The organism is Brachybacterium squillarum M-6-3 (assembly GCF_000225825.1).
Classification (GTDB): domain Bacteria; phylum Actinomycetota; class Actinomycetes; order Actinomycetales; family Dermabacteraceae; genus Brachybacterium; species Brachybacterium squillarum.
This window is the reverse complement of sequence record NZ_AGBX01000007.1, coordinates 226,943-450,576: the sequence shown is the minus strand read 5'-3', so window position 1 is coordinate 450,576 and position 223,634 is coordinate 226,943. Positions and strand designations below refer to the sequence as shown.

Genomic DNA, 223,634 nt, shown 5'->3' with positions numbered 1-223,634 from the left:
ACCCGGCCACCGTGATGGTGGCGCCGAACTCGCCGAGCGCCCGGGCGAAGCTCAGCACCACTCCTGCCAGCAGGCTCGGCGCCACCAGCGGCAGCGTCACCCCCAGCAGCACCCGGGTGGGGCCGGCCCCGAGGGTCGCGGCGGCCTGCTCGTAGCCGGTGTCGGCCGCCCGCAGCGCGCCCTCCAGGCTGAGCACCAGGAAGGGCAGCGCCACGAAGGTCTGGGCCAGCACCACGGCAGCGGTGGTGAAGGCGATCCGCACCCCCAGCACCTCCAGCCCGGCCCCCAGCAGACCCTGCCGGCCGACGACGGAGAGCAGGGCGAGGCCGCTCACCACCGGCGGCAGCACCAGCGGGATCAGCACGAGTCCCCGCAGCAGCCCCGTGCCGCGGCGCGGCGAGCGGGCCAGCACCGCCGCCATCGGCACCCCCAGCAGCACGCACAGCACGGTGGAGGCGGCGGCGGTGCGCAAGCTCAGCGCGAGCGCGGCGCGGGAGGCCTCGCTGCCGATCAGGGCGGGGAAGCGGGCCCAGTCCACCTGCAGGGTCATCGCCAGCAGCGGCAGCAGCACCAGGGCGATGCCGGCGGCGGCGGGCACACGCACCCACAGCGGCAGGGGCGGGGAGAGCGAGGCAGCGGGCATCGTTCAGGGCGCCCCGAAGCCCTGGGCGGCAAGGATCTCCTGCCCCTCGGGGGAGGTCACCAGCTCCAGGAAGGCGGCAGCATCGTCGGGCTCGGCGGCGTCGGCGACCGGGGCGATCGGGTACTCGTTGACGACGGCCCCGGTGGCCGGGTCCTCGACCTCCTCGACGGCGCCGTCGGCGCGGATCACGTCGGTCTCGTACACCAGGCCCGCCTCGGCCTCCCCGGATTCGACCTTGCCGAGGACGTCGGTGACGCTCTGCTCCTCGCTGACGGGGCTCAGGTCCAGGGCCTCGGCGGTCGCGAGGTCCGCGGCGGCGCGGCCGCAGGGCACCTGCGGGGCGCACAGCACCAGGTCCAGGGCAGGCTCGGTGAGGTCGGCGAGGGAGGCGACGCGGGCGGGGTTGCCGGGTGGCACGGCGATGGTGAGGGTGTTGGTGGCGAAGATCGTCGGCTCGGCGGCGGTGTCGCCGGCCTCGACCACGCGGTCCATGGTGACGGTGTCGGCGGTGGCCAGCACGTCCGCGGGGGCGCCCTGGGCGATCTGGGTGGCGAGGTCCGAGGAGCCGGCGAAGCTCAGCCGCACGGTGGTGCCGGGGTGCTCGTCCTCGTAGCGCTCGGCGAGCTCGGTGAAGGGCTCCTGCAGGGAGGCGGCGGCGAACACGGTCAGCGTGGTCTCCTCCTCGCCGGTGCCTGCGTCGGAGCCCCCGCCGGTGGCGGAGCCCGCCGTGCAGCCGCTTCCCAGCAGCACGAGGGGCAGGGTCAGCAGGACGCCCAGGTGTCGCAGGCGGCGCGGGCGGCGGGGAGCGGTGCTCACGCGGTCCCCGAGGCGGCCTCGACGACCACGGTGGTGGCCTTGACGACGGCGGTGGCGACGCTGCCGGGTTCGAGGCCCAGCTCGTCGACGGCCTCGCTGCTCATCAGGGAGACCACGCGGAATGGTCCGCACTGCAGCTCGACCTGCGCCATCACGGTGTCGCGGGTGACCGCGGTGACCAGGCCCGTGAAGCGGTTGCGGGCGGAGCTGCGGGATCCCTGCTCGGCCTCGGGGACCTGGGCCTGCTCGCGGGCCAGACGCGCCACCTCGGCGCCGGGCAGCACCGTCCGGCCGGCGCCGTCGGTGGTGGCGGTCAGGCGTCCCCGGGCGATCCAGCGACGGACGGTGTCCTCGCTGACCCCGAGCAGGGTCGCCGCCTCACGGACTCGCAGTTGCGTCATGGAACCCAGTCTAGGGCCGCAGATTCGGCTCCCTGGCCTCATCCGTCACGCTCGGTCAGACGGCCAGCAGGATCCCGCCCAGCGCGAGTGCGGAGACCAACAGTGTGGCGAGCACGGCGAGGACCAGGGGGCGCCAGCCGAGCCGGCGCAGCGCCCGCCACCGCACCCCGCAGCCCAGGGCGAACATCGCCGCACCCAGCAGGGTGGTCCGCAGAAGGCCCGCCGCCTCCAGCACGGTCCCGGGCAGCGGCAGCAGCGAGGCCAGCAGCATCATCGTCAGGAATCCGAGGACGAAGCCCGGCACCAGCGGCGGCAGGGAGCCCGCGGAGCCCTGCTCACCGCGGGCCCGCAGCTCGCGCCGCCGCTGCCAGGACAGCCCCGCCATCACCGGGGCCAGCATCAGCACCCGCGCCAGCTTCACCACCACCGCGAGCGCCAGGGCACCGCCGCCGATCAGGCCCCCGGCGGCCACCACCTGGGCGACCTCGTGGATCGCGCCGCCGGCCCACATCCCCGCCACCTCGGTGCCCAGGCCGAGGCCGCGGGCGGCCAAGGGGAGCAGCAGCATGGTCGCGCTGCCGCACAGCACCACCAGCGCGAGCGCGGTGACGGTCGCGTCCTCGTGCTCGTCCTCCGGATCGGTGACCCCGGCGGCGGCCGCCACCGCGGCGGCCCCGCAGATGGAGAAGCCGCAGGAGATCAGCAGCCGCAGCTGCCGCGGCACCCGCAGCCACCGGCCCAGCACCAGGGTCCCGGCGATGCCGCCCCCGACGACGACCACCACCGCGGCGAGCACTCCGGGACCGAGGGCCAGCACGTCGCCCAGCACCAGGGAGAGACCGAGCAGCACGATCCCCGCCCGCAGCAGCTGCTTGGAGGCGACGCCGAGCCCCGGTTCCCAGCTGACAGGTACCCCGCGGGTGTTCGCCCCCAGCATCCCGGCGAGGATCGCCAGCAGCAACGGGCTCACCGTCGGCAGGGGAGCGGTCAGCAGCTGCGCCAGGACCGCGGCGCCCAGAGCCGCCAACAGCCCCGGGGTGAGCCGCCGCGCCGTTCCACGGACGCCGCGCGGTGACCGGGCCTGCGCGGGACCCGTCGGGGCAGCGGCAGTCGAGGCGGGGGCACCGGTCGGGGCGGAGAGGGACATGCCATCAGCCTCCCGGGCGAGGATCGATGCCGGTAGACGGCGATCCCGCATCCGGGATATATCCTTCTGATATGCCTCCGGAGCTGCCGCACCTGCCCACCCTCGAGCTGTTCCTGGCCGTGGTGGACGAGGGCGGCCTGGCCGCCGGGGCCCGCCGGCTCGGCGTCCATCAGCCCAACGCCAGCCGGATGATCGCCCGCCTGGAACGGGAGGCCGGCACCCCGCTGTTGGAACGCCACCCCCGCGGATCCCGCCCCACCTCGGCCGGTCTGCTGCTGGCGGCGCATGCCCGGGAGGTGGTCGAGGCCGCCGAGGGCTTCGCCACCTGGCTCGCCCACGAACGACAGGACGCCGCGCGGGAGCTGGCCCTCGGGGCGAGCATGACCATCGCCGAGCACCTGCTGCCGGCCTGGCTCGCCGAGCTGCGCCGTCTCGACCCGGACCTGCGCGTCACCCCGACGGTCGCGAACTCCACCCAGGTGCTCGCGGCGCTGCGCGAGGGCGCCGTGTCGCTCGGCTTCATCGAGGGGCCGCAGGTGCCGGGCTGGGCGCACGCGATGACGATCGCCGAGGACGAGCTGGTGCTGGTCGTCGCCCCCTCCCATCCCTGGGCGGCGCGCACGGAGATCCCCGCCGCGGAGCTCGCCGCAACCGCGCTGGTGGTGCGGGAGGGCGGCTCCGGCACCCGGGAGGCGCTGGAGCAGGTGATGCCGGGCGCCGCCGCGACCGCGCCCGTGCAGGAGCTGGCCAGCAACGCCGCCGTGCGGGTGGCGGTCGCCGCGGGCGCCGGGCCGGCGGTGCTCAGCCGTCTCGCCGTGCAGGGCCCCCTCGCCACCGGGGAGCTGGTCGCCGTGCCGGTGGCCGGGGCGTCCCTGCGTCGCCGCTTCAGCGTGGTGTGGACCGGTCCCCGGCGACTGGGCGGACCGGCCGCCGCGCTGCTGGACATCGCCCGCGGCGTGGGCCGCTGAGCTCAGCCGAAGAGATCGTCCAGGCCGAAGCCGGAGACCTGATCGCCGAAACCGGAGATCTGGTCCCCGAGATCCCCGAGACCTCCGCCGATCGAGTCCCCGAAGCCCTCGCCCAGGCCGCTCAGCCCGTCGAGCCCCTCGACCCCGCCGAGGTCCCCGACGTCCAGGTTCCCGGCCAGCGCGTCCACGTCGACCCCGTCGCCGATCGCGGACTGCAGCAGGGAGCCGCCCACCGCGGTGACGACGGCGCCGCCCGCGACCGCGGCCAGCAGGCCTCCGCCCACCGCGAGGGCGCCCATCCCGGCACGGCGCGCCCCGGAGCCGCCGAGCAGGCCCTCCAGACGGCGCGGGTCCATCGCGCCGAGGCGGGTGGCGGAGCGGGCGAGGTCATCGGGCGAGTCGGAGCGGGGCCGCTCGGAGGCGGGCAGCTCCTGATCCATGCGGGCCTGCACCTCGGCGCGCTGCTGCGGGGTGAGCCTCGCGAAGGCCTCGCGGTGCACCTGCTCGAGCTGCTCGGGATCGGCGGTGCGCACCAGGTAGTCGTAGCGGGAGATGGCCCGCTTGTCCTCCGCGGTGAGGTCGGCGCTGTGCTCGGTGAAGCTGCGCTGGAAGTCCCCGTCCCGCGGGGACGCGGCGGCGCCCTCGGCGCTCTGCCGGTCCCAGGAGGTGCCGCGATCCCGCGAGCCGCTGCCGTCCCAGGTGTCGATGCGGCCCGTGGAGGTGGTGCGGGTGGAGGTGCGGCCGGTGGCCGAGTCCTCGCCGGTGATCGCGTCGGCGGCCTGGCGCACCATCGAGCGCCAGTCGCTGCCGGACGAGGAGCTGCCGGAGCCGGAGGAGGAGTTCAGGGCCTGCTTGGCCATACGGGCGAGGCGGTTCAGGGAGCTCATGACGGTCCTTCCGATCGTCGTGCGCCCTCGGGGGCGCGGGAGTACCTCGAGATCATCGCCGCGAAAGCTCCGAGCGAGGTGGGAGCGGGCTGGACGCGCTCAGCGTCGACGGGCGCCATGGCCGCGTCCCGCACCGTGGTGGCGACCCGGTACAGACTGATGCTGGCCGTGATGTACAGGGTGCGGCCCGGCCCCGGCCGCTCCAGGTCCGCGGGCGCGAGCGAGGTGTCCGCGACATACCGCAGGGACTCGTCGGGGGAGAAGGCCAGCCCGTTGGGGGCCTCCACGTCGAACGCCGCCGGGACCACCGCGCCGGTCACCGGGTCCCGCCGGGACACGTGGCGGTCGCCGTACTCCTCGACGCCGGGGTGGCCCTCGGGGGGACGCTTGATGCCGTAGGCGGAGTCGGTGAACTGGATCGCGCAGGATCGCGCGGCGGCCGTGGGAGCACTCGATGACCGGGCCCTCCGCCCAGGTTGCGCCGCTCGCCACCCGCTCCAGGGCGGCGCCAGGGGCGAGCAGCGGCGAGGTGGGCAGGGACGCTTCGGACGTAGCAGACGACATTCGGGCTCCTGGTACTGCGCGCGGGGTGGCGTGAGTCCATGGCGTTGGCATCTGGATACGCTGGGAACGTCCGACGAGCCGACGACGCCCCCGGAGGAGACCCCCATGACCCAGCCCCTGCGGATCGCGGTGCTCAGCGCCTGGCACGTGCACGCTGAGGAGTATGGCCAGGCCGTGATCGACCACCCCGAGGCCGAGCTGGTGGCGCTCTGGGACGACGACCGTGCTCGGGGCGAGGCCCTCGCCGATCGTCTGCGGGTGGAGTTCTTCGCCGACCTCGACGCGCTGCTGGCCCGCGAAGACCTCGACGGCGTCACCGTCACCACGGCGACCGCCGACCACGACGAGATCATCGGCCGCGCCCTGGCCGCCGGGAAGCACGTCTTCACCGAGAAGCTGCTCTCGCCGACCGTGGCCGGCTGCGACGCCCTGACCGCGCAGGCCCGCGAGGCCGGGCTGATCCTCACGGTCTCCCTGCCGCGCCTGGCCCACGGCTACACCCTCGCCCTGCGCGAGGTGCTCGACAGCGGGGCGCTCGGCCAGCTCACCTACTCCCGGGTGCGCCTGGCCCACGACGGCTCCACCGCCGACTGGCTGCCCGCGCGGTTCTACGACCCCGTCGCGGCCCTCGGCGGCGCGTTCTCCGACCTGGCCGCGCACCCCGTCTACCTCACCCAGCTCATCCTCGGCACCGAGCTGTCCGCCCCGCGCGCCACCTACACCGACCTCACCGGCCGCGGCGTCGAGGACAACGCCGCGGTCGCCGTCTCCACCCCCGACGGTGCCATCGGCGTCATCGAGACCGGCTTCGTCAGCCCCGCCAGCCCCTTCTCCATCGAGGTGCACGGCACCGCCGGGTCCCTCGTGCACGGCATCGGCGGGGAGGGCATGCGGATCGACACCGGGGAGGGCTGGCGCGAGCTGCCGATCCCCGCGGACGCCCCCGCGCCCGTCGCCCAGTGGATCGAGGCGATCCGCAGCGGCCGCCCCACCACCGAGAACCTGGAGCGGGCCCGGGCGCTGACCGCGCTGGTCGTCGCCGCCAACGAGGACGCCCGCCCCGCCTGACCCGGCCCCCGCGCGGGCCGCCCCGCCCGCGGCCCGCCCCCTCAGCAGTCCGTCGAAGGAGACGCCCCATGAGCCCCACCCTCCAGACCCCCGTCCGCATCGGCCTGATCGGCGGGGGCGGCATCGCGACCGCCCACCTCACCGGCTACGCCGCCATCCCCGAGCGGGCCCGGATCACCGCCGTCGCCGACGCCCACGAGGAGACTCTCGCCGCCCGCGTCGCCGAGACCGGGGCCACCGGCTACACGGACTTCACCGAGCTGGTGCGGGACCCCGAGGTCGACGCGGTCGACATCTGCCTGCCCCACCACCTGCACGCCCGAGCCATCGTGGCTGCCGCCGAGGCCGGCAAGCACATCCTCTGCGAGAAGCCGCTGTGCCTGACAGCCGAGGAGTCCGAGACCGTCCGCGAGGTGGTCGAGCGCACCGGGGTCACCCTGATGTGCGCCCACAACCAGCTGTTCATGCCAGCGGTGGCGACAGCGAAGGAGGTCATCGAGGCCGGGCAGCTCGGCGACGTCTACGAGGTGCGCACCACCGACTCATTCTTCAACGACTTCGACCCCGAGTCGATGGGCTGGCGCGCCCACGCCGCCACCAGCGGCGGCGGTGAGTACATCGACACCGGCTACCACCCCACCTACCTGCTGATGCACTTCGCGGGGGCAATGCCCACCGAGGTCTTCGCGATGATGTCCACCCATCGCCTCACCTTCATGGAGGGGGAGGACTCCGCGCAGGTGCTGGTGCGCTTCGACAACGGCAGCGTCGGCCAGCTCGTCACCTCCTGGGCCTACGAGGCCGCCCCCGGCACCGACCGCTTCTCCGTGGTCGGCTCGGCGGGCTCGCTGAGCTCGGACGGCTCCACCCTGCGGGTGAAGCGCCGCGGCGAGGAGGAGCAGGTGTTCGCGGCCGAGCCGATCGACACCTTCGCCGCCGAGATCGCCGACTTCATCACCTGCCTGGAGACCGGCCGCCGCCCCCTGAACACCGAGGAGGAGGGCATCGCGGTGCTCGGCATCATCCTCGCCGCCTACGAGAGCGCCCGCAGCGGCGCCGCCGCCCCGGTGCTGCGCGCCTGAGCTTTCCGATGCGCCGGGTCGGCGGGTCGACCTCCCGGTCCGGCGTCCCGGGTTCGCGACGGGGAATCCCCGGGCGTACCTGGCATCCTCGCCGCGGTGGGATGAGCGGGGTCTCGAGGTCCCTTGCCGAGGTGGTCCCTCCTGAGTACCGTCAAGGGCGATCGACCGTCCGACCCGAGGAGGAGACATCCCCATGAACGAGACCGTCACCGTGCCCCAGCCCGCCGGCGCCGCCCGCACCCGCCCCGAGAACGCCGAGGGCGGCTTCCTCGCCGGCGACGCCCTGGCCAAGAACCTGCAGAGCGTGCTGGTCGACCTCACCGCGCTGAGCCTGGTGGGCAAGCAGGCCCACTGGAACATCGTCGGCCCGAACTTCCGCGATCTGCACCTGAACCTCGACGAGGTCGTGGATATCGCCCGGGAGAGCTCCGACGACGTCGCCGAGCGGATGCGCGCCCTGCACGCCACGCCCGATGGTCGCCCCGCCGTGGTCGCCGAGCAGTCCTCCCTGCCCGCGTTCCCGGCCGGAGAGGTGCTCACCACCGACGCCATCGACCTGATGACCCGCGCCGTCGAGGCCACCGTCGCCACCATGCGCGAGGTGCACGACGAGGTGGACGAGGCCGATCCGACCTCGGCCGACATCCTCCACGGGGTGATCGAGAAGCTCGAGCAGCAGGCCTGGTTCCTGAGCGCTGAGAACCGTCGCCCCGCCTGATCCCCGGCGGAGCGATCGACGGCCCGGTCCCCGCTGCGGGGGCAGGGCCGTTGTCGTCTCCGAGGCCAGGCGGGGTCAGGCGGCGGGGGAAGGCCGGCGCCACCGCAGCAGCGCCCGCACCAGCAGACCCGCCAGAAGTGCCCAGAAGGCGGCGCTGATCCCCGCCACCGCCAGCCCCGAGGCGGCGGTGACCAGGGTGATCGCGGCGGGCAGCTGATCGGCCGGATCCGCCAGGGCGCCCCGCAGGGAGGCGGCGAAAGTGCCCATCAGCGCCAGGCCCGCGACTGCCGCCACCACCCCGTCCGGCGCCAGGGCGACCAGCTGGGTGACGGCTGCCGCGCCGATGCCGAACAGCACCATGACGATGCCCGAGGTGAGCGAGGCGATCCAGCGCCGGGAGCGGTCCTCCCCGGCCTCGGGCCCCGCCGCGAGGGCCGCGCTGATGGCGGCCAGGTTGATGCCGTGACCGCCCGCGGGGGCGGCCAGCAGCGAGCCGGCCCCGGTGACCAGCATCGTGGGCCGCCACGGCACCTCGTAGCCGAGGCCGCGCATCACGGCCACGCCCGGCACGTTCTGCGAGGCCATCGTCACCAGGTACAGCGGCAGCGCGATGCCGACCACCGCCCCCACGCTGAGGCTCGGGGCGGTCAGCTCCAGCCTGGGCAGCAGCGCCGCCGCGGGCAGGCTCGCCCCCGTGCGCAGCAGGTGCACGGCGATCACCACCACGGCCGCGGCGAAGGCCAGCGGGGCCGACCAGCGGGGCGCCCAGCGCAGCGCCACCAGCCACACCAGCACCACCGAGGCCACCGCCCACGGGTCCTGCGCCAGTCCCGTCACCGGGGCCAGGCACAGCTGCAGCAGCACCCCGGCGAGCATCGCCTGCGCGATCGAGGTGGGGATCCGCGCCATCAGCGAGCCCAGCGGCGGCAGCAGGCCGGTGAGCATGATCAGCACGGCCACCACGGCGAAGGCGCCCACCGTCGCGCTCCAGCCGCCGTCGACCACCCCGGTGGTCGCCAGCAGCGCCGGCCCCGGGGTGGACCAGGCCACCGTGATCGGCAGCCGGGTGCGCAGGGACAGCACGATCGAGGCCAGCCCCATCGTGATCGAGACGGCCAGCAGGCCGCTGCCGGCCTGGGCGGCGTCGGCGCCGACGGCGGTCAACCCGGTTAGCACCACCACGAAGGAGCTGGTGAAGGCCACCAGGGCCGAGACCACCCCGGCGGAGATCGGCCGGATCATCGGGGGCACGGGAGCAAGCGCAGGAGGGAGCATGCCTCCGCGAAGGCGGTCGCGGAGGGGTGATCGTGCAGGTCAGGCATGGCCCCACCGTAGTGGTGGGGAAGCCCTGGGCGGGGAGACGTCCCCATCGACGGACACCGCCTCCCGCTGCAAGCTCGGGAGCACCGGGGCCCCGCCCGGCGTCGCCCCAGCGGCGACCTCCCCGAGCACCAGGAGTGATCACGATGCCCCGGACGACCACCGCGCCGCTGCCCACGCAGACCACCCGCGTCACCGACCTCCCCAAGGCGCTGAGCGGCGCCGTCGTGGTGGGGCTGCTGGGCTTCCTGTTCTCGTTCCACGAGTACACCGTCTCCACCCTGAGCGGCGTCTACACCTGCTTCTACCTCGACATCGGCGCCCTTGGTGTGGCCGCCCTGGTGGCGATCCTGACCGTGGTAGGCCTGATCCGTCGGGCCTCGGACCCCTGGACGAACCGTGCGCGCTGGTGGCTTGTGTGGGCCGTCGCCGGGCTGAACGCGGTGCTGGTCGTCATCCACGTGCTGCGGGGCGTCGGCGTCATCGGCGGGCTCTGCTGAGCCCGTTCGGCAAGGCCCGGGATCAGCCGCCCTCGCCGCTGCGCTCGTAGGCGTCCAGGGCCTCGCGACGAGAGGCGGACAGGTCCACGATCGGGCGCAGGCCCTCGTCCAGCTCCGGCACCCAGCGGCGCACATAGGCGTCCTCGGGGTCGAAGCGCTCCCGCTGCCGCTCCGGGTTGAAGATCCGGAAGAACGGGGCCGCGTCGTCACCGCTGCCGGCGACCCACTGCCAGTTGAAGGGGTTGGAGGCCTCGTCGGCGTCGACCAGGGTGTCCCAGAACCATTCCTCGCCGTGGCGCCAGTGCAGGCGCAGGTTCTTGGTGAGGAAGCTGCCGACCACCATCCGCACCCGGTTGTGCATCGAGCCGGTCTCCCACAGCTCCCGCATCCCCGCATCCACCATCGCCACGCCGGTCAGGCCGCGCTGCCAGGCCGCGAGGTCCTCGGCGTCCTCCCGCCAGGCGAAGCGGTCGAAGCGGGGCTTGATGTTCTCGGTGGCCAAGGTCGGCAGGTGGTACAGGCGGTGCCAGGCGAAGTCCCGCCACAGCAGCTGGGAGCGGAAGGTCTCCGGGCCCTTTCCCCGGCCCGCGGCGAGGCTGCGATGCCACACCTCGGCGACGGAGACCTCCCCGAAGCGCAGCGGCGCCGCCAGCCGCGAGGTGCCAGGCCGGTCGGGGCGGTCCTGCAGCTCGTCGTAGTCGGCGAGCACCTCCTCCAGCTCGTCCAGCCGCTCCCGGGCGCCACGCTCCCCGGGCGTCCACGCCTCCCGCAGACCCCCGGCCCAGTCGGGACGGCGCGGCTCCCACCCGCGCCGGTCCAGCTCGCGGTCCAGGTCCTCGGCGCGCAGCCAGGTGCCCACCTCGTGCCCGCCCGCGCGCACCCCGGCGGGCGGCCCGGTCAGATCCTCCGGGACACCCTGCGGGGCGGCGGGCTGACCGGCCTCGCGGCAGGCCCGCGCGAAGGGGGTGTACACCCGGTAGGGGTTCCCGTCGCCGGTGGCGATCGTCCACGGCTCGTGCAGCAGGTGCCCGGCGAAGCTCTCCGCCTCGATGCCGCGCTCGCGCAGGTCCGCCTTGATCGCGGCATCGATCTCGCGGCGCGGCGCGTGGTACCGGCGCATCCAGCTGACCGAGCCGGCGCCGGTCTCCTCGACCAGGGCGGGCAGCACCTCGCGGGGGTCGCCGTCGGCCAGCACCAGGGGGACGTCGTGCTCCCGCAGCTGCGCGGCGAGGTCCCGCAGGGAGTGGTGCAGCCACCAGCGGCTCGCCCCGCCCAGCGGCCGCACCCCGTCGATGTCCTCGTCCACGTGCACGGCGATCACCTCACCGGCCGCGGCGGCGGCTGCCAGTGCCGGGTTGTCCGCGAGACGCAGATCGTCCCGTACCCACCAGATGCTCCGCATGTCCGGTCCTCCTGCAGGTCAGCGCCCGAGCGGCGCGGTCTGTGCGCCACCATCCTCGCGCATCGTCGGGCGCGGCGCTTGTGCCCCGGGCCCATGCTTCGTAGCGTCGGGGCACCGACGACAAGGAGCAGCCATGCCCGAGATCACCACCACCGACGGAATCCGCCTGCACGTCGAGGACAGCGGAGGGAGCGGGAGCCCCGTCGTCCTGATCCACGGCTGGCCGCTGTCCGGCGAGTCCTGGGAGCTGCAGGTCCCGGCGCTCACCGAGGCCGGCCACCGGGTGATCACCTACGACCGTCGCGGCTTCGGACGCTCCGACAAGCCCGATGCCGGCTACGACTACGACACCCTCGCCGCGGACCTCGCCGCCGTGATCGAGGGCCTGGACCTGCGCGGCGCCACCCTGGTGGGCTTCTCCATGGGCGGCGGCGAGGTGGTGCGCTACCTCAGCGCCCACGGCAGCGACCGCGTCGACAGTGCGGTGCTGGTCTCCGCCGTCCCGCCGTACCTGATGCAGGGCGAGGACAACCCCGACGGCCCGCTCCCGCCCGCCATGTTCACCGAGATGCGCGGCAACCTGGAGGCGGACCGCGAGGCCTTCTTCCCCGGCTTCATCGAGGGGTTCTTCTCCGCCGGCGACACCGTGAAGGTGGGGCAGGACGACCTCGACGAGGCGCTGCGCCTGGCCCTGCAGTCACGGCCCGAGGCGGCGCTGGCGACCATGGACGCCTGGGCCACCACCGACTTCCGCCCCGACCTGGCTGCGATCGACGTGCCGCTGCTGATCCTGCACGGCGACAGCGACGCCACCGTGCCGGTGGAGGGCTCCGGGGCTCGCGTCCACGACGCCCTGCCGGACAGCCGCCTGGAGATCATCGCCGACGGCCCCCACGGCATCCTGGTCAGCCATTCCGACCAGGTCAGCCGCGCCCTGCTGGACTTCCTCGGCGACTGACCGGCAGAGGTGAGGACCCCGGGGCGTGCCCTGCGCCCCGGGGTCCTCGTCCGTCCGGGCGTCAGCGGCCGGCGAAGACCACCTGCTGGACGGCGACCGTCTCCGCCTCGGTGTCGATGTCGGTGGTGCGCCGGGCCGTCCAGGTGCCGCCCTGCTCGAAGGTGTCGGACGGGGCATCGCTGGAGACCAGCGTGGAGCCGTCCTCGCAGCGGAAGGAGGCCTGGAGGTTCAGGTCGTGCTCGGGCAGGCGGAGCATGGTGTCGCACTGCACCCCGTCCTCGAGGGTGACCAGCATCGGGACCGGATCATCGAGGAGGGAGCGCGGGGTGACCTCCGCGGGCAGAGGGTCCGTCCCCGCGGCGAGCTCGGACTCGAAGCGGATCGCCGTCCGCTGCCGGGCGTCGGTGAGGCACACGACCTCGATGCCGTCCTCGACGGCGCAGGCCAAGGCGTCCTCCTGGCGCTGGGCGCACAGGAACACGTCCTCCTGGGTGGAGTGCGGGGAGACCATGAGCCCGCCGCCGGCCTCGCAGAGGTCCGTGTCCTGCTCCGTGACGGTCCAGCTCTCGTCCACCCAGACCGTCATGACCTCGGTGGCGCTCGTCGATCCTCCCGCCTCGCCGCTCTCCTCCGCGGCCGTGGACGCCGGGGCCGAGGTGCTCGGCTGCTCCTCGGGCTCCTGATCCGCCCCGGTGCCGCAGCCGGCCAGCAGCAGTGCCGCGCCGATCAGCATCGCCCGTCCCCTGAACGTCCTGCGCATCGCCATCCCCGCCCCCGTACCGCGTCCGCCCCGCGTGCACCGTCGCCCGTGGGGACTGCCTGGTCGCATCATGGCGGAGCCCGCTGCGCCGAGGGAACCGCCGAGGCCATCCCGAGACCATGTCGAGACGCGAGGGCCGCTCCCGCGGTTCCGGAGCGCGGGGCGCGGCCCGTGGACGTCGTGCCCGCGGACTCAGCGCCCGGCGAAGGTCACCGCCGACAGCGGGGTCCCCACGTACTCCTCCTGGTCGGGGAAGGAGCGCTGCACGGTCCAGGTCTCGCCGCGGGTGAAGGTGTTCTCGATGTCCGTGTCGGTCGCGAGCTCCGAGCCGTCCTCGCAGCGGTACCAGCTGGTCGTCGGGTTCATCCGGTGGTCGGCCTCGTCCATCAAGGTGTCGCAGCGGACCCCGTCCTCGAGAGTCACCACCACCGGCACCGCATCCTCCGTGAGCGCACCCCACGTCGACTCCGCCGCGGTGGGGGAGTCGAAGCGGATCGCCCGCTTCCCGAAGGCATCGACGATGCAGACGACCTCGGTGCCTTCCTCGATCGCGCAGGCCTGGGAGGCAGCGATGGTCGGACCGCAGATGAACATGTCCTCCTGCGGGGAGTAGGGGGTGGGGTGCGGGCCGCCCTCGGCGCAGAGGTCCTCGGCCAGGTCCTCGATCGTCCAGGAGTCATCGACCCAGAGCGTCTCGATCGCGGTGGCGGTCGCGGTGCTCGAGCTCTGCGATTCCTCCGCCGTGGAGCTCGGGTCCTCCGTGGCCCCGCCGCCGCAGGCGGTCAGCAGCAAAGTCGAGCTCGCCAGCACCGTGAGCTGAGCGATGAGCGTGCGCATATGGTTCCCCGTCCCCTGTGCGCCGAGGGAGCTGTCCGCCCGATCCATGGACGGTCGCCGTGGCGTCCTGCCAGCAGGATGCCAGGACCCGTGCGGTGGCGGGCAGAAAAGTCACGGATGCCGTCCGCCAGGTCCGGCGGCTCCGCCGGTGCACGGCGACGCCGCGCCGGTCCGGGGTGCGTGACCGATCCGTGACAGCGCGCCGCGGCGCCGCACGGTGCCGGGAGGTGCACAGTGGAGCCTGTCCGGCGCTCGCCTCCTCGATTCGCCCTGATCGCCGGGCCCCGTGCGGCCCACGCCACGAGAGCTTACTTGTGACTGCTTGGTACGGGTTATGATCAGAAATGAGCACCGACCCCGGTGTCCCTGACCCCCGAGAGGTAACGATGAAGTTCTTCCAGCGCTTGGGCAGATCCCTGATGCTGCCGGTCGCCGTCCTCCCTGTCGCCGCGATCCTCAATGGCATCGGCTACTGGATCGCCAGTGCCACCGGCGACGAGAACAACCTTGCCGCCGTCTTCCTGCAGGCCGCCGGTGGCGCCCTGCTCAGCAATCTCGCCCTGCTGTTCGCGATCGGCATCGCGATCGGCATGGCCAGCAAGTCCGACGGCACGTCCGCCCTGGCAGGCCTGGTGTCGTGGCTGACGGTCACGACCCTGCTGGATCCCGAGACGGTCGCCGACCTGACCGGCGCCGTGGTCGATGACGTGAACCCGGCCTTCTCCCAGGTGGAGAACGTCTTCGTCGGCATCATCTGCGGCCTCATCGGTGCCTGGTCCTACGACCACTTCAAGGACACCAAGCTGCCCGATGCGCTGTCCTTCTTCTCCGGGAGGCGCTCGGTCGCGATCGTGACGGCCGGCATCTCGCTGGTCACCTCGATCGTCCTGTTCTTCATCTGGCCCTTCGTCTACACCGGCCTGGTGATGTTCGGCGAGTTCATCCTCGGGCTCGGTCCCGTCGGCGTCGGCCTCTACGGCTTCTTCAACCGCCTGCTCATCCCGCTGGGCCTGCACCACGCCCTGAACTCCGTGTTCTGGTTCGACGTGGCCGGCATCAACGACCTGAACAACTTCCTCGAGGCCACCGGCACCTACGGCGAGACCGGGCAGTACATGGCCGGTTTCTTCCCGATCATGATGTTCGGCCTGCCCGGGGCGGCTCTGGCGATGTACGTGACCGCGAAGACCGCCCGGCGCAAGATCGCGGGCGGCCTGCTGTTCTCCGCCGCCGTCTCGTCCTTCTTCGTCGGCGTCACCGAGCCCCTCGAGTTCGCCTTCATGTTCCTCGCCCCGGGCCTGTACGTGGTGCACGCCTTCTTCACCGGCATCTCGATGGCGATCACCGCGCTGCTGCCGGTGCGCATGGGCTTCGGCTTCTCCGCCGGGTTCATCGACCTGGTGCTGGGATGGGCGAACCCGATGGCGCAGAACCCCTGGGCGCTGCTGCTGATGGGCATCTTCTGGTTCGCGGTCTACTTCGTGGTGTTCCGTTTCCTGATCCTCCGCTTCGACCTCAAGACCCCCGGCCGTGAGGACGAAGACGCCGAGGGCGAGGTCGGCAGCGCCGCCCAGGGCGAGGAGAAGTACCTGGCCACCGCCACCGCCTTCCTCGGCGCCCTCGGCGGCAGGGACAACATCCTGGACCTGGAGAACTGCGCCACCCGCCTGCGGATGCAGGTGGCCGACACCTCGGTGATCGACGAGAAGGCGCTCAAGCGCGCCGGCGCCGCGGGCACCATGAAGCCCGGCGGCGGCTCCGTGCAGGTGATCTACGGCCTGAACGTGCAGTTCGTGAAGGACGCGATGGACCAGCTGATGTCCGGCGCCGTCCAGCCCGTCACCTCCGAGCCGGTCGCCGCGCCCGACCGCGCCGGGGAGGGCGGCACCGCGACCGCCACCCGCACCTCCCACCTGGTGCGGCTGCGCCAGCCCGTCGCGGGCGAGGTGCTGCCGCTGTCGGAGGTGCCGGATGCGACCTTCGCCGAGCAGATCATGGGCCCGGGCCTCGCGATCGAGCCGAGCGACGGCCTGGTGCTCGCCCCGGCCGCGGGCACGGTGGCGCACATCTTCGAGACCGGCCACGCGGTGGCCCTCACCCTCGACGACGGCACCGAGGTGCTGATCCACATCGGGCTGGACACCGTGTCCATGCAGGGCCGCGGGTTCGAGCGCCTGGTCGACACCGGCGCCCGCGTCACCGCCGGGGACCCGCTGCTGCAGGTGGACCTCGACGCGATCCGCGCCGCCGGCCACCCGACCATCACCCCGGTGATCATCCTCAACGACACCGCGGCGAGCCTCGAGCTGGTCTGAGACACACCGAACCGCCACAGACGACGGCCCGGGAGGAGCGCGATCCGCGCCTCCCGGGCCGTCGCCCGTCGTGGGATCAGTGGTCGGTGCCGAGCACCTCCAGCACGGCCTCGCCGTACTCCGCGAGCTTCTTCGCGCCGACGCCGCTGACCAGGCCGAGCTGATCGACGCTGGTCGGCCGCTGTTCGATGATGCCGACCAGCGTGGCGTCGGAGAACACCATGTACGGCGCGATCTGCTTCTCCTTCGCGACGCCGCTGCGCCAGGAGCGCAGCGCGTCGAAGACCTCCTGCTGGGCCGGTTCGAGGGAGGCAGCGGCGCGGGAGGGCCCGCCGCCGCTGCGGCGCTGCCGGGGCGCCTTGGTGGGGGAGCGGTCCACGGCCAGCTCCACGGTGACCTCGCCGCGCAGCACCGGTCCGGCCTGCGGACCGGGGACCAGCACCCCGAAGTCGCCGACGGCCTCGACGATGCCGCGGGCCAGGAGCTGGCGCAGGGCGGTGCGCCACTCCTTCTCGCTGAGCTCGGTGCCGATGCCCCAGACGCTCAGCTGCTCGTGGCGGGACTGGCGGGAGCGCTCGCTCTCCCTGCCCAGCAGCACGTCGATCACGTGGCCGGCGCCGAAGGTCTGCCCGCGCTCACGGTCCAGCCGGATCAGGGCGGAGAGCAGCTTCTGGGCGGGCACCGTCGCGTCCCAGGTGGTGGGCGGGTTCAGGCAGATGTCGCAGTTGCCGCAGGGGGTGGAGTCCTGACCGAAGTAGCGCAGCAGCTGCACCCGCCTGCAGGTGACCGTCTCGCACAGGGCGAGCATGGCGTCCAGGTGGGAGCGGGCGTTGCGCTTGAACTGCTCGGAGCCCTCGCCGCCGTCGATGAAACGACGCTGGGAGACCACGTCACCCAGACCGTAGGCCATCCAGGCGGTCGACGGCTGCCCGTCGCGGCCCGCGCGCCCGGTCTCCTGGTAGTAGCCCTCGATGGACTTGGGCAGGTCCAGGTGGGCCACGAAGCGCACGTCGGGCTTGTCGATGCCCATGCCGAAGGCGATGGTCGCGACGATCACCAGGCCGTCCTCGCGCAGGAAGCGCTCCTGATGCTCCTGACGCACCCGGGCGTCGAGCCCCGCGTGGTACGGCAGGGCGGCGACGCCCTGTCCCTCCAGCCAGGCGGCGGTCTGCTCCACGGACTTGCGGGAGAGGCAGTAGACGATGCCGGCCTCCCCGGGGTGCTCGCTGCGGATCAGCCGCAGCAGCTGGTCGCGGGCGCGGTCCTTGGGGTCGATGCGGTACTGGATGTTGGGCCGGTCGAAGCTGGCCACGAAGTGCTCGGCCGCGGGCATCCGCAGCCGCTCGGTGATCTCCCGATGGGTGGCCTCGGTGGCGGTGGCGGTCAGCGCGATCCGTGGGGTGCCGGGGAAGGCCTCGGCGAGCACGGACAGCCCCAGGTAGTCGGGCCGGAAGTCGTGGCCCCACTGGGAGACGCAGTGCGCCTCGTCGATGGCCACCAGGGACAGCCGCGCCCGGCTGAGCAGATCGAGGGTGCGGGGGAGGACCAGCCGCTCCGGCGCCATGTACAGCAGGTCGAGGTCCCCGGCCAGGAGCTGCTGCTCGACGGCCTGCGCCTCATAGGGCTCGAGCGTCGAGTTCAGGTAGGCGGCGCGGATGCCGACCGCGTCGAGCGCCGCCACCTGGTCGGACATCAGGGCGATCAGCGGGGAGATGACGATGCCGGTGCCCTCCCGCAGCAGCGCGGGGATCTGGTAGCACAGCGACTTGCCGCCGCCGGTGGGCATCAGCACGATCGCGTCCCCGCCACCGGCGACCTGCTCGATGATCGCCTGCTGGTCACCCCGGAAGGACTCGTAGCCGAAGACCGTGGAGAGGATGCCGAGGGCGGTCGGGTCGGCGGTGTCGGCCGGGGCGGAGTGCATGGGATCCAGGGTAGGGGCGGGCACGGCCTGGCGTCGTCCGCGGGGCGCCCCTGGGGACGCGCGACACCTCCCGCCTCGACTCGACGGTCAGGACACGCCGGAGCGCAGCATCCCGTGGTCGTCGACCTCCCAGGTCTCGCCGAGCGAGTCGGTGAAGCGCATCGCTGTGACCCGGTAGTGCGGCGACTGCATCAGGGGGCGCAGGGGCTGGTCGCCCAGCTCTTCGAGGCTCCGGGCCCAGCCCCAGCCGGTGGAGCCGTCGGCCTGCCGCCCGTACTCCACGGCGTAGTCCCCCGGCGGGAGCTTGTGCAGATGCAGATCCTCGGCAGCCGAGGAGCCGCGATGGACGATCGCCGAGATGCGCACGTCGAAGAACATCGAGCCGGACTGGTTGGAGATCACCAGCACGTACTGCTTGCGGCCCTCCCCGTGGGCGCCGTCGCGCGGGTTGGTGGCCATCCAGGCGGTGAGGCGGCGGGTCAGGTCCTCCTGCTCGCGGCGCTCCTCCCGCTTCTTCAGGTCGAGTTCGTCGCGACGACGGTCACGGTCGGTGCGGTACTGGACGAAGGCGAAGACCACGGCGATCGCCGTGATCCAGGTGGGAAGATCGCCGAGGAATTCCATGGCATTGGTCTCCGGTGGTGCGGGGGGAGGGGTTCCATCGTGGAGTCTGTCGCGCCGATTCGTCCAGGTTCCGCTGCGCCCGTCCCCCGACGCCGGGCGGCTCAGCGTGTCCCGACGCCGACGCCGACGCTCGTGGCGAGGCGGGAGATCTGCTCCGGACCGACGCGGCAGCAGCCGCCCAGCAGCCGCACCCCGGCACCGAGCAGGCCCGGGGCGGAGGCGACGAGGTCCTGCTCGGCGCTGCCCTCGCGCCAGGCGCGGGCCTCGTGATCCCAGCTCTCGCCGCTGTTGGGGTAGGCCATCAGCGGCAGGTCGGAGTGCTCGCGGAGGATCGCGTGGGCGGTGAGCGCGTCGGGCACGGTGCAGCAGTTCACGCCGACGGCCACCAGCGAGCTGCCCGCGAGGATCCGCGCGGCCTCACTGACCGGGGTGCCGTCGCCGAGCACGGTGCCCCGCACGGTGAGGCTGAGCGCCGCGGGGGTGCGGCGTCCGTCCAGCTCGTCCACCAGCGCCTCGACCTCGCGGATGCTCGGCACCGTCTCGGCCAGCAGCAGGTCCGCCCCGGTGTCGTCGAGGACGGCAATGCGGTCCCGGTGCCAGGCGCGCAGCTCCGCGACCGTCAAGCCGTAGTCCCCGTCGTACTCGGTGCCCCGGCCCGGTCCCGCGCCGTAGGGGCCGATCGAGGCGACCACCCAGCGCGGACCCTCCACCTCGTCGGCGGTCTCTCGGGCCAGGCGGACGCTGGTGCGCAGCAGGTCCTCCGCCTCGGTGGGGTCGGCGCCCACCGCGGCGAGCCCGTCGGCGCTGACCTGGTACGAGCAGGTGGTGAGCACCTGCGCGCCGGCGTCGAGGAAGTCGCGGTGGGCGGCCCGCACCTCCTCCGGCCGGGAGCGCAGTACCTCGGCGGACCACAGCGCCCCGGTCACGTCCAGGCCACAGTCGGCCAGGTGCGTGCCGAGGCCGCCGTCGAGGACCACCGGCGAGCCGTGGCCGCGCAGGGCGCCGAGCAGGGAGGCGTCGTCGTTCATCGGGCGAGGCTACGACCGGACTCGGCCCGCAGGCCAGGGCGGTGTGTCGCCATGTGACGCGGAGGCGACGGGGGAGCGCGGCCTCGCTACGCTCGCCGGCGACGCACCCGGACACACCGGACAGGACCCCGCATGACCGCCACCCCCACCCCGCAGGCCCCCGACGCCGCCACCGATCCGACCGATCAGGCACCCGAGGGGTCGCAGCTGCGGCGCACCATGGAGTCCCGTCACCTGGTGATGATCGCCCTCGGCGGGGTGATCGGCTCCGGCCTGTTCGTCTCCTCCGGATACACCGTCTCGCAGGCCGGGCCGCTCGGCGCGATCCTCGCCTACGGCATCGGCGCCGTCGTCGCCTACATGGTGATGAGCTGCCTCGGCGAGCTGTCCGTGCGTCACCCCGTCTCTGCCGGCTTCCACGTGCACGCCACCCGGTACCTCGGCCCCGCCTGGGGCTTCGCCACCGCCGCCCTGTACTGGCTGTGCTGGGCGGTGGCGCTGGGCAGCGAATTCACCGCCTCCGGCATCCTTATGCAGCGCTGGTTCCCGGGCGTGCCGGTGTGGGTGTGGTGCCTGGTGTTCGCCACGTTGCTGTTCACGATGAACGCGATCTCCGCCCGCGTGTTCGCCGAGACCGAGTTCTGGTTCGCCCTCATCAAGGTGATCGCCGTCCTGGCGATGATCGTCGTCGGCGCTGCCGCCCTCATCGGCATCGTGCCCGTGACCACCGGGGCCGACATCGGCCTGGACAACCTGATGACCGACAACGGCCTGTTCCCGACGGGCCTGACCGGGGTGCTGGTCACCGTGCTGGCCGTGTTCTACGCCTTCAGCGGCACCGAGCTGATCGGCGTCGCCGCCGGGGAGGCCAAGGACCCCGAGAAGACCATCCCGCGCGCAATTCGCACCGCTGTGCTGCGGCTGACCGTGTTCTTCGTCGGCGCGATCATCGTAATCGCCCTGATCGTGCCCTACGAGACCGCCGGCACCGACGAGAGCCCCTTCGTCACCGTGTTCGACACCGTCGGCCTGCCCTTCGGCGCCGACGTCATGAACTTCGTGATCATCACCGCGCTGCTCTCGGCCGGGAACTCGGGCCTGTACTCCTGTGCGCGGATGCTGCACTCCCTCGGCGCCGAGGGGCAGGCGCCGCGCGTCCTGTCCCGCACCACCCAGCACGGCGTGCCGCTGCTGGCGCTGTCCCTGTCGATGCTCGGCGGCCTCGCCTCGCTGCTGTCCAGCGTCATCGCCCCCGGCACCCTGTTCCTCGCCCTGGTGTCCGTGGCCGGGTACGCGACGGTCGCCGTGTGGATCGCGATCGTCGCCTCCCAACTCTCCTTCCGCCGCTCCTACCTGCGCGCCGGGGGACAGGTGGGCGATCTCGTCTACCACTCGCCCTTCTTCCCCTGGCTGCCGCTGGTGTCGCTGCTGGCCCTGGTCGCCTCCCTGATCGGCGTGGCCCTGGACCCCGCCCAGAGCGCCGCCATCTGGTTCGGCATCCCCTTCACCCTGCTGTGCCTGGCCTGGTACCGCTGGCGGCACGGTGCCGGGGTGTTCACCCCGCAGCGCTGAACCCACCGGCGAGCTGTCCGGACATAGGATCGATGGGTGCTCGACCTCCTGCCGCAGATGCCCACCAGCGCCTGGCTGCTGGTGATCGCCGGAGCCCTCGTGGTCGGCTTCTCCAAGTCTGCCCTGCCCGGCGCCGGCACCATCGCCGTCGGTCTGTTCGCCCTCGCCCTGCCGGCCAAGGAATCCACCGCGGCACTGCTGCTCCTGCTGATCCTCGGCGACGTGACCGCCTTGTGGATGTACCGTCGCGAGCCCGACTGGCGGACCCTGGTGCGACTGATCCCCAGCGTGCTGGTGGGGCTCGTGCTCGGCGCCGTGTTCCTCGCCCTGGCCGACGCCTCCGCCGTGCGCGGCGGCATCGGCGTGATCCTCCTGCTGCTGGTCGCGATCACCCTCTGGCGACGCCGCGCCGCCACCCGCCGCGCCCAGGCGCAGGGGGAGCACGCCGAGAAGCCTGCTGTGGGACGTCTGGCCCGCATCGGCTACGGCTCCCTCGGCGGCTTCACCACGATGGTCGCCAACGCCGGCGGCCCACCCATGTCGATGTACTTCTACGCCATGCGGATGCCGGTGCTGACGTTCCTGGGCACCTCCGCCTGGTTCTTCGCCATCGTCAACATCCTCAAGCTCCCCTTCTCGGCGAGCCTCGGTCTGTTCACCGTCGAGTACGCGGTGATGGACCTGCTGCTGGCCCCGCTGGTCATCGGCGGCGCACTGGTGGGCCGCCGCATCGCCCAACGGGTGCCGCAGCAGGTGTTCGAGAAGGCCATCCTCGTGCTGACGGTGCTCTCGGCGATCGGGCTCATCATCGGGGCGTGACCCGCCGCCAGCGCGACGAGGGGGAGCGCGGGCTCAGGACTCAGCCGAACCAGTTCCGCACGGACTCGGGAACGTGCTTCCGAGAGACCAGGAAGAACCCCAGGACCGTCCCGTCGTCGCCGGCCGCGCGGCGGGCCAGCACGGCCCGGCCCCGGTGCGCCCACACCAGCCCTCCGACGACCCCCAGCGCCGCGGGCACGACGCCCCAGGCGCCGAACATCTCCCACAATCGCAGCGGTGCCCCGGCTAGGAACAGGCCGTGGACGATGTAGCCGAGCCAGGAAGCCGCTCAGATGTCCCGGAACGTCTCGATGCGGGCGCCGAGGGCGTTCAGGCGCTGGGCCAGGTCCTCGTAGCCGCGGTTGATGACGTAGACGTTGCGCAGCACCGAGGTGCCCTTGGAGGAGAGCATCGCGAGCAGCACCACGACGGCCGGGCGGAGCGCCGGCGGGCAGACGATCTCGGTGCCGGACCAGCGGGTGGGGCCCTCGATGAGCACCCGGTGCGGATCCATGAGCTGCACCTTCGCGCCGAGCTTGGTGAGCTCGGTGAGGTAGATGGCGCGGTTCTCGTACACCCAGTCGTGCAGCATCGTCTGGCCCTCGGCGGTCGCCGCGATGATCGCGAAGAACGGCAGGTTGTCGATGTTCAGCCCCGGGAAGGGCATCGGGTGGATCTTGTCGGCCGCGGCGCGCAGCTCGGAGGGGTAGGTGGTGATGTCGACCAGGCGGGTGTGGCCGTTGGCGGCCAGGTACTCCTCGGTGCGGTCGTAGCGGAAGCCCATCTCCTCGAGGATCGCCAGCTCGATCTCCAGGAACTCGATCGGCACCCGGCGCACGGTGATCTCGGAGGAGGTGACGATCGCGGCGGTGATCAGGCTCATCGCCTCGATCGGGTCCTCGCTGGGGGCGTAATCCACGTCGGTGCGGATCTCGGCCGTGCCGCGCACGCGCAGGGTGGTGGTGCCGATGCCCTCGATCTGCACGCCGAGCTTCACCAGGAAGAAGCACAGGTCCTGGACCATGTAGTTCGGGCTGGCGTTGCGGATGATCGTCTCGCCCTCGTAGCGGGCGGCGGCCAGCAGGGCGTTCTCGGTGACGGTGTCGCCGCGCTCGGTGAGCACGATCGGACGGGTGGGGCCGACGCCCGCGGCGGCGGTGGCCTGGTAGTGGCCCTCGGAGGCGACGACCTCCAGGCCGAAGGGTCGCAGCGCCGTCATGTGCGGCTCGACGGTGCGGGTGCCCAGGTCGCAGCCCCCGGCGTAGGGGAGCTGGAAGTCGGCCTGGCGGTGCATCAGCGGACCCATGAACATGATGATCGAGCGGGTGCGGCGCGCGGCGGCGGCATCCATCGCCTCCAGGTCCAGCTGCTCGGGCACGACGATCTCCAGGTCGCCGTCCTCGCCGATCCAACGGGTGCGCACGCCGATGGAGGTCAGCACCTCCAGCAGACGGTTGACCTCCTCGATGCGGGCCACGCGGCGCAGGATCGTGGTGCCGGTGTTCAGCAGGGAGGCGCACAGCAGGGCCACGCCCGCGTTCTTCGAGGTCTTCACGTCGATGGCGCCGGAGAGGGTGGTGGCGCCGTGCACGCGCAGGTGACTGGGCCCGGAGGTGCCGAGGTCCACCAGCGAGGAGTCCAGCGCGGTGCCCAGGCGGGAGAGGGTGTCCAGGGTGAAGTTCTGCTGGCCCTGCTCCATCCGGTTCACGGCGCTCTGGCTGGTGCCGAGCTTGTCGGCGAGCTGCGCCTGGGTGAAGCCGGCGTCCTGGCGGGCGTCGCGGATGATCTCGCCGATGCGGGTGCGGTAGCTGGTCTCGGTGGCCGTCATGCCGCGACCGTATCTCGCAGATGAGATAAAGCCGCGGAGGTGGGGTCCATGTCTCATCGGGGGTGGGGTCCGCCTGGCGGTCAGTCCGTCGTCGACGTATGTTAGGACAAACATGCTCGCGCAGTGGGGGCATGACGGGAGGGCGAGGACGCCGCGCCCCACGACGACAGGAGAGACGATGCGCCTGGGACTGGTCGGCTACGGCGTGGGAGGACAGTTCTTCCACGCCCCCTTCATCGAGGCCGCAGGCGGCCTCGAGATCGCCGGGGTGGTGGCCCGCGCGGAGACCACCCGCGCCCGCGTCGCCGCGGAACTTCCCGGCGTTCCCGTCTATCCGGACCTCGCCGCGATGCTGGAGGCCGGGGTGGACGCCGTCACCATCACGACCCCGCCCGCCACCCGCCGCGAGCTGGTGATGCAGGCGATCGCCGCCGGGGTGCACGTGGTGGCTGACAAGCCCTTCGCCCCCTCGGCGGCCGTCGCCCGGGAGATGACCGACGCCGCCGCGGAGGCGGGCGTGGTGCTCTCCGTGTTCCACAACCGGCTGTTCGACGCCGACCTGGTCACCCTGCAGGGCGTGCTGGGCTCCGGGGCGCTCGGCCCGCTGTTTCGGGTCCATTCCCGCTTCGACCTCGACGAGCCCGAAGGGCTGGAGGCGGGCCCCGAGGGCGGCTTGCTGCGGGACATCGGCACCCACCTCGTCTATCAGCTGATGGGCCTGCTGGGGCCGGTGACGGGCGTGCACGCCCGCCTGGACATGATCGAGCGGCCCGAGGGCCCGACCGACGCCGCCTTCCTGCTCACGCTGCAGCATGCCTCCGGCGTCACCTCCACTGCGGAGTCCACCAAGACGGTGCACCTGGCCCACCGCTCGCTGCGCGCCTACGGCGAGGACGGCGCCTACGAGGTGGACAGCGCCGACGTGCAGGCCCAGGCGGTCTTCGCCGGGCAGCGGCCCGCCGAGGACCTCGACGGCTGGGGCTTTGACGCCGAGGAGAACTGGGGCACCCTGCACACCGCCGCCGGGCACGAGACGGTGCCTTCCGCGCAGGGCGCCTACCACCGCTTCTACGAGCGGTTCGCCGCCGCCTGCGCCGGGGAGGGCGCCCCGCCCTCGCCCGGCGAGGAGGGTGTGGCCGTGCTCGCGGTGCTCGACGCCGCCTGCCGCAGCGCCGCCAGCGGGCAGGTCGAGGCGGTCGAGCCCGCCTGAGACCAGATGCGGGTCAACGACCGGGCGCGGGTCAACGGGCCGGGCGGACGGGTGAGCCCCGCCTGCCCGGCCCGGACGCTCAGCGCCGCCCGGCCGCTCTTCTCAGTGCCGCAGCCAGGCCGTGGAGGATCCCGGCAGCTCGGTGACCGGTGCGGCCGGGTCCAGGCCCGGGGTGCTCACCAGCAGCACCTCCCCGGCGGGCATCGCGACCGGCTGCTCGCCGCAGTTGGTCACGCACAGCCAGCCGCCGGGGCGCTCGAAGGCCAGCACGTCGCCGCCGCTGAGCTCCTCGTCCCAGGTCAGCTCCTCCGGTCCCTCCAGCTCGCGGCGCAGCCGCAGCGCCCGGCGATACATCGACAGCGTCGAGGAGGGGTCCTCCTCCTGCGCCTCGACGGAGACGTCGGCGAACCACTCCGGCTGCGGCAGGTGCGCCGGGCCCTCGCCGAAGCCGTAGGAGGAGCCCTCCCGCGTCCAGGGCAGCGGCACCCGGGTGCCGTCCCGTCCCAGCCCGTCGAAGCCGCGGTCCTCGGGGGTGGTGCGCCAGAACGCCGGGTCCTGCCGCTCGGCGTCGGGGATCTCGGCCACCTCGTGCAGCCCCAGCTCCTCGCCCTGGTAGAGGTAGGCGCTGCCGGGCAGGGCCAGCTCCAGCAGACTCGCCGCGCGGGCGCGGCGCAGGCCCAGCTCCCGGTCGATGCCCTCCTCGGGGCCGCCCGCCACGAGCCAGCTCGCGCCCTGCTTCTCCCGGCGGCCGGCCAGCGGCGGCAGGCCGTAGCGGGTGGCGTGGCGGACGACGTCGTGGTTGGAGAGCACCCAGGTGCTGGAGGAGCCGGTGCGGGCCGACTGCGCCAGGTTGTCGGTGATGATGCGGCGGAAGTCGGCGGCGTCGAAGTCCGCCTCCAGCAGGTCGAAGTTGAACGCCTGGCCGAGGCCCGCGGGGCTCGCGTAGCGGGCGCGCCGCTCCGGGGAGGCCACCCAGGCCTCGGCGACCGCGGTGCGCGGCGGCGTGTACTCCTCGAACACGGAGCGCCAGCCGGCGTAGACCTCGTGCACCTCATCGCGGTCCCACAGCGGGTGGGTGCCGTCCTGCGGCATCGCAGCCAGCTCGGCGGCGCTCGGCAGCGGCTCGGACAGGTCCTTGACCAGTGAATGGGCGACGTCCACGCGGAACCCGTCCACGCCGCGGTCGGCCCAGAAGCGCAGGGTCCGGTGGTAGTCCTCGCGCACCTCCGGGTGATCCCAGTTCAGGTCCGGCTGCTCGGTGGCGAAGGTGTGCAGGTACCACTGGCCGTCCTCGACGCGCTCCCACGCGGGGCCGCCGAACACGCTCTCCCAGTCCGAGGGCGGCAGCTCGCCGTGCTCCCCGCGTCCCTCGCGCAAGATGTACCGCTCCCGCGCCGCGGAGCCGCGCCCGGCCGCGAGGGCCTCGCGGAACCAGACGTGCCGGTCCGAGGAGTGGTTGGGCACGATGTCGACGATCAGCCGGATCCCGGCCTCGTGCAGCCGGGCGGAGAGCTCGTCGAACTCGGCCAGGGTGCCGATGCGGGGATCGACGTCGCGGGGGTCGTCCACGTCGTAGCCGCCGTCGGCGAGGGCCGAGGGGTAGAAGGGGCTCAGCCATACCGCGTCGATGCCGAGCTCGGCGAGGTAGGGGACGCGGGAGATGATGCCGCGCAGGTCGCCGATGCCGTCGCCGTTCGCGTCGGCGAAGGAGCGCGGGTAGATCTGGTAGACGGTCGCCTCGCGCCACCAGTCGGCGTCGGGAACGAGAGCGGGGGAGTCGGCGCGGTGGGTCGGGGTGCTCATGGGGCTCCTAGCAGGGGTCGATGGTGGGGTGAGGGCCGGCGGGCGACGCGGTCGGGACGCCGTATCGGCCCTGTCCGGGGGACATGCCGGACATGCGGCGGCGGCCGTCCCCGGGCAGGGACGGCCGCCGCGGGGAGGGTCACTTCACGGCGCCCTGGGTGAGTCCGGAGACCACGAAGCGCTGGGTGAACAGGAAGACCACGATCGCCGGGGTCATCGCCATCAGGTAGCTGGCGAAGGCCACGTTGTAGTTGTTCGAGAACTGGGTCTGGAACATGTTCTGCAGCACCGGGATGGTCTGCAGCTCCGGGTTGGAGATGATCAGGCTCGGCATCATGAAGTCGTTCCAGGACAGCAGGAACGCGAAGATGCCGACGGTGGCCGCCATCGGCCGCAGCAGCGGGAAGATCAGCCGCCAGAACACCATCCAGGTGGTGGCGCCGTCCACGCGCATCGACTCCTCCAGCTCCAGCGGGATGGAGCGCATGAACGCGGTGAACAGCATCGTGTTGAAGGCCAGCGCGAACACGATGTGCAGGATCGCCACGCCGAGCGGGTTGTCCAGCCCCACCAGGCCCGTCAGCCGCACCTGCGGCAGCGCGACCACGGGGAAGGGGATGAACATCGCCGCCAGCAGGTAGAAGAAGGACCAGCGGAACAGGCGACGGTCCCAGTTGCGCACGATCGCGTAGGCCGCCATCGCGGAGATGACGATCTCGCCGGTCACGGCCAGGATCGTCACGAAGGCGGAGACCGCGAAGCCGCGCGGGAAGTTCGTCAGCTCCCAGGCGTCCGCGAAGGACTGGAAGCTGACCGGGTCGGGCAGGGAGAAGGCATTGCCGTCCACGGCCTGCGAGCCCGTCTTCAAGGCCATGTTGACGGTCACCAGGAGCGGGATCAGCACGCTGAGGGTGCAGACCAGCAGCACGATGGTGGCCGGCCAGTTGGTGGCCCCGGCGATGCCGGTGCCGCGCCGCTTCGTCCGCGGCGCCGGGGCGCCGGTCCCGCTCGGTCCGGTGGGGGTGGTGGGCTGGGTGGGAGTCGTGGTGGTCATGATCAGAACGCCGCCCTTCCGCGGGTGATGCGCAGCTGCACCACGGCGATGATGATGCTGATGACGAAGAAGACGAAGGCGTTGGCCATCTGGAAGCCGTAGTCCCCGTACTCGAAGCCGTCGATGATCGCCATCGCGACGCTGCGGGTGGCCGTACCGGGCCCGCCGTCGGTCAGGCCGACGATGATGTCGTAGGCGTTGAGGTAGTTCTTGAAGCCCAGGATCGTGTTGATGACGATGTAGCCCGAGACCAGCGGCAGGGTGATCCGCCACAGCTGCTGCACGCCGGTGGCGCCGTCGATGGCGCCCGCCTCGTAGACCTCCGCGGGGATGGTCACCAGGCCCGCGATGTAGATCAGCATCGTGGTGGGGATGGTGTTCCAGGCGGTCACGAAGACGATGGCGAGCCAGGCGAGGTCCTCGTTGACCAGGATGCTCGAGGAGAGCGCGTCGATCCCGAGGGCCTGGCCGATGCCCGGCAGGGTGTTGTTGAACAGGAACTGGAAGACGAAGGCGATGATGATGCCGGAGATGACCATCGGCATCACGAACACCGCGCGCAGCGCCGTCTGGAAGCGGATCCGGGAGGTCAGGCCCAGGGCCAGCAGGAAGGCCACCGCGTTGACCACGATCACCGTGGTCAGCGCGAACAGCAGGGTGAAGCTGTAGGCGGAGACGGTGCCGGGGTCCTGGAACAGCGCGATGAAGTTGCGCAGGCCCACGAACTCCCAGTCGCCGAAGCCGATGGAGTTGGTGAAGCTGTAGAAGAAGCCCAGCACCGCCGGCAGGGACACCGCGAGGGTGAACAGCACGACCGCCGGGAACAGGAACAGGTAGTAGAGGGGCTCGACCTTGGGCTTGGTCGAGGTGGGGACGGGCCGGGAGCGGGTGCCGCGGCCCTGCGGGGATGAGGTCGTCGTCGACATCAGAGGTCTCCTTCGCGGGTCTCGGGGGTCACTGCCGGTAGGCCAGACGGGCCCAGTCGTCGTCCATGCGCGCCAGGATCGTCTCCGGGTCCGCGCCGTAGGCGATCGACTGCAGGTAGTTCTCGTAGGTGATCGTGCGGGGGATGAACTGCGAGGGGCCCATGTAGAAGGCGCCCTCGTCGTAGTACGGCTGCATCGAGGCGATCCGCGGGTCCTCGACCGGTGGGGCGTCGTTGGTGGTGCCGAAGGCGAGGAAGGCCTCGTTGTACTCGTTCTGCAGTTCCGGCGTCATGAAGTACGTCAGCAGGTCCCGGGCGCCCTCGGGCTCGGCGGCCGTCTCCGGGATCCACAGGGAGAGGTCGATGTTCACGCGGATGCGCAGGTCGGCCGGGTCGTCCGTCATCGGCAGCGGGAAGGTCGCCAGCTCCACGTCGGTCTCGGCGCGGTCGATCTCCGCGATCGCCCACGGTCCCTGGAGGTACATCGCGGCCTCGCCGCGGGCCATCGCCGTGTTGCCGTCGCCGTAGCCGCGGCTGGCGGCGTCCTCGTTGTGGAAGGGCAGGAGCTCCACCACGCGGGTGAGGGGCTCGAGGAAGGTGCGCTGGAAGGACACCTCCGAGTCGGGGCCGACGTCGGTGCCGATCTCGTGCATGGCGTCGTAGAAGCCGCGCACGTCGACCATCCCGCCGACGGAGTAGTCGAACAGGCCCTGGGTGATGGTCCAGGCGTCGGCGAAGGTGCCGTAGATCGGGGTGACGCCGGCGTCCTGCAGGGTCCGGCAGACCTCGAGCAACTGCTCCCAGGTGGTGGGGACCTCGAGGTCGTGCTCGGCGAAGATCTGCTGGTTGTAGATCACCGAGGCGGCGGTGACCGAGTAGGGGATCACGCTGGTGCGGCCCTCGTAGCCGGGATACCAGTCCACCAGGTCCAGCACGTCGGGACGGATGGTGTCGGCCGAGGGCATGTCCGCGAGGTCGGAGAGGGCGCCGCGCTCCATGAAGCGCGCCATCTCCAGATTGTAGTTCTGACAGGCGATGTCCGGGGGGCTGGCCCGCACGAAGCTCGCGGAGAGGTTGGTGGCGATGTCGTGCACGTAGCGGTAGCCGGACTGTTCGCCGTTGAAGTCGGCCACCAGCTGGCGGAAGTGGGGGATCGCCTCGGGCTTGGACTGGTACAGCGTCACGGAGGGCCGGTCGCCACCGCAGGCGCTCAGTCCGGTGCCCGCCGCGGCGGCGAGGCCGGCGGCCCCGAGCAGGCGGCGCCGGCTCAGCGGCGTGCGGGACGGGGGAGGGGGAAAGGGGGTGCGAGGTGCCACCGTCGTCTCCTTCGATCACGGTGCCCGGAAGGTCCGGGTGCTTGCATCGTCAACCATTTGATTCAGAGCCTAGATTTAGGCCCTGCAGCAATCATGCGGCCTGTCTCCGGTACGGTCAAGGACATGACCGAGAGCGGCGCGCGATCGCCCCGACTGCTGCGTCGCCTCAACGCGCAGACGCTGCTCCGCCACGCCCTGACCACCGGTGACTTCGCCGCCGCCGAGGCCATGCGCGCCAGCGGCCTCTCCCGCGCCACGGTGCTCGGCGTCTGCGACGAGCTGGTCGCGGCCGGCTGGCTCGAGGAGATCGCCGACAGCCGCCTCGGCGGCCAGTACCAGCGCGGACGGCCCGCCCGCCGCTACCGCCTGCGCGAGGACGCCGGCGTCCTGGTCGGCGTCGACGCCGGGGAGAGCCGCTTCGACGTGGCCGTCGCCGACCTGCGCGGCACGGTCCTGGCCCAGCGCCACCGCGAGGCCGACCCCGGCGAGGTCGACCTCGACGGACGCCGCGACCTGGTGCGCTCCCTGGTCGAGGAGGCGCTCGCCGATCCCGCCGTGCAGGGCGTGCCGCCCCTGGTCACGGTGATCGGCGTGCCCGCCCCCGTGGACGCCGACGGCGCCTCGCCCGAGGACAACTCCGCTTTCTGGAGCCTGATGAACCCCGGCGTCGACCCGGGGATCCCCGGCCTCGTGCTGCGCGAGAACGACGCGAACCTGGCGGCGCTCGCCGAGCACGCTCGGCGTCCGGAGCAGCACGTCGCCACCCTGCTCACCGGGGAGCGCTTCGGCGCCGGACTGGTGGTCGACGGGCGGCTGCTGCACGGGCGCCGCGGTGGCGCCGGGGAGATGCGCTTCCTGGACCTGCTCGCCGCCGACGACCCCGACGCCGGACCCTCCGACGGCCTCGGCGCCCTCGCCCGGCGCTGGGCCCGCGGGGAGCTGGAGCGCTCCGCGGAGCCCTCCGTGCTGCGCGACCTCGACCCCGGACGCCTCGACGCCCCCGAGGTGTTCGCCGCGGCCGCCGCCGGCGACGCCCTGGCCGAGCGGATCCAGCGGCGGCTGGGGGAGCGGCTGGCCCACGTCGCCGTGGTGCTGGCCAGCGTCCTGGACGTCGAGCGCATCGTCGTCGCCGGAGGCATCGCCGAGGCCATCGGCCCGGTCCTCGCCCACGCCCGCACCGTGCTGGAGGCCGACTTCTACCCGCCCCACCCCGAGCTGGTCGCCAGCACCCTGGGGCGCGACGTGATCGTGCAGGGCGCCCTGGAGATGGGGCTGCGCCGGATCCGGGAGGACCCGCTGGCGCTGGACCCGGGCGGACAGTCCGTCGAGGTGACCCCGAGCGAGTGAGGGCTCAGGCCCCGATGACGAGCGTGGCCGCGACGAGCACCATCGTCACCGCGACCAGGGAGTCCAGGATCCGCCAGGCCCGCGGGGTGGAGAGCACCCGGCCCAGCGCCCGAGCGCCGAGCCCGAGGGCGGTGAACCAGACGGCGCTGCCGGCGATCGCTCCCGCCGCGAACACCCAGCGCTGATCGCCCTGGTTGGCCGCGATCGAGCCCAGCAGCAGCACCGTGTCGAGGTACACGTGGGGGTTCAGCCAGGTCAGCGCCAGGGTGGTGCCGAGCACAGCGAGCAGGCCCGAGCCGCTGCACGGGGCCTCGCCCGTCCCCAATCCCTGGCCGGCCGGGCGCAGGGCGCGGCGCGCGGCGAGGGCGGCATAGGCCAGCAGGAAGGCCGCCCCGCCCCAGCGGGCCGCCGTCACCACCCCGGGGTGCGCCGAGACCAGGGCGCCGAGGCCCGCGGTCCCGGCCGCGATCAGCACCATGTCCGAGAGGGCGCAGGCCAGGACCACGGCCACCGCGTGCTCCCGGCGCACCCCCTGGCGCAGCACGAACACGTTCTGCGAGCCGATGGCGACGATGAGGGAGAGGCCGGTGACGAAGCCGAGGAGCGCGGGGGCGAGAGCGGTCATGGCCCCGACGCTACGAGCGCACATTATGAAGCACCAGCGATGATTTCTGATGCAGCATTAGCATGGCTTCATGTCGATCGATCCGACGCTCGCCCGCACCCTCGAGGCCGTCGCCGAGGAGGGCACGCTCGACCGGGGCGCCGCCCGGCTCGGCCGCACCCCCTCCGCGGTCAGCCAGCGACTCGCCGCCCTCGAACGGGGCCTCGGCCAGCGGGCGCTGGTCCGCACCACCCCGGTCGCCCTCACCGAGGCCGGCCGGGTGGTGGTCGACTTCGCCCGCCGGGTCGACCTCAGCGAACTGGAGGCCTCCGCCGCCCTGGGCCTGAGCTCGGAGTCGTCCCCGCGGATCGCCGTGGCCGTACCCTCGGACGCCCTGGCCGTCTGGTTCCTGGAGGCCCTCGCCCTGCTCACCTCCCGCCACGCCGTGCAGGTCGAGATCCTCCGCCAGGACCAGGACGCCACCGCCGAGCTGTTGGCGAGCGGCCGGGTGATGGCCGCGATCAGCTCCCGGGAGCGGCCGCTGCCGGGCACCGCCGTCACCCCGCTCGGCAGCCAGGTCTACGAGGCCGTCGCCGCCCCCTCCTGGTGGCGGCGGTGGATCGGCGACCCGGGTGAGGCCGATCCCTCGCAGGTCACGGCCGCGGTGGTGGCCCGTGCCCCGCGCATCGACTTCGACGGGGACGACGAGCTGCAGGCCATCTGGCTGCGCGCTCTCGGGGTGGACCCCGCCCGCGCGCCCCGCCATCTGATCCCCTCCACCCATGAGCTGGCCGAGGCCGTCGCGATGGGCATCGGCTGGGGGATGCTGCTGCCGCGGCAGGTCGCCGAGCTGCGCGCAGACGGGGCCGTGCTCCCGCTCGGCGGCGAGGTCGTGACCACCCCGCTGTTCTGGCACGTCGCCCGCACCCCCTCCGTGGTGCTGGACGAGCTCACCGCGGCCATCCGCGCCGCGGCCGCCGATGCCCTCCAGCCGCCGGATCGGACAGACTGACGCCCTGACCGTCGACCTCGCTCCCGGCTACCTGCTGACCACGGACACGGACCGCCTCGACCCCGCCCACCGCGGCAGGGGCCTCGCCCGCGCGCTCCTCGAGGGCGTGCTGGAGGACCTCGCGCCGCTCCGGCTGAAGCGGGTGCTGCTGAAGGCCTCCGCCCGAGGCCGCGGCATCGATGAGCAGGCCTGCTGGGCGCCCCTCGGCGAGCAGGAGACATGGATGGAGCGCCGCACCGCCCCGGCGTGACCCGAGGGGTGCGACGCTCCGTCGCCGACCGGAAGGGTCGCTCAGTCGTCCTCGGTGACCGTGGCCAGGTGGCGCTTCTTCGCCTCCACGGCCAGCTCCGCCTCCGAGACCACACGCTCCGGATCGGCCCCGCCCGCGGCGGCGACCGTCGCCCCGACCAGGCCCTCCACCAGCGGCGCCCAGGTCAGGTGCACCCGCTCGGCCAGGTCCGGGTCCAGGAACTCCAGCGCCGTCTCCGTGGACATGAGGGCGCTGCCCAGGTCCATGAACACCACGACGCCCTGCTCGTCGGTCGCTCGCTCCAAGGCCTCCGAGATCGCGGCGGCGTCGGTGCCGAGCTCCGTCTCCGAGAGCCCGGCGGCCACCTCGATCACGGGGCCGCCGTCGCCGACCATCTGCGTCGCCAGGCCCACCGCGGCCTCGGCGAGGGCGCGGGAGTGGGAGACCACCACGATGCCGGTCATGCCGCACCTCCCAGGGTCTCGTCGGCCGCCTGCCAGATCAGGGCGGTCGAGGCGGAGCCCGGGTCGATGTGCCCCACAGAGCGTTCCCCCAGGTAGGAGGCACGGCCCTTGGTGGCGGTCATCGGCTCGGTGGCGTCCCGGCCCTCCGCGGCAGCCTCCGCCGCCGCATGCACACCGGCGGCCAGGCCGTCCGCGGCCTGCAGTGCCTCCAGCGCCGGGTACCAGGCGTCCAGCATCGTCTTCTCGCCGCGCTCGGACTTGCCGCGCTGGGCGATGCCGCCGATCCCCGCCTCCACCGCCGCGGCCAGCGCCGTCGCATCGAGCTCGGTGGCGCCGGGCTGGGAGGTGCCGAAGCGCAGGAAGAAGGTGCCGTACAGCGGTCCGGAGGCGCCGCCCACCTTGGAGACCATGGTCATGCCGACCTTCTTCATCAGCGCGTCCACGGTGTCGAAGGACTCGGCGTCGAGGGCCTCGGTGACGGCCGTGAAACCGCGGGACATGTTCGCCCCGTGGTCGGCGTCGCCGATCGCGGCGTCCAGCTCGGTGAGGTGGGAGGCCTCCTGCTGCAGCAGCTCGGCGCTGCGGCGCAGCCAGCCCACCAGGTCGTCGATGCTCGCGGTGCTCTCTGCCATGTCAGATGCCCTTTCGCAGTCCGGGGGTGTTCACGGGGGCGTCCCAGAACCGGGTGAGGTCCTCGTCCAGCCGCAGCAGCGTCAGCGAGCAGCCGGCCATGTCGAGGCTGGTGATGTAGTCGCCCACCAGGGAGCGGGCGACCTTCACGCCCGCCTGGTCCAGCAGCTTCGCCACCTCGTCGTACATGATGTAGAGCTCCAGCAGCGGCGAGCCGCCCATGCCGTTGAGGAAGGCCAGCACCTCGCCGTCGCCCGGCAGCTCCTCGAGCACGGGCTCGACCAGGCGCTTCGCGATCTCGGAGGCGGGGGCGAGGGCTTCGCGGTGCCGGCCCGGCTCGCCGTGGATGCCGATGCCGATCTCCATCTCCTGCGCGCCGAGCTCGAAGGAGGGCTTGCCGTTGGCGGGGACGGTCCCGGAGGTCAGGGCCATGCCCATCGAGCGGCCCTGGGCGTTGACGCGGGTGGCGATCTCGGCGACCTCCGCGAGCGGCAGGCCCTCCTCGGCGGCGGCGCCGGCGATCTTCTCCAGCAGCACGGTCACGCCCACGCCGCGACGCCCGGCGGTGAAGGAGGAGTCCTCCACCGCGACGTCGTCGTTGGTGACCACGCTGGCCACCTCGATGCCGGACTCTGCGTTGGCGAGCTCCGCGGCCATCTCGAAGTTCATCACGTCGCCGGTGTAGTTCTTGACCACGTGCAGCACGCCGGCGCCGCGGTCGGCCGCGGTGGTGGCGGCCATGATCTGGTCGGGCACGGGGGAGGTGAAGACCTCGCCGGCGCAGGCCGCGTCCAGCATGCCCAGGCCCACGAAGCCGCCGTGCAGGGGCTCGTGGCCGGAGCCGCCGCCGGAGACCAGGGCGACCTTGCCCTGCTCCTTCGGGGTGCCGCGGTAGACGATGCGCTGGTCCAGGTCCACGCTGAGTTCGGAGGGGTGGGCGGCCACCATGCCCCGCAGGGCATCCACGACCACGGTGTCGGGGGAGTTGATCAGCTTCTTCATGCTCCGAGCCTACGCCGGGGGTGTGACCTGGGTCGCGGGACCGTCGGTCCTGCCCGGAAGGTCCGGCTCGGGGTGCGCGGGAGGTGCCCGAGCGGGTCAGCGGACGCCGCGCATGGCCTTCCCGACCGGGTTCGAGATGGCCAGCATGATCAGGCCGATCGCGATGGTCACCGCCCCGAGGCCGCCGAAGTAGGCCACCTCGTTCTCCGCCGAGTAGAAACGGGCGAGCGCCCCGGACATTGCCGTGCCCAGCGCGATGGACAGGTTGAACAGCGCCATCATCATCACCGGGTAGGCGCGCGGGGCCAGTTTCGTGGCCAGCGACAGCCCCACCGGGGACAGCGAGAGCTCACCGAGGGTGGCCACCAGCAGGATCAGCGCGATCCACAGCACCGGCACCGAGGCCACCGAGGCCATCGGCAGGAACAGCAGGAACGCCGAGCCCATCAGCAGGATGCCCAGGGCGAACTTCACCGGGGTGCCGGGCTGGCGCGGGCCGAGCTTGGTCCACAGGGCCGCGAACACGGGGGCCAGCACGATGATGAAGAAGGGGTTGAAGGACTGCACCCACGGGATCGGCATGGTCCAGTCGCCCAGGAACGGCAGGCTCAGCTCGCGGTCCAGCCGGGAGTCCGAGTAAAGGGTGACCACCGTGAACTGCTGCTGGAACAGGGCGAAGAACGCCGCGGTGCCGATGAACAGCGGTATGAAGGCGACGACGCGGGACCGCTCGTCGGTGTCGACCTTGGAGGACGTCAGCAGCAGGGCGAAGATGACGATCGCGCCGATCAGCGCGAGGCCCACCATGATCGAGGCGAGGTTGCCGGGGTGCACCACGCCGGTCGCGACCAGGACGATCACCAGCACGATGACGGCCAGGGCGATGCCGCCCCAGACGGGGTACAGGCGCCGCGGCAGCGGATCGGGCACGCGGTGCACCGCGGCGGGCAGACCGGAGCGGGTCAGCGCGTACTGCACCAGGCCGATCGCCATACCCAGCGCCGCCAGGCCGAAGCCCAGGTGGAAGCCCCAGAGCTGCTGGAACAGGCCGGTCAGCAGCGGGCCGAGCAGGCCACCGATGTTCACGCCCATGTAGTAGATCGAGAAGCCCGCGTCGCGCTTGGGGTCGTTGACCTCGTACAGCGAGCCGACCAGCGTGGCGGCCGTGGACTTCAGGCCGCCGGAGCCGATGCCGACCAGCAGCAGGCCCACCACCAGGCCCGGCACCCCGGGCAGCACGGCCAGGGCGATGTGGCCGGCCATGATCATGCTGGCCGAGCCGAACAGGGTCTTCTCGGGGCCCAGCAGGCGGTCCGAGACCAGCGCGCCGAGGATGGAGAAGATGTAGACGGAGCCGCCGTAGGCGCCGACGATGCCGGCGGCGACCGTCTCGTCGATGCCGAGTCCGCCCTGCGTGGCGGAGAAGTACATGTAGATGGCGAGGATGCCCTGCATGCCGTAGAAGCTGAAGCGCTCCCACATCTCCACGCTGAACAGATTGGCCAGGGGCCGCGGGTGGCCGAAGAAGGTCTTGCCGCTGGGGTTGTGGTCGACGGGCGCGTCGGCGAGGGCGGCTCCGCCCGGCCCGCCGGTGGACTCGGAGGAGGGGGTCTCGGGATCGTGCGGGGTGTTCACCCCGGCATCGTCCGCCCATCGGCCCTCGTGATCAATCCGTGACCACCGGGTGTGACATGTGCGGAGAAAATCCCCCGGTTGCGGCGGGGCGGAACGGAGTGAACGGCCCGGGGTCGGCTCAGGGCGACAGGGCTCAGGGCGCCAGGGACGGCGGGGCGTCGATGCCGAACTCGCGGGACAGCACCCGCTGGGCCGCGAACCAGCCGCTCATGCCGTGCACGCCCGGGCCAGGCGGCGTTGCGCCCGAGCAGAGATAGGCGCCGGCGCCGAGGTGCCAGGGGTCCAGCCGGGCGGTGGGCCGGGCGATCATCCGCCACATCGAGATCCGTCCCATCGCGATGTCCCCGCCGGTCAGCGAGGGGTTGTGGTGGCTCATCCGCGAGGCCGGGATGCCGCGGGAGGCGACCACCAGGTCCCGCACCCCGGGGGCGAAGCGCTCGAGCTGACCCAGCACCAGCTCCGTGGGGTCCTCCGGGCAGTCGGCCGGGACGTGGGCGTAGGCCCAGACGGGTCGAAGGCCGTCGTGGATCCGGTCGGGGTCGACCACGGCGGGATCGCTGACCAGGGTGACGGGGCGCTCGGGGAGGCGCCCTGCGGCGACCTCCGCCTCGGCCGCGGCCATCTGGTCGCGGGTGCCGCCGAGGTGCTGGGTGCCGGCACGTCCCACCTCGGCATCGCGCCAGGGGATCGGACCCGAGAGCACCAGGTCCACCTTGGCGGCGCCGTCGCCGTGGGGGAAGCGGCGCAGGGCCCGCAGCATCTCGGAGCGGATCCGGCCGGTGAGCAGGCGCTCGGCCTGCGCGGCGGTGGTGTCCAGCAGCACGGCCCGGGCGCGGGGCATCCCGGCGGGACCGTCGACGCGATGGCCGGTGATCACCCGCCCGCCGTGGGTCTCCAGGTCGGCGACCAGGGCGTCGGTGATCGCCTGGGAGCCGCCGCGGGGGATGGGCCAGCCGCCCGCGTGGGCCAGGGAGGCCAGCAGGCCCGCGGTGGCGGCCGGGGCCAGGTGGGGAAGAGCACCGATGCCGTGGGAGGCGACGCCGGTCAGCAGCGCCCGGGCCCGCTCGGTGGTGAAGGGGCGGTCCCACAACGGGGTGCCCTGGGCGGCCAGCAGGGCGCCGAAGCCGAGCCCGGCCCGCACCCCACGGGGGGAGAGGAGCTCGCGGGGGACGGAGCGCTTGTCGGAGAGGCCCAGCAGCGTCACCAGGTCCGCCTCGCGGGAGAGGCCCCCGATCCAGCGGCGCCAGGCCGGCCCGTCGAGGCCGAGGTCCGCGGCGGTGCGCTCCAGGTCGTGCCAGGCGATCGCGGCCGGCTCGGCGTCCAGCGGCTGCGCGTAGGAGGCCTCCGGCGTCAGCAGCTCCACCCCGCGGGCGGCGAGGTCGAAGGCGCGGAAGAAAGGACTCGCGAGCGCCATCGGGTGCACGGCGGAGCAGAGGTCGTGGCGGATGCCCGGGGCGAGGCCGAGGTCGAGGGTGCGGGCGCCCCCACCAATGGTCTCCTCGGCCTCCAGCACCGTCACGGCGAGGCCCGCCCGGGCCAGGGTGACGGCGGCCGCGAGCCCGTTGGGTCCGCTGCCGACGACGACCACGTCGCCGGCGGGGACCTCGGCGGCGGAGGACATGGCCATGGCAGGAAGCGTATCCGGTCCCCTCAGCCCGGTTTTCGTAAGGCTCGGATGACGTAATGTGGAGGGCATGACGGACGCCCCCTTGCACCAGACCCCAACCCCCACCGCCCCCGCCGGACCGCCGAAGGGGAAGCGGGTGCAGGCCGTGCTGCAGGTGGAGAGCACCACCCGGATCAGCCCGCGGATGCTGCGGGTGCGGCTGTCCGGCCCCGGCTTCGCCGAGCTGAACCGCAATCGGCACACCGACGCCTATGTGAAGCTCCTCATCGCCGACCCCGCCACCGGGCTGGAGCCGCCCTACGACCTCGAGGCCCTCCGCGAGGAGCGCCCCGCGGACCTGCCCGTGCGCCGCACCTACACCGTGCGCCGCTGGGACGACGCGCAGCAGGCCCTCGAGCTGGACTTCGTGCTCCACGCCGAGGGCGGCGACGCCGGGATCGCCGCCGCCTGGGCCGCCCAGGCGGAGCCCGGCGACCGCATCGCGATGGCCGGCGCCGGCGGCGGCTACACCCCGGCCGCGGAGAGCACCCGGCACCTGCTGATCGGCGACCACGCCGCGCTGCCCGCGATCGCCGCCGCCCTGGAGTCGATGCCCGCCGACGCCGAGGGCCTGGCCCTGATCCACCTCGACCACGAGGAGGACCGCCAGGAGCTCGCCCGCCCCGCCGCGGTCGAGCTGCGCTATGTGATCGGCGACCGCGAGGAGCTGCTGGAGGCCGTCACCGCGCTGGAGGGCTGGGAGCCGGAGGACCTGCAGGTGTTCTGCCACGCCGAGCGGGGCCTGACCAAGCAGCTCCGTCGCCACCTGGTGCGCGAGCGCGGCATCGCCAAGGAGCTGATCTCCGTCTCCGCCTACTGGGCGCTGGGCCGCATCGAGGACCAGTTCCAGGCGGAGAAGCGCGAGGCCATCGGCCAGATCGAGGACTGAGCCCGCTCCCGGCGGCCTGCCCGGTGCCTGATTCGTCGGGGCCGCACGCGATGATGTCCCCATGAATGCGACGAGCACCGCCGCCGAGGCCTCGGGGGAGAACCCGGACCTGGTCATCGGCGAGGACGGCCTGGGGCGCCCCGGCTGGGCCTCCCACCATGACGACCTGCGCCACTACTACGACACCGAGTGGGGCGTCCCGATCCGTGACGAGCGCGGCGTCTTCGAGCGCCTCGCCCTGGAGGGCTTCCAGTCCGGCCTGTCCTGGGCGACGATCCTGCGTCGTCGTGAGGGCTTCCGCGCCGCCTTCGCGGGCTTCGTGCCCGAGGAGGTGGCCGCCTTCACCGAGGACGACGTCGCGCGGCTGCTCGGGGACACCGGCATCATCCGCCACCGCGGAAAGATCGAGGCCACCATCTCCAACGCCCGCGCCGTGATCGCGCTGCGCGAGACGGAGGGCATCGGCGCCCGCGGCGACCTCGGCCCCGGGGCGGACCTCGCCGCGCTGATCTGGTCCTACCAGCCAGAGCGCACCTATCTGCCCGCCCGGCAGGCCGAGGTGCCCACCACCTCGGAGCAGTCAGTGGCCCTGGCCACGGAGCTGCGCCGGCGCGGCTTCCGCTTCGTCGGCCCCACCACCATGTTCGCCCTGATGGAGGCGATCGGCGTGGTGGACACCCACCTGCTCGGCGCCCACCGCCGCGGCGTCTCCGGGCTCTGGGAGGCCGACGGCACCCGGCGCTGAGCCCTGCGGTGCGGGCGCCTCCCGGCCGTCCCCGTCGTCGCACGCCGCTGCCCCGCCCGCGACCGTGTCGGCCCGTGCGTTCGCGCCACACTGCGTCACAGTCCTCCCGCGGCGACGGGACCCTCCTCGATGCTGGCCGGAGTCCAGTTCGAGGAGGGACGCAGCATGAGCACGCAGGCCATCCACGCCGGGTGGGACGCCGCCGACGGCGACCACGGGGCCGTCGCCCCGCCGATCTTCGCCACCAGCGCCTACGCCCACCCCGAGCACGCCTCGCTGAAGAACCTGTTCGCGCGCAAGTGCGAGGGCTTCGCCTACTCCCGCTCCGGCAACCCCACCACCGCGATCCTGGAGGACCGCATCACCGCACTGGAGGGCGGCATCGGCGCGATCGCCGTGGCCAGCGGCCAGGCCGCCGTGACCATCGCCCTGTGCGCGCTGCTGGAGCCCGGCACCCACCTGGTCGCCTCGAACCGGCTCTACGGCGGCACCACGGAGTTCCTCGACGACACCCTGCAGGACCTCGGTGTCCGCTCCACCACCGTGGACCCTTGGGACCTGGGAGCCTGGGAGCAGGCCATCACCGAGGACACCCGTGTGGTGCTGCTGGAGTCGATCGCCAACCCCGGCGCGGAGCTGGTGGACCTCGACGCGGTCGCCGCCATCGCCCACGCCCGCGACGTGGTGGTCGTCGTCGACTCCACTCTCGCCAGCCCCGCCCTGTACCGCCCCGGGGAGCACGGCGCCGACGTGGTCGTCCACTCCGCGACCAAGTACCTCGCCGGGCACGGCACCACCCTGGCCGGACTGATCGTGGACACCGGCTCCTTCGACCCGCGCCGATGTCCCGAGCGCTGGCGACGCCTGACCACCCGCAACCGCCGCTTCGGCGTCACCTTCGCCGACGAGCACGACAGCGACCGCTCCGGCCTGCTCGCCTACGCCCGCGCGAAGTACGTCACCGACTTCGGGGCGACCCTGCCCGCCGCCAGCGCCCAGCAGGTGCTGATCGGCATCGAAACCCTCGACCTACGCATGCCCGCCATCAGCCAGCGCTGCGAGGCCCTCGCCCAGCGCCTCGACGGGCAGGCCGGGATCGCCCGGGTCGACCACCCCTCGCTGGCCCATCGCCGTGACCAGGAGATCGCCCGGCGCGACTTCCCTCGCGGCACCGCCGGCGTGTTCTCCGTGCAGCTCGACGGGGGAGAAGAGGCCGCCGCGGCCTTCTGCGACGCGCTGGAGCTGTTCACCATCGCCGTGAACGTCGGCGATGTGCGCTCCCTGGTCTGCCACCCCGGCAGCACCACCCACTCCCACCTCAGCGACACCCAGCGCGAGGCGTGCGGGGTCACCCCCGGCACCGTGCGCCTCAGCATCGGCCTGGAGGATCTCGAGGACCTGTGGGCCGACCTGCAGCGCGGCCTCGCCGCCGTGCAGGCGCTGCCCACCCCCGCCGACGCGGAGCCCGCCCCGGCCCTCGCCTGAGCCGGCAGCCCTGGTCGCGCCGCGGGCCGACGGCCGATGTGTCGTGTCCGCGGGGGCCTCACAGCACCGCGCCTTCCGGTCCTAGCCTGGTCCCACCCCGCCACGCGGCGGGATCGACGAGACCGGAGGACGCCACCATGACCGAGACCCCTGCCGCCACCCCCACCGGCGGTGCCGCCGTCCTGCCGCCGCTGCCCCTGGACGGAGTCGAGCGGGTGCTGTGCGTCGTCGCCCATCCCGACGACATGGAGTACGGCGCCTCCGCCGCCGTCGCCGCCTGGGGCGAGGCCGGCATCGAGGTGTCCTACCTGCTGCTCACCCACGGCGAGGCCGGCATGGCCGAGGACCCCGCCGTGATCGGCCCGCTGCGAGCCTCCGAGCAGCGCGCCGCCTGCGACCGGGTCGGCGTCGAGCGCCTGACCATGCTCGACCACCCCGACGGGATGCTCGTCGCCGACCTCGCCCTGCGCCGCGACGTCGCCCGCGAGATCCGCCGGGTGCGGCCGCAGCTCGTGGTGACCGCCGCCTTCGGCGTCGAGGAGTACGGCGCGCTGAACCAGGCCGACCACCGCGCCGCCGGGATCACCACCGCGGACGCCTGCCGTGACGCCGCCAACCCCTGGGTGTTCCGCGAGCTGGTCACGGAGGAGCACCTGGAGTCCTGGGAGCCGCTCGCGCTGCTCGTCGCCGGGGACCAACGACCCACCCACGCCAGCACCGTGCAGGAGCAGCACGTCCGCGCGGCCGTCGACTCGCTGCGCGCCCACGCCGCCTACCTCGAGCACGTCACCGGTCACCCGGCTCCCGAGGACTTCATCCCCGGGATCCTGCGCGAGGGCGGGGCCGCCGCCGGCACCGGGCACGCCGTCACCTGGCGGGTCCACCAGCTCGGCGGCATCGCCGCGGGCGACGACTGACCTGCCCCGTCGAGTCCGGTCGGCACCCACACTTCTGTGCGCTGTGCTTCCGCCAGTGGAAGCACAGCGCACAAGAGTCTGAGGGTCGGGAAGGGTCGAGCCGGGTCAGCGCGCGGTGGAGGCCCCGCGGTCCCGGCGCTTGCGGCCCAGCTCCAGGGAGTCCATGTCCTCCAGCTCGCGGCCCTTCGTCTCGGGCACCTGCGTGAACACGAAGATGAAGCTGATCAGTGCGAACGCGGCGTACAGCCCGTAGGCGAAGCTCAGGCCGATCGCGGAGAGGGAGGGGAAGGACACCGAGATGGTGAAGTTCGCCATCCACTGCGCGGCCGCGGCGACGGCCAGGGCGGAAGCACGGATCCTGTTCGGGAAGATCTCGCCCAGCAGCACCCACACCAGCGGGCCCCAGGTGACGCCGAAGAACATCACGAAGGCGTTGGCGAAGACCAGGGCGATGCCCGACCAGGGCTGCGAGAGGCTGACGGAGTCGCCGACACCCTCCGCGAAGGAGAACGCCAGCGCCATCATCCCGAGCGAGACGAACATGCCTGCGGAGCCGACCAGCAGCATGATGCGGCGGCCCACACGGTCCACCAGCAGGATCGCGATGATCGTGGCGACGATGTTGGTGACCGAACCGATGGTGCTGGTCAGCAGGGCCTGCGACTCGTCGAAGCCGACGGACTGCCACAGGGTCGTGGAGTAGTAGAAGATGACGTTGATGCCGACCAGCTGCTGGAACAGCGAGAGCAGGATGCCGATCCAGACGATCGGCTTGAGGCCGAAGCGATCGCCCAGCAGATCCCGCATCGACTCCTTGCGCTCCCGCTCCAGGGAGGTCTGGATCTGCTGGATCTTGAGGTTCACGTCCAGCTCGCCGGTGAAGTCGTACAGCACCCGGGAGGCCTTGTCGAGCTCGCCCTTGCCGATCAGGTAGCGCGGGGACTCGGGCAGGCGCAGCGCCATCAGGCCGTAGATCAGGGCGGGGATCGCCTCGATCATGAACATCCAGCGCCAGGCGGCGATGCCGAGCCAGAGGGTCTCCGCGGAGCTCCCGGCCACCCCGGCCAGCAGCGCATTGGAGAGCAGGGCGGCGAAGATGCCCAGCACGATCGCCATCTGCTGCAGGGAGCCGAGCCGACCGCGGTACTTCGCGGGGGCGACCTCGGCGATGTAGGCGGGAGCGATGACGCTCGCGGCGCCGACGCCGAGCCCGCCGATCACGCGCCAGACGATGAGGTCGGCGACTCCGACGGCGAGGCCGGAGCCGATCGCGGAGATGAAGAACAAGGCGGCCGCGAGCACCATCACCGGCACCCGGCCGAGGCGGTTGGCCAGGCCGCCGGCGAACCAGGCACCGACCGCGCAGCCCAGCAGCGCCGAGGAGACCGAGAAGCCCTTGAGGAAGACTCCGAGTTCGAAGGCATCGGACATCGCGCCGACCGCGCCGTTGATCACCGAGGTGTCGAAGCCGAACAGGAAGCCGCCCACGGCGGCGGCCACGCTGATCCCGATGACCTTGCGGTTCAGGCCGGGCGCGGGGGCTTCCGCCTGCCCGGGGCCGGAGTGGGGAGAGGACATGTCTACCTCCGTCGCGTCGTTGCAGCTGCGGTCACCGTATACCCGCATCGGGGAGATCGGTCCGTCCGACCGGCGCGGACGACCGCTCGGCCCGTCCCCGAGGTCCCACGGCGGCACGGAGGCTGTGTCCGGGGTCATGGGATATCCGGTGGCGGGGGAGGGGGAGGCGGGGAATACGCTGGGTCGTTGCAGCGTTGTGGAACGCGGTCGCCCTGCGGCCGCCGCAGGTCCGCACGCCCGCACGACCCTCCTTTCCCCGGCCCCCATCGCCGTGGGCCCATCCGTCCCGAACCTCCCGCCGCGCGCGGGCCCGGTTCCCCTCGTCCAGGAGCCCCATGACCTCCCCCCAGTCCACGGCGCCCCCGGCCCCCCACGAGATCGCCCCGCAGGGCATGCGCGTCATCTGGCTGCTGCTGGTCGCCGCCTTCGTGGCGATCCTCAACGAGACCACGATGGGCATCGCCATCCCGCACCTGAACGCGGACCTCGGCCTGCCCCCGGAGCTCGGGCAGTGGCTCACCAGCGCCTTCATGCTGACGATGGCAGTGGTCATCCCGACCACCGGCTTCATCCTGCAGCGCTTCACCACCCGGCAGGTGTTCCTGGCGGCGATCACCACCTTCAGCATCGGCACCCTGGTGTGCATGCTCGCCACCGGCTTCCCGATGCTGGTGGCGGGCCGCGTGATCCAGGCCGGCGGCACCGGCATCATGATGCCGCTGCTGATGACCACGATCATGAACGTGGTTCCCGCCCACTCCCGCGGCCGCATGATGGGCCGCGTCGGCATGGTCATCTCCCTGGCCCCCGCGCTCGGCCCGACCCTCTCCGGCCTGGTGCTGGACTCCCTCGGCTGGCGCTGGCTGTTCGGCATCGTGCTGCCCATCGCCCTGATCGCCCTCGCCCTCGGCGCCCGCTGGATGACCAACCTCGGCGAGACCATCAAGGCCCCCCTCGACGTGCTCTCCGTGGTGCTCTCCGCCCTGGCCTTCGGCAGCATCGTCTATGGGCTCAGCCTGCTGGGCTCGGCCCACGACACCGGCGGCTCCTCCGCCGTCATCCCCGGCACCTCCGGCCAGACCTCCGCGATCATCCTGGTGGTGTTCGGCCTGGTGGTCCTCGCCGTCTTCGCCCTGCGCCAGATCAGCCTGGCCCGACGCGACCGGGCCCTGCTGGACCTGCGGGTGTTCCGCTCCCGCAACTTCACCCTCGCCGTCGTGATCATGGCGGTGGTGGCGATGGCCATGTTCGGCACCCTCACCCTGCTGCCGCAGTACCTGCAGAACGTGGCGGGCCTGGACGGCCTGCAGTCCGGCCTGATCCTCATGCCCGGATCGATCCTGATGGGTCTGCTGGGCCCGGTGATGGGCCGCATCTACGACGCCCGCGGGCCGCGCACCCTGCTGATCCCGGGCACGATGATGATCGCCGCCTCGATGTTCTTCTACTCCACCGTCACCCAGGACACCCCGACGGCGGTGCTGGTGGTCGTGCAGTCGGTGCTCTCGGTGGGCCTGGCGATGTCCTTCACCCCGCTGTTCTCGGCCTCGCTGGGCTCGCTGCAGCGGCGCTTCTACTCCCACGGCTCCGCGGTGCTGAACACCCTGCAGCAGGTGGGCGGCGCCGCGGGCGTGGCCGTGCTGATCGGCATCTACTCCTCGATCCTGCACGCGGGCGAGGCGGAGGGCCTGGACACCGCCGCGGCCGGCGCCCCGGGCGCCCGTGCCGCCTTCTTCGTGGCGGCGCTGATCGTGCTGGTGCCGGTGGTGCTGGCGTGGTTCATCCGCAAGCCCGAGGAGGGCGAGGAGGCCCCGGAGCAGGCCGCCGCGGCCGACGACGCCCCGGCGCCCGTCGGGCACTGATCCCCGGTCCCACGCGACGGGCCGTCCCATCCGTGGGCGGCCCGTCCGTCTGTCCGGGGACTTTCGCGGGCGTCGCCCTCAGCCGGGTCGGCGGATCGCGGCCGCGTAGTCGTCCAGCACCGCGAGGATCCCCTCGTGCTGCCAGATCCGCCCCCGGGCCGCGCCCGTCCTCTCCTGCAGCACCCCTGCCTCGGTGAGCTGGGCGAGGGCCCGCTGCGCCGAGGCGTCCGCGACGCCGAGCGCGCGGCGGACGGCGGCCGCGTCGATCACGGGCTGGCCGACCAGCAGCGGCAGCAGCCGCCACCCCACCGCCTGCGGTCGCAGGCCGGCGAGCCGTTCCCGCGCCTCCTCCAGCTCGGCGCCGAGGTCCCGTATCAGGGCGCCGCCGGTGACGGCCGCGTAGCGCGCGGCCTGCGCCATCGCTTCCACGATCGGCCGGGCGTCCCCGGCGCGGAAGGCGGTGAGTGCGGCGATGTAGGCGTCGAGCTCCCGCAGCAGGCCCGCGGACAGCGGCGGGGTCAGCGTGGTGAGCAGCCCCTTTCCGTGCAGCAGCGCGTGCACGAGGGCGCGGCCGGTGCGACCGTTGCCGTCGGTGAAGGGGTGGATGGTCTCCAGCTGGGCGTGGGCGAGGGCGGCGTGGATCAGCACCGGCAGGTCGTCCCGAGCCAGGAACCGCACCAGGTCGTCCATCGCGGCGGGGACCTCGGCGGCCTCGGGAGCGATGAAGGAGGCACCACGCGGGGAGTGGGCGCCGCGGCCGATCCAGACCAGCTGCTCGCGCAGCCGCCCCGCCTCCTCGGCGTGGCGGGGGTCCTCGGCCAGCAGCGCCTGCTGCATGGCGAGCACCGCCGGCAGGTCCAGCCGTTCGGCGAGGGCGATCGCGGTCTCCATCGCCCGGACGTTCGCCACCACCATGCGGGCATTCGTGCTGGTGGAGGCGCGCAGCTCGGCCAGGGCCAGCTGGCGGGCGCCGACGGTGAGGTCCTCGATGCGGGAGGAGGAGGCGGACTCCGTGCGCAGCAGGATCGAGGCCATCGGCCCGAGCGTCGGATGCGTGCCGCCGAGGGTCGCCGCTGCCTCGCGGTCCAGCGCGACCAGCGCGGCCTCGGCCTCCGCCGCGTCGGCGGCGAGGTCCCCGGGCACGGCGAGGCTCAGCTCCGCGAGCGGCGCGGGGATCGCGGCGTCGTAGGGGCCGGTGCCGGCGGCGCGGGCGCGGCGGGAGACCAGTCCGGTGTCCGGCACCGTCCAGTGGCCCTCCCGGTGCCCGATCGGCGGGATGGGCAGCGGCGCGGGATCCGTGTGCACGAGCGCCCCCTTACTAACAGTTTTGAGAGAACTGTAAGTAAGGGGGCGCTCGGTGGCAAGGCCGCGGGGCGGTTCCCGGAGAGGGCTCAGCCCTCGGACTCGAGGCGCTCCAGCTCCTCCTTCCGCAGCTCGAACCGGAGATGCGTGACATCTGCGCCGCTGACGGACGACGCGAGATCCAACGAGGGAAACGGCTCGTCGCCGAAGAGGGGCACTCCTCCTCCGAGCACGGTCGGGACCAGGTCGATGGCGAGGGCATCGAGTAGTCCGACCGTGGCGCACTGGCGCATGATCTCCGGGCCGCACACCAGGATGTCCTTCCCCTCGGCCGCGCGGTGAGCAACCTCCATCGCCGCAACCACTCCCTCCTCGACGAAGGTGAACGGGGAGGGTCGATGTGACCACTCCGGTGCCTCGCGATGGGTCACGACGATGACCGGGACATCGAGCGGGTGGCGGCCGCCCCACCCCTGCGCGAGATCGAAGGTTCGCCGGCCGCACACGATCGCCCCGCTCCGGTGGGAACGGCTGGTTCGCGCCGTAGTGCCCTGCTCGGTGTAGTTCATGTCATCGAGTGATGTATCGATGTCCACAGCGCCGACCATCCACTCGTACAGGGCGCTGATGTCGTGCTCACTATCCGCGACATATCCATCGAGGGACATGGAAAACTCAGCTCGTACTTCTCCCATGAGGTAATTCCTCTCATTTCATTGCGGTTGCAGGTGATGATTTCTCGGATTCGTCGCCTCGGGAGAGCCCCCGATGTCCGATGTCTGATGTCTGATGTCTGATGTCTGAGGTCTGAGGTCTGATGTCCGATGTCTGACGTCCGCTGGTGCATGAAATCCGGAGGACGCGGCGATCCTCCTGTGGAGCGCGGTCTGCGAAACACAGCAAACGGACGGGGACGGGATGTCACGCCGGCGAGATCGTCGTCCTCAAGGACTCCGCGATGGCTCTGCCGAAGTCGGTACTCATGGCATCCGGCCGGGTCAGCAGCCGAAACCAGAGCGGACCGAACGCCAGGTCGAGGAGATCATCGTCCGTGAGCGGCGAACTCAGCTCGCCGGTCGAGCGAGCGATGCGGAGTCGCTGGGCATAGGAGGCCCGCATCGGGCCGAACACTGCGTCCTCGAATGCCCGGCGCAAGGCCTCGTCGACTTGAGATTGGGCTATGACGGCACGGATGATCGGCGTCTGGTCGGCGCGCGACATCTGTTCAGCGACGCGGGAGAGAAGATTCGAGAGGTCGTGAACGAGGTCCCCGGTGTTCTCGAAGCTGACGGCCCAACGGTCCCGTTCTTCGGTGACCGCGTCGAGCAGGACCGCGCCGAGCGATGGCCACCAGCGGTAGATCGTCTGCTTCCCGACGCCGGCCTGCTTCGCGATCGCTTCGATCGTGAGGCGGTGCCGTCCTTCCTGGATGAGAGTGAGGCAGGCTGACAGGATCGCGTGCCGCGACTCCTCGGACCGTCGACGCGGATTGGGTGTCGAACCCATCAGTTCGCGCACCAGGAGGGTGGGCATTGGTGAACCAACGCTTCTTCAGAGTCGTCCCGTAGGAGCGGTGCCAGATGAGGAGAGTCGTCCATTTCGGTCCCTTCGTCGTTCCCGTGTGCCGGCGCCCGGTACGCCGGCGAGGCGAGACGTATCGTCTCGTCGTGGAGACGTTACAACGAGACGGCTCGTCTCGTCAATGAATCGTCCTCTTCAGGACCGCAGAGTGCGTCGGCCGAGGAATCGCGCGGATTCTCAGCACGTGGACGCCATGGGGCCCGGGTCTCGGATCCCACGCGTTGTCGATGGACGTCCGAGGAGTGTCGAGAAAGGGACCTGGTCGCGCCGTCAGCAACCGACACGTCAACAGCTGAAGGGGCCCGAGCGCAGCGGCACACTCCGTCCGGCGGGCCGTGCCCGCGTCGGGAGCGCCCGAGGGCTCAGCCCTCGGACTCGAGGCGCTCCAGCTCCTCGTCGACCACCTTCGGGTCGAGCTTGGTGAAGATGGGGGAGGGCTTGGCGACCGGGCGTCCCACGACCACGTCGCGGTGGCCCCAGGCGGGCACGCCCGAGTAGTCGCCGGTGATGATCGGGTAGCCGGGGCCGCCGTCGAGGTCCTCGGCCTCCTCCAGGCGCGGCAGGGGAGCCACCTCGAGCTCGCCGCCCAGCGCCTTCTCGACCTCGTTGGCGGAGAACGGCAGGAACGGCGCCAGCATCGTGTTCAGGTCGGTGACGGCCTGGGCGAGCACGTGCAGCATGGTCAGCAGCCGCGGCCGCTGCTCCTCGGCCTTCAGCTTGTAGGGCTCGGTCTCGGAGACGTAGCGGTTCGCCTCGCCCACCAGGCGCATGGCCTCGGCGATCGCGGCCCGCTGCCGGTGCGCCTCGATGAGGCCGCCGACCGTCTGGAAACCGGCCTCGATCTGCTCCAGCAGCGCCCGGTCCACGTCCTCCAGCTCGCCCGCCGCGGGGATCTCCCCGACGTTCTTGGCGATCATCGCGGCGGTGCGGTTCACGAGGTTGCCCCAGCCGGCCACCAGCTCGTTGTTGGTGCGGGAGACGAACTCGGCGAAGGTGAAGTCGGCGTCCTGGTTCTCCGGTCCGGCGGCGGAGATGAAGTACCGCAGCGCATCGGGCTGGTAGCGGTCCAGGATGTCCCGCACGTAGATGACGATGCCCTTGGAGGAGGAGAACTTCTTGCCCTCCATGGTGAGGAACTCGCTGGAGACCACCTCGGTGGGGAGGTTCAGCTCGCCGAACTGGCCGGGGGTGCCGCCGTGGTCGCCCTTGCCGTTCTGGGCCAGCATCTCCGCGGGCCAGATCTGGGAGTGGAAGACGATGTTGTCCTTGCCCATGAAGTAGTAGGTCAGGGCCTCGGGGTCGTTCCACCACTTGCGCCACAGATCCGGGTCGCCCTGGCGGCGCGCCCACTCCACGGAGGCGGAGAGGTAGCCGATCACGGCGTCGAACCAGACGTAGAGGCGCTTGGTGGGCTGGTCCTCCCAGCCCGGCACCGGGATGCCCCAGTCGATGTCGCGGGTCATCGCGCGGGGCTTGATGTCGCGCAGGATGTTCTGGCTGAAGCGGATCACGTTGGGCCGCCACAGGCCGGTGGCCTCGCGCTCGTCCAGCCAGCGCCCGAGCTCCGCCGCGAGCGAGGGCAGGTCCAGGAAGTAATGGGTGGTCTCGATGAACTCCGGGGTCTCCCCGTTGATGCGGGAGACCGGGTCGACGAGGTCCGTCGGATCGAGCTGGTTGCCGCAGTTGTCGCACTGGTCGCCGCGGGCGCCGGAGGCCCCGCAGATGGGGCAGGTGCCCTCGATGTAGCGGTCGGGCAGGGTGCGGCCCGTCGACGGGGAGATCGCGCCGGAGGTGGTCCGCTCGATCATGTAGCCGTTGTCCCGCACGGCCACGAACATGTCCTGAACCACCTGGTAGTGGTTGCGGGTGGTGGTGCGGGTGAACAGGTCGTAGGACAGTCCGAGCGCGACCAGGTCCTCGACGATCACCCGGTTGTTGCGGTCGGCGAGCTCGCGGGCGGTGACGCCTTCGGCGTCGGCGGCCACCAGGATCGGGGTGCCGTGCTCGTCGGTGCCGGAGACCATGAGCACGTCGTGACCCGCCATGCGCATGTAGCGCGAGAAGACGTCGGAGGGGACGCCGAAGCCGGCGACGTGACCGATGTGACGGGGACCGTTGGCGTACGGCCAGGCGACCGCGGACAGGACTGTGCTCATGGGTCACGATTCTACGGAAGAAACGTCGCTGATCGGCCACGGGAGGTCGCGGCGTGACACGACCCGCCGGGTCGCCCCCAGCCCGTGGGTGCGAAGGGGGCTCCGCCAAGGCCTCCCTCCCGGTCCGCACCCGGCCTACCGTCGACGGTGACGGCCGGGCCGCGAGCGCGGCCCCGAGCACCAGGAGGAGCATCCATGAGCACCGAGACCTTCGCGCAGATCTTCGCCCAGGGCGAGCCCAACGAGGCCTTCGCCCAGTACTTCATCGGTCAGAGCTACCTGGCGCCGCTGGTCGGCGGGAACGTGCCGGTCAGCAACGTGACCTTCGAGCCGGGCTGCCGCAACAACTGGCACGTCCACCACGGCAGCGAGGGCGCGGGTGACCAGGTCCTGCTGTGCACCGCCGGCAGCGGCTGGTACCAGGCCGAGGGGGAGGAGCCGGTGAGCCTCGAGCCCGGCAGCGTGGTGCGCGTGCCCGCCGGCACCAAGCACTGGCACGGCGCGAAGGCCGACGCCTGGTTCAGCCACCTCGCCTTCATCACCCCCGGCAAGGACGTGCGCAACGAATGGCTCGAGCCCGTCACCGACGAGGTCTACGGGCGGCTGCCCGGCGCCGGGGCCTGACCGGGAGCGCGCGCCGTCGGGTCTGCGGAGTCCGGCATCTCCATGATCCGTTCCCCGTCCACCGACTGCACCGGTGCGCCCGAGCGTAGCGCCCACATCCGGCGCACGCGACGATACGGACGTGTCACACCCCGTCGTCGGAGCGGGCCCGGGGCCCGCAGGCCCCGATACGCTGGGGCCATGAGCACCGAAGGACTCACCGCTGCCCAGCAGAAGATGGCCGACGCCGGGGTCGCGCAGCCCGCGATCGACGTCTTCTCCCACTACTACGGACAGCTCGAGGAGGGGGTGACCGGCACCATCCCCGAGGACACCATCGAGCCCTACCTCGACCCGCCCCGCCTCGAGGACGTGCAGATCGACCCGCGCCAGGCCAAGGACGCCTTCGACCAGCTCGCCATCATCAACCTCAACGGCGGCCTGGGCACCTCGATGGGCCTGGACCGCGCCAAGTCGCTGCTGCCCGTGCGCGACGGCCAGAGCTTCCTGGATCTCATCGCCCAGCAGGTGCTTGCCGCCCGGAAGGCCACCGGCTCCCGGCTGCCGCTGATCTTCATGAACTCCTTCCGCACCCGGGAGGACACCCTCGAGGTGCTCGCGAAGTACCCCGAGCTGCCCGTGGACGGCCTGCCGCTGGACTTCCTGCAGAACAAGGAGCCCAAGCTCCGCACGGACGACCTGACCCCCGTCGAGTGGCCCGCCGAGCCCGACCTCGAATGGTGCCCGCCCGGCCACGGCGACATCTACACCGCGCTGCTCACCTCCGGGGTGCTGCGCAAGCTGCTGGACGCCGGCTTCCGCTACGCCTCGGTCTCCAACTCCGACAACCTCGGCACCGTGCCCAGTCCCGTGCTGGCCGCCTGGTTCGCCGGCACCGGCGCCCCCTATGCCGCCGAGCTGTGCCGCCGCACCCCGGCCGACCGCAAGGGCGGCCACCTCGCCGTGCGCAAGGCCGACGGGCAGCTCATCCTGCGCGACACCGCGCAGACGCCCGCCGAGGAGATGGACTACTTCACCGACGAGCACCGCCACCCGTTCTTCCACACCAACAACCTGTGGTGGGACCTCGAGGCGATCGACCGGATCCTCACCGAGCGCCAGGGTGTGATGGGCCTGCCGCTGATCCGCAACGAGAAGACCGTCGACCCCGCCGACAAGACCTCCACCCCCGTCTACCAGATCGAGTCCGCGATGGGCGCCGCGATCGAGGTGTTCGAGGGCGCGACCGCGATCGTCGTCGGCCGGGAGCGGTTCCTGCCGGTCAAGGCCACCAGCGACCTGCTGCTGATCCGCTCGGACCTCTACGATCTCGACGAGCGCCGGGCCCTGGTGCAGCAGGTGGAGCCGCTGCCCGCGGTGTCCCTCGCCGCCGGGCCGTACAAGCTGATCGGCGACTTCGAGCCGCGCTTCGCCCACGGCATCCCCTCGCTGCGCGAAGCCGTCAGCCTGGACGTGCAGGGCGACTGGACCTTCGGGGCCGACGTCACCGTGGTCGGCGACGCCGTGCTCGGCGCCGAGGGCGGCACCCTGCCCGAGGGCGCACGGCTGGGCACCGTCACCGCCTGAGCGCACCGACGCAGCAGGGGCGCGGAACCGGTGATCCGGTCCCGCGCCCCTGTCGTCGACGTCGGGTGTGCCCGCCGATCAGGCGGGCCCGCGCTCCCAGCCCCGGCCCCCGGTGAGGTCCAGGGTGTGGGGGAGGAGGTTCCCGTAGCGGTGGTTGGTGGCGCTGATCGCCTGCTCGTGCAGGAAGGTCAGCAGCTCCACCCGGCCCGAGGCCAGCACCGGCCCGGTGAACAGCGCGATCTCGATGCGCTGGGCGTGGGCAGCCAGCAGCGTCGGATCGGGCTCGCCCAGCAGGCGGATGCGGGAGCAGGTCAGCACCGGCAGGCGGTCCGCGAAGGCGTCCGCGTCCTCCACCCGGATCGCCTCGGCGGGGATCCCGGCCTCGCGGGCCACCGCCACCAGCGACTCCTCGGCCACGGAGACCTCGACCTCGGCGCCCACCGTCGCCCCGGCGTACAGCACGCGGGTCAGCTCATGGACGGGGGTGCCCGCGGCGGCGCGCACCAGCACCGGCAGCGGCAGGTAGCGCAGCACGTTGATCTCGCCGTGCAGCTGCTGCTCGTCGCGCGGGGCGAAGGTGGTGGCCCACTGCTCCAGATCCGAGGCGCGGGCCGCCTCCAGCCACGCCACCGGGTCCTCGGCGGGATCGGGGATGGTCGGCCCGTCGGCCTGGTCCATCAGGTGGATCAGGTAGTTCGGGCCGCCGGCCTTCGCGGTCTGCCCCACGGCCGAGCGCTTCCAGCCGCCGAAGGGCTGCCGCTGCACGATCGCGCCGGTGATCCCGCGGTTCACGTACAGGTTGCCGGCCTCGACGTGCTCGGTCCACCAGGCGATCTCGTCGGGATCCAGGGAGTGCAGGCCGGCGGTCAGCCCGTAGCTGGTGCCGTTCTGCATCCGCACCGCGTCCTCGAGGGTGTCCGCGTGCATGATGCCGAGGATCGGCCCGAAGTACTCGGTGAGGTGGTAGGTCGAGCCCTCGCGGACGCCGCGGCGCACGCCCGGGGTGAACAGGCGGCCCTCCTCGTCCAGCTGCCGCGGCTCGGCCAGCCAGCTCTGCCCCTCGCCGAGGCCGTGCAGGCCCGCGGCCAGCTTCTCCCCGGGAGGCTCGATGATCGGGCCCATCTCCACGGTCGGATCGGTCGGCTCGCCCACGTGCAGCGACAGCACCGCGTCGGCCAGCTGCGCCCCGAAGCGACGGGACTTCGAGACCGAGCCGACGGTGATCACCAGCGAGGCCGCCGAGCACTTCTGGCCGGCGTGGCCGAAGGCGCTGGCGGCGACGTCCTTGGCCGCCAGATCGAGGTCCGCGTGCGGGGTGACGATCAGAGCGTTCTTGCCGCTGGTCTCCGCGAGCACCCGCAGCTGCGGCCGCCAGGAGGAGAACAGGGTGGCGGTCTCGTAGGCACCGGTGAGGATCAGCTGCTCGATGCGCGGATCGGAGATCAGCGCCTTGCCGACCTCGTCCTCCGGCACGTCGATCAGGGTGAACACGCCCTCGGGGACGCCCGCGTCGTGCATGATCGCTCCGATCACGGCGCCGCAGCGACGGGCCTGCGGGGCCGGCTTCATGATCACGGCGCTGCCGGTGACCAGGGCCGCCAGGGCGCCGCCGGTGGGGATCGCCACCGGGAAGTTCCACGGCGGCGTCACCAGGGTCAGCGGCCGCGGCGTGAAGACGACGTCCTCGCGGCGCGCCATCCGCTCGGCCTGCTCGGCGTAGTAGAGGGCGAAGTCGATCGCCTCGGAGACCTCCGGGTCGCCCTGGGCGAGGGTCTTGCCGGTCTCGGAGGCCATCACCTCCAGCAGCTCGCCGCGGTGGGCGGCCAGCTGCCGCGCCACCCGGCGCAGCACCATCGCCCGCTTCTCCACCCCGAGCGCCGCCCAGGAGCGCTGCGCCTCCAAGGCGCGGGAGATCACGGCCTCCACCCCCTCGAGGGTGTCCACGTGATCCGCCTCGGCCTCCTCCACGCCGAGCGTGGAGGAGCGGATGCGGTGGGTGATCTGCCCGGCCCAGAGCTGGTTGGCGCGGGTGGAGATGTCGGTGTCCGGGGTGTTGCGGAAGGCGCCCGGCACCGTCGGGAGCGCCTCGGAGCCCAGCTCCGGCGGACCGTCGTAGGCCTCGCCGGTGCGGTCCTGGGTGCGATGGGTGGGCGCGGAGGTCTCGCCCAGGGCCTTCGCCAGCGAGCGGGAGAAGCGGCCCTCCTCGCGGGCGAACAGCTCGGCGGACTCGTCGAGCTCGAACAGGGCCGACATGAAGTTCTCGGAGGAGGCGTTCTCCTCCAGGCGGCGCACCAGGTAGGAGACGGCCACGTCGAACTGCTGCGGGTGCACCACCGGCACGTACAGCCGCATCGTGCCCACGGCCTCGCGGACCACGGACTGGTGGCCGGGCGCCATGCCGGCGAGCATCTCGAACTCGACGCCGGTGCCCTCCCCGGCGGGGATGCCGCGCTCGGTCATCAGCAGGTGCGCGAAGGCCACGTCGAAGAGGTTGTGCCCGGCCACACCGAGGTGCACGGAGGCCAGCGTCTCGGGGCGCAGCGCCTCCAGCAGCATCCGCTTGTACTGGGCGTCGGTGTCCTCCTTGCTCAGCAGCGGGGCCTGCTGCCAGCCGTGGACCGAGCCCTCGACCTGCTCCATCGCCAGGTTCGCGCCCTTGACCAGGCGCACCTTGATGGGGGCGCCGCCGGCGGCGACACGGCGCTCGGCGAACTCCCGCAGCCGCTCCATCGCCCGCGGGGCGTCGGGCAGGTAGGCCTGCAGCACGATGCCGGCGTGGAAGCCCTCCAGCTCCGGCCGGTCCAGCAGCTTCTCGAAGACCTGCAGGGTCAGCTCGAGGTCGCGGTACTCCTCCATGTCCATGTTCAGGAAGGTGGGGTGCTCCGCACGGGCCGCCTCCAGGTACAGCGGCAGCAGCGTCTCCACGATGTGGTCGACGGTCTCGGCGGCGGCCCACATCGGCAGGTGGTCCACGATCGAGGAGACCTTGATGGAGGCGTAGTCGACGTCGTCGCGTCGCACCAGCTCGCGCACGCCCTCGAGGCGGCGGGAGGCCTCCTGGGCGCCGAGCACGGCTTCGCCCAGCAGGTTCAGGTTCAGCTTGGTGCCGTCGGCGGTGAGCCGCGCGATGGAGGCGGTCAGCGGCGCCGGGCGGGCATCGAGGATCAGGTGGGAGACCATCTGCCGCATCACCCGGCGGGCGGTCGGGACCACCAGCTGCGGCGCGAGCTTCGAGGTGGCCCCGCCCAGGCCGATCACGCGACGCATCGCGGGCGGCAGGAACTGCGGGGGATCCTGCGCCAGCCGGCGCAGCTCCACGGCCGCGGCCTTCGGGTCCTCGGGACGGATCACCCGGTCCACGAAGGCGAGGGTGAAGTCCAGACCCTTGGGGTCCCGCAGCAGCCCGGTGAGCAGCTGCGCCGCCCCGGGGACGGGCCGGGTGGCCGCCGCGGCAGTCCAGTCCCGGACCTGGGCGGAGACCTCGCTGGCGGTGAGGTCCGTGGACAGGTGGTCGGCGCGATCGGGGGACGTCGGGGACACCGGCAATGACTCCTCTAACACCGTGAACGGCGGGTGGACGGCACGGGGCGACGCTGCCCCGATCCATCGATCGTAGGGCCTCGCGGAGGGTGGTCCCGACCACGCGGTCCCGCGACGGCGGGGCGGCCCCCGCATCGTCGCCGGGACCGGACCTTCCGGGCCGGCCGGGGAGCCGTCGTCACCATTCTGTGACACCATGCACGCACCCCACCGGCCGGGGGCGCAGGGGCGCCCGTCGGCCCCGAGCGAAGGAGAACCCCATGAAGAAGTTCCTGTTCCTGGCCGGCATCGCGATCGGCGTCGTCATCGGCTCCAAGCTGGGCCGCGGCCCGTACGAGTCCCTCGAGCGCACCGCCAAGCAGGTGGCGAACGATCCCGAGGTGCAGCGCCGCGCCGAGCAGGCCAAGGAGGCCGCCGGAAAGGCCGCGCAGGACGCCGCCGAGACCGTGAAGGAGAAGGCCCCCGAGGTCGCTTCCGCCGTGCAGGGCGCCGCCGCCGGTGCCGCGAGCGCCGCCAAGGACAAGGTCTCCGGCTCCGGCGAGGAGCCGAGCGGGGACAACCCGGCCGCCGGCGGCGAGGCCGAGGTCGGCGACGACAAGCCCCTCAGCTCCTGACCCCTCGGTCGGTCCGGCCCTGCCGGGACCGACCGCGCGCACCCCGCGCCGGGGTCGCCGCTCCCCGCTGGGACCTGCTCAGCCGAGGACGGTGACCCCGGCCCGCTGCTGTTCGTCCAGGAAGCAGGGCCCGCACAGCGACTGGTACGTGACCGCGTCGTCCGGACCGCCGGGCGCGCCGCCCTCCGGGCCGTCGTCGATCGCCACTTGATCGCCCTCGAAGACGTAGCGGCCACCCACGCGGCGGCAGTTGAACTCGGCCTGGGAGCCGCAGCGGCACATGGTGGGCAGCTTCTCCACGTTGTCGGCCAGCTCGAACAGGCGCTGCGCCCCCGGGAAGGTGGTCGTACGGAAGTCGGTGCGCAGGCCGTAGCAGATCACCGAGATGCCGTCCCGCTTCGCGATCAGGAACAGGTGGTCGATCTGCGCGGGCTCGAGGAACTGCGCCTCGTCCACCAGCACCGCGTGCAGCGGCCGCAGCCCCTCCGCGTCCGCCACCCGGTGCACGTGGGCGCGCAGGTCCTCTTCCGGCGCCGCCAGCACATCGACCCGGCGACTGGCGCCGCCTCTCGCCACCACCCGGTCCTCGCCCTTGGTGTCCAGGGCCGGCTTCACCGTGAGCGTCGCCAGGCCCCGCTCGTCGTAGTTGTAGGCCGTCTTGATCAGGGTGTCGGACTTCCCGGAGTTCATCGCTCCGTGCTTGAAGTGCAGCTTGGCCATGTGTGAAGGGGCTCCGTGGGCTCGGTCGGGGGAGCGTCAGCTGACGCCCAGGCGCGGGGACGAGTGTAGGTCGGTCCCCGGACCGTCCGCGCGGGGCATACTGGTCGGCGGTCCGTCGCCGCCCCCGCGACGGCCCGTCCCCACCCGAAGGAGCAGCCGTGAGCCCACGCCGTGAGAGCCCCGCCGAGGGCGGCCCGCGTCCCGCCGGCGCCCGCAAGCCCTACACCCGTGCCAACGCCGCGAACAGGACCGGGCGCGAGAGCCTCTCCCGCCGCCTCGCCGCCGGCGACCCGCGCAGCGACCACGCCCCGCAGCGACGCATCCCCGTGGGCCTGTCCTCCTCCTCCGTGTTCCCCGCCGGGGTCGAGGAGTGCTTCCGGGTGGCCGACCAGGTGGGCTACGACGGGGTGGAGGTGATGGTGTCCTTCGCCAAGGACACCCACGACCCCGAGTCGCTGCGCGCCTACGCCGAGCGCTACGACCAGCCGATCATGTCGCTGCACGCCCCCACCCTGTTCTTCCTGCAGACCCTGTGGGGCCGCGACCCCTGGGTGAAGATCGAGCGCACCGTGCAGCTGGCCCAGGAGCTCGAGGTTCCCACCGTGGTCGCCCACCCGCCGTTCCGCTGGCAGGGGAGGTACGCCCACGAGTTCGTGGACGGCGTCGCCGAGCTGGAGGACCGCTACGGCGTCGCCATCGCGGTGGAGAACATGTACCCGTGGCGGCTCGGCGTCCGGGAGGTCCTCACCTATCTGCCCGACCACGACCCCACCGACGAGGACTACGCCCACGTCACCGTGGACCTCTCCCACGCCGCGACCGCCGGGGACGACGCCCTGGCGATGATCGAGCGGCTGGGGGAGCGGCTCACCCATCTCCACCTGGCCGACGGCTCCGGCTCCACCACCAAGGACGAGCACCTGCCGCCGGGGGAGGGGAACCAGCCCTGCGCCGAGGTGCTGCGGCGCCTGGCCAACCGCGGCTGGGGCGGCTCCGTGCTGCTGGAGGTCAACACCCGCGGCGCCGGCGGCGAGGCCGCCCGCACCCGGATGCTCGAGCAGTGCCTGCTGTTCGCCCGCCACCACCTGGGCCATCACCTGGACGAGGAGACAGGCACAGGGGCTGGCCCCGACGCCCCCTGAGTCACCCGCCACCCCGCTCCGGCTCGGGCCTGGCCGTCGGATGGAGTCAGAGCGACAGTGCCCCGCATATACGCGGGCAGTGCCTCTCACACTCCATCTCGTGGACACGATCGGCGGAGCCGGCGGCGCGGACCGGGGCGACGTGGGATCGGACACCCCTTCGGCGGGCGTCCAGGGCCCGGTGGGACAATGATCGACGCCGGCGAGCGCCCGACCCCGTTCCCGCGCCCCGGCACGGACGGCGAGGGGCCGCCCACCACCCGGATCCACCGGATCACATCGACGAGGAACGAACGAGGTCACGCACGCAGATGGGGAACACCGCCTTCGTCCACCAGAACACGTCCCTGCTGGCGGTCGAGATGACCCTGCCGCAGGTGCGGGTCACCTCCGACGAGATCGACGAGATGCTCGCCCCGGCCCGCAAGCGCCTCCGCCTGCCCAAGGGCGTGCTGCAGCGCGTGGCCGGCGTCTACGAGCGCCGCTGGTGGAAGGACACCGAGAACGGATGGAAGCAGGGCATCGTGCTCGCCGCCGAGCGCGCCATGGCCAAGGCCGGGATCATGCGCGACCAGGTGGGCCTCATCATCAACGCCTCCGTCTCACGCCAGCACCTCGAGCCCGCCGTGGCCTCCACCGTGCACCACTCGCTCGGCCTGCCCCCGAGCGCCATGAACTTCGACATCACCAACGCCTGCCTCGGCTTCGTCAACGCGATGACCATGGCCGCCGGGATGATCGACTCCGGCCAGGTGCAGTACGCGCTGGTGGTCGGCGCCGAGGACGTCGAGGAGGTGCAGCACGGCACCATCGACCGGCTGAACTCCAAGACCTCCACCCGGGACGACTTCAACAACCAGTTCGCCTCCCTCACCCTCGGCTCCGGCGCCGCCGCCGCCGTGCTCGGCCCCACCGACAAGCACCCCGAGGGCCACCGCCTCAAGCTCACCCAGGGCCGCGCCGGCACCCAGCACCACGAGCTGTGCATCGGCGACATGGACGACATGCGCACCGACTCGGCGGGCCTGCTGGAGAACGGCATCGACCTGATCATGGACACCTGGCGCGACGCCAACGAGCAGGGCCACGACTTCCGCAGCATCGAGCACGTGATCCCGCACCAGGTCTCGATGGTCTACACCCGCAACTTCTCCACCATCACCGGGGTGGGCATGGACCGCATCCCCGTGACCTTCCCCGACTGGGGCAACATCGCCGCCGAGGCCGTGCCGATGACCCTGGCGAACCATCAGCAGAACATCCAGCGCGGGGAGCGGGTGCTGCTGCTCGGCGTCGGCTCCGGCCTGAACACCGCCTTCATGGAGGTGGAATGGTGATGCCCGGCATGACCCGTCACGTGCGCGACGTCGCCGAGGTCCCGTCCCAGCCCGGCGTCCCCGATCAGCTGCACCGCATCGAGCACGTCCGCGACCACACGGGCGTCGAGCGCCGCTGGCACCTGCTGGACTCCGGCCCCTGGCTGGCCGAGCGCGGCATCACCCCGCGCGGCACCCTGCTGGCGGTGCACGGCAACCCCACCTTCTCCTTCCTGTTCCGCTCCCTGGTGCGGGAGGACCTGCCCTGGCGGCTGATCGCCGTGGACCAGCTGGAGATGGGCTGGTCCGAGCGCACCGGCACCGTCCGCCACCTGCAGGACCGCATCACCGACCTCTCCCTGCTGACCGACGCCCTCTCCCTGCGCGGTCCCGTCGTCACCATCGGCCACGACTGGGGCGGCATCGTCTCGGTGGGCTGGGCGCTGGACAACCGCCACGACGTCGCGGGGATGGTGCTGACCAACACCGGGATCCACCAGGAGCTCGGCGAGCAGCTGCCGGCCGCGCTGCGCCTGGCCACCGCCCCCGCGGTGCTGCCGGCCACGACCTCCCTCACCGACGCGTTCCTGCGCACCACCCTCTCGCTCTCGCAGCCGCCGCTGCCGCGCGAGGTGCAGGACGCCTACCTCGCCCCCTACCGGGGCCGCGCCCGCCGCCGCGGCATCGAGGACTTCGTCGCCGACATCCCCGACACCGCCGGCCACCCCTCCCGCCCCACCCTGGAGCGCCTCGCCGAGGGCATCAAGGAGCTGGACGTGCCCACCTTCTTCGCCTGGGGCCCGCGGGACATCACCTTCTCCGACCGCTACCTGCGCGACCTCATTGCCCGGGTGCCGCACGCCGCCGTGCACCGCTTCGAGGGCACCTCCCACCTGGTGTGGGAGGACGCCGACGTGGCCGGCACCCTCGCCGCCTGGCTCGCGGAGCCCTTCGACGAGCACGGCGCCCCGCGCGCCGAGCGCGACGCCCGCCCCGTCTCCGCCCATGCCGAGCAGGCCCCCGGCGGCGCCGTCGGCGCGGCCATCGCCCGCCTCGCCGCCGACCCCGGCCACGTCCACGGCCCCGCCGTCGTCGAGATCGGCTCCGAGGACGCCCCCGGCCGCGAGATCACCTGGTCGCTGCTGCACCGCCGGGTGGAGGACATCGCCAGCGGCATGCTCGCCCACGGCGTGCGACCCGGCGACCGGGTCAGCGTGCTCATCACCCCCGGTGCCGACCTCACCGGCGTACTGTACGCCTGCCTGCGCATCGGCGCGGTCGCCGTGATCGCCGACGCGGGCCTGGGCACCGACGGCCTCACCCGCGCCGTCGTCGGCTCCCATCCCGACTGGATCATCGGCATCCCCAAGGCCCTTACCGGTGCCCGCGCGCTGGGCTGGCCCGGCCGCCGGATCAGTGTCGAGCAGCTGCCCACCGTGGACCGCACCGTGCTCGGCGTGGAGACCTCCATCGCCCAGCTCGCCGCCTCCGGCGCCCACATGCGCGACCTCGGCGCCCCGCTGGACGCCGCCTGGCCGGAGCCCGGCGACGATGCCGCCGTGCTGTTCACCTCCGGCTCCACCGGCCCGGCCAAGGGCGCCGTCTACACCCACGCCCAGATGGGCGCGATGTTCGCGGCCGTCGGCGACACCCTGCAGCTGGACCCGGAGCGCGGCCTGGTGGCCGGCTTCGCGCCCTTCGCGCTGCTCGGGCCCGCCCTGGGTGCCCCCACGGTGGTGCCCGACATGGACGTCACCCGCCCCGGGGAGCTCACCGCGAGCGCCCTCGCCGCGGCGGTCGACGCCCTCGGCGCGCCCGCCGTGTTCACCGCCCCCGCGGCGCTGCGCAACATCCTGGACACCGCCGAGACGCTGGACGATCGCGGCCGCGCGGCCCTGGCGCGGGTGCCGAGCTTCTTCTCCGCCGGCGCGCCCATCGCCCCGCACCTGCTGCGGGAGCTGGCCGGGCTGATGCCCGCCGCCCGCGCGCTGACGCCCTACGGCATGACCGAGTGCCTGGCCGTCACCGCGATCGACCTGGCCGGCATCGAGGAGGCCGGGGAGGGATCCGGCGTCTGCGTCGGCACCCCCGTGCCCCGCGTCGAGCTGGCCATCGCGGTGATGGACGCAGACGGAGCCACCACCGGGGAGATCTCCACCGCTGCGGACGTCACCGGCGAGATCCTGGTGCGCGCCCCGCACGTCCGCGACCGCTACCTGATGCTGTGGGGCACCACCCACACCTCGATGCGCTTCCCCGGCTGGCATGCCACCGGCGACGTGGGCCACCTCGACGCGGCCGGGCGCCTCTGGGTGGAGGGCCGCGCCGCGCACGTGCTCGCCACCGCCGAGGGCCTGTTCACCCCGGTGCGGATCGAGGACGCCGCCGAGTCGGTGCCCACCGTGCGCCGCGCCGGCGCCGCGGCCGTCGGCCCCCGCGGCACTCAGCAGGTGGTCGTGGTCCTGGAGACCACCGAGGGCTACCGGGCCGGGAAGCCCGGGAAGCCGCGCCCTGCCGAGCCGTCCCTGTTCCAGGCCGTGCGTCGCGCCGTCGGCGAGGCCACCGGCGCGCCCGTGGTGGCCGTGTTCACCACCCGCACCCTGCCCACCGACATCCGCCACAACTCGAAGATCGACCGGGCGGCCCTGTCCCGCTGGAGCGAGCAGACCCTGCGCGGCGAGCGGGCGGAGGCCCTGTGAGCCCGCGCCGGGTGCTGGTCACCGGCGCCTCGGGGATGCTCGGCGGCGCCGTCGCCGAGCTGCTGCGCGACCGCGGCGATCAGGTGGCCGCCTTCCAGCGCCGCCCCGCCGGGATCCCCGGCGTCGAGGACCGTCTGGGCTCCCTCACCGACCCCGCGGCGGTGGCCCGCGCCGCCGAGGGCCGGGACGCGATCGTGCACCTGGCCGCGAAGGTCTCGATTTCCGGCCCGGAGGAGGAGTACCGCGCGATCAACATCGGCGGCACCGAGAACGTGCTGGCCGCGCTGCGCGCCCAGGGCGGCGGCCACCTGGTCAACGTCTCCTCGCCCTCCGTCGCGCACCTGGGCAGCGCCATCGTCGGCCTCGACGCCACCCCCGCGGACCCCGAGCGGGCCCGCGGCCCCTACGCCCGCACCAAGGCCGCCGCCGAGCTGACCGCGATGTCAGCCGACGGGCACGACGGCCTGCTGGTCACCTCGATCCGCCCGCACGTGGTGTGGGGCCCGGGGGACACCCAGCTGGTGGGACGCATCGTCGAGCGCGCCTCCACCGGACGCCTGCCGCTGCTGGACGACGGCATGGCGCTGATCGACACCACTTACGTCGACAACGCCGCCGGGGCGATCGTCGCGGCCCTGGACCGCATCGAGGACGTCCACGGGGAGAGCTTCGTGGTCACCAACGGCGAGCCCCGCACCGTGCGCGACGTCTTCACCGGCTTCTGCGAGGCCGCCGGGGTGCCGGGGCCGCGCCTGCGCATCCCCGGCTCCGTGGCGCGCCTGGCCGGCCGCGTGGTGGAGCGCCTCTGGGAGGCCCGCCCCGGCCACGACGAGCCGCCCATGACGGAGTTCCTGGCCGAGCAGATGTCCACCGCCCACTGGTTCGACCAGCGCCGCACCCGCGAGCGCCTGCAGTGGGAGCCGACCGTCAGCCTGGACGAGGGCTTCGAGCGGCTCGCCGCCTGGTACCGCGAGCACCCGCTGGGATCCTGAACGAGGAGAGCACCATGACCCCCGGACCATCCCAGACCACCCCCGATCCGTCCGTCCAGGGCGAGGGCCTGCAGGACGAGGCCGCGCTGCGCGCCGAGATCGACGCCGAGCTGGCCGCCGAACGGGCGGGGCGCTCCCGCGCCGGGCTGCGGCGCACCGGGGCCGTGCTGCTGATCGGCGGCGCCGTCGCCTGGATCGCGGCCCTCACCCTGCTGATCGACAAGCTGTACCTGCTGCAGAACCCGGGGGCGAGCCTCGCCTGCGACGTCAACCCCTTCATCTCCTGTGGCAGCGTGATGATGACCTGGCAGGCCTCTGCCTTCGGTATCCCGAACATGGCGATCGGTCTGGCCGGCTTCGCGATCATGGGCGTGCTCGGTGCGCTGATGCTCTCCGGCGTGCGCCTGCCCACGTGGATGCGCTGGGCGCGCCTGGGCGGGATGACCTTCGCGTTCGGTTTCATCCACTTCCTGGCCTTCTCGGCGATCTTCGTGATCGGCGCGCTGTGCCCCTGGTGCATGGTGGTCTGGGTCTGCACCGCCCCGATGTTCTTCGCGACCCTCGCCCACACCCTCGAGGACGGCGACCTGCCCCTGCCCGCGACGCTGGCCGGGCTGCTGCGGCACTGGGTGCTGCTGACCCTGGCCTGGTACCTGCTGGTCGTGGTGGTCATCGTGCTCGCCTTCTGGGCGCAGTGGCTGGCGGTGCTCGGCTTCTGAGCCGCCGCCGCTGACGGGAGGGCCTGGGGCAGCGCGGTTCCTCCCCACCGCGCGGGCATCCCCAGCCGGTTGCCCCCACGGGTGGGCGGTGAGGGCGCGCGCCTAGCGTTCCGGCATGGGAACGGGACATCGGCGCCGAGGTGGCGCCCGAGCCGGCCGGCATCGGCGTGGGGACGCCGCGCGGCCTGCGGGTGCCCGTTCCCCGGGGGAGGCGTCGTCGGGCTCGCCGGGGGGCGCCCGGCGACGTCTCCCTGCCCCGTCCCTGCCCTCGCTGCTGGGCATCGCGGTGCTGGTGCTGATCGGCCTCGGCGCCGTGCACCTGTCGGGGCAGGGGACCGCCGTGCCGACCGCGATCGAGACGACGGCCCCGGCCGCAGCCGACCCCACGGAGGCGGCTGCCGCCTCCGGAACGGAGGGCGCCACGAGCCCAGCGGCGGACGGCACTGCCTCCGCGGAGGGCGGCACGTCCGGGCAGGGCGACGACGCCGACGACGCGAAGAGCGGGGATGTCGTCGTGCACGTCTCCGGGGCCGTCGCCGAGCCAGGGGTGGTGACCCTGCCCGCCGGCAGCCGGGTGGACGCCGCGGTGCAGGCCGCTGGCGGCCCCACCGAGGACGCCGAGCTGGACTCCGTCAACCTGGCCCGCACCCTGGTGGACGGCGAGCAGATCCACGTGCCCCTGCCGGGGGAGGAACCCCCGGCCGTCGCGAGCGCGCCCGCCGAGGACGGCGACGCCGGACAGGGCACCACGGACGATGCGACGGGCTCAGCCGGGGCCGGCGGCTCCGGCCTGATCGACCTGAACACCGCCGACGCCGCCGCATTGGAGGAGCTGCCCGGGGTGGGGCCCGCCATCGCCGCCCGCATCATCGAGTACCGGGATGCGAACGGCCCCTTCACCAGCGTCGACGAGCTCGAGGAGGTGCCCGGCATCGGCCCCGTCACCCTCGAGGAGATCCGACCGATGGCGACCGTGTGATGGGAAGCGCCGAGCTCCGCCTCGTTCCCGCCGCCCTCGTGATCTGGGCGCTGGCGATCCTCGGGACGCTCGCCGGGACCGGCGCCGCCCTGGCGGCCGGCGTGCTGCTGCTCGTCGGAGTGCTGACCGCCCTGCTCACCGGCGCGGGCACGACCTGGCGGGGTCCCCTCACCGCGCATCTCGCCCTGGTGCTGCTCGCCGCGTCGCTGCTGATGCCCGCGTTGCACCGTCAGGAGGCGGCACGGGACGCGCTGGCGGGCGCCTCCGGCAGCACGGTGGAGCTGGCCGTGCGGCTGGCCTCCGAGCCGGAGGCGCCGAGCAGCGGCCCTGCCTGGGCCCGCACCGGGCTGCAGGCTCGCGCCCGCACCCTGCGCGGTCCCGCGGAGCTCGGCGCAGAGCAGACCGTGCTGCCCGCCGCCGTGCCCGTCCTGCTGCGCGCCGAGGACGCCGGCGCCGAGGGACTCTCCGGGGTCGGCGACGGCCAGGTGGTCATCGTCCGCGGCACCCTGCGCGACGCCGACGGGCTGCTGGTGCTCCAGGCGCGCACCGTGGCACCGGCGGCGACGAACGGCCCCGGCGGCGCCGCCCAGGACCTCCGCCAGCGCCTCCGCCTCGGTTTCCGCGACCGCACCGCCGCCCTGCCCGCCGACGAGGCGGCCCTGCTGCGCGGCATGACCACCGGCGACACCCACGGCCTCGGCGAGGACAGCGAGCAGGCGATGCGCCGCGCCGGGATCTCGCACCTGGTAGCGGTCTCGGGAGCCAACATCGCCCTGGTGATCGCGGCGGTGCTGGTGCCGCTGCTGCTGCTCGGGGTGCGGCGCCGACCGCGACTGCTGGCCGCGATCGTGCTCGCAGGCGCCTACGTCGCCCTGGTCGGGGACGAACCCAGCGTGCAGCGGGCCGCCACCATGGCCCTGCCGCTGCTGCTGGCCCGCCTGGCCGGGGTGCGTGCCTCCCCGGTCGCCTGCCTCGCCGCCGCCGTCGCCCTGTGGTCCGTGCTCGACCCGGTCACTGCCGCCTCCGTGGGCTTCCTGCTCTCCGCCCTGTCCACCGGGGCGATCCTGCTGGCCGCGCCGCCGCTGGCCCGCGTGCTCCACGCGGCCACCGGGCAGCGCCTCCCGGTGTCCGCCGCGCTCGTGCTCGCGGTGCCGCTGGTGGCCCAACTGGTCTGTACGCCGGTGCTGATCCTGCTGGCCCCCGAGGTGTCCCTGTGGACCGTCGCCGTGAATATGGCCGTCGCGCCCCTGGTCGGCCCCACCACCGTGCTCGGCATCCTCGCCCTCGTGGCAGGCCTGGTCTGGCCCGCTGCCGGGGCCCTACTCGCCCAGATGGGGGCCGGAGGCGCCCACGTTGTGCTGCTGACCGCCCATACCGCTGACGCACTCCCCGGCTCCCGGGTGCCCGTGCCGGCCGGGGCCACCGGTGCCCTCGCGGCCGCCGGGATCCTCGCCGCCCTGGCCGTGGCCCTCGCCCTGCGCCACCGCCGCCCCGTCCGCTGGGCCACGGCCGCGCTGCTGGTCGTCCTGCTCGCCCCGCCCGCGGTGCGGTTGCTGCCGGGCGCCACCGACGACTCCTGGCGGATCGCCGCCTGTGCCGTCGGCCAGGGCGATGCGATGGTGCTGCGGGGGAGCGGCCCCGACTCGCCGACGGTGCTGGTGGACACCGGGCCGGACCCGGCCCTGCTCACCCGCTGCCTGGACCTGCTGGAGGTGCGCCGCATCGACCTGCTGATCCTCAGCCACCCGCACGCCGACCACACCGGCGGAGCCGAGGCCCTGCGCGGTGCCCGGATCCCGGCCGCGCAGTGGGTGTGTCCGCTGCCCGAGTCCGGGACGCAGGCCGCCCCGGAGCCTGCGCCGGAGACCGCGCTGCGCGGGGACTCCTGGGCGGGGGATGGCCTGGACCTGGAGGTGCTGTGGCCGCCCGACCTCGCGGCCATCGAGCAGGCGGCGCGCCTCGATGCCGACACCGGCGAGCAGGACGCCGCCAACGACTGCTCGATCACTCTGTCCGCCACCTGGGCCGACGGCACCCGATTGGTGGCCCTCGGCGACCTCGAGCCCGCCGCGCAGGCCGTTTTGGCCGAGCTCGACCCCGGCCCCGTTGACGTGGTGAAGGTCGCCCATCACGGCTCCCGTTTCCAGGAGCCCGTGCTCTACGAGTCCCTGGATGCGCGCACCGCCCTGGTCACCGTCGGCCAGGACAACACCTTCGGCCACCCCACGCCGGAGCTGCTCGGCATGCTCGAACAACAAGGATCGGTCGTGCTGCGCACCGACCGCGACGGCACCGTCGTGCTCGGCCCCGGCCCGGATCCCGAGGCGAGATCCGTCGGACCTCCCCGGTAGGATCGGGCCCGCCCGTCACCAGCGGCGGCGTCCCCGTGGGAGAGGAGTCCCGGTGAGCGATGTCGAGTGGCACAGCGTCGCCCTCGCGCCGATCGTGCTGGTCCACGGCACCGAGTCCCTGATCGCGGACCGCGCCGTGCAGCGTCTGCGAGGACTGGCCCGCGAGGCCGACCCGCAGGTGGCCGTGCACGACCTCTCGGGCGATGCCCTCGGCCCCGGTGCCCTCACCCAGGTGGCCAGCCCCTCCCTGTTCGGCGAGCCCCGCTTCGTGCTGGTGCCCGAGCTGCAGAGCGCCCCCGAGAAGCTCATCGCCGAGATCCTCGACTACCTGCCCGCCCCTGAGCCGGACGTCACCCTGGTGCTCGTCCACCGCGGCGGCAACCGCGGCAAGAAGCTGCTCGACGCCCTGAAGAAGGCCGGGGTGCCGCGCGTGGACGCGAGCCCCGTCAAGCGCGCCGCCGACAAGCAGGCCTTCGTCGCCGCCGAGGTCGCCCGCGCCGGCCGCCGCATCCAGCCCGACGCCGCCACCGCCCTGGTGGACGCTTTCGGCACGGACCTCGCCGAGCTCGCCGCCATCACCCGGCAGCTCCTGGAGGACACCACCCCCGAGCCCGGCGAGCAGGCCCCGGTCCTCACCCTCACCGAGGTCCGGGAGGTCACCGCCGGCCGCGTCGAGTCCACCGCCTTCGCCGTCGCCGATGCGACCATCGCCGGCCGCGAGCAGGAGGCCCTGCAGCTCCTGCAGCAGGCCACCCTGGCCGGGGCGGACCCGGTGCCGATCGTCGCCGCGATGGCGATGAAGATGCGCCAGCTCGCCAAGGTCTCCGCCCCCGGCGCGAGCGCCCGCAGCCTCGGGATGCCGGACTGGATGATCCGCAACGTCACCCGCGAGGTCCGCGCCTGGACCGACCGCTCCCTGGCCCGCGCCATCGAGGCCGTCGCCCGCGCCGACCACGAGGTCAAGGGCGCCGGCCGCGACCCCCACTGGTCCACCCAGCGCATGGTGATGGCCATCTGCCGCGCCCGCCGCGCCGGCTGAGCGCGACCACTGACCGCACCGTTCGCCGGCCCGCGCATACGGAAAGGCCCCGCACACCCGAGGTGTGCGGGGCCTTCGCCGGAGAGGAAGGGGTCAGGCCTTCACACCGGCGACCAGCTTCGCGAGACCGGACTTGCGGTTCGCGGCCTGGTTCTTGTGGATCACGCCCTTGGAGACGGCCTTGTCGAGCTTGCGGGAGGCCTGCTGCAGGGCCTGGTCCGCGGCGGCGGCGTCGCCCGCGGTCACGGCGGTGCGGACCTTGCGGGTGTAGGTCTTGAGCTCGGACTTCGCCGCACGATTGCGCAGACGCGCCTTCTCGTTGGTCTTGTTCCGCTTGATCTGGGACTTGATGTTTGCCACGAGGACTCTTCCTGATTGCTGTCGCACCCGCACGGGGTGCGGCTGTTGTGAGGGGACGTCCGGGGCGGCCGAGGATCGGGGCCGACGGGGACGGGCGGTGGGGATTCGCCTGGAGACGTCGGACCCGGGTCGCTGCCACGGGTACTCGCTCGGGTCGCACGTGCCGCCTGGCCCAGACACGGGAGGGCCGACGGGATGCGCACACCTCGCGGTATGTCACACATACGAGGAACGACCCTACCAGCCGGTGAGCGCCCAGGTCACCGAGGTGGCGGCGTGTCCTGCGTCCCACCTGCTCCTCGGCGAGCGACGAACAGGCCCGGTCAGGCTCACAGCAGCTCCTGCACCACGTCCCGCACCCGGGCGAAGCCGGCCCGGTCGAGGCGGCCGCCCTCGCGGCGCACCCCGGCCGGGTCCAGGCGCAGCAGCCGATCGGCCCGCACCTCCGAGGGGCGCCCCCGGGAGTCCCAGTCCCCCGTGCCGACGTCCACCCAGGTCGCGCCGTGCTCGTCGCGGGTGCGGCCGCCGGCAGGGGCGCGGTCGCGGGAGGTCAGCATGAGGGCCACCAGCACGGTGCCCGAGCCGTCGGCGCCGCCCGCGGAGGCGTCTTCCTCGGCGAGCACCAGCACGGGACGGTCCTTGCCCTGCCCGAGGTTTTCCTCGTAGTGCACCCAGGCCCAGACCACCTCGCCCGGATCGGCGGCGCCGTCGGCCCGCGGCTCGTAGGTGATGGCCAGCGGCGCCCGGCCGCGGCGGTCGGCCAGGATCGCCTCGCCCTCGGGGCCACGGGCGGCGTCGCCCCGCGGGGCGCGGTCGGCCGGCGCCGATCCCGCGGGGGAGCGGGCGTCCTGCACCCGCCGCACGGCCTCGCGTCCCAGGTCGCGGGCGGCGCGCCGCACCGTGCGGGAGCGGGCCGCGAACCGCAGCAACGAGGTGAGACGGGAGGTCAGCGACATGACGGCTCTCTCGGTCGGGGGCGGGATCCTGTCCGTGGGCCCGTCACCGACCCGTGACCGGAAGGTCCGATGGGCGGGACGTCGGGCGGGGGCCGGGACCACGGTGTTAGATGGTACGCATGTCAGCCAGCTCTCTCTTCCACGGCATCGAGGCCGGAGGCGACGGCGACGAGATGTTCGCCGCGGACGGCAGCGTCCGCCCCTCCTACCGGTCCCTGCACGACGCGCTGGCGCGGCTCGGTGAGGAGGAGTTCCGCTCGCGCTCCGAGTCCCTGGCCCGCAGCTACCTCGACCAGGGCGTCACCTTCGACTACGCGGGCGAGGAGCGCCCCTTCCCGATCGACGCGATCCCCCGGGTGATCGCCGCCGAGGAATGGGCCGAGGTCTCCGCCGGGATCTCCCAGCGCGTCCGCGCCCTCGAACGCTTCCTCGAGGACCTCTACTCCGGCGCCGAGGCCGTGAAGGACGGCGTGATCCCCGCCGAGCTGGCCGGCTCCTCCACGTACATCGTCGACGCGATGCGCGGTTACACCCCGCCCAACGGGGTCCGCATCCACATCTCCGGCATCGACCTGGTGCGCGACGGCTCCGGCGGCTTCCGGGTGCTGGAGGACAACGTCCGCACGCCCTCCGGCGTCAGCTACGTGCTCTCCAACCGCCGCGCCATGGCCCAGACCTTCCCGGAGCTGTTCGCCGACCGGCCCGTCCGCAGCGTCGGCGAGTACCCGGGCCGCCTGCTGAACGCCCTGCGCGCCGCCGCCGCCGACCACGCGGGGGAGGAGCCGACCGTCGTCGTGCTCACCCCCGGTCGCTTCAACAGCGCCTACTTCGAGCACTCCCTGCTGGCCCGCACCATGGGCGTGGACCTGGTGGAGGCCTCCGACCTGGTCGAGCGGCACGACCGGATCTACATGCGCACCACCGCCGGGCTGCGCCGCGTCGACGTGATCTACAAGCGCACCGACGACGACTTCATCGACCCCGAGGTGTTCCGCCCCGACTCGGTGCTCGGCGTGCCCGGCCTGGTCCGCGCGATCCTCGCCCACAACGTCGTGGTCGCCAACGGCATCGGCAACGGCATCGGCGACGACAAGCTCACCTACACCTACGTGCCCGACCTGATCCGCTACTACCTGCAGGAGGAGCCGATCCTGCGCAACGTGGACACCTGGCGGCTGGAGGAACCCGAGGCCCGCGCCGAGGTGCTGGACCGGCTCGACGAGCTGGTGGTCAAGCCCGTGGACGGCTCCGGCGGCAAAGGCATCGTGATCGGCCCCTCCGCCACCCGCGAGGAGCTCGACGCGATGCGCGCCCGCCTGCAGGCCGACCCACGCGGCTGGATCGCCCAGCCCGTGGTGCAGCTGTCCACCATTCCCACCCTGGTCGAGGAGGGGCCCGAGCCGCGCCACGCGGACCTGCGGCCCTTCGCCCTGAACAGCGGCGACGACGTATGGGTGCTGCCCGGCGGCCTCACCCGCGTGGCCCTGCCCAAGGGCGAGATGATCGTGAACTCCTCCCGCGGCGGCGGCTCCAAGGACACCTGGGTGCTGGGTGCTCAGGGCCCCACCCGCGTCGAGGTCCCCACCTCCACCGGGTACATCCGCGTCCTCGAGCGCGACGAGGCCGACGAGCCCGTCGAGACCGGCGAGGAGGAGCCCTACGCGCAGGAGCAGGACCAGCGGCAGAGCGAGCCCGAGCCCGTCACCTCGGCGATCCCGCTGCTGGACGCCGAGGATCTCGCCGAGGACCGCGAGGAGTACGACCCCGAGGACCTCGACGGGGACGTGGCCGCTGCCGAGACCGACCCCCACCGGGAGGCGAACGATGCTCAGTAGGATCGCCGACGCGATGTTCTGGATCGGCCGGTACGTCGAGCGTGCCGACCAGACCGCCCGCATCCTCGACGTGCGGCTGCAGTCGATCACCGAGGACGTCACCGACGACGTCGCCCCGGCCTGCGCGGCCGTCTACGACATCTTCGGGATGGGCCCCGTGCCCGAGACGGACCTGTCCGTGCAGACGGTGCTGGACCGACTGGTCACCGACCGCGGCAACCCCTCCTCGATCGCCGGGGGCCTGCAGGCTGCCCGCGAGAACGCCCGCGGCGCCCGCGAGGTGCTGACCACCGAGGTGTGGGAGTCGCTGAACACCACCACCCTGGGCATGCCCCACGGGGTGCGCTCCTCCCGGATGCACGCCGTGTTCCAGTACGCCAAGGACCGCTGCGCCGTGGTGAACGGCCTGGTCGACGCCTCGATGACCCGCGACGAGGCCTGGCTGTTCCTGCGGCTGGGCCAGCTCATCGAACGGGTGGACATGTCGGCCCGGGTGCTGGAGGCCCACGACCACGAGGACACCTCCGACACCACCACCGTCATGCTGCTGCGCTCCTGCTCGGCCCACGAGGCGTACATCCGCGACTACCGCGGGCAGGTCAACGCGCAGCGCGCCATCGGCTTCCTGCTGCTGGACTCGATCTTCCCGCGCTCCGCCGCGCACTGCCTGCTGCAGATCGACGAAGCCCTGGAGACCCTCGGCAAGCTGCACGGCTCCACCTTCGACCGCATGGGCACCGAGGACCCGGCCCGCCGGATCGTCGGCCGCGCCCTGGCCAGCCTGCGCTATCGCGCCCTGGAGGACATCCGCGGCGACATCGAGCAGGAGATGGAGCAGCTGCAGAAGGTCACCGGCGCCCTCACCCGGGCGCTCGGCACCACCTACTTCCACCCCGCCGCCTGAGGGAGACCCGCGTGCAGGCCGTCCGTCCGGCCTACCCCTTGCCCGGCCCGCTGCGGGTGCGCAACAGCCCCGCCGACCGGGTGCCCAGCCACGGCTCCAGCGCCTTCGCCTCCGGGTACGCCATCGACCTCGTGCCCGTGGATGCCCGCGGCCGCAGCGCGCGGGTGGGCATGGGGGAGCTGCTATCCCCGCAGCCGCCGCGGCGCGCCTCCGGCGGCTGGCCGGGACCGGCCGGCAACCACGTGATCCTGCGGCTGGACGACGGCCGCTGCCACGTCGCCCTGTGCCACCTGCAGCGTGGCAGCCTCCGCGTCCACATGGGGCAGAGCGTCGTCCGGGGCGAGCCGCTGGCCTGCTGCGGCAACTCGGGGAACTCCACCGAGCCGCACGTGCACCTGCAGGCGATGGACGACGCCGACCCCGAGACCGCAGGGGCCCTGCCGCTGGAGCTACGGGGCGGGGTGCCCCGCTCCGGCGTCATCGTGCGCGCCTGAGGGCGGCCCCGTCGGGAGGCGGTGTGACCTCGGCCCGCGCGGGGCGGGGGAGCGGGACCCGGCCCGGCGACCGTGAGACCATGAGGGTCGTCCGCGCGGCCGCGCGGCGCCCTGCCCCCGAGGAGAGGACCCCCGCCGGTGACCCCCAGGATCGCTGCCGATGAGGCCCGGGAGATCCAGCCCGCGTCGACGCCCCAGGAGCGCATCCGCAACTTCTGCATCATCGCGCACATCGACCACGGCAAGTCCACCCTGGCCGACCGCATGTTGCAGCTCACCGGCGTCGTCGACGAGCGGGCCATGCGCGCCCAGTACCTCGACCGGATGGACATCGAGCGCGAGCGCGGCATCACCGTGAAGAGCCAGGCCGTGCGCATGCCCTGGCAGGTCGATGGCACGGACTACGCGCTGAACATGATCGACACCCCGGGGCACGTGGACTTCACCTACGAGGTGTCCCGCTCCCTGGCCGCCTGTGAAGGCGCGATCCTGCTGGTCGACGCCGCCCAGGGCATCGAGGCGCAGACCCTGGCGAACCTGTACCTGGCGATGGAGCACGACCTCACCATCGTGCCGGTGCTGAACAAGATCGACCTGCCCGGCGCGGAACCCGAGAAGTACGCCGCCGAGATCGGTCAGCTGGTCGGCATCGACCCCGCCGAGGTGCTGCGCGTCTCCGGCAAGACCGGCGAGGGCGTGCCCGAGCTGCTCGACCACGTGGTGCGGACCCTGCCCGAGCCCGAGGGCACCGTGGACGCCCCCTGCCGGGCGATGATCTTCGACTCCGTGTACGACACCTACCGCGGCGTGGTCACCTACGTCCGCGTGGTCGACGGCCGACTCGGCTCCCGCGAGCGCATCGCCATGATGTCCACCGGCGCCCAGCACGACCTGCTGGAGATCGGCGTGATCTCCCCCGAGCCGATGCCCACGAAGGGTCTCGGCCCCGGCGAGGTCGGCTACCTGATCACCGGCGTGAAGGACGTGCGCCAGTCCAAGGTCGGCGACACCGTCACCACCGCCCGCAAGGGCGCCCCGGAGCCGCTGGCCGGCTACGCCGATCCGAAGCCGATGGTGTTCTCCGGCCTGTTCCCGATCGACGGCTCCGACTACCCGGTGCTGCGCGACGCCCTGGACAAGCTCAAGCTCAACGACGCCGCCCTGAACTACGAGCCGGAGACCTCCACCGCGCTCGGCTTCGGCTTCCGCGTCGGCTTCCTGGGCCTGCTGCACCTGGAGATCATCCGCGAGCGCCTGGAGCGCGAGTTCGACCTGGACCTCATCTCCACCGCCCCCAGCGTGGTCTACGACGTCACCATGGAGGACGGCACCGAGGTCGAGGTGCTGAACCCCTCCGACTTCCCCGCCGGGAAGGTCCGCGAGATCCGCGAGCCCATCACCCGCGCCACCATTCTCGCGCCCAGCGAGTACATCGGCGCGATCATGGAGCTGTGCCAGTCCAAGCGCGGCAACCTGCAGGGCATGGACTACCTCTCCGAGGACCGCGTCGAGCTGCGCTACACGCTGCCGCTGGCGGAGATCGTGTTCGACTTCTTCGACCAGCTGAAGTCCCGCACCAAGGGCTACGCCTCGCTGGACTACGACGTCGACGGCGACCAGGCGGCGGACCTGGTCAAGGTCGACATGCTGCTGCAGGGCGAGGCCGTGGACGCCTTCAGCGCCGTCGTGCACCGCGACAAGGCGTACCACTACGGCGTCGAGATGGCCGGGAAGCTCAAGAACCTGATCCCGCGCCAGCAGTTCGAGGTGCCGATCCAGGCGGCCATCGGCTCGCGCATCATCGCCCGCGAGAACATCCGCGCGATCCGCAAGGACGTGCTCTCCAAGTGCTACGGCGGCGACATCTCCCGCAAGCGCAAGCTGCTGGAGAAGCAGAAGGAGGGCAAGAAGCGGATGAAGAACATCGGCTCCGTGGAGGTGCCGCAGGAGGCCTTCATCGCGGCCCTGTCCTCCGACGGCGGCGACGCCGGCAAGGACGGCGGGAAGAAGAAGTGACCGCCCCGCTGCCCCGCGGCGCCACCGGCACCGTGGCCGCCGTGTGCGTGGTGGCCGCGCTGCACGGCGACAGCGGCAGCGTCGGCACCACCGCCATCGACAAGCGGCCCGTCTCCGGCCCCGTCGCCGTCGGGCCGCTGGGGCTGTACGCCGACGTGCAGGCGGACCGCGCCCACCACGGCGGGCCCGACCAGGCCGTCTACCTGATCGACGAGACCGAGCGGGAGCACTGGTCGGGCGAGCTCGACCGCGAGCTGCCCGCCGGGACTCTCGGGGAGAACCTCTCCGTCCGCGGCCTGGCGATCGACGACCTGGAGATCGGGGCGGTGCTGGAGGTCGGCACCGCCGTGCTCGAGGTGACCGCGCCCCGCACCCCCTGCATGACCTTCCAGCGCTGGATGGGCACCGAGGACTTCCGCGCCCGGTACCACCAGCGCGGCCGCACCGGCGTGTACGTGCGGGTGACCACCCCCGGGAACGTCGAGGCCGGCGATGCGCTGCGCGTGGTCTCGACCCCGGGGCACGGCGTGACCGTCGCCGCCTGCTACGCCGGCACCCGCGACCGGGAGCTCGCCGAGCGGCTCGCCGTCTGGTCCGAGGAGTCCGGGGCCGGGCTGCACCGCGAGATCACCGCCCGCATCGAGCGTCTGACCGGCAGCCGTGGCTGAGGCCGCGCCGCTCGCCCCGACCGCCCTCGACGACGCCGCCGCGGCGGGCGGCCGCCCGGACCCGCACGGGCTGTCCGTCTACATCCACGTGCCCTTCTGCGCGGTGCGCTGTGGCTACTGCGACTTCAACACCTACACCGCGACCGAGCTCGGCGGCGGAGGCTCGCAGCGCGAGTACCCCGCCAACGCGATGCGCGAGATGGACCTGGTGCTGGCCGACGACCGCGCGGCGGGCGTCGAGTACGAGCGGGTGGACACCGTGTTCTTCGGCGGCGGCACCCCCACCCTGCTGCCCGCCGAGGACCTGGTGGCGATGCTGTCCCACCTGCGCTCCCTGATCCCCCTGGCCGAGGACGCCGAGGTCACCGCCGAGGCGAACCCCGACTCGGTGAGCCGTGAGTCCCTGGCCCGGCTCGCCGAGGGCGGCATCACCCGCGTCTCCTTCGGCATGCAGTCGGCGGTGCGCTCGGTGCTGGCCACCCTGGACCGCACCCACGACCCGGAGCGGGTGCCGCAGGTGGTGGCCTGGGCCCGCGAGGCCGGGCTCGAGGTCTCCCTGGACCTGATCTACGGCACCCCGGGGGAGACCCTGGCGGACGTGGAGACCTCCGTGCGTGCCGCGCTGGCCTGCGGGGTGGACCACCTCTCGGCGTACTCGCTGATCATCGAGGGCAACACGGCGATGGCCCGGCAGCTGCGCCGCGGCGAGCTGGCCGAGCCCGACGGCGACGACATGGCCGACAAGTACGAGCTGATCGACGACCTCGCCACCGCGGCCGGGCTCTCCTGGTACGAGGTCTCCAACTTCGCCCGCACCCCCGCGCACCGCAGCCGCCACAACCTGGCCTACTGGCGCGGCGCCGACTGGTGGGGCATCGGCCCCGGCGCCCACCGCCACCGTCGGGGGATGCGCGCCTGGAACGTGAAGCACCCCAGCCGATACGCGGGCATGCTCGACCAGGGCACGCTGCCGGTGGCCGAGAGCGAGACCCTGGACGACGGGACCCGGGCGCTGGAGCGGATCCTGCTGGAGCTGCGCATCGCCGACGGCCTGCCGATCACCGCCGTGCCGGAGGAGACCCGCGACCAGATCGGGGTGCACGTCCGGCGTGGCCACCTCGACCCCGCGGCTGCGCAGGACGGGCGCCTCGTCCTCACCCGCTCCGGCCGCCTCCTCGCCGACGCCGTCATCCGCGACCTCGTCCCCTGACGGAGGCGACGTGCGACGCGCCCGCCCCTCCGCCCGGCCACCCCTCGGTCCTCTCCTCCCGCCGACCACACCGAGCTCTTCACGATTGCGCCGATGAGCGCCGGAGGACGCAACGATGAAGAGTTCGATGGCGCGTCGTGCCTGCCTGGGCCTTCTGGGCTGGTCGAGATCCGCATTCGGGCTGCCCTGAGCCCCCACAGGAACCCGAACGCGGATCTCGGCGCCGGGTTGAAGCCTGGCGTGTGGGGGATCGCCGTGACGTGAGGGTGCCCGGGCATGGCGACGCCCCCGGGAGCGGGGCTCCCGGGGGCGTCGGTGGTCAGGCAGTGGGGTGGATCAGCGCACGAAGCGGATGTTCAGCGGGTAGTTCCACCACTGGCCCTGGTTGGCCTTGACGGCGCCGATGATCGAGAAGATCAGCTGCAGCAGTGCAGGAACGCCCACCAGCGGGAACAGGGCGAAGCCGAAGCCGAGGGTGACGACACCGAAGATGCCGAGCACCACGGCGAGCACCACCTGCGCGATGACCACGGCGATCGCGCCGTTCAGCGCCTCGGCCGCGTTGAAGCGGACGAAGCGGTCGCGGTCCTTGTAGACCAGGAAGATGATCAGCGGGCCCAGCCAGCCGAGGAAGCCCCAGCTGAGCAGGTGGCCGATCACCACGGAGAGCTGGGAGAACATCGCCCACAGCCGCGAGTCGGAGTCGGAGATCGGCTGCCCGGTGAGCTGGCCGTCGTAGACGCCCTTCACGGCGGGCGCGGCGCCGGGGGCCTGCTGGCCGCCCTGACCCTGCCCGGCGGCATAGGCACCACCGGCGGCATAGGCACCACCGGCGGCACCACCGGCCGCGGCCCAGCCGGCGCCGGACTGCTCGCCGCTCGCGGGGCCGGTGGCTCCGGCCGCGCCCGAGGTGGCGTTCGGGGCGTCGTAGTTCTGCTCCCCGGTGGGCTGACCGTAAGGCGAGTGCTGACCGTACGGGTCACCGGCCGCGGCGTCCGGCGCGGCGTAGGGATCGTAGGCACCCTCGGCGGGGGCGCCGGGCAGCGTCGAGGGATCCTGCCCGGACGCATCCTGCCAGGACGGATCCTGCCCGGACGGATCCTGCGCAGCGGCATCCTGCGGCGCACCCTCACCCTGCGGCGCGGCGGCGCTCTCGGCGGCACCCGGCTCCTGGTCGAAGGGATCGTGCGGGTACGGATTCTGCGGATTCTGGCTCATGGCCCCTCCTGGTGATCGTCCCGGCTGATCGGGCCGGGCCGGACGGTGATGGCACCAGCCTAACGATCACGCCTCGACCCACCCACGGAGGAAGCCGTCCGGTCAGTCGGGGGATAGCCCCCAGGCCCCGGCGGCCGCGCTCACTCCTCGACGGTCACGAAGTCGATGAGCTCCTCGATCCGGCCGGAGAGCGTCGGCTCCACATCGGCGTAGGAGCGCACCGTGGAGAGGATCCGCTGCCAGCCCTGGGCGATGTCGGCCTGCTCGGCGTGGGGCCAGCCCAGCGCCTTGAGCGTGCCCACCTTGATGTCGGTGCCCTTGGGGACGTGCGGCCAGGACCGCAGGCCCACGCGGGCCGGACGCACCGCCTGCCACACGTCGACGTAGGGATGGCCGAGCACGGTCACGTTGCCGCGCGCGCCGGGCAGCCGGATCACCTCGGCCGCGATCCGCGACTCCTTGGAGCCGGTCACCAGGTGGTCCACCAGGATCCCGAGGCGACGACCGGGGGAGGGGGCGAAGTCCCGCACCCGCTCGGCGAGGTTGTCGGCGCCGTCGAGCTGCTCGACCACCACGCCCTCGATCCGCAGATCGTGGCCCCACACCTTCTGCACCAGCTCGGCATCGTGCTTGCCCTCCACCCAGATGCGGGAGGCGCGGGCGGTGCGGGCGGCGGCACCCTCGACGTACACGGAGCCGCTGGCGGAGCGCTTGGTTCCGGTGGGCGCGGCGGCCTTCGGGCGCTCCAGGACGACGGGCTTCCCGTCGATCATGAATCCGGGGCCCAGCGGGAAGGAGCGGCGCACGCCGCGACTGTCCTCGAGCTCGACCACCACGTCGCCGGCGATCTTCTCCAGCCGGGTGACGGCGCCGGTGAAGCCGGTGGCGGCCTCCTCGACGACGAGGTCGCGCTGCACGGGCACGGCGCGGGCGGCGGGACGGCGTCGATGGTGGGACGGCGGGCCGGCGGAGAGCACGTCCGGGCCGTACCGGTCGGGGAAGCGATCGGGGGCGGGCACGGTCGGCACCGTACACCCGTGGCGAACACCTCCCCGTGCGCCCCGCCGACGGCGCGTAGGATTGGCACTCGGCGGCCTCGGGTGCCAACATCGGTGCCCGCCGTCGGCGCTCTCCCGCTGGGCCCCGGGAGGCGGACGCGGTCCCGTCGAGCTGAGTCGGAGGTGAGCAGGACGGACACCCGGAAGCTGCAGATCCTCGGCGCCATCGTCGAGGACTACGTCTCCACCCGCGAGCCCGTCGGCTCGAAGTCGCTGCTGGAGCGCCACGAGCTGGGCGTCTCCGCCGCGACGGTGCGCAACGACATGTCGGTGCTGGAGGAGGAGGGGCTGATCACCCAGCCCCACACCTCGGCCGGGCGCGTGCCCACCGACAAGGGCTACCGCGCCTTCGTCGACCACGTCGCCACCGTCAAGCCGCTCTCCGTCCCCGAGCGCCGCGCCATCCGCACCCTGCTGGAGGACGTCGGCGACGTGGAGGAGCTGCTGGGCCGCACCGTGCGGCTGATGGCCCAGCTCACCCAGCAGGTCGCGATGGTGCAGTACCCGGCCCGGCGCCAGGCCCGCATCCGCCACCTGGAGCTGGTGAAGGTCGCCGAGTCGCTGCTCCTGGTGGTGCTGATCACCGAGTCCGGCCGTGTGGACCAGCGCACCGTGCCCGTCACCCCCGGCCCCGCCGCCGAGTTCTACACCGACCTGCGTGACCGCATGAACCGGGCCGTCTCCGGCCGCGAGGTGACCGACCTGGCCGGGCCGCTCTCGGACCTGCTGGAGACCGTGCCGCCCGCGGACCGCTCCGCCGCCGCGGAGGCCGTCGAGGCACTGGTGGGGCTCGCCGCCACCCGCGCCGAGGGACGGATCATGCTCGCGGGCACCGCGAACCTGGCCCGCTCCGCCGAGGACTTCGCCCGCGACGTCGAGCCGCTGCTGGACGTGCTGGAGGAGCAGCTGGTGCTGATGCGCCTGTTCACCGAGATGCACGCCTCCCCGGGCGCCGTCGAGGTGCGCATCGGCTCCGAGCTCAGCGACCAGGCCCTGAACCAGGCCGCCGTCGTGGGCGCGGGCTACGGCGCCGGCTCGCACCTGGCGATCCTCGGCCCCTCGCGGATGGACTACGTCGCCGGCATCTCCACCGTGCAGGCCATCGCCCGCTACGTCTCCCGCTACCTCGAATGACCCGGCGGCCCCCGCGCCGCCTCCCGACCACCGCGCCCCGCGCGGACACGACCCCGACCTGCCAGTGAGGACCACCAGGTGAACGACGACTACTACGAGCTCCTCGGCGTCTCCCGCGACGCCTCCACCGAGGAGATCAAGAAGGCGTACCGGAAGCTCGCCCGTACCCTGCATCCGGACGTGAACCCCGATCCGGAGGCCGCGGAGAAGTTCAAGAAGGTCTCCCAGGCCTACGAGACGCTCGCCCACGAGGACAAGCGCCGCCAGTACGACATGGGCGGCGGGCCCGGCATGGGCGGGGGCGGCTTCCCCGGCGCCGGCGGCATGGGCTTCGACGTCAACGACATCTTCGACATGTTCGCCGGGGCCACCGGCATGCGCGGCCGCAACCAGGGCCCCGTGCCCCGTCAGCGCCGCGGTGGCGACATCCTGCGCCGGGTGAAGATCGACCTGCGCGACGTCGTCTTCGGCACCGAGCAGGCCGTCACCTTCCGCACCGCCGTGCTCTGCGAGCGCTGCGAGGGCTGCTGCGCGGAGCCGGGCACCTCCCCCACCCGCTGCACCGCCTGCAACGGCAGCGGCCACGTGCAGCGCGTCGCCCAGTCCCTGCTGGGCCAGATGGTCACGATGGCGCCCTGCCCCACCTGCGAGGGCCACGGCGACGTGATCGCCTCGCCCTGCACCGCCTGCTCCGGGCACGGCCGCACCGCCGCCGAGCGCGAGGTCACCGTGCGCATCCCCTCCGGCGTGGAGAACGGCACCCGCATCCAGCTCCGCGGCGAGGGCGAGACCGGTGAGGCCGGTGGCCCCTCCGGCGACCTGTTCGTGGAGCTGCAGGTGACCCCCCACGAGGAGTTCACCCGCGACGGCGACGACCTGGTCACCACCATCGCGCTGCCGATGACCTCCGCCGCGCTCGGCGCCACCATCCCGCTGGAGACCTTCGACGGGGTGCAGGAGGTGGAGGTCCGCCCGGGCGCCCAGCCCGGCGACGAGATCACCCTCAAGGGCCTCGGCGTGACCCCGCTGCGCCGCGAGCGCCGCGGCGACATCCGCGTGGTGCTCGACGTGGACGTGCCCACCTCCCTCACCGAGGAGCAGCGCGAGCTGCTGGAGCAGTTCGCCACCCTCCGCGGCGACGAGGTCACCCGGCCCCGCGGCCACCACGGCCCCTTCGCCAAGCTCCGCGAGCGCCTGCGCGAACTCTGATCCGGGACCAGGAGCACCCCCGATGCCCACCACCCCCGCCGCCTTCCTGGTGGACGCGGACGCCCTCGACGGCGCCCGCGCCGGCGACGCCCTGACCCTGGACGGGGAGGAGGGCCGCCACGCCGCCAAGGCGGCGCGGCTGGCGGTGGGGGAGCAGCTGCTGCTCAGCGACGCCCCCGGCCGGCAGGCCCGCGCCGAGGTGACGGCCGCGCACAAGGAGTCCTTGGAGCTGAGGCTGCTGGCCGATCCGAGCCCGGCCGCGCCCCGCACGCCGCGACTGACCCTGGTGCAGGCCCTCGCCACCGGCGGACGCGACGAGCAGGCCGTCGAGACCGCCACCGAGCTGGGCGTGGACGCGGTGATCCCCTGGATCGCGGGCCGCTCCGTCTCGGTCTGGCGCGGCGAGAAGCTGCGCAAGGGCCGCGCCCGTTGGGAGTCGGCCGTCCGCGCCGCCGTCAAGCAGTCCCGCCGCCCCGGCATCCCGACGGTGGAGGAGCCCGCCGCGGGCCGCGAGCTCACCGCGCGGCTGCTCGCGCGCATCGACACGGGCGCCCTGGTGCTGGTGCTGCACGAGCAGGAGTCCACGCCTCTGCTGTCCCTGGCCGCGGAACTGCGGGGGACCCAGGCGACGGAGATCGTCGTCGTGGTCGGCCCCGAGGGCGGCATCGCCGAGCAGGAGCTGGAGGACCTGCGGGCCCTCGGCGCCCGGAGCGTGCTGCTGGGCCCCGAGGTGCTGCGCTCCTCCACCGCCGGGCCCGCCGCCCTGGTCGTGCTGAGCGCCCTGCTGGGCCGCTGGGGCTGATCCCGTTCCGGATCGACGAAGACCCCGGTGACCGTCGTGGTCACCGGGGTCTCGCGCGTCAGGACGGACGTCAGACGGAGACGGGGAGCCGCTCGCGCAGGGCCGCCAGGCCGGCGGTGAGCGCCTCCGCCTTCTCCGCGCGGATGGACAGCTCGCCCTGGGGGCTGAGGTCCTCGCCGAAACCGAGGCCGATCGCGTCGACCACGTCGGCGTCCAGGCGCCGCATCAGCGGCTCGAGATGGGCCAGCACCTCGGAGGCGTCCATCCAGCCGTAGCCGACCAGCAGCACAGGCAGCCGGCTCCACTCGGCGTAGAGGTAGTCGATGGCATTCTTCAGCGCGCCCGGGTAGGCGCCGTTGTACTGCGGGGTGACGATCACGGCGGCGTCCAGTGCGTCGATGCGCTCGGCCCAGGCGCGGTGGTGATCGGACTCGGGGGCCACGCCGGACTTGGGGGCGGCGGAGCCGTCGAAGGCGGGCAGCGCCACCTCGGCCAGGTCGATCAGGTCGATCGTCACCTCGGCCGGGACGGACTCCCGCACCCACTGGGAGACGACGTCCGCGATGCGATTCGGGCGGGCGCTGGAGACGATGATGCCGAGACGGCTCGGGGTGCTCTGAGAAGTCATGATGGGCGCAACGTCTCACAGCCCCGCGCTGTTCCTCCCCCGGCTGTGGGGTGCGTCGCTCCCGTAGGATCGAGGCATGACCCCGAGCGATGCCACCGCCCCCGGCGACCCCGATCCGGACTGCGTGTTCTGCCGCATCGTGGCCGGCGAGATCCCCTCCGAGCGCGTCCACGAGGACGAGCAGGTGATCGCCTTCCACGACCTCTCGCCGCAGGCCCCCGTGCACCTGCTGGTGGTGCCCCGCACCCACCTGCGCGACGTGCGCGAGCTGTCCGCCGATCCGGAGCTGCTGGCCCACGTCACCACCGTCGCCGGCCGCCTCACCGGGACCCGCGGCGGTGACTTCCGCCTGATCTTCAACACCGGCGCGAGCGCCGGGCAGACCGTCTTCCACGTGCACGCGCACGTCCTCGCGGGCGGAGAGCTCGCCGAAGGAGCACTGTGACCGAACCCGTCCCCTCCGTGACCCCCGCCCCCGGCCGCACCCCCGAGGTGGTCGAGCGGCGCCTCGCGATCCCCGACCACCTCAGCCCCTTCCAGGTCCTCGGCGAGAACGACCAGGCCCTCGCCGCCCTGGAGGACGTCGTCCCCGACACCGACGTGCACGTGCGCGGCCACCAGGTGACCCTGCGCGGCACCGAGCAGGCCCTGCGCCGCAGCGAGCACATCATGCGCTCCCTGATCGAGATGGCCGCCACCGGCCAGCCCGTCACCGCGGAGGCCGTGCAGCGCGCCGCCGCGCTCTACGGCGACGACCGCGCCCAGGGCCAGAAGCTCGAGCAGGTGCTCTCGCGCACCATCCTGTCCTCGCGCGGCCGCACCATCCGCCCCAAGACGCTCGGGCAGCGCTCCTACATCGAGGCCATCGAGTCCTCCACCGTCACCTTCGGCATCGGCCCGGCCGGCACCGGCAAGACCTACCTGGCCGTGGCGATGGCGGTGCAGAAGCTGCTGAACCAGGAGATCAACCGGATCATCCTGACCCGTCCCGCCGTGGAGGCGGGGGAGCGGCTGGGCTTCCTGCCCGGCGGGCTGAACGAGAAGATCGACCCGTACCTGCGGCCGCTGTACGACGCGCTGCACGACATGCTCGACCCCGAGTCGATCCCGCGGCTGATGGGCGCCGGCACCATCGAGGTGGCGCCCCTGGCGTACATGCGCGGCCGCACCCTGAACGACGCCTTCATCATCCTGGACGAGGCGCAGAACACCACCCCCGAGCAGATGAAGATGTTCCTCACCCGCCTCGGCTTCAACTCGACCATGGTCGTCACCGGCGACGTCACCCAGGTGGACCTGCCCGGCGGGCAGCGCTCCGGCCTGCGCGTGGTCGAGGACGTGCTGACCGGCATCGAGGACATCTCCTTCTGCCACCTCTCGCCGCGCGACGTGGTCCGCCACCGCCTGGTGAGCGACATCGTCGAGGCCTACGGCCGCTGGGAGGTGGGTCCCGGCGGCAACCGCGAGGCCCGCCGCCGCACCCCCGGGAAGGACACCCCCCGATGACCATCGAGGTCCGTAACGAGACCACCACCGCCGTCGACGAGCTGGAGTTCGTGGAGGTGGCCCGCTTCGTGTTCGACGCGATGCACCTGCACCCGGCCACCGAGCTGTCGATCCTCTTCGTCGACGAGGACGCGATGGAGAAGCTGCACGTGCAGTGGCTGGACCTGCCCGGCCCCACCGACGTGATGAGCTTCCCGATGGACGAGCTGACCCCCGGCACCGCCGAGCAGCCCGCGCCCGAGGGCCTGCTGGGCGACGTGGTGCTCTGCCCGACGGTCGCCGCGAAGCAGGCCGCGGAGGCCGGGCACAGCGCCGTCGAGGAGATGCTGCTGCTGACCGTCCACTCGATCCTGCACCTGCTGGGCTACGACCACATGGAGGAGGACGAGCGCACCGTCATGTTCGACCTGCAGCGCCGTCTCCTGCTCACCTTCCTCGCCTCCCGCCCGGAGCAGCAGGCATGAGCGCCGACACGGGCATGCCCGTGGACCAGTCCGGTGCGGGCGAGGGCTTCCGCAGCGGCTTCGTCGCGTTCGTCGGCCGCCCCAACGTCGGCAAGTCCACCCTCACCAACGCCCTGGTGGGGGAGAAGGTCGCGATCACCTCCTCCAAGCCGCAGACCACCCGCCGTGCCATCCGTGGCATCGTCACCCGGCCCGGCTCCCAGATCGTGCTGGTGGACACCCCCGGCGTGCACCGCCCCCGCACCCTGCTCGGGGAGCGCCTGAACGACCTGGTGCGCGAAACCCTCGCCGAGGTCGACGTGGTCGGCTTCTGCCTGCCCGCCGACCAGAGGATCGGCCCCGGCGACCGGCACATCGCCGAGGACCTCGCCGAGCTGCGCTCCGGCCGCCGCGGCCCCAAGGTCGTCGCCGTCGTCACCAAGTCCGACCTGGTGGCCCGCGACGTCCTCGCCGAGCACCTGATGGCCGTGGACCAGCTGCTGGACGTCGACGAGATCGTCCCCATCAGCGCCGTCACCGGCGAGCAGGTCGAGCACCTGCTGGACGTCATCACCGCCCTGCTGCCCGAGGGCCCCGCGATGTACCCCGACGACCAGCTCACCGAGGAGTCCCGGGACGACCGCATCGCCGAGCTGATCCGCGAGGCCGCCCTGGAGGGCGTGCGCGACGAGCTGCCCCACTCGATCGCCGTGGTGGTCGACGAGGTGGTCGAGACCGACCCCGAGGGCGACCCCTTCAAGGAGGTGGCCCCCGGCGAGGGCCGCCTGGTGGTGCGCGCCAGCCTGTTCGTGGAGCGCGACAGCCAGAAGGGCATCATCATCGGCAAGGGCGGCTCCCGCCTGCGGGAGGTCGGCGCCACCGCCCGCGCCGAGATCAACCAGCTGCTGGGCCGCCGTGTCCACCTGGACCTGCGGGTGAAGATCGCCAAGGACTGGCAGCGCGACCCCAAGCAGCTCGGCCGCCTGGGGTTCTGAGCCCCCGTCTCGGATCGCGAGCCGGGCCCGGGTCCCGCGGACCCGGTGCTACCGTGACGGCATGCGTGGATCGCTGCTTCTTCGATGCCGCGACGGGGCCTGATCGCCGGGGACCCGCCGCGGCTGACGCGATGCCCGGCGACCCCCACCCTCCGATCGAAGGACCCCTCATGACCACGACCCCCACCGCCGCGGGCACCGTCCCGGCCGTCGCCGCGACCGGCGACCCGAGCGCCCCCGTCGTCGGCTCGCTGGGCGATGCGCCTCAGCAGCCCTCCGGGATGCCGATCCACCGCTACCGCCCCTTCCACGAGCAGATCCGCGTGGAGCTGCCCGACCGCACCTGGCCGGATCGCAGCATCGCCCGCGCCCCCCGCTGGTGCGCCGTGGACCTGCGCGACGGCAACCAGGCCCTCATCGACCCGATGAACGCCGAGCGCAAGCTGCGGATGTTCGAGCTGCTGGTCGCGATGGGCTACAAGGAGATCGAGGTCGGCTTCCCCTCGGCCTCCCAGACGGACTTCGACTTCGTGCGGACCCTGATCGACGAGGACCGCATCCCCGCCGACGTCACCATCCAGGTCCTCACCCAGTGCCGCGAGCACCTGATCGAGCGCACCTACCAGGCGATCGCCGGAGCCGAGCGCGCCGTCGTCCACTTCTACAACTCGACCTCCGTGGTGCAGCGCGACGTGGTGTTCCGCGCCGATGAGGACCGCATCCTCGACATCGCCGTGCAGGGCGCCCTGCTGTGCAAGAAGTACGAGGAGACGATCCCGGACACGGCGATCACCTACCAGTACTCCCCGGAGTCCTTCACCGGCACAGAGCTGGAGTACGCCCTGCGGGTGTGCAACGCGGTGATCGAGGTCGTGAAGCCCACCCCGCAGGACAAGATGATCGTGAACCTGCCGGCCACCGTCGAGATGGCCACCCCGAACGTGTACGCCGACTCGATCGAGTGGATGCACCGGAACCTGGACCGCCGCGACTCCGTGGTGCTGTCCCTGCACCCCCACAACGACCGCGGCACCGGCGTGGCCGCCGCGGAGCTGGGCTACCTGGCCGGCGCCGACCGCATCGAGGGCTGCCTGTTCGGCAACGGCGAGCGCACCGGCAACGTGGACCTCGTGACCCTGGGCCTGAACCTCTTCGGCCAGGGCACCGACCCGCAGATCGACTTCTCCGACCTGGACGAGATCCGCCGCACCGTCGAGCACTGCAACCAGATGCCGGTGCCCGAGCGCAGCCCCTACGGCGGCGACCTGGTCTTCACCGCCTTCTCCGGCTCCCACCAGGACGCCATCAAGAAGGGCCTGGAGCGCATGGGGGACAACGCCGAGCGCTCCGGCGTGGCCGTGGCCGACGCCGAGTGGCGGGTGCCCTACCTGCCGGTGGACCCCAAGGACCTGGGCCGCTCCTACGAGGCCGTGATCCGGGTGAACTCCCAGTCCGGCAAGGGCGGGATGGCCTACCTGCTGCGCACCGAGCACGGCCTGGACCTGCCGCGCCGCCTGCAGATCGAGTTCTCCGGGATCGTGCAGCAGCGCACCGATGCCCAGGGCGGCGAGGTCTCCCCGGAGGCCCTGTGGGACGCCTTCGAGGACGAGTACCTGCCCACCGGCGACGACGAGCGCCGCTGGGGCCGCTACGGCCTGCGCAGCATCCATCAGGAATCCACCGGCGAGGGCGACGACCGCCTCACCGTGACCCTGACGGTGGACGGCGAGGAGCACCGGATCACCGGCATCGGCAACGGGCCGCTGGACGCCTTCGTCAAGGCCCTGGGCCAGCGCCGCATCCCGGTGCGGATCCTGGACTACGCCGAGCACGCCCTGACCGAGGGCGACGACTCCCTGGCCGCGTCCTACATCGAGTGCGAGATCGGCGACCGGATCTTCTGGGGCGTCGGCATCGACGGTTCGATCACCCGCGCCAGCCTCGAGGCGATCGTCTCGGCGCTCAACCGGGAGCACCGCGCCCGCGCCTGAGCGCCTGACGAGACCGCCCCCGCGGCCCCGGAGCAGACGCTGCTCCGGGGCCGCGGACCTCACCGCCGAGGAGGGTCTCGCCTCCGTGCTCGAGGCCGCGGGGGACCGCATCGACGGCCTCGCCAACATCGCCGGGATCATGGACGGCATGGTGCCGCTGCACGAGACCGATGACGCGCTCTGGGAGCGGGTGCTCGGGGTGAACCTCGGGGCCGTCTTCCGCCTCAGCCGCGCCGTGATCGGCCGGATGCGGGAGACCGGCGGCGGGGCGGTCGTCAACGTCGCCTCCGAGGCCGCGCTGCGCGGCAACGCCGCCGGCGCCGCCTACACCGTCTCCGAGCACGGCGTGGTGGGCCTGACCGAGCACGCCGCCTTCTTCTACCGCGCCGACGGGATCCGCGTGAACGCGGTGGCGCCCGGCCCCACCGCCACCGGCATCGAGGGCTCCCTGCGTTCCGAGCTGGCGGGGCAGCGCCTCGGCCCCTTCCTGCAGATGATCCCGCCGGTGGCGAGCGCCGCCGGGGCCGTCCACCCGGGGGTGACGACGCGGGAGGTGATGCTGGCCCTGCCGATGGCGGTCGCCGCGAGCGCCGGCTACCCGGGCGCCGGCACGGACCCCGCAGCGCGGCGCATGCTGCACCGCGCCCTGTTCACCGCAGCGCCGACCGCTCCCGGCTCACTCGCTCCGCGTCATGGCCGGGGCCCCCGGGAGCCGGCTCCTCCGACTCCGCTGCCGTGACCTGCCGCAGCTCCTCCTCGGTGAGCACCGCGATCTCGCCGGTGGCGGTCGCATGGGTGGCGATCGGCAGCTCCCCGGCGCCCTCCTCCAGGTGCTGCGGGCGCGAGGGGTCCTCGGCGGCGCCGCGGGCGGTGAGCGTGACGCCCACGCTCGCCCCGACCACCAGCAGGGCGGCGACGATGCGGAGCGCCGTGGCCTCCTGGCCCAGCAGGGCGACGCCGGCCGCGAGCGCGATCACGGGCTCCAGGCTCAGCAGGATCCCGAAGACGTGGCGGGGGACCCGGCGCAGGGCGGCGAGCTCCAGCGAGTAGGGCAGCACCGAGGCCAGCACCGCGGTGCCGAGCGCCAGGGCCAGCAGGCGCGGATCGGTGATGCCGAGCACCGCGCCGGGCGCCCCGAGCGGCAGCACCACCAGCGCGCCGACCGTCATCGCGAGCGCGAGCCCGTCCTGCCCGGGCACCAGGCGGCCCACCCGGGCGCTGGTGATGATGTACAGGCCCCAGAAGACGGCGGCGACCAGGGCGAAGAGCACGCCGAGCCGGTCCAGGTCCGCCGCACCGAGCGCCTCCTCCACGCCGAACAGGCCCACGCCCGCCAGGGCGAGGACGACCCACAGCAGATCGCTGCGCCGCGTGGAGAGCACGGCCGCGACGACCAGCGGGCCCAGGAACTCGATCGCCACCGCGGTGCCCAGCGGGATCCGCTCGATGGCAGCGTAGAAGGAGCCGTTCATCAGGCCGATCGCGCCGCCGAAAGCGAGGATGGCCAGCCACCGGGTGCGGTCCAGCCGGGAGACGCGGGGCCGCACGATGGCCAGCAGCACCACGGCGGCCAGGCCCAGGCGCAGGGTGGTGGTGCCCCAGGAGCCGAGGGCCGGGAACAGCTGCGTGGCCAGGGCCGCCCCGAACTGCAGGGAGATGCAGGAGCCCAGCACGAACAGGACCGGGACCGCGCGGGCGGCGGCACCGGTGGAGTCGGCGGAGGGCAGGGCGGGACGTGCGGTCATGCCCTCAGCCTGCGGCCCCGGGTCCCTCCCGGTCCACCACACGATGATGGCCGCTACCATCAAGCAGAGCTGGACGGTCCGTGCCGGGCCCGTCCCCGTCGAGCGATCGGAGCCGTCGTGCTGAACCTGCCCCGCCTGCAGCTGCTGGTGGACCTGCGACGGCTCGGCACCATGGCGGCGGTCGCGGAGGCGCGGATCCTGTCCACCTCGGCGGTCTCCCAGCAGCTCGGCCAGCTCCAGCGGGAGGTCCGCGCCACCCTGTATCAGCAGGTGGGGCGGCGGGTGGTGCTGACCGACGCGGGGGAGCGGCTGGCCCGTCGGGCCGAGGAGATGCTGGCCCTGGCCGAGACCGCCCGCGCCGAGCTGGCCGGCCCCGGGGACCCGGCGGAGCGGGTGCTGCGCATCGCCTCCTTCCAGACGCCGCTCATCGTGTTGGCCCCGCGCATGGTGGACGTGCTCGAGCAGCGTCACCCGGACCTGCGGATCGAGATCTCCCAGCGGGAGGTGGACGAGGCCTACGAGAGCCTGCTGGCCCATCACGTCGACGTGATCCTGGGGGAGGACTACCCCGGCGGGGCACAGGTGGTGCGCCGCGGCACCGACCGGGAGGCGCTGCTGACCGACGACCTGCTGCTGGTGCTGCCCGCGCACGCCCCCTGGTCCCATCCTCGCTCCCTCGCGGACCTCGCGCAGGTGCCCTGGGCGCTGGACCCGGAGACCACCCGTACCGGCGCCTGGGAGCGCACCCTGCTGCGAGAGCACGGCGTGGAACCCTGGGTGCGCTTCGACACCCCGGACCCGCTGCTGCAGGTGCACCTGGTCCGCTCCGGCCACGCCGCCGCCTTCGTGCCCGGATTGATCGCCGCCGAGCACCTGGCCGGCACCCGCGTGCTGCGCCTGCCCGGCGATCCCGCCCGGCAGCTGTTCACCGCGGCCCGCGCGGGCTCCGCCCAGCACCCGGCCCTGCTCGCCTTCCGCGCGGCCCTGCTGGAGGCCGCCGGGGACGTCGCGGGCCTCCCGCCGATGGAACGGCTGGAGCCCTGAGCCGAACGCGGACGCGCCCGCCCGGACGGATCCGGGCGGGCGCGTCGAGGGTCGCGGATCAGCGCGCCGGGAAGCCCTCCCGGGCGGCCTTCGCGATCTTGTTCAGCTGGCGACGGTCCGCCCAGGCGCCGAGGACGGCGCCGAGGCCCGGGACGGCCTTGCCGAACAGCCGCGCCGAGCGCAGGCCGAACTTGCGCAGGATCCGGCTGCCGAAGGCGGAGAGCACCTCGGAGGTCATCGAGGAGGGCAGCTGCCCGGCGACCGCGCGGGAGGCGGCGCCGGCGACCGGGCCCAGACCCACGCTGGAGAGCAGCTCGCCGGACTCCTCGGCCATCAGGGTGGCCATGATGCGGGTGCGGATCTCCGGGTCGTCCAGGTCGTAGCCGCGCACGGCGGCGATGCCCGCGACCATGCGGGTGGACTGCACGTAGAACTCGAGCACGTTGGTGGGCAGCAGCACCGGCAGGGTGATGAAGCCGCCCAGGCCGGTGAGGAAGCCGCCCACGGTGACGCCGCGGCGGTGCGAGCGGATCAGACGCTTGACGGCCTTCTCGGGGCGCTTCTTGGCCCGGCCGCGGCGGGCGTGGTCGGCGGCCTTGGCGGCGGAGGCGTAGCCGATCGTGCCGTCGATACCCAGGTCGCGGATCTTCTCGACCAGGCGCTGGAGAGCGCCCTCGTCCTGCTCGCCCTTCCGGGCGGCCTGCATCGCGTCGCGGGTGGTGCCCTGATCGTCCTCGTCACGGCGGATGATGTTCCAGATCCCCATCGGTGCTGCTCCTGTGGCGGGCGGGGGCCGAAGGCCCCCGCGGGCGAATGCGTGCGCGCCCATCATGCCCGCTCATTGCGCGAAACGGGACGTGATGGACCTCCCGGTCGACACCCCGTGAGGGATCGGGGCCCCGTGACGTCCGCGCGCGCGGTCTCGCGTAGTCTCGGAGGACCATGCAGAAGCTCTACCGGGACGACGCGATCGTGCTGCGCACCCACCCCCTGGGTGAGGCGGATCGCATCATCACGCTGCTCACCCGACGCCACGGAAAGGTCCGCGCCGTCGCCAATGGCGTGCGCCGCACCGGCAGCCGCTTCGGCGCCCGCCTGGAGCCCTTCGGCCTGGTCGATGTGCAGCTGCACACCGGTCGCACCCTGCACACCGTCACCCAGGTGGTGACCATCGAGACCTTCGCGGCGCCCATCAGCGCCGACTACGACCGCTTCACCGCCGCCAGCGCCATGCTGGAGACCACCGAGCGGCTCACCGACGAGGCCACCGAGCCCTCCCAGCGCGGATTCCTGCTGCTGATCGGCGCGATGCGCACCCTCGCCGCGGGCCGCATCCCCGCCGCGCTGGTGCTGGACGCCTTCCTCATCCGCACCCTCGCCCTCTCGGGCTGGGCCCCGGAGCTGCAGGTCTGTGCCACCTGCGGCGCCCCCGGCCCCCACCACGCCCTGGACATCCGTGCGGGCGGCCTGGTCTGCACCTCGTGCCGGCGTCCCGGCGCGGTCGCGATCCGCCAGGCCGCCGTCGAGCACATGATCTTCCTGCTGGCCGGGGACTGGGACAGCGCCCTGGAGGCCGAGTCCACCGTCATGCAGGAGGCCGGACGGATCATCGCCGACTCCGTCACCTGGCACCTGGAGCGCTCGGTACGCTCGCTGAGCTACGTCGAGCGCTGAGCCGCTCCCGTCCCCTCCCGGAGGTCCCCATGCCCGACGAGCCCTTCGCGCACCCCAGCGGGGCGCAGCCCCCCGAGCTGCCGGCCCCCGTGATCCCCGCGCACGTGGCCGTGGTGATGGACGGCAACGGCCGCTGGGCCAACCAGCGCGGGCTCCCGCGCACCGCCGGGCACGAGGCGGGGGAGGCGGCCCTGCTGGACGTCGTCGCCGGGGCGCTGCAGATCGGCGTCACCCACCTCTCCGCCTACGCCTTCTCCACCGAGAACTGGAAGCGCTCCCCGGAGGAGGTGCGCTTCCTGATGGGCTTCTCCCGCAACGTGCTGCGCCGCCAGCGGGACACCCTGAACTCCTGGGGCGTGCGCATCGTGTGGATCGGTCGCGAGCAGCGGCTCTGGGGCTCGGTGATCAAGGAGCTGCAGGAGGCCGAGCGCCTCACCGCCGGCAACACCCGCATGACCCTGTACATGTGCGTGAACTACGGCGGCCGTGCCGAGATCGTCGACGCGGTCCGCGAGATCGCCGACCAGGCGCGGAGGGGACGGATCAGCGGCCGCGGCATCAGCGAGAAGACTCTCGCCCGGCACCTCATCGACCCGGACATGCCCGATGTGGACCTGTTCCTGCGCACCAGCGGCGAGCAGCGCACCTCCAACTTCCTGCTGTGGCAGTCGGCCTACGCGGAGCTGGTGTTCGTCCCGGAGCTGTGGCCCGACGTGGACCGGGTGGTGCTGTGGCGGGCGATCACCGAGTACGCGCGACGGGATCGTCGCTACGGCGGGGCGATCGACGCCCCCACCTCCGCCTGAGCACCAGCAGCGCCACGATCACGGCCACCAGGGCGAGCACGGCGACGGCCGCCCAGGGGGAGCGCCAGAACAGCTCCAGCCAACCCAGCACCACCACCAGGCCCACCGTCGCGTAGATGATCGCCCAGGCCAGGCCGCCGATGGCGAGGGCCGGCAGGTAGCGGCGCAGCGGCATCCCGGTCAGGCCCGCGGCGGCGTTCGCGGCGGTCTGGAAGCCGACGGTGAGGAAGCTCAGCGCCACCACGGGGGCGCCCCAGCGGTTCACAAGGTCCGTGGCCCCGCGCACCCGGGGACGTTCCAGCAGCGCGGCCACGCGGCCGCGGTCGGCCGCCTTGCGGGCGCCGCGCCCCAGGGCGTAGGTGCCGCCGGCGCGCAGCAGGATCACCAGGTACAGGAAGCCCGCCGCCGCCAGCAGGGGGAGCGACTGCACCCAGTCCATCATCGCGAGCGGCCCGCCTCCGGGCTCGCGCCGCCGTGCTCGGGGCACAGGCCGAACACCTCGAGGGTGTGGTCCAGGTCGGTGAAGCCGTGATCGGCGGCGATCGCCGTCATCGCGGCCTCCAGCTCGGGGGCCAGGAACTCGACGGTGCGGCCGCACTCGCGGCACACCAGGTGGTGGTGGTGCCCGGAATCGGCGCACTGGCGGTACAGGGACTCGCCGTCGTCGGCCACCAGCACGTCCACCCCGCCCGACTGGGCGAGGGACTGCAGGTTGCGGTACACGGTCGCGAGGCCCACGGTCTCCCCGTCGGCGCGGAGCTGCTCGTGGATCTGCTGGGCGCTGCGGAAGTCGTCCTGCCGCTCCAGCGCGTCCAGCAGGGCGGTGCGCTGGCGGGTGGTGCGTTGCATCTGTCGATTCTCCCTCATCGCGCGGGGCCGTCGGCGGTCGGTGTGACCCGGCGGACTCAGGCGCCGACGTGCTCCGGGGCGGCGGCAGCGGCGGTAGCAGCCGGGTCCTTCCTGCGCACACGCCCCGTCACGGCCTTGGTGACCAGTCCGAGCACGTAGACGCCGATGGTCAGCAGCACGATCACGCCGCCCGGAGGCAGGTCGACGTAGACGGTGATCAGCAGCCCGCCGAGGGCGCAGACCACGGCGATGGCCATCGCCGTGCGCATGGTGCGGGCGAAGCCCACCACGACGGTCTGCGCGGCGGCGACCGGCACGATCATCAGGGCGGACACCATCAGTGCGCCGACGATCCGCATCGACAGGGTCACGGTCAGCGCGGCCATGATCGCGATCAGCACGTTCACGGTGCGCACCGGCAGGCCGGCGGCGCGGGCGTAGTCCTCGTCGCCGGTGACGGCGGCCAGCAGGCCGGACAGGCCCAGTCCGATGCCGAGCACCACCACGGCGAGCACCACCGCGATGACCACGTCGGGGCGGGTGACGGTGGACAGGGAGCCGAAGAGGTAGCCCATCAGGTTCTGGGAGGTGCCGCCGGCGAGCTGGATGATCACCACACCGCCGGCGATGCCGCCGTAGAACAGGATCGCGAGTGCCACGTCGCGGCTGGTATGGCCGAACTCCCGCACCCATTCGATGGCCAGGGCGCCGATCACGGAGGCCACCAGGGCGCCGGGGATCGCCAGCAGGTCCGCCGGGGTGGCGGCCATCCAGGCGCCCACCAGCCAGCCGACGGCGACACCGGTGAGGGCCACGTGGCCGAGGCCGTCGCCCAGCAGGGACAGCTTCTTCTGCACCAGGTAGGTGCCGACGACGGGCGCGGTCAGGCCGATCAGCACCGCGATCATCAGCGGGTAGCGCAGGACGTCGGAGGTCAGCAGGTCGAGGGGCGTCATGCCGGGTGGATCTCCTGTCCGAGGCATTCGTCGAGGTGCCCGGCGGGCAGGGCATGGTCGTGGCCCGGGTCGAGGGCCGGGCGCAGCTCGGGCGGGCCGTCGTGGACCACGCGGCCGTGGTCCAGGACGACGGCGCGGGTGAGATTTCCGGCCAAGGCGCCGGTCTCGTGCAGCACCACCAGCATGGTGGTGCCCTCGGCGGCCAGCTCGCGGAACAGGGCCGCCACCTGGTCCTGGGTGGCCAGGTCGATGCCGGCGAAGGGCTCGTCGAGCACCAGCAGCTCGGGGCGCCGCACCAGGGCGCGGGCGATCATCACCCGGCGGCGCTGGCCGCCGGACATGCGCGGCACCGGCCGGTCGGCGAGGTCGGCGAGGCCCACCGCCTCCAGTGCCTCCATCACCCGCGGGTCACGGCGGCGCGGGAACCAGGAGTGGGAGCACAGCAGCCCGCTGGTGACGGTCTCGCGGGCGGTGGCGGGGATGGAGCCGGCGCCCGGGGTGTCCTGGGGGACGTAGCCCAGGCGGTCGTGGGCGCTGCCGCGGCGTGCCGGCTCCCCGAACAGGCGGGCGCTGCCGGCGGTGGGCGGCTCGACGCCGAGGACGGCCCGCAGCAGGGTGGACTTGCCGGAGCCGTTGGCGCCGAGCAGGGCGACCATCTCCCCGGCTTCGATGCGCAGGTCCACACCGTGCAGCACCGGGGTGGCCCCGAGGGTGACGGAGAGGTCCCGGGTCTCGATCAGCGGCTCGCCGGGCTGCGCGGGCGCGGGGGAGTGCGGGGTGTCTGGGCGCATGCGGGTCAGGCCCAGCTCTCGAGCAGGGCGGCGGCGTTCTCGCGCATCACCTGAGGATAGTCGGCGTCCTCGCGGAGCTGGGTCTCGAGGTTGTCCAGCTCCGCGGCCTCGACGCCGACGTTGTCGGCGAGGGTCTGCGCGACCTCGGGGCTCGCGGTGGTCTCGAAGAAGATGGTGCTCACGCCCTCGTCCTCGACGACCTGCTCCAGCTCGAGCAGGCGGCTGGGGGAGGGCTCCGTCTCCGGGTCCACGCCGGTGATGCCGACCTGGCGGAGGTCGTAGCGCTCGGCGAGGTAGCCGAAGGCGGTGTGGCTGGTGATGAAGGTGCGGCTGCCGTCGACGGCCCCGAAATCCTCGGCGAGCTCCGCGTCGAGCTCCTCCAGGGTCGTGCGCAGCGTGGCGGCGTTCTCGGTGAAGGTCCCGGCACTGTCCGGAAGCACCTCGCCCAGCCGTTCGGCGATGGCGTCGCCGATGTCGGCCATCCGCACGGGGTCGTGCCAGAGGTGCGGGTCGTCGGCGCCGGCCTCGTGGTCGTGCTCCTCCTCGCCCTCCTCCTCGGCGTGGGAATGGGCGTCCTCGCCGTCGGAGCCGAGCTGGGTCACGACGGTGGACACGTCCAGCACGTTGTCGCCGTCCTCGGAGGCGATCGCGTCGTCCAGCGCGGTCTGCAGGCCGGGGATCTGGACGACGAGGGCGGCCCCCTGGATCTCCAGGGTCTGCTGCACGGAGAGCTCCACGCCGTGGGCGTCCGCCCCGGGCTTGGCGAGCTGGGTGATGGAGACGGCGTCCCCGGCGACCTGCGCCACCAGGTACTCCATCGGGTAGCAGCCGGTGACCACGACCGGGGTGTCGGCCTCGCCCGCGGTGCCGCTGTCGCCGCAGGCGGCCAGGAGACCGGCGCTGAGACCGACCCCGGCGAGGGAGAACAGGGTGCGGCGGGACGGGGTGGCGAGGGATGCACGATCGGAGGACATGACAATCATTCTCACCAGCGGGTGGGTCGGGAGCAAATTCCGGCCCCGTGTGGCGGCCCGACGGTGCGCACGCTCACAGCCCGGGGCGTCCCGGGCGTGCTCCCGCTCGGGAGGCCGGGCCGCTGGATATGCTGGCCGGGTTCGACCGACCCCGTCACCAGGAGCATCCCCGTGGCCAAGGCCCCCGCCAGCACGCTGGACACCGTCATCGCCCTCGCCAAGAAGCGCGGCTTCGTGTTCCCCGCGGGTGAGATCTACGGCGGAACCCGTTCGGCCTGGGACTACGGTCCCCTCGGCGTGGAGCTGAAGGAGAACATCAAGAAGCAGTGGTGGCGCACCTTCGTGCAGGGCCGCGCCGACATGGTGGGCCTGGACTCCTCCGTCATCCTGCCCACCAAGGTGTGGGAGGCCTCCGGGCACGTCGCGACCTTCACCGACCCGCTGGTGGAGTGCAGGAACTGCCATGCCCGCTTCCGCGAGGACCACCTCATCGAGGAGTTCACCGAGCGCAAGGGCCGCGCCCCCGAGGGCGGCCTGGCCGAGGTGCCCTGCCCGAGCTGCGGCACCCGCGGCGAGTACACCGAGCCCCAGCAGTTCTCCGGCCTGATGAAGACCTACCTCGGCGCCGTGGACAATGAGTCGGGCCTGCACTACCTGCGCCCCGAGACCGCCCAGGGCATCTTCACCAACTTCCTGAACGTCGTCACCGCCGCCCGCCAGAAGCCGCCCTTCGGCATCGGCCAGGTCGGCAAGGCGTTCCGCAACGAGATCACCCCCGGCAACTTCATCTTCCGCACCCGCGAGTTCGAGCAGATGGAGATCGAGTTCTTCACCCCGCCGGCGGACGCCCAGGAGTGGTTCGACCGCTGGGTGGAGGACTGCTGGAACTGGTTCGTGGACCTCGGCATCGACCCGGACAACATGCGCCGCTTCGACGTGCCGGAGGAGGAGCGCGCCCACTACTCCGACGGCACCATCGACCTCGAGTACCGCTTCGGCTTCCAGGGCTCCGAGTGGGGCGAGCTGATGGGCGTCGCGAACCGCACCGACTTCGACCTCGGCGCGCACACCGAGGCCTCCGGCACGAAGATGCAGTACTTCGACCAGGCCGCGAACGAGCGCTACACCCCCTACGTGATCGAGCCCAGCTTCGGCCTGACCCGCTCGATGATGGCCTTCCTCATCGATGCCTACAGCGAGGACGAGGCCCCCAACACCAAGGGCGGCGTGGACGTCCGGACCGTGCTGAAGCTCGATCCGCGCCTGGCGCCGGTGAAGGCCGCGGTGCTGCCGCTGTCCAAGAGCGAGGACCTGGTGCCCCGCGCCAGCGAGCTCGCCGACCGGCTGCGCAAACACTGGAACGTGGAGATGGACGTCTCCCAGGCCATCGGTCGCCGCTACCGCCGCCAGGACGAGATCGGGACCCCGTTCTGCATCACGGTGGACTTCGAGACCGCCACCGACCAGGCCGTCACCATCCGCGAGCGCGACACCATGGCGCAGGAGCGGGTGGCCCTGGACCAGGTCGAGTCCTATCTCGCCGCGCGCCTGCTCGGCGCCTGAGTCTCCCCGCGCCCCCGGGTCACCCCGGCCGGCGTGCACAAACCTGGCCGTGGTGGTAGCCGACCTGCACATGTGCAGGCTGCCTACCACCACGGCCAGGTCTGTGTACGGGCCCGGTGACCAGAGGTCGCTGCGGGGTGATCGGCCCGTGGCTCAGAGGCCGCCTGCCACCAGGTGGGGCACGACCTGCTCGGCGAAAGTGGTCAGCACGCCCCGCTGCTCGTCCAGGGAGGCGCCGAAGGGCAGCACCAGGGTCAGCTCATCGGCCTCGCGCACCACGGCGTCGGCCATCAGGTACTGGGCGACCACGCTCGGGTCGTCGATGATCACCGGGCCGTAGACGGCGCCCTGCCCGCCGATCTCCCGGCCGCGGTACTCGCCGGTGGTGCCGGGGGTGGCCGAGCGCTCGCGCGGGATCAGCGACACGTAGCGCTCGATCTCCTCCTCGGTCGCGACCGGCAGCATCTGCCGGGAGACCATCACGGTGCCCTCGCCGTGCCCGGCGGCGCGGGAGGCCTCGCGGTAGGCGTGCAGAGCGTCGAGTTGGAGGGTCTCGAAGGAGCGGCCGGAGCCGTCGTCCAGCGCCATCGTCGCCAGCTGCAGGCCCATGCCGCGGGAGCCGATCGAGGCGGCGCGTTGCGGGGACGCCGCCCCGTAGGACAGGCGGGAGCGGAGTCCGGGCACCTGGGGTCGGATCTGCAGCGGAGTGCCGGCGTCGACCCCCTCGATGTGGGCGTCCGCGTGGGAGACGACCTCGCCGTCGACCAACGACAGCAGCCGGGAGAGCACGCGGTCCACGTGGTCGCCCACGCCTCCGCGCACCGTCCCGTAGGCCCCGGCGTACATCGTGTCGCGCGAGGAGTATCCGGAGCTGAGGCCCGCGCGGAGGCGTCCGCCCAGCAGCAGGTCGCAGGTGGCGAGGTCCTCGGCCAGCCGCGCCGGGTTCTCGAAGCGCAGCGGGATCACGGCGGTGCCGAGCTGCATCCGTGTCACCCGCTGGCCGAGCGCCGCGAGGAACAGCAGCGGGGAGGCGAGGGTGTCCTGCAGGTGGCGGGTGCGCACGTAGCCCACGTCGTAGCCGAGCGCCTCGGCGGCGGTGAACAGCTCGATCCCCTCGGCGAGGGCGTCGCTGCGGCGGGAGTCGCCCTCGGCGCGCACCCGGCCGTGCTCGATTTGCGCGATCATGCCGATGCCGAGACCGGGGGCGGAGGCGGGGGTGTCGCTCATGGCGGATCTCCTGGGAGTGGGGTGGTGCCTGTCCCAGTCTCCGGGCGGATCGAGGAGGCAGGCGGGACGAGTGTCCCCGGGTCGCGGCGGGGAAGGGGAGCTCGGCCGGGGCGCGCCTCCTCGCCTCGGGCGCGCCGGTCGGCCGCGGCGGCGGCGAGCACCACCGGATCCTCGCAGCCGCGGGCGGGCTGCTCGGCGCCATCCGGGAAGCGCTGGGCCCGGATGAACACGTCCCAGCGCCTTCGCACCTCCCCGTGGGTCTGCGAGACCGCATAGGCCACCGCGGGAGGGACGGGGACCTCGACGGAGGCGACGACCTGCGGCATGGGCCAATCCTAGGAGCATGGCCTGGCTGAGGTCCGGCCCGATGCACATCACGCCCGGCGAGCCTCCCGGCCGGTGCGCCGAGGTGGGAGAATCGCGGGACGATGACGCTCCTGGACCCGACCCCGCCCGCCACCGACTCCGACGCCGCCGCGCGTCCGGCGCGTCGCACCCTCACCATCGGTCCCCACACCATCGACACCCCCGTCGTGCTGGCGCCGATGGCCGGGATCACCAACATGGCCTTCCGGCTGCTGTGCCGCGAGTTCGGTGCGCGCCACTCCGCCGACGACGGCGGCCTGTACGTCTCCGAGATGGTGACCTCGCGGGCGCTGGTGGAGGACCATCGCGAGTCCTGGCGCCTGGTGACGATGGGGGAGCGGGAGACCCCCCGCTCGGTGCAGCTGTACGGGGTGGACCCCGCCACCGTGCGCCGCGCCGTGGAGATGCTGGTCGAGCGGGACAAGGCCGACCACATCGACCTGAACTTCGGCTGCCCCGTCCCCAAGGTCACCCGTCGCGGCGGAGGCGGGGTACTGCCCTGGAAGCAGGAGCTGTTCACCCGCATCGTCCGCGGCGCCGTGGAGGCCGCCGGCGACGTGCCCGTCACCGTGAAGACCCGCATCGGCATCGACGACGAGCACGTCACCTTCCGCGACGCCGGGCTGATCGCCCAGGAGGTCGGGGCCGCCGCGATCGCCCTGCACGGCCGCACCGTGGTCCAGCACTACTCCGGCACCGCCCGCTGGGACGCCATCGCCGAGCTGAAGGACCTGGTCACCGACATCCCCGTGCTGGGCAACGGCGACATCTGGTCCGCCGAGGACGCCATCGAGATGATGGAGCAGACCGGCTGCGACGGCGTCGTGGTGGGCCGCGGCTGCCAGGGCCGCCCCTGGCTGTTCGCCGACCTCGCCGCGGGCTTCGCGGGCCTGGACGACCGGGTGCGCCCCACCCTCGGGGACGTCGCCGCCACCGTGCGCCGTCACGCCGAATTGCTGGTCGAGTTCTTCGAGGACGAGGGCCGCGGCCTCCGCGACCTGCGCAAGCACGTCGCCTGGTATTTCAAGGGCTACCCCGTCGGCGGGGAGATGCGCCACCGCCTGGCGACCATGGAATCCCTCGCCGACCTCGACGCGAAGCTCGCCGAGCTGGACGGGGACTCGCCCTACCCGGGCGCCGCCGTCGAGGGCCCGCGCGGCCGCGCCGGCACCCCCAAGCGCGCCGTCTGCCCCGAGGGCTGGATGGATTCCCGGGAGCTGAGCGAGGAGCACCGTGCGCGCCTGCACGAGGCCGAGCTGGACACCTCGGGCGGCTGAGCAGATGACCCTCGACGCCACCGACGACCTGGCCGCGGCCCAACCCGCCGGGTACACCCTCGCCGACCTCGACCGCTTCGGCCCCGAGCCGCCCAAATCCCAGTCGCGAACCCCCTTCCAGCGCGATCGCGCGCGGGTGCTGCACTCCTCGGCACTGCGCCGCCTGGGCGCGAAGACCCAGGTGCTCGGCGCCGGCTCCGACGACTTCGTGCGCACCCGCCTCACCCACTCCCTCGAGGTGGCGCAGGTGGGCCGCGACATCGGCGCGGAGCTGGGCTGCGACCCCGACGTGGTCGACGCCGCCTGCCTCTCCCACGACCTCGGCCACCCGCCCTTCGGCCACAACGGCGAGAAGGTGCTCGACGCCCTGGCCGGCGACTTCGGCGGCTTCGAGGGCAACGCCCAGACCCTGCGCCTGCTCACCCGCCTGGAGCCGAAGCTGCTGGGGGAGGGCCGGCCCTATGGGCTGAACCTCACCCGCGCCGGCGTCGACGCCGCCATCAAGTACCCGTGGATGCGCGGGGAGGGCCCCGACCCTGCCTCCCCGAAGTTCGGCGCCTACGCCGACGACGCCGACGTGTACCGCTGGGCCCGCGAGGGCGCCGTCCCCGGCCGCAAGTGCTTCGAGGCGCAGGTGATGGACCTCGCCGACGACATCGCCTACTCCGTGCACGACGTGGAGGACGCCGTCACCGGCGGCACCCTGGACCTGCGCCGCCTCGGCGACCCGATGGAGCGCGCCGCCGCCCTGTACGTCGTGCAGGACTGGTACATGCCCGGGGAGAGCATCGACGCCCTCGACCTGGCGCTGTCCCGACTGGAGGCCGAGCCGTCCTGGCTGCCCGAGTTCCGCGGCGACATGCGCTCCGCCGCCGCCCTCAAGGACATGACCAGCCAGCTCATCGGCCGCTTCACCCGCGCCGTGGTCACCGCCACCCGCGAAGCCCACGGCGGCGGCCCGCTCTCCCGCTACCGCGGCGAGGCGGTGCTGCCCGAGCAGACCCGGCTGGAGATCGCCGTGCTGAAGGGCCTCGCCGCCGCCTACGTGATGAGCTCCGCCGGCCAGCAGCCCGTCTACGAGCAGCAGGAGGAGATCATCCGCGGCCTGTACGCGCAGCTGTGGAACACCGGCACCACGCACCTCAGCCCGCTGTTCGCCGAGCTGTGGGACGCCGCGGCGGACGACGACGCCCGCCGTCGGGTGATCGTCGACCAGATCGCCTCCTACACCGACGTCACCGCCCGGCGCCTGCACGAGGCGCTGTTCGACCGCGCGGCCACCCACGTCACCGCCGCGGACACCCCGCTGCCCGGCCTGGGATCGGAGCTGTGAGCCGATGGCCCAGGGACTGATCCGCCGCGCCGACGTGGAGCTGGTGCGCGAGAAGGCCCGTCTGGACGAGGTGGTGGGCGAGCACGTCACCCTGCGCACCGCGGGCATCGGCTCGATGAAGGGCCTGTGCCCCTTCCACGACGAGAAGACCCCCTCCTTCAACATCCGCCCCCAGCTGGGGCAGTGGCACTGCTTCGGCTGCGGCGAGGGCGGCGACGTGATCGCCTTCGTGCAGAAGATCGACCACCTCAGCTTCGTCGAGGCCGTCGAGATGCTCGCCGGCCGCTACGGCGTGCAGCTGCACTACGAGGAGTCCGGCGGCGGCCAGGGCGACCGCCCCGACTTCGGCACCCGGCGTCGGCTGCTGGACGCCCACGCCATCGCCGAGGAGTTCTACCGCGAGCAGCTCGGCACGCCCGCCGCGGAGATCGGCCGTCGCTTCCTCACCGAGCGCGGTTTCGACCGCGAGGCCGCCGAGCGCTTCGGCGTCGGCTTCGCCCCGCAGGGCTGGGACGCGATCACCAAAGTGCTGCGCGACCGCGGCTTCACCGAGCAGGAGCTGGTGGCCTCCGGCATGGTCTCGCAGGGGCAGCGCGGAGTGTACGACCGCTTCCGCGGCCGCCTGATCTGGCCGATCCGCGACATCACCGGCAACACCATCGGCTTCGGAGCCCGGCGCCTGTTCGAGGACGACCAGGGCCCCAAGTACCTCAACACCCCCGAGACCGCCATCTACCACAAGTCCTCCGTGCTCTACGGCCTGGACCTGGCGCGCAAGCAGATCGCCAGCGAGCACCGGGTGGTCGTCGTCGAGGGCTACACCGACGTGATGGCCGCGCACCTGGCCGGGGTGGGCACCGCCGTGGCCTCCTGCGGCACCGCTTTCGGCGCGGACCACGTGAAGATCGTGCGCCGGGTGATGGGTGACTCCAACCCGAATTCGGGGCTGCGGCTGAACGCCGACGGACGCGGCATGGGCGGGGAGGTCGTGTTCACCTTCGACGGCGACGCCGCCGGGCAGAAGGCCGCCCTGCGCGCCTTCGAGGAGGACCAGCGCTTCGTCGCCCAGACCTACGTGGCGGTCGAGCCCAGCGGCATGGACCCCTGCGACCTGCGGATCGCCCAGGGCGATCAGGCCGTGGTGGACCTGGTGGAGACCCGTCGTCCGCTGTTCGAGTTCGCGATCCGCACCGCCATCTCTCAGGTGGATCTCGACACCGTGGAGGGTCAGGTGACTGCGCTGCGGATGGCGGCGCCGGTGGTGGCGCGGATCCGCGACCGGGCGATGCGCCCCGAGTACGCGCGGCGCCTGGCCGGCTGGCTGGGCATGGACGAGCGCACCGTGCTGCGGGCCGTGCACGACGCCGCCCGCAGCGAGGGCCGCTCCGGCCGCCACGCCGAGGAGCCCAGCCACCGCCGCGACCCCGCCGAGCCCGGCCGGGGCGAGGCCCCCGAGGTGCTGCCGATGGCGCGGCTGGCCGATGTGGTCAGCCCCCGCGACCCGGTGGGCCAGGTGGAGATGCAGTCCCTCGCCGTGATGCTGCAGGCCCCCGCCCTGCTGGACGCGGACAAGGTCGGTGCCCTGCCCGACGACGCCTTCCACGTGCCCGCCCTGCAGGGGGTGTGGGACGTGATGCTCGCGGCCGGCACCCTGCTGGACGCCGTGGCCGGCGAGCTGCGCCCGGCCCGCTACCTGGAGCAGGTGCTCGAGGTGGCGGGGGAGACGGTGCGGCCGCTGGTGGTGGAGATCGCCAACCTGGACCTCCCGGCCCGGGACGAGGAGGGCCTGGCGCGGCTCGCCTCCTCGCTGCTGAACCGGCTCTCCGAGCTGTCCATCACCCGGGAGTACTCGGTGCTCAAGCAGCGTCTGCAGCGCACCGACCCCTCCGATCCGGAGCGCTACCAGGAAATCCTGGGCCGCCTCGCCCAGGTGCAGGAGAAGCGTCGCGCGCTGCGCGCGCCGGGCGATTGAGACCGCGTCCTGCGCGCTCTCGGTGACCGACCGCCACGGGAGCCTCGGCCGTGCTCAGCGCCCGGGGAATCCGATCCGTAGGTCGCGCAGGGCGTAGCCGGCGATCACGTCGTCCCAGCCGATGTCGGGGGCGCGGAGCAGCTCGGGCTGCGCGGCGAGCAGGCGCCGCAGCAGTGCATCGGTCTGCCGCAGGGCCAGCGGGGCGCCGGGGCAGCGATGGGCGCCGTCGCCGAAGGCGAGGCCGGAGGCGGCCACGCCGCGGGGCAGCTCGCGATGGGGGCAGAGGTCCCCGGGGTCGTCGCCGACGGCCTCCGGGTCGAGGTTCGCCGCGCGCACGTCGACGTCCACCAGGTCACCCGGCCGCAGCTCGTGCGCGGTGTCGCCGTCGTGCACGGTCAGCGGGGCCTGCACCCGGCGGTAGAGGTGGCCGACCACGGGCTCCAGGCGCAGGATCTCCTCGAGGATCGCGAAGCGCTCCGTCTCCCCGGCCTCGAGGTAGCGAGCGGCCAGCCGCGGGTGCTCCAGCAGGTGCCAGCTGGCCATCGCGATGAACTCCCGGGTGGTGACCATCCCGGCGGTCCCGTAGGTCACGCACTCCACCAGCACGTCCGCGGTGCTCGCGCCCTCGGCCAGCAGGTGGCCGATCACGTCGTCCTGCTGCCGCCGACGATGCTCGCGCAGCGCCGGGCGCACATCGGCGAGGTACAGCCGCAGCACCGGCAGCAGGCCCCGCTGGGCGGCGAGCATCTGCTGGCGGCGGGTGCGGCCGTAGCGGGGCTTGGAGTAGTCCGCGGGCGGCTGGCGGAAGAAGGCCTCCAGGCGGCGGGCCATCGCGGGCACGGGGGAGGAGGTCAGCCCGACCACCTCCGCGGTGACGGCGACCGCGTAGTGCAGGGCCAGCTCGTCCAGCCGCACCTCGCCCCGGGCGACCGCGGAGGCGATCGCCCGCTCCGCGCGCTCCTCGATCAGCGACCCGTAGCGATCCGGGACCTTCGCGGGCGCGAACAGGCGGGCCAGGGACCTGCGCTGCTCGTCGTGCAGGGCGCCGTCGGAGATCAGGATCGGGTGGCGGCGGAAGATGCCGCGGGGGATCTGCTCGGCGGTGAAACCGGCCTGGAATGTGGCGTCCCGGGCGCGCAGCACCTGCCGGGCCGTCTCCAGGGAGCGGATCCGCCACATCTGACCGCTGCGCTCCAGGCGAGGACCGTCCTGCCCGCCGGGCGGGACGGCGCGGCGCCGGACCGGTTCCTGCGGCGGGGTCATCGGCGGCGCAGCGTCCGCCGCAGGGCGCCGAGCGGGCCGCGGCGCAGCATCCCCCGCAGCGGCGGGGACGTCAGGGCGTGCCCCCGCACCCCCCAGCTGCTCAGCAGCTCGTTCGCGGCGAGGAAGCCGGTCGTGGCCGCCCGCTCCATGAGCGCCACCGGCGGGTCGCAAGCGATCCGGTCCCCGGCCAGCGCCAGGCCCGGTACCGGGGTGACGACGCCGGGCTGGCGCTCGCGCGGGGCGAGGTCCACCAGGCCGCAGTCGTCCTGGATCAGCAGCTCCTCGTGCACGATCTCCAGGCCCGCGGTCTCGGGGTAGACGGCGTGCAGGTCCTCCAGCAGCAGGCGGCGCACCTCGGCGGGATCCGCGAGCCGCGGATCGCGCTCCGCGTCCAGGGCGTAGCCGTGCAGCTCCAGCACCGAGCCGTCGTGCTCCCGACTCCACTGCAGGGCGCCGTCCTCGTAGCGCTCCAGCACGGTGACGTTGTCCAGCAGCGCATAGCCGCTGGTGCCGCAGAAGGCCTGCCGCTCCGGGTCCACCTGCCCGCGGGTCCACAGCCGCAGCACCCCGAAAGGTGGCGCGTTGCGCTGTGCCGCGAGGTCCTCCCGCCACCGCCGGTACACGGCCGACTCGGTGCCGTCGATCCGTTCGGGCAGGGCGGCGACGAGCTCCCGCTGGGTCCGGGGATCGGCGGCGAGCACGACGGCGTCGACGTCGAGGGTCTCCTGGGCGGTGCGGACGCTCCAGCCCCCGTCACGGGGCTCCAGCGCCGTGACCGGGCTGTCCGTGCGGATGGCGCCGCCGTGGTCGGTGAGGTACCGACCCAGAGGTGCCCACAGCGCGGAGTCGTAGTCGTCGGTGGGGACGTCGAACAGCAGCCCCTCGGCGGAGCCGACGAAGTAGGTGTGGAACATCGCCACCAGCTCGGAGGCCGAGAACTCGGTGGGATGGGCGAAGAAGGAGCGGGCGAAGACCTCCAGGGCCAGGTGCCGGGCCCCGGCCGGGAAGCGGAGGCGGTCCAGGAAGGCGGCGGCGGAGACCCCGTCCCAGCGGGCGTGCCCGGCGGGGTAGTCGACGTCGATCAGGGCGATCGCGGAGGGCAGGTGGATCCGGGCCAGGGCGCGCAGGGGGAAGGTGGGGCTGCGCAGCACGAAGCCGATGAGGTTGGCAGGCGGGGTGCGGGGGATGCGGGTGAAGGAGTCCACCAGTCCGTCGGCGCGGCGCAGCGGGTAGTCCTCCACCGGCGTCAGCCGCTCCAGCGTCGGGTCGGTGCGTCGCAGCAGCTCGCGCAGGTTGTAGTACTGGCGGAAGAAGGCGTGGAAGCCGCGGCTCATGCTGCGGTCCTCGGGCAGCGGCCAGGCCGCGACCCTCCCGCCGAGGCGGTCGGCGGATTCCAGCAGGGTCACCTGCACGCCGCGCTCGGCCAGGGCGATGGCCGCGGAGAGCCCGGCGATGCCGCCGCCGACGACGGCCACCGAGCGGGGCCGGTCCGGGGAGCGACGGCCGTGCGGGGCGGGGATCCGCACCGCGTGGCGGTCGCGGGGGGCGGCGGGGACGGGCGAGCTCATGCGGCGGCCTCCGGGGCTGAGGCGAGGTAGGTGTGCAGGATGCCGTGGTGCCAGCCGCGGCCGGTGCGCACCCGGACGTCGGTGAAACCGGCCTCCTCGAGGCGACGGCGGAAGCGCACGGTGGAGTCGTTCTCCAGCACGGAGCGCCACAGGTAGCGGTACAGGGCGGGGTCGGCGCCGACCAGGCGGGCCAGCGGCACCACCAGCCCACGGCAGACGGCGCTCCACCGCATCCGCGCCGCCCGGGACTCGCTGACGGAGTACTCGTGCACGACGAGGCGCCCGCGGGGCCGCAGCCGCTGCCGCAGGGTGCGCAGGGTCGTGTCGCGGTCGACGGGGGCGAGGTTGCGGAACAGGTAGGCGGCGAAGATGCCGTCGGGCTCTTCGGACAGCGCGCCGCCGCCGAGGGACTCGGCGGTGCCCTCCACGAAGCGGACCCCCGCCGGCCAGGTCTTGGCGCGGGCCTGCGCGAGCATGCCCGCGGAGGAGTCCAGCCCCACGATGCTCGCCTGCGGGGCGGCACCCAGCAGCGCCCGGGTGCTGAGGCCGGAGCCGCAGCCGAGGTCCCACAGCAGCGTGTCGGCGTCGGCGGGCAGTCCGTCCGCGAGGTCGGCGGCGGCCTCCCGCAGCTCGCGGTGGTAGCCCGGGTTCAGCGAGGTCAGCAGGTCGTAGCGGTTCGCGCTGCGGGTGAAGGACTCAGCGAGCGTCATCCGCGGCCCCCCGGCGCTGCTTGAGGAACTCCCACACCATCAGGGTGAGGGTGAGCATGGCGATCCCGAAGCCGAAGTCCTCGATGGGGATGTCCCAGGGAGCGCGGATGCCGAGCATCTCGTCCGGGTTGTACAGAACGATGGGGGCGGAGAGCTTGGTCAGCCAGCCGTCCACGGGCACCTGGAAGGCCAGGCAGATGGCCATCGCGATCCAGTAGGCCGGGCGGCGGAAGATCCCGGTGCGCAGCACCAGCAGCTCCAGCAGCACCACCACCGGCAGGGAGATCGCGGTGGCGAGCGTGTACTCGGGGATCCCGCTCATCGCCGCACCCCATCTCGCTCGTCGGTGCGCTCCGTCCGCGGGGTCCGCAGTCCGCGCAGCACGCCCAGCAGGTAGGTGGAGGCCTCGTAGCTGAGCAGGCCCGCCAGCGGGATCACGATGAAGAAGCTCAGCTCCTCGATGGGCAGGGTGCCCAGTGTGATCCCGGTGGTGTAGAGCGGGGAGAAGGTCCAGTGGTCGCGGGAGATCGCGATCAGGTCCCAGATGCCGAAGACCAGCACGACCACGGCGATCGTCGGCAGCAGCAGCCGCCAGCGCCGGTACACCCGGGCGCGCAGCACCCATTCGAGCGGGAGGGTGATGGCGAGGCACAGCCCCATCACGATCAGGTACTGATAGGGGTCCATGCCGGGAGGCATCCTTCCGCGCAGCGGGCCTGCCGCGGGAGCACGACAGGGGTAGGCCAGGCGGGGCTTGAACCCGCGACCGACGGATTATGAGTCCGCTGCTCTGACCGGCTGAGCTACTGGCCCTGGGCGCCCCGAGGGCACGCCCGCGAATCTATCACGCACGGGCTCTGACCTGGATGGATGCCGGTTCCCGAATGGTCAGCCGCGCCGGGGCCGGGTGAAGACGGCGATGATCAGCGTGAGCAGGCCGGGTCCGAGGGAGCCACCGAGGACGAAGCGGGCGGTGCGGGGGTTTCCGGCGGGGTGCGGGCATGACTGGATTCTTGCACTGTCCAGTCCTGCGTCGCCGGGATCCCCGTCCTGCGGGCGGCGTGCGGGACGTGTCGCGGCCGCGCCCCACCCATGCGGGGGTTGCGTTCGTCATACTCCCCGGTGGGGCCCGGGTTCCGAGGTGCGAGCCCCCGGGCCCTTTGCTAGAGTCGTCCAGGTCGATCCCGCGTAGCTCAATCGGCAGAGCATTCGACTGTTAATCGAACGGTTACTGGTTCAAGTCCAGTCGCGGGAGCCAGCATCACCGCAGGACAGCCCCGGGGGAGCACCCCGGGGCTGTTCTGCGTCCAGCCCCCTTTCCCGGCCCATGAACAGGAGCTCCCCATGACCGGCCTGCCCACCGACGGCTTCGAGCTGCCCGAGGGTGTCACCCCCACCAGCGTCTGGGCCGATCGCGTCGGACCCCGCAGCCTGGTGGGCCGCAACCAGCGCGGCGTCGAGATCCCCATCGGCCAGGGTGAGGGACAGATGAGTCCCGGCGAGATGCTGAAGCTGGCCCTGCTGGGCTGCGCCGGGATGAGTGCCGACGTGAACCTGGCCCGCCGCCTCGGGGACGACTTCCCGATGCGCCTGTGGGCGCACGACGCCTCCGACGAGGAGCAGAACCGCTACACCGCCATCGGCGAGGAGATCCAGCTCGCCCTCGACGGCCTGGACGCCGCGCAGGTGGAGAAGATCGTGACCGTGTTCTCCCGGGCCGTCGCCGCCGGCTGCACCGTCGAGCGCTCCGTGGTGCCCGGCATCGAGGTCTCCCATCGCATCCTCGGGGCCGAGGCCTCCGCCCAGGAGCAGGGGGAGCAGCGATGACCCTCCGCGAGATCCGCGTGGTCGGGGACCCCGTGCTGCGCACCCCCTGCGACCCCATCCGCGAGATCACCGACGCCACCCGCCGCCTGGCCCGCGACCTGATGGACACCGTCGACGACGAGGGCCGCGCGGGGGTCGCCGCCAACCAGATCGGCGTCAGCCAGCGCGCCTTCTCCTGGAACCTCGAGGACCACGGCGTCGGCGTCATCCTGAACCCCGTCATCGTCGAGCTCTCCGAGGAGCAGCAGGACGGCGACGAGGGCTGCCTCTCCGTGCCCGGGCTCTGGTTCCCCCGCACCCGCGCCGCGTTCGCGCGCTGCGTGGGCACCGACGCCGAGGGGAACGAGATCGAGCTGGCGGGGGAGGGCATCACCGCCCGCCTGATCCAGCACGAGGTGGGCCACCTCGACGGCGCCCTCTACATCGACGGCCTCGAGCGGAGCGTGAAGAAGCAGGCGTTGCGCCAGATCAGGGAGACCCTCTAGGCTGAGCGCCGGACGCCAGGAGCATTCGTTCCCGCCTCCCGGAGACACCGATTCGTTGGGGAAGACGCATCGGTACCGGAAGGAACGAGATGACCCAGGGCGTTCTGTACATCCACTCCGCCCCGCGCGCCCTTACCCCGCACATCGAATGGGCCGCCAGCGGAGTCCTCGGCATGCCGTGCCGCATCCGCTGGGAGGACCAGCACGCGCATCGCGGACTGCTGCGCGCCGAGCTGTCCTGGCGAGGCCGGGAGGACACCGGCGCGCGCCTGGTGAGCGCCCTGCGCGGCATGCACGAGGTGCGCTTCGAGGTCACCCAGGAGGCCACCGCCCACAGCGACGGTGCCCGCTGGAGCTGCACCCCGGACCTCGGCATCCACCACGCCGCCACCGACCACGCCGGCAACACGGTGCTCACCGAGGACCACGTGCGCGGCTGCATGGAGCGCGCCGGCAACGACCCCCGCGCCCTGCAGCGCGAACTGGGCATCGCCCTGGGGGAGCCCTGGGACGATGACCTGGAGATCTACCGCCACGCCGGCGAGGGCGTCCCCATGCGCTGGCTGCACCGCGTGAGCTGAGCTCCCACCCCCAGCACGACGACGAGATGGCCCCCGACCTGCCTGGGCAGGTCGGGGGCCATCTCGTCGGTGGGGGGAGACGCTCAGGCGTTGGTGAACAGCACCGCCACGTCGTGCCCGCCGAAGCCGAAGGCGTTGTTCAGCACCGCGATGTCCCCGGAGGGCAGCTCGGCGGTCTCACCCTGGGCGATCCGCAGCGGGGTCTCCGGGTCGAGGTTCTCGATGTTGATGGTCGGCGGGACCACGCGGTGGTGAGCGGCCAGCACCGAGAACACGGACTCCAGCGCCCCGGCGCCGCCGAGCAGGTGGCCGGTCATGGACTTGGTGGAGGTGACCACGAGCTGGTCGGTCACCCCGTTCAGGGCCTGGGAGACGGCCTCCAGCTCGCCGATGTCGCCGAGCGGGGTGGAGGTGCCGTGGGCGTTGACGTGGACCACGTCGGCCGCCTCGACGCCGGCGTCGGCCACGGACTCGCGGATCGCGCGGGCCTGGCCCTCGGTGGAGGGGGCGGAGATGTGGTGGGCGTCGGAGGCCATGCCGCGGCCGGCGACGTAGCCGTACACCCGGGCGCCCCGGGCCTTGGCGTGCTCCTCGGACTCGAGCACCAGGATCGCGGCGCCCTCGCCGAGCACGAAGCCGTCGCGGTCGGTGTCGTAGGGGCGGGAGGCGTGCTCGGGGTCATCCACGCGCTTGGACAGGGCGCGGAGGTTCGCGAAGCCGGCCAGTGGCAGCGGGTGCACGCAGGCCTCGGTGCCGCCGACCACGACCACGTCGGCGCGGCCCTGGCGGATCATGTCGAAGCCCAGGGCGACGGCCTCGGCGCCGGAGGCGCAGGCGGAGACGGGGGTGTGGGCGCCGGCGCGGGCGCCGATCTCGATCTCGATGTGCGCGCTGGAGGAGTTGGCCATCAGCATCGGCACGGTGAAGGGGTTGACCCGGCGGGCGCCCTTGTCGCGCACGATGTCCCACTGGTCCAGGGTGGTCCACAGGCCACCGATGCCGGTGCCGACGACGACGGCGAGGCGGTCGCCGTCGACCTCGGGGGTGCCCGCGTCGGACCAGGCCTCGCGGGCGGCGATCAGCGAGTACTGACCGGAGGGGTCCAGCTTCTTGGCCTCGGGACGCGCCAGGTGCTCGAGCGGGTCGATGCCGACCTGGCAGGCGAAGTCCACGGAGAGGCCGTACTGCTCCTTCCAGTCGTTGTTCAGGGTGCGCGCGGTGGAGACGCCCGCCAGGGCGTTGTCCCAGCTGGTCCGGACGTCACCGCCGAGCGGGTTGACGGTGCCGAGACCGGTGACGGCGACGCGGGAACGAGGAAGGGACATGAGGACCTCCGGGACGAACGGGTCAGGGAGCGGCGACGCCCGGGACGCAGAGGTCCCGGGCGTCAGGCGAGGATCAGGACTGCGCGCCCTCGATGTACTTGACGGCGTCGCCGACGGTCACGAGGTTCTTGACCTCCTCGTCGGGGATGCGCACGTCGAACTTCTCCTCCGCGTTGACCACGATGGTCATCATGGAGATGGAGTCGATGTCCAGGTCGTCGGTGAAGGACTTGTCGAGCTTGACGTCCTCGGTGGCGACACCGGTCTCCTCATTGACGATCTCGGCGAGGCCCTCGAGGATCTCGTTCTCGGTGCTGGCCATGGGTACTCCTTGTTAGTGGTGATCTCTGGCGGGGACAGACTACCTGCGCGAGGTGGCGCGTATCGGTAACGGGCCCCGGATGTCCGCGCGCGCCGTGACGGCCCCGACAGGGCCGCGACGGTGGGCGCCGAGGGTGCTCAGGGGAGCACCACGACCTGCCCGGCGTAGGCCAGGCCCGCGCCGAAGCCGAACTGGACGAGCACGTCGCCGCTCTTGGCCTTCCCCTCCTCGAGGAGACGGTGTGTGGCCAGCGGCACGGAGGCGGCGGAGGTGTTGCCGGTCTCGGCGATGTCGCGGCCGATGACGACGTCGTCGCCGAGGCCCAGCTGCTTGGCGAGCTCGTCGACGATGCGCATGTTCGCCTGGTGCGGCACGAACACGTCGACGTCCTCGACGGTGAGCCCGGAGAGCTCGAGCATCTCGCGGACCTTCTGCGCGGTGTGCCAGACGGCCCAGCGGAACACGGTGCGGCCGTCCTGCTCGAGGGTGGGCCACTCGGCGTTGCCGTCGCGGAAGTCGGTGAGCGAGCCGGTCATCCGGATGGTGTTCCAGTTGTCGCCGTCGCTGCCCCAGACGGTGGGGCCGATCATCGGGACCTCGCTCGCCCCGACCACGGCTGCGCCGGCGCCGTCGCCCAGCAGGAAGGAGATGGTGCGGTCGGTGGGGGAGACGAAGTCGGAGAGCTTCTCCGCGCCGATCACCAGCACGTTGCGGGAGCTGCCCGAGCGGATCAGGGAATCCGCCTGGCCGATGCCGTAGCAGAACCCGGCGCAGGCGGCCGAGATGTCGTAGGCGATCACATCGGGTCGGCCCAGCTCCCCTGCCAGCAGCGTGGCCAGCGAGGGCGTGGGGTAGGGGAAAGAGATGGTGGAGACGATGATCGCGTCGAGCTCGTCGATCGCGATGCCTGAGCGCTCCACGGCCTCGCGCCCCGCGGTGAGGGCGAGGTCCTTCACGCCCACCTCGGCGCTGGCGCGGTGGCGGGTGACGATGCCGGTGCGCTGGCGGATCCACTCGTCGGAGGAGTCGATCGGGCCGACCAGGTCGTCGTTGGGGACCACGAGGTCGCCGCGGGCGGCGCCGTAGGCGAGGATCTTCGAGCCGGCCACGGTGGGCTGGGCGCGCAGGGAGACGGTCATCTCAGTGCTCCTTCGTGGCCGCGGCGTGCTCGGACACCAGAGCGCGGGCCGCCTCGAGGTCGTCGGGGGTGTTCAGGGAGGCGGTGGCGACGCCCTTCAGCTCGCGCTTGGCCAGGCCCACCAGGGTGCCGGCGGGGGCGACCTCGAGGATCGCGGTGACGCCGCGGTTCCGCAGGGCGGCCATGCAGGCCTCCCAGTCCACGGGGGAGACCACCTGGTCGACGATCAGCTCCAGGTAGCGGGCGCCGGAGGTGACCTCCTGGCCGCCCGCATTGGAGACCAGGGCGGTGGCCGGGTCGGCGGGGGAGAGGGTGGGGGCGAAGGCCGCCAGCTCCTCGCGGGCGCCCGCCATGAAGGGGGTGTGGAAGGCGCCGGCCACCTGCAGCGGGATCACGCGGGCCTTGGCGGGCGCGTTCTCCCCGAGGGCGGCCAGGGCCGCGACGGGGCCGGCGGCCACCACCTGGGAGGCGGAGTTGATGTTCGCGGGGTGCAGGTCCTGGGCGCGGATCGCCTCCAACACCTCCTCGCGGGTGCCGCCGACGACGGCGGCCATGCCGGTCTCCTCGCGGGCGGCGTCGCGGGCCATCGCCTGCGAGCGCACGGCCACCAGGCGCAGCGCGTCCTCGGGGCTCAGCACCCCGGCCAGCGCCGCGGCGGTCACCTCGCCGACGCTGTGACCGGCCACCACGTCGGCGGGCAGGGCGCCGTCGCCACCGAGCTGGGACGCGGCGACGATCCCGGCGGCCACCAGCAGCGGCTGGGCCACGGCGGTGTCGCGGATGGTCTCGGCGTCGGACTCGGTGCCGTGGGCGATCAGGTCGATGCCGGCGGGCTCGGCGAGGGCGCCGAGGGTGTCGGCGACGCCGGGCAGCTCGAGCCAGGGGGCCAGGAAGCCGGGCTTCTGGGCGCCCTGTCCGGGGCAGACGATGGCGAGCACGGGAACCTCCAGGGGGAGACGAGCGGGTGAGGGAGCGGGCTGCTGGGTCGACCCGCGCGGGGCTCCTCGCCGGGTCCGGGCCGACGGCGGCCCGGGGACGAGGACGGGCCGCCCGCCCCCTCGGAGGGGACGGACGGCCCGGGATGTCAGGACTCGCCGCCGAAGGAGCCGGACTGACCGGCGTTCACGTCGGTGAGGTCGTACTTGTCAATGGCCTGGCGGACCACCTGCGGGTCGACCTTGCCCTCGCGGGCCAGGAGCTGCAGCGCCTTGACCACCATCGAGTGGGCGTCGATCTTCAGGTGGCGACGGGCCGCCGGACGGGTGTCCGAGAAGCCCCAGCCGTCCGCGCCGAGCACGCCGTAGGAGCCCGGGATCCACTCGCGGATCATGTCGGGCACCAGGAAGTCGTAGTCGGAGGTGGCCACGAAGGGGCCGTCCACGCCCTGCAGGCGCTCGGTGATCCACGGGGTGCGCGGGTTCTCCGGGTCCAGCAGGTTGTGCTTCTCCGCCTCCAGGGCGTCCTTGCGCATCTCGGTCCAGGAGGTCACCGACCAGACCGCGCCGCGCACGCCCCAGTCCTCGGCCAGCAGCTCCTTGGCGTGGCGCGCCCACGGCACGCCGACGCCGGAGGCCAGCAGCTGAACCTCGGGGCCCTCGCCGTCCTCGGCCGGCTCGAGCAGGTACATGCCCTTGATCAGGCCGTCCACGTCCAGGCCCTCGGGCTGGGCGGGCTGCACCAGAGGCTCGTTGTAGACGGTGATGTAGTAGAAGACCTCCTGCAGGCGGTCGTCCTCGCCGTACATCCGCTGCAGGCCGTCGCGGATGATGTGCCCGATCTCGTAGCCGTAGGCCGGGTCGTAGATGACGGTGCCGGGGTTGGTGTTGGCCAGGATCGGCGAGTGGCCGTCCATGTGCTGCAGGCCCTCGCCGGCCAGGGTGGTCTTGCCGGCGGTGGCGCCGATCACGAAGCCCTTGGCCATCTGGTCGCCGGCGGCCCAGAAGAAGTCGCCGGTGCGCTGGAACCCGAACATCGAGTAGAAGATGTAGAACGGGATCATCGGCAGGTCGTGGGTGGCGTACGAGGTGCCCGCCGCGGTGAACGCGGAGGTCGAGCTGATCTCGTTGATGCCCATGTGCTTGATCTGGCCCTGCGCGGACTCCTTGTAGGCCAGCAGCAGGTCGCGGTCCACGGCGATGTAGTTCTGCCCGTCCGGGTTGTAGATCTTCGCCGAGGGGAACAGGGAGTCCATGCCGAAGGTGCGGGCCTCGTCCGGGATGATCGGCACGAAGAGCTTGCCGATCTCCTTGTCCCGCATGAGGTCCTTCAGCAGCCGGACCAGCGCCATCGTGGTGGCGATCTCCTGCTTGCCGGAGCCGCGGTTGACGACCTCGTAGGCCTTCTCGCCCGGCAGGGTCAGGGCCTTGTGATCGGTGCGGCGGGAGGGCATCGGGCCGCCCAGCTCGCTGCGACGCTCCCGGAAGTACTGCATGACCTCGGAGTCGTCCTCGGGCACGTACAGCGGCGCGTCGTAGACGCTGCCCGACTCGAGCTGCTCGTCCGAGATCGGGATGTCCAGGGTGTCGCGGAGGGTCTTGAGATCCTCCAGGGTGAACTTCTTCATCTGGTGGGTCGCGTTGCGGCCCGCGAAGTTCTTGCCCAGGCGGTAGCCCTTGACGGTGTGCATGAGGATGACCGTGGGCTGGCCCTTGTGCTCCATCGCCGCCTTGTAGGCCGCGTAGATCTTGCGGGTGTCGTGCCCGCCGCGGGTCAGCTTCCACCAGATGTCGTCATCGGACATGTCCTCGACCAGCGCCTTGGTGCGCGGGTCGCGACCGAAGAAGTTGTCGCGGATGAAGCCGCCGGACTCGGCGCGGTAGGTCTGGAAGTCGCCGTCGGGGGTGGCGTTCATCAGGTCGATGAGGGCGCCGTCCTCGGAGGCCTCCAGCAGCGGGTCCCAGCCGGAGCCCCAGATCACCTTGATGACGTTCCAGCCGGCGCCGCGGAACTGCGACTCCAGCTCCTGGATGATCTTGCCGTTGCCGCGCACCGGGCCGTCGAGGCGCTGCAGATTGCAGTTCACGACGAAGGTGAGGTTGTCCAGGTGCTCCTTGGCGGCGATGTGCAGCGCGCCGCGGGACTCGACCTCGTCCATCTCGCCGTCGCCGAGGAACGCCCAGGTGTGCTGCTGGGAGGTGTCGCGGAGCCCGCGGTTGTCGAGGTACTTGTCGAAGGAGGCCTGCTCGATCGCGTTGACCGGGCCGATGCCCATCGAGACCGTGGGGAACTCCCAGAACTCCGGCATCGCGCGCGGGTGCGGGTAGGAGGGCATGCCGTGCTCGGAGGACTTCTCCTGGCGGAAGCCGTCGAGCTGCTCGGCGGACAGGCGGCCCAGCATGTAGGCGCGGGCGTAGATGCCGGGGGAGGCATGGCCCTGGAAGAAGACGTGGTCGCCGCCGCCCTCGTGGTCGCGGCCGCGGAAGAAGTGGTTGAAGCCCACCTCGTACATGTTCGCGATGGAGGCGTAGCTGGAGAGGTGACCGCCGACGGAGACGCCGGGGCGCTGGGCGCGGTGCACCAGCATCGCGGCGTTCCAGCGGATGATGTTGCGGACCTTGCGCTCCAGCTCGAGGTCGCCGGGGTACTCCGGCTGATCGTCCACGGCGATGGTGTTGATGTAGTCCGTGGTCAGCGAATCGGGGAGGTCAAGATCCTGGTGACGGGCGCGCTGGATCAGGTTCTGGACGATCTCGGAGGCGCGGTCGACGCCGCGCTGCTCGACGAGGGCGTCGAACGAGTCCAACCATTCGCGCGTCTCCTCGGGATCCGGGTCCTGCGCATGGCTGGGCAGGTTGATGCCGATGGGACGGGGGGTCTCGGACGAACTCACTGCTGTCCTTCTCTCTCACGGGAGGCGACGAACGGGCCGAGCCGGAGGCGGGGAGCGCCTTTGCGCCGGAACTGTCCGTCCTAGCGGCCACGGTGCCGCTCAGCCTACCGGTCCGGGTCCGCGGGGGTGCGGGCCCGGCCGTGCGGTGGCCGTGAGACCTGGCACATGCCCGCGACGTCGGCCGTTCACCTGCAGGTCAGGGGCGCGCCGAGGACGTTCGTGGACCTGTCGGTGCGGCGGGCGCGGCAGTGGATTAGACTCGCCCCGCATCCCGGGGGAGGAGGCCGAGCGCCTTCACGCCCCGGTGACCTGATCATCGTTCGTGAAGGAGTCCGTTCTTGTCACCGTCGGCCGACGCCCACTCGTCCAGCTCCCCTGCGGAGGTGCTGGCCTTCACCGAGGGCCAGATCGTCCAGGAGTTCGGGTACGACGACGACGTCGACCTCGAGCTGCGCGACTCCATCGAGGACACCATCGGGGAGGAGCTCGAGGACGAGGACTGCCAGGAGATCGTCGACGCCGTCATCATGTGGTGGCGCGAGGGCGACGGCGACCTCACCGACGCCTTGGTCGACTCCCTGACCACGCTCGCCGCGGGCGGCCCGATCTGGCTGCTGATCCCCAAGGCGGGCCGCGACGGCCATGTCACCCCCGCCGAGGTGCAGGAGGCCGCCGGCATCGCCGGGCTGCGTGTGATGAGCACCGTCTCCCTCGCCGCGGACTGGACCGGCACCCGCCTGGCCACCCGCAACTGAGGCGGTCGGCGCCGCCGCCGCGGGTCCCCGCGCGGTCGGCGCCCCCAGGGCTGCGGCCCTGTCCGGGTCGTTAGCTCAGCTGGTCAGAGCGTCTGGTTTACACCCAGAAGGTCGGGGGTTCGAGCCCCTCACGACCCACCCCGTACAGCCCTCCGCGTCAGGTGTCCGCCGGCGCCCGCTGCGCGCGCTCCCTCATCCGCTCTGCCAACCCCCGTGTGACGACTCGGAGCGGATCCCGTCGACGAGGGAGGCCGCGATCCCGCCGATCCCGTCGTCGATCGCCGGGATCAGGCGGTCGAACTCGAGGCTGCGGGTGAGGACGCTGACAGCGACCGGGGTCTCCCGCTCGTGGCTCACCACCGCGCTGTCATGGCGGAAGGGCCCCCGGGTGCCCGTCTTCGCGGCGACCCGAACGCCTGGGTAGGAGAGTGTCCTGCTGATCCTTGTCGGAGCGATCTGCTGAGCCAGCATGCTGCAGATCATGTTCGTGCCCCGACTGTCCATCAGGGCTCCGCTCCACAGGGAGCTGAGCAGTCGCACCTGGTCGGCGGCGGTCGTCAGGGATCCGAGGACCTGGTCCGTGCGCGTGAAGTCGAGCAGGTCGTCGTCGAGGTCGCGTCCCGTGGTGAAGCTGCTGCGCCGCCGGGCCGTGTCGACGGACTGGCGAACGGTCTCGGCCGCGCTGGCGATGGTCGAATCGCGCATGCCTGCGTCGAGGGCGACGGCATCCACGGCAGGGATGCCGATCTCGTCCAGGATGATCGCCGCGGCGGTGTTGTCCGAGCCGACCAGCATGAATCGCACGAGCTCGCGCCACGTCACGGTGACGGGGTCCTCCATGAGGGACAGGCCTGCACCCCCGTCGACCCTGTGCTGGGGGAGGACGAGCACGGGTTCGGACAGTCGGTCCTCCTTCGCGCGGTGGAGCGCGATGCCTGCAGGCAGCTTGTACAGCGATGCTCCTGGCCACAGGGCGTCGGCCCGATGGCTCAGTACAGGGCCGGATCCATCCACCCGCTGTGCGCAGAAGGACAGATCGATCCCCAGGTCATCGGCGGTCTCCAAAGCGCTGGTGATGGCCATGGGTGATTCGACAGTGCTCTCCGATCTCATCTCAGCCGTCCTGGGGGAGAGTGTCCAGGACAGCGTGGAGGGCATCCCACGCCTCATGGATCACGCGGCTGCGTTCATCCCTGCGGGCGACGAGTTGGAATCGCGCCGACACCGGCTCCGGGAGGGGGCGGAGCGTGAGATCCGCCGTCCAGCTGTCATGCCAGGGAGGTCGGCCGATCGACAGGGCGCGGGTGAGCTTCCCGGCGTGCAGGTCCGCGACGACGCTGATCTGTGCCTCGGCATCGAAGGGGCCGAGCATCCCCTGCGCCCGGAGATCGGCAGTCAGTGCACGGAGGGCCGGCGCCGGAGGGTTCTCATGCAGGAGCGCGTGTCGTGGTGCCTGCGGCGAGGCATCGGGCACCAGTTCCCAGAGACGGCACGTGGTGACCTGAGAGACCCGCAGGCCCTCGGTGCGCACAGGCGCGAGAACGAGCCCGATTCCTCCCTGCTCCCGAATGAGGGTCACGGTCTCCGCTGTCGGACACGGCCGGAGATGAATGTCCGCGCCGGGTGCGATCGGCGTCGTCGCGAACCGGGAGGCCCACTCCTGCGGGCAGCCCGGGTCCACCAGCAGCTCGAGCGGAGCCCGGGTCGCGGACCGTGCCACGGTCCTCAGGCGATCCACGTCGTCACGCACGCGCATCGCCTCCCGCAGGACACGTCGCCCGGCGTCGGTCAGCTGCGCTCCGCGGGGGGTTCTCTGGAACAGGCTGCATCCCAGTTCTCGCTCGAGACGCCGAATGGCCTGGGACATCGGGGGCTGAGCCATGCCGACGGACTGCGCCGCCCGCCCGAAGTGCTCTTCGTCCGCGACAGCCTCGAAGAGCTCCAAGTGTCGTAGCAGGTCCATGAACTGCTCCTATATCACGCAGGTGAAAACGGCTTCATCGTATGCATATTGGAAGTCTCTTGCGAGGTCGGACACCATGCACGCATGGCACCACGATCGAGCAGGCACCGCTCCCGGACGAGCGATTCATCGACCCACCGTTCGAGCAGGCGGCCCATGGGTCCTCACCGCCCTTCGCGACGTGCCCTCCTGGGGTCGGGAGCGGCCATCACAGCTGCCGCGGCGGGAACAGCCGTGGGGATCGGCTGGTACCGCCATGGTCAGGGCACCGGAACCTCGGAGGCAGAGTCGCTGCTGGCGGCGCTGAGAGCGGGTGACCTGGAGGTAGCTCCGCTGCTCGTGTCGGAGCGGACCGCGGCGGTGGATCGGTTCGATGCCACCGTCGTCGTCCTCAGAAGAGCCTTCGGAGCGCCGACGATCGAGCTGACACGTCGGGACAGGGCGTGGGGCGAACTGGCGCTCCACCTCACCTGGTCCTGGGACCTCGGGCGTGGGAAGGAACCGTGGACCTACGAGACCGTCGTCGACCTCGTGCACGGCGACGAGGGGTGGGCGACGACCCTCTCCATGGATGCGCTGGTGCCAGGCGCGGAGGAGGGTGACCAGCTCGCGGTGCGCCTCGACCAGCAGTCCACGGGCAGGATTCTCGACGCCGGCGGCCACCAGGTCTACGGGCCCACCCCGGTGCTCGACATCGGTATCGACAAGGGATCGCTGACCGCCGGAGATGCAGGGGACTCGGCGACGGAGCTCGCCGAGATCCTGCAGATCGAGCCGGAGGCATCCCGGGATCGGGTGGAGTCGAGCGGGCCGCGGGCGTTCGTCCGAGCCCTCAGGATCCGGGAGGCGGACGCTGACGATTACGATCTCGAGGCCGCTGACGGCGTACCAGGATTCCTCCGGCAGGACGTCCAGGCTCCTCTGGCCGTGGAGAAGGGCTTCGCCACCGGGGTGCTCGGAGCCCTCCGCGAGGCCACGGCAGAGGACATCGAGAACAGCGACGGGCAGCTCATCGCCGGAGACCTCGTGGGCAGGGGTGGAGTCTGCGGAGCCTTCGACGAAGCCCTGATCGGTGTCCCGGGACTGACGGTCAGCAGGACCCGTGCAGGGCGCTCGTCACCTGACGTCCTGCACGAGGTGCCGGTCATCGACGGTCAAGACATCCCGATCACCTTGGACACCGACATGCAGCGCGCGGCCACCTCCGTCCTCGCAGACACCGAGGCGCCGTCATCGCTCTGCGTCGTGCGCCCGTCCGACGGCTCCGTCCTGGCCGCCGCGCACGGTCCCACGGGACAGGAGTACCCGATCGGCCTGGTCGGACGCTATGCACCCGGCTCGACCTTCAAGACGGTCGCCACCCTCGCGATGCTCCGACTGGGCGATGACCCGGACACGACGGTGCAATGTCCCTCCTCCGCGACCATCGAAGGGCGATCGTTCAAGAACGCAGACAGGATGGACCCCTCGCTCTTCGGGCCTATGCCGCTCAAGGACGCGGTCGCCTACTCCTGCAACACGGCGATGCTCCTGCAGCACGATCGGGTCAGCCAGCAGCTTCTCGCGGACTCGGCCGCATCTCTCGGGATCGGGCTGGAGGCAGGGGAGGGCCTGGACTGCTTCATGGGCACCGTGGATCCCGAGGACGCCGGAACCGAGCACGTCGCCGCCATGATGGGACAGGGTCGCGTCCTCACGTCGCCGCTCGCGATGGCCGTGGTGATGGCATCGGTCCTGGCAGGGCGCACCGTGACCCCCGAGATCCTCGCCAGCCCCACTGAGCCTCCGTCAACGCCCCGCGATGCCCTCACCGCCGACGAGGCCGAGAGCCTGCGCAGCATGCTCCGCGGCGTCGTGACCTACGGGGGTCTCAGCTCCACCTTCGCCGACTACCCGGGCGACCCCATCTATGCCAAGACCGGTACCACGCAGTGGGTGGATGACGGAGACATCCGCCTCCACTCCTGGGTGATCGTCGGACAGGGGGACCTCGCGTTCAGCGTGTTCGTCGAGAGAGGGGACTATGGCTCTCGCACCGCGGCCCCGTTGGCCAGGGAGTTCCTCGACGCGATCCATGGCAGGTAGCGGCGTGACGCGAGCCTGGCTGCCGAACCGCGCCTACGTCGGCACGACCATGATCGTCCTCGCGGTGCTCGTGCTCGTCGTCATCGGCGCCTTCGCGGCTTCACTCGGAGACGACCCGGCCTACGCATGGGACTGCGACGACACCACCTGCGAAGACCTCTGGGCAGTGCCTCGCGCCCACTATCTGAGGGTCGCCGGCTCGTGCATCCTCGCGATCTTCGTCGGCTGGGCGATCGCCGGTTCCGGCATGCCGTCGGCCCCCCTGCCGCCTGAGCGACGCCTCCCGCGCGCTTTCGACGCCGGACGGGAGACTTGGATGGTGGTGCTCATCGCGCCGACAGTCGCGGCCGCCGCAGGCGGGTTCCTCGCCGTGCTGGGTTCCAGGCCGTGGGGCATCGCCGGCGCGACCGTCACGCTGCTCGTCGCGTGCCTCGTCGCCGGTCGTGACCTGGTGGGCAGAGGGTGTTCACCTCGCGCCTCGTGGTACCTCGCCGGTGGTGGTGCAGCCTTCGCGGCCACGCTCACCCTGACGACGATGGCCATCGGCTACCCGGGACGGCACCTGTGGTCCCTTCCCGTGGGGACGGGGCTGGGTGGGGTCACGTGGGCATCACTGCACACCCTGCTGACCCGGCGGCGGTCACGTCTCAGCTCGCGTCCGGAGATCCGACGCTCCGACTCCGTGAGGAGCATTCCCCGCCCACGCCCGGCGGACGTGGCGTGCATGCTGGTGCTGTCGAGCGTCGCCGTCTGGGCGGCTTGGCCGGTGCCGGCCCTTCCGGCAGATGCCTGGATGTACGGCGCCACGCACAGTGCGTGGCTCACAGGCACTCTCGTCGGCAGATCACCATGATGGGCCGCCCGAGCTCGGATCGCGGCCCGAACTCAGTGGGTCACGCGGAATCGCGGGGCTCGTCACGTCCTGGTGATTGTCTGGTCCGACGAGAGCGAGCTCCGGATCTCATGACGCGTGATCGGGGAAAGGTACGCCCTCGGATGCCTCCGATCGGTACGGTCGTGATCAACCCGGCGGGGGCCGGGGGCTGAGTCCCGAGGGGGAGACCATGAGCCTGAGTCCACGATCTACCCGTCGCACTCTTGCACGGTCAGGAGCGCTGCTCGGCGTCGTGCTGCTCGCTGCCGGGTGCGGCGGAGAGGACAGCACTGCGGAGGCGTTCTGCGCGCGGGTCGGCGAGGCCACGTTCAGCCAGCTCGTGTTCTCCCCGTACGTGGACGGGATGGGCACACCGGAGGCCTGGGCCGAGGAGCGGCTGGAGCTGGTGGAGGGGCTGGAGGCACCCACCGCGGAGCTCGAGGACGACCTGGCCGTGTGGATCGACTACCTCGAGACCACCAGTGAGCTGGAGCGCGGCGATGACGGCCTGGTCGGGGCGTTGACCGAGGAGGTCCTCGCGGCGAGCCAGGCCCTCGCCACCTACCAGCAGGAGTCCTGCGGCTGAGCGGCGCGGCGTCGGCGGATCGCGGATGGTGGAAGGGCGCCCGCCGATGCCCCACCTCCCGTTACTGTCTGGTATGTCCGGTGACGTCGGTCACGGGAGCAACGAGAGGCAGACATGGCAGGACGCAGCATGACCACGGGGACGAGGATGATCGGGCGGCTGGCCGCCCTGGGCGGGGCGACGGCTCTGGTCCTGACGGGGTGCGGCAACGACGGCCAGGAGTTCTGCGACCGGGTGCAGGAGCCCGAGTGGTCGGCCGTGGTCTTCTCGACCTACGCGGCGACGGAGGACCCTGCGGCCTGGACCGGTCAGCGGATCGAGCTGCTGGACGGTCTCGAGGCGCCGACCGACGAGCTCGAGGACGACTTCGAGACCTGGATGACCTACCTGGAGGAGCTGGAGGGCATGGAGCTCGGAGACCCGGAGGTGTTCGACATCGCCACCGACGATGTCGAGGCCGCCCGCGAGGCCCTGTTCGACTACCAGCTCCACGAGTGCCTCGAATGAGCCGCCACGAGGGGGTCGACCGGAAGGCGTCGGACCTACCCTCGGCGGCGCCGACGGCCGTCGCCGAGCTGCTGGACGCCGAGCGGGTGATGGACTCCGCGATCCGCCCGCTGTGGGCGCCGATGCCCACCGTGATCGGCCCGGCGCACGTGGTGCGCTGCGCCCCCGGCGACAACCTCGCTCTGCACGCCGCCATCTATCGGGCGGCCCCCGGCTCCGTGCTGGTGGTGGACTCCGGCGGCGAAGCCCCGGCGGTGGCAGGCGGCAACGTCTGCGCCGTCGCGCAGCGGCGCGGCAGCGCCGGGTTGGTGGTCGACGGGAACGTCCGCGACCTGGGGGAGATCCGCGCGATGGGCTACCCCGTGCTCGCCCGGGGCGTGTTCCCCAAGCCCGGCATCAAGCGGGACCCGGGCTCGCAGGGTCAGGCCGTGGTCGGCGGGGTGCTGGTCCACGACGGCGACGTGATCGTGGCCGACGAGGAGGGCGTCCTCGTGGTTCCTGCCGAGCGGGTCGCGGAGGTGCTCGCCGCGGCCGCCGCGAAGGAGGCGCGCGAGGCCGAGCAGGGCCTGGACGCGTGGGAGGCGAATCACCGGGCCAAGGTCACCGCCGCTCTCGAGGCGGCGGGCGACACGACCGGTCTGCCCGACTGAGGGGCCTCGTCGTCATGCCGCCGCGAGGAGCAGGCGGAGGATCATCGCGGCGCCGACGATCGCCAGCGCCAGCGCGGCGAGCCGGTTTATCCAGGGCAGTGCCCGGCGCAGGGTCGTCGTGCCTCGCCCGCGCCCGAGCACGAGGGCGATCAGCAGGTCCCCGCCGAGGACCACCGCCACCATCCACACCCCGTAGCCGAGTCGCACCGCGGTCGTCGCGGAGCCGAGCGCCGCGGACAGTGCGAGGTAGAACAGCAGGTTCTTCGGGTTCAGCGCGGCCACCGCCGCTCCGGCCCCGATCGCGGAGGCCGCGCTCCGCGGCCTCGACGGCGCCGAGGGATTGTGAAGCGTGAGCTCCCGGTGGCTCGGGGCCCGGGCGATCCGCCACGCCATCCACAGCAGGAACACGCCGCCCGCGAGCTGCAGGACGTCCAGCACCACGGGACGCTGCACCAGCGCCACCCCGGTGAAGGCGAGCGCGATGATCGCGGCATGCGCCAGGGCGATGCCCAGGCAGACCAGGGATGCCCGAGCGGCCCCGCGCTCCAGCGCTGTGCGCACGATCAGCACGAAATCCACACCGGGGATCAGCAGCGCGAGGGCGTGAGCCAGGGCGACGGCGAGGAACTGCTCCATGACACCTCGGGGGCAGGGGGACCGGGACGAGCCCAGCCTCCGCGGTGCCGCCGCGGGCGTCTTGCACGATCGGGTCGCTCAGCCCCGGTAGTCGCCTGGGGTGGCGGCGACATGCGCGCGGAAGACCCGATGCAGGTGGCTCTGATCGTGGAAGCCCAGCGCCTGTGCCGCCTCCGCGGGAGCGTGGCCTGCCCGCAGCAGCTCCCGCGCGCGCAGCACCCGTGCGTTCTGCCGCCAGGCCAGCGGCGGCAGCCCCGTCGCCTGCCGCATGGACCGGATGAGTCCCGTGCGGGTCATGCCGACGCTCTCCGCCAGGACCGCCAGCGGCGGTGGCGTGGGCTCGGCTCGGAGGCGGTCGAGAACCGGGGTCAGAAGCGTCAGCAGCGTCTCGTCGCGGGTGGGGCGCAGCCGTTGGCCCGGCGGGTTCTGCTCCAGAGTGGCGAACACCCTCGTCAGGTCGCGCTGCACGGCGACGGCGGGAACCGCGACGTCCAGTGCCTCGGCGAGGTCGCGGAGTGCGACGGCGGTCGCCTCGGCGCCGCGGAACACCGCCATCCCGGTGCTCGCCGCGGGGCCGAGCTCCGAGGGCACGGCACCCGCGTCCAGATGCAGCATCAGGTACCGCCAGCGGCCGGCGCGGGGGTGACAGGCGTGGACCCAGCCGGGCGGGATCACCACGACGTCGCCGGGTGCCAGGGCGATGGGGCCGTCGGGAGCGCCGGCCAGTTCCGAGACGCCCTCCTCGATCAGCCCGATCGAGAGGGCGTCGTGGGTGTGCGGGCGATAGCAGCGGCCGCGCTGGGTGGAGCGGCGCAGTTCCAGACCGGGCAGCTCGGGGTGGCGGAGGAAGCGGGTCATGGGGTCCTCCTGGTGGGTGGTGCGCGGCGGGCGTCGACAGGATAGGCCTGTCGAGTATTCGTCAGAGATCAGGGCCGGCGCGCCTCCAGCACCGCGGTGACCCCGTCGGGTGCGCGATGCGTCCGCGCCGTCAGCCCGACGCTCTCGGCCAGGCCGGAGGCCCGCCGTGCCTGCCCCTCGTGGATCTCCGTCAGCAGCACGCCGTCCGGGGCCAGCCACTCGGCGGCCTGGTCGAGCAGGCGTGCCAGCACGGTCAGCCCCTCCGGGCCGCCATCCAGGGCGAGGGCGGGCTCCGCCTCCCGTGCCTCCCGCGGCAGCAGCTCCAGCTCGTCGGCCGGCACGTAGGGCACGACGGCCGCGATCACGTCGATGCGGCCTCGCAGCCCGGCCGGGAGCGGGGCGAGCAGATCGCCCCCGTGCACCCGCCCGACCGCGCCCAGGTTCTCCCGGGCGAGGGCGGCGGCGCGCGGATCGATCTCGGTGGCGTGCACCCGCGCCTGCGGGAGGGCCCGGGTCACGGCGGTCGCCACCGGGGCGACACCCGCGCAGGCCTCCACCATCACCGGGGCGTGACCGGCGGCGCGGCAGGCCGCCACCGTGAGACGGGACAGGAAACGGGTGCGCTGTCGCGGCACGAACACCCCCGGGCCGACGGCGAGGCGCAGGCCGTCGAGCTCGACGACCCCCAGCACGTGCTCCAGCGGCTCACCGGCCACCCGGCGCCGCAGCAGGTCCTCCCGCGCCGAGGGCTCCGGGACCTCCCGGTGCAGCAGCGCGGCCTCCTGCTCGGCGAAAACACAGCCGGCGGCGCGCAGCCGGTCGACGGTCACGGCGAGCGGCTGCGCCGGGTCGGCCATGGGGGAGCGGGATCAGGCGCTCTGGGTCAGCAGGTAGGCCAGGCTCAGCCCGCCCACCAGCAGCACCGCCACGGCCACCCAGATCAGGGCGCTGCGGGAGTCCCGGGCCCGCTCCTCCGCCGTGCGGGGGCGGGAGGGCTGACGGGCGTCCTCGCGGAAGCGACGGATGGTGAAGACCAGCACGGTGACCAGGGAGGCCAGGATGGCCAGGCCGAACAGGACCAGGATCAGGGAGCTCACAGCGCCACTGTCTCACGCCGCCCTGCGGGGAGCCTGCGCCCCTCCGCGCGGGCCAAGGCGACCACCAGCGGCAGCCCGCCCAGGGCGCACAGCGCCATCGCCGCGAAGGCCCAAGCGGGAGAGCCGTCGATCAGCCCGCCCGCGACGGCCGTCATCACCGCCGTGCCCGCGCCGTTGCCGAGCGCCGAGTACAGGCCCTGCGCGGGAGCCACCAGCCCGGCCGGCAGATGCCTTCGCAGCACCTGCACGAAGCCCACCTGCATCATCCCGTAGGTGATGCCGTGCAGCACCTGCGAGGCCAGCAGCACCCCGATCGGCAGCGGCAGCATCCACAGCACCCAGCGCAGCACCGAGCCGACCGTCGCCAGGGCCAGCATCCCCGCCACGGGCGCCCGGTCCGCGAAGCGGGAGGAGAGACGGAAGGTCACCATCTCCGCCAGCGGCGCCAGGATCAGGAACACCGCCAGCAGCCAGGGCGCGGCGCCCAGTCGCGCCAGGTGCAGCGAGCCGAAGGCGTAGTAGGCGGCGTGGGAGCTCTGGATCAGCACCGTCAGCGCCAGGGCGAGGACGAACACCCGCTGCCGGGCCAGGGGCCCCCAGCTGCCCATGCCCTCGCTGCGCTGCGCCGCCACGTGCTCGTCGCCGATCGGGGCGAGCGAGGTCGCCGCGAGCACCGCCAGCGCGACCAGGAACAGCGGCAGCAGCGGGGCCACGCCCCACAGCTCGGAGACGGCGCCGTTGACCCCGGCGCCGGCGATGAAGCCGAGCGAGCCCCACAGCCGGGAGCGGCCGTAGTCCAAGGAGCCGCGCTGCGCCCCGAGGGAGGCGGTGGTCTCCAGCACCGGCATGATCGTCGGGTACAGCAGGCCGAACACGGCCGAGACGACCATCAGGCCCGCGGTGCCGGTGTCCGGGAGGAAGGCGAGGCCCACAAGCAGGCTGGCCCAGGGCAGCACCCGCGTCACCGTGCCGAGCGCCGCATAGCGGTTCGCCAGGGGGAACAGCAGCGCCACCGCCAGGGCGCGGGTGACCAGGGAGACGGTGATCGAGGCGCCGATGGTGGCGCCGTCGAAGCCACGGTCGTCCAGCACCAGCGACCAGTACGACAGGAACGTGGTCCAGGTGAAGAAGAACGCGAAGAACTGGACCTGCATCCAGCGGTGCACGGGCGGCTCCGGGGTCGGGCGGGCGGCGCGGGGCCGCGGTGACCCTCGGACGCTACACGGCCCCCCGTCCTGCCGGCGGGACGGTCCGACCCGCCCGGGGACCCCGGCCGGACGGTGCGCGCCATGTCACGTCCCGACCGTTCGTCGGGGCCGATTCCTATACTGGGATGCCTGATCACCGGCAGCGACGAGCAGTGCAGAGAGGCTGGGCGTGGACGAGCAGACCACCCGCGGATACGACGTCGAGGCGGTACGGGCGGACTTCCCGATCCTGCAGCGCCGGCTGGACGAGGACACCCCGCTGATCTATCTGGACTCCGGCGCCACCTCGCAGCGGCCCCGCCAGGTCATCGACGCCGAGGTCGACTTCCTGACCCGCGACAACGCCGCCGTCAAGCGGGGCGCCCACCGTCTCGCCGAGGCCGCCACCGATGCCTACGAGGGTGCCCGCGAGACCATCGCCCGCTTCATCGGCGCCCCCAGCGCCGAGGAGCTGGTCTTCACCAAGAACGCCACCGAGGCGCTGAACCTCGTCGCCTACAGCCTTGGCCAGGGCGAGGCCTCCACCCCCGAGCACCTGCGGGTCGGCCCCGGCGACGAGATCCTGGTGACCGAGATGGAGCACCACGCCAACCTGGTGCCCTGGCAGGAGCTGGCCCGCCGCACGGGCGCCACCCTGCGCTGGATCCCCCTGGCCGACGACTTCACGCTCGACCTGACGGACCTGGACTCCCTGCTCACCGAGCGCACGAAGGTGCTCGCGGTCAGCCACCAGTCCAACGTGCTGGGCACCCTCACCCCGATCCGCCGCCTCGCCGAGGCCGCCCACGCGGTCGGCGCCCTGGTGGTGCTGGACGCCTGCCAGTCCGTGCCGCACATGCCGATCGACCTGGCCACCCTCGGCGTGGACTTCGCCGCCTTCTCCGGCCACAAGATGCTCGGCCCCACCGGCATCGGCGTGCTCTGGGGTCGCGCCGAGCTGCTGGCCGCGATGCCGCCCTTCCTCACCGGTGGCTCGATGATCGAGGTGGTCACCATGGAGGGCACCACCTTCGCCGAGCCGCCCGCCCGCTTCGAGGCCGGCACCCCGATGGTCTCCCAGGCCGTCGGCCTCGCCGCGGCCTGCGACTACCTCGGCGCCCTCGGCATGGAGAACGTCGCCGCCCACGAGCGGGCCCTCACCACCCGCGCCATCGAGGGCCTGCGGGAGCTGCCGGGCGTGCGCGTCATCGGCCCCGACGCCGGGCCGGACCGCGCCGGCGCCGTCGCCTTCGACCTCGCCGGTCGCCACCCTCACGACGTCGGCCAGGTGCTCGACTCCCGCGGCGTCGAGGTGCGGGTGGGCCACCACTGCGCCTGGCCCCTGCACCGCCGCTATGGCCTGCACGGCACCACCCGCGCCAGCTTCTCCGTCTACACCACCGAGGCCGAGGTGGACGCCCTGGTCGAGGGCATGGGCGCCGTCATCGACTTCTTCGCCCGCTTCGACCGCTGAGGAGTGCCATGGACCTGACCTCCCTGTACACCGACATCGTCTTCGAGCACGACAAGCGACCCCTGCACGCGGGGCTGCGTGAGCCCTTCGCCGCCGAGGTGCACCACGTGAACCCCACCTGCGGCGACGAGATCACGCTGCGCCTGCAGCTCGAGGGCGAGGGGGAACAGGCCCGCGTGGCCGACCTGTCCTACGACGCCACCGGCTGCGCCATGAGCCGTGCGTCCGCCTCGATCATGGCGGACCTGCTGATCGGGCGCACCGTCGCCGAGATCGAGCCGATCGCTGCCCACATGGAGCAGGTGATGCACGCCCGCGGCAAGGAGACCGGCGACGAGGACGTCATCGGCGACGCCGTCGCCCTCACCGGCGCCGCGAAGTTCCCCAACCGGGTCAAGTGCGTCCTGATGTCCTGGAAGGCCTACCAGGCGGCGCTGCTGGAGACCCGCGTGCTGGGGGAGCGATGAGCGGCCCGAGCAGCACCCTCGCCGACGTCCTCGCCGTCCTCGAGGGCGCCTACCCGCTGGCCTGGGCGGAGGACTGGGACCGTGCCGGCCTGGTGCTGGGGGAGCGTGACGCCGAGGTGACCCAGGTGCTGCTGGCCGTGGACCCGACGGTGGACGTCGCCCGCCGGGCCGTCCGGAGCGGCGCCCAGCTCGTGGTCACCCACCATCCGCTGCTGATGCGCGGCGCGAGCTTCCTGCCGGCCGACGAGGGCAAGGGCGCCGTGGTCACCACCCTGCTGCGTCACGGCATCGGCCTGTGGTGCGGGCACACCAACGTGGACCGCTCCAGCAGCGGCACCGTCGGCGCCTGGATCCGCGCCCTCGACCTGCGCTCGGCGCGCCCCCTGGTCCCGCCGCGGGAACCCGCCACCGCCGCGCACGGCTCGGAGCTGTTCGGTCTCGGCGCGATCGGGGAGCTGCCCGTCGCCACCACAGTCGCCGAGCTCGCCGCGACCGTCGCCCGCCTCGCCCCCGGCTCCGCGCGCGGTGTCGCCCACACCGGGGACCCGGAGCGGCCCGTGCGGACGCTGGCCGTCTGCCCCGGCGCCGGGGACTCCTTCCTGGAGGCCGCGACGGCCGCAGGCGTGGACGCCTACCTCACCTCGGACCTGCGCCACCATCCCGCGCTCGAGCACGTGGAGGCGGCCGCCGATGCCGCCGCCGTGCCGGCCCTGCTCGACGTGGCCCATGCGGCGAGCGAGGCGCTGTGGCTGCCGCTGGCCCAGGATCTGCTCGCCGAGACCCTGCCGGGCCTCGACGTCGAGATCGTGCCCGTCACCGATCCCTGGACCGGCCGCGCCGGCTGAGATCTGTTCCGGTCAGGAGGCGCGTCCGGCTCGGGGCCCGAACGGTATCGGGGCCCGAGCTGCTCAGTCGACCCGGTCGACCAGCACCAGCCGGTCCCCGTCCAGCTCCACGCCCAGCGTCCCGCCCGCCGCGGCGGCCAGCAGCTCCGCCAGCGCCTCGGCGTCCGGCAGGGCGCGGGTGTCCTCCAGTAGCACCCGGGTGGCCCAGCCCCGGTAGCGCTTCGCGTCGTGGGAGATGACGCTGCGTCGGCCCGACCTCTCCTGCACCGGGGACACCTCCAGCACCCGGACGTCGGCGGTGGAGCGCAGCGGCATCATCGTGCGGTACGAGCCGGAGCGGCAGTCCAGCACCAGCGGGGAGGGGGAGTCGGCGACCTCCGCGAGCAGCTCCGCCGCCAGGGGCTTCAGCCGCGGTCGCCACCACGAGCCGGCCTTGCCCAGGCGATGCATCTGCGAGGAGGCGGAGACCCGGTAGGCGGGGATGTGCTCGTGGCCCGCGTCGACCAGGCCGAACAGGGCGCTCTGCACCATCACCCGGCGGTCCGCCGAGGGCCGGGCGTCGCCGAGCTGCTCGTACAGCACGCCCGAGTAGACCTCCAGGGCCGGCGCCACCGGCTCTTCGCCGATCGCTGCCATCCGCTCCACCAGCTCCGGCGCCGAGGCCGGCACCCCGAGCCGTTCGGCCGCGCCACGCCCCTGCGCGGTGGCGACCGCCGCCCGCGCCATCGTGGCCCGCGGCGCCTCCAGGGCGCCCGGCGCGGCGTCCGTCCCGCTCGGCACGCTCGCGGCAGGACGGGTCTTGGTCTCGGAGGGCGGCAGCAGGATCAGCACCCTCCCATTGTCCGGGGCGCCGGCCCGGCCGCGCCGCCCCGGCGGCCGGGAGCGGGCGAGAGCTTCCGCACGTCGAGCAGAGCCGCCGCCCCGGTAGGATCGTCCGCGGACCAGTCGGCCGGACAGTCGCGTCCCCGCCCGTCAGGGCAGGGGTCGAGGAAAGTCCGGGCTCCACCTGGCACGGTGGTGGGTAACACCCACCCGGAGCGATCCGCGGGACAGTGCCACAGAGAGCAGACCGCCTCCCTCACCTGCGGGTGCGGGCGGTAAGGGTGAAAGGGTGGTGTAAGAGACCACCGCGGTCCCGGTGACGGGACCGGCACGGTAAACCCCACCGGGAGCAAGGTCGGACAGGGGACGTCAGAGGGTGCCAGCCCGAGTCCCCGGGTGGACCGCTGGAGGTCGTCGGCAACGGCGATCCGAGATGGATGACTGTCGAGAACAGAACCCGGCTTACAGGTCGGCTGGTCCCCTCGACGAGGAACGGGCCCGACCACCGCGGTGGTCGGGCCCGTTCCTCGTCCGCACGTGGGCGGAGACGTCGACGGCGTCGCAGGCGTCCGCCGGGTCAGTCCTTGTGCTTCTTCGCGGCCTTCGCGGCCGCCTTCTCCGCGCGCCGGGCGAGCGAGGCGGCGCCGATGATGCCGGCCTCGTTGCGCAGCTCCGCGGCGACGATCTCGGTGCGCAGGTCCAGCAGCGGCAGGTACTTCTTGTGCTTCTTGGAGACGCCGCCGCCGACGATGATCAGGTCGGGGCTGAACAGGAACTCGATGTGGGAGTAGTACTCCTGCAGGCGCGCCGCCCAGGTCTCCCAGTCCAGGTCTTCGCGCTCGCGCGCCGACTCCGCCATGTATTTCTCGGCGTCCGCGTACTCGCGGGCCTCGGCGCTGTCCAGGAACACGTGGCCCAGCTCGGTGTTGGGCACCAGGCGGCCGTCCACGAACAGCGCGGAGCCCACGCCGGTGCCCAGCGTCGTCACCAGCACCACGCCGTCGCGCTTCTTCCCGGCCCCGAAGTCGACCTCCGCGATGCCCGCGGCGTCGGCGTCGTTGACCACGAACACGTCATGGCCGGTGCGCTTGGTGAACAGGGAGTCCGCGTCGGTGCCGATCCAGGCGTCGTCGACGTTCGCCGCGGTCTTGGCGACGCCGTGCTGGATCACGGCCGGGAAGGTCACGCCGATCGGCATGTCCGCCTCGAGGTCGAAGGAGGCGATCAGTTCGGCCACCGTGTCCGCGACGGCGTCCGGGGTGGAGGGCTGCGGGGTGGGGATGCGCAGGCGGTCCGCCACCAGCTCCCCCTTCTTGAGGTCCACGGGGGCGCCCTTGATGCCGGAGCCGCCGATGTCGATACCGAATGCCGTTGTGCGCTTCTTCGTGCTCACCAGATGGTCCTCGTCCCGGGACGCCGGGTTCGGGGCGGACCGCCGATGGTGCCGCCGTGGCCCACAGTGTGGCAGACAATGGACGGGGACCGGACGGACCTGCGCGGACGACGGGTCCGCGCAGGGATCAGACGACGGTCAGCAGCTCCGCGCCCCCGGCGGTCATCAGCATCGTGTGCTCGAACTGGGCGGTGAAGGAACGGTCCTTGGTGACCACGGTCCAGCCGTCGTCCCACATCTCCCACTCCTGGGAGCCGAGCGTCACCATCGGCTCGATGGTGAAGGTCCAGCCCTCCTCGATGACGTCCTCGAACATCGGCGCCGAGTCGTAGTGGGGGATCACCAGGCCGTTGTGGAAGCCCTCGGCGACGCCGTGCCCGGTGTAGTCGCGCACCGACTCGTAGCCGAAGCGGCCCACGTACTTCTCGATCACGCGGCCGATCACGTTGACCTGGCGGCCGGGCTTGGCGGCGCGCACGCCGCGCAGCATCGCCTCCTCGGTGCGGGAGACCAGCTCCTCGACGCGCGGGTCGACCTCGCCGACGAAGAAGGTGGCGTTGGTGTCGCCGTGCACGCCGCCCAGGAACGCGGTGACGTCGACGTTGAGGATGTCTCCCTCCTGCATCACCGTGGAGTCCGGAATGCCGTGGCAGATGACCTCGTTCAGGCTGGTGCAGCAGGACTTCGGGTAGCCCAGGTAGCCGAGCGTGGAGGGGTAGGCGCCGTGCTCGATGAGCACCTGGTGCACCACGGCGTCGATCTCGTCGGTGGTGACTCCCGGCTTCGTGGCCTCGCCGGCGGCCTGCAGGGCCAGCGTCGCCACGCGGGAGGCCTCGCGCACCCGCGCGATCACGTCGGGGGTCTGCACGTAGGGACCGGAGTCGGAGACGGCCTCGTCCTTGCCGACGTACTCGGGCCGCTCGATGCGGCCGGGCACCTCACGGTGGGGGGAGAGGGTGCCGGGCACCAGCACGGCACGGCCCTCGGGACGGATCCACTCCTGCTCTACAGTCATACCCATCAGTGTCTCACCGACGACGGAAGGAGCTCACCGTGAGCGGACGTGTCGAGTACTACTACAACCTGAACACCAAGAGCGTGGAGGAGGGCCGTCAGTCGCCCGGCTCCGAGCTGATGGGCCCCTACGCCACCCGCGAGGAGGCCGAGCACGCGCTGGCCAAGGCCGCGGCGCGCAATGAGGAGTGGGAGCAGGAGTCCCAGGAGTGGGAGGGCTGAGCGCCCCCTGCTGACGCGGCGGCGCCCCCGTCCTCCCGTGGGGAGGCCGGGGGCGCCGTGGTGCAGGTCGAGTCTCAGTCGAAGGAGTGCTCGGGGCCGGGGTACTGGCGGCCCTCCACCTCGGCGCGGTAGGCCTCGGCGGCGTGCTGCAGGTCGCGACGCAGATGCGCGAAGGCCTTGACGAACTTCCCCTCGAAGCCCGACATCCCCGCCATGTCCTGCCACACCAGCACCTGGCCGTCGCAGTCCGGGCCCGCGCCGATGCCGATGGTCGGCACCGGCACCACCTCGGTGATGCGGGCGGCAGCGGCGGCGGGCATCAGCTCCAGCACCATCGCGGAGACCCCTGCCTCGGCGAGGGCGACGGCGTTTTCGGCGAGCTGGTCGGCGCCCGCGGCGTCGCGGCCCTGCACGCGGTGCCCGGACAGCGAGTTCACCGACTGCGGGGTGAAGCCCAGGTGTCCCATCACGGGGATGCCGGCATCCACCAGGGCGCGCACCTGAGGCAGCACCGCCTGGCCGCCCTCCAGCTTCACGACCTCGGCGCCGGCGCGCACCAGCTCCACGCCGTGGCGCACCGCGTCGGCGGGACCGGTCTCGTAGGTGCCGAAGGCGAGGTCGGCGACGATCAGGGGGCGGCGCACGGAGCGGGCGACGGCACCGGTGAAGGTGAGCATGTCCTGGTGGGTGGTCGCCGTGGTGCTGGTGTGGCCCAGCACCGTGGTGCCGACCGAGTCGCCCACCAGCAGCACCTCGATCCCGGCGGCCTCGAAGGCCTGGGCGGAGAACTGGTCGTACGCGGTGAGCATCGAGAAGGGTCGGCCGCGGTCCTTGGCGTCCTGCAGGTGGCGCAGTCGCACCTTCGCGGGTCCGGTTCCCGGGGTGGTGGTCACGGGGCTCTCCTTCGATCGGCGGGGCGTCCGCGACGGCGGACGGTGCCCGTCCATTGTGGTCCATCCGGGGGCCGCGCCGATCGTGCGCGAACCGTGATCTGGGAGTGTCCGGAATGGGGGAGTCCGGGTGTGACCTGCATGGCACTGTGGGCGCAGGGGTCCGGGTCATCCCGCCCGGCCATGAGGAAAGGGATTCACCATGACGTCGATCATGCGCAGGACCGTCCGTCGTTCCGCCGTCACCCTGGGGGCGGTGGCGCTGGCCCTCGGGGCCGCCGCGTGCGGCGGGTCGAGCGACGCCGAGTCGGGGGACTCCGGCGAGGACACGGCCACTACCGAGGAGGCCGCAGCCGAGGACGAGGCAACCGAAGAGGACACCGCGGCGGAGGAGGACACCGGGGCGGAGGAGGACACCGCGACCGAGGAGGATTCCGCCGCCGAAGAAGGGGACGAGGCCGCGACCGAGCTGACCGAGGAGGACCTGACTGCAGCCGAGGAGCGCTTCCTGGAGTTCCTGCAGGTCGCCGACGACGGCGATCACGAGGCCACCTGCGGCTACGTGCTGGACCCGAACACCGGCGAACCGGCCGAGGGCGCCTTCGTCGAGGGCTGCGCCGAGGGAATGGCCGGCAACATGGGCAATGTCGAGCCCGGCACCTTCGACTCCCTGTCCGTCGACGACATCGAGGCCGCCGACAACGGCGACGGCACCGTCGCCATCACCTTCCTGGGCAGCGACTTCCCGCTGGACATGATCCAGGGCCCGGACGGGCAGTGGTACATCGACGGCTCCATGTGAGCCGCGCCGCGGTCGCCACGCACGGAGACCGGGCCCGTGTCCGCCGAGGATCATCGGCGGACGCGGGCCCGTCCCGTGCGGCAGACTGGTGACATGGACCATCTGCATGACGACGTCATCCGCAAGGTCGCCGATCACGACGTGCGGTTCATCCGCCTGTGGTTCTGCGACATCGTCGGCGCCCTGAAGTCGATCGCGATCTCCCCGGCGGACCTCGAGACCGCCTTCACCGAGGGCATCGGCATCGACGGATCCACCATCGAGGGCCTCACCCGCAGCTACGAGTCGGACATGCTGCTGCGGCCGGACCCCAGCACCTTCGAGCTGATCGCCTGGCGGGGCACCTCCAACGCCACCGCCCGCATGATGTGCGATGTCCTCACCCCCGACGGGGAGCCGGCAGCCTCCGACCCCCGCCGGGTGCTGCGCGACCAGCTCTCCCGCGCCGAAGACCAGGGCCTGGAGCTGTTCGTCCACCCCGAGATCGAGTTCTACCTGTTCCAGGAGCCCTACCAGGTGGGGGAGGCGCTGCGCCCCATCGACCGGGCCGGCTACTTCGACCACGTCCACCGCGGCAACGGGCAGGACTTCCGCCGCCTCGCCGTGGAGCACCTGGAGGCCATGAACATCCAGGTGGAGTACTCCCACCACGAGAACGGCCCCGGGCAGAACGAGATCGACCTGCGCTACGCGGACGCCATGACCACTGCCGACAACATCATCACCCTGCGCACCGTGGTCAAGGAGGTCGCGCTCGGCCTGGACCAGGTGGCCACCTTCATGCCCAAGCCGATGGTCGGCGAGCCCGGCTCCGGCATGCACACCCACCTCTCCCTGTTCCAGGGCGGCAAGAACGCCTTCCACGAGCCGGGCGCCGAGTACGGCCTGTCCCGGATGGGCCGCCAGTTCATCGCCGGCCTGCTGCGCCACGCCCCCGAGTACTGCGCGATCACCAACCAGTGGGTGAACTCCTACAAGCGGCTGTGGGGCGCGCAGGAGGCGCCGAGCTACATCTGCTGGGGCCACAACAACCGCTCCGCCCTGGTGCGGGTGCCGTTCCACAAGCCCACCAAGGGCACCAGCTCCCGCGTCGAGTACCGCGGCACCGACTCCGCCACCAACCCCTACCTGGCCTTCGCCGTGCTGCTGGCCGCCGGGATGAAGGGCATCGAGGAGGGCTACGACATGCCCGAGGGCGCCGAGGACGCCGTCTGGGAGCTCACGGACCGGGAGCGGCAGGCGATGGGCATCGAGCCGCTGCCCACCGACCTGTTCCGGGCGCTCGACAACTTCGAGCACTCCGAGCTGATGGCCGAGACCCTCGGCGAGCAGGTCTTCGAGTTCTTCCTGCGCGACAAGCGCAACGAGTGGTCCCGGTACCGCGAACAGGTCACCCGCTACGAGCTCGAGTCCACCTTCGGCCGCATCTGAGCCCCACCCCGAGCAAGGAGCAGCATGTCCCGCGAACCGGCCACCACCACCGGTGCCCTCGCCCGGCTCGGCTTCACCCGCACCGACCGGGTGCGCCGCTTCCTGGACGACCCGGCACTCGCGGACCTCGGGGAGGGGGCGGCCGCCGCCATCGGCGCCACCGCCGACGGGGACGACGCCCTGATGGGGCTGCTGCGCCTGGCCGAGGCCGCCGAGGAGAAGGGGCAGCGCGCCCTGCTGCGCCCCTTCCTCGCCGGGATCGCCGAGCGCGGCGGGCCCGGGCACCGGCTGGTGCGGCTGCTGGGCACCTCGGTGGCCCTCGGCGACTTCCTCGCCCGGCACCCCGAGAGCCTGGAGGTGCTGCAGCAGGGCGACGACGAGCTGCGCCGCAGCGCCGTCGAGGTGCGGGCCGACCTGGTGCGGGCCGTCGGAGCCGACCCGGAGTCGGCCGTGCCGGTGGCCGGCCTGGAGGGCCGCGAGGGCCGCGACGCCCTGCGCATCGCCTACCACGCGCGGCTGGTGCAGATCGCCGCCGCCGACGTCGTCGCCGCCGAGCCCACCGCGATCCAGCCCGCCGTCTCCCGCGCCATCTCCGACCTCGCCGACGCCGCCCTCGACGCCGCCGCGGCCCTGGCACGCGCCGCCGTCGAGGGCCAGGAGCACGTCCGCTGGAGCGTCATCGCCATGGGCAAGACCGGCGCCCAGGAGCTCAACTACATCTCCGACGTCGACGTGATGCACGTGGTCGCCCCCGCCGAGGGGCAGGACGGTCCCGCCTGCGACGAGGAAGAGCTGGTCACCGTCGGCTCGGCCCTGGCCCGGGAGCTGGCCCGGATCTGCTCGGACCGCACCGCCGAGGGCTCCCTGTGGCAGGTCGATGCGAACCTGCGCCCGGAGGGCAAGGACGGGCCGCTGGTGCGCACCCTGGACTCCTACCGCCGCTACTACACGAAGTGGGCGCACTCCTGGGAGTTCCAGGCGCTGCTGAAGGCCCGCGCCGCCGCCGGGGACCGGTCCCTCGGCGAGGAGTACGAGGCGATGGTGGAGCCCTGGATCTGGCAGGCCTCCACCCGCGACAGCTTCGTGGAGGACACCCGGGCGATGCGCCGCCGCGTCATCGCGCACATCCCCCGCGGGGAGGCCGACCGCAACATCAAGCTCGGCCCCGGTGGTCTGCGCGACGTCGAGTTCACCGTGCAGCTGCTGCAGATGGTCCACGGCCGCACCGACGACACCCTGCACACCCGCACCACCCTGGAGTCCCTGGCCCGGCTGGGGGAGGGCGGCTACATCTCCCGCCGCCACGTGGGGGAGATGGACGACGCCTACCGCTTCCTGCGCAGCGTGGAGCACCGCATGCAGATGCAGCGTCTGCGCCGCATCCAGGTGCTGCCCACCGCCGAGGCCGACCAGCGGCGCCTCGCCCGCTCGCTGGGCCTGTCCAGCAAGGACTTCGCCTCCCGCTACCAGACCACCCGGCGCCGGGTGCGTCAGCTGCACGAGGAGATCTTCTACCGCCCGCTGCTGGTCACCTCCTCCCAGCTCAGCGACGGGGAGATCGCGCTCAGCCCCGAGTCGGCCGCCGCGCGCCTGGCCGCGATCGGCTACCGCGACGGCGCCCGGGCGCTCGGGCACATCACCGCGCTGACCGAGGGCATCTCCCGCCGCGCCTCCATCCAGCGCCAGCTGCTGCCGGCCCTGCTGGAATGGTTCGCCGAAGGCATCGACCCGGACCTGGGACTGCTGATGTTCCGCCGGATCTCCGATCGGATCGGCTCGGCCCACTGGTACCTGGGGATGCTGCGCGACTCCGGCGTCGCCGCCCGCCGCCTCACCCATGTTCTCTCCGCCAGCCGCTTCGCCGGGGAGCAGCTCGAGCAGATCCCCGAGGCCGTGCGCTGGCTCTCCCGCGACGAGGAGCTGAGGCCGCTGTCGCGCGACGCCCTGGCCCGCGAGTTCCTCGCGGTCATCCGCCGGGTGGAGACCGTGGACGCGGCCCGCGACGTGCTGCGCCGCACCCGCACCCGGGAGCTGCTGCGGGTGTCCCTGGCGCACCTGACCGGGGCGGTGACCTCCGAGCAGGTCGCCGCCGCCCTCACCGACCTCGCCGAGGCGGTGCTCGAGGCCGGCACCCTGGTCGCCTACCACCAGGTGGCGCGGGAGCGCGGCCTGATCCCCCGGGACGCCCCCACCCTGGACGGCGCGACCGAGGTGGACGAGGAGACCGCCGAGCGGATCCGCGAGAACCGCTCCGATCCCGCGCGGGCCCTGGGCATCGAGCTGGCCGTCATCGCGATGGGCAGCTTCGGCGCCCGCGAGATGGGCTACTCCTCCGATGCGGACGTGCAGTTCCTGGCCATCGACCACGGCGCCGGGACGGACACCACCGCCATCGGCGGGGAGGTCGCCACCACCCTGCAGCAGCTGCTGAACGCCCCCGCCGCCGGCACCGACATGAAGCTCTCCGCGGATCTGCGCCCCGAGGGCCGCAACGGCCTGCTGGCCCGCAGCCTGGACGGCTGGATCGACTACTACCGGCGCGACGCCCTCACCTGGGAGAAGCAGGCCCTGCTGCGCGCCCGCCCGGTGGTGGCCTCCGCCGAGCTGTCCGAACGGATCACCGCCGAGATGGACCGGCACCGCTACCCGGCCGGGGGCCTGTCGGAGACGGCCCGCAGGGAGATCTCCCGGATGAAGGCGCGGGTGGAGTCCGAGCGGCTGCCCCGCGGCGCCGACCCCACGCGGCACCTGAAGCTCGGCCGTGGCGGCATGACCGATGTCGAATGGACCGTGCAGCTGCTCGCCCTGGAGCACGGGCACGAGGTCGAGGCGCTGCGCACCCCCACCACCCTCGCGGCCCTCACCGCGATCGATGAGGCCGGACTGCTCGAGCACCACGAGGTGCGCGAGCTCGCCGAGGCCTGGTCCCTGGCCTGGCAGGTGCGCCGCGCCCTGTTCCTGTGGAAGGGCAAGGAGGGCGCCGTGCTGCCCTCGGACCGCAACGACCTGCGCGCGCTGGCCACCCTGCTGGAGGGCGATGAGGCCTCGGCCACGGAGGTCGAGGAGCGCTATCGCAAGCTCACCCGCCGCGCCCGCACGGTCGCCGAGCGGGTCCTGTTCCCCGGCACCTGATCAGCCCGCGACGATCCGGCGCTCGGCGCGGGGTCACCCCCGCCCCCCGGGCGTGACCCCGCGCCATGCGCCCGATCGTCGCAGGGCCCTGGTGTGATGCGGGCGGCACCCGGCCCCGCCACCACGGCGGGCGCCCGGCGGGGACGTAGCCTGGGCGCCGTCCCGCGCGGCCAGCCCGCGCCCGCCGTGCCCTCCGAGGAACGATGACCACCCCCAGCCTGAGCGCCGACACCCCCCGCGGCCGCATGTATCGCCTCGAGCCCGAGGGCCCAATGCTGCTGCCCTCGATCACCACCGTCGCCGGGATGCGCGCCAAGGACCACCTGCAGGGCTGGTACGCCACGATGGCCTCGAAGCGGGCGCTGGACATGTACGCCTGGCTGGACCGGAACCCGCAGCGGGCCGCCGCGGAGATCTCCCGCGTCTCCCGCGACCGCTGGGGCACCCAGAAGCGCATCGCCGCCGCCGCCGAGGAGTACACCCGCGGCGCCGCGGACTTCGGCACCCTGGTCCACGCCGCCTGCGAGGACTGGGCCCGGGCGGGGGAGCGGCCCCGCCGCGAGCAGGTGGGGGAGCGGGCCGCGGAGATGCGCGCCGCCTCCGGGGCGTTCGCTGCCGAGCAGGACATGGAGGGGATCCTGGACCGGGCCGCGGTGCGGCTGGACGGCTATGCCGCCTTCCTCGACGACTTCCAGCCGGAGTTCCTGGAGATCGAGCAGACCGTCGTGAACCACTCCGTGGGCTACGCCGGCACCACCGACGCGATCGTGCGGATCGGCAACACGGTGCTCTCGGCCGACATCAAGACCTCCAAGAAGGTGCGCGGCGACTACGCCCTGCAGGGCGTCGCGGTGACCCGCGCCGAGCAGCTGCTGGACGACGACGGCACCCAGCGCCCGATGCCGGAGGTGACCGGCGCCTTCGTGATCCACCTGCCCGAGAAGGGCGGCTACGCGGCGGTGCCGCTGCGCACCACCGATGCCGAGTTCGAGGTGTTCCGGTCCCTGCGCAGCGCCTGGGGCTTCGTGCCCGAGGACTGCGCGCTGGACGCCGCGAAGGACCCGAAGGCGCTGCTGCTCAGCCTGCTGCGCGCCAAGGGCGGGCTCGACCAGATCGCCTGAGCCGCGCCCGACGCGCGGGGGCCGCGGTGCTCAGGCCGTCGCGGTGAGCGGGGCGCCGTCGGTGACGGGCTCCTGCTCGTGCCGGCGCACCAGCACCGCCGCCAGCACCGAGGCCACCCCTGTCACGGCGGAGAGCAGCACCAGCACCACCCCCGGATGCCACCAGGCCTGCCCGGTCGCGGTGCCGAGGGCCGCGGTCAGCAGCGGCACGAAGCCCGCCACCGTCGCCGCGACCGCGTAGGACAGCGAGAGCGCCGAGTAGCGGAAGCGGTCCGGGAACAGGTCGCTCATCAGCCCGCCGAGGGCCGCCCAGGACATGGTCGGCAGGATCCCGCCGATCACCATCATCGCCACCAGCACCCCGAAGCCCGCCGACTGCAGCAGGAAGTACATCGGGAAGGCGATCAGCGCGGTGCCGAGCGCGCCGATCCCCACCACCAGGGCGGAGCTGGTGCGGGCCGCGAGCGCCCCGAAGGCGGGCACCGTCACCAGCTGCAGCAGCGCCCCGATGGTCGCCGCCGTCATCAGCTGCACCGAGTCGTAGCCCAGCACCACGGCCCCGTAGTTCATCGTGTACGTGTTCATCAGGGCGTAGGAGCCGATGCCGAGCTGTGCGGCGGCGACGGCCACCAGGAGCGCGCCGGGGCGGCGCCGCAGCATCGCCAGCATCGGCAGCTTCTCCCGGGCGCCTTCGCGGCTCATCCGGGTGAACACCGGGGTCTCCTCGACCCGGCGGCGCAGGTAGAGGGAGACCAGCAGCAGCGGGATCGCCAGGAAGAACGGCACCCGCCAGCCCCAGCTCGCCATCGCCTCCATCGGCAGCGTCGCCGTGAGCACGAGGAACACGGTGGCCGAGAGGATCGAGCCGATGGGGGAGCCGAGCTGCGGGATCGCCGCGTAGAAGGCGCGTCGCACGGGATGGGCGTGCTCGGTGGCCAGCAGCACCGCGCCGCCCCACTCGCCGCCCAGCGAGATGCCCTGCACCAGGCGCAGCAGCACCAGGCCCATCGCCCCCAGCCAGCCGGCCTGCGCATAGGTGGGCAGCACGCCGATCAGCCCGGTGGCGACACCCATCAGGGTGACGGTCCAGATCAGGGTGGCGCGTCGGCCCAGCCGGTCGCCCATGTGCCCGAAGATCAGCGCCCCGACGGGACGGATCACGAAGGACACCGCGATGGTGCTGAAGGAGGCCAGCGTCGCCCCGGCCGCGCCGAGCGGCTCGAAGAACAGCGGCCCCACGAAGAACGCCGAGAAGTAAGCGTAGAGGTAGAAGTCGAACTGCTCCAGGGAGGTGCCGATCATCGAGGCCCAGGCCACCCGCCAGGGGGTGCGGGTGGGGGTGGTGCCGGGGGCCTGCGTGCTGGTCATCGTCCTCCGCCGTCGCGTCTCGCGTGCCGTCCCGGCGCCGGACGGCACGGGGACCAGCCCACTGTAGGGTCCCGCCGCGGCCGGTGGCGGACGACGTGATCGTCCCCTCGCCGCGGCGCCCCGGCGGTATCCGTCGACTCAGGGCTTCGGGAAGACCGTCAGACGGAGGAGAGCTGCTGGATCCTTTGGCGCGAGAGACCGAGGAGTGTCGCGGTGTCGGCTTGGCTCAGGCCCTGCGCGAGGAGCTCGTGGACGGCGCGGCGACGAAGCGCGGCGGCCTCGTCCAGCGCGGCACGCCCCGTCGCCTCACGTTCGGCGGCAGTGTCGACGGCCCTCGCCACCTCGGCAGGCAGCGAGTAGTTGACCCGGACGTCGATATCAGGATCGTCGCTCCACAGATCGATGACGTCTCGCGCCTCTCGGGCGAGGTCCTCAGCGCGTCGCGCCTGCCCCGTGGCGACGATCGTCTTGCCGGTGGCGGAGCTGACGGAGGTGAGCGCTGGAATCTCGAATGTCCACCACGCTCCGTCGCGGTGTACTGCCCGGAGACGTTGATCAATCGCGAGAAGGGCGGGAGGTTCCTGAAGGCCGTGTGCGGCCGGTGATGGTTGTAGTAGTGCAGCCAGTCGTCCAGCTCGCACTGTCGTTCGGCTTCGGAGGTGTAGCAGCGGGCGTAAGCCCATCCGTCGGCCAGGGTGCGGTGGAAGCGCTCGATTTTCCCGTTGGTCTGCGGCCTGTAGGGCCGGGTGCGCTTGTGCCGGATACCGAGTTCGGCGCAGGTGTCGCGCCACAGGTGTGAGCGGTACGCGCCGCCGTTGTCGGACAGGACCTGCTCGACGGTGACGCCGCGGGCGTTGAACCACTCGACGGCTCGGACCAGCACGGCGGTGGCAGTGCGGGCGGTTTCGTCGTCGTGGATCTCGACATAGGCGACGCGGGAGTGGTCGTCGAGGACGGTATGGACGTAAGCCTTGCCCATCAACGGGTCGTAGTGCTTGTTCTTCGGCTTGTCGGGTGTAGCGGCCCGGTTCTTGTCGCCCTTTCGCCGCCCGACGTAGCGCCATCCTCCGCCGTCGGGAATGTTGCCGAGCTTCTTCACGTCGACGTGCAGCATCGACCCCGGGTGATCGTGCTCGTAACGGCGGACCGGTTCTCCCGTGGCGCGGTCGACGTGCGACAGCCGGTTCAAGTGCACGTCTGTAAGGATGCGGTGGACCGTGGACGGGGCTATCCCAAGTCGGCTGGCCAACTGCACCGGCCCCTCCCGTAGTTGCAGGCGAAGACGGACGCAGCGCCTGGCAGTCTGCTGGTTGGTCTTGTTCGGTGAGTGATGCGGCCTGGATGACCTGTCCTGCATTGGCTCGCCGGTGCGGTAGCGGTCGGCCCAGCGCTTCACCGTGGGCCAGGAGACCTGGAACCTGGCGGCGACCTCGCTGATCGGCCAGCCGTCATCGACGACCAAGCGGCCGACGATCAGGCGGTGGCGAGGGGTGAGAGCGGCGTTCGCGTGGGACATGACGAGGCCTTCCTGGGGGCATGCGCCGCCCAGGAAGGCCAGTTGCCGCCGCGGGCGGCGAAATTGTGTGGGTCAGGGCTCATTGAGATGTGCACGAACTCGTGAGCCGTGGCACATGACGGTGTCGAGGGGCGTTCCCCGGCTCAGGCTCCCGGGTAGGAGTCGAGGTTCCACCAGTGGCCATCGAAGTCAGCGACACATGCGTTGCGCCCTCCGTGGGGGGCGTCGTTGGGCTCCGTGACGGTGGTCGCGCCGTGTGCCAGGGCTGCGGCGAAGAGGCTGTCCACGTCCTCATCACTGGCGACCACCAGGTTGCAGATCCCCGGCCCGTAATGCGGGTCATCGTCCCGAACAGAGCCGAGCATGATGCCCCCGTTGTCGCGCCAGGCAAGTTGCGCATGGGCCACCAAGGTCGCGTCATCAGGATCCCGCACGATCATGGCGGTGGTGAAGCCGATGGCTTGGAGGAAGTCGATGCCTCGATCGGCGTCTGTATAGCGCAGGCAGTGGAACAGCTGTGGTGTCGTCATGGCTCTAGCCTCACGCCGGAAGCATGTCGGTGTCTTGAAGCAATGGGAAATCGTCCTTCGACTGGCGCAGCGTCCATCCAGTCATCGACTTCCATTCCCGGGACAGGTGCGGTTGGTCGCTGTAGCCGGCCATCGCCGCGACGTTCGAGGGCTGGGCGCCACGCTGGACCAAGTCTTTGGCGTGGGTGAAGCGAGCGATGCGCGCCACCTGCTTGGGCGAGAGACCGGTCTCGAGGTCGAACAGGCTTGAGAGCCGCCGTCTGGACAGGCCAACGTCCTGAGCCAGGCCGGAGATGGGGATCGTGCCTCGGGTCCGATGGATCCGCGCGAGTGCCTCGACCAGGTCTGCGCGCGGTGCATGAGGATGCTGCTCCAGCCTCTTGGTGAGGAATGCCGCCAAGAGGTGGAACCGTCGTGGCCACGTTGACTGTCGCAGCTGGTCGAGCTGGTGCCCGGGCCACGAGAGATCATTCACATCAACCATCGAGCCGGCCAGTTCCCCGGCCGGCAGCCCGAGAAGCCGACGGGCCGAGAGCGGGTGGAGCGACAATTCGAGGCCCTGCTGGCGTCCCCTCGACTGGATCAGAGCCGGAGTAGTGTGCAAGCCGGAGACAAGTACGTCACAGAGCTGCCGCGCGCCGCCATGAAGCCAGCCACAGTCGATCGGCTCTGCGAGGGACAGCACCACCGTGACGCCCATCGAGGGAACCCCGTGGTGGACGGTGTCGGTACTGGTGAAGTCGTACCCCACCCAGGAAAGGAGATGGGGGCGCAACCCTTGCGGGATAGCTGGCTGCCAGACGGGCATGCACCCACCCTAGGTGTTGCGGGGCATGACGTTGTAGACGCTGGCCGGGGATGAAGGAACGGGCCCCGTGACCGGCACGATGGGTGGTGTCTAGACAGCCATCTCGCGGCAGGAGGCCCGTTCCATGACCCACCGTAATGCCCCGCTGACGACGCTTGGGAGACAGCGAGCCATCGACCAGGTGATCGAGAGAGGCCGTCCGATCGCGCACGTCGCCGCGGAGTTCCACATCGCCCGAACGACGCTCTCGAAATGGGTCGGCCGCTTCCGCGAGCACGGCGAGCTCGGTCTGCAGGACCGCTCCAGCGCGCCAGCGAACCGACCCACCCGGCTCCCGGTCTGGGTGCTCGAGCTGATCGAGTCCTGGCGGCGAGAGAAGAAGTGGTCCGCCCGCCGGATCGCCCGCGAACTCACCGACGGCCACGGCTTCGCATGCTGCGTGCGGACGGTGACTCGCTGGCTGGACCGCCTGGGATTGAACCGGATCCGAGACATCACCCCGGACGGAGAGAACCTGCGTCGACCAGGGAAGATCCACGCCCGGTATCCCGGGCACATGGTCCACATGGACGTGAAGAAGATCGGCAAGCTCCGCGACGGCGGGGGCTGGTGGGCGCATGGCCGCGGTTCCGTGCAGGACAAGAAGAAGCACTCGCAGCGGATTGGCTACACCTACCTCCACTCGATCATCGACGGGTTCTCCCGCCTGGCCTACACCGAAGCACTCGAGGACGAAACTGCCGCAACGACCATCGCGTTCTTCCACCGCGCCCGGGCATTCTTCACCGCCCACGGGATCACGCGAATCTCCCGCCTGATCACCGACAACGGCAGCAACTACACCGCCAAAGCGTTCCGACGTTCAACCAGGGCGTTCATCGGCCGGCACCAGCGCACCAGGATCTACACGCCTCGGCACAACGGGAAGGTCGAGCGCTACCAGCGGATCATGACCGACGAATGCCTCTACGCCCGCGCCTATGCCTCCGAGAATGAGCGGCGAGACGCGATCAGGATCTGGGTCCACCACTACGACTACCATCGCCCCCACACCGCCTGCAGCGATCAGCCCCCAGCCTCACGCCTCCACACCGGCGTCGGTAACGTCATGGCCAACTACACCTAGGGAAGCCCCGGCCCAGAAACAGTCACTTGTCTGACGACCACTGTGGTGTCGCTACACGACCGCCAGGGCCGGGGCGGCTCGATCAACCTCTCCGAACAGTACACCTAGTGGACGGAGGACAAGGTCGTCATTCTTGTGGCATCTGCCTGGTCGCGGCGGTCATCCCGCGGGACGAGGTGACCGCTACGCGACCGCCGAATCGCTGGTGCATACGGAAAGGCCCCCGCCCCGCGCGAGGCAGGACGGGGGCCGATGCCCGGGGCTCGGGCTCCGACGACTCAGATGGCTCTGACGGCTCAGATGTCGTAGTAGTGCACGGCGTGTCTTTCACCTGGGGAAATGCAGGAGCGTGCAACTAGCGTGCGCTCCCGAACCGTCAACACCCCTCGGAAGGCACCCGCCATGACCACCTACACCACCCGCCGCGACGCCATCGACTCCCTGATCCTCCCTGCCCTCACCCTCGACGGACACGACGACACCAGCAGCTATGACGTGGACGCCATTGCGGACGCCGTGCTCGGTGTCCACGCCCAGGGCTACGCCCAGCAGGTCCACGGGCCCGCGTTCTGGGATGCCGTGGCCGCCGCACACCTGGACGCCACCCCGGAGCGGGCGGCATGGATCGACGCCCACGGCGCCACGGACACCCTGCCCGGCGGCGACGTGTGCGGATGCCCCGACCCTCGGTGCATCGGCCACCACCATCCCGTGGACGCTGAGGTGTGGGGGTGCGTCCAGTCGCCCCGTGCAGACCGCTGACAGGCCCACAGACAGACGAACGGCCCCCACACCCAACTCGGGGTGCGGGGGCCGTCGCCGTGGACGCTCAGGGCCCGTCAGGCGTCCATGAGGGCGCACATCTGCCGGTAGCCGCGGGCCTGCCGGAAGAACACCTCATCGTCCGGGGACAGGGTGAAGTCCTCCTGGAACAGGACGCTGCGCAGCAGCATGGCCGCGCCGTCCAGCTCACCGGCCCGCTCCACGTCCTCGCAGACGGCCTGCTCGGCCTCGACCTCGGCCAGCAAGCGCCGCCACTTCTGCACCGGGTCCTCAGACGCGGGCTGGTGCGGCACGATGCGGGCGAGGAGGTGCCGCCACATGCGCATGATGCCCCTCATCGCTGCCCCCTCTCGCGGTCGCGCTGATCGGCCAGGCCCGCGATGAAGCCGGCGAGCATGCCCGACGCCTCCGCGGTGCCGTCGTCACGGTCGGGCTCGAAGTAGCCGCGCATCTTCGCCTCGGTCGTGTCCACCTCCAGCAGTCGCGGCACGGCCCGCACGGGGTCCGTGGACAGCAGCGGGAACAGCCGCAGCCGGTACATCTGGAAGCGGGCCAGCATGAGGTCCCGGGCGTGCTGCGCCTCGGGGAGGACGCCCTTCGCGTTCTCCAGGGCCCGGTGCGCGGTCATCCGGGACACGCCGTGCGTGTCGGCGGCCTGCCGGATGGTCGCCCCAGCGGCGAGGGACTGCACGATGCGGGCGTCCCGCTGCTCGCGCTCGGCGCGGCTGGAGGCCTTCACTGTCCCGCCTCCATGAGTCCCGTGTCCTGTCCCGCGGTGCGGGCGTTGGCCTGCTCGCGGATCGCGTCGTTGTGGACGGTCCGGTCGGCGTCGGACAGGGTGCGGGCGTCGTCCGCATTGGGCCGCATCCCGAGGGTGGCGGCGTATCCGTCGTGGTCGGCCTGGAACAGGGTCGCGCGGGGCCCGTAGCCGGGTTCCTGGCCGTCTGCGGTGGCCTCGAGGACGTCGGCCCAGGCGTTGACGAGCGCACGCTCCTGGGCGACTTCCTGGGCCTTCTGAGCACCGTCGTGGCCCAGCGCGGTGAGCCGGTCCATGACGCGGGCGCGGACCTCGACCTGTGCGCCCTCGGGGTCGGCGGACGCGAGGACACGGGGACTGGTCTCCAGCATGTCCAGGATCACCGCGCAGCGGGTCTCCGTGGCGGCGTCCACGATGGCGAGGAGGTTCCGGTCGTTGTCCAGCAGCGTCTCGACCTTCTGCCGTTCCCGGCCCTGCACGGCGATGTCGTCGGCGGTGCGGGGGGCGAGGGTGGCGAGGACGGCCTCGACGGGGTCGGGGCCGGTGACCCGCTCGGGCACGGCTGCTCGGAGGGCCTGCCGGGCCTTGACGCGGGCCTGGTACCGCTCGGCCTGGTTCGCCTCGGGGGTGAGGCGGGGATCGTGCAGCTTCGCCGACTCGATGAGTGCCGCCCGGTAGGTGAGGTAGGCGGCCTGGTAGCTGTTCGTGTTCTTCATGGGGTGAGCCTTTCTGCTCAGGAGTGATTGAGATGTCGGAGGCGGGGGCGGGGATGGTGGTGCCCTCGCTGTTGCCTGGCCGGTCATGGTGTGGCCTCCAGGTCGTCGGCGATGTCGTGCAGGCCGTCCGCGATGGCCCGCAGCTGGTCGGCGGGGATGAACAGGGACCGGCCGCGGGTGGTGATGAGCGCTCCGGGTTCGGCGTCCACCTGGAGGCGGTTCCACCAGTAGGGGGTGACGCGCGGGGCGCTGGGGGTGGTGCTCATCGGTTCGCCCCCGTCCGCGGGGTGCCGCCCCAGACGCCGTGCCGTTCCCCGGCTGTGTCCGCGTAGGTGCCGCACTGGATCAGGGCTGGACAGTCGATGCATCGGCCGGCGGCCCAACGCTGCTCGGCGGTGGTGCCGTTCCACCGGTCCGCGTCGGCCCCGGTGCAGGGGGTGGGGCCGGTAGCGGTGATGCGGTCGTGGAGGGCTCGCCATGCGGTGAGGGCGTGCTCGGGGACACCGAGGCTGTTGCTCATGCCAGGCCCCCGTCGCACTCGCCGGTGCAGGCCGGGTCACCGCAGCCAGGGCAGAGGTCCTCGGCCATCGGTTCAAGCTCTAGGGGGCGTTGATCCCTTGGACCCATTGAGCCAATGGAGCCACTCTGAGCCGATCGAACCTGCAGGTCAGAGCCCATAGGCTCCATAGGTTCAATACACACACTCTCCCCAGGGCTTGAGCCGTTGGGTTCAGCCGGGAGGGACCACAGCGACCTCGGGGGTTGTCCACCCTTCCGTACCGACACGACTCCGAGCCGGTGCGCTGCCCGCTTGATGGTGGGGAGGCTGTGCCCCTCCTTCTGGCCCTCGCGGATGACGATCTGACGCTGCTCGCCGGGGCACGCGTCCAGGTAATCCCGCAGCCACTCACACGCCTCGGCTAGCGCGCCGCGGGTCTCCATGCCGCCCCCGGCGGCCGCGTCGGCCATCGCGGCCTTCACGGTGGTGTCCACGGAGCCGTGCCACTCCAGCAGTCCCGTGCTGATCGGCCCGTCCAGGGAAGGCACCGTGGCGGTGGCTACGGTGAACACGTCCGAGGACGGGCTGATCGGCCCGAGGTTGTTCTTCACGGTGCCGAACAGGCGGCGACGGTCGTCCTCGTCCTCGGGGTCCGCGACGACGGTGGACACCGAGCGGGCGACCGCAGGGAAGGCGCGGGAGCCCATGAGGGCCCGCAGCGGGTCCGCGGCACCGCTCTTGTTGACGTGGATCAGGCCCAGGACGGCCATGCGCGCGACGTCGGCGGCTTTCACCAGGGGCTCCAGGGCACGGCGCACCTCGGAGTCCTTGTGCGTGTCCAGACCCTCCAGGCGCGACATGATCGGGTCGAGCACGAGCAGGGCCACGCCCTCGACGCGGGCGAGGTCGGCCAGGGCCTCGATGTCCTTGGGCAGGGAAAGGCCGGTGATGAACCCGTCGCTGGTCTGGACGTCTACCTGTAGCACGCGGGAGAGGTCGGCCCCGGCGGCCATGAGGCGCGGCACGAGGGTGTGCTCCCAAGAGTCCTCCGTGGCCGCGATGATCACGGACCGGGGGGCGCCGTACTCGTCGCCGGGGAGCGTGCCGCGGGTGATCGCGGCGACCAGCCACGCGGTGAGGGTGGACTTCCCCAGGCCCTCGCCGCCGGCGAGGAGGGAGAGGGTGCCTGCCGCGATGCGACCGTCCCAGAGCCAGGAGACACGGCGGGGCGTCACGCTGTTGGCGCGCTGCACGATGAGCTGTCGGCCCTGGTGGTCGCCGGTGCAGTCGATCGTAGGGACGGCGTGCTCGTCGCACCAGTCGCCAGCGGTGTCCAGTGGGGTGGTCATGCGGTCACCCCCTGCGCGTCCAGGCGGGCCGCGTCGTCCTCCAGTGCCCTCGCAGCGTCCCGCAGCACCAGCACCAGGCCATCGGCCGGACCTTCGTCCACGGCCTGCCGGATGCGAGTCGCGTGCTCGATGGCGCGGCGGCGAGTGGTGGCCTCGATCAGCTCGGGCACGAGCACGAGGTCACCGGCACCGCGGGGGCAGGCATCCACACCGGACAGGTCGATCACGAGGGTGTCGAACCGTTGCCGGTCCACGGGCCGGATGATCCCTGCGGCCTGCGCGGCCCCTCCGAGGGCCGTCACGGCCACAGCGTCCCCACGGCGGGCCAGGAGCCCGATGGTGCGGAGAACGGCCCGCAGAGGGGCACTGGTGACGTCCGCGGGGGTGATGGTGTCCAGGGTGGTGATCACGTCCGCGTGGGAGGCGTGGATCAGTGCCCCGGTGACGGCGGCCTCGCGGGTATCGAGGGTGGCGACGTCGATCAGCGTGGGGATGGGCGTGGGAGACCCCGGGCGGGTATCCTGGGGGTGAGTGCTACGGGTGTCTCGTGCCGCCTCGGTCTGACCACCGGGGCGGCTTTCCTGTGTGATCGTCACCGGTTCTCCACCCCCGCCGTTGGGATGGGGGTGAGCAGGGCGTCCAGCTCCGCGCGGTCAACGCGGATGGAGCGGGCTCCGAGGCGGTATCCGGTGAGGTCGCCGCGGGCGATGAGGTTGCGAATCGTGCGGCCGGTGACGTTCAGGTACTCGGCCGCGGCCGTCTGCGTGACGTACCGGCCTGTCAGGGTCTCAGGCATGAGAAAGCTCCCGTGCGATGTGCGCATGCTGCGCTACGTCACCGGGAGCTGATACGCCTATGCGCCGCTGTTCCACCTACTGGTGGCCCTGTACTGGTGGCGACCGTGCTCGCCGAACGTTGGAGCATTCACGGTACCATACGTCGGTTCCGCTCAGTGCCAGGCGACACGCACCGTTCCGGGGTCCGTGATGCCCTGCGCCGCCAGCTCGTCCCGCCGCCTCTCCCATGCGACCAGTGTCCCCAGAATCGGCTCCAGGGCTTCACGGCCTGCTCGGAGCTTGGGCGTCCCGCAGACCGTGCACTGCACCTGCACCGTCACACGCCCGTCGGAGTCCACGCCGGGCATTGCCACGCTGTCCCGGCCACCGGCGAGGGTCCAGCCGTCACCGGTTCGCTTGAACCGCACCGTGCCGCCCGTGTCGTGCCGCTGCGTCCTGCGCTCGCGCCCCTTGCACGTGAGGCGGACCAATGGCGAGCGGCCCGTGTCCCCGCACAGCCGGTCCAGCAAGTCAGGCACGCCCGGCTCAGCTGCCAGCGCCGCCGTCATCATCTGCTGCATGCCGCTCATCGGTCATCGTCTCCCGTCGTCTCGCTGCTGACTTGCGCGCCAACAGAGGGGGCGAGGGCCGCCCCGAGGGCGTCCGCGATCGCTTGGTCCCGCTCCCGGACCGCGTGCTGGTAGCGCATCGCCACCTGCGGGGACGTGTGGCCTAGCCGGGCCATCAGCTCCCTCGTTGTCGCGCCCGTCGCCGCTGCCAGCGTCGCGCCCGTGTGCCGCAGGTCGTGCGGCTTCACATCGTCCAGGCCAGCGGCCTCCGCCGCCCGCCGGAACATGTACAGGTACCCCGTGTAGGACAGCGGCTGGCCCGCGTCCCTGGGGGAGGGGAACAGGTGACCCATCGGCCCCTCGGCCGCGTGCTCTGCCAGCTGAGCCAGCACGAGGTCGTGCAGCTCGGCGGGGTAGTGGACGGTGCGGACGCTCGATGCGGTCTTGACCGGGCCGATGCGACCCGATTTCGCGTGCACCGCCGATGCCGTCTCGCGGATGCTGAGGGCGTGCGTGCGGGTGTCCACGTCGCGCCGGCGCAGTCCCAGGGCCTCGCCCGGGCGCAGGGCGCAGAACGCGCCCAGGAGGATCGCCAGGCGGCGGGCCTCGGGGGCCTTCTCCGCGAGCTGCTGGACCTCGGGGACGGTCAGGGCGTGGCCCTCGCGCTTGCGCTCGTACTGGCCCGCCCCGCGGACCTTCACGGGCGACTCGGAGACGACGCCATCGTCCACCGCGGCCCGGAACAGCTGCGCCAGGACGCGGTACGCGTTGGCGCGGGCGGCGGGCTTGTCCGAGGGGAAGGTGCCCAGCCACTTGCGGACCATCGCGGGGGTCACGTCGACCATCGGGGTGGTGCCGAAGGTGGGGACGATCCACCGGTCCACCTGCACGCTGTAGTGGTAGCGGGTCCGCTCGCGCACCTGGTGCGTGCGGAGCCACTGCGTGGCGTACTCGCCCACGGTCATGCGGTCGTCGCGGCCGCGCCATGATCCGGTCTCTAGGGCGGCGCGTTGCACGGACAGCCAGGCGTCGGCGTCGACCTTGGCGGTGAACGTCGACGGGGCGGTGCGGCGCTTCCCGGCGGGGTCCAGGTAACTGGCCTGGTACCTGCCGCTGGGGAGCTTCCGCACCGCCCCGAAGGACCGGCGGGTCCGTCGCCGTTTCGCTGGCATGCCTACCTCCTGCTCGTGCAATAACCGTGCGTTACACCGATGGTAGTCGGTTCCGCTCGGTTCTATTGCACGGGAGTGCTACTGTGCAGGCAGCACCCCAGAAACAGGCAGGTCAGCGAAGCATTCCCGGACGCTCGTTGCTCAGATGTCGTAGTAGAGCTCGAACTCGTGGGGGTGCGGGCGGAAGCGGAACGGATCGATCTCCGTGGTGCGCTTCAGCTCGATCCAGGTCTCGATGAGGTCCTCGGGGAACACGTCGCCCTCGGTGAGGAAGTCGTGGTCAGCCTCGAGCGCGGTGAGCGCCTCGTCGAGGGAGGCCGGCAGCTGCTTGATCTGCGCGTGCTCCTCGGGGGGCAGCTCGTAGAGGTCCTTGTCGATCGGCTCGGGCGGCTCGATCCGGTTGCGGATGCCGTCGATGCCCGCCATCAGCTGCGCCGCGAAGCACAGGTAGGGGTTCGAGGACGGGTCCGGCGCACGGAACTCGATGCGCTTGGCCTTCGGCGAGGAGCCGGTGACCGGGATGCGGATCGCCGCGGAGCGGTTGCGGGCCGAGTAGACCATGTTCACGGGGGCCTCGAAGCCCGGCACCAGACGCTTGAACGAGTTCACCGTGGGGTTGGTGAAGGCGGTCAGCGCCGGGGCGTGCTCGATGAGGCCGCCGATGTACCAGCGGGCGATATCAGACAGGCCGCCGTAGCCGCGCTCGTCGAAGAACAGCGGCTCGCCGTCCTTCCACAGCGACTGGTGGGTGTGCATGCCCGAGCCGTTGTCGCCGAACAGGGGCTTGGGCATGAAGGTGGCGGTCTTGCCGGCCTCCCACACCGTGTTCTTCACGATGTACTTGAACTTCATGACGTCGTCGGCGGCGTTCAGCAGGGTGTTGAACTTGTAGTTGATCTCCTGCTGACCGGCGGTGCCGACCTCGTGGTGGGCGCGCTCGACCTCGAGGCCGACCGAGTCCAGGATCGCGCAGACCTCGTCGCGCAGATCGGCCATCTGGTCGTTCGGGGGCACCGGGAAGTAGCCGCCCTTGACGCGGGTCTTGTAGCCCTGGTTGCCACCGAACTCGGACTCGTCGCGGTCGGTGTTCCACACCGCCTCGTCCGAGTCGATCTGGTAGAAGCCCGAGTTGATGCTGGTCTTGAACCGCACGTCGTCGAAGATGTAGAACTCGGCCTCGGCGGCGAAGAACGCGGTGTCCGCGATGCCGGTGGAGGTGAGGTACTCCTGGGCCTTGGTGGCCACGGTGCGGGGATCGCGGGAGTAGGGCTCGTCCGTGAAGGGGTCCACGATCGAGAAGTTGATGACCAGGGTCTTCCGCTCACGGAAGGGGTCGATGTAGGCGGTGTCCAGGTCCGGCACGAGCTTCATGTCGGACTCGTGGATGGCCTGGAAGCCACGGATCGAGGAGCCGTCGAACAGCTGCCCGGTCTCCATCGCGTCCTCATCGAACGTGCTGGCCGGCACGTTGAAGTGCTGCATCACGCCGGGAAGATCGCAGAAGCGGATGTCGACGAACTCGACGCCCTCCTCCTCGATGTACTTCACGACCTCGCTGGGATTGTTGAACACATCTCCTCCATCCGCACCGGGTGGTGCGCCTTGTGCTGTCTCACCCCGGGGGGTCATCACGGGCCCGGGCCGCGACGGAGCGTCCGCCGCGGGCGATCGGGTGGCTCCACCCTAGAGGGAGGTCCCGGGACCCGCTGGGAGCTTCCGACCACCGGTCCGTGAAGAGGTGGCCCGGGGCGAGCGCCGATTGGGGGAGCGCGCGGGCGGCCTCGGTAGGCTGGCATCGTGATCGATCGCAAGGACCTCGGCTCGTGGATGGACGGCGCCCCCACCGCGGAGGAGTACGTCCCCGGCTCGCGGCTCGGGCTGCCCGCCGAGGGTCCCGGCTCGGTGGCGCCGATCGGCCGCCGCTTCCTGTCGCTGCTGTTGGACTGGGCGCTCTGCCTGCTGCTGTCCTGGTGGCTGCTGCAGGGGAACGAGGAGGCCACCCTCGGCCTCTTCCTGCTGATGAACGTCCTGTTCATCACGGTTTTCGGGGCCACCCCGGCGCAGTTCGTGCTCGGCCTGCGGGTGCGCCCCGTGGGCGGCCGCAGCCCGATGATCCTGCGATCCCTGTTCCGGACCTTCGGTCTCGCGCTGGTGCTCCCGGCCGTGTTCTGGAACGGCGACCGCCAGCCCCTGCACGACGTCATCGCGGGCACCGCGGTCGTCCGCGCCTGACGGGCTCGGACGGGCCGTCGCAGCCCGGTCGGGGCCCTCCCGGCGCCGTCGAGGACCCCGCCGCGGCCCCTCTCCCCACGCCGCCGCGGAACCCCACGCGGCGGCCCCTGAAGGGCGATTCCGCGGTCCCCATCGGTCCGGACGTCCCGTCCTTTCGTATCCATGACCTGCGGAAACAGTGAATGTCACGGTTCGATCACGAAGGTCACGGGAAGGTTACGGCGAATCGGGTCCCGGCGGGACCGTCCACGACGCGAGACGGCCCGGCACCCCTGGGGTGCCGGGCCGTCGTGGCGGCGGGGGAGGCACGGGTTCAGCGGCCGCGCATCGCCTTGCGGTTGGGGCGGGCGCGGCTCGGGTCCACGCCCTGCGGGATCGACTGCCGCAGCGAGCGCTGCAGGGCGCCGAGGCGCTTGGTCACCTGGGCTGCCTCGTCCTTGGTGAGGGTGCGGCGCATGCGCATCATGTAGGTGGGGAGCTTGTGCAGGGCCACCTCGTCCTCGCCGTCGCCGACGACGATCACGTGGATCGGGACGCCCTCCTGCTGCAGCACGCGACGGATCGCGCGGCGCTCCTTCTCGATGAGCTTCAGGGAGGTGGCCGAGGAGTCGTCGGCCACCAGGGCGATGCCGGGACGGCCGGAGGCGCGGAAGATCATCTTCTGGCTGCGCGGGTCGACCTGCACCGGCTCCTCGGTGACGTTCCAGCCGCGACGGATGGACTGCATCGCCGCGAGGGCCGCGCCGGGCTGACCCTTGATCCGGCTGAAGGCGGCGCGCTCGGCCTTGCGGGCCAGGATGATCATCGCCAGCAGGACGCCGATGCCCAGGCCCAGGAACACGCCGTACCAGGGGCTGTCGAAGATCAGCCAGCTCAGCAGGACGCCCAGCGCGATCGCGGCGAGGATCGCGCCGATCATCAGGGGGGCGGTGGAGCGGTCGATGCCCTGGGTGTACTTGAAGACGTCGACCATCTGCCGGATGCGACCGGGCTTCTTCTCCGGGGTCGTCGCGGCTTCGCGGTTGCGGGGCATGGGGGTGGGGGTTCCTCTCGGGAGTTCGCGGAAGGCCGCGGCGGGTCGCGGCGGGACAGGTGGGGCCGGGGCGTCAGCCGGCGGCGGGGCGCTGGATGCGGGCCACGACGCTGGCGGCCTCCTGGCGGGCGGGCTGGTCCTGGTCCAGGTGGCGCAGGTTCTCCGGGATCTCGCGGCCGAGCTTGCGCATGGCCTGCGCCCAGAGCTTGCCGGCGCGGTACGAGGAGCGGACCATCGGCCCGGCCATGACGGCCAGGAAGCCCATCTCCTCGGCGGCCTCGGAGATGTCCAGGAACTCCTCCGGCTTGACCCAGCGGTCGATCGGGTGGTGCAGCTTGGAGGGCCGCAGGTACTGGGTGATGGTGATGATGTCGCAGCCGGCGTCGCGCAGGGCCTCGAGGGATTCGAGGATCTCCGTGGTGGTCTCGCCCATCCCCAGGATCAGGTTCGACTTGGTGATCTGCCCGTGCTCCTTGGCCATCGTGATGACGTCCAGGGAGCGCTGGTAGCGGAAGGCGGGGCGGATCTGCTTGAAGATCCGCGGCACCGTCTCCAGGTTGTGCGCGAAGACCTGCGGCTCGGCGGCGAAGACCCGCTCCAGCGCCTCGCCGTTGCCCTTGATGTCGTCGATCAGCAGCTCCACCCCGGTGCCCGGATTCATCGCGTGGATCTGCTCGCAGGTGCGGGCGAACAGCTCGGCCGCCCCGTCGGGCAGGTCGTCCCGCGCCACCCCGGTGATGGTGGAGTAGCGCAGACCCATCTCCTTGACCGACTGGGCCACCTTGAAGGGCTCCATCGGGTCCAGGGCCTGCGGCTTGCCAGTGGCGATGTCGCAGAAGTCGCAGCGCCGGGTGCAGGTGTCCCCGCCGATGAGGAAGGTGGCCTCGCGGTCCTCCCAGCACTCGAAGATGTTGGGACAGCCCGCCTCCTCGCAGACGGTGTGCAGGCCGCGGCCGTGCACACGCTGCTTCATGGCGCTGTACTCGGGGCCCATCACGGCCCGGGTCTTGATCCAGTCCGGCTTGCGCTCGATCGGCACCTCGGCGTTGCGGGCCTCGACGCGCAGCATGCGTCGGCCTTCGGGAGCGATGCTCACCCCGTGCCTCCTAGCAGTCGACTGCCGTCCATTCTATCGACCCGGCGGCACGTTCCGGGCGTTCAGCGCGCCCGGGTGGTGGTGCGCTCCGCCACCAGCTCCCGCAGGCGGGCCTCCGCGGCGTCGATCACGGCGGAGACGGGCACCTCGCGGCCCAGCTCCCGGCTCAGGGAGGTGACCCCGGCGTCGTCGATCCCGCAGGGGATCACGTTGCCCGCCCACTCCAGCTGGTTCGCGCAGTTCAGGGCGAAGCCGTGCATGGTGGCGCGGCGGGAGACCCGCATCCCGATCGCGCAGAGCTTGCGGTCCTGCTCCGAGGGGGAGGCCGCCGGCACCCACACCCCGCTGCGCCCCTCGACGGGCTCGGTGTCCAGCCCCAGGTCCGCGCACACCGCGATGATGCTGCGCTCCAGGGCCCGCACGAAGCCGACCACGTCGATCGGCACCGGCAGGCTCACGATGGGGTAGCCGACCAGCTGCTGCGGCCCGTGCCAGGTGATCTTGCCGCCGCGGTCGATGTCGACGACCGGGGCGCCGTCGCGCGGGCGCTCCTCGTCCCGGGTGAGCTTGCCGGCGGTGTACACGGGCCGGTGCTCCAGCAGCAGCAGCGTGTCCGGGCGGGTCCCGGCCACGACCTCGGCATGGATGCGGCGCTGCAGGTCCCAGGCGGCGCGGTACTCGACGGGGCCCGCGGGCAGGCCGAACTCCTCGTGACGGTCCCCGCCGGGCAGGGACTCGCTGAAGCCGAGGCGGATCACGTCGAGCACCGGATCAGGCTACGCCCCCGCGCGACCTGCGCACTGTGGACGAGCGCGGGCAGCGGGAGGAGGGCTGGGGTGAAATGCCCGTATGGAACTCTCCGAGCACAGTGCGGGGCGGGGACGGCGCCCCGCGGGACCGACGGATCGCAGCGGTCCCGGACGCGGCGCGCCGGGCCGACCCGAGGCGCGGGTGCTGCGCCGCGACGGGGGCCGCGAGGAGCTCGCCGAGCAGGTCGAGGGCGCCTGGTGCGTGCGGGTCCGGGCGCTGGGCTCCGAGGCGCGCCACGTCGCCCGCGAGGAGGTGCAGCTCCTGGTGGCGCTCGAGGTGGACGCGGTGCGTGCCGCCCCGGCCGTGGTCTCGCTGGAGGACGACGGCTACCTGCGGGAGTGGGCCGCGCCGATGCGGCACGGCAGCGGACGCCGCGCCGCCGCGGAGACCAGCCCGGACACCGCCGAGCGGGAGGCGCTGGGACGCGCCCGGGAGGACCTCGAGGCGCTCCTGGAGTCGCTGCACGGACGCGGCTGGGTGCTCGGGGCGACCCCCGGTGCCGGCCTCGGACTGCGGGAGGACGGCACCGTCGTCGTCACGGACCTGGAGGGACTGCGCATGTCCTCGGCGCCGGGGGAGCGGCGCGGGGACCTCACCTGGGTCGACTCGGTGCTGCACGACCGCGACCGCACCCTGCGCCGCCGCGTCGACGCCCTCGCGGCCGAGGCCGCCGCCCGAGGGCGGGCCGCGCCCGGCACCTGGGAGGCGAGCTGGGAGGACGGCTGGCTGCAGGAGGGAGAGGACCTCGGACCCTCCGCGGCCCCCGGTCCGGCCGACCTCCCGGACGCGCGGCGCGAGCACCGTCGGCGGCAATGGCGGGGTCGCGTCCGCGCCGGCGCCCCGCTCGAGGAGGAGGGGACCCTCGCGGACCCGGCGGAGGAGGAGCTCGCACCGGCCCCGCTGCTGACGGTGTCCTCCGGGGCGGTGACGGCGCCCCGCCCCGGTCAGCCGGCGCCGGTCGCGGCCCGGGCACTGTCGCGGCCGGACACCCCCGTCGGGGGAGGGAGATCAACGGCGGCTGTCCGCCGGTCCGCGTCCCCCCGTGCGCGGCGCCGCGAGGAGCGGGCCCGGGTCCCGAGGCGCGTGTGGCTCGCGGTCCTGCTCGCCGGGCTGCTGCTCCTGGCCGGTGCCGCCGTCTGGATGCTGCGCAGCGGGGACCCGGCAGCCACCCCCGCCCCGGGGGCCAGTCCCACCGTGGTGGTCACCGAGGCACCGACCATCCCCGATCCGGTGGCGCTGGCCGAGCAGCTGGCCTCCGCGCGCCACGACTACGTCACCGGGGCCTCCTCGACGCCGGTCACCCTGGAGGGCAGCGCGGCCCGCACCGCCGACGAGGAAGTGCGCCGCGCCTACGCGGACATCGAGGTGGTCGGCGGGGAGCCCGAGGTGCTCGCCGCCGAGCTCAGCGGCACCGAGGTCGCCGAGGGCACCGCCTCGCTGCGGGTCCAGACCGAGGTCCCCGCGCACGAGGTGGTGCGCGCCGACGGCTCGGTCGAGGAGATCGCGGCGAGCGAGCCCAGCACGGTGCTGCTGAGCCTGCGCTGGGACGGGCAGGCCTGGCGGATCACCGAGGCCACCCCCGCCTGAGCCGCAGCGGACGCGGACACGGCCGGGCCCGGCAGCCCCGAGGGGATGCCGGGCCCGGCCGCGTGCGCGGGGGACTCAGCGGGTCACAGACCCAGCTCGGCCTCGAAGGCCCCCTCCTCCAGACGCTTCTTCATGAAGGTGAGGAAGCGGGCGGCGTCGCCGCCGTCGACCAGACGGTGGTCGTAGGAGAGGAACAGGTACATCATCGAGCGGATGGCGATCGAGTCGTCACCCTCGGCGTTCTGCACCACGGCGGGACGCTTCACGATGGTGCCGCAGCCCAGGATGCCCACCTGCGGGTCCGGCACGATCGGGGTGTCCCAGAGGGCGCCGCCGGAGCCGGTGTTGGTGATCGTGAAGGTGGCGCCCTGCAGGTCGTCCGGCGTGAGCTTGTTGTTCTTCGCCTTGGCGCCCTGCTCACCGATCTGACGGGCCAGGCCCGCGAGGTTCAGGTCGCCCGCGTTCTTGATCACCGGCACGACCAGGCCGCGCTCGGTGTCCGCCGCCATGCCGATGTTCTCGGAGGCACCGTAGGTGATGGTGTCCTCGGAGATCGAGGCATTCAGCTTCGGGTAGGTCTTCAGCGCCTCGACCGCCGCCTGCATGATGAAGGGCAGGAAGGTGAGCTTGGCGCCCTCGCGCTGGGCGAAGGAGTCCTTGGCCTTGCCGCGCAGCTTGGCCACGCGGGTCATGTCCACCTCGACCGCCGTGGTGAGCTGGGCCTGGTTGTGCAGCGACTCCATCATCCGCTTGGCGGTGACCTTGCGGATGCGGCTCATCTTCTCGGTGGTGCCGCGCAGCGGGGAGACCTCCACGCTGGGGGCCTTCGCCGGGGCGGAGGAGCCGGATGCGGCGGGCGCCTCGGAGGCGGCGGGAGCGGAGGACGCGGCCTTCTTCTCGTCGATCGCCTTCTGCACGTCCTGTTTGCGGATACGACCGCCCAGGCCGGTGCCGGCCACGGTGGACAGGTCCACCCCGGCATCGGCGGCCATCTTCCGCACCAGCGGGGTCACGTAGCCGGAGGACTGCTCGCCGGAGACCGAGTCCGCCGCCTTGGGCGCGGGAGCCTGCTCCTGCTTCGGGGCCTCCTGCTTCGGGGCCTCCTGCTTGGGGGCCTCCTGCTTCGGCTGCTCGGCGGGCTTCTCCTCCGCCTTCTCCTCCTCCGGCTTGTCCTCGGCCGCGGGGGCCGGGGTGGACTCGGCCTGCTCGGAGGCGGCCGCGTCGTCCCCGATGGTCGCCAGCACGGCGCCGACCTCGGCGTCCTCGTCCTCCTGCACCGCGATCGACAGCAGGGTGCCGGCCACGGGGGAGGGGACCTCGGTGTCGACCTTGTCGGTGGAGACCTCCAGCAGGGGCTCGTCCACCTCCACGGTATCGCCCACTGACTTCAGCCAGCGGGTCACGGTGCCCTCGGTGACGGACTCGCCGAGCGCCGGCATGGTGATCTCTTGCCCACCACCACCACCGCCGGAGGCGGGCTTCTGCTCGGACTCCTGCGCCGGCTCCTCCTCGGCCGCGGAGGCCGGCTCCTCGGCCTGCTCCTCCGCGGCGGGGGCCTGCTCGGCCTGCTCCTCCGCGGCGGGGGCCTGCTCGGCCTGCTCCTCGGCGGCGCCGGAGTCGTCGGAGGACGAACCCTCCGAGCCGGAGCCGTCGCCGATCACGACCAGGTCGGCGCCGACCTCGGCGTCCTCGTCCTCCTCGACCAGGATCTTCTCGATCGTGCCGGAGACGGGGGAGGGGATCTCGGTGTCGACCTTGTCGGTGGAGACCTCCAGCAGGGGCTCGTCGACCTCGACGGTGTCGCCCACGGACTTCAGCCAGCGGGTGACCGTGCCCTCGGTGACGGACTCGCCCAGCGCGGGCATCTTCACGGTTTCGGACATCAGGTGTTCTCCTTCGAAGGGCTCAGGCGTGGGCGTGCAGCGGCTTGCCGGCGAGGGCCAGAGCGGCCTCGCCCAGGGCCTCGTTCTGCGTGGGGTGACCGTGGATCAGCGAGGCGACGTCCTCCGGGTAGGCCTCCCAGTTCACGATCAGCTGGGCCTCGCCCATCTGCTCGGACATGCGGGTGCCGACCATGTGGACGCCGACGATCGGGCCGTCCTTCTCGCGCACCAGCTTCACGAAGCCGGTGGTGCCGAGGATCTGGGACTTGCCGTTGCCGCCCAGGTTGTACTCGTAGGTCTCCACGCCCTCGGTGCCGAACTCCTCCTCGGCCTGCTTCTGGGTGAGGCCGACGGAGCCCAGCTCGGGCTCGCAGTAGGTGATGCGGGGGATCCCGGACTCGACGATCGGGGCCGGGTTCTGCCCGGCGATCCGCTCGGCCACGAAGATGCCCTGCTGGAAGCCGCGGTGGGCGAGCTGCAGGCCGGGGACGATGTCGCCGACGGCGTAGATGCCCTCGACGTTGGTCTGCAGGGTCTGCTTGTCCGCGAGCACGAAGCCGCGGTCCATCTCGACGCCCTGCTCCTCGTAGCCGAGGTCCTTGGTGTTCGGGCCGCGACCGACGGCGACCAGCAGGTAGTCGCCCTCGAAGACGGTGCCGTCCACCAGGGTGACCTTCACGCCGGAGTCGGTCTGCTCGGCCTTCTCGAAGAAGGTGCCCAGCGAGAACGTGATGCCGCGCTTCTTGAAGGCGCGCTCGAGGGCCTTGGACAGGGCCTCGTCCTCGTTGGCGGCCAGGTGGGGCAGGCCCTCGACGATGGTCACCGACTCGGCGCCCAGCGACTTCCACACCGAGGCGAACTCGACGCCGATGACGCCGCCGCCCAGGATGATCGGGTTCTTGGGGATCTCGGGGAGCTGCAGCGCGGCCTCGGAGTCCAGGACGCGGCCGCCCAGCTCGAGGCCGGGAAGGGTCTTGGAGAAGGAACCGGAGGCCAGGATGACGTTCTTGCCGGTCAGCTCGCGGGTGCCGCCCTCGGTCTCGACCGTGACGGTGTTCTTGCCGGTCAGGCGGCCGAAGCCCTCGACGTACTCGACCTTGCGGGCCTTCACCAGGCCCTGCAGGCCCTTGTACAGGCGGGAGATGACCTTGTCCTTGAACTCGAGCACCTTGGGGGCGTCCACGGAGTTCAGGGTGAGGTCCAGGCCCATCTCCGCACCCTCGGCGGGGGCGCCGGCGAGCTCGCCGACGTGGAGCATGGCCTTGGTGGGGACGCAGCCGCGGTGCAGGCAGGTGCCCCCGAGCTTGTCCTTCTCGACCAGGGCGATGCTGAGGCCCAGCTGGGCCCCGCGCAGCGCGGCCGCGTAGCCGCCGCTGCCACCGCCCAGGATCACGACGTCGTACTGGTCAGTGGTTGTATCCGCCACCTGTGTGCTCCTCGGAGTTCGGGTCGTCTGCGACGCGGGAGCGGCCCTTCGACCGGGCGTCGCCTGCGGGGTCCATGCTAGGGCACGCGCCCGTGGGTGCAGGGGCAGTGGCGTCCGGTCCGCCCCTGAACGTCGAGGAGGTCACGTCGCGGGCTCCCCGCGGACGCGGGACCGGGGCCGTCCCGGGCGGGACGACCCCGGTTCCGGGCGGGCTCAGCGGGAGCGGGCCTCGAGCACCTCGAGCACGGTGCGCACGCTCATGCCGGTGGCGCCCTTGCCCATGTACCCCAGGGGGGCGTCGGCGAAGGCGGGACCGGCGATGTCGAGGTGGGCGAAGGGGGTCTCGCCCACGAACTCGGACAGGAAGATCCCGGCGGTCAGGGCGCCGCCCCAGCGGCCGGAGCCGATGTTGCGCAGGTCGGCGAAGCGGCCGGTGAGGTCCTCGCGCAGCTCGGCCGGGAAGGGCAGGGGCCAGAAGGGCTCCCCGGCGGTCCCGGCCGCGGCGAGCACCTCGTCGCGGGCGGCCTCGGTGCCCATCACGGCGGCGGTGCGCTTGCCCAGCGCCACCACCGCGGCGCCGGTCAGGGTGGCCACGTCCATCACCAGGTCCGGCTCCGTGGCGACGGCGTCGACCAGGGCGTCGGCCATCACCATGCGGCCCTCGGCATCGGTGTTGAGCACCTCCACGGTGCGGCCGTTGCGCATGGTGACCACGTCACCGGGGCGCTGGGCGCCGCCGCCGGGCATGTTCTCGGCCAGGGCCAGGTAGGTGGTGATCTCCAGGGGGAGGCCGAGGCGGGCGGCGCCGACGGTCGCGGCCAGCACGGTGGCGGCGCCGGTCATGTCGGAGGTCATGTCCTCCATGCCCGCGGCAGGCTTCAGCGAGATGCCGCCGGTGTCGAAGGTGATGCCCTTGCCGACCAGGGCCACGGAGCCGCGGGCGCCCTCAGGGGCGTAGTGCACCTTCACCAGGCGCGGGGGCCGGGCGGAGCCCTGGCCGACGCCCACGATGCCGCCGTAGCCGCCGTCGGCGAGCTCCTGCTCGTCCAGGACGGTGACCTCGAGGGGCAGCTCGGCGGCGAGCTCCTCGGCGCGGCGGGCGAACTCGGCGGGGAACAGCAGGTTCGGCGGGGTGTTCACCAGGTCGCGGGCGATGCCGACGGCCTCGGCGAGGACCCGGGAGCGGGCGGCGCCGGTCTCGGCGGCCTCCTCCTGCCCGTCCTCGGCGAGGACCTGCAGGCCGGCGAGGGCGGCCTTCACGGCGGGGGTTCCGGACTTGTGGGCGGTCAGTGCGTAGGCGCCGAGCGCTGCGCCCTCGGTGGCGGCGGCGAGCTGCTCGGGGGTGCCGCCGGGCAGGGCGAGGGCGGCCTGCTCCACGCCGGCGAGCACGCGGGTCGCCGCTCCGTAGGCCAGGCGGAGATCCTCGGCGGAGGCCTCGGCGAGGTCCTCGACGCCGAGCCCCACCAGCAGCAGCGTGCGGGCGCTGACGCCGCCGAGGGCGGGGAGGCGGTGGGTGGCGCCGCGGGAGGCCGAGGGGTCCAGCTCCGCGATCGCCGCGGTGAGCTCCTCCTGGTCGGGCACGCGGGAGGGGGCGTCCTCGCCGCCGGACAGCAGCGGCAGGATCAGGACCTCGGTCTCGAGGTCCGCGGGGGCTGTGGTGGCGATGGTGATGGTGGGCATGGATCTATCGTAGGCACCGGCCCGGACCGCTCGGACCGGCCCCGTCCCGCCCCACCCGCCGGGGGAGCGACGGCAGCGGGCAGGCGGGCTCGGAGTCGCCCGGTGACCCTCGTGCTGTCGGTGGTGGTCTACGTCGTCTGCGGACTGACCGCCCTGCTCGCCCTGTACTACGCGGCCCGCGACCTCGCCGCCGACCTGGTGCTGCTGGGGGCCTGCGCCCTGAGCCTGCTGGTCTGGTTCACCGAGGGCGCCGCCCTGGCCCTGCGTGACCTCGGGGGCGGCGCGGTGGACGACCCGGTGACGCTCTACGGCTACCTGCTCACCGGGCTGGTGCTGCCGATCGGGGCCGGCTGGGCGGCGCTGTTCGAGCGCACCCGCTGGGGGAGCCTGGTGGTGGCCGCCGCGGCGATCACGATGGTGGTGCTGAACCTGCGGCTGCCGCAGATCTGGGCGGGGGGCTTCGCATGAGCGTGCGCAGCGCCCGCGCGGCCCGGGGGGAGCGACGGGTGCAGGGCCCGACCGCCCTGCTGGTGTTCGTCTACGGCCTGTTCGCCCTCTCCGCCACGGCCCGCAGCCTGGTGCAGATCCTGCGCGAGCTCGACCGGGCGCCGGTCGCCTACCTGCTCTCCCTGCTGGCCGCGCTGACCTACATCGCGGTGACCGTGGTGCTGCTGCGGCGGGGCCCGGGCTCACGGGCCGCGCTGACCGTGGTGCTGGTCGAGCTGGTCGGGGTGCTCACGGTCGGCACCCTGACGGTGCTGGATCCCGCGCTGTTCCCGGACGCGACCGTCTGGTCCGGCTACGGCATCGGCTACGGCCTGGTGCCGCTGCTGCTGCCGATCGTCGCGCTGGCGCTGATCCTGCGCTCCCGCCGGCGGGTCGCGCGGGGCACGCTGCGCTGACCGGGCCCGGTGCTCGTCCGTCGGGGCCACCCCGTACGGTAGGGGCCGTGAGCACGAACGACCCCGCTGCCCGGTCCGGCCCCTACGCCCTGCTGTTCCGACACGTCCTGCGGCGCCTGGACCCGGAGACCGCGCATCGGCTCACCGTGCAGTCCCTCGCGCTGGCCCACGCCGTCCCCGGCGGGCCCGCCCTGCTGCGTGCCGCCTTCGGCACCCCCGCCCCGCTGCGGGATCCCCGCCCGGTGCGTCACGCGCTCGGGGCGGACCACCACAGCCCGCTGGGCCTGGCGGCCGGTTTCGACAAGGACGGCGAGGTGCCGCTGGCCCTCCTGGACCTGGGCTTCGGCCACGTCGAGGTCGGCACCGTCACCGCCCGCCCGCAGCCGGGCAACCCGCGCCCGCGCAGCTTTCGCCTTCCGGGGGACGAGGCGCTGATCAACCGGATGGGCTTCAACAACCACGGCGCCGCCGAGCTCGCCAAGTCCCTCGCCCGCGCTCGGCGCACCGAGCGGGGCCAGCGCGCCGTGATCGGCGTGAACATCGGCAAGTCCAAGGCCACCGCCCTGGAGGACGCCGCCGACGACTACCGCTTCTCCGCCCGGCTGCTCGCCCCCTACGCGAGCTACCTCGCCATCAACGTCTCCAGCCCGAACACCCCGGGGCTGCGGGACCTGCAGACCGTGACCGCCCTCCGCCCGGTGCTGGAGGCCGTGCAGGAGGAGGCCGAGGACGCCGCCCGACGCCTGCGCCGCGAGGTGCCCGTGCTGGTGAAGATCGCGCCCGATCTGCACGACGAGGACGTGATCGCGGTGGCCCACCTCGCCACCGAGGTCGGGCTCGCCGGCGTGATCGCCACCAACACCACCATCGAGCGCCCCGCCTCCCTGCGGACCGACCGCACACGGATCGAGCAGATCGGTGCGGGCGGCCTCTCCGGTCCGGTGCTCGCCGAGCGCTCCATGCAGGTGCTGCGGCTGCTGCGCCGCGAGCTGCCCGAGGAGGCCGTGATCATCAGCTGCGGCGGCGTCACCGAGGCGGCCGACCTGCGGGCCCGCCTGGACGCCGGAGCGGACCTGGTGCAGGGCTACACCGCGATGATCTACCAGGGACCGGCCTGGCCCGGCCGTCTGGCCCGGCAGCTGGCGAGGGGCCGATGAGCGGCGAGGACGACCTCTTCACCCTCGGCGGGGACGCCCCCGCGCCCCGCACACTCTCCGACCGCAACCGCGACCACCGGGCGCCGCTCGCGGTGCGGATGCGCCCGCGCAGCCTCGAGGAGATCGTCGGCCAGCACGCGGCGCTCGAACCCGGCAGCCCGCTGCGCCGCCTGGTCGCCGCCGACGACGCCCGCACCGCCCCCGCCTCGGTGATCCTCTGGGGCCCGCCCGGCACCGGGAAGACCACCCTGGCCTACGTGGTCGCCCAGTCCGGTGACCGCGAGTTCGTCGAGGTCTCCGCCGTGCTCGCCGGCGTCAAGGACATTCGCGAGGTGGTCGATGCGGCCCGCTCCCGCCTGCGCACCACCGGGCGCGAAACCGTGCTGTTCGTGGACGAGGTGCACCGCTTCTCCAAGTCCCAGCAGGACGCGCTGCTGCCCAGCGTCGAGAACCGCTGGGTCACGCTGATCGCCGCGACCACCGAGAACCCGTACTTCTCGGTGATCTCCCCGCTGCTGTCCCGCTCGATCATGGTCACCCTCGAGTCCCTGGACCGCGCCGACCTCGATGCCCTGGTCGACCGGGCGCTGACCTCGCCTCAGGGCCTCGACGGCGCCGTGACCCTGACCCCCGAGGCCCGCGAGGCGCTGCTGCGGCTCGGCGGCGGGGACGCCCGCAAGATCCTCACCTCCCTGGAGGCCGCCGCCGCGGCCGCGCTGATGACCGGCGGCGGCGAGGGGGAGCGGGAGATCACCGCCGAGGTGCTCGCGCAGGCCGTGAACCGCGCCGCCCTGCGCTACGACCGCGCCGGCGACCAGCACTACGACGTGACCAGCGCCTTCATCAAGTCCATGCGCGGCAGTGACGTCGACGCCGCCCTGCACTACCTGGCGCGGATGATCGAGGCGGGGGAGGACCCGCGGTTCATCGCCCGCCGCGTGGTGATCGCCGCCAGCGAGGAGGTCGGCATGGCAGACCCCACCGCCCTGCAGGTCGCCGTCGCCGCGATGCAGGCGGTGCAGATGCTCGGCATGCCCGAGGGGCGCATCCCCCTCGCGCAGGCCGTGGTGCACATCGCCACCGCCCCCAAGTCCAACGCCTCCTACACGGCGCTGGACGCCGCGATCGCCGACGTCCGCGCCGGCCGCGCGGGGGACGTCCCGGCGGACCTCAAGGACGCCCACTACGCCGGGGCGTCCGCCCTCGGGCACGGGCAGGGCTACCGCTACGCCCACGACGCCCCGCACGGCGTCGTCGCCCAGCAGTACCCGCCCGACGAGCTGGTCGGCACGGACTACTACCACCCCACCGGCCACGGCGCCGAGGAGCGCACCCGGCAGCGGGTGCAGGCCCTGCGGCGGATCGTGCGGGACCAGCAGGGCTGAGGGCTCGCGCGCCGTTCCGCGTGAGCGAACCCACAGGAATCGGGCCGCGACCTGCACCGGGAAGCATTGAGGCGCCCCCGGGGCTGCGCTAGGGTGGGACGCTGAATCCGCGGCTGCTTCATAGGATTCACACCCCCGTCGACATCAAGAGGTACACCTCGTGACCAACGTCACCCGTGCGCGCCGCCAGGCGCGTCTGTCCCGAGCCCTCGGGCTCCCCCTGACCCCGAAGTCCGTCAAGTACTTCGAGAAGCGTCCGTACCCCCCGGGCGAGCACGGCCGCGCCCGCCGCCGGACCGAGTCGGACTACGCCGTCCGTCTGCGCGAGAAGCAGCGCCTGCGCGCCCAGTACGCCCTGCGCGAGAAGCAGATGCACCGCGCCTACCTGGACGCCCGCAAGGAGTCCGGCCTGACCGGCGAGAGCATGGTCGAGCTGCTGGAGATGCGCCTGGACTCCCTGGTCCTGCGCGCCGGCTTCGCCCGCACCATCCTGCAGGCCCGCCAGGCCGTCACCCACCGCCACGTGCTGGTGGACGGCAAGCTGGTCGACCGCCCCTCCTTCCGCGTGAAGCCGGGCCAGACCATCCAGATCAAGCCCAAGTCCCAGGCCATGGAGCCCTTCCAGGTCGCGGCCGAGGGCGGCAACTCCGACGTGCTGGCGGCCACCCCCGGCTACCTCTCCGTCGAGCTGCCCGAGCTGAAGGCGCAGCTCGTCTCGCGCCCCAAGCGCGCCGAGGTCCCCGTGACCTGCGACGTCCAGATGGTCGTCGAGTACTACGCGCGCTGACGCGTCACCTCTTCGAGACGAAGGCCCCGGCGGGCGTACTCCGGTACGCTGACCGGGGCCTTCGTCGCCCCCAGATCATCCCGCGGTGACCCGCGGCCCCTCCGCGACGAGGGCCCGGCCGTCCCGCGTCCACGGAAGGACCCCGACCATGCGCACCTCCGAGATCCACCGGCGCTTCCTCGCGCACTTCGAGAAGAAGCAGCACGAGGTGGTCCCCAGCGTCTCCCTGGTCTCCTCGGACCCCTCGATCCTGTTCACGATCGCGGGCATGGTCCCCTTCATCCCCTACATCGTGGGCACGGAGAAGGCGCCCTACGACCGGGCCGTCAGCGTCCAGAAGTGCATCCGCACCAACGACATCGAGAACGTCGGCCGCACCACCCGCCACGGCACCTTCTTCCAGATGGCCGGTAACTTCTCCTTCGGCGACTACTTCAAGGCCGGCGCCATCGACTTCTCCTGGGAGCTGCTGACCGGCTCCGTCGAGGACGGCGGCTACGGCCTGGACCCCGAGCGCCTCTGGATCACCCTGTGGGAGGAGGACCAGGAGTCCTACGACCACCTCACCTCCGTGATCGGCCTGGACCCGGCCCGCATCGTGCAGCTGCCCTGGGAGGAGAGCTGCTGGGACACCGGTCAGCCCGGCCCCGCCGGCTCCACCGGCGAGTGGTACTACGACCGCGGCCCGGAGTTCGGCCCCGAGGCGCCCACCGGCCGTCAGGCCGAGTGGCCCGGCGACCCCGCCGCCGAGGACCGCTACCTGGAGATCTGGAACCTCGTGTTCGACCAGTTCCTGCGCGGCCCCGGCAAGGGCAAGGACTACGAGCTCCTCGGCGAGCTGGACCGGAAGGCCATCGACACCGGCCTCGGCGTCGAGCGCCTCGCCTTCCTGCTCCAGGGCAGGAACAACATGTACGAGATCGACCAGGTCTTCCCGGTGATCGAGGTGGCCCAGGCCCTCAGCGGACGGCGGTACGGCGCCGACGAGGAGGACGACGTGCGCATGCGCGTCGTCGCCGACCACGTCCGCAGTGCGATGATGCTGGCCTCCGACGGGGTCCGCCCCGGCAACGAGGGCCGCGGCTACGTGATGCGCCGCCTGATCCGCCGCGCCGTCCGCTCGATGCGCCTGCTCGGCTACACCGAGCCGGCGATGCCGCAGCTGCTCGAGGCCTCCCTGTCCGTGATGCAGGAGTCCTACCCGGAGCTCACCCGCGACGCCGCCCGCATCCGCGAGGTCGTGAACGGCGAGGAGGAGGCGTTCCGTCGCACCCTGGAGACCGGCACCGCGATCTTCGACCAGGTCGTCGACCAGGTGAAGTCCGGCGGCGGCCGCGCCGTCTCCGGCGAGGACGCCTTCCGCCTGCACGACACCTACGGGTTCCCCATCGACCTCACCCTGGAGATGGCCCAGGAGGTCGGGCTCGGCGTCGACGAGGAGGCCTTCCGCTCCTCCATGCAGGAGCAGCGCGAGCGCGCCCGCGCCGACGCCGCCGCCAAGAAGTCCGGCCACACCGACACCGCGCTCTACAACCGCCTGCTGGGGGAGCGCGGCGAGGCCGTGCCCTTCCTCGGCTACACCGAGTCCACCGTCGCCACCACCGTCGAGTCGGTGCTGGTGGACGGGCAGCTGGTGAACGCCGCCGACGCGCCGGCGGAGGTCGAGGTCGTGCTCGCGCAGACCCCCTTCTACGCCGAGTCCGGCGGCCAGCTCGCCGACCAGGGCACGATCTCCGCCGGCGGCGGCGCCACCGTCGAGGTCGACGACGTGCAGCGCCCCGTCAAGGGCCTCATCGTCCACCGCGGCCGCCTGGTCGAGGGCACCCTCGCCGCCGGCACCGAGGCGGTCGCCGCCATCGACACCGCCCGCCGCGGCGCGATCGCCCGCGCCCACACCGCCACCCACATGGTCCACGAGGCCCTGCGCGAGGAGCTCGGCGAGGGCGCCACCCAGGCGGGCTCCGAGAACTCGCCCGGCCGCATGCGCTTCGACTTCCGCTACGGCCAGGGCGTGCCCAAGGCCGCCCTCGAGCAGATCGAGGGCCGCGTCAACACCCTGCTGCAGGACGAGCTGCTGGTCACCGACCAGCAGATGAGCCTGGACGAGGCCAAGGCGCTCGGCGCCCAGGCGCTGTTCGGCGAGAAGTACGGGGACGTGGTCCGCGTGGTCTCCATCGGCGGGGACTGGTCCCGCGAGCTCTGCGGCGGCACCCACGTCGGCTCCACGGGCTCCATCGGCACCGTGCAGCTGATGGGGGAGTCCTCCATCGGCTCCGGCGTGCGCCGCGTCGACGCGCTGGTGGGCCTGTCCGCCTACCGCTACCAGGCGCGCGAGCACGCCCTGGTCTCGCAGCTCACCGAGCTGCTGAAGGTCGGCTCCTCCGAGGAGATCCCCGAGCGCGTCCGCTCCCTCACCCAGCGGATGAAGGACATGGAGAAGCAGCTCGCCGCCCTGCGCGGCCAGCAGCTCCAGGCCCGCGCCGGCGAGCTCGTCGCCGGGGCCGTCGAGCAGGACGGCGTGCGCGTGCTGGTCCACGACGCCGGCGAGGGCGTCCCCGCGGGCGACCTGCGCACCCTGGCCCAGGACCTCCGCGCCCGCCTCGGCGAGGACACCGCCGCGGTGGTGGCCGTCGCCGGCCACGAGGACGGCCGCGCCGCCCTGGTGGTCGCGACCAACGGCGCCGCGCGCGAGCGGGGCGCGAAGGCCGGAGCGCTGCTGCGCGCCGGCGCCGAGGCGATGGGCGGCCGCGGGGGCGGCAAGGACGACCTGGCGCAGGGCGGCGGGGGCACGCCCGGGCAGGTCCCGGAGGCCCTCGAGGCCGTGCGCACCGCCCTCCGCAACGCCGTCACCGCATGACCTCCCCGCAGGACGCGCGCCCCGGCCTGCCCCGCGGGGTGCGACTCGGCGTCGACGTCGGCGACGTCCGGGTGGGCCTGGCCCGCAGCGACATGGACGGGCTGCTCGCCACGCCGGTGGAGACCGTGCCGCGCGAGGTCGCGGCCGCGCGCATCCTCGCCGAGGCGGCCGAGGGCGGGGCCCGTGCCATCATGGTGGGGCTTCCCCGCTCCCTGGACGGCTCCGAGGGCGCGGCTGCCGCGAAGGCCCGGACCCTCGCCGAGCAGCTCGCCGAGGCACTGGCCGGGGAGGACGAACCGCCCGAGGTGCGGCTGGTGGACGAGCGGCTGACCACGGTCACCGCCCACCAGGCCCTGCATCGGTCCGGCCGCAAGGGACGCACGCACCGCCAGGTCGTCGACCAGGTCGCCGCAGTGATGATCCTGCAGCAGGCCCTGGACGTCGAACGCTCCACCGGCGCCCGCGCCGGGGAGCTCGTGACCGCCACGACCGCGGACCCGGAGGACGGGCCCGCCGCCGAGCAGCAGGAGGCCCGATGAGCGAGGACCGCGTCAGCTTCGACGAGATCGCCGAGGACCAGCACCGCGGCCCCGACCGCTCCGGGCACTCCCATCGCGGCACCCGTTCCCCGCGCCGCAACCCCTTCCGAGCGCTGCTGCCCGTGCTGCTGGTGCTGCTGGTCGTCGGCGCCCTGGTCGCCGGGGGCATCACCGGCTACCGCTGGCTGACCTCCAACGTCAGCGTCGAGGCGGAGGAGACCGACTACCCCGGCCCCGGCAGCGGCGAGGCCATCGTGCAGGTCGACGACGGCGACACCGGCACCGACATCGCCGAGACCCTGGTCGAGCAGGACGTGATCCTCTCCACCGGCCCCTTCGTCACCCTCTTCACCAACACGCCCGACGCCTCCGGCATCGAACCGGGCCTGTACCGGCTGAAGCAGCAGATGACCTCCGCCGACGCCCTGGACATGCTGCTGGACCCCGCCAACATCGCCGGCCACCGGGTGATCGTCCCCGAGGGCCTGCGGGCCACCCAGATCTGGGAGCTGATCGCCGAGGAGACCCAGATCGAGGTCGAGGACCTCGAGGCCGCCGCCGGGGACTACACCTCCCTCGGCATCCCCGAGAACCCCGCGGACTCCCTGGAGGGCTACCTCTGGCCGGGGCGCTACGACATCACCGAGGAGGCCACCGCCGAGGAGGTCATCACGATGATGTGGGAGCGGATGGAGACCGAGCTCGACGAGCTGGGCGTCGCCGAGGACGACCGCCACCGGGTGCTCACCCTCGCCTCCATCGCCGAGAAGGAGGCCCGGGACCCCGACGACTACGGACGGGTGATCCGCACCCTGGAGAACCGCCTGGAGGGCATCGGGGAGGCCGACGGCGAGCCGATGAACCTGCAGCTCGACTCGACGGTCGCCTACTTCACCGGCAGCGAGACCATCTCCACCACTCCCGAGCAGCGGGCCGAGGACAGCCCGTACAACACCTACCTCCACGCAGGGCTGCCGGTCGGGCCGATCTCCAACCCCGGGGAGGCGACCCTGCAGGCCGCGATCGATCCGCCCGAGGGCGACTGGCTGTACTGGGTCACGGTGAACACCGAGACCGGGGAGACCAAGTTCTCCGCGACCTTCGACGAGCACGAGCAGAACGTCGAGGAGTGGCGCGACTGGGCCGCCGCTCGCGACGCCGAGGGCTGAGGTGCGCCGCTTCGCGGTGGTCGGGAGCCCGGTCTCCCATTCCCTCTCGCCGGTGCTGCACCGGGCCGCGTACCGCGAGCTCGGGGTGGACGACGCCGCGTACGACCGCCACGAGGTGCCGGCGGGGGAGCTGGACGCCTTCCTCGCGGACGGCCCCGGCCGGGAGCTGCAGGGGCTCAGCGTGACCATGCCCGGCAAGCCGGAAGCCCATGCCGTCGCCGCGGAGCACGACGGGACCTCCCTCCGCCTCGGCATCGCCAACACCCTGCTGCGCCGTCCCGACGGGGGCTGGCGGGCCGAGAACCATGACGTGCACGGCATCGTCGCCGCCCTGCGCCCTCTCCTGGACGGCGGGCCCACCACCGGGGCGGTGCTCGGCTCCGGGGCGACCGCGCTCAGCGCGACGGCGGCTCTGGCCGAGCTGGGGGTCGACCGGCTGCTGCTGTCCGCGCGCCGGCCCGAGGCCCTGGCCCCGCTGCGTGAGCTCGCCGAGGCTTCCGGGATCGCCGTGGCCGAGGTCCCCTGGGAGCGCTCCGCGGAGCTGCTCGACGCGGAGGCCGTCGTCAGCGCGCTCGCGGCCGAGGGCGCCGCGGCCGTCGCCGAGCGCTGGGGCGGGCAGGGCCCGCTCCCGCGTCCCGGCGCCTTCCTCGACGTGCTCTACGAGCCCTGGCCGGCGCCGCTCGCAGCCCTGGTCACCGCCACGGGCGCCCCCGTCGCCGACGGCCTGCAGATGCTCGCGCATCAGGCGGACATGCAGGTGAGGTCGATGCTCGGGGTCCCGGAGGCGCCGGTGGAGGCGATGCTCGCCGCCGCCCGGGCAGAGCTCGCGTCCCGCTGATCCACCATCGGCTCCCCGGCTTGTCCCGCGGGTAAAGCAGTTGTAAAATCGGTGTGCGCCGTCACATCGCCGTGCGGCCGTCCACCCCTGATCGACCACCCCGAGGACGTACCCCGCATGGACCTGGACCGCGCCGCCGCGTCGGCCGACTCGCCGGTCGTCGACACCCGCGAGCGTCCCCTCCGCGAGGTCGCCGACGAGTCCGGGGAGCTGCGCCCGCTCGGCACCGTGGTCACCACCCCGGTGCTGCGGCGCTGCACCGCCCTGGCCACCCGGGCGCGGGTCGAGATGCTCTCGGGTGGTCGGCATCCCGCGGCCAAGGACCTTCTCGGGGTGCTGGAGGAGATCCGCGGCTGGGGCGAGCGGGAGCTGCTCACGCCGGATCCGACGATGCTGGCCCTCTCCGCCGCCTCCCTGCAGGACCTCGCCGAGCGCCTCCCCGACAGCGAGGACCCGGCGCTCGCCTCCGCCGTCGGCACCGTGCTGGGGCGGCTGCACCGGGAGCTGGAGGGCGCGAGCCTGGCCGCTCCGCTCTGAGCGCCGGTGCGGGGGCGCGACAGCGGGCGTGATTGTCCCCACGAGCAGGCCCTGCGCGACCCGCCCCGGCACGGCCGGGCCCCCGCTGCGTGCTAATGTTGCCGAGTCGCTGAGGCGGCCACTCGTCCGGGTGGCGGAATAGGTAGACGCGCTAGCTTGAGGTGCTAGTGACCGGTATAGGTCGTGGGGGTTCAAGTCCCCCCTCGGACACGTTCGTGACAGGCCCCGACGTCTGGAGTCGGGGCCTTCGTCATGCCCGGGCCCAGGCCGCCGCCCTCGCGCACGGCGGAGCCCTGAGGAGCCCCGCGGACGTGCCATGATCGCGGGATGGTCCACCTCTTCCTGCACGAGCCGGCGATCGCCGGGAACACCGGCAACGCGATCCGCCTGGCCGCCGTCACCGGGGCCCGTCTCCACCTCATCGAACCGCTCGGCTTCGACCTCTCCGATGCGAAGCTGCGCCGGGCCGGCCTGGACTACCACGACCTCGCCGAGGTCTCGATCCATCCGGACCTGGAGACCGCACTGGCCGCCGTGCCGGAGTCCCGGGTGTACGCCTTCACGGCCCGCACCGAGACCGGCTTCCAGGAGGTCTCCTACCGCGAGGACGACGTGCTGCTGATGGGCACCGAGCCCACCGGTCTGCCCGAGGAGGCCCTGGCCCATCCCCGCGTCACGGACCGGCTCCGCATCCCGATGCTGCCGGCGCGGCGCTCCCTGAACCTCGCCAACGCCGCCTCCATCGCCGTCTACGAGGCCTGGCGGCAGCTCGGCTACACCGAGGCCGGCTCATGAGCGAGCGCCTGCCCGCGCGGATCACCCGCCGCAACGCCACCTTCCAACAGTGGCAGGCGCTGCTGGGCAGCCGCACCAAACGTCACCGACGCGGCGAGATGATCGTCCAGGGCGTCCGGCCGATCACCCGGGCGCTGGCCTCCGGCATCGACGTGCGCGCCGTGCTGGTGGAGGACCGTCCCCGCCGCTCCGACTGGGCCCGCGAGATCCTCGCCGCCCCGCCCGGGCCCGTCGTCGAGCTGAGCGCCGAGCTGATGGCCGAGCTGGGGGAGCGGGAGGAGGGCAGCCCCGAGCTGCTGCTGGTGGCCGCCCTGCCGGGGGACGATCTCGCCCGCCTCGACACGGTGCCCGCGGACGGCCTGGTGCTGGTCTTCGACCGGCCCTCCACACCCGGGAACATCGGCTCCCTGGCCCGCACCGCGGACGCCCTCGGCGCCGATGCCCTCGTGCTCACCGGGCACAGCGCGGACGCCTGGGACCCGGCCTCGATCCGTGCCAGCACCGGCTCGATGTTCGCCCTGCCGGTGCTGCGACTGCCCTCCCACCGGGAGCTGCTGGACTGGGTCGAGGCCCGGCGAGCGGCGGGCCGCCCGTGGCAGGTGATCGGCCTGGACGAAGCCCGCGGGCGCACCCTCGCCGACACCGACCTCACCGGGCCCAGGGTGCTCGTGATCGGCACCGAGACCTCCGGCCTGTCCGCCGGGTGGCGGGAGAGCTGCGACGCCTTCGCGGAGATCCCCATGGGCGGCACCGCCAGTTCCCTGAACGCCGCGGTGGCCGGCTCCATCGCCCTCTACGAGCGGGACCGTCAGCGCCGCGTGTGAGACTGTCGCTGTCGCCGTCCCGTGCGCGTGTCCGGTTCAGCCGCCGAGGGCCTGCCGGACCAGCGGGGCCGCCACGATCCCCAGGAAGGGGGCGGCGAGCAGGATCGGGCCCAGCGGGAACCGCACCCCGCCCCGGCGGGCCACCGCGAGCACCATCGCCCCGGCCAGGCCCGCCAGCACCGCGGCCGCCAGCAGGCCGCCGATCAGCACCTCGCCGCCGAGCGCGGCGGAGACCGCCACCACCGCGGGCAGCGCCTTCGCATCACCCATGCCCAGCAGGGAGGGCGCGACCAGGGCCAGCACCACGGCCGCGACGCCTGCGACGAGCCCCAGCACCAGCGCCGTGCGCACGGCGCCCCGCTGCGCCGGGACCGCCGCCGCCACGAGCAGCAGACCGCCGAGGGTGCCCCCGCTCATCCAGCCCAGCAGGCGGTTCGGCAGCCGGTGCTCCCGGGCGTCGATCGCGCTGAGCACGAGAGCGGGCGGCAGGTAGCCCAGCAGCAGCACCAGCAGTGCGCCGGTCGGGATCGGGATCATCCCGTCATGGGAGCACGAGGACCGCGGCTCGCGCGCGCCCCGGGCGGCCGCTGTGGACGAGCGGTCGCGGGGGAGGGGCCGCCGGAGGATTCAGGCGGCGGTCAGGGCTCGGGCTACCAGCGGGGCTCAGCCGACCGGTAGCGCCCCGAGGGTCGAGCGCACCCGGATGATCCGGCGCCGCATCCACACCTTCTTCTCGCCGCCCATGTAGAGCCGGGTGCGCACCAGCTCCCAGCGGCCGTACTCGGCCTCCTCGGTGAGCGAGGACCGCACCGCGGAGACGGAGGAGCCGCGCGGCACCGTGATGATCTGGAACTCGTAGTCCTCGGGCACGCGGCCGCGCTCCAGCGGCAGGTCCCGCATGCCGCGCGGATCCCGCACATGGACGATGCGGCCGGGCAGGGGACGGGGGGACTGCGGCACGTCGGGAACCTTCCGGGACGAGGGTCGGGCGGAGCGGACAGCCGGGGCCGTCCGCTGTCCATTGTGCTCCCCGACGCGGTACGGTCCACCCATGAACACGGATCCTCGCTCCGCTCTCGCCGCGCTGATCGCCGCCCTCGAACGTCACCATGAGGCGGCCTCCACCGCCACCAGTGACGACGACCCCTCGCTGGAGGCCGCCACCGAGCGGCTGACCACCGCCTTCGACGCCTACGACGACGCCCTCTTCGACGCCTACGAGGTCGCGACCCCGCTGATCGTCTTCGACGGCGACGACGAGGACGACGACGACTTCGATGATCTCGACGACCTGGACGACTTCGACGACGACGAGGACGACTACGACGACGAGGACGAAGAGGACGACGAGGGGCAGGACGACTCCACCTCTCGCTGATCCGCCCGCTGATCCTCCCGTTGATCCGAGGGTCTGCACGCGATCTTCACCATGCACCCGCACGCGGCGCCGGGCATCGTCCCCGGCGCCGCGTAGTGTGTCCGGGGCTCCGCACGGGGCCCTTCGCACGATTCGTCCCCGGTCCCGCCCGGGGGCACCCCCGCTTCCCGGGGAGCCCCGCTAGGAGTGCCCATGTCCATCCTCGACGCGATCATCCTCGGCATCGTCCAGGGGCTGACCGAGTTCCTGCCGATCTCCTCGAGCGCCCACCTGCGGGTGGTCGGCGAGCTGCTGATGCCCGGGCAGGACCCCGGCGCGGCCTTCACCGCGATCGTGCAGCTCGGCACCGAGACCGCGGTGCTGATCTACTTCTGGAAGGACATCACCCGCATCATCGGCCGCTGGTGCCGGGCGGTCGCGGGCAAGCTGCCGCACTCCGACCCGGACGTGCGGATGGGCTGGCTGGTCATCCTCGGCTCGATCCCCATCGGCGTGCTGGGCCTGCTGTTCGAGGACCAGATCGACCACGGCCTGCGGAACCTCTACATCACCGCGACGATGCTGATCGTCTTCGGAATCTTCCTGGGCCTCGCGGACCGCTTCGCCCCGCAGCGCAAGGAGCTGACCCAGCTCACCGTCAAGGACGGCATCGTCTTCGGCCTCGCCCAGGCGCTCGCGCTGATCCCCGGCGTCTCCCGCTCCGGCGGCACCATCACCGCGGGCCTGGCGATGGGCTACACCCGGGAGGCCGCCGCCCGCTACGCCTTCCTGCTCGCGGTGCCGGCGGTCTTCGCCTCCGGTCTGTACAAGGCCGCCCAAGAGGTCCCGGCGCTGCTGAGCAGCGAGGGCCAGGCCGCCGCCGCGGCCGCGGGGGAGCCGGGCCTGCTGGCCATCGCCGTCGCCACCCTGGTGGCGTTCGGCATCGGCTACGTCGTGATCGTCTGGTTCATGAAGATCATCTCCCAGTACTCCTACATGCCCTTCGTGCTGTACCGGGTCCTGGCCGGTGTGATCCTGCTCGGCCTGCTGCTGGGCGGCGTGCTGGACCCCCTGGGCGGCGCCTGAGCACCCGGGTCCCGGACCGTATGATCGTCGGGTGCTTTCCTGGACCTCCCCCGCGCTGACCCCGCTGCCCGCCTCCGGCCTCCCGCTGCGACTGCATGACACCCGCACTGGCCGGATCGCCCCGGTGGTCCCCGCCATCCCCGGCACCGCGCGGATGTACGTCTGCGGGATCACCCCCTACGACGCCACTCACCTCGGCCACGCCGCGACCTACCACGCAGCCGACCTGATGCGCCGCGCTCTGCGCGACACCGGGCTGGAGGTGCAGGTCGCCCAGAACGTCACCGACGTCGACGACCCGCTGTTCGAGCGGGCCGCGCGCGACGGCGTGGACTGGCGGGAGCTGGCCGACTCCCAGGTGGAGCTGTTCTCCGAGGACATGGAGGCTCTGCGCGTCGTCGCCCCGGAGACCTACCGCTCCGTCAGCGAGGCGATGGACGACATCATCGGCCTCGTGCAGACCCTGCGGGAGCGCGGCCGCGCCTACCCGGTCCCCGCCGAGGACGCCCTCGGCACCGACGCGGTGGACTGGTACCTCGACCTCGCCCAGGACGGCGCCCTGGGCGACGTCTCCGGCTGGAGCGAGCGGCAGATGCTGGAGGTCTTCGCCGAGCGCGGCGGCGACCCCGAGCGCCCCGGCAAGCGCGGGGTGTTCGATCCGCTGCTGTGGCGCGCGGAGCGCGAGGGCGAGCCCGCCTGGGAGGCGGGGGAGCTGGGCCGCGGCCGCCCCGGCTGGCACGTCGAGTGCGTCTGCATCGCCGAGGACGGCCTGGGCCTGCCCTTCGACATCCAGACCGGCGGCAGCGACCTGGTGTTCCCGCACCACGACCTCGGCGCCGCGCACGCGGTGGCATCCGGCCGCCCCTTCGCGGCGCTGTACGCGCACGCCGGCATGGTCGCCTACCAGGGCACCAAGATGAGCAAGTCCCTGGGGAATCTCGTGTTCATGCACCGTCTGGTGCGCGACGGGGTGGAGCCCGCGGTGGTGCGGCTGGTCCTGATGGCCCACCACTACCGCGCCGACTGGGAGTGGAGCGGTGCCGAGGAGGAGCGGGCCGCCGAGCGGCTGTCCGCCTACCGCACCGCGGCCGCCCGCGGCGGCCACCACCCCGCGGTGGTCGACGCCCTGCGGGCCGCCCTGCGCGGCGACCTGGACACCCCCACCGCCCTCGGCGTGCTCGACGCCTGGGCCCGGGAGAGCGCCGAAGGTGCTGTCGCGGCGGCTCCCACCACTCTCACGACGGATTCCGCGGCCGATGCCCGGCCGGGTGACGTCACCGCCGCCGTCGACGCGCTGTTCGGCCTCGACCTGCGGGCGTGACCCTGCGCGCCTGAGCTCCCGCCCCGCGCGGCCGCCGGCTCAGTCGTCGTCGCGGCGGCGCAGGAACTTCTCGAACTCGCGGGCGATCGCGTCCCCGCTGGCCTCGGGGAGGTCCGCGGCGTCCTGCGCCCTCTCCAGACGACGCACGTAGTCGGCGACGTCCTCGTCGGTGCGGGCCAGGTCGTCCACGCCGCGCTCCCAGGCCTCGGCGTCCTCGACCAGTTCCTGCAGCGGGATCGGCGCGGTGATCGCGTCCTGCACCTCGCGCAGCAGCGCCAGGGTGGCCTTGGGGGAGGGGTTCTGGGCGACGTAGTGCGGCACCTGCACCCACACGCTGGTGGTGCGCAGTCCGGCGCTGGTGGTGCGGCGCGCCAGGATCGTCGGCACCCCGATGGGGCCCTCGTACAGGGCCTGGTCCCGCACCTGCTCGGCCGCCCCCGGCTCGACGTGCGCGGAGACCGGCAACGGGCGCGAGTGCGGGGCGTCGGCCAGCAGGGCGCCGAGCGAGATCACGGCGCTGACGTCCAGCACCTGCAGCTGCTCGAGCACCTCGTCGCAGAAGCGCTTCCAGTGCAGGGACGGCTCCGGGCCCATCACGGTGACGATCTCGGGGCCGCGGGGTGGCTCGACGATGTGCAGCTCCGTGTCCGGCCAGTCGATCACCCGCCGGGCGTCCTCGGTGGTGCGGATCTCGGGGCGGTTCACCTGGAAGTCGATGAACTCCTCGGCGTCGACCGCGCCGGCGGGGCGCGAGGGCCAGACCTCGAGCAGGTGCTCGATGACGCTGGTGGCGGCCTCGCCCGCGTCGTTCCAGCCGCCGAACGCGGTGATGGCGATGCGACTCATCCGGCCATCATAGGTCGCCGACCACCTCCCGCGGGGCGCCCCCGGGGACCACCCCCCGCCGGGCACGGACGTCCCGCTCTGCTCCTACCCGCCGGCCCGCCCCGGCACCCAGCCGAGGGGCAGGGGACCTCGCTATCCTCGCCCCCGTCGGGCGCGCGCCCGCCGCCCCTCGAACTCCCGGAGACCACCATCCCATGAGCCAGCCCATCCTGCGTCTGGGCTCCCTGCCGCCGATCCGCTTGTCCACCGGCACGCTGCTGGCCGTGGTGGTGCTCGCCGTGATCGTCCAGCCCACCCTGATGCGCGCCGGGCTCGGGGCGGGCACCGCCATCGTCCTCGCGGTCGCCGTGGGCGTGGCGATGATCGCCTCCGTGCTGGTGCACGAGATGGCTCACGCGCTGGTGGCCCGGGCCTTCGGCGGGACGGTCGACCACATCGCGCTCACCCTGTGGGGCGGGCACACCCAGTACCGCGGGGAGGGCATCGGTGCCGCCGGCTCCACCCTCATCTCCCTGGCCGGTCCCGCCTCGAACCTGCTGCTGGCCGGATCGGCCGCCGGGGCCGCCGCGCTGATCCCCGACGGTGGCGCCGGCAGCCTGGTGCTCTCGCTGATCGGGTACCTGAATCTCGCGCTGGCCGTGTTCAACCTGCTGCCCGGGCTGCCGATGGACGGCGGCCGGGCGCTGGAATCGGTGCTCGGCGCTGTGCTGTCCTCCCGCACCCGCGGCACCCGCATCACCGCCTGGATCGGTCGCGGCATCGCCGTGCTGGTGCTGGTGGTGCCTCTGTGGCGGCTGGCCGGATCCGAGCTCGGCACCGGCACCCTGCTGACGGTGCTGTGGGCCGTGCTCATCGCCAGCCTGCTCTGGCAGGGCGCCACCCGCGCCCTGCAGGGAGCCCAGGTGCAGGACCGGGTGGAGGTGCTGGACGCGCGCGGCCTCGCCCAGCGGCTGCCGTTGCTGCCCGCCGAGCAGCCCGTCGCCGCGCTGGACCGGATGCCCGCGGGCCCCGGCCAGGTGCTCGTCGTCGCCGCGCCCACCGCTCCCGGGGCGCACCCCCAGGTGATGCTCCCGGACGCCGGCGCCCTCGCCGCCGTCCCCGCCCAGGCGCGGGGGAGCACCCCGCTCGCCGCCGTCTCCACCGCCCTCGGCCCCCTGGTGCCGCTGCGAGCGGACCTGCGGGGCGACGCCCTGGTCTCCGTCATGCTCGATGCGCCCGCGCCCTTCTACCTGGTGCGGGAGGACGACGGCAGCGCGCTCGGTGTGATCAACACCGCCCGAGTGCAGCAGCACCTGCGCGGACGCTGAACGGGCACCCCGCCGGGCGGGGCGTCGCGCCTATGCTGGGGAGCATGAGTCAGAACCCCTCCGAGCCCGTCGTCCCTGCTCCCGGGGGCACCGGCCAGGGGGACGGGCCCGCGCCCCGCGCGCCCCGCCGCGGCCTGGACCGCAGCGGCCCCCTCGACCTCGGCGACAAGGTGCAGCTCTCCGACGCCAAGGGACGCCTGCACACCATCACCCTGAAGCCCGGCGGCGAGTTCCACACCCACCGCGGCGTGCTGCGCCACGACCAGCTGATCGGCGCCGAGGACGGCACCACGGTGACCGACAACCACGGCACCCCCTACCAGGCGCTGCGCCCCCTGTACTCGGACTACATGCTGTCCATGCCCCGCGGCGCCGCGATCATCTACCCCAAGGACTCCGCGCAGATCCTGATGTGGGGCGACATCTTCCCCGGCGCCCGCGTGCTGGAGGCCGGCGTCGGCTCGGGCGGTCTCACCACCGCGCTGCTGCGCGCCGTCGGCCCCGAGGGCTCCGTGCACTCCATCGAGCGCCGCGAGGACTTCGCCGAGGTGGCCCGCGAGAACGTCGAGACCTACTTCGGCGCCACGCACCCCGCCTGGGACCTCACCATCGGCGACTTCCAGGACGTCGCGCCGACCCTCGCCCCCGAGGGCCCCGCCGTGGACCGCGTGGTGCTGGACATGCTCGCCCCCTGGGAGTGCATCGACGCCGCGGCCGAGGTGCTGGTCTCCGGCGGCGTGTTCCTCGCCTACGTCGCCACCGTCACCCAGCTCTCCCGCACCGCCGAGGCGCTTCGCGACCACGGCGAGTTCACCGAGCCCTCCGCCTGGGAGTCCTTCGTGCGGCCCTGGCACCTCGAGGGTCTGGCGGTGCGGCCCGAGCACCGCATGAACGCCCACACCGGCTTCCTGCTCACCGCCCGCCGCACCGCCCACGGCACCACGGCCATGACCCGCGTGACCCGCCCCGCGCCCGGCTCCCGGGACGAGGCGGAGCTGACCCACCCCGACAACGAGGGTTTCGGCGGCGGCGTCGAGGAATGGGGCCCCGAGGACATCGGCGAGCGCGGCGTCGCCCCCCGCAAGATCAAGCGCGCCCTGCGCGACATCCGTCAGGGCCGCGACCGCTGAGATCCGTCCGCAGACCCGCCCCGTCCGCCGGGAGGAGGACCATCCGATGAAGACCTACGCCGAGATGACCACCGAGCTCGAGCGGGCGACCGCCCAGAACGACCGGCTCACGGCCGCGCTGCGCACCGCCCGCTCCCAGATCGTCGACCTCAAGGCCGACCTGGAGCGCATCGGCGACCCGCCCAACACCTACGCGACCTTCCTGCGCCGCGCCGAGGGCACCACCGTGGACGTGCTGCATCAGGGCCGCCGCCTGCGGGTGGCGACCGCCGCCCAGATCGACCTGGACGCCCTGACCCCGGGCACCGAGCTGCGGCTGAACGAGGGTCTGGCCGTGGTCGAGGTGGTCCCGGGCACCGACGCCGGCAACGTCGTCTCCGTGGTCGAGGCGCTGCCGGATTCCCGCGTGCTGGTGGCCGTCGCCCCCGACGACATCCGGGTGCTGCGCCGCGCCGGCACCCTGACCGAGGAGCCCCTGCACCCCGGCGACAGCGTGCTGGTGGACCTGCGCGCCCAGCTGGTGCGGGAGCGGATCGACCGCGCCGAGATCACCGACCTGGTGCTCGAGCAGGTGCCCGACACCTCCTTCGACCGCATCGGCGGGCTCTCCACCCAGATCGAGACCATCCGCGACGCCGTGGAGCTGCCGTTCCTGCAGCAGGACCTCTACCGCACCTACGGGCTGCGTCCGCCCAAGGGCGTGCTGCTGTACGGCCCGCCGGGCTGCGGCAAGACGATGATCGCGCAGGCCGTCGCCCACGAGCTGGTGCTGCGTTCGGCGCAGGTGCGCGGTGTCGGCGTCGCCGAGGCCCTCGAGCACTCGGCCTTCCTCAACGTCAAGGGCCCGGAGTTGCTGAACAAGTACGTCGGCGAGTCCGAGCGCGGCATCCGCCTGGTCTTCGAGCGGGCCCGGGAGAAGGCCAGCGCGAACCACCCGGTGGTGATCTTCTTCGACGAGATGGAGGCGCTGTTCCGCACCCGCGGCACGGGCCTGTCCAGCGACGTGGAGACCACGATCGTGCCGCAGCTGCTGGCCGAGATCGACGGCGTCGAGGGCCTGGACAACGTCATCGTCATCGGCGCCTCCAACCGTGAGGACATGATCGACCCGGCGATCCTCCGCCCGGGCCGGCTGGACGTGAAGATCCGGGTGCAGCGCCCCGACGAGGCCGCCGGTCGCGAGATCCTGGGTCTGTACCTCGATGCGCAGGTGCCGCTGCGCGGGGACCGGGAGGCGCTGCTGGACCGGGCCGTCGCCCGGATCTACGACACCGCCGCCTCCAGCGCCTTCGTGCGGATCGAGTTCTCCGACGGCAGCGCCGAGACCCTCCACTTCCGCGACTTCGTCTCCGGTGCGACCCTGCGCAACATCGTGGACCGCGCCAAGAAGAACGCCGTCAAGGAGCAGTTGGCCACCGGGGAGGTCGGCGTCACCGCCGCCCACCTGGACGACGCGATCTCCGCCGAGTTCGCCGAGAACGAGGACCTGCCCTCCGCGGCGCACCCCGAGGAGTGGGCCCGCATCTCCGGACGCCGCGGCCGCCGCATCGAGTCCGTGGTGCCGCTGCTGGGCCTGGCCGCGGAGCAGTCCCGATGAGCGCCGGCCGGGGGATCACCACCGCGCGGGCGATGGGCATCGAGACCGAGTTCGGGGTGCTGCACGCCGACCTCGCCGACCGCGCCGCCACCACCGCCGGCAGCGCCATCGCGCTGTCCCACCTGGTGGTGGGTGCCTACGCGCTGCTGGACCCCGCCGAGGGGGAACGGGGCCGCCGCGTGCGCTGGGACTACGGCGACGAGTCACCGCTGCGGGACGCGCGCGGCTTCGAGATCCAGCGCGCCGCCGCCCACCCCACCCAGCTCACCGACGAGACCCACGACGCGCACCTGCCCAGCGTCGACCTCGACCAGCCGCTGCTGGGCCCCGAGACGCCGCCCGAGGGCGACGACGCGACCGTGCTGGCCTGGGCGACCCGCCGCTCCATCGGCAACGCGGTGCTGCGCAACGGCGCCCGCTGGTACGTGGACCACGCCCACCCCGAGTACTCCGCCCCCGAGGTGATGCGCGCCCGCGAGGCCGTGGTCGTCGACCGCGCCGGGGAGCTCATCGCTCAGCGGGCGATGGCGATCCTCGAGGCCGCCGAGGGCGTGCCCGCGGTGGCGCTGTACAAGAACAACACCGACGGCAAGGGCGCCTCCTACGGCACCCACGAGAACTACCTGGTGGACCGCGACGTCCCCTTCGAGGACCTGGTCGCGGCGCTGCTGCCGTTCTTCGCCAGTCGCCCCGTGCTGGTCGGCGCCGGCCGCGTCGGCCTCGGCACGCGCGGCCAGGAGCCCGGCTTCCAGCTCTCCTCCCGTGCCGACTTCCTCGAGGCCGAGGTGGGTCTGGAGACCACCCTGAACCGGCCCCTGGTCAACACCCGCGACGAGCCCCACGCCGATGCGCGCCGCTTCCGCCGCCTGCACGTGATCGTGGGCGACGCGAACCTGCTGGAGGAGTCCACCTTCCTCAAGCTCGGCACCACTTCGCTGCTGCTCGGCGCGCTGGAGGTGGCCCACCGCCGCGGCGAGGGCCTGCTGGGGGACCTCGCGCTCGTGGACCCCGTCGCCGCCGCCCGCACCCTCAGCCACGACCCGAGTCTGCGGGCGACCGTGCCCCTGCGCGACGGCCGCGCGCTGACCGCCGTGCAGATCCAGCGGGAGGTCCTCGCCGCGATCCGGCCCCTGGCGGACACGGACGACGAGGAGACCGCCCGCGTGCTCGACAGCTGGGCGGAGCTGCTGGACCTGCTCGAGGACGACCCGATGCGCGCCGCCGACCGTGTGGAATGGGTGGCGAAGCTGCACCTGCTGCAGCGCTACCGCGACCGCCACGGCCTGGGCTGGGACGACCCCCGGCTGCAGGCCATCGACCTGCAGTTCTCCGACCTCCGCCCCGGCCACGGCCTGTTCGGCAAGCTCCGCGCGAGCGGCGCCGTGCCCGCCCTGGTCGAGGCCGGGGAGGTCGAGGCGGCCGTCACCACCCCGCCCGCGAGCACCCGCGCCCACCTGCGCGGCAGGCTCATCGCCGCCCACGGCCCCGCGGTGCCCGCCGCCGGCTGGGACACCATCACCCTGGCCGGCCCCACCACGGGGCACCGCCTGCGACTGGCCGACCCCACCCTCGGCTCCGCCGCCTGGTGCGCCGCCCACGGCGTGGACCCCGCCGCCGAGCTCGACACCCTGGTGGAGGCCCTCGGCCGCGCCGTCGATCAGGACGGCCCCGCGCCCGACACCTCTCGCCCCGCCCCCGGAGTCCAGGAGGACACCCCATGAGCCAGCAGTCCCTCAACGCCCCCGGCGGCGAGGAGCCGGAGCAGACCGGCCCCGAGACCACCACCGGCGGCCAGACCTTCGCCTCCGCCCAGGGCGCCGGCGACATCCTCGACGAGATCGACGAGGTCCTCGAGTCCAACGCCGAGACCTTCGTGCGCTCCTTCGTCCAGAAGGGCGGCGAGTGAGCCGATGAAGCGCCGCGTGGGAGGTCTGGAGACCGAGTTCGGCCTGGTGTGCGTGCGCGCCGACGGCAGCCGCGCCCTGGAGCCGGAGGCCGCCGCCCGCGAGCTGTTCCGGCCCGTCGTGGCGATGGGCCGCTCCTCCAACGTCTTCCTGCGCAACGCCGCCCGGCTCTACCTCGACGTCGGCTCTCACCCCGAGTACGCCACCGCCGAGTGCGACGACTGGTGGGAGCTGGTCGCCCAGGACCTCGCCGGGGAGCGCGTCCTCGGGGACCTGGTGACGCAGGCCAACGAGCGCCTCGCCGCCGAGGGCCAGGACGCCCGCATCCACCTGCTGAAGAACAACGTCGACTCCGCCGGCAATGCCTTCGGCTCCCACGAGAACTACCTGGTGGACCGCCGCGGCGAGTTCACCCGCCTGCCGCGCTTCCTGCTGCCCTTCCTGGTCACCCGGCAGATCGTCACCGGCGCCGGCGGCGTGGTGCGCGATGACGACACCGGCGGCGGGGACGCCGGCCGGTTCGTCTTCTCCCGCCGCAGCGACCACATGTGGGAGGCGGTCTCCTCGGCCACCACCCGCACCCGCCCCATCATCAACACCCGCGACGAGCCCCACGGCGACCCCTCCCGCTTCCGCCGCCTGCACGTCATCGTCGGCGACTCCACCATGAGCGAGGTCTCCACCCACCTCCGCTTCGCCACCACCGACCTGGTGCTGCGCCTCATCGAGTCCGGCCGCACCCTGCCGGACCTGGCCCTGGCCGACGACATCGCCGCGATCCGCACCGTCGCCCGGGACCTCACGGGCATGGCCCCGCTGCCGCTCGAGGCCGGCGGCACCACCACCGCCCTGGAGGTCCAGCAGCGCTGGCTGGACCTCGCCGCCACCGTCGCCGAGGGCCCCGCCGAGCTGGCCGCCCTCCAGGACTGGCAGCGGGCGCTGGACGCCGTGCGCACCGGCGACCGCTCCTGGGCCGCGACCCACCTCGACTGGGCCATCAAGGAGCGCCTGCTCGGCCAGGTCGCCGGGCGCCGCGGCATCACCCTCGGGGACCCTGCGATCGAGCGACTCGACCTCGCCTACCACGACATCGACGAGACCCAGTCGGTGTTCCGCGCCCTGCAGAGGCGCGGCCTCGCCCCCCGCGAGGTCACCGCCGAGCGCATCGAGCACGCCCGCACCGTGGCCCCCGCCACGACCCGCGCCCACCTCCGCGGCGCCGTCGTCACCGCCGCCCAGGAGCACGGCGTGGATCACGTGGTGGACTGGACCACGATGCGCCTGGGCCGCCCCGGGGCGATGCCCGTGCAGGTCATGGACCCCTTCGCCACCGAGTCCGCCGAGGTCGACGCCCTGCTCGCGCAGATCCGCGAGGCCGGGGAGCCCGCCGCCCCGCCTCCCGCCTGAGACCCGCCCGCGGCCGCTCCGTGTCGGCTGGGAGGACTCCCGGCCGCGCCCCGTACCCTGGTGACCGCCCCGGCCCGACCGTCGGCGCACCCCGTCCCGAAAGGTCCCTCGTGATCCGTCGTCGCACCCTGCTGTCCACCGCGATCGCCGCCTCCGCCGCCCTCGGGCTGGCCGCCTGCAGCGATGACTCCTCGAACAGTGCGGCCTCCGACGCGGGTGGGGCCTCGGACGGCGGCGGCAACGCCCTGGACTCCGTGACCTTCGGCACCGACCTCGACGCGGAGCCCACCGTCGAGTTCGAGGCGCCGCTGTCCATCACCGCCCCCGAGGCGCAGGAGGTCGTGCCCGGCGACGGCGACGCCCTCGCCGAGGGCGACACCATCATCTGGAACTCCCTGTTCGTGGACGCCTCCAGTGGCGAGGTGCTGCAGTCCTGGTGGCAGGGCGCCCCCGCCGGCGGCGTGCAGGTCACCTCCGACGCGATCGGCGAGCAGGCCTTCGGCTTCCTCACCACCGCCGCCGTCGGCGCCCGCTTCGCGATGGCCGGCTGGCAGCAGGACGCCTCCGGCACCGCCGTCTCCCTGATCCAGGTCTCCGACATCCTGCGCAAGGTCGAGCCGCTGCGCGCCGAGGGCGAGGAGCAGGAGGCCTCCGGCGACTACCCGGCCGTGACCCTCGCCGAGGACGGCGCCCCCAGCCTGGACTCCACCCCCGAGGGCGAGGCCCCCACCGAGACGGTGCGCGAGGTGCTCATCGAGGGCGACGGCGAGGACACCACCCGCGAGGGCGACTACCTCACCATGCACTACACCGGCTGGAACTGGGAGACGGGGGAGCAGTTCGACTCCTCCTGGGAGCGCGGCGCCCCCTTCTCCTTCGTGCAGGGCCAGCAGCAGGTCATCACCGGCTGGGACGAGAACCTGCTGGACCTGCCCGTCGGCAGCCAGGTGATGCTGGTGATACCCCCGGCCGAGGCCTACGGCGAGGAGGGCGAGTCCGAGAGCGAGCTGGCCGGGCAGACCCTGCTGTTCGTCATCGACGTGCTCGACGCCGCCCACACCCGGGACTGACCCCGCGGGACGGCATCCCCGTCCCGCCCACCCACCGCATCCGAGGAGGACGCATGGACCGCAGCAAGCCCGAGATCGAGTTCCCCGAGGGCCCCGCGCCCACCGAGCTGGTCGTGAAGGACCTCATCGAGGGCGACGGCCCCGAGGCCGCGGCCGGCGACGTCGTCGACGTGCACTACGTCGGCGTCTCCCACTCCACCGGCGAGCAGTTCGACGCCTCCTGGGACCGCGGCGAGCCGCTGCGCTTCCAGCTCGGCGTCGGCCAGGTCATCTCCGGCTGGGACCAGGGCGTGCAGGGCATGAAGGTCGGCGGCCGCCGCCACCTGGAGATCCCCGCCGACCTCGCCTACGGCAGCCGCGGCGCCCCGCCCGTCATCGCCCCGAACGAGACCCTGATCTTCGTCTGCGACCTGGCGGCGGTGCACGAGCGCTGAGCCCCTCGCCCGATACGGAGCGGCAGGAGGGCCTGTTCGAGGCCCCCGCCCCGCCGCCACCCAGCCCCGACCCGGGCCGCCCCGACGCGGCCCGGGTCGGCGCGTTGCGCACCACCGCCGGCTTCGCCGTGGTCGAGGACGAGCCGGTGGCCCGCGTCCGCCTGATCGGGGTGCTGCCCCACCTGGACCGGCCCTTCGAGTACGCCGTCACCCCGGAGACCGCCGCCGCGGGCCCCGGCATGCGGGTGCGGGTGCGGTTCTCCGGCAAGGACACCGAGGGCATCGTCCTCGAGCGCGCCGCCGCGCCCACCACCGACCGGCCGCTCGCCCCGCTGACCCGCCTGGTCTCCGACGACGTGGTGATGCCGCCCGCCCTCATGGCCACCTGCGAGGACCTCGCCGAGCGCTGCGCCGGCAGCGTCGGCGACGTGCTGCGCCTGGCCCTGCCGCCCCGCCACGCCCGCGCCGAGAAGGCCGACCGCGCCGCCGCGGAGAAGGAGCTCGCCGCCCAGCAGGAGGACGGGGAGGAGACCGCGGAGGCCGCGGGAACCGCCTCGGAGGCGGCTGACACCGAGACGGCCCCGACCGACGGGACCCCGTCCGAGGAGACGTCGACGGAAGGGGCGGATGCCGAGGCACGACCCCGCGCCGGCACGATCCACCCGGGCCTCGCGGCGCTCATCGCCCGGGCCGGCCACCCCGAGGGTCCCGTGCCCCGCGCCTCCCTGGTGCTGGAGCCGGCCGACCCCTGGACCGTCGTCACCGCCGACGCCCTCGAGGACCTCGACCCCGCCCTCGGCGGGCTGGTCATCGCCCCCGACCAGCGCGACGTCGCCCGCCTCTCCCGGGAGCTGGACGCCCGCGGCCTCGCCCACGAGGTCCTCGCCGGCGCCGAGGGACCCGAGAAGCGCTACCGCACCTTCCGCCGCATCCTGCGCGGCGCCACCCGCATCGTGCTGGGCAACCGCTCCGCCGCCTTCGCGCCCGTCCGCGACCTCGGGCTGATCATCTGCTACGACGAGTCCGACGACCTGCTCGCCGAGCCCCGCGCCCCCTACCCGCAGATGCGCACCATCCTGCAGCTGCGCTCCCGTCACGAGCGCTGCGCCCTGCTGTTCCTGGCGTCCTCCGAGTCGATCCCCCTGCGGATGCTCATCGAGGGCGGCTACCTGCGCCGCCTGTCCCCGGTGCCGCGCCCCGCCGCCGAGGAGCGCCCCCGCGTGGTGGCGATGGACGATTACCTGCGCGAGCGCGAGGGACCCTCCGGCCACTCCCGGATGCCGCGCGAGGTGATGCGGGTGATCCGCAGCGGTCTGGAGCGCGGCCCGGTGCTGGTGCAGGTGCCCCGCTCCGGCTACGTCCCCGCCGTGGCCTGCACCTTCTGCGCCACCCGCGCGCGCTGCCCGCACTGCTCGGGGCCGCTGAGCTTCGCCGGGCGCTCCGGGCCGCTGCACTGCGGGGTCTGCGGACGCCGGGAGGACGGCTACCGCTGCCCCGAGTGCCATCGCACCGAGGTGCGCGCCATGGTCATCGGCTCCACCCGCACCGCGGAGGAGCTCGCCCGCGCCTTCCCGAAGGTCCCGCTGCAGGTCGCCGGCGGGGCGCACGGCGCCCTCGCCGACGAGCAGGTGCAGGACCCCGCGATCGTCGTCGCCACCCCGGGCGCCGAGCCCGCCCCGGCCGCGGGCTACGCCGCCGCCGTGCTGCTGGACGCCGACGCGATGCTCGCCCGCGCCGCCTACGACGCCGACGTGGAGGCCGTGCGCCGCTGGCGCAATGCCATCGCCCTGGCGCGCCCCGCCGCCGCGGGCGGGGAGGTGCTCGTGGTCGGCACCGCCACCCTGCCCGCCATCCGCGACCTCGTCGCCCGCCGCTCCGACCTGTTCCTGGAGCGGGTGCTGCACGACCGCGCCGAGCTGGATCTGCCCCCCACCTCCCGCACCGCCGAGGTGGTGGGGGAGCGGGAGGCCGCCCGCAGCTACCTGGAGCGCACCGAGCTGCCCGACGGCACCGCCGTCTTCGGGCCCGTGGACCTCGAGCGCCCCGAGGACGCCGGCCGCGCCCGCGCCGTGCTGCGCATCGAGCCGGGCCGCGCCCCGCAGCTCGCCGAGGCCCTGCGCGCCGGGGTCGCCGCCCGCAGCGCCCGCAAGGACCGCGGCTCCCTGCGGGTGCGCCTGGATCCTCCCGACGTGTTCTGATCCGGTCCCGTCCCCAGGGTGCGCCCCGGGTGCCGTCCCGCGGGGGCCTCCCGTAGGGTGCGGGGCACGACCGCGACCCCGACGACGAGGTTCCGATGCCGCGCAGCACCCCAACCCCCGACGATCCGGCCCCCGAGGCGCCCGCCCGCGACGCCACCGCGGACGGCACCCCGGTCCGCGACGAGCGGGCGCCCGGTGCCCACGATCCGGAGGTGCCCCGCCGCGCACGTCGCGTCCGGGTGCTGGGCCTGCTGGCGGGGCTCGTCCTCGCGGTGCTGGTCCACCTGGTGATGCCGGGGGACGTCCCCCACGACGCCCGGCTCACCGCGGCCGTCGCCGTGCTGATGGGCGCCTGGTGGATGACCGAGGCCCTGCCCATCCCCGCCACCGCCCTGGTGCCGCTGGTGGTGTTCCCCGTGCTCGCCCCGGACGTGGGCTTCGACGACGTCGGCGCCTCCTACGGCAACAACATCATCTTCCTGTTCATGGGCGGCTTCCTGCTGGCCCTGGCGATGCAGCGCTGGAACCTGCACCGCCGCATCGCCCTGACCATCGTCGGGGCGATCGGCACCAGCCCCGCCCGCCTGGTGCTCGGCTTCATGCTGGCCACCGCCTTCCTGTCGATGTGGGTCTCCAACACGGCTACCGCGGTGATGATGCTGCCCATCGGCGTCTCCGTGCTGCTGCTGGTCACGCGCCTGCTGCCGGAGGAGACCCGCCGCTCGACCCTCGGGGCCGTCGCGGGGGAGGACGAGGGACCTCCCGGGGACGACCCTGTCGACCACGAGAGCGCGGAGGATCCCGCGCAGGCCGGCACCGTGATCCGCTCGAACATCGGCACCGCGCTGATGCTCGGCATCGCCTACGCCGCCTCCATCGGCTCCCTCGCCACCATCATCGGCACCCCGCCCAACGCCCTGCTCGCCGCGCACCTGCAGGAGACCTTCGACGTCCGCATCGGCTTCGGCCGCTGGATGCTGGTGGGCGCCCCGCTGGCCGCCGTGCTGCTGGTGATCACCTGGCTGCTGCTGACCAAGGTCATCTACCGGCCCGAGCTGGACGAGATCCCCGGCGGCGACGCCCTGATCCGCGAGGAGCGCGGGAAGCTGGGCGCCATGAGCGGCGCCGAGCGGCGCGTGCTGGTCCTGTTCGCCCTCGCCGCCGCCAGCTGGGTGGGCCTGCCCCTGCTCTGGCCGGTGCTGCTGGGCGGGGAGCCGCCGATCGGCGACGCCGGCATCGCGATGCTCATCGCCCTGCTGCTGTTCCTGGTGCCCGCCGGCGCCGCCCGCGGGGTGCGGCTGCTGGACTGGGAGACCGCCGTGACCCTGCCCTGGGGCGTGCTGCTGCTGTTCGGCGGCGGCCTGGCGCTCAGCGCCCAGTTCGGCTCCTCCGGCCTGACCGACTGGATCGGCGAGGTCACCGCCGGGCTCGGCGGCCTGCCCGTGGTGCTGCTGGTCGCGATCGTCGCCGCCGGGGTCCTGTTCCTCACCGAGCTCACCTCGAACACGGCGACCGCCGCCACCTTTCTGCCGGTCGCCACGGCCGTCGCCACCGGCATCGGGGTGGACCCGATGCTGCTCGCGATCCCCGTGGCCATCGCCGCGACCAGCGCCTTCATGCTCCCGGTGGCGACCCCGCCCAACGCCATCGCCTACGGGTCCGGCTACGTCACCATCCCGCAGATGGTGCGCGCGGGCCTCTGGCTGAACCTCCTCTCCATCGTGGTGATCACCCTGGTCACGTGCACCCTCGCAGTCGCCGTGTTCGACCTCGCGCTCTGAGCCCGGAAGCGCCGGGTCCCGGTCCCGCCCACCTAGACTGGGGGCATCATGCGACTGCTCTTCGCCGGCACCCCCGCGGCCGCCCTGCCCTCCCTGCGCGCCCTGCTCGACAGCGAGCACGAGGTCGTCGCCGTCCTCACCCGCCCCGACGCGCCCCAGGGCCGCGGCCGCCGCCTCACCCCGAGCCCCGTCAAGGCGCTCGCCCTCGAGGCCGGCGTGCCCGTGCTCACCCCCGCAACGCTCAAGGACCCGGACGTGCAGGCCGAGCTGCGCGAGCTCGCCCCGGACGCCGCCCCCGTGGTCGCCTACGGGGCCCTGATCCCGCCGGACGCCCTCACGATCCCCGCCCACGGCTGGATCAACCTGCACTTCTCCCTGCTGCCCGCCTGGCGCGGCGCCGCCCCCGCCCAGCGCGCCGTGCTCGCGGGGCAGGACAGCACCGGCATGAGCGTCTTCCGCATCGCCGAGGGCCTGGACACCGGCGACGTCATCGCGACCTCTGCCACCCCCATCGGCGCCACCGAGACCTCCGGGCAGCTGCTGGACCGCATGGCCGTCGAGGGCGCCCCGCTGCTGCTCCGCGCGCTGGACGAGCTGGCCGCCGGCACCGCGAACTTCACCCCGCAGGACGACGACCTCGCCACCCGCGCCGCCAAGCTCACCCCCGCCGAGGCCCGCGTGGACTGGCGCCGACCCGCCGCCGAGGTCTCCGCGCACCTGCGCGGCATGAGCCCCGACCCCGGCGCCTGGAGCCTGTTGGAAGGGCAGCGGGTCAAGCTGCACGGCGTGGGGGAGACCCCCGCCGGCGACCTCCCCGCACTCGCCCCCGGGCAGCTGCACCCCACCAAGCGCGCCCTGCTGGTCGGCACCGGCACCACCCCGCTGGCGCTGGACCGTCTCTCCCCGCCCGGCAAGCGGGAGATGGCCGCCGCCGACTGGGCCCGCGGCGCCGGCCTCGCCCCCGGCACCGCCTTCGAGACCTTTCCCGAGCACCCCACCCAGGAGACCGCATGAGCCCCGAGCGACGCCCCGACGACCGCGGCGGCCGACCCCGCCGGGAGGACGGCGGACGCCGCGACGGCGGTCACCGCAACGACCGCGGCCACCAGCGCTCCGGCTCCCGTGGCCAGGGCGGCCCCCGCCGTGGCTGGTCCCAGCAGCGCCCCTCCGAGCGCGGCCGCCGCAGCACCGGCTCCCGGCAGGTCGCCTTCGAGGGCCTGCGCGCCGTGCGCGAGGACGACGCCTACGCGAACCTCGTCCTGCCCTCCCTGCTGCGCCGCCACCGCCTCTCCGGCCGCGACGCCGCCTTCACCACGGAGCTGTTCTACGGCTCCCTGCGCGCCCAGGGCCGCCTCGACGCCGTCATCGCCGCCTGCACCGACCGCCGGCTCGAGGACGTCGAGCCGGCCCTGCTGGACGTGCTGCGGCTCGGCGCCTACCAGCTGCTGGACATGGCCGTCGCCCCGCACGCCGCCACCTCCGAGACCGTGGCCCTGGCCCGCGCCGAGGTCGGCACCGGCGCCGCCAGCTTCGCCAACGCGATCCTGCGGCGCGTCGGCGAGAAGGACCTCGACACCTGGATGGCCGAGGTCGCCCCCGACCCGGAGCAGGACCTCGTCGGGCACCTGGCCGTCGTCCACTCCCACCCCCGCTGGGTGGTGCGCGCCCTCGGCGACGCCCTCGCCGCCCACGGCCGCGACCGCGCCGAGCTGCCCGCCCTGCTCGAGGCCCAGAACGCCGCCCCCGGGGTGTCCCTGGTGATGCGCCCCGGCCTCACCGACCTCGACGAGCTCATCGACGGCGGCGCCTCCGTGGCGGCCCTCAGCATCCTCGGCGCCTCCTGGCCCTCCGGCGACCCCGGTGGCCTGGACGCCGTGAAGGAGGGTCGGGCCGCCGTGCAGGACGAGGGCAGCCAGCTGATGGCCCTCGCCCTCGCCCTCGGCGCCGACGAGCTCGTCACCGCCGAGGACGACCGCCACTGGCTCGACCTCTGCGCCGGACCCGGCGGCAAGACCGCCGTGCTCGGCGGTCTCACCCTCGAGCACGACGCCGAGCTGCTGGCCACCGAGGTGCAGGAGCACCGCCGCGAGCTCGTCGAGCGCGCCGTCGCCACCCTGGTCGAGGCCGGCTGCGAGATCACCACCCGCACCGCCGACGGCACCACCCTCGGCGCCGAGCAGCCCGGGCGCTTCTCCCGGGTGATGGCCGACGTGCCCTGCTCCGGCCTCGGGGCGCTGCGGCGCCGGCCCGAGTCCCGCTGGCGTCGCAGCCCCGGGGACATCGGCCAGCTCGGCGTGCTGCAGCGCGAGCTGCTGGGTTCCGCCCTGGACGCCACCGCCCCCGGCGGCGTCGTCGCCTACGTCACCTGCTCCCCGCACCTGGCCGAGACCCGCCTGGTCGTCGCCGACGTGCTGCGCCGCCGCGAGGACGTCGAGCAGCTCGACGCCCGCGAGGCCGTCCGCGCCGGCGTGCTCCCCGCCCGCCAGGACGAGGTGGAGCTGGGGGAGGGGCCCGCCGTGCAGCTCTGGCCCCACGTGCACGGCACCGACGCGATGTTCATCGCCCTGCTCCGCCGCACCGGCGGCACCGCCACCGGCAGCACCGGGTCCGGCGCCACCGACACCGACACCGCCCGCCCCGAGGAAGGATCCCGCCCGTGAACGCCCTGTACTCGACCGACACCCAGTACATCCACCCGAGCATCCTCAACGCCGACTTCCTGCGCCTCGGCGAGGAGGTCGACGCGATCGCCACGGCCGACGCCGTCCACGTCGACGTGATGGACAACCACTTCGTGCCGAACCTGACCTTCGGCGCCGACATGGTCGAGCAGATCGCCCGCCACGCGCCGATCCCCGTGGACGCCCACCTGATGATCGACGACGCCGACACCCAGGCGCCGCTGTTCGCCGAGGCCGGCGCCGACTCCGTCACGTTCCACCTCGAGGCCGCCGACGCCCCCGTGCGCCTGGCCCGCGAGCTGCGCCGCAAGAACGCTGCCGTCGGCGTGGCTCTGCGCCCGGTCACCCCCGTCGAGCCGCTGCTCGACGTGATCGGCGAGTTCGACATGCTGCTGCTGATGACCGTCGAGCCGGGCTTCGGCGGGCAGAGCTTCCTGGAGAGCATGCTCCCCAAGATCCGCCTCGCCCGGAAGGCCATCTCCGAGGCGAACCTACAGGTCTCCATCCAGGTCGACGGCGGCGTCAGCCAGGAGACCATCGAGCGCTGCGCCGAGGCCGGCGCCAACGTGTTCGTGGCCGGCTCCGCGATCTACCGCGCCCGCGACGCCGCCGAGGAGATCGCCACCCTGCGCCGCCTCGCCGCCGAGGGCCGGCACGCCCACTGAGCACCCCCTCACCCCAGTCCCCTGAGCCCTGTGTCCTGTCCGCGGGGACTGCCGGGTCTGGGCTGAGACCCGCTGCACGCCGGAGCAGGTCGCCGGGGGTAGCGGGTCTATGCTGAGCCGGTCACGCATCGTGACGTGCTCCGGGGTCGGTGAAAGTCCGAGCCGGCGGTGATAGTCCGCGACCCGCTTCGGCGGTGGAGCCGGTGGAACTCCGGCACCGACAGTCAGAGCCTGGATGAGAGGCGCACGTCCTGACGGGACACCCGTGCGCGTATCCGCGCCCCGGTGATCCGCAGGTCCGCATGTCCTATGTCCCCCGGAGCCACTGCATCCGACGGGAGAGAGGACCGAGATGGATTTCCTGCAGTGGCTCTTCGACGCCAGGATCGAGCTGGGCGGAGGGCAGTCCCTGCTCGTCCGCGAGGTGCTCGGCAACGTCTTCGGCCTGCTCAGCGCGCTGGGCGGGATGCGACGCAAGGTCTGGGCCTGGCCCGTCGGCATCATCGGCAACCTGCTGCTGCTGACCGTTTTCCTGGGCACCCTGTTCGGCAGCCCCGACACCGTGAACCTGCTCGGCCAGGCAGGCCGCCAGATCATGTTCATCGCCACCAGCATCTACGGCTGGGTGCGCTGGCGGCAGGCGAAGGAGGCCGGCGGCACCGCCGTGCAGCCCGAATGGGCCTCCTGGGGCACACGTGCCCTGCTGCTGGTCGCCCTGGTCGGCGGCACCGCCGCGCTGACCCCGATCTTCCGCGCGCTGGGCTCCTACGAGCCCGTCTGGGCCGACGCCTGGATCTTCATGGGCTCGCTGCTGGCCACCTACGGCATGGCCAAGGGCTGGGTCGAGTTCTGGCTGATCTGGGTGGCGGTCGACATCGTCGGGGTGCCGCTGCTGGTCAGCGCCGGCTACTACGCCAGCGCCTTCATGTACCTGTTCTACGGGATCTTCACCCTCACCGGCTTCGTGGTGTGGGCGCGAGTGCGGGCCCGCCAGGACCGCGTGGAACGGGTCAGCGTCGAGACCGCGCACCTGGACCCGACCGTCACCCGGAGCGGGGGCGACCAGGCGTGACCTCCGTCCCGCCCCGGGGACGCGGTTCCCGGGGCTCCGGCGCCCCCGAGTACGCTGGCACCGTGAAGGATTTCGAGGCGCTGTACGCCGAGCTCAGCGAGAAGGCCCGCACCCGTCCGGAGAGCTCCGGCACCGTCCGCGAGCTCGACGCCGGGGTCCATCAGATCGGCAAGAAGATCGTCGAGGAGGCCGCCGAGGTCTGGATGGCCTGCGAGCACGAGAGCGACGACGACGCCGCGATGGAGATCAGCCAGCTGATCTACCACCTGCAGGTGATGATGCTCGCCAAGGGCATCTCCCCGGCGGACGTGTACCGCCACCTCTGAGCCACCCCACCCCGCCGCGGGGCCGATCGCCCCGCGTGCCGTCCGCCGCCCCGCGCGGCGAAGGAGGATCCGTGCTGCGCATCGCCGTCCCCAACAAGGGCGCCCTGTCCGAGCCCGCCGCCGAGCTGCTGCAGGAGGCGGGCTACCGCCGCCGCGGCCAGGCCAAGGAGCTGGTCGTGGTGGACCAGGAGAACGACGTCGAGTTCTTCTACCTGCGCCCCCGCGACATCGCCGTCTACGTCGGCTCGGGCACCGTGGACGTCGGCATCACCGGTCAGGACATGCTGGCCGACTCCCGCACCCCGGCCACCGAGATCCTGCCGCTCGGCTTCGCCCGCTCCACCTTCCGCTTCGCCGGGCCCGCCGGCACCGACCGCGAGCTCGGCGACCTGTCCGGCGCCCGCATCGCCACCAGCTACGAGGGCCTGGTCGAGGACCACCTCGCCGCCCACGGCATCAGCGCCGACGTCGTCCACCTCGACGGCGCCGTGGAGTCCTCCATCCGGCTGGGCGTCGCCGAGCTCATCGCCGACGTGGTCGAGACCGGCACCACCCTGCGCCAGGCGGGTCTGGAGACCTTCGGCGCCCCGATCATGACCAGCGAGGCCGTGCTGTTCTCCCGCCCCGGCATGGAGCTGGACGGCGCCGCCGCCCGCTCCCTGGAGGTGCTGGAGCGGCGCCTGCGCAGCGTGCTCGTGGCCCGCCAGTACGTGATGCTCGACTACGACATCCCCTCCGCGCAGCTCGAGAAGGCCGTCGCGATCTCGCCCGGCCTGCAGTCCCCGACGGTCTCCCCGCTGCACGGCGGCGAGTGGTCCGCCGTGCGGGTGATGGTCGAGCGCCGCGGCGCGCACCGGATGATGGACGAGCTGTACGAGGTGGGCGCCCGCGCCATCCTCGTCACCGCCATCCAGGCCTGCCGGATCTGATCCCCTGACGGCCGACGACCGCGCCGAGGAGCGGGCGGGCACCGTGGTGCTCCGCCCCCGGATGGTGCGGGTCGTCGGCTATGCGACCGGCCTGATCACCCTCGCCGGGGTGACCTTCTGGGCGGTCGTGATCCCCGGGTTCAGCTGGTACGGCCGGGCGGGCCTGGTGGTCTTCGCTCTGCTGGGCCTGCTGCTGTGCCACCTGGAGGCGCGGGTGCGGCTCGAGGCCGGTCCCGACCGCCTGCGGGTGGTCAACCACCTGTCCACCCGCGAGCTCGACTGGGCGGAGATCATCCAGGTCAGCTACCCGATGGGCGATCCCTGGGCGCACCTCGACCTCGCCGACGGCTCCACCCTGCCGCTGATGGCCCTGCAGCGCTCCGACGGCCGTCGCGCGGTCGCCGGCGCCCGCCGCCTCGCGGCCCTGGTGCGGGAACGGGGCGAGGCGGCACCGGAAGCCGGCGCGGGCTGAGCCCGTCCGGCGGCGTCGCTCCTGCCACGGGGGTCACCCGGGCAGGTCGCTGGTCCCCGGGGCGTTGCTCAGGGCCGGGGGATCAGCCGTGCCGCCCGGCGCCCGGCGAGCGCGGCCAGCAGGAAGGCCGCCCGGTCCTGCGCCAGGGAGCGTCCCATCGTCGACAGCCGCAGGGGCAGCGCCTCCAGCGCGTCCCCCAGCCCCTCGGCACCGACCTCCACCACCCGGTGGTGCACCCCGCGCGACGCCGCCGGCGCCAGGATCATCGAATCCGCCTGTTCCCTGATAGACGCATGAATAGAGCTGTACTCGGGATCGACCGGCGCCAGTACCGGCAGCTCGGCCGGCACCCAGCAGGCACGCCCCAGGGCGGTCCCCGCATGGTGGGAGAGGCCGCGGTGGCGCTCGCGGGCATCCCCCTCGGAGACCCGCAGGGCCCCCACCGGGGCGCCGCCGAGGCTCGCCGTCGCGTGCAGCGCCTCCGCCACCTGCAGACCCGAGAAGCCCCAGGGGGTGCCCGATCCCAGGTTCCCCGGGCCCTGCACCACCACCGCGACCCCGGCCCCCAGCACGTGCCGCGCCCCGAGCAGGGCCGAATGCAGGGTCACCGCCTCGTGGTCGCCGCCGAAGGCCTGGCCGGCGCTGATCACGCCTTCCAGCAGCCCGTGCTCCCGCAGCACCGCGGCCGTGCGGGAATAGGCCGCGGGCAGGGCGGCCGCGTCGGCGTGGACCAGCACGATCCGCGCCCCGGGTACCGTCGCACGCACCCCGGCCACCACCGCCGGCAGGGAGGAGTGCAGGTCGGTGGCGACCACCGGCATGCCCTCCAGCGACTCGGCGGCGGCCATCACCGCGTGGTGGGGGCTCGCGGGGTCGTCGAGGGCGTCGACCATCGTCTGCTGCGGGGTGTACCGGGCCTTCATCATGTGCCCGGCGGGGGTCTCCGGCGCCGGGAGGGCGTCGGGGCGGGCGATCACCAGGGCCTCCCCGCCGGTGCCCAGGCCGCGACGCAGGGCATTGGTGTTCAGCAGCACCGTCTCCCCGGGCTCGGGGGTCCCCGTCAGCTCGGGGTAGGCGAGCGCATCGATCACGGCGCCGTCCGCGGCCGCCGCGGCCGCAGCGGTCGTCGCCTCCGCCGTCCCCGGATGGTCCTCGAGCCGGACCCGCAGCCGGGCCACCCCCGGCCAGGAGTCCCGCCCAGCGACCACGGTCCCGCGTTCCCAATGCAGCATGCGCCCAGCGTAGAGGGCACGCGGAGCCCGGCGGCGCACCTCCCCGGCCGGACCCTGCGCGCCCGCTAGGCTGGCGCGGTGGCTGCCCGAGGTGTGGAACGACTGCTCAACGTCATCATGACGATCGGTTCGCGACGCCGGATCGACCGCGCCAAGCTCTTCACGGTGATCCCCGAGTACGCGGACGCCCCCAGCGAGACCGCCGCCGAGCGCATGTTCGAGCGCGACAAGGCGCAGATCCTCGAGCTGGGGCTGCCGCTGCGCACCGAGGCGGACCTCTTCGACGAGAACACCGTCTACTACCGCATCGAGGCCGCGGAGGCCGATGCGGTGCTCGACCTCAGCACCGAGGAGTACACGGTGCTGCTGGCCGCGAGCCGCGCCTGGGACGACGCCGCCGCCGGGGGAGCGGCCCGCCGGGTGCGCGCCAAGCTGCTCAGCCTCGGGCACGACGCGGACCCCGACCTGCTGCGCCGTACCCCCCGCGGCGCCGTGGAGTCGCTGCCCGTGCTCTCCCCGCTGCTGGAGGCCGTCACCGCCGGCACCGCCGTCGGCTTCGCCTACCGCAGCGCCCGCGGCCAGCTGCAGGACCGGCGCGTGGAGCCCTGGGTGGTCGGCGTCCACGACGGGCACTGGTACCTGCTGGGCTGGGACCTGGACCGGGAGGCCTCCCGGCTGTTCCGCGCCTCCCGCATCGAGTCCTTCCCCGAGCGCGGCGGCACCGCCACCCGGCCCCGCCCCGCGGACCTCGACATCGCCTCCGCCCTCGGCGCGCAGGACCCCTCCTCGGAGACCGCGTCCGCCGAGCTGCGGGTGGAGCCCTTCAAGGCGCTCGCCCTGCGCGAGCGGGCCGGCGCCGCCCTCGACGCCCCCACCGTGACCCTGCCCCCGCAGCCGCGGGCCGCCGCCCGGCGCCAGATCCTCGGAGACGCCCGCTGGATCGAGCTGCTCGTCCCCGCCGCCTGGCGCGAGGAGCTGGCCTGCGTCCTCAACGCCGTCGCCGAGCGTCACGCGGGCCCCGCCGACACCGCCCCGCTGGAGAGCGCGAGCCCCCGCGTGCCGCGCCGCATCCGCACCACCACCACCGGCACGGACCGGCTCTCCCGCCTGATCTCCGAGGCCTCCTACGTGATGCAGCGGGGGGAGGTGGAGCTGGCCGAGCTCGCCGCCGCCGTCGGCATCAGCGAGAAGCAGCTGGTCGCGGACCTCGAGATCCTCTTCCTCTGCGGGGACCTCGGCACCGGCTGGGAGGACCTGATCGAGGCGGAGTGGGAGCACGGCGTGGTGCGGGTGCGCAACGCCGAGCCGCTGCGCCGCGGCCTGCGACTGAGCGCCGCCGAGGTCACCGCGCTGCTGGCCGGGATCGCCGCGCTCGAGCCCTCCGCGGGGGAGACCGCCGCCGTCCTCGCCTCGGCCCGCGCGAAGCTGTTGGCCAGCATCGATCCGAGCGTCGAGGCGGTCACGCCGTCGGCCGAGGTCGCCGTCCCCGCGGCGGCGGATCCCGCCGGGCGGGCCGAGCCCGCGGGCGACCGCGCCGAGCGGGTGCTGGCCGCCGTCCAGGCCGCCCTGCCCACCGCCGAGGGGGAGGCCGGACCGGGCCTCACCATCCGCTACTCCGCCCCCGACCGTCCCGGCACCAGCGTCCGCCGCATCCACCCGCTGCGCCTGGAGACCTCCGGTCCTCGCTCCTACCTGCTGGCCGACTGCGAGCTCGCCGGGGGACGTCGTAGCTTCCGCCTGGACCGGGTGGTCGAGGTGCTGGACCCCGGCGCAGTGCAGCACCGCGACGAGCCGACCCCCGTGGTGGACCTCTCCGGAATCGTCGAGGAAGGGGTCTGGCTGCGCCTGGAGCCCCCCGCGCGCTGGGTGGCCGAGGCCTTCGAGGCGGCCGAGCTGCGCGACGCCCCGGCCGCGGGGGAGCAGGCCCCCGTGGTCTACGCGCGGCTCGAGGCCCCGGTGCGGGCCGCCCTGGTCGACGCCGTGCTGGAGGCCGCCGGCGCCGCCGAGGTGCTGAGCCCGCCCGCGCTGAGAGACACGATCGTGATGGTGACGCGGGAGACCGCCTCCCGCCACGGCGCCCCGGACGCGATACCCTGAGCAGTGCCCATCCCGCGATGGGAACCGTCGCCGGCCACGGTTCTCGGCGACCTCCCGGTCCGCTGTGGGACCATGCCGCCAACCGTCGTCCGTCGGTGCTGTTGAAAGGTACCTCCATGAATCTGTTCCGCAATCCCTGGGCCCTGATCCTGCTGCTCCTGCTCGTGGTGCTGCTCTTCGGCGCCAACAAGCTGCCGGGCCTCGCCCGCAACGTCGGCAAGTCGATGCGCATCTTCAAGAGCGAGGTCGAGGAGCTGCGCGGCGACGAGCAGAAGGGCGAGGAGGACGAGGACGATCGCCCCCGCCGCCAGAACCCCGCGGGGTCCACCTCTGAGCAGCGGTCCGAGCGCCCCGCGGCCCGCGAGTACGACCCCCGCGAGGACCAGGCCGCCGCCGAGCGCGAGACCGTCCGCGCCCCCGAGAACGACGACTCCTACCGTCGCGACTGATCCCGTCGACCCCGGACGACACCGACCGCCCCGGACCCTGAGGATCCGGGGCGGGGACGCTGGGAGGAAGCACCACCGTGGCGAGTGAGACCCGAGCACAGGGCGGCACCGAGGACACCTCGGCGCCCGGCCGGCGCAACCGACGCGACCCCGAGGGGCGGATGTCCCTCGGCGAGCACCTCAAGGAGCTCCGCAACAGGCTGGTGATCTGCGCGATCACCGTGCTGCTGCTGTCCGTCGCGGGCTGGTTCGTCTACCCCTGGGTGTTCGCCGCCATCAAGGCGCCCATCGAGGCCGCGGGCGAGGGCTCCGACCTCAACGCGATGATCAACTTCCAGGGCGTCGGCACCGGCCTGAACGTCCGCCTGCAGATCTCCGCCTACACCGGGCTGATCCTCTCCTCGCCGATGATCCTGCTGCAGATCTGGCTGTTCGTCATGCCCGGCCTGCACCGCAACGAGCGCAAGTACGCGGTCGGCTTCTTCGGAAGCGCGATCCCGCTGTTCTTCATCGGCTGCGCCGCCGGCTACTGGGCCGTGAACCAGCTGGTGCCGGTGCTGATGAGCTTCACCCCCACCGAGGGCTCCACCGCCCAGATCCTGCCCTTCGACGAGTACCTCTCGCTGCTGATCAAGACGATGCTGGCCTTCGGCATCGCCTTCGTGATGCCGGTGGTGCTGGTGCTGCTGAACTTCCTGGGCATCCTGCGTGGCAAGACCATGCTGCGCGCCTGGCGCTGGGTGATCTTCCTGTGCTTCGCCTTCACCGCGGTGATGGTGCCGACCCCCGAGCCGGTCACCCTGATCGCCATGTCCGCCGCGATCTCCAGTCTGTTCTTCGCGGCCGTCGGCATCTCCCTGTGGCACGACCGCCGCCACCCGCAGGTCGGCATCGACGACGACCTGCCCGATGACGTGGCCAGCAGCCTGGACGACGAGGTGGAGCCGATCGACGCGCCCCGCCGCGAGGACGGACGGGCGTGAACCGACTGCGCGTCGGGCTGCTCTCCAACCCCTCCGCCGCCTTCGGCAGCTCCCACCGCACGGGGCGCCAGGTCGCCCGCCTGCTGCACCTGGCCGGGATCTCCGTGGTCGACATCTCCGGTCCCACCGCGCACGTGGCGCGCGCCCGGGCGATGGAGATCCGCGACTCCCTCACCGCGCTCGTCGTCGTCGGCGGGGACGGCACCGTGTCCCTCGGCGCCGAGATCGTCGCGGACACCCCGGTGCGCCTGGGCATCGTGCCCGCCGGCAGCGGCAACGACTTCGCCCGCTGGCTGGGCCTGCCCGTGGACGACCCCGAGGCCGCCACCCGGGTGCTGCTCGCGGCCCTGTCCCGGCCCGCGCTCAGCATCGATGCGCTCGAGGTCACCAGCGCCGGGGACTCCACCCCGCACCACCGCTCGCTCTCGCTGGGCAACGTGAACCTCGGCTTCGACGCCGTCGTCAACGCCCGCGCCAACAGCGCCCGCCGGGGCCGCTCCCGCTACACCGCGGCGGTGCTGCGCGAACTGCCCGCCTTCCGCCCCTTCCCCTACTGGATCGAGGTCGACGGCGGCGAGCGCACCGAGCTCGACGCGACCCTGCTGACCGCCTGCAACACCGGCATCTTCGGCGGCGGGATGCGACTGTCGCCCTCCTCCCGCATCGACGACGGCACCCTGGAGCTGGCCGCCCTGCAGGGCTTGAGCCGCACCCAGCTGCTGCGCTTCTTCCCGCGCGTGTTCCGCGGCGCCCACCTCGGGGTGGAGGGCTTCTCCCTCACCGGGATCTCCGAGGTGACGGTCGGCCTGCGCTCCGGCCGCAGCCTGCGGGCCTACGCCGACGGGGAGGCGCGCGCGCTGCTGCCCGTCACCGTGCGGGTGCTGCCCGGCGCCGTCCGCCTGCTGGCCGACGCGGCCGTCCTGCAGCCCGCCGAGCCCGCGGAGCCGGCGGGGGAGGAGATCCCGCGTCCCGAGCCCGACCCCGGATGAGCACCAGGAGCCCCGCATGAGCAACGACGAGCCCGGTCCCGCGGAGCGCTACGCCCGCTGGCGCGAGGAGCAGGCCGCGGCCGGCTCCGAGCTGACCCGCTTCACCGCCCGCTTCCCCTTCCCGCTGGACGACTTCCAGCTCGAGGCCTGCCGCGGCCTCGAGGCCGGTCGCTCCGTGCTGGTGGCGGCCCCCACCGGCGCCGGCAAGACCGTGGTCGGCGAGTTCGCCGTGCACCTGGCGCTCGCGAGCGGCCGCAAGGTCTTCTACACCGCCCCCATCAAGGCGCTCTCCAACCAGAAGCACGGGGAGCTGGTGGAGTGGCTCGGCGCCGAGAAGGTCGGCCTGCTCACCGGCGACACCGCGGTGCGACCGGAGGCCGAGGTGGTCGTCATGACCACCGAGGTGCTGCGGAACATGCTCTACGCCGGCTCCCCGCTGCTGGAGGGACTGGGCTTCGTGGTGATGGACGAGGTGCACTACCTCGCCGACCGGCTCCGTGGACCCGTCTGGGAGGAGGTCATCCTGCACCTGGACGACGCCGTGCAGCTGGTCTCCCTCTCGGCCACCGTCTCCAACGCCGAGGAGTTCGGCGCCTGGCTGCAGGAGGTCCGCGGCGACACCGAGGTGGTCGTCTCCGAGACCCGCCCGGTGCCGCTGTGGCAGCACGTCGTGGTCGGCGGGGACATGCTGGACCTGTTCGTGGACGAGGACGGGGAGCCCGTCGTCTCCCACGGCCCCGGCGCCCGCGGCAAGCCCGCCGTGAACCCCGAGATCGAGCGCCTGGCCAGCCACACCCCGCCCGTCGAGGACCGCGGCGGGCGCGGAGGTCGAGGCGGTCACGGCGGCCGAGGTGGCCGCGGGGGACGCGGCCGGGGCAACACCCAGGGCCGCCACCGTCCCCGCAACCCCGGTCGCGACGGCGGCCGCGGCGGCATGCCCCGCCCCGCTCGCCGCAGCGAGGTCATCGCCCTGCTCGACGCCGCGGCGCTGCTGCCCGCCATCATCTTCATCTTCTCCCGCGCCGGCTGCGAGGCCGCCGTCCGCCAGGTCACCCAGTCCCGTCTGCGGCTGACGGACGACGAGGAGCGGCGCCGCATCCGCGCCGTGCTGGACGAGCGGCTCGCCGCGATCGGCGTCGAGGACGAGCAGGTGCTCGGCATCGAGGCCTTCCGCCGCGCCGCCCTGGACGGGGTGGCCGCCCATCACGCCGGGATGCTGCCCCTGCTGAAGACGGTCGTCGAGGAGCTCTTCGCGGCGGGCCTGATCAAGGTGGTCTTCGCGACCGAGACCCTGGCGCTGGGCATCAACATGCCCGCCCGTTCCGTGGTGCTCGAGAAGCTGGTGAAGTTCAACGGCGTCGAGCACGCCGCCCTCACCCCGGGGGAGTACACCCAGCTCACCGGCCGTGCCGGGCGCCGCGGCATCGACACCGAGGGACACGCCGTGGTCATCGCCGGGCAGGGCTTCGACCCCGCCGCCGTCGGCTCCCTCGCCTCCCGCCGCACCTACCCGCTGCGCTCCGCCTTCCGCCCCACCGCGAACATGGCCGTGAACCTGTTGGAGCGCTTCGACCTCACCCGCGCCCGCGAGACCCTGGAGACCAGCTTCGCGCAGTTCCAGGCGGACCGCTCCGTGGTGGGTCTGGCCCGCCGCGCCCGCGAGCTGGAGGACACGGCCGCCGATTACGCCTCCGCCCTGGAATGCGACCGCGGCGACCTGCTCGCCTACGCCGACCTGCAGGAGCGCATCGCCACCCGGGAGAAGGAGCTCTCCCGCGACCGCGCCTCCGCGGACCGCGACCGGGCCCGCGCCACCCTGCGCTCCCTGCACCGCGGGGACGTGCTCGCCCTGCCCGGTGGGAAGCGCCGCGGCTACGCCGTGGTGCTCGACGTGGACCGCGAGGTGCTCGGCGGGCCCCAGCTCGAGGTGCTGGACACCGAGGGCCGCCGCCGCACCCTGCGCCCCTCGGACGTGCCCTCCGCCCCCGCCGTGATCGACACCCTCCGCCTGCCCAAGGCCGACCGCCTCGGCAGTGCGAAGGTCCGCAAGGACACTGCCGCGGCGCTGCGGGAGAAGCTCTCCGGCCGCTCCGACGCCCGCAGCGAGGTCCGCCGCAACGCGCCGCGCGCCCCCTCCACCGCCGCCACCGACCAGGCCCTGCAGGCGCTGAAGGCGGAGCTGGCCGCGCACCCCTGTGCCTCCTGCCCCGACCTCGAGTCCCACCTGCGCTGGGTCGGCCGCTGGCGCTCCACCCGCAAGGAGCTCGCCTCCGTGCAGCGCCGCATCGAGGGCCGCACCAGCTCCCTGGGCCGCGAGTTCGACCGGCTCTGCGCCCTGCTCGTCGAGCTCGGCTACCTCGAGGGGGAGGGCGAGGAGCTGCACCCCACCGAACGCGGCCTGCGGCTGCGCCGCCTGTTCAGCGACCGCGACCTGATGATCGCCGAATGCCTGGACCACGGCGCCTGGGAGGGCCTGGACGCCCCGGGGCTCGCCGCCGTCGTCTCCGCCGCCGTCTACGAGAGCCGCCGCGAGGACCCCGCCTCCCCGGATGCCGTCGCCGACCCGGCCGTGCAGGCGGCGCTGGCCGCCTCAGCCCGGATCGCCGCGGACCTCTCCGCCGCCCAGGCCCGCCACCAGCTCGAGACCACTCCGCCGCCGGACCCCAGTCTCGCCTCCATCGTGCAGCGCTGGGCCCGCGGCGAGCACCTGGCCGCCGTGCTCCTCGACGCGGACCTGCCGCCCGGGGACTTCGTGCGCCACTGCCGGCAGGTCATCGACCTGCTCGACCAGCTCACCGCCGACCCGGAGCTGGGACCCACCGCCCGCGAGGCCATCGCCGGGGTGCGCCGCGGCCTGGTCGCCCAGGAGATCGATCGATGAGCACCCCGCATCCCGCCGCCCTGCTGTACACCGGCCTCGTGCTCTACAGCACCGAGGACCCCGAGGCGCAGGCGATGCTGGTCGCCGACGGGATGATCGCCTGGACCGGGCCCGAGGACACCGCCGCCGTGATCCACGCCGGGGTGCCGCGGATCGACATCACCGGCTGCCTGGTCACCCCCGGTTTCGTGGACGCCGCCGCCACCGCCGACGGCACCGCTCCCGATCCCGCCGGGAGCACGGAGGCCGCCGCCCGCGGCATCGTGGACCGCCTGCCCGGCCCCACCGGGGAGCGGGACGGCATGCGGGTCCTCGCCCCCGTCCGCGAGCAGGCCCCCTACCTGGACCTCGTCACCGAGGGCGTGCCGCTGGCCTTCGGCTCCGGCGGGGACCCTGCCGCCGCCGATCCCTGGTCCTGGGTGCGCGCCGCCGCCCAGCAGGGCGAGGCCGCCCAGCGCATCAGCGACCGCGCCGCCTTCCTCGCCGCCACCCGCGGCGGACAGCGTCTCGCCGGCCGCCGCCACCCCGGCTCCCTGCGCCACGGCCTCGCAGCGACCTTCGTGGTCTGGGAGCCCACCGACCTCACCGTCCGCAGCCAGGCAGAGCGCATCGACACCTGGTCCACCGACCCTCGCTCCCGCACCCCACTGCTGCCCGACCTGGAGCAGGGCGCCCCGCGCGCGCTGCGCACCGTGGTCGACGGCGTGATCCTCCACGACGAGCTCGCCCCCGCCGAGGGGAGCGCATGAGCGCCGCCCCGCCACGCGAGGACCTCGTCCCCACGCCGGCCCTGGCCGCCCTGGCCTGCGGCGTCCTCGGCGGCATCGCCGCGCTGCTGGCCTTCCCGCCCTACGACCTGTGGTGGCTGCTGCCCGTGGCGATCGCCCTGCTGGTCGCCGGCGTGCTGGTGCGCTCCGCCTGGCTGGCGGCGCTGGTGTCCCTGCTGTGGGGCCTCGCGTTCTTCGTGCCGCTGACCCGCTGGGCCGAGACCTACGCCGGAGCGCTGCCCTGGGCGGCGCTGGCGGTCTTCGAGGCGCTGTACATCGTGGTGTTCGGCCTGCTGGCCCGCGCGGTGCTGGTGCGCCGCGGCCTGCGGCTCGGCCCCGCGATCGTGGTCGCGGCCCTCTGGGTGGCCGTGGAGACGATGCGCAGCCACGTGCCCTGGGGCGGGCTGCCCTGGGGCGCGAGCGCCTTCGCCCTGGCCGACTCGCCGCTGCTGAACCTCGGCCCCTGGATCGGCACCGCCGGCCTCTCCGCCGTCGTGGCGCTGCTGGCGATGCTGCTGCTCTCCGGCGGCCTGGCCGTGACGGGGAGACGCCACCGCGGTCTGCGGGGCATCGCCGGGGTGTGGCCGCTGGCCGTCGCGGTCGCCGCGGTGCTGGCCACCGTGGTGGTGCCGCTGCCGGTGAACCGCGCCCCCGAGGGGCGCCCCACCATGACCGTCGCCGGGATCCAGGGCAACATGGACCCGGTCGACCCGGCCACGATGGCGATGCCCGAGGGCATCTGGGACAACCACCTGCAGGTCACCGAGGAGACCGTCGACCAGGCCGCCGCGGAGGGCCGCGAGCTGGACCTGATCGTCTGGCCGGAGGACTCCACCGAGTACGACCCGCGGCAGGACGCCGTGCGCTCGGCGCAGCTCACGGCGGTCGCCGCCGAGGCCGGCGCCCCTGTGCTGGTGGGCACGCAGACGCTGGTGGGGGAGGACCAGCGGCTGAACAACTCGCTGCTCTACACCCCCGGCGGCTCCGTGCCCTACGTGTACGCCAAGCGCCATCCGGTGCCCTTCGGCGAGTTCATCCCGATGCGCGGCCTGTTCCGCATGGTCACCGACAAGGTCGACCTGGTCGGCCGCGACATGATCGCCGGCGACGAGGTCGGGGTGATGGACCTGGAGCACCTGCACCAGGGCGATGCCCGCGTCGGGGTGCTGATCTGCTTCGAGATCGCCTACGAGAACCTGGTGCAGGACGTCGTGGACGGCGGCGCCGAGGTGATCGTGGTGCAGTCCAACAACGCCCTGTTCGGCGACTCCGACGAGGCCATCCAGCAGCTCGCCGAGTCCGAGGTGCTCGCGGTGGTCTCGGGCCGCTCCATCGTGCACGTCTCCACCGTGGGCCACTCGGCGATCATCACCCCCGAGGGCAAGCAGCTCGCCTTCGTGGACCACTGGCAGCAGGGCTCCGTGGTCGCCGAGGTGCCGCTGCGCACCGGTATCACCCCGGCCGTCGCCGCCGGCCCGTGGATCGCGATCGGCATCTGCGCCCTGGCGCTGGCCGGTCTGCTCGGCGCCCTCCGCGGCCCCCGACAGGGCCTGCAGCGGGAGCCCGCCCCCGTGCGGGGCCGCGGACGGGAGGGTCGCCGATGAGCCCCGCCCCGGCCCTGGTCGTGATCCCCACCTACCAGGAGCGGGCCACCCTGCCCGGCACCCTGGCCCGGCTGCGCGCCGCCGTCCCCGCGGCCCACGCCCTGGTGGTCGACGACGCCTCCCCGGACGGCACCGGCGACTGGGCCGAGGCTGCCGCCGCCGAGGACCCGTACGTGCACGTCCTGCACCGCGCCGGCAAGGAGGGGCTCGGTCCCGCCTACCTGGCGGGCTTCGCCTGGGGCCTTGAGCGCGGCTACGAGGTGCTGGTGGAGATGGACGCCGACGCCTCCCACCGGCCCGAGCAGCTGCCGGGCCTGCTGGAAGCCGTCCGCCGCGGCGCCGACCTCGCCATCGGCTCCCGCTGGGTGCCGGGCGGCCGCGTGCACGACTGGCCGCTGCGCCGGCTGGTCCTCTCCCGCGGGGCGAACCTCTACGTCCGGGCGGCGCTCGGGCTGCGCGTCGCCGACGCCACCGCCGGGTTCCGCGCCTACCGCTCGGGGCTGCTCACCGAGCTGGTCGGGCAGGACGTCGCCTCCCAGGGCTACTGCTTCCAGGTGGACATGACCCGCCGAGCCCGCGCCGCCGGCGCCGTGATCCGCGAGGTGCCCATCGACTTCGACGAGCGCACCGAGGGGGCCAGCAAGATGAGCTCCGCCATCGTGCGGGAGGCCCTCGTCAAGGTGACGTCCTGGGGACTCGCACGCCGCGCCCAGCAGCTTCTCGGGCTGCTCCACTAGGCTGGAGCGCGTTCAGGGAAGGCCCCCACGGGGCCGCTCGAGAGTCCCAGGGGGAACACCGTGAGCTCCACATCCCAGTCGTCCGGCCCGTCGTCCGCCGGGTCCCGGCGCCCGCACCCGCCGCGCGGCACCCGCCCCACCGGCCGCGGCACGGGGGAGCCCTCCCGCCGCGCCGGCCTGATCCCGCTGGGCATCGCCCTGCTCGGCATCGCCGAGCTGGCCCTGCTCATCGTGATCGGCGTGAACACCAGCCTGTGGTGGTGCGTGCTGATCGTCGTGGTCGGCTGGATCGTGGGCGTCGCCCTCGTCGTCGCCGCCGGGCAGCAGTCCTTCGTCCGGCTGCGCTCCCTGCTGCGGGCCGTCCGCGGCGACGGCGACGTGCAGGACCACCTCTCCCGCCCCGCCTTCACCCTGCTGGCGGCGCTGTGCTTCTTCTTCCCGGGCCTGATCACCGCGCTGATCGGCGTGATCCTGCTGATCGTCCCCGTGCAGCGGCGCACCGTCCGCGCGATGGGCGTCGGCTCCGGCTCCGACTCGGCCCGCTCCGTGCTGTACCGGCGGCGCAGCGGCGGCGTGATCGACGGGGAGATCATCGTCGACGCCCGCCCCACCGACCGGACCGACGGCGAGGACGGCCGCGAGGGCGGGCAGACCCCGCCCACCATCACCCAGTCCTGAGCTCCCGAGTCCGGACGGCGACAGCTCCGGACCTCCGGACGACGACTGCACGGAGAAGAGCCCCGGTCCACCTGTCGGTGGGCCGGGGCTCTCGTCGTGCCCGGGGGGAGCGGGGGGCTCCCCGAGGGTGGATCAGAAGTTGCGGCTCTGGTGCAGCTTGCCCGCGCGCAGCAGCTCCAGGCGCTGGTCGAGCAGGACCTGCAGGTCCTCCTCGCTGCGGCGCTCCAGCAGCATGTCCCAGTGGGTGCGCTGCGGCTTGCCGGGCTTCTCCTCGGGCTTCTCGTGGTCGCGCTGCACGGCGGTCGCGCCGCAGCGGCACTCCCACACGGCCGGGACCTCGGCCTCGACGGAGAAGGGCAGCACGATGGTGTGGCCGTTCGGGCAGTCGTAGACGGTCTCCTGGCGAGGAGCGGCGAGGACGCCCTCGTCGGTCTCCATGGAGAGGGAGCCCAGACGGGTTCCTCGCAGGCTTCGGCTGTTCATGCGGTTCTCGCTTCCTGCCGGTGATTCGGTGACGGGCGGCGGCACGCCCGGAGGTCTGCCCGGGGGGTGCAACGCCCTCGATCCCGGGATTGTTCCCGGCCTCGGGCCGGGCGGTGCGCCGGGGCGGCGCACCGGAGGGTGGTCAGTCGGCGTCGAGCAGCTCGCCCAGGAGGTCGACGCGGTTGGTGATGATACCATCCGCGCCCGTGACCAGCAGATCCTGCATGGTCACAGGGTCGTCGACGGTCCACACGTGCACCTCGCAGCCCACCCGGTGGGCGGCGGCGATGCTGGCGGGGGTGACGACGGGCAGACCGCGGTAGGTGCGGGGCACCTGCAGGGCGCCGTAGGGGCGCAGCACCCGGCGCAGCGCCCGGTCCGGCAGCTCCAGCGCCCGCACGGCGAGGAATCCCGCCATCGCGCCCCGGGAGGGGGAGCGGACCGGCAGGGTGCCGGTGGCGGTGCGGACGGCGTGCGCGGCGCTGCGGGCGATGAGACCGTCGAAGCTGGTGACGCAGACCCGCTCGGCGCTGCGGGTGCGCGCGATCGCGGTGACTGCGGGCAGGATCGCGTCGGCGCTCTTGACGTCGATGTTCACCGGGACGTCCGGGAAGGAGCCCAGCACGTCCTCGAGCATCGCCAGCGGCTCGTCGCCGGCCAGCCGCACGGCCCCGGCCTCGGCGCCGCTGAGGGTGTCGATGCGGCGGGGATCGCCGGCGACGCGGTCGAGGGTCTCGTCGTGCACGGCGAGGGCGAGCCCGTCGCGGGTGGCCCGGGTGTCGGTCTCGAGCATGGTGGCGCCGGCCGCGAGGGCATCGGCGAATGCGCGCAGGGTGTTCTCGGCGCCGTCGAGGGCGAGGCCGCGGTGGGCGATGCGGCGGGGCCGGTCCCCGGGCAGGAACCGGGAAGGCTCAGCGGCCCTGCTGGTCGATGAGGGCATCCTCTTCCTCCTCGTCGTGGCCGCGGGGGCGGCGGCCGGATGGGGGGCGGGCGGCGCCGGGGCGGCGCCGGGTGCGGGCGGGCGCGGGGATCACGCCACCGTCCGGGCCCTCGGGGGACTCCGGGGTCTCGACGGCGGCGGGTCCGGGCGTCTCCTCGTCCTCGGCCTCCTGGATCAGCTTGCGGGTGCGGTAGATCAGCGCCGCCGGGAAGAACAGGGCGAAGATCCACCACTGGAAGGCGTAGGAGAGGTGGGGGCCGAGGGACGTCTCCGGGGCGGGAAGGGCGCGCGCCTGCTCCCCGGCGGGGTCCTCGGCGGTGAGCTCGCCGTAGGCGCCGGTGACGAGCTCGCCGTCCAGCGCGGGCAGGGTGGCGGCGATGTCGGCTGGGGTGACGGTCTGCACCTGGCCGGGCGGGTTGCTGCGGTCGGCGAGGGTCTCCTCGGCGGGGCGCAGGCGCACGGTGAGAGTCTCGGTACCTTCGGGCACGGCGGGCGGGTCCTGCGGCTCGGAGGCGGCGCCCTGGATCGGCACCCAGCCGCGCACCACCAGCAGCACTTGACCGTCGGTGGTCTCGAAGGGGACCAGCTGCCAGAAGCCGACGTCGCCGTCCAGGGGGCGGTTGCGGACGTACAGCACGCAGTCGGGATCGGTGCAGTACTGCCCCTCGAGGCGCACCTGGGTCCATTCGGCGGTCCCGGGGAGGGGCTGGTCCGGCTGCGGCATCGCCTCGGGGAGGGATACGGGGTCGGCGGCGGCGTGGGTGCGGACGATCTGCGCCGCCTCCCGCTTGCCCTCGAAGCGGTGGTACTGCCACAGGCCGAGCCCGACGCAGATGGCGGAGGCCAGCAGCACCACGACGAGCCCAAGGGCGGTGTCGCGGCTGAGGATGATGCGGGCTCGGGCGGAGCGCTCGCTCATGCCCCGCTCACGAACCCGGCGTTCTCGGCGAGGAATCCGGTGAGGTCGTGGATCCCGAAGTCGGTCAGCCAGACGAAGCCCACGGCCACGGCCGCGGCGATCGCCAGCCCGAGCGCGGTGGCGGTGATCTCCCCTGCCAGCCGGCGCCGGGGCCGGTGCGTCCGCTCGCGGGCGGGCGGGAAGCCGTAGTCCTCGTCCTCGAGCTGGTTCTGCGACCACATGCCCGGGTTCAGGACAGTGACGGGGTAGCTCTCCACGCGGGCCCGGGGGCGGGCGCCGCTGGCGGGCACGTCCTCGGAGTCCTGCAGGGGCGCGGAGGAGCGGTCGTCCTGCTCCTCCGCCACCCACAGCCGCCATCCGGCCGGCACGGGCGCGAAGTCCGTGCGCGGCCGGAAGCCGGCCGGTGGCCGCCATCCGTCATGGGGCGGCTCAGGCCAGCTCGGCGGCGGGTTGAAGCGCTCGGTCACTCAGGGACGTCCCAGGTGTAGGTGTCCGAGTAGGTGTTGAACACGAGCTCCAGGTCCCCGGTCTTCTGACAGTCGAAGAGCAGCGTCACGGTGTACTCCTCGCCGGCCTCGAAGGTGGTGGGGGCATCGGTGGCCAGGCCGGAGTCGGCCAGGGCGTAGGTGGCGGTGGCCGGGGTGATGTCGCCGCCGTAGGGGGTCTGCAGCGAGAAGTTGTACGGCGCCAGGTCCATCGTCCCGTCGGTGACCGTGATCTGCGCGGTCACCGCGAGATAGCCGCCGTCGTCCTGGTTCTGGGAGCCCTCGACGGTGCCGCCGTAGATGCTGGGCAGGTCCTCGACTGAGGCCCACTCCATGGAGACCGTCAGGGTGCCGGTGCCGTCGGAGCTGACCACGTCCTGCTCCTCGGCGCCCTCGGCGACAGTGGGCAGCACGGACGGGGTGACGGTGCCCCCTGCGGTGGCCGACTCGGAAGGGGTCTCCTCCTCGCCGGAGCCGGCCTCCTGCGAGGTGGTGGCCTCCGTGCCGCCGGGCTCGTCGCGGTTCATCATCCACGCGCCGACGCCGATCGCGGCGATCAGGACGAGCACGACCACCAGGATGATGCAGCCGAGCCACCAGAAGCGCGCCAGGAAGCCCTTGGTCGGCGGCCCGTCGGACCCGCCGGGGGCGCTGGTGGAGTCCTGGCCCGCGGTGGCCGGGGAGCCGGCGGCCGGGTACTCGCCCCCCGCGGCGGCCGCGGGGGAACCCTGGCCGTACGGGGAGGGCTGGCCGTAGGGGGAAGGCTGGCCATAGGGGGAGGAGCCCTGGCCGTAGGGCGAGGGCTGACCGGCGGAGGCGTCCATGCCGTCGGCGGCGGGCGCGGAGGCCTGGGAGAACTCGTTCGGCGCCGCAGCGCGATCGCCCGCGCCCGCGGCACCCTCCGGTGCGGGGTACGTGGAGGCCTCCGGGCCGCCGGCAGCGGCGTCGGAGCCGTAGGCAGGTGCCTCGGACCCGTAGCCGGGCGCCTCGGACCCGTAGGCGGGCGCCTCGGACCCGTAGGACGGGGCTTCGGAGCCGTAGGCGGGGGCCTCGGAGCCGTCGGCCGGGGCGGAGGACGCGTCATGCGCGGGCGAGCCCTGGGCGTCCTGGCCCTGCTGCGCGGCGACGTACCCGCCCGCGGCCAGTCCGGCCCCGCCGACGGCGGCGGCCCCGGCCGCCCCGGTGCCGGGCTCGTCCTCGGCGGGCTGCTCCGACACCTGCGGGGCGCCGTCCTGCGCAGCGGGCGCCGCCTCCGCGTCGGTGCTCTCATAGGGCGCCGAGGTGGCCAGATCGGCCTCCAGGTCCGGGCCGGTGTACTCGGCGGTCTGCGGGGACTCCCCGGCCTCGGCGGTCTCCGGGGCCTCGTGGGCGCCCCGGTGCGCGGGCCCGGCGGACGGGACCGGCGCCGACGGCTGCTCCGCAGCGGCCGCATCAGGCTCCGCGGCATGACGTCCCCCGGTCGAGGCCTCGGGGGCGTCGGCGGTCGGGTCGTCGTCGCCCGGCGCGGGCGCGCCCTGCGGTGCGGAGGCGTCCTGGACGGTTCCGTCCTGCGTCAGCGCGTCCGTCCCGGCGATGCCGGTGCCGGCGGCGGGGTCGGCCACGGTGGCCGGCTCGGGGGCCTCGGGGGCGGAGTCCACGTCGGAGCCCGCGGGGGTGCCTTCGACGACCGGCTCCCCATCCTGCGCGGGGGCGGCGTCGTCCTGCGCGGGGGCGGCGTCCTGCTCCTCGCCCTCCACCCAGAAGGTCCAGCCGTCGGGGGCGGGGCCCCAGCTCGGATCCGGCTGCCATCCGGGCGGCGGGGTCCAGTTCGGCTCGTCGACGGGCCAGTTGGGCGGCGGGTTGAAGCGATAGGCCATGAGGGCCTCCTCCACAGCATCGGGGTGACGGGTCTCCCCCCAAGGATCCCGCCAGGGTCTGCCCCGTATCGTAGTCCACGACCTGCCCTGTGGTCGGGGCGTCCAGCGGGCGCGTCGACCCCTCCGACCTCCGAGGAGTCCCGATGCCCGAGCCCACCACCGATCCCCGCAGCGTGCTCATCACCGGCGGCAACCGCGGCATCGGCCGCGCCATCGCCGAGGAGTTCCTGCGCCGCGGCGACAAGGTGGCCGTCACCTCCCGCTCGGGCCAGGGCGGACCCGAAGGTGCCCTCACCCTCGCGGCCGACGTCACCGACGGGGAGAGCCTGGACGCCGCGATCGCCGCGGCCGAGGCGGAGCACGGGCCGATCCAGGTGCTGGTGGCCAATGCCGGCATCACCGACGACCAGCTGCTGATGCGCATGGGCGACGACGCCTTCGAGACGGTGCTGGACACGAACCTCACCGGCTCCTTCCGCACCGTCAAGCGCGTGATCACCTCGATGGTGCGCAAGAAGAAGGGCCGCATCGTGCTGATCAGCTCCGTGGTCGGCCTGTACGGCTCCCCGGGCCAGGTCAACTACGCGGCCTCCAAGTCCGGCCTGATCGGCATCGCTCGCGCCCTGACCCGCGAGCTGGGCTCCCGCGGCATCACCGCGAACGTCGTCGCCCCGGGCTACATCGCCACCGAGATGACCGAGGCCCTGCCCGAGGAGCGCCAGGCCGCCTACAAGTCCGCCATCCCGGCCGCCCGCTTCGCCGACCCGGAGGAGGTGGCCAAGGTGGTCGCCTTCGTCGCCAGCGACGACGCCGCCTACATCTCCGGCGCCGTGATCCCGGTGGACGGCGGCCTGGGCATGGGACACTGAGCACCCGACCCGAGACCTCCGGCCTCCGCGCCGTCCGTGCCCGTCCGCGGCACCCCGATCGAAAGAGTGAACGCCCCGCATGACCTCCTCCGACCCCGACAGTCGCCTGCTGCTCCTGATGCGTCACGGAAAGGCGGACAGCGGCGGTGGCCAGCCCGACCAGCAGCGTCCCCTCACCGATCGTGGTCGCAGCCAGGCCCAGCTGGTGGGGGAGTACCTCGCCAGCCAGTCGGTCCGCCCGACCCGGGTGCTGGTCTCGGACGCCCAGCGCACCCGGGACACCTGGGAGTCGCTGCGAGGGGCGATGCCGGGCTTCGACGGGGAGGTCAGCTTCCACGAGGACATCTACCACGGCGGCCCCGCCGAGGTGATGGACCTGCTGCACGCGGTGGGCGACGAGCACGCGGTGGTGCTGGTGGTGGGTCACGAGCCGACCATGGCCTCCCTGGTCTCCCACCTGGCCGATGACGACTCCGACCCCGGCTCCGTGGCGCAGGCCCGCATCGGGATGCCCACCGGCGGCACCGGCGTGCTCTCGGGCGGGCTGGAGCACTGGGCGGACCTCGGCGAGGACGACCTCACCCTGCACACGGTGGTGCGCCCCTGAGCACGACCCCCTGAGCACCCCCGCTGACCACGCGGAAGCGCCCCGTCCCGGATCGATCCGGGACGGGGCGCTGCGCGTGCGGGCTCAGCGCGCGGCGGCGGCCTCGAGGTGGGGCCAGGCGTCCAGCAGCGACTCGTCGTCCAGGGCGACGTCCGCCACCTCGCGCAGGGCGGGCTTGGCGCGGAAGGCGATGCCGGTGCCGGCCGCCTCGACCATCGCCCGGTCGTTGGCGCCGTCGCCCATCGCCACCACCCGCCGGCGGGGCAGGCCGTGGCGGGCGGCGAGGTTCTCGAGCACGGCGAGCTTCGCGGCGCCGTCGATGATCGGACCGGAGACCCGGCCGGTGAAGCGACCGCCCTCGATCTCGAAACGGTTGGCGACCACATGGTCGATGCCGACCTGGGCGGCGAGCTCGTCGATCACCTCGTGGAAGCCGCCGGAGACCAGCGCGGTCACCCAGCCGACCTCCCGGGCGCGACGCATCAGCTCCACCGCGCCCGGGGTGGGGACCAGCACCTCCCGCACAGCGGCGAGCACCGACTCGTCCAGTCCCTCCAGCAGCGCCACCCGGGCGCGGAGGGACTGGGCGAAGTCCAGCTCGCCGCGCATGGCGGCGGTAGTGATCTCCTCGACCCGGTCGCGGACGCCGGCGTGCTCGGCGACGAGCTCGATGACCTCCTGGGTGAGGAAGGTCGAGTCGACGTCGGAGACCAGCAGCCCGGTGGCGGTGGCGGTCAGGGGAGAGTCCCGATCCGTCGCCGCGCTCACGGCTCGATGACCGTGCCCTTCCCGACCACGGTGATGCCGGAGTCGGTGACCACCCAGCCGCGCTTGCGGTCCGCCTCGGGGTCCAGACCGATCTGGGTGCGCGGCGGGATCACGACGTTCTTGTCGATGATCGCGCGGTGGATCTGGCAGTGCCGCCCCACCGAGACGCCATCCATCAGCACCGAGTCGGACACGTGCGACCAGGAGTGCACGCGCACCCCCGGCGAGAGCACCGAGTTGGAGATCTGGGCGCCGGAGACGACGACCCCGGGGGAGATGATCGAGTCCACCGCGGATCCGACGCGGCCCGGTCCGGCGTGCACGAACTTCGCCGGCGGCACGTTGCGGTTGCCCGCGAAGGTCGGCCAGTCGTTGTTGTACAGGTTGAACACCGGGTGGATGGAGATCAGGTCCATGTGGGCGTCGTAGAAGGCGTCCAGGGTGCCGACGTCGCGCCAGTAGTCGCGGTCGCGGTCGGTGGAGCCGGGCACGTCGTTGCGGATGAAGTCGTAGACGCCGGCCGAGTCGCGGTCCACGAAGTAGGGGACGATGTCGCCGCCCATGTCGTGCTTGCTGTCCTCGTTCTCGGCGTCCTCGGTGACGGCCTTGACCAGGGCATCGGCGGTGAAGATGTAGTTGCCCATGGAGGCCAGCACCGAGGTGGGGTCGTCGGGCAGGCCCGGGGTCTCGGCCGGCTTCTCCACGAACTCCTGGATGCGGGTCGGGTCCGCCTGGTCCACCTCGATGACGCCGAACTGGTCGGACTCCTCGATGGGCTGGCGGATCGCCGCGACCGTGCAGTCGCGGCCGGACTCGATGTGGGCGTCGAGCATCTGGGAGAAGTCCATGCGGTACACGTGGTCCGCGCCGACCACCACGACGTAGTCGGGCTTCTCCTCGCCGATCAGGTTGAGGGACTGGTAGATGGCGTCGGCGCTGCCGAGGTACCAGTGCTTGCCCATGCGCTGCTGGGCGGGGACGGGAGCGACGTAGTTCCCCAGCAGCGAGCTCATGCGCCAGGTGGAGGCGATGTGCTTGTCGAGGGAATGCGACTTGTACTGGGTCAGCACGACGACGCGCAGGAACCCGGAGTTCACGACGTTCGACAGGGCGAAGTCGATCAGACGGTAGATCCCACCGAAGGGGACGGCGGGCTTGGCGCGGTCCAGGGTGAGCGGCATCAGCCGCTTCCCCTCACCGCCGGCGAGGACGATCGCGAGCACCTTCTTGGACATGGCTCCAGGATAATGCAGACGTGGCCCGGATCACGCCGATCCGGCACATGGTGGACAATGTGGAACGACGTGGAGCGCGCGCGGACCGCCCTGCCGCCGCACCCGGGCACCACGAAGGTCCCTGCGGGGCCGGTCCGTGACACGACGACGCTCGAGACGATGCTCGAGGTGAGACCCGGGATGACCCG

The 223,634-nt window shown here is 73.0% G+C and carries 213 protein-coding genes, 4 tRNA genes, 1 other RNA gene, 1 pseudogene and 1 riboswitch (1 of these 220 cut by a window edge); of the genes and pseudogenes, 119 read left to right on the top strand and 100 right to left on the bottom strand.

Translation table 11 applies throughout. The annotated features are described in order from the left end of the window. The 4 genes in view from OM98_RS11700 to OM98_RS11685 are tightly spaced (at most 55 nt apart) and all read right to left on the bottom strand, a layout consistent with a single transcriptional unit that may run on beyond the window. A protein-coding gene (locus tag OM98_RS11700; RefSeq protein ID WP_010534816.1) for an ABC transporter permease crosses the window boundary here: on the bottom strand, positions 1–643 show its 5' portion. 146 nt of this gene lie to the left of the window's left edge; the window shows 643 of its 789 coding nt (coding positions 1–643); its start codon is at positions 641–643; its stop codon lies off the left edge, out of view. Between the two features lie 3 nt (positions 644–646). Beyond that, positions 647–1,459, bottom strand: coding sequence for a molybdate ABC transporter substrate-binding protein (gene modA / locus OM98_RS11695; protein ID WP_010534815.1), 813 nt, complete (start codon positions 1,457–1,459; stop codon positions 647–649). After that, entirely contained in the window at positions 1,456–1,860 is a 405-nt protein-coding gene (locus OM98_RS11690; RefSeq protein ID WP_010534814.1) for a TOBE domain-containing protein, read from the bottom strand. Before OM98_RS11690 ends, modA begins: the two co-directional genes overlap by 4 nt. Before the next feature lie 55 nt (positions 1,861–1,915). Next, positions 1,916–3,007: a YeiH family protein gene (locus OM98_RS11685; RefSeq protein WP_029362831.1), complete on the bottom strand. Its 1,092-nt coding sequence runs from the start codon at positions 3,005–3,007 to the stop codon at positions 1,916–1,918. A gap of 71 nt (positions 3,008–3,078) precedes the next feature. Here OM98_RS11685 and OM98_RS11680 point away from each other — a divergent pair, with 71 nt between their 5' ends. Beyond that, entirely contained in the window at positions 3,079–3,975 is an 897-nt protein-coding gene (locus OM98_RS11680) for a LysR family transcriptional regulator (protein ID WP_010534812.1), read from the top strand. 2 nt (positions 3,976–3,977) lie between these two features. Here the strand turns inward: OM98_RS11680 and OM98_RS14555 are convergent, their stop codons facing one another. Together OM98_RS14555 and OM98_RS11670 are read right to left on the bottom strand one after the other, a co-directional pair. Further along, on the bottom strand, positions 3,978–4,862 hold the full coding sequence (locus OM98_RS14555; protein WP_010534811.1) for a hypothetical protein: 885 nt from the start codon (positions 4,860–4,862) through the stop codon (positions 3,978–3,980). Continuing rightward, complete coding sequence (locus OM98_RS11670; RefSeq protein ID WP_139017704.1) at positions 4,859–5,182, bottom strand: hypothetical protein; 324 nt, start codon at positions 5,180–5,182, stop codon at positions 4,859–4,861. The genes OM98_RS14555 and OM98_RS11670 overlap by 4 nt, the downstream gene beginning before the upstream one ends. A gap of 349 nt (positions 5,183–5,531) precedes the next feature. On the opposite strand from OM98_RS11670, the gene OM98_RS11665 reads away from it, so the two are divergent. From OM98_RS11665 to OM98_RS11655, 3 genes are all read left to right on the top strand, one after another. Continuing rightward, a complete protein-coding gene (locus OM98_RS11665) occupies positions 5,532–6,494 on the top strand; it encodes a Gfo/Idh/MocA family protein (protein ID WP_010534809.1) in 963 nt (320 codons plus the stop codon). A 68-nt stretch (positions 6,495–6,562) separates the two neighbouring features. After that, on the top strand, positions 6,563–7,576 hold the full coding sequence (locus tag OM98_RS11660) for a Gfo/Idh/MocA family protein (protein ID WP_010534808.1): 1,014 nt from the start codon (positions 6,563–6,565) through the stop codon (positions 7,574–7,576). Between the two features lie 193 nt (positions 7,577–7,769). Next, positions 7,770–8,294 (top strand): Dps family protein, encoded by a 525-nt coding sequence (locus OM98_RS11655; RefSeq protein ID WP_010534807.1) that lies wholly within the window; start codon positions 7,770–7,772, stop codon positions 8,292–8,294. Between the two features lie 75 nt (positions 8,295–8,369). Here the strand turns inward: OM98_RS11655 and OM98_RS11650 are convergent, their stop codons facing one another. After that, positions 8,370–9,536, bottom strand: coding sequence for a benzoate/H(+) symporter BenE family transporter (locus OM98_RS11650; protein ID WP_010534806.1), 1,167 nt, complete (start codon positions 9,534–9,536; stop codon positions 8,370–8,372). Positions 9,537–9,760: 224 nt separating this feature from the next. On the opposite strand from OM98_RS11650, the gene OM98_RS11645 reads away from it, so the two are divergent. Continuing rightward, a complete protein-coding gene (locus OM98_RS11645; RefSeq protein WP_010534805.1) occupies positions 9,761–10,114 on the top strand; it encodes a hypothetical protein in 354 nt (117 codons plus the stop codon). A gap of 22 nt (positions 10,115–10,136) precedes the next feature. On the opposite strand, the gene OM98_RS11640 is transcribed toward OM98_RS11645, so the two are convergent. Further along, the gene (locus tag OM98_RS11640; RefSeq protein WP_010534804.1) at positions 10,137–11,516 is read right to left on the bottom strand and encodes a cryptochrome/photolyase family protein; all 1,380 of its coding nucleotides are present in this window, start codon (positions 11,514–11,516) and stop codon (positions 10,137–10,139) included. A 133-nt stretch (positions 11,517–11,649) separates the two neighbouring features. On the opposite strand from OM98_RS11640, the gene OM98_RS11635 reads away from it, so the two are divergent. Continuing rightward, entirely contained in the window at positions 11,650–12,474 is an 825-nt protein-coding gene (locus OM98_RS11635; RefSeq protein WP_010534803.1) for an alpha/beta fold hydrolase, read from the top strand. A gap of 61 nt (positions 12,475–12,535) precedes the next feature. Here the strand turns inward: OM98_RS11635 and OM98_RS11630 are convergent, their stop codons facing one another. Both OM98_RS11630 and OM98_RS11625 read right to left on the bottom strand, forming a co-directional pair. Then, complete coding sequence (locus OM98_RS11630; protein ID WP_010534802.1) at positions 12,536–13,207, bottom strand: hypothetical protein; 672 nt, start codon at positions 13,205–13,207, stop codon at positions 12,536–12,538. A gap of 219 nt (positions 13,208–13,426) precedes the next feature. Further along, positions 13,427–14,071: a hypothetical protein gene (locus tag OM98_RS11625; protein ID WP_010534801.1), complete on the bottom strand. Its 645-nt coding sequence runs from the start codon at positions 14,069–14,071 to the stop codon at positions 13,427–13,429. Positions 14,072–14,415: 344 nt separating this feature from the next. Between OM98_RS11625 and nagE the strand changes: the two genes are divergently transcribed. After that, positions 14,416–16,386 (top strand): N-acetylglucosamine-specific PTS transporter subunit IIBC, encoded by a 1,971-nt coding sequence (nagE, locus tag OM98_RS11620; RefSeq protein ID WP_245528775.1) that lies wholly within the window; start codon positions 14,416–14,418, stop codon positions 16,384–16,386. A 76-nt stretch (positions 16,387–16,462) separates the two neighbouring features. Here nagE and recQ read toward each other — a convergent pair whose 3' ends face one another. From recQ to mmuM, 3 genes are all read right to left on the bottom strand, one after another. Then, positions 16,463–18,310, bottom strand: coding sequence for a DNA helicase RecQ (gene recQ / locus OM98_RS11615; protein ID WP_010534799.1), 1,848 nt, complete (start codon positions 18,308–18,310; stop codon positions 16,463–16,465). An 87-nt stretch (positions 18,311–18,397) separates the two neighbouring features. Beyond that, positions 18,398–18,934, bottom strand: coding sequence for a hypothetical protein (locus tag OM98_RS11610; RefSeq protein ID WP_010534798.1), 537 nt, complete (start codon positions 18,932–18,934; stop codon positions 18,398–18,400). A gap of 101 nt (positions 18,935–19,035) precedes the next feature. Further along, a complete protein-coding gene (gene mmuM, locus OM98_RS11605) occupies positions 19,036–19,962 on the bottom strand; it encodes a homocysteine S-methyltransferase (protein WP_010534797.1) in 927 nt (308 codons plus the stop codon). A gap of 132 nt (positions 19,963–20,094) precedes the next feature. Between mmuM and OM98_RS11600 the strand changes: the two genes are divergently transcribed. Both OM98_RS11600 and OM98_RS11595 read left to right on the top strand, forming a co-directional pair. Then, positions 20,095–21,534: an amino acid permease gene (locus OM98_RS11600; protein WP_010534796.1), complete on the top strand. Its 1,440-nt coding sequence runs from the start codon at positions 20,095–20,097 to the stop codon at positions 21,532–21,534. 36 nt (positions 21,535–21,570) lie between these two features. Further along, positions 21,571–22,353: a sulfite exporter TauE/SafE family protein gene (locus OM98_RS11595; RefSeq protein ID WP_010534795.1), complete on the top strand. Its 783-nt coding sequence runs from the start codon at positions 21,571–21,573 to the stop codon at positions 22,351–22,353. A 40-nt stretch (positions 22,354–22,393) separates the two neighbouring features. Here the strand turns inward: OM98_RS11595 and OM98_RS11590 are convergent, their stop codons facing one another. Then, entirely contained in the window at positions 22,394–22,573 is a 180-nt protein-coding gene (locus OM98_RS11590; RefSeq protein WP_029362829.1) for a hypothetical protein, read from the bottom strand. Positions 22,574–22,642: 69 nt separating this feature from the next. After that, on the bottom strand, positions 22,643–24,181 hold the full coding sequence (locus OM98_RS11585; protein ID WP_010534794.1) for a UDP-N-acetylglucosamine 1-carboxyvinyltransferase: 1,539 nt from the start codon (positions 24,179–24,181) through the stop codon (positions 22,643–22,645). A gap of 178 nt (positions 24,182–24,359) precedes the next feature. On the opposite strand from OM98_RS11585, the gene OM98_RS11580 reads away from it, so the two are divergent. After that, positions 24,360–25,391, top strand: a complete 1,032-nt coding sequence (locus tag OM98_RS11580) for a Gfo/Idh/MocA family protein (RefSeq protein WP_010534793.1) — start codon at positions 24,360–24,362, stop codon at positions 25,389–25,391. Between the two features lie 102 nt (positions 25,392–25,493). On the opposite strand, the gene OM98_RS11575 is transcribed toward OM98_RS11580, so the two are convergent. The 4 genes from OM98_RS11575 to OM98_RS11560 all read right to left on the bottom strand — a co-directional run bounded on the left by OM98_RS11575 (position 25,494) and on the right by OM98_RS11560 (position 30,489). Then, positions 25,494–27,194 (bottom strand): glycoside hydrolase family 13 protein, encoded by a 1,701-nt coding sequence (locus OM98_RS11575; protein WP_010534792.1) that lies wholly within the window; start codon positions 27,192–27,194, stop codon positions 25,494–25,496. Between the two features lie 139 nt (positions 27,195–27,333). Beyond that, a complete protein-coding gene (locus OM98_RS11570) occupies positions 27,334–28,248 on the bottom strand; it encodes a carbohydrate ABC transporter permease (RefSeq protein ID WP_010534791.1) in 915 nt (304 codons plus the stop codon). Positions 28,249–28,250: 2 nt separating this feature from the next. After that, the gene (locus OM98_RS11565; RefSeq protein WP_010534790.1) at positions 28,251–29,174 is read right to left on the bottom strand and encodes a carbohydrate ABC transporter permease; all 924 of its coding nucleotides are present in this window, start codon (positions 29,172–29,174) and stop codon (positions 28,251–28,253) included. A 28-nt stretch (positions 29,175–29,202) separates the two neighbouring features. Next, a complete protein-coding gene (locus tag OM98_RS11560; protein ID WP_010534789.1) occupies positions 29,203–30,489 on the bottom strand; it encodes an ABC transporter substrate-binding protein in 1,287 nt (428 codons plus the stop codon). 123 nt (positions 30,490–30,612) lie between these two features. Between OM98_RS11560 and OM98_RS11555 the strand changes: the two genes are divergently transcribed. Further along, complete coding sequence (locus OM98_RS11555) at positions 30,613–31,836, top strand: ROK family transcriptional regulator (protein WP_010534788.1); 1,224 nt, start codon at positions 30,613–30,615, stop codon at positions 31,834–31,836. A gap of 4 nt (positions 31,837–31,840) precedes the next feature. Here the strand turns inward: OM98_RS11555 and OM98_RS11550 are convergent, their stop codons facing one another. Further along, a complete protein-coding gene (locus OM98_RS11550; protein WP_010534787.1) occupies positions 31,841–32,461 on the bottom strand; it encodes a LysE/ArgO family amino acid transporter in 621 nt (206 codons plus the stop codon). A gap of 70 nt (positions 32,462–32,531) precedes the next feature. Between OM98_RS11550 and OM98_RS11545 the strand changes: the two genes are divergently transcribed. Together OM98_RS11545 and OM98_RS11540 are read left to right on the top strand one after the other, a co-directional pair. After that, positions 32,532–33,452, top strand: coding sequence for an ArgP/LysG family DNA-binding transcriptional regulator (locus OM98_RS11545; RefSeq protein WP_010534786.1), 921 nt, complete (start codon positions 32,532–32,534; stop codon positions 33,450–33,452). After that, positions 33,421–33,702, top strand: coding sequence for a GNAT family protein (locus OM98_RS11540; RefSeq protein WP_010534785.1), 282 nt, complete (start codon positions 33,421–33,423; stop codon positions 33,700–33,702). Before OM98_RS11545 ends, OM98_RS11540 begins: the two co-directional genes overlap by 32 nt. Before the next feature lie 41 nt (positions 33,703–33,743). Here OM98_RS11540 and dhaM read toward each other — a convergent pair whose 3' ends face one another. The 5 genes from dhaM to OM98_RS11515 form a co-directional block, all read right to left on the bottom strand. Next, on the bottom strand, positions 33,744–34,166 hold the full coding sequence (gene dhaM, locus OM98_RS11535; RefSeq protein ID WP_010534784.1) for a dihydroxyacetone kinase phosphoryl donor subunit DhaM: 423 nt from the start codon (positions 34,164–34,166) through the stop codon (positions 33,744–33,746). Further along, a complete protein-coding gene (dhaL, locus tag OM98_RS11530) occupies positions 34,163–34,798 on the bottom strand; it encodes a dihydroxyacetone kinase subunit DhaL (protein ID WP_010534783.1) in 636 nt (211 codons plus the stop codon). The genes dhaM and dhaL overlap by 4 nt, the downstream gene beginning before the upstream one ends. 1 nt (position 34,799) lies before the next feature. Next, positions 34,800–35,798, bottom strand: a complete 999-nt coding sequence (gene dhaK / locus OM98_RS11525; protein WP_010534782.1) for a dihydroxyacetone kinase subunit DhaK — start codon at positions 35,796–35,798, stop codon at positions 34,800–34,802. Positions 35,799–35,894: 96 nt separating this feature from the next. Beyond that, a complete protein-coding gene (locus tag OM98_RS11520) occupies positions 35,895–37,433 on the bottom strand; it encodes a peptide MFS transporter (RefSeq protein ID WP_010534781.1) in 1,539 nt (512 codons plus the stop codon). A 133-nt stretch (positions 37,434–37,566) separates the two neighbouring features. Further along, a complete protein-coding gene (locus OM98_RS11515) occupies positions 37,567–39,060 on the bottom strand; it encodes a phytoene desaturase family protein (RefSeq protein ID WP_010534780.1) in 1,494 nt (497 codons plus the stop codon). 67 nt (positions 39,061–39,127) lie between these two features. Between OM98_RS11515 and OM98_RS11510 the strand changes: the two genes are divergently transcribed. The 4 genes from OM98_RS11510 to OM98_RS11495 all read left to right on the top strand — a co-directional run bounded on the left by OM98_RS11510 (position 39,128) and on the right by OM98_RS11495 (position 43,135). Continuing rightward, positions 39,128–39,988, top strand: a complete 861-nt coding sequence (locus OM98_RS11510; protein WP_139017702.1) for a siderophore-interacting protein — start codon at positions 39,128–39,130, stop codon at positions 39,986–39,988. A gap of 61 nt (positions 39,989–40,049) precedes the next feature. Further along, positions 40,050–40,733 carry a DNA-3-methyladenine glycosylase I gene (locus OM98_RS11505; protein WP_010534778.1) on the top strand — a complete coding sequence of 228 codons (684 nt, stop codon included), beginning with the start codon at positions 40,050–40,052 and terminating at the stop codon, positions 40,731–40,733. A gap of 165 nt (positions 40,734–40,898) precedes the next feature. Further along, positions 40,899–42,218 carry an O-acetylhomoserine aminocarboxypropyltransferase/cysteine synthase family protein gene (locus OM98_RS11500; RefSeq protein ID WP_033195216.1) on the top strand — a complete coding sequence of 440 codons (1,320 nt, stop codon included), beginning with the start codon at positions 40,899–40,901 and terminating at the stop codon, positions 42,216–42,218. A gap of 137 nt (positions 42,219–42,355) precedes the next feature. Further along, on the top strand, positions 42,356–43,135 hold the full coding sequence (locus tag OM98_RS11495; RefSeq protein WP_010534776.1) for a PIG-L deacetylase family protein: 780 nt from the start codon (positions 42,356–42,358) through the stop codon (positions 43,133–43,135). A 105-nt stretch (positions 43,136–43,240) separates the two neighbouring features. On the opposite strand, the gene OM98_RS11490 is transcribed toward OM98_RS11495, so the two are convergent. Beyond that, positions 43,241–44,713 (bottom strand): sugar porter family MFS transporter, encoded by a 1,473-nt coding sequence (locus tag OM98_RS11490; protein ID WP_010534775.1) that lies wholly within the window; start codon positions 44,711–44,713, stop codon positions 43,241–43,243. A 335-nt stretch (positions 44,714–45,048) separates the two neighbouring features. Here OM98_RS11490 and OM98_RS11485 point away from each other — a divergent pair, with 335 nt between their 5' ends. Continuing rightward, positions 45,049–46,575: an MDR family MFS transporter gene (locus OM98_RS11485; RefSeq protein ID WP_010534774.1), complete on the top strand. Its 1,527-nt coding sequence runs from the start codon at positions 45,049–45,051 to the stop codon at positions 46,573–46,575. Between the two features lie 78 nt (positions 46,576–46,653). Here the strand turns inward: OM98_RS11485 and OM98_RS11480 are convergent, their stop codons facing one another. The 4 genes from OM98_RS11480 to metG form a co-directional block, all read right to left on the bottom strand. After that, positions 46,654–47,880, bottom strand: a complete 1,227-nt coding sequence (locus tag OM98_RS11480) for a Fic family protein (protein WP_010534773.1) — start codon at positions 47,878–47,880, stop codon at positions 46,654–46,656. 86 nt (positions 47,881–47,966) lie between these two features. Continuing rightward, positions 47,967–48,572 carry a dihydrofolate reductase family protein gene (locus OM98_RS11475; protein ID WP_029362826.1) on the bottom strand — a complete coding sequence of 202 codons (606 nt, stop codon included), beginning with the start codon at positions 48,570–48,572 and terminating at the stop codon, positions 47,967–47,969. Positions 48,573–48,798: 226 nt separating this feature from the next. Next, entirely contained in the window at positions 48,799–49,410 is a 612-nt protein-coding gene (locus OM98_RS11470; RefSeq protein WP_010534771.1) for a TetR/AcrR family transcriptional regulator, read from the bottom strand. A gap of 410 nt (positions 49,411–49,820) precedes the next feature. After that, positions 49,821–51,614: a methionine--tRNA ligase gene (gene metG, locus OM98_RS11465; protein ID WP_010534770.1), complete on the bottom strand. Its 1,794-nt coding sequence runs from the start codon at positions 51,612–51,614 to the stop codon at positions 49,821–49,823. A gap of 195 nt (positions 51,615–51,809) precedes the next feature. Here metG and OM98_RS11460 point away from each other — a divergent pair, with 195 nt between their 5' ends. Both OM98_RS11460 and OM98_RS11455 read left to right on the top strand, forming a co-directional pair. Beyond that, positions 51,810–52,238: a cupin domain-containing protein gene (locus OM98_RS11460; protein ID WP_010534769.1), complete on the top strand. Its 429-nt coding sequence runs from the start codon at positions 51,810–51,812 to the stop codon at positions 52,236–52,238. A gap of 180 nt (positions 52,239–52,418) precedes the next feature. Continuing rightward, complete coding sequence (locus OM98_RS11455) at positions 52,419–53,804, top strand: UTP--glucose-1-phosphate uridylyltransferase (protein WP_010534768.1); 1,386 nt, start codon at positions 52,419–52,421, stop codon at positions 53,802–53,804. 78 nt (positions 53,805–53,882) lie between these two features. Here the strand turns inward: OM98_RS11455 and OM98_RS11450 are convergent, their stop codons facing one another. Continuing rightward, entirely contained in the window at positions 53,883–57,344 is a 3,462-nt protein-coding gene (locus OM98_RS11450; RefSeq protein WP_010534767.1) for a bifunctional proline dehydrogenase/L-glutamate gamma-semialdehyde dehydrogenase, read from the bottom strand. A gap of 260 nt (positions 57,345–57,604) precedes the next feature. On the opposite strand from OM98_RS11450, the gene OM98_RS11445 reads away from it, so the two are divergent. Beyond that, the gene (locus tag OM98_RS11445) at positions 57,605–57,958 is read left to right on the top strand and encodes a hypothetical protein (RefSeq protein ID WP_010534766.1); all 354 of its coding nucleotides are present in this window, start codon (positions 57,605–57,607) and stop codon (positions 57,956–57,958) included. A gap of 78 nt (positions 57,959–58,036) precedes the next feature. Here OM98_RS11445 and OM98_RS11440 read toward each other — a convergent pair whose 3' ends face one another. Beyond that, positions 58,037–58,678: a thymidine kinase gene (locus OM98_RS11440; protein ID WP_010534765.1), complete on the bottom strand. Its 642-nt coding sequence runs from the start codon at positions 58,676–58,678 to the stop codon at positions 58,037–58,039. A 158-nt stretch (positions 58,679–58,836) separates the two neighbouring features. Here OM98_RS11440 and OM98_RS11435 point away from each other — a divergent pair, with 158 nt between their 5' ends. The 8 genes from OM98_RS11435 to holA all read left to right on the top strand — a co-directional run bounded on the left by OM98_RS11435 (position 58,837) and on the right by holA (position 69,915). Continuing rightward, a complete protein-coding gene (locus OM98_RS11435) occupies positions 58,837–59,820 on the top strand; it encodes a sugar phosphate isomerase/epimerase family protein (protein WP_010534764.1) in 984 nt (327 codons plus the stop codon). A gap of 311 nt (positions 59,821–60,131) precedes the next feature. Continuing rightward, entirely contained in the window at positions 60,132–61,157 is a 1,026-nt protein-coding gene (locus OM98_RS11430; protein WP_010534763.1) for a 3-oxoacyl-ACP synthase III, read from the top strand. After that, on the top strand, positions 61,151–63,835 hold the full coding sequence (locus OM98_RS11425) for an alpha/beta fold hydrolase (RefSeq protein WP_010534762.1): 2,685 nt from the start codon (positions 61,151–61,153) through the stop codon (positions 63,833–63,835). Before OM98_RS11430 ends, OM98_RS11425 begins: the two co-directional genes overlap by 7 nt. Then, positions 63,832–64,827 carry an NAD-dependent epimerase/dehydratase family protein gene (locus OM98_RS11420; RefSeq protein ID WP_010534761.1) on the top strand — a complete coding sequence of 332 codons (996 nt, stop codon included), beginning with the start codon at positions 63,832–63,834 and terminating at the stop codon, positions 64,825–64,827. The genes OM98_RS11425 and OM98_RS11420 overlap by 4 nt, the downstream gene beginning before the upstream one ends. A 14-nt stretch (positions 64,828–64,841) precedes the next feature. Further along, positions 64,842–65,546 (top strand): vitamin K epoxide reductase family protein, encoded by a 705-nt coding sequence (locus OM98_RS11415; RefSeq protein WP_010534760.1) that lies wholly within the window; start codon positions 64,842–64,844, stop codon positions 65,544–65,546. A gap of 340 nt (positions 65,547–65,886) precedes the next feature. Beyond that, complete coding sequence (locus tag OM98_RS11410; RefSeq protein WP_245528773.1) at positions 65,887–66,525, top strand: ComEA family DNA-binding protein; 639 nt, start codon at positions 65,887–65,889, stop codon at positions 66,523–66,525. Continuing rightward, positions 66,525–68,876: a ComEC/Rec2 family competence protein gene (locus OM98_RS11405; protein ID WP_033195169.1), complete on the top strand. Its 2,352-nt coding sequence runs from the start codon at positions 66,525–66,527 to the stop codon at positions 68,874–68,876. Before OM98_RS11410 ends, OM98_RS11405 begins: the two co-directional genes overlap by 1 nt. A 52-nt stretch (positions 68,877–68,928) precedes the next feature. After that, complete coding sequence (gene holA / locus OM98_RS11400; RefSeq protein WP_010534757.1) at positions 68,929–69,915, top strand: DNA polymerase III subunit delta; 987 nt, start codon at positions 68,929–68,931, stop codon at positions 69,913–69,915. A 93-nt stretch (positions 69,916–70,008) separates the two neighbouring features. Here the strand turns inward: holA and rpsT are convergent, their stop codons facing one another. Both rpsT and OM98_RS11390 read right to left on the bottom strand, forming a co-directional pair. Next, the gene (gene rpsT / locus OM98_RS11395; protein WP_010534756.1) at positions 70,009–70,275 is read right to left on the bottom strand and encodes a 30S ribosomal protein S20; all 267 of its coding nucleotides are present in this window, start codon (positions 70,273–70,275) and stop codon (positions 70,009–70,011) included. A gap of 329 nt (positions 70,276–70,604) precedes the next feature. Further along, the gene (locus OM98_RS11390) at positions 70,605–71,231 is read right to left on the bottom strand and encodes a type II toxin-antitoxin system PemK/MazF family toxin (RefSeq protein ID WP_010534755.1); all 627 of its coding nucleotides are present in this window, start codon (positions 71,229–71,231) and stop codon (positions 70,605–70,607) included. Between the two features lie 119 nt (positions 71,232–71,350). On the opposite strand from OM98_RS11390, the gene OM98_RS11385 reads away from it, so the two are divergent. The 6 genes from OM98_RS11385 (at position 71,351) to hemW (ending at position 78,358) form a co-directional block, all read left to right on the top strand. Then, entirely contained in the window at positions 71,351–73,066 is a 1,716-nt protein-coding gene (locus OM98_RS11385) for a circularly permuted type 2 ATP-grasp protein (RefSeq protein WP_010534754.1), read from the top strand. Beyond that, complete coding sequence (locus OM98_RS11380) at positions 73,056–73,970, top strand: alpha-E domain-containing protein (RefSeq protein ID WP_029362824.1); 915 nt, start codon at positions 73,056–73,058, stop codon at positions 73,968–73,970. Before OM98_RS11385 ends, OM98_RS11380 begins: the two co-directional genes overlap by 11 nt. Positions 73,971–73,981: 11 nt before the next feature. Further along, positions 73,982–74,464, top strand: coding sequence for a M23 family metallopeptidase (locus OM98_RS11375; RefSeq protein ID WP_010534752.1), 483 nt, complete (start codon positions 73,982–73,984; stop codon positions 74,462–74,464). Between the two features lie 138 nt (positions 74,465–74,602). Next, positions 74,603–76,480, top strand: a complete 1,878-nt coding sequence (lepA, locus tag OM98_RS11370; protein WP_010534751.1) for a translation elongation factor 4 — start codon at positions 74,603–74,605, stop codon at positions 76,478–76,480. Continuing rightward, positions 76,477–77,148 carry an MOSC domain-containing protein gene (locus tag OM98_RS11365; RefSeq protein WP_010534750.1) on the top strand — a complete coding sequence of 224 codons (672 nt, stop codon included), beginning with the start codon at positions 76,477–76,479 and terminating at the stop codon, positions 77,146–77,148. The genes lepA and OM98_RS11365 overlap by 4 nt, the downstream gene beginning before the upstream one ends. After that, positions 77,141–78,358, top strand: a complete 1,218-nt coding sequence (hemW, locus tag OM98_RS11360) for a radical SAM family heme chaperone HemW (RefSeq protein WP_010534749.1) — start codon at positions 77,141–77,143, stop codon at positions 78,356–78,358. Before OM98_RS11365 ends, hemW begins: the two co-directional genes overlap by 8 nt. Positions 78,359–78,694: 336 nt before the next feature. Here the strand turns inward: hemW and OM98_RS11355 are convergent, their stop codons facing one another. Both OM98_RS11355 and OM98_RS11350 read right to left on the bottom strand, forming a co-directional pair. Further along, on the bottom strand, positions 78,695–79,576 hold the full coding sequence (locus OM98_RS11355) for a DUF4870 domain-containing protein (RefSeq protein WP_010534748.1): 882 nt from the start codon (positions 79,574–79,576) through the stop codon (positions 78,695–78,697). Between the two features lie 140 nt (positions 79,577–79,716). Then, entirely contained in the window at positions 79,717–80,604 is an 888-nt protein-coding gene (locus OM98_RS11350; protein ID WP_010534747.1) for a DUF3097 domain-containing protein, read from the bottom strand. 153 nt (positions 80,605–80,757) lie between these two features. Here OM98_RS11350 and hrcA point away from each other — a divergent pair, with 153 nt between their 5' ends. The 3 genes from hrcA (at position 80,758) to OM98_RS11335 (ending at position 83,779) form a co-directional block, all read left to right on the top strand. Further along, positions 80,758–81,768, top strand: a complete 1,011-nt coding sequence (gene hrcA, locus OM98_RS11345; RefSeq protein ID WP_010534746.1) for a heat-inducible transcriptional repressor HrcA — start codon at positions 80,758–80,760, stop codon at positions 81,766–81,768. A 78-nt stretch (positions 81,769–81,846) separates the two neighbouring features. Beyond that, a complete protein-coding gene (gene dnaJ, locus OM98_RS11340) occupies positions 81,847–82,977 on the top strand; it encodes a molecular chaperone DnaJ (RefSeq protein WP_010534745.1) in 1,131 nt (376 codons plus the stop codon). A 22-nt stretch (positions 82,978–82,999) separates the two neighbouring features. Then, a complete protein-coding gene (locus tag OM98_RS11335; RefSeq protein WP_010534744.1) occupies positions 83,000–83,779 on the top strand; it encodes a 16S rRNA (uracil(1498)-N(3))-methyltransferase in 780 nt (259 codons plus the stop codon). A 70-nt stretch (positions 83,780–83,849) separates the two neighbouring features. On the opposite strand, the gene OM98_RS11330 is transcribed toward OM98_RS11335, so the two are convergent. Next, positions 83,850–84,407, bottom strand: coding sequence for an NADPH-dependent FMN reductase (locus tag OM98_RS11330; RefSeq protein ID WP_010534743.1), 558 nt, complete (start codon positions 84,405–84,407; stop codon positions 83,850–83,852). A 76-nt stretch (positions 84,408–84,483) separates the two neighbouring features. On the opposite strand from OM98_RS11330, the gene OM98_RS11325 reads away from it, so the two are divergent. The 6 genes from OM98_RS11325 (at position 84,484) to OM98_RS14865 (ending at position 90,081) form a co-directional block, all read left to right on the top strand. Continuing rightward, on the top strand, positions 84,484–84,852 hold the full coding sequence (locus OM98_RS11325) for a histidine triad nucleotide-binding protein (protein WP_010534742.1): 369 nt from the start codon (positions 84,484–84,486) through the stop codon (positions 84,850–84,852). Next, positions 84,849–85,913: a PhoH family protein gene (locus tag OM98_RS11320; RefSeq protein WP_010534741.1), complete on the top strand. Its 1,065-nt coding sequence runs from the start codon at positions 84,849–84,851 to the stop codon at positions 85,911–85,913. Before OM98_RS11325 ends, OM98_RS11320 begins: the two co-directional genes overlap by 4 nt. Then, on the top strand, positions 85,910–86,377 hold the full coding sequence (ybeY, locus tag OM98_RS11315) for an rRNA maturation RNase YbeY (RefSeq protein ID WP_010534740.1): 468 nt from the start codon (positions 85,910–85,912) through the stop codon (positions 86,375–86,377). The genes OM98_RS11320 and ybeY overlap by 4 nt, the downstream gene beginning before the upstream one ends. After that, entirely contained in the window at positions 86,374–87,351 is a 978-nt protein-coding gene (gene era, locus OM98_RS11310; RefSeq protein ID WP_010534739.1) for a GTPase Era, read from the top strand. Before ybeY ends, era begins: the two co-directional genes overlap by 4 nt. Positions 87,352–87,632: 281 nt before the next feature. Then, positions 87,633–89,342 (top strand): 2-isopropylmalate synthase, encoded by a 1,710-nt coding sequence (leuA, locus tag OM98_RS11305; protein WP_425358401.1) that lies wholly within the window; start codon positions 87,633–87,635, stop codon positions 89,340–89,342. Positions 89,343–89,346: 4 nt separating this feature from the next. Continuing rightward, positions 89,347–90,081, top strand: coding sequence for an SDR family NAD(P)-dependent oxidoreductase (locus OM98_RS14865; RefSeq protein ID WP_083837770.1), 735 nt, complete (start codon positions 89,347–89,349; stop codon positions 90,079–90,081). Here OM98_RS14865 and OM98_RS11295 read toward each other — a convergent pair. Further along, positions 89,993–91,087, bottom strand: a complete 1,095-nt coding sequence (locus OM98_RS11295) for an EamA family transporter (RefSeq protein ID WP_010534736.1) — start codon at positions 91,085–91,087, stop codon at positions 89,993–89,995. The genes OM98_RS14865 and OM98_RS11295 overlap by 89 nt on opposite strands. 117 nt (positions 91,088–91,204) lie before the next feature. On the opposite strand from OM98_RS11295, the gene OM98_RS11290 reads away from it, so the two are divergent. After that, the gene (locus tag OM98_RS11290; protein WP_010534735.1) at positions 91,205–92,131 is read left to right on the top strand and encodes a LysR family transcriptional regulator; all 927 of its coding nucleotides are present in this window, start codon (positions 91,205–91,207) and stop codon (positions 92,129–92,131) included. 58 nt (positions 92,132–92,189) lie between these two features. Here the strand turns inward: OM98_RS11290 and OM98_RS11285 are convergent, their stop codons facing one another. Further along, positions 92,190–92,897 carry an EcsC family protein gene (locus tag OM98_RS11285; protein ID WP_010534734.1) on the bottom strand — a complete coding sequence of 236 codons (708 nt, stop codon included), beginning with the start codon at positions 92,895–92,897 and terminating at the stop codon, positions 92,190–92,192. Positions 92,898–93,073: 176 nt separating this feature from the next. On the opposite strand from OM98_RS11285, the gene recO reads away from it, so the two are divergent. Then, positions 93,074–93,805 carry a DNA repair protein RecO gene (gene recO / locus OM98_RS11280; protein ID WP_010534733.1) on the top strand — a complete coding sequence of 244 codons (732 nt, stop codon included), beginning with the start codon at positions 93,074–93,076 and terminating at the stop codon, positions 93,803–93,805. A 29-nt stretch (positions 93,806–93,834) separates the two neighbouring features. Further along, positions 93,835–94,611, top strand: a complete 777-nt coding sequence (locus OM98_RS11275; protein ID WP_010534732.1) for an isoprenyl transferase — start codon at positions 93,835–93,837, stop codon at positions 94,609–94,611. On the opposite strand, the gene OM98_RS11270 is transcribed toward OM98_RS11275, so the two are convergent. From OM98_RS11270 to OM98_RS11250, 5 genes are read right to left on the bottom strand one after another with little or no spacing between them, the layout of a single operon-like run. Continuing rightward, a complete protein-coding gene (locus OM98_RS11270) occupies positions 94,547–95,050 on the bottom strand; it encodes a DedA family protein (protein ID WP_245528772.1) in 504 nt (167 codons plus the stop codon). The two genes, OM98_RS11275 and OM98_RS11270, sit on opposite strands and share 65 nt — an antisense overlap. Beyond that, positions 95,050–95,460: a Fur family transcriptional regulator gene (locus OM98_RS11265; RefSeq protein ID WP_010534730.1), complete on the bottom strand. Its 411-nt coding sequence runs from the start codon at positions 95,458–95,460 to the stop codon at positions 95,050–95,052. The genes OM98_RS11270 and OM98_RS11265 overlap by 1 nt, the downstream gene beginning before the upstream one ends. Positions 95,461–95,516: 56 nt before the next feature. After that, the gene (locus OM98_RS11260) at positions 95,517–96,416 is read right to left on the bottom strand and encodes a metal ABC transporter permease (protein WP_010534729.1); all 900 of its coding nucleotides are present in this window, start codon (positions 96,414–96,416) and stop codon (positions 95,517–95,519) included. Continuing rightward, positions 96,413–97,207, bottom strand: a complete 795-nt coding sequence (locus tag OM98_RS11255; protein ID WP_010534728.1) for a metal ABC transporter ATP-binding protein — start codon at positions 97,205–97,207, stop codon at positions 96,413–96,415. Before OM98_RS11255 ends, OM98_RS11260 begins: the two co-directional genes overlap by 4 nt. A 5-nt stretch (positions 97,208–97,212) precedes the next feature. Further along, on the bottom strand, positions 97,213–98,181 hold the full coding sequence (locus OM98_RS11250) for a metal ABC transporter substrate-binding protein (RefSeq protein WP_010534727.1): 969 nt from the start codon (positions 98,179–98,181) through the stop codon (positions 97,213–97,215). A 171-nt stretch (positions 98,182–98,352) separates the two neighbouring features. On the opposite strand from OM98_RS11250, the gene OM98_RS11245 reads away from it, so the two are divergent. After that, positions 98,353–99,744: a glycine--tRNA ligase gene (locus OM98_RS11245; protein WP_010534726.1), complete on the top strand. Its 1,392-nt coding sequence runs from the start codon at positions 98,353–98,355 to the stop codon at positions 99,742–99,744. Between the two features lie 153 nt (positions 99,745–99,897). Here OM98_RS11245 and OM98_RS11240 read toward each other — a convergent pair whose 3' ends face one another. Both OM98_RS11240 and OM98_RS15920 read right to left on the bottom strand, forming a co-directional pair. Beyond that, positions 99,898–100,971 (bottom strand): LLM class flavin-dependent oxidoreductase, encoded by a 1,074-nt coding sequence (locus OM98_RS11240; RefSeq protein ID WP_010534725.1) that lies wholly within the window; start codon positions 100,969–100,971, stop codon positions 99,898–99,900. Next, on the bottom strand, positions 100,968–101,297 hold the full coding sequence (locus OM98_RS15920; protein WP_010534724.1) for a hypothetical protein: 330 nt from the start codon (positions 101,295–101,297) through the stop codon (positions 100,968–100,970). The genes OM98_RS11240 and OM98_RS15920 overlap by 4 nt, the downstream gene beginning before the upstream one ends. Positions 101,298–101,399: 102 nt before the next feature. On the opposite strand from OM98_RS15920, the gene dusB reads away from it, so the two are divergent. Genes dusB through dnaG form a run of 3 tightly spaced genes read left to right on the top strand, consistent with a single transcriptional unit; the run spans position 101,400 to position 105,919 of the window. After that, complete coding sequence (dusB, locus tag OM98_RS11230; protein ID WP_010534723.1) at positions 101,400–102,614, top strand: tRNA dihydrouridine synthase DusB; 1,215 nt, start codon at positions 101,400–101,402, stop codon at positions 102,612–102,614. 4 nt (positions 102,615–102,618) lie between these two features. Beyond that, entirely contained in the window at positions 102,619–103,947 is a 1,329-nt protein-coding gene (locus OM98_RS11225) for a deoxyguanosinetriphosphate triphosphohydrolase (RefSeq protein ID WP_010534722.1), read from the top strand. Between the two features lie 4 nt (positions 103,948–103,951). Then, positions 103,952–105,919 (top strand): DNA primase, encoded by a 1,968-nt coding sequence (gene dnaG, locus OM98_RS11220; RefSeq protein ID WP_010534721.1) that lies wholly within the window; start codon positions 103,952–103,954, stop codon positions 105,917–105,919. A 54-nt stretch (positions 105,920–105,973) separates the two neighbouring features. On the opposite strand, the gene OM98_RS11215 is transcribed toward dnaG, so the two are convergent. The 6 genes from OM98_RS11215 to OM98_RS11190 all read right to left on the bottom strand — a co-directional run bounded on the left by OM98_RS11215 (position 105,974) and on the right by OM98_RS11190 (position 110,273). After that, on the bottom strand, positions 105,974–107,182 hold the full coding sequence (locus tag OM98_RS11215; RefSeq protein WP_029362819.1) for a cytochrome P450: 1,209 nt from the start codon (positions 107,180–107,182) through the stop codon (positions 105,974–105,976). Beyond that, the gene (locus OM98_RS11210) at positions 107,179–108,750 is read right to left on the bottom strand and encodes an FAD-dependent oxidoreductase (protein ID WP_010534719.1); all 1,572 of its coding nucleotides are present in this window, start codon (positions 108,748–108,750) and stop codon (positions 107,179–107,181) included. The genes OM98_RS11215 and OM98_RS11210 overlap by 4 nt, the downstream gene beginning before the upstream one ends. Further along, the gene (locus OM98_RS11205; RefSeq protein WP_010534718.1) at positions 108,747–109,460 is read right to left on the bottom strand and encodes a class I SAM-dependent methyltransferase; all 714 of its coding nucleotides are present in this window, start codon (positions 109,458–109,460) and stop codon (positions 108,747–108,749) included. Before OM98_RS11205 ends, OM98_RS11210 begins: the two co-directional genes overlap by 4 nt. After that, complete coding sequence (locus OM98_RS11200) at positions 109,447–109,782, bottom strand: lycopene cyclase domain-containing protein (protein WP_010534717.1); 336 nt, start codon at positions 109,780–109,782, stop codon at positions 109,447–109,449. The genes OM98_RS11205 and OM98_RS11200 overlap by 14 nt, the downstream gene beginning before the upstream one ends. Beyond that, the gene (locus OM98_RS11195) at positions 109,779–110,147 is read right to left on the bottom strand and encodes a lycopene cyclase domain-containing protein (protein ID WP_010534716.1); all 369 of its coding nucleotides are present in this window, start codon (positions 110,145–110,147) and stop codon (positions 109,779–109,781) included. The genes OM98_RS11200 and OM98_RS11195 overlap by 4 nt, the downstream gene beginning before the upstream one ends. 52 nt (positions 110,148–110,199) lie before the next feature. Further along, positions 110,200–110,273 (bottom strand) — tRNA-Ile (locus OM98_RS11190). A gap of 369 nt (positions 110,274–110,642) precedes the next feature. On the opposite strand from OM98_RS11190, the gene OM98_RS11185 reads away from it, so the two are divergent. The 4 genes from OM98_RS11185 (at position 110,643) to OM98_RS11170 (ending at position 112,353) form a co-directional block, all read left to right on the top strand. Further along, positions 110,643–110,718 (top strand) — tRNA-Asn (locus tag OM98_RS11185). Positions 110,719–110,804: 86 nt separating this feature from the next. Then, a complete protein-coding gene (locus OM98_RS11180) occupies positions 110,805–111,287 on the top strand; it encodes an OsmC family protein (protein WP_010534715.1) in 483 nt (160 codons plus the stop codon). Continuing rightward, positions 111,284–111,772, top strand: a complete 489-nt coding sequence (gene def / locus OM98_RS11175; protein ID WP_010534714.1) for a peptide deformylase — start codon at positions 111,284–111,286, stop codon at positions 111,770–111,772. Before OM98_RS11180 ends, def begins: the two co-directional genes overlap by 4 nt. Before the next feature lie 89 nt (positions 111,773–111,861). Next, positions 111,862–112,353, top strand: a complete 492-nt coding sequence (locus OM98_RS11170) for a DUF3145 domain-containing protein (protein WP_010534713.1) — start codon at positions 111,862–111,864, stop codon at positions 112,351–112,353. Positions 112,354–112,436: 83 nt separating this feature from the next. On the opposite strand, the gene OM98_RS11165 is transcribed toward OM98_RS11170, so the two are convergent. The 5 genes from OM98_RS11165 to aceE form a co-directional block, all read right to left on the bottom strand. Next, positions 112,437–113,678: a beta-ketoacyl-[acyl-carrier-protein] synthase family protein gene (locus OM98_RS11165; RefSeq protein WP_010534712.1), complete on the bottom strand. Its 1,242-nt coding sequence runs from the start codon at positions 113,676–113,678 to the stop codon at positions 112,437–112,439. Positions 113,679–113,751: 73 nt separating this feature from the next. After that, positions 113,752–114,000: an acyl carrier protein gene (locus tag OM98_RS11160; RefSeq protein ID WP_010534711.1), complete on the bottom strand. Its 249-nt coding sequence runs from the start codon at positions 113,998–114,000 to the stop codon at positions 113,752–113,754. Positions 114,001–114,137: 137 nt separating this feature from the next. Next, positions 114,138–115,139, bottom strand: a complete 1,002-nt coding sequence (locus tag OM98_RS11155) for a beta-ketoacyl-ACP synthase III (protein WP_010534710.1) — start codon at positions 115,137–115,139, stop codon at positions 114,138–114,140. 1 nt (position 115,140) lies between these two features. Next, positions 115,141–116,076 carry an ACP S-malonyltransferase gene (locus OM98_RS11150; RefSeq protein WP_010534709.1) on the bottom strand — a complete coding sequence of 312 codons (936 nt, stop codon included), beginning with the start codon at positions 116,074–116,076 and terminating at the stop codon, positions 115,141–115,143. A gap of 146 nt (positions 116,077–116,222) precedes the next feature. Continuing rightward, the gene (aceE, locus tag OM98_RS11145) at positions 116,223–118,967 is read right to left on the bottom strand and encodes a pyruvate dehydrogenase (acetyl-transferring), homodimeric type (RefSeq protein ID WP_010534708.1); all 2,745 of its coding nucleotides are present in this window, start codon (positions 118,965–118,967) and stop codon (positions 116,223–116,225) included. A 338-nt stretch (positions 118,968–119,305) separates the two neighbouring features. Between aceE and OM98_RS11140 the strand changes: the two genes are divergently transcribed. Both OM98_RS11140 and OM98_RS11135 read left to right on the top strand, forming a co-directional pair. After that, positions 119,306–119,722, top strand: a complete 417-nt coding sequence (locus tag OM98_RS11140) for a DUF3052 domain-containing protein (protein ID WP_010534707.1) — start codon at positions 119,306–119,308, stop codon at positions 119,720–119,722. A gap of 64 nt (positions 119,723–119,786) precedes the next feature. Continuing rightward, positions 119,787–119,860 (top strand) — tRNA-Val (locus tag OM98_RS11135). 54 nt (positions 119,861–119,914) lie between these two features. On the opposite strand, the gene OM98_RS11130 is transcribed toward OM98_RS11135, so the two are convergent. Together OM98_RS11130 and OM98_RS14860 are read right to left on the bottom strand one after the other, a co-directional pair. Continuing rightward, positions 119,915–120,805: a serine hydrolase gene (locus OM98_RS11130; RefSeq protein ID WP_175285980.1), complete on the bottom strand. Its 891-nt coding sequence runs from the start codon at positions 120,803–120,805 to the stop codon at positions 119,915–119,917. A gap of 31 nt (positions 120,806–120,836) precedes the next feature. Beyond that, positions 120,837–121,685, bottom strand: a complete 849-nt coding sequence (locus OM98_RS14860) for a LysR family transcriptional regulator (protein ID WP_010534705.1) — start codon at positions 121,683–121,685, stop codon at positions 120,837–120,839. 234 nt (positions 121,686–121,919) lie between these two features. Here OM98_RS14860 and OM98_RS11120 point away from each other — a divergent pair, with 234 nt between their 5' ends. The 5 genes from OM98_RS11120 (at position 121,920) to OM98_RS11100 (ending at position 126,387) form a co-directional block, all read left to right on the top strand. Beyond that, positions 121,920–123,770 (top strand): penicillin-binding transpeptidase domain-containing protein, encoded by a 1,851-nt coding sequence (locus tag OM98_RS11120; protein WP_010534704.1) that lies wholly within the window; start codon positions 121,920–121,922, stop codon positions 123,768–123,770. After that, the gene (locus tag OM98_RS11115; protein WP_010534703.1) at positions 123,760–124,623 is read left to right on the top strand and encodes a hypothetical protein; all 864 of its coding nucleotides are present in this window, start codon (positions 123,760–123,762) and stop codon (positions 124,621–124,623) included. The genes OM98_RS11120 and OM98_RS11115 overlap by 11 nt, the downstream gene beginning before the upstream one ends. Positions 124,624–124,897: 274 nt before the next feature. Then, positions 124,898–125,230 carry a hypothetical protein gene (locus OM98_RS11110; protein ID WP_010534702.1) on the top strand — a complete coding sequence of 111 codons (333 nt, stop codon included), beginning with the start codon at positions 124,898–124,900 and terminating at the stop codon, positions 125,228–125,230. A gap of 129 nt (positions 125,231–125,359) precedes the next feature. After that, positions 125,360–125,737, top strand: a complete 378-nt coding sequence (locus OM98_RS11105; RefSeq protein ID WP_217491420.1) for a hypothetical protein — start codon at positions 125,360–125,362, stop codon at positions 125,735–125,737. Next, positions 125,734–126,387, top strand: a complete 654-nt coding sequence (locus tag OM98_RS11100) for an RraA family protein (RefSeq protein ID WP_010534700.1) — start codon at positions 125,734–125,736, stop codon at positions 126,385–126,387. The genes OM98_RS11105 and OM98_RS11100 overlap by 4 nt, the downstream gene beginning before the upstream one ends. 12 nt (positions 126,388–126,399) lie before the next feature. On the opposite strand, the gene OM98_RS11095 is transcribed toward OM98_RS11100, so the two are convergent. The 5 genes from OM98_RS11095 to OM98_RS11075 form a co-directional block, all read right to left on the bottom strand. Next, positions 126,400–127,023 carry a LysE family translocator gene (locus OM98_RS11095; protein ID WP_010534699.1) on the bottom strand — a complete coding sequence of 208 codons (624 nt, stop codon included), beginning with the start codon at positions 127,021–127,023 and terminating at the stop codon, positions 126,400–126,402. 78 nt (positions 127,024–127,101) lie between these two features. Beyond that, the gene (locus OM98_RS11090) at positions 127,102–127,881 is read right to left on the bottom strand and encodes an AraC family transcriptional regulator (protein ID WP_010534698.1); all 780 of its coding nucleotides are present in this window, start codon (positions 127,879–127,881) and stop codon (positions 127,102–127,104) included. 68 nt (positions 127,882–127,949) lie between these two features. Then, complete coding sequence (locus OM98_RS11085; RefSeq protein ID WP_010534697.1) at positions 127,950–128,738, bottom strand: class I SAM-dependent methyltransferase; 789 nt, start codon at positions 128,736–128,738, stop codon at positions 127,950–127,952. Positions 128,739–128,750: 12 nt separating this feature from the next. Continuing rightward, complete coding sequence (locus tag OM98_RS11080) at positions 128,751–128,978, bottom strand: hypothetical protein (protein ID WP_010534696.1); 228 nt, start codon at positions 128,976–128,978, stop codon at positions 128,751–128,753. Beyond that, a complete protein-coding gene (locus OM98_RS11075; RefSeq protein ID WP_010534695.1) occupies positions 128,975–130,144 on the bottom strand; it encodes an MFS transporter in 1,170 nt (389 codons plus the stop codon). Before OM98_RS11075 ends, OM98_RS11080 begins: the two co-directional genes overlap by 4 nt. A gap of 211 nt (positions 130,145–130,355) precedes the next feature. On the opposite strand from OM98_RS11075, the gene OM98_RS11070 reads away from it, so the two are divergent. From OM98_RS11070 to OM98_RS11060, 3 genes are read left to right on the top strand one after another with little or no spacing between them, the layout of a single operon-like run. Beyond that, positions 130,356–131,639: a cysteine desulfurase gene (locus OM98_RS11070; protein WP_010534694.1), complete on the top strand. Its 1,284-nt coding sequence runs from the start codon at positions 130,356–130,358 to the stop codon at positions 131,637–131,639. An 8-nt stretch (positions 131,640–131,647) separates the two neighbouring features. Continuing rightward, entirely contained in the window at positions 131,648–132,106 is a 459-nt protein-coding gene (gene sufU, locus OM98_RS11065) for a Fe-S cluster assembly sulfur transfer protein SufU (RefSeq protein WP_010534693.1), read from the top strand. Continuing rightward, a complete protein-coding gene (locus OM98_RS11060) occupies positions 132,103–132,951 on the top strand; it encodes a Nif3-like dinuclear metal center hexameric protein (protein ID WP_010534692.1) in 849 nt (282 codons plus the stop codon). The genes sufU and OM98_RS11060 overlap by 4 nt, the downstream gene beginning before the upstream one ends. 63 nt (positions 132,952–133,014) lie before the next feature. On the opposite strand, the gene yaaA is transcribed toward OM98_RS11060, so the two are convergent. Then, positions 133,015–133,782 carry a peroxide stress protein YaaA gene (gene yaaA, locus OM98_RS11055; protein WP_010534691.1) on the bottom strand — a complete coding sequence of 256 codons (768 nt, stop codon included), beginning with the start codon at positions 133,780–133,782 and terminating at the stop codon, positions 133,015–133,017. A 110-nt stretch (positions 133,783–133,892) separates the two neighbouring features. On the opposite strand from yaaA, the gene rnpB reads away from it, so the two are divergent. Then, positions 133,893–134,254: RNase P RNA component class A (gene rnpB / locus OM98_RS14900), an RNA gene on the top strand. A 96-nt stretch (positions 134,255–134,350) separates the two neighbouring features. On the opposite strand, the gene ppgK is transcribed toward rnpB, so the two are convergent. Together ppgK and map are read right to left on the bottom strand one after the other, a co-directional pair. Next, positions 134,351–135,166 (bottom strand): polyphosphate--glucose phosphotransferase, encoded by an 816-nt coding sequence (gene ppgK / locus OM98_RS11050; protein ID WP_010534690.1) that lies wholly within the window; start codon positions 135,164–135,166, stop codon positions 134,351–134,353. 127 nt (positions 135,167–135,293) lie between these two features. Continuing rightward, a complete protein-coding gene (gene map, locus OM98_RS11045; protein ID WP_010534689.1) occupies positions 135,294–136,181 on the bottom strand; it encodes a type I methionyl aminopeptidase in 888 nt (295 codons plus the stop codon). Positions 136,182–136,219: 38 nt separating this feature from the next. Here map and OM98_RS11040 point away from each other — a divergent pair, with 38 nt between their 5' ends. Then, a complete protein-coding gene (locus OM98_RS11040) occupies positions 136,220–136,402 on the top strand; it encodes a hypothetical protein (protein ID WP_010534688.1) in 183 nt (60 codons plus the stop codon). A gap of 74 nt (positions 136,403–136,476) precedes the next feature. Here OM98_RS11040 and panB read toward each other — a convergent pair whose 3' ends face one another. Next, positions 136,477–137,295, bottom strand: coding sequence for a 3-methyl-2-oxobutanoate hydroxymethyltransferase (panB, locus tag OM98_RS11035; protein WP_010534687.1), 819 nt, complete (start codon positions 137,293–137,295; stop codon positions 136,477–136,479). Positions 137,296–137,506: 211 nt separating this feature from the next. On the opposite strand from panB, the gene OM98_RS11030 reads away from it, so the two are divergent. From OM98_RS11030 to OM98_RS11015, 4 genes are all read left to right on the top strand, one after another. Further along, entirely contained in the window at positions 137,507–138,094 is a 588-nt protein-coding gene (locus tag OM98_RS11030) for a hypothetical protein (RefSeq protein ID WP_175285979.1), read from the top strand. A gap of 93 nt (positions 138,095–138,187) precedes the next feature. Then, positions 138,188–139,525, top strand: coding sequence for a glutamine synthetase family protein (locus OM98_RS11025; RefSeq protein ID WP_010534685.1), 1,338 nt, complete (start codon positions 138,188–138,190; stop codon positions 139,523–139,525). Positions 139,526–139,549: 24 nt separating this feature from the next. Beyond that, positions 139,550–142,657 (top strand): bifunctional [glutamine synthetase] adenylyltransferase/[glutamine synthetase]-adenylyl-L-tyrosine phosphorylase, encoded by a 3,108-nt coding sequence (locus OM98_RS11020; protein WP_010534684.1) that lies wholly within the window; start codon positions 139,550–139,552, stop codon positions 142,655–142,657. A 203-nt stretch (positions 142,658–142,860) separates the two neighbouring features. Next, positions 142,861–143,778, top strand: coding sequence for a PD-(D/E)XK nuclease family protein (locus tag OM98_RS11015; protein WP_010534683.1), 918 nt, complete (start codon positions 142,861–142,863; stop codon positions 143,776–143,778). Between the two features lie 30 nt (positions 143,779–143,808). Here OM98_RS11015 and OM98_RS11010 read toward each other — a convergent pair whose 3' ends face one another. The 4 genes and pseudogenes from OM98_RS11010 to OM98_RS10995 form a co-directional block, all read right to left on the bottom strand. After that, positions 143,809–145,146, bottom strand: a complete 1,338-nt coding sequence (locus OM98_RS11010) for an MFS transporter (protein WP_010534682.1) — start codon at positions 145,144–145,146, stop codon at positions 143,809–143,811. A gap of 535 nt (positions 145,147–145,681) precedes the next feature. After that, positions 145,682–146,662, bottom strand: a pseudogene (locus OM98_RS11005) (IS481 family transposase); the annotation flags it as partial. A gap of 143 nt (positions 146,663–146,805) precedes the next feature. Continuing rightward, positions 146,806–147,192: a VOC family protein gene (locus OM98_RS11000; protein ID WP_010534680.1), complete on the bottom strand. Its 387-nt coding sequence runs from the start codon at positions 147,190–147,192 to the stop codon at positions 146,806–146,808. 10 nt (positions 147,193–147,202) lie between these two features. After that, positions 147,203–148,000, bottom strand: a complete 798-nt coding sequence (locus tag OM98_RS10995; protein ID WP_010534679.1) for a helix-turn-helix domain-containing protein — start codon at positions 147,998–148,000, stop codon at positions 147,203–147,205. A 124-nt stretch (positions 148,001–148,124) separates the two neighbouring features. Between OM98_RS10995 and OM98_RS10990 the strand changes: the two genes are divergently transcribed. After that, the gene (locus OM98_RS10990) at positions 148,125–149,126 is read left to right on the top strand and encodes an IS481 family transposase (protein ID WP_010534678.1); all 1,002 of its coding nucleotides are present in this window, start codon (positions 148,125–148,127) and stop codon (positions 149,124–149,126) included. A gap of 402 nt (positions 149,127–149,528) precedes the next feature. Then, complete coding sequence (locus tag OM98_RS10985) at positions 149,529–149,888, top strand: hypothetical protein (protein WP_139017696.1); 360 nt, start codon at positions 149,529–149,531, stop codon at positions 149,886–149,888. A gap of 77 nt (positions 149,889–149,965) precedes the next feature. Here OM98_RS10985 and OM98_RS10980 read toward each other — a convergent pair whose 3' ends face one another. The 11 genes from OM98_RS10980 to glnA form a co-directional block, all read right to left on the bottom strand. Next, positions 149,966–150,247 carry a hypothetical protein gene (locus OM98_RS10980; RefSeq protein ID WP_139017695.1) on the bottom strand — a complete coding sequence of 94 codons (282 nt, stop codon included), beginning with the start codon at positions 150,245–150,247 and terminating at the stop codon, positions 149,966–149,968. Next, entirely contained in the window at positions 150,244–150,648 is a 405-nt protein-coding gene (locus OM98_RS10975; protein WP_010534675.1) for a helix-turn-helix domain-containing protein, read from the bottom strand. Before OM98_RS10975 ends, OM98_RS10980 begins: the two co-directional genes overlap by 4 nt. Next, positions 150,645–151,382, bottom strand: a complete 738-nt coding sequence (locus tag OM98_RS10970; RefSeq protein ID WP_010534674.1) for a hypothetical protein — start codon at positions 151,380–151,382, stop codon at positions 150,645–150,647. Before OM98_RS10970 ends, OM98_RS10975 begins: the two co-directional genes overlap by 4 nt. Before the next feature lie 83 nt (positions 151,383–151,465). Beyond that, on the bottom strand, positions 151,466–151,648 hold the full coding sequence (locus OM98_RS10965; RefSeq protein ID WP_010534673.1) for a hypothetical protein: 183 nt from the start codon (positions 151,646–151,648) through the stop codon (positions 151,466–151,468). Continuing rightward, positions 151,645–151,902, bottom strand: a complete 258-nt coding sequence (locus OM98_RS15300) for a WhiB family transcriptional regulator (RefSeq protein WP_010534672.1) — start codon at positions 151,900–151,902, stop codon at positions 151,645–151,647. Before OM98_RS15300 ends, OM98_RS10965 begins: the two co-directional genes overlap by 4 nt. Next, positions 151,899–153,230, bottom strand: a complete 1,332-nt coding sequence (locus tag OM98_RS10960; protein ID WP_010534671.1) for an AAA family ATPase — start codon at positions 153,228–153,230, stop codon at positions 151,899–151,901. Before OM98_RS10960 ends, OM98_RS15300 begins: the two co-directional genes overlap by 4 nt. Continuing rightward, positions 153,227–153,826: a hypothetical protein gene (locus OM98_RS10955; protein ID WP_010534670.1), complete on the bottom strand. Its 600-nt coding sequence runs from the start codon at positions 153,824–153,826 to the stop codon at positions 153,227–153,229. The genes OM98_RS10960 and OM98_RS10955 overlap by 4 nt, the downstream gene beginning before the upstream one ends. Continuing rightward, a complete protein-coding gene (locus tag OM98_RS10950) occupies positions 153,823–154,026 on the bottom strand; it encodes a helix-turn-helix domain-containing protein (RefSeq protein WP_010534669.1) in 204 nt (67 codons plus the stop codon). Before OM98_RS10950 ends, OM98_RS10955 begins: the two co-directional genes overlap by 4 nt. A 153-nt stretch (positions 154,027–154,179) precedes the next feature. Then, complete coding sequence (locus OM98_RS10945) at positions 154,180–154,596, bottom strand: hypothetical protein (protein ID WP_010534668.1); 417 nt, start codon at positions 154,594–154,596, stop codon at positions 154,180–154,182. Beyond that, positions 154,593–155,747 carry a tyrosine-type recombinase/integrase gene (locus OM98_RS10940; RefSeq protein WP_010534667.1) on the bottom strand — a complete coding sequence of 385 codons (1,155 nt, stop codon included), beginning with the start codon at positions 155,745–155,747 and terminating at the stop codon, positions 154,593–154,595. Before OM98_RS10940 ends, OM98_RS10945 begins: the two co-directional genes overlap by 4 nt. Before the next feature lie 141 nt (positions 155,748–155,888). Beyond that, positions 155,889–157,319 (bottom strand): type I glutamate--ammonia ligase, encoded by a 1,431-nt coding sequence (gene glnA / locus OM98_RS10935; RefSeq protein ID WP_010534666.1) that lies wholly within the window; start codon positions 157,317–157,319, stop codon positions 155,889–155,891. Positions 157,320–157,544: 225 nt separating this feature from the next. Between glnA and OM98_RS10930 the strand changes: the two genes are divergently transcribed. Continuing rightward, on the top strand, positions 157,545–157,979 hold the full coding sequence (locus tag OM98_RS10930; protein WP_010534665.1) for an RDD family protein: 435 nt from the start codon (positions 157,545–157,547) through the stop codon (positions 157,977–157,979). Positions 157,980–158,292: 313 nt separating this feature from the next. Here the strand turns inward: OM98_RS10930 and OM98_RS10925 are convergent, their stop codons facing one another. From OM98_RS10925 to lipB, 3 genes are all read right to left on the bottom strand, one after another. Further along, positions 158,293–159,012: a DUF4191 domain-containing protein gene (locus tag OM98_RS10925; RefSeq protein WP_010534664.1), complete on the bottom strand. Its 720-nt coding sequence runs from the start codon at positions 159,010–159,012 to the stop codon at positions 158,293–158,295. A 73-nt stretch (positions 159,013–159,085) separates the two neighbouring features. After that, positions 159,086–160,108, bottom strand: a complete 1,023-nt coding sequence (gene lipA / locus OM98_RS10920; protein ID WP_010534663.1) for a lipoyl synthase — start codon at positions 160,106–160,108, stop codon at positions 159,086–159,088. A 62-nt stretch (positions 160,109–160,170) separates the two neighbouring features. Next, positions 160,171–160,875 (bottom strand): lipoyl(octanoyl) transferase LipB, encoded by a 705-nt coding sequence (gene lipB / locus OM98_RS10915; protein WP_010534662.1) that lies wholly within the window; start codon positions 160,873–160,875, stop codon positions 160,171–160,173. Positions 160,876–161,059: 184 nt separating this feature from the next. On the opposite strand from lipB, the gene OM98_RS10910 reads away from it, so the two are divergent. Continuing rightward, a complete protein-coding gene (locus OM98_RS10910) occupies positions 161,060–162,505 on the top strand; it encodes a hypothetical protein (protein WP_010534661.1) in 1,446 nt (481 codons plus the stop codon). Positions 162,506–162,588: 83 nt separating this feature from the next. On the opposite strand, the gene sucB is transcribed toward OM98_RS10910, so the two are convergent. The 3 genes from sucB to OM98_RS10895 form a co-directional block, all read right to left on the bottom strand. Beyond that, positions 162,589–164,388 carry a 2-oxoglutarate dehydrogenase, E2 component, dihydrolipoamide succinyltransferase gene (gene sucB, locus OM98_RS10905; RefSeq protein ID WP_010534660.1) on the bottom strand — a complete coding sequence of 600 codons (1,800 nt, stop codon included), beginning with the start codon at positions 164,386–164,388 and terminating at the stop codon, positions 162,589–162,591. Positions 164,389–164,410: 22 nt separating this feature from the next. Beyond that, positions 164,411–165,814 carry a dihydrolipoyl dehydrogenase gene (lpdA, locus tag OM98_RS10900; protein WP_010534659.1) on the bottom strand — a complete coding sequence of 468 codons (1,404 nt, stop codon included), beginning with the start codon at positions 165,812–165,814 and terminating at the stop codon, positions 164,411–164,413. Positions 165,815–166,027: 213 nt separating this feature from the next. Further along, positions 166,028–167,494: a leucyl aminopeptidase gene (locus tag OM98_RS10895; RefSeq protein ID WP_010534658.1), complete on the bottom strand. Its 1,467-nt coding sequence runs from the start codon at positions 167,492–167,494 to the stop codon at positions 166,028–166,030. Between the two features lie 102 nt (positions 167,495–167,596). Between OM98_RS10895 and OM98_RS10890 the strand changes: the two genes are divergently transcribed. From OM98_RS10890 to OM98_RS10830, 13 genes are all read left to right on the top strand, one after another. Next, on the top strand, positions 167,597–167,962 hold the full coding sequence (locus tag OM98_RS10890) for a hypothetical protein (protein WP_010534657.1): 366 nt from the start codon (positions 167,597–167,599) through the stop codon (positions 167,960–167,962). Further along, positions 167,959–168,396 (top strand): hypothetical protein, encoded by a 438-nt coding sequence (locus tag OM98_RS10885; RefSeq protein WP_033195165.1) that lies wholly within the window; start codon positions 167,959–167,961, stop codon positions 168,394–168,396. Before OM98_RS10890 ends, OM98_RS10885 begins: the two co-directional genes overlap by 4 nt. A 47-nt stretch (positions 168,397–168,443) precedes the next feature. Beyond that, the gene (locus tag OM98_RS10880) at positions 168,444–169,553 is read left to right on the top strand and encodes a quinone-dependent dihydroorotate dehydrogenase (RefSeq protein ID WP_010534655.1); all 1,110 of its coding nucleotides are present in this window, start codon (positions 168,444–168,446) and stop codon (positions 169,551–169,553) included. Next, complete coding sequence (locus OM98_RS10875; protein WP_010534654.1) at positions 169,550–170,938, top strand: replication-associated recombination protein A; 1,389 nt, start codon at positions 169,550–169,552, stop codon at positions 170,936–170,938. The genes OM98_RS10880 and OM98_RS10875 overlap by 4 nt, the downstream gene beginning before the upstream one ends. Before the next feature lie 160 nt (positions 170,939–171,098). Next, positions 171,099–171,725 carry a 30S ribosomal protein S4 gene (rpsD, locus tag OM98_RS10870; protein ID WP_010534653.1) on the top strand — a complete coding sequence of 209 codons (627 nt, stop codon included), beginning with the start codon at positions 171,099–171,101 and terminating at the stop codon, positions 171,723–171,725. A gap of 148 nt (positions 171,726–171,873) precedes the next feature. Beyond that, positions 171,874–174,582 (top strand): alanine--tRNA ligase, encoded by a 2,709-nt coding sequence (gene alaS, locus OM98_RS10865; protein WP_010534652.1) that lies wholly within the window; start codon positions 171,874–171,876, stop codon positions 174,580–174,582. Then, complete coding sequence (gene ruvX, locus OM98_RS10860) at positions 174,579–175,121, top strand: Holliday junction resolvase RuvX (RefSeq protein ID WP_010534651.1); 543 nt, start codon at positions 174,579–174,581, stop codon at positions 175,119–175,121. Before alaS ends, ruvX begins: the two co-directional genes overlap by 4 nt. Then, positions 175,118–176,290, top strand: coding sequence for an endolytic transglycosylase MltG (mltG, locus tag OM98_RS10855; RefSeq protein ID WP_010534650.1), 1,173 nt, complete (start codon positions 175,118–175,120; stop codon positions 176,288–176,290). Before ruvX ends, mltG begins: the two co-directional genes overlap by 4 nt. A gap of 16 nt (positions 176,291–176,306) precedes the next feature. Continuing rightward, positions 176,307–177,128, top strand: a complete 822-nt coding sequence (locus OM98_RS10850) for a shikimate dehydrogenase (RefSeq protein WP_245528771.1) — start codon at positions 176,307–176,309, stop codon at positions 177,126–177,128. A 117-nt stretch (positions 177,129–177,245) separates the two neighbouring features. Beyond that, positions 177,246–177,665, top strand: a complete 420-nt coding sequence (locus OM98_RS10845; RefSeq protein WP_010534648.1) for a hypothetical protein — start codon at positions 177,246–177,248, stop codon at positions 177,663–177,665. A 124-nt stretch (positions 177,666–177,789) separates the two neighbouring features. Beyond that, positions 177,790–177,875: transfer RNA gene (locus OM98_RS10840), tRNA-Leu, on the top strand. 117 nt (positions 177,876–177,992) lie between these two features. Beyond that, positions 177,993–178,460 carry a tRNA (cytidine(34)-2'-O)-methyltransferase gene (locus tag OM98_RS10835; protein ID WP_010534647.1) on the top strand — a complete coding sequence of 156 codons (468 nt, stop codon included), beginning with the start codon at positions 177,993–177,995 and terminating at the stop codon, positions 178,458–178,460. Continuing rightward, positions 178,457–179,284, top strand: coding sequence for a TrmH family RNA methyltransferase (locus tag OM98_RS10830; protein ID WP_010534646.1), 828 nt, complete (start codon positions 178,457–178,459; stop codon positions 179,282–179,284). Before OM98_RS10835 ends, OM98_RS10830 begins: the two co-directional genes overlap by 4 nt. 36 nt (positions 179,285–179,320) lie before the next feature. Here the strand turns inward: OM98_RS10830 and OM98_RS10825 are convergent, their stop codons facing one another. Together OM98_RS10825 and OM98_RS10820 are read right to left on the bottom strand one after the other, a co-directional pair. Continuing rightward, positions 179,321–179,821, bottom strand: coding sequence for a prepilin peptidase (locus OM98_RS10825; RefSeq protein ID WP_010534645.1), 501 nt, complete (start codon positions 179,819–179,821; stop codon positions 179,321–179,323). Positions 179,822–179,947: 126 nt separating this feature from the next. Continuing rightward, entirely contained in the window at positions 179,948–180,244 is a 297-nt protein-coding gene (locus OM98_RS10820; RefSeq protein WP_010534644.1) for a DUF5703 family protein, read from the bottom strand. A gap of 91 nt (positions 180,245–180,335) precedes the next feature. On the opposite strand from OM98_RS10820, the gene OM98_RS10815 reads away from it, so the two are divergent. From OM98_RS10815 to mshC, 3 genes are all read left to right on the top strand, one after another. Next, entirely contained in the window at positions 180,336–180,662 is a 327-nt protein-coding gene (locus tag OM98_RS10815; protein ID WP_010534643.1) for a hypothetical protein, read from the top strand. Between the two features lie 192 nt (positions 180,663–180,854). After that, the gene (locus OM98_RS10810; RefSeq protein ID WP_010534642.1) at positions 180,855–181,727 is read left to right on the top strand and encodes an undecaprenyl-diphosphate phosphatase; all 873 of its coding nucleotides are present in this window, start codon (positions 180,855–180,857) and stop codon (positions 181,725–181,727) included. Between the two features lie 31 nt (positions 181,728–181,758). Next, the gene (gene mshC, locus OM98_RS10805; protein WP_010534641.1) at positions 181,759–183,048 is read left to right on the top strand and encodes a cysteine--1-D-myo-inosityl 2-amino-2-deoxy-alpha-D-glucopyranoside ligase; all 1,290 of its coding nucleotides are present in this window, start codon (positions 181,759–181,761) and stop codon (positions 183,046–183,048) included. Positions 183,049–183,087: 39 nt separating this feature from the next. Here the strand turns inward: mshC and OM98_RS10800 are convergent, their stop codons facing one another. Next, positions 183,088–183,894 carry a PAC2 family protein gene (locus tag OM98_RS10800; RefSeq protein ID WP_010534640.1) on the bottom strand — a complete coding sequence of 269 codons (807 nt, stop codon included), beginning with the start codon at positions 183,892–183,894 and terminating at the stop codon, positions 183,088–183,090. 194 nt (positions 183,895–184,088) lie between these two features. Between OM98_RS10800 and OM98_RS10795 the strand changes: the two genes are divergently transcribed. The 17 genes from OM98_RS10795 to OM98_RS10715 all read left to right on the top strand — a co-directional run bounded on the left by OM98_RS10795 (position 184,089) and on the right by OM98_RS10715 (position 202,867). Further along, on the top strand, positions 184,089–185,201 hold the full coding sequence (locus OM98_RS10795) for a site-2 protease family protein (protein ID WP_010534639.1): 1,113 nt from the start codon (positions 184,089–184,091) through the stop codon (positions 185,199–185,201). Positions 185,202–185,245: 44 nt separating this feature from the next. Beyond that, positions 185,246–186,331: a tRNA (adenine-N1)-methyltransferase gene (locus OM98_RS10790; protein ID WP_010534638.1), complete on the top strand. Its 1,086-nt coding sequence runs from the start codon at positions 185,246–185,248 to the stop codon at positions 186,329–186,331. Positions 186,332–186,377: 46 nt separating this feature from the next. Continuing rightward, positions 186,378–187,928 (top strand): proteasome ATPase, encoded by a 1,551-nt coding sequence (gene arc, locus OM98_RS10785; RefSeq protein WP_010534637.1) that lies wholly within the window; start codon positions 186,378–186,380, stop codon positions 187,926–187,928. After that, positions 187,925–189,649 (top strand): depupylase/deamidase Dop, encoded by a 1,725-nt coding sequence (gene dop / locus OM98_RS10780; protein WP_010534636.1) that lies wholly within the window; start codon positions 187,925–187,927, stop codon positions 189,647–189,649. Before arc ends, dop begins: the two co-directional genes overlap by 4 nt. Further along, positions 189,646–189,834, top strand: a complete 189-nt coding sequence (locus OM98_RS10775; RefSeq protein ID WP_010534635.1) for a ubiquitin-like protein Pup — start codon at positions 189,646–189,648, stop codon at positions 189,832–189,834. The genes dop and OM98_RS10775 overlap by 4 nt, the downstream gene beginning before the upstream one ends. Before the next feature lie 4 nt (positions 189,835–189,838). Further along, entirely contained in the window at positions 189,839–191,239 is a 1,401-nt protein-coding gene (pafA, locus tag OM98_RS10770) for a Pup--protein ligase (RefSeq protein ID WP_010534634.1), read from the top strand. Between the two features lie 110 nt (positions 191,240–191,349). Beyond that, positions 191,350–192,309, top strand: a complete 960-nt coding sequence (locus OM98_RS10765; RefSeq protein WP_010534633.1) for an FKBP-type peptidyl-prolyl cis-trans isomerase — start codon at positions 191,350–191,352, stop codon at positions 192,307–192,309. A gap of 53 nt (positions 192,310–192,362) precedes the next feature. Next, positions 192,363–192,743, top strand: a complete 381-nt coding sequence (locus OM98_RS10760) for an FKBP-type peptidyl-prolyl cis-trans isomerase (protein ID WP_010534632.1) — start codon at positions 192,363–192,365, stop codon at positions 192,741–192,743. Positions 192,744–192,847: 104 nt separating this feature from the next. Further along, positions 192,848–194,941: a primosomal protein N' family DNA-binding protein gene (locus OM98_RS10755; protein WP_010534631.1), complete on the top strand. Its 2,094-nt coding sequence runs from the start codon at positions 192,848–192,850 to the stop codon at positions 194,939–194,941. 95 nt (positions 194,942–195,036) lie between these two features. Further along, on the top strand, positions 195,037–196,722 hold the full coding sequence (locus OM98_RS10750; RefSeq protein ID WP_010534630.1) for an SLC13 family permease: 1,686 nt from the start codon (positions 195,037–195,039) through the stop codon (positions 196,720–196,722). Positions 196,723–196,770: 48 nt separating this feature from the next. Next, positions 196,771–197,736, top strand: coding sequence for a methionyl-tRNA formyltransferase (gene fmt / locus OM98_RS10745; protein WP_010534629.1), 966 nt, complete (start codon positions 196,771–196,773; stop codon positions 197,734–197,736). Further along, a complete protein-coding gene (locus OM98_RS10740; protein ID WP_010534628.1) occupies positions 197,733–199,382 on the top strand; it encodes an RsmB/NOP family class I SAM-dependent RNA methyltransferase in 1,650 nt (549 codons plus the stop codon). Before fmt ends, OM98_RS10740 begins: the two co-directional genes overlap by 4 nt. Further along, positions 199,379–200,068: a ribulose-phosphate 3-epimerase gene (gene rpe, locus OM98_RS10735; RefSeq protein WP_010534627.1), complete on the top strand. Its 690-nt coding sequence runs from the start codon at positions 199,379–199,381 to the stop codon at positions 200,066–200,068. Before OM98_RS10740 ends, rpe begins: the two co-directional genes overlap by 4 nt. A gap of 132 nt (positions 200,069–200,200) precedes the next feature. Continuing rightward, positions 200,201–200,319: riboswitch (FMN riboswitch) on the top strand. 101 nt (positions 200,320–200,420) lie between these two features. Then, complete coding sequence (pnuC, locus tag OM98_RS10730; RefSeq protein ID WP_010534626.1) at positions 200,421–201,140, top strand: nicotinamide riboside transporter PnuC; 720 nt, start codon at positions 200,421–200,423, stop codon at positions 201,138–201,140. A 62-nt stretch (positions 201,141–201,202) separates the two neighbouring features. Beyond that, a complete protein-coding gene (locus OM98_RS10725; protein WP_010534625.1) occupies positions 201,203–201,466 on the top strand; it encodes a phosphoribosyl-ATP diphosphatase in 264 nt (87 codons plus the stop codon). Positions 201,467–201,537: 71 nt separating this feature from the next. Beyond that, a complete protein-coding gene (gene hisG, locus OM98_RS10720) occupies positions 201,538–202,395 on the top strand; it encodes an ATP phosphoribosyltransferase (protein WP_010534624.1) in 858 nt (285 codons plus the stop codon). A 43-nt stretch (positions 202,396–202,438) separates the two neighbouring features. Further along, positions 202,439–202,867, top strand: a complete 429-nt coding sequence (locus OM98_RS10715) for a PH domain-containing protein (protein ID WP_010534623.1) — start codon at positions 202,439–202,441, stop codon at positions 202,865–202,867. 68 nt (positions 202,868–202,935) lie between these two features. On the opposite strand, the gene OM98_RS10710 is transcribed toward OM98_RS10715, so the two are convergent. Then, positions 202,936–204,099, bottom strand: coding sequence for a DUF3866 family protein (locus tag OM98_RS10710; protein WP_029362815.1), 1,164 nt, complete (start codon positions 204,097–204,099; stop codon positions 202,936–202,938). Positions 204,100–204,177: 78 nt separating this feature from the next. On the opposite strand from OM98_RS10710, the gene OM98_RS10705 reads away from it, so the two are divergent. The 9 genes from OM98_RS10705 to OM98_RS10665 all read left to right on the top strand — a co-directional run bounded on the left by OM98_RS10705 (position 204,178) and on the right by OM98_RS10665 (position 215,284). After that, a complete protein-coding gene (locus tag OM98_RS10705) occupies positions 204,178–206,196 on the top strand; it encodes a WYL domain-containing transcriptional regulator (RefSeq protein WP_245528770.1) in 2,019 nt (672 codons plus the stop codon). A 116-nt stretch (positions 206,197–206,312) separates the two neighbouring features. After that, complete coding sequence (gene tatA / locus OM98_RS10700; protein ID WP_010534620.1) at positions 206,313–206,645, top strand: Sec-independent protein translocase subunit TatA; 333 nt, start codon at positions 206,313–206,315, stop codon at positions 206,643–206,645. Between the two features lie 77 nt (positions 206,646–206,722). After that, on the top strand, positions 206,723–207,628 hold the full coding sequence (gene tatC, locus OM98_RS10695) for a twin-arginine translocase subunit TatC (RefSeq protein ID WP_010534619.1): 906 nt from the start codon (positions 206,723–206,725) through the stop codon (positions 207,626–207,628). Further along, positions 207,625–208,617, top strand: a complete 993-nt coding sequence (locus OM98_RS10690) for a diacylglycerol/lipid kinase family protein (protein WP_010534618.1) — start codon at positions 207,625–207,627, stop codon at positions 208,615–208,617. Before tatC ends, OM98_RS10690 begins: the two co-directional genes overlap by 4 nt. Before the next feature lie 16 nt (positions 208,618–208,633). Further along, complete coding sequence (locus tag OM98_RS10685; RefSeq protein ID WP_010534617.1) at positions 208,634–211,498, top strand: DEAD/DEAH box helicase; 2,865 nt, start codon at positions 208,634–208,636, stop codon at positions 211,496–211,498. Next, the gene (locus OM98_RS10680; protein WP_010534616.1) at positions 211,495–212,247 is read left to right on the top strand and encodes a hypothetical protein; all 753 of its coding nucleotides are present in this window, start codon (positions 211,495–211,497) and stop codon (positions 212,245–212,247) included. Before OM98_RS10685 ends, OM98_RS10680 begins: the two co-directional genes overlap by 4 nt. Beyond that, a complete protein-coding gene (gene lnt, locus OM98_RS10675; RefSeq protein ID WP_010534615.1) occupies positions 212,244–213,869 on the top strand; it encodes an apolipoprotein N-acyltransferase in 1,626 nt (541 codons plus the stop codon). The genes OM98_RS10680 and lnt overlap by 4 nt, the downstream gene beginning before the upstream one ends. After that, a complete protein-coding gene (locus OM98_RS10670; protein ID WP_010534614.1) occupies positions 213,866–214,606 on the top strand; it encodes a polyprenol monophosphomannose synthase in 741 nt (246 codons plus the stop codon). Before lnt ends, OM98_RS10670 begins: the two co-directional genes overlap by 4 nt. Before the next feature lie 60 nt (positions 214,607–214,666). Continuing rightward, positions 214,667–215,284 (top strand): FxsA family protein, encoded by a 618-nt coding sequence (locus OM98_RS10665; protein WP_010534613.1) that lies wholly within the window; start codon positions 214,667–214,669, stop codon positions 215,282–215,284. A gap of 132 nt (positions 215,285–215,416) precedes the next feature. Here OM98_RS10665 and OM98_RS10660 read toward each other — a convergent pair whose 3' ends face one another. The 5 genes from OM98_RS10660 to OM98_RS15915 all read right to left on the bottom strand — a co-directional run bounded on the left by OM98_RS10660 (position 215,417) and on the right by OM98_RS15915 (position 219,967). After that, positions 215,417–215,767 (bottom strand): RNA polymerase-binding protein RbpA, encoded by a 351-nt coding sequence (locus tag OM98_RS10660; RefSeq protein ID WP_010534612.1) that lies wholly within the window; start codon positions 215,765–215,767, stop codon positions 215,417–215,419. Positions 215,768–215,909: 142 nt separating this feature from the next. After that, the gene (locus OM98_RS10655; protein WP_010534611.1) at positions 215,910–216,707 is read right to left on the bottom strand and encodes a glycerophosphodiester phosphodiesterase family protein; all 798 of its coding nucleotides are present in this window, start codon (positions 216,705–216,707) and stop codon (positions 215,910–215,912) included. Continuing rightward, complete coding sequence (locus OM98_RS10650) at positions 216,679–217,626, bottom strand: SURF1 family cytochrome oxidase biogenesis protein (protein ID WP_010534610.1); 948 nt, start codon at positions 217,624–217,626, stop codon at positions 216,679–216,681. The genes OM98_RS10655 and OM98_RS10650 overlap by 29 nt, the downstream gene beginning before the upstream one ends. Continuing rightward, the gene (locus tag OM98_RS10645) at positions 217,623–217,994 is read right to left on the bottom strand and encodes a hypothetical protein (protein ID WP_245528769.1); all 372 of its coding nucleotides are present in this window, start codon (positions 217,992–217,994) and stop codon (positions 217,623–217,625) included. The genes OM98_RS10650 and OM98_RS10645 overlap by 4 nt, the downstream gene beginning before the upstream one ends. A 95-nt stretch (positions 217,995–218,089) precedes the next feature. After that, the gene (locus tag OM98_RS15915; protein WP_010534608.1) at positions 218,090–219,967 is read right to left on the bottom strand and encodes a hypothetical protein; all 1,878 of its coding nucleotides are present in this window, start codon (positions 219,965–219,967) and stop codon (positions 218,090–218,092) included. 143 nt (positions 219,968–220,110) lie between these two features. Here OM98_RS15915 and fabG point away from each other — a divergent pair, with 143 nt between their 5' ends. Both fabG and OM98_RS10630 read left to right on the top strand, forming a co-directional pair. Continuing rightward, the gene (gene fabG, locus OM98_RS10635; protein WP_010534607.1) at positions 220,111–220,836 is read left to right on the top strand and encodes a 3-oxoacyl-ACP reductase FabG; all 726 of its coding nucleotides are present in this window, start codon (positions 220,111–220,113) and stop codon (positions 220,834–220,836) included. 79 nt (positions 220,837–220,915) lie between these two features. Beyond that, on the top strand, positions 220,916–221,443 hold the full coding sequence (locus tag OM98_RS10630) for a SixA phosphatase family protein (RefSeq protein WP_010534606.1): 528 nt from the start codon (positions 220,916–220,918) through the stop codon (positions 221,441–221,443). 84 nt (positions 221,444–221,527) lie between these two features. Here the strand turns inward: OM98_RS10630 and serB are convergent, their stop codons facing one another. Beyond that, positions 221,528–222,211: a phosphoserine phosphatase SerB gene (serB, locus tag OM98_RS10625; RefSeq protein ID WP_010534605.1), complete on the bottom strand. Its 684-nt coding sequence runs from the start codon at positions 222,209–222,211 to the stop codon at positions 221,528–221,530. After that, positions 222,208–223,446, bottom strand: coding sequence for a glucose-1-phosphate adenylyltransferase (gene glgC / locus OM98_RS10620; RefSeq protein ID WP_010534604.1), 1,239 nt, complete (start codon positions 223,444–223,446; stop codon positions 222,208–222,210). Before glgC ends, serB begins: the two co-directional genes overlap by 4 nt. Between the last annotated feature and the right edge of the window lie 188 nt (positions 223,447–223,634).

What these genes read in the sequence shown, in the direction of transcription:
- OM98_RS11425 (WP_010534762.1), top strand. Translation starts at nt 61,151, where the DNA reads ATGGTGATGCCCGGCATGACCCGTCACGTGCGCGACGTCGCCGAGGTC.
- OM98_RS10790 (WP_010534638.1), top strand. Translation starts at nt 185,246, where the DNA reads ATGAGTCAGAACCCCTCCGAGCCCGTCGTCCCTGCTCCCGGGGGCACC.
- OM98_RS11540 (WP_010534785.1), top strand. Translation starts at nt 33,421, where the DNA reads ATGCCCTCCAGCCGCCGGATCGGACAGACTGACGCCCTGACCGTCGAC.
- OM98_RS11025 (WP_010534685.1), top strand. Translation starts at nt 138,188, where the DNA reads ATGGACCATCTGCATGACGACGTCATCCGCAAGGTCGCCGATCACGAC.
- OM98_RS11275 (WP_010534732.1), top strand. Translation starts at nt 93,835, where the DNA reads ATGCCCGACGAGCCCTTCGCGCACCCCAGCGGGGCGCAGCCCCCCGAG.
- OM98_RS11635 (WP_010534803.1), top strand. Translation starts at nt 11,650, where the DNA reads ATGCCCGAGATCACCACCACCGACGGAATCCGCCTGCACGTCGAGGAC.
- OM98_RS10875 (WP_010534654.1), top strand. Translation starts at nt 169,550, where the DNA reads ATGAGCGGCGAGGACGACCTCTTCACCCTCGGCGGGGACGCCCCCGCG.
- OM98_RS11165 (WP_010534712.1), bottom strand. Translation starts at nt 113,678, where the DNA reads ATGTCCCTTCCTCGTTCCCGCGTCGCCGTCACCGGTCTCGGCACCGTC.
- mmuM (WP_010534797.1), bottom strand. Translation starts at nt 19,962, where the DNA reads ATGAACGACGACGCCTCCCTGCTCGGCGCCCTGCGCGGCCACGGCTCG.
- OM98_RS10985 (WP_139017696.1), top strand. Translation starts at nt 149,529, where the DNA reads ATGACCACCTACACCACCCGCCGCGACGCCATCGACTCCCTGATCCTC.
- OM98_RS15920 (WP_010534724.1), bottom strand. Translation starts at nt 101,297, where the DNA reads ATGCCGCAGGTCGTCGCCTCCGTCGAGGTCCCCGTCCCTCCCGCGGTG.
- OM98_RS11270 (WP_245528772.1), bottom strand. Translation starts at nt 95,050, where the DNA reads ATGGACTGGGTGCAGTCGCTCCCCCTGCTGGCGGCGGCGGGCTTCCTG.
- sucB (WP_010534660.1), bottom strand. Translation starts at nt 164,388, where the DNA reads ATGTCCGAAACCGTGAAGATGCCCGCGCTGGGCGAGTCCGTCACCGAG.
- OM98_RS10630 (WP_010534606.1), top strand. Translation starts at nt 220,916, where the DNA reads ATGACCTCCTCCGACCCCGACAGTCGCCTGCTGCTCCTGATGCGTCAC.
- OM98_RS11210 (WP_010534719.1), bottom strand. Translation starts at nt 108,750, where the DNA reads ATGAGCTCGCCCGTCCCCGCCGCCCCCCGCGACCGCCACGCGGTGCGG.
- OM98_RS11630 (WP_010534802.1), bottom strand. Translation starts at nt 13,207, where the DNA reads ATGCTGATCGGCGCGGCACTGCTGCTGGCCGGCTGCGGCACCGGGGCG.
- nagE (WP_245528775.1), top strand. Translation starts at nt 14,416, where the DNA reads ATGAGCACCGACCCCGGTGTCCCTGACCCCCGAGAGGTAACGATGAAG.
- OM98_RS10650 (WP_010534610.1), bottom strand. Translation starts at nt 217,626, where the DNA reads ATGAGCGAGCGCTCCGCCCGAGCCCGCATCATCCTCAGCCGCGACACC.
- OM98_RS11130 (WP_175285980.1), bottom strand. Translation starts at nt 120,805, where the DNA reads ATGGCCATCACCAGCGCTTTGGAGACCGCCGATGACCTGGGGATCGAT.
- OM98_RS11160 (WP_010534711.1), bottom strand. Translation starts at nt 114,000, where the DNA reads ATGGCCAGCACCGAGAACGAGATCCTCGAGGGCCTCGCCGAGATCGTC.
- OM98_RS10945 (WP_010534668.1), bottom strand. Translation starts at nt 154,596, where the DNA reads ATGAGCGGCATGCAGCAGATGATGACGGCGGCGCTGGCAGCTGAGCCG.
- OM98_RS11265 (WP_010534730.1), bottom strand. Translation starts at nt 95,460, where the DNA reads ATGCAACGCACCACCCGCCAGCGCACCGCCCTGCTGGACGCGCTGGAG.
- OM98_RS11440 (WP_010534765.1), bottom strand. Translation starts at nt 58,678, where the DNA reads ATGGCCAAGCTGCACTTCAAGCACGGAGCGATGAACTCCGGGAAGTCC.
- OM98_RS10775 (WP_010534635.1), top strand. Translation starts at nt 189,646, where the DNA reads ATGAGCCAGCAGTCCCTCAACGCCCCCGGCGGCGAGGAGCCGGAGCAG.
- fabG (WP_010534607.1), top strand. Translation starts at nt 220,111, where the DNA reads ATGCCCGAGCCCACCACCGATCCCCGCAGCGTGCTCATCACCGGCGGC.
- OM98_RS10660 (WP_010534612.1), bottom strand. Translation starts at nt 215,767, where the DNA reads ATGAACAGCCGAAGCCTGCGAGGAACCCGTCTGGGCTCCCTCTCCATG.
- dhaL (WP_010534783.1), bottom strand. Translation starts at nt 34,798, where the DNA reads ATGGCAGAGAGCACCGCGAGCATCGACGACCTGGTGGGCTGGCTGCGC.
- OM98_RS11685 (WP_029362831.1), bottom strand. Translation starts at nt 3,007, where the DNA reads ATGTCCCTCTCCGCCCCGACCGGTGCCCCCGCCTCGACTGCCGCTGCC.
- def (WP_010534714.1), top strand. Translation starts at nt 111,284, where the DNA reads ATGACCCTCCGCGAGATCCGCGTGGTCGGGGACCCCGTGCTGCGCACC.
- OM98_RS11195 (WP_010534716.1), bottom strand. Translation starts at nt 110,147, where the DNA reads ATGGACCCCTATCAGTACCTGATCGTGATGGGGCTGTGCCTCGCCATC.
- OM98_RS11600 (WP_010534796.1), top strand. Translation starts at nt 20,095, where the DNA reads ATGACCGCCACCCCCACCCCGCAGGCCCCCGACGCCGCCACCGATCCG.
- dop (WP_010534636.1), top strand. Translation starts at nt 187,925, where the DNA reads ATGAGCGCCGGCCGGGGGATCACCACCGCGCGGGCGATGGGCATCGAG.
- OM98_RS11460 (WP_010534769.1), top strand. Translation starts at nt 51,810, where the DNA reads ATGAGCACCGAGACCTTCGCGCAGATCTTCGCCCAGGGCGAGCCCAAC.
- OM98_RS11645 (WP_010534805.1), top strand. Translation starts at nt 9,761, where the DNA reads ATGCCCCGGACGACCACCGCGCCGCTGCCCACGCAGACCACCCGCGTC.
- map (WP_010534689.1), bottom strand. Translation starts at nt 136,181, where the DNA reads ATGACTGTAGAGCAGGAGTGGATCCGTCCCGAGGGCCGTGCCGTGCTG.
- OM98_RS10670 (WP_010534614.1), top strand. Translation starts at nt 213,866, where the DNA reads ATGAGCCCCGCCCCGGCCCTGGTCGTGATCCCCACCTACCAGGAGCGG.
- OM98_RS11680 (WP_010534812.1), top strand. Translation starts at nt 3,079, where the DNA reads ATGCCTCCGGAGCTGCCGCACCTGCCCACCCTCGAGCTGTTCCTGGCC.
- OM98_RS10740 (WP_010534628.1), top strand. Translation starts at nt 197,733, where the DNA reads ATGAGCCCCGAGCGACGCCCCGACGACCGCGGCGGCCGACCCCGCCGG.
- OM98_RS11060 (WP_010534692.1), top strand. Translation starts at nt 132,103, where the DNA reads ATGAGCGGCCCGAGCAGCACCCTCGCCGACGTCCTCGCCGTCCTCGAG.
- OM98_RS10685 (WP_010534617.1), top strand. Translation starts at nt 208,634, where the DNA reads ATGAGCAACGACGAGCCCGGTCCCGCGGAGCGCTACGCCCGCTGGCGC.
- OM98_RS11405 (WP_033195169.1), top strand. Translation starts at nt 66,525, where the DNA reads ATGGGAAGCGCCGAGCTCCGCCTCGTTCCCGCCGCCCTCGTGATCTGG.
- OM98_RS11510 (WP_139017702.1), top strand. Translation starts at nt 39,128, where the DNA reads ATGACGGACGCCCCCTTGCACCAGACCCCAACCCCCACCGCCCCCGCC.
- OM98_RS11430 (WP_010534763.1), top strand. Translation starts at nt 60,132, where the DNA reads ATGGGGAACACCGCCTTCGTCCACCAGAACACGTCCCTGCTGGCGGTC.
- OM98_RS11690 (WP_010534814.1), bottom strand. Translation starts at nt 1,860, where the DNA reads ATGACGCAACTGCGAGTCCGTGAGGCGGCGACCCTGCTCGGGGTCAGC.
- OM98_RS11335 (WP_010534744.1), top strand. Translation starts at nt 83,000, where the DNA reads ATGCCCACCACCCCCGCCGCCTTCCTGGTGGACGCGGACGCCCTCGAC.
- OM98_RS11225 (WP_010534722.1), top strand. Translation starts at nt 102,619, where the DNA reads ATGACCCTCGACGCCACCGACGACCTGGCCGCGGCCCAACCCGCCGGG.
- OM98_RS11170 (WP_010534713.1), top strand. Translation starts at nt 111,862, where the DNA reads ATGACCCAGGGCGTTCTGTACATCCACTCCGCCCCGCGCGCCCTTACC.
- OM98_RS11325 (WP_010534742.1), top strand. Translation starts at nt 84,484, where the DNA reads ATGACCCCGAGCGATGCCACCGCCCCCGGCGACCCCGATCCGGACTGC.
- OM98_RS11330 (WP_010534743.1), bottom strand. Translation starts at nt 84,407, where the DNA reads ATGACTTCTCAGAGCACCCCGAGCCGTCTCGGCATCATCGTCTCCAGC.
- OM98_RS11500 (WP_033195216.1), top strand. Translation starts at nt 40,899, where the DNA reads ATGAGCACGCAGGCCATCCACGCCGGGTGGGACGCCGCCGACGGCGAC.
- OM98_RS10950 (WP_010534669.1), bottom strand. Translation starts at nt 154,026, where the DNA reads ATGCCTGAGACCCTGACAGGCCGGTACGTCACGCAGACGGCCGCGGCC.
- OM98_RS10990 (WP_010534678.1), top strand. Translation starts at nt 148,125, where the DNA reads ATGACCCACCGTAATGCCCCGCTGACGACGCTTGGGAGACAGCGAGCC.
- ybeY (WP_010534740.1), top strand. Translation starts at nt 85,910, where the DNA reads ATGACCATCGAGGTCCGTAACGAGACCACCACCGCCGTCGACGAGCTG.
- glgC (WP_010534604.1), bottom strand. Translation starts at nt 223,446, where the DNA reads ATGTCCAAGAAGGTGCTCGCGATCGTCCTCGCCGGCGGTGAGGGGAAG.
- OM98_RS10830 (WP_010534646.1), top strand. Translation starts at nt 178,457, where the DNA reads ATGAGCGAGCGCCTGCCCGCGCGGATCACCCGCCGCAACGCCACCTTC.
- OM98_RS11000 (WP_010534680.1), bottom strand. Translation starts at nt 147,192, where the DNA reads ATGACGACACCACAGCTGTTCCACTGCCTGCGCTATACAGACGCCGAT.
- OM98_RS11155 (WP_010534710.1), bottom strand. Translation starts at nt 115,139, where the DNA reads ATGACCGTCTCCCTGCGCGCCCAGCCCACCGTGGCCGGCTCGAAGATC.
- mltG (WP_010534650.1), top strand. Translation starts at nt 175,118, where the DNA reads ATGAGCGAGGACCGCGTCAGCTTCGACGAGATCGCCGAGGACCAGCAC.
- OM98_RS10885 (WP_033195165.1), top strand. Translation starts at nt 167,959, where the DNA reads ATGAGCGTGCGCAGCGCCCGCGCGGCCCGGGGGGAGCGACGGGTGCAG.
- sufU (WP_010534693.1), top strand. Translation starts at nt 131,648, where the DNA reads ATGGACCTGACCTCCCTGTACACCGACATCGTCTTCGAGCACGACAAG.
- OM98_RS11445 (WP_010534766.1), top strand. Translation starts at nt 57,605, where the DNA reads ATGAAGAAGTTCCTGTTCCTGGCCGGCATCGCGATCGGCGTCGTCATC.
- OM98_RS11250 (WP_010534727.1), bottom strand. Translation starts at nt 98,181, where the DNA reads ATGTCCTCCGATCGTGCATCCCTCGCCACCCCGTCCCGCCGCACCCTG.
- OM98_RS11495 (WP_010534776.1), top strand. Translation starts at nt 42,356, where the DNA reads ATGACCGAGACCCCTGCCGCCACCCCCACCGGCGGTGCCGCCGTCCTG.
- OM98_RS11545 (WP_010534786.1), top strand. Translation starts at nt 32,532, where the DNA reads ATGTCGATCGATCCGACGCTCGCCCGCACCCTCGAGGCCGTCGCCGAG.
- OM98_RS11585 (WP_010534794.1), bottom strand. Translation starts at nt 24,181, where the DNA reads ATGACGGCCACCGAGACCAGCTACCGCACCCGCATCGGCGAGATCATC.
- OM98_RS11665 (WP_010534809.1), top strand. Translation starts at nt 5,532, where the DNA reads ATGACCCAGCCCCTGCGGATCGCGGTGCTCAGCGCCTGGCACGTGCAC.
- OM98_RS15300 (WP_010534672.1), bottom strand. Translation starts at nt 151,902, where the DNA reads ATGAGCAACAGCCTCGGTGTCCCCGAGCACGCCCTCACCGCATGGCGA.
- OM98_RS11505 (WP_010534778.1), top strand. Translation starts at nt 40,050, where the DNA reads ATGAATGCGACGAGCACCGCCGCCGAGGCCTCGGGGGAGAACCCGGAC.
- OM98_RS11355 (WP_010534748.1), bottom strand. Translation starts at nt 79,576, where the DNA reads ATGAGCCAGAATCCGCAGAATCCGTACCCGCACGATCCCTTCGACCAG.
- OM98_RS11550 (WP_010534787.1), bottom strand. Translation starts at nt 32,461, where the DNA reads ATGACCGCTCTCGCCCCCGCGCTCCTCGGCTTCGTCACCGGCCTCTCC.
- era (WP_010534739.1), top strand. Translation starts at nt 86,374, where the DNA reads ATGAGCGCCGACACGGGCATGCCCGTGGACCAGTCCGGTGCGGGCGAG.
- OM98_RS11590 (WP_029362829.1), bottom strand. Translation starts at nt 22,573, where the DNA reads ATGTTCGGCGCCTGGGGCGTCGTGCCCGCGGCGCTGGGGGTCGTCGGA.
- OM98_RS10795 (WP_010534639.1), top strand. Translation starts at nt 184,089, where the DNA reads ATGAGCCAGCCCATCCTGCGTCTGGGCTCCCTGCCGCCGATCCGCTTG.
- OM98_RS10965 (WP_010534673.1), bottom strand. Translation starts at nt 151,648, where the DNA reads ATGAGCACCACCCCCAGCGCCCCGCGCGTCACCCCCTACTGGTGGAAC.
- OM98_RS11015 (WP_010534683.1), top strand. Translation starts at nt 142,861, where the DNA reads ATGACCACCCCCAGCCTGAGCGCCGACACCCCCCGCGGCCGCATGTAT.
- OM98_RS11115 (WP_010534703.1), top strand. Translation starts at nt 123,760, where the DNA reads ATGGCAGGTAGCGGCGTGACGCGAGCCTGGCTGCCGAACCGCGCCTAC.
- OM98_RS11380 (WP_029362824.1), top strand. Translation starts at nt 73,056, where the DNA reads ATGCTCAGTAGGATCGCCGACGCGATGTTCTGGATCGGCCGGTACGTC.
- OM98_RS11020 (WP_010534684.1), top strand. Translation starts at nt 139,550, where the DNA reads ATGTCCCGCGAACCGGCCACCACCACCGGTGCCCTCGCCCGGCTCGGC.
- OM98_RS11385 (WP_010534754.1), top strand. Translation starts at nt 71,351, where the DNA reads ATGTCAGCCAGCTCTCTCTTCCACGGCATCGAGGCCGGAGGCGACGGC.
- tatA (WP_010534620.1), top strand. Translation starts at nt 206,313, where the DNA reads ATGAATCTGTTCCGCAATCCCTGGGCCCTGATCCTGCTGCTCCTGCTC.
- OM98_RS10680 (WP_010534616.1), top strand. Translation starts at nt 211,495, where the DNA reads ATGAGCACCCCGCATCCCGCCGCCCTGCTGTACACCGGCCTCGTGCTC.
- pnuC (WP_010534626.1), top strand. Translation starts at nt 200,421, where the DNA reads ATGGATTTCCTGCAGTGGCTCTTCGACGCCAGGATCGAGCTGGGCGGA.
- OM98_RS10960 (WP_010534671.1), bottom strand. Translation starts at nt 153,230, where the DNA reads ATGACCACCCCACTGGACACCGCTGGCGACTGGTGCGACGAGCACGCC.
- OM98_RS11180 (WP_010534715.1), top strand. Translation starts at nt 110,805, where the DNA reads ATGACCGGCCTGCCCACCGACGGCTTCGAGCTGCCCGAGGGTGTCACC.
- OM98_RS11205 (WP_010534718.1), bottom strand. Translation starts at nt 109,460, where the DNA reads ATGACGCTCGCTGAGTCCTTCACCCGCAGCGCGAACCGCTACGACCTG.
- leuA (WP_425358401.1), top strand. Translation starts at nt 87,633, where the DNA reads ATGCCGATCCACCGCTACCGCCCCTTCCACGAGCAGATCCGCGTGGAG.
- OM98_RS10760 (WP_010534632.1), top strand. Translation starts at nt 192,363, where the DNA reads ATGGACCGCAGCAAGCCCGAGATCGAGTTCCCCGAGGGCCCCGCGCCC.
- OM98_RS11215 (WP_029362819.1), bottom strand. Translation starts at nt 107,182, where the DNA reads ATGACCCCGCCGCAGGAACCGGTCCGGCGCCGCGCCGTCCCGCCCGGC.
- pafA (WP_010534634.1), top strand. Translation starts at nt 189,839, where the DNA reads ATGAAGCGCCGCGTGGGAGGTCTGGAGACCGAGTTCGGCCTGGTGTGC.
- OM98_RS11260 (WP_010534729.1), bottom strand. Translation starts at nt 96,416, where the DNA reads ATGACGCCCCTCGACCTGCTGACCTCCGACGTCCTGCGCTACCCGCTG.
- fmt (WP_010534629.1), top strand. Translation starts at nt 196,771, where the DNA reads ATGCGACTGCTCTTCGCCGGCACCCCCGCGGCCGCCCTGCCCTCCCTG.
- OM98_RS11490 (WP_010534775.1), bottom strand. Translation starts at nt 44,713, where the DNA reads ATGTCCTCTCCCCACTCCGGCCCCGGGCAGGCGGAAGCCCCCGCGCCC.
- OM98_RS11240 (WP_010534725.1), bottom strand. Translation starts at nt 100,971, where the DNA reads ATGAGCGACACCCCCGCCTCCGCCCCCGGTCTCGGCATCGGCATGATC.
- dhaM (WP_010534784.1), bottom strand. Translation starts at nt 34,166, where the DNA reads ATGACCGGCATCGTGGTGGTCTCCCACTCCCGCGCCCTCGCCGAGGCC.
- OM98_RS11090 (WP_010534698.1), bottom strand. Translation starts at nt 127,881, where the DNA reads ATGACCCGCTTCCTCCGCCACCCCGAGCTGCCCGGTCTGGAACTGCGC.
- OM98_RS14555 (WP_010534811.1), bottom strand. Translation starts at nt 4,862, where the DNA reads ATGAGCTCCCTGAACCGCCTCGCCCGTATGGCCAAGCAGGCCCTGAAC.
- OM98_RS10655 (WP_010534611.1), bottom strand. Translation starts at nt 216,707, where the DNA reads ATGCCCTCATCGACCAGCAGGGCCGCTGAGCCTTCCCGGTTCCTGCCC.
- OM98_RS11085 (WP_010534697.1), bottom strand. Translation starts at nt 128,738, where the DNA reads ATGGCCGACCCGGCGCAGCCGCTCGCCGTGACCGTCGACCGGCTGCGC.
- OM98_RS11575 (WP_010534792.1), bottom strand. Translation starts at nt 27,194, where the DNA reads ATGAGCACCCCGACCCACCGCGCCGACTCCCCCGCTCTCGTTCCCGAC.
- OM98_RS15915 (WP_010534608.1), bottom strand. Translation starts at nt 219,967, where the DNA reads ATGGCCTATCGCTTCAACCCGCCGCCCAACTGGCCCGTCGACGAGCCG.
- OM98_RS11655 (WP_010534807.1), top strand. Translation starts at nt 7,770, where the DNA reads ATGAACGAGACCGTCACCGTGCCCCAGCCCGCCGGCGCCGCCCGCACC.
- OM98_RS11555 (WP_010534788.1), top strand. Translation starts at nt 30,613, where the DNA reads ATGACCGAGAGCGGCGCGCGATCGCCCCGACTGCTGCGTCGCCTCAAC.
- OM98_RS10970 (WP_010534674.1), bottom strand. Translation starts at nt 151,382, where the DNA reads ATGAAGAACACGAACAGCTACCAGGCCGCCTACCTCACCTACCGGGCG.
- OM98_RS11625 (WP_010534801.1), bottom strand. Translation starts at nt 14,071, where the DNA reads ATGCGCACGCTCATCGCTCAGCTCACGGTGCTGGCGAGCTCGACTTTG.
- OM98_RS11660 (WP_010534808.1), top strand. Translation starts at nt 6,563, where the DNA reads ATGAGCCCCACCCTCCAGACCCCCGTCCGCATCGGCCTGATCGGCGGG.
- OM98_RS11640 (WP_010534804.1), bottom strand. Translation starts at nt 11,516, where the DNA reads ATGCGGAGCATCTGGTGGGTACGGGACGATCTGCGTCTCGCGGACAAC.
- OM98_RS11570 (WP_010534791.1), bottom strand. Translation starts at nt 28,248, where the DNA reads ATGACCACCACGACTCCCACCCAGCCCACCACCCCCACCGGACCGAGC.
- dnaG (WP_010534721.1), top strand. Translation starts at nt 103,952, where the DNA reads ATGGCCCAGGGACTGATCCGCCGCGCCGACGTGGAGCTGGTGCGCGAG.
- OM98_RS11285 (WP_010534734.1), bottom strand. Translation starts at nt 92,897, where the DNA reads ATGGGGATCTGGAACATCATCCGCCGTGACGAGGACGATCAGGGCACC.
- OM98_RS11030 (WP_175285979.1), top strand. Translation starts at nt 137,507, where the DNA reads ATGCGCAGGACCGTCCGTCGTTCCGCCGTCACCCTGGGGGCGGTGGCG.
- OM98_RS10940 (WP_010534667.1), bottom strand. Translation starts at nt 155,747, where the DNA reads ATGCCAGCGAAACGGCGACGGACCCGCCGGTCCTTCGGGGCGGTGCGG.
- OM98_RS11475 (WP_029362826.1), bottom strand. Translation starts at nt 48,572, where the DNA reads ATGGGAGAAGTACGAGCTGAGTTTTCCATGTCCCTCGATGGATATGTC.
- OM98_RS11610 (WP_010534798.1), bottom strand. Translation starts at nt 18,934, where the DNA reads ATGGAATTCCTCGGCGATCTTCCCACCTGGATCACGGCGATCGCCGTG.
- dusB (WP_010534723.1), top strand. Translation starts at nt 101,400, where the DNA reads ATGACGCTCCTGGACCCGACCCCGCCCGCCACCGACTCCGACGCCGCC.
- OM98_RS10980 (WP_139017695.1), bottom strand. Translation starts at nt 150,247, where the DNA reads ATGAGGGGCATCATGCGCATGTGGCGGCACCTCCTCGCCCGCATCGTG.
- ruvX (WP_010534651.1), top strand. Translation starts at nt 174,579, where the DNA reads ATGACCTCCCCGCAGGACGCGCGCCCCGGCCTGCCCCGCGGGGTGCGA.
- OM98_RS10800 (WP_010534640.1), bottom strand. Translation starts at nt 183,894, where the DNA reads ATGAGTCGCATCGCCATCACCGCGTTCGGCGGCTGGAACGACGCGGGC.
- OM98_RS11095 (WP_010534699.1), bottom strand. Translation starts at nt 127,023, where the DNA reads ATGGAGCAGTTCCTCGCCGTCGCCCTGGCTCACGCCCTCGCGCTGCTG.
- OM98_RS11485 (WP_010534774.1), top strand. Translation starts at nt 45,049, where the DNA reads ATGACCTCCCCCCAGTCCACGGCGCCCCCGGCCCCCCACGAGATCGCC.
- OM98_RS10835 (WP_010534647.1), top strand. Translation starts at nt 177,993, where the DNA reads ATGGTCCACCTCTTCCTGCACGAGCCGGCGATCGCCGGGAACACCGGC.
- arc (WP_010534637.1), top strand. Translation starts at nt 186,378, where the DNA reads ATGAAGACCTACGCCGAGATGACCACCGAGCTCGAGCGGGCGACCGCC.
- OM98_RS11455 (WP_010534768.1), top strand. Translation starts at nt 52,419, where the DNA reads ATGAGCACCGAAGGACTCACCGCTGCCCAGCAGAAGATGGCCGACGCC.
- OM98_RS11650 (WP_010534806.1), bottom strand. Translation starts at nt 9,536, where the DNA reads ATGATCCGGCCGATCTCCGCCGGGGTGGTCTCGGCCCTGGTGGCCTTC.
- lnt (WP_010534615.1), top strand. Translation starts at nt 212,244, where the DNA reads ATGAGCGCCGCCCCGCCACGCGAGGACCTCGTCCCCACGCCGGCCCTG.
- OM98_RS11470 (WP_010534771.1), bottom strand. Translation starts at nt 49,410, where the DNA reads ATGCCCACCCTCCTGGTGCGCGAACTGATGGGTTCGACACCCAATCCG.
- OM98_RS10825 (WP_010534645.1), bottom strand. Translation starts at nt 179,821, where the DNA reads ATGATCCCGATCCCGACCGGCGCACTGCTGGTGCTGCTGCTGGGCTAC.
- OM98_RS11100 (WP_010534700.1), top strand. Translation starts at nt 125,734, where the DNA reads ATGAGCCGCCACGAGGGGGTCGACCGGAAGGCGTCGGACCTACCCTCG.
- OM98_RS14860 (WP_010534705.1), bottom strand. Translation starts at nt 121,685, where the DNA reads ATGGACCTGCTACGACACTTGGAGCTCTTCGAGGCTGTCGCGGACGAA.
- OM98_RS10925 (WP_010534664.1), bottom strand. Translation starts at nt 159,012, where the DNA reads ATGCCCCGCAACCGCGAAGCCGCGACGACCCCGGAGAAGAAGCCCGGT.
- OM98_RS11390 (WP_010534755.1), bottom strand. Translation starts at nt 71,231, where the DNA reads ATGTCGCTGACCTCCCGTCTCACCTCGTTGCTGCGGTTCGCGGCCCGC.
- OM98_RS10845 (WP_010534648.1), top strand. Translation starts at nt 177,246, where the DNA reads ATGGACCTGGACCGCGCCGCCGCGTCGGCCGACTCGCCGGTCGTCGAC.
- OM98_RS11295 (WP_010534736.1), bottom strand. Translation starts at nt 91,087, where the DNA reads ATGACCGCACGTCCCGCCCTGCCCTCCGCCGACTCCACCGGTGCCGCC.
- OM98_RS10815 (WP_010534643.1), top strand. Translation starts at nt 180,336, where the DNA reads ATGAACACGGATCCTCGCTCCGCTCTCGCCGCGCTGATCGCCGCCCTC.
- OM98_RS11565 (WP_010534790.1), bottom strand. Translation starts at nt 29,174, where the DNA reads ATGTCGACGACGACCTCATCCCCGCAGGGCCGCGGCACCCGCTCCCGG.
- OM98_RS10995 (WP_010534679.1), bottom strand. Translation starts at nt 148,000, where the DNA reads ATGCCCGTCTGGCAGCCAGCTATCCCGCAAGGGTTGCGCCCCCATCTC.
- recQ (WP_010534799.1), bottom strand. Translation starts at nt 18,310, where the DNA reads ATGCACTCCGCCCCGGCCGACACCGCCGACCCGACCGCCCTCGGCATC.
- OM98_RS10750 (WP_010534630.1), top strand. Translation starts at nt 195,037, where the DNA reads ATGCCGCGCAGCACCCCAACCCCCGACGATCCGGCCCCCGAGGCGCCC.
- OM98_RS11255 (WP_010534728.1), bottom strand. Translation starts at nt 97,207, where the DNA reads ATGCGCCCAGACACCCCGCACTCCCCCGCGCCCGCGCAGCCCGGCGAG.
- alaS (WP_010534652.1), top strand. Translation starts at nt 171,874, where the DNA reads ATGCGCACCTCCGAGATCCACCGGCGCTTCCTCGCGCACTTCGAGAAG.
- OM98_RS11415 (WP_010534760.1), top strand. Translation starts at nt 64,842, where the DNA reads ATGACCCCCGGACCATCCCAGACCACCCCCGATCCGTCCGTCCAGGGC.
- dhaK (WP_010534782.1), bottom strand. Translation starts at nt 35,798, where the DNA reads ATGAAGAAGCTGATCAACTCCCCCGACACCGTGGTCGTGGATGCCCTG.
- recO (WP_010534733.1), top strand. Translation starts at nt 93,074, where the DNA reads ATGCAGAAGCTCTACCGGGACGACGCGATCGTGCTGCGCACCCACCCC.
- OM98_RS10710 (WP_029362815.1), bottom strand. Translation starts at nt 204,099, where the DNA reads ATGCTGCATTGGGAACGCGGGACCGTGGTCGCTGGGCGGGACTCCTGG.
- OM98_RS11200 (WP_010534717.1), bottom strand. Translation starts at nt 109,782, where the DNA reads ATGAGCGGGATCCCCGAGTACACGCTCGCCACCGCGATCTCCCTGCCG.
- OM98_RS11515 (WP_010534780.1), bottom strand. Translation starts at nt 39,060, where the DNA reads ATGGCCATGTCCTCCGCCGCCGAGGTCCCCGCCGGCGACGTGGTCGTC.
- OM98_RS11580 (WP_010534793.1), top strand. Translation starts at nt 24,360, where the DNA reads ATGCGCCTGGGACTGGTCGGCTACGGCGTGGGAGGACAGTTCTTCCAC.
- OM98_RS10895 (WP_010534658.1), bottom strand. Translation starts at nt 167,494, where the DNA reads ATGCCCACCATCACCATCGCCACCACAGCCCCCGCGGACCTCGAGACC.
- OM98_RS11010 (WP_010534682.1), bottom strand. Translation starts at nt 145,146, where the DNA reads ATGACCAGCACGCAGGCCCCCGGCACCACCCCCACCCGCACCCCCTGG.
- metG (WP_010534770.1), bottom strand. Translation starts at nt 51,614, where the DNA reads ATGAGCACAGTCCTGTCCGCGGTCGCCTGGCCGTACGCCAACGGTCCC.
- OM98_RS10810 (WP_010534642.1), top strand. Translation starts at nt 180,855, where the DNA reads ATGTCCATCCTCGACGCGATCATCCTCGGCATCGTCCAGGGGCTGACC.
- OM98_RS11105 (WP_217491420.1), top strand. Translation starts at nt 125,360, where the DNA reads ATGACCACGGGGACGAGGATGATCGGGCGGCTGGCCGCCCTGGGCGGG.